The 166,439-nt window shown below is 39.6% G+C and carries 154 protein-coding genes and 7 tRNA genes; 93 read left to right on the plus strand and 68 right to left on the minus strand.

The genetic code is table 11. From position 1 onward, the window contains the following. The 11 genes from AC1M9J_RS08680 to AC1M9J_RS08730 all read left to right on the plus strand — a co-directional run. The coding region (locus tag AC1M9J_RS08680; RefSeq protein ID WP_019509660.1) for an EF-Tu C-terminal domain-related protein at positions 1-91 on the plus strand (91 nt) is incomplete at its 5' end. Positions 92-138: 47 nt separating this feature from the next. Beyond that, positions 139-214, plus strand: a tRNA-Trp gene (locus AC1M9J_RS08685). 77 nt (positions 215-291) lie between these two features. Continuing rightward, positions 292-732, plus strand: coding sequence for a preprotein translocase subunit SecE (gene secE, locus AC1M9J_RS08690; RefSeq protein WP_035265936.1), 441 nt, complete (start codon positions 292-294; stop codon positions 730-732). Between the two features lie 7 nt (positions 733-739). Further along, on the plus strand, positions 740-1,273 hold the full coding sequence (gene nusG / locus AC1M9J_RS08695; RefSeq protein ID WP_035265938.1) for a transcription termination/antitermination protein NusG: 534 nt from the start codon (positions 740-742) through the stop codon (positions 1,271-1,273). Positions 1,274-1,388: 115 nt separating this feature from the next. Further along, entirely contained in the window at positions 1,389-1,817 is a 429-nt protein-coding gene (rplK, locus tag AC1M9J_RS08700) for a 50S ribosomal protein L11 (RefSeq protein WP_004813566.1), read from the plus strand. 3 nt (positions 1,818-1,820) lie between these two features. Further along, entirely contained in the window at positions 1,821-2,516 is a 696-nt protein-coding gene (gene rplA, locus AC1M9J_RS08705) for a 50S ribosomal protein L1 (RefSeq protein WP_035265940.1), read from the plus strand. A gap of 301 nt (positions 2,517-2,817) precedes the next feature. Next, positions 2,818-3,324, plus strand: a complete 507-nt coding sequence (gene rplJ, locus AC1M9J_RS08710) for a 50S ribosomal protein L10 (RefSeq protein WP_035265941.1) — start codon at positions 2,818-2,820, stop codon at positions 3,322-3,324. Positions 3,325-3,375: 51 nt separating this feature from the next. Next, positions 3,376-3,747, plus strand: a complete 372-nt coding sequence (rplL, locus tag AC1M9J_RS08715) for a 50S ribosomal protein L7/L12 (protein ID WP_035265942.1) — start codon at positions 3,376-3,378, stop codon at positions 3,745-3,747. A gap of 305 nt (positions 3,748-4,052) precedes the next feature. Further along, positions 4,053-8,141, plus strand: coding sequence for a DNA-directed RNA polymerase subunit beta (rpoB, locus tag AC1M9J_RS08720; RefSeq protein WP_481590119.1), 4,089 nt, complete (start codon positions 4,053-4,055; stop codon positions 8,139-8,141). A gap of 144 nt (positions 8,142-8,285) precedes the next feature. Then, positions 8,286-12,479, plus strand: coding sequence for a DNA-directed RNA polymerase subunit beta' (rpoC, locus tag AC1M9J_RS08725; RefSeq protein ID WP_035265945.1), 4,194 nt, complete (start codon positions 8,286-8,288; stop codon positions 12,477-12,479). Between the two features lie 197 nt (positions 12,480-12,676). Continuing rightward, positions 12,677-13,033 carry a DNA transfer protein p32 gene (locus tag AC1M9J_RS08730; RefSeq protein WP_481592362.1) on the plus strand — a complete coding sequence of 119 codons (357 nt, stop codon included), beginning with the start codon at positions 12,677-12,679 and terminating at the stop codon, positions 13,031-13,033. A gap of 62 nt (positions 13,034-13,095) precedes the next feature. On the opposite strand, the gene AC1M9J_RS08735 is transcribed toward AC1M9J_RS08730, so the two are convergent. Further along, entirely contained in the window at positions 13,096-13,584 is a 489-nt protein-coding gene (locus AC1M9J_RS08735; protein ID WP_035265952.1) for a DUF4442 domain-containing protein, read from the minus strand. Between the two features lie 124 nt (positions 13,585-13,708). Here AC1M9J_RS08735 and AC1M9J_RS08740 point away from each other — a divergent pair, with 124 nt between their 5' ends. From AC1M9J_RS08740 to AC1M9J_RS08765, 6 genes are all read left to right on the plus strand, one after another. Continuing rightward, positions 13,709-14,587, plus strand: a complete 879-nt coding sequence (locus tag AC1M9J_RS08740; RefSeq protein WP_180028978.1) for an alpha/beta fold hydrolase — start codon at positions 13,709-13,711, stop codon at positions 14,585-14,587. Between the two features lie 92 nt (positions 14,588-14,679). Then, positions 14,680-16,050: a Na+/H+ antiporter family protein gene (locus tag AC1M9J_RS08745; protein ID WP_092766629.1), complete on the plus strand. Its 1,371-nt coding sequence runs from the start codon at positions 14,680-14,682 to the stop codon at positions 16,048-16,050. 309 nt (positions 16,051-16,359) lie between these two features. Continuing rightward, on the plus strand, positions 16,360-16,944 hold the full coding sequence (locus tag AC1M9J_RS08750) for an OmpW/AlkL family protein (protein WP_481952161.1): 585 nt from the start codon (positions 16,360-16,362) through the stop codon (positions 16,942-16,944). A 131-nt stretch (positions 16,945-17,075) separates the two neighbouring features. Beyond that, positions 17,076-17,423 carry a lysozyme inhibitor LprI family protein gene (locus tag AC1M9J_RS08755; protein ID WP_481596148.1) on the plus strand — a complete coding sequence of 116 codons (348 nt, stop codon included), beginning with the start codon at positions 17,076-17,078 and terminating at the stop codon, positions 17,421-17,423. Positions 17,424-17,515: 92 nt separating this feature from the next. Next, on the plus strand, positions 17,516-19,435 hold the full coding sequence (htpG, locus tag AC1M9J_RS08760; RefSeq protein WP_180028982.1) for a molecular chaperone HtpG: 1,920 nt from the start codon (positions 17,516-17,518) through the stop codon (positions 19,433-19,435). A 220-nt stretch (positions 19,436-19,655) separates the two neighbouring features. Then, the gene (locus AC1M9J_RS08765) at positions 19,656-19,937 is read left to right on the plus strand and encodes a hypothetical protein (protein WP_481952162.1); all 282 of its coding nucleotides are present in this window, start codon (positions 19,656-19,658) and stop codon (positions 19,935-19,937) included. A 61-nt stretch (positions 19,938-19,998) separates the two neighbouring features. Here AC1M9J_RS08765 and AC1M9J_RS08770 read toward each other — a convergent pair whose 3' ends face one another. Further along, a complete protein-coding gene (locus AC1M9J_RS08770) occupies positions 19,999-21,195 on the minus strand; it encodes a hypothetical protein (RefSeq protein ID WP_481952163.1) in 1,197 nt (398 codons plus the stop codon). A 428-nt stretch (positions 21,196-21,623) separates the two neighbouring features. Next, entirely contained in the window at positions 21,624-22,337 is a 714-nt protein-coding gene (locus AC1M9J_RS08775; protein WP_481952164.1) for a DsbA family oxidoreductase, read from the minus strand. 298 nt (positions 22,338-22,635) lie between these two features. On the opposite strand from AC1M9J_RS08775, the gene AC1M9J_RS08780 reads away from it, so the two are divergent. After that, on the plus strand, positions 22,636-23,430 hold the full coding sequence (locus AC1M9J_RS08780; RefSeq protein WP_481952165.1) for a hypothetical protein: 795 nt from the start codon (positions 22,636-22,638) through the stop codon (positions 23,428-23,430). Positions 23,431-23,484: 54 nt separating this feature from the next. On the opposite strand, the gene AC1M9J_RS08785 is transcribed toward AC1M9J_RS08780, so the two are convergent. Then, the gene (locus AC1M9J_RS08785; protein WP_481952166.1) at positions 23,485-24,480 is read right to left on the minus strand and encodes an Lnb N-terminal periplasmic domain-containing protein; all 996 of its coding nucleotides are present in this window, start codon (positions 24,478-24,480) and stop codon (positions 23,485-23,487) included. A 257-nt stretch (positions 24,481-24,737) separates the two neighbouring features. Between AC1M9J_RS08785 and AC1M9J_RS08790 the strand changes: the two genes are divergently transcribed. Continuing rightward, positions 24,738-25,247, plus strand: a complete 510-nt coding sequence (locus AC1M9J_RS08790) for a hypothetical protein (protein ID WP_481952167.1) — start codon at positions 24,738-24,740, stop codon at positions 25,245-25,247. A gap of 95 nt (positions 25,248-25,342) precedes the next feature. Here AC1M9J_RS08790 and AC1M9J_RS08795 read toward each other — a convergent pair whose 3' ends face one another. The 3 genes from AC1M9J_RS08795 to fadB form a co-directional block, all read right to left on the minus strand. Beyond that, the gene (locus tag AC1M9J_RS08795) at positions 25,343-26,086 is read right to left on the minus strand and encodes a hypothetical protein (RefSeq protein ID WP_481952168.1); all 744 of its coding nucleotides are present in this window, start codon (positions 26,084-26,086) and stop codon (positions 25,343-25,345) included. 83 nt (positions 26,087-26,169) lie between these two features. Next, positions 26,170-27,342, minus strand: coding sequence for an acetyl-CoA C-acyltransferase FadA (fadA, locus tag AC1M9J_RS08800; protein WP_035265978.1), 1,173 nt, complete (start codon positions 27,340-27,342; stop codon positions 26,170-26,172). 12 nt (positions 27,343-27,354) lie between these two features. Further along, complete coding sequence (fadB, locus tag AC1M9J_RS08805; RefSeq protein ID WP_092766638.1) at positions 27,355-29,508, minus strand: fatty acid oxidation complex subunit alpha FadB; 2,154 nt, start codon at positions 29,506-29,508, stop codon at positions 27,355-27,357. A gap of 505 nt (positions 29,509-30,013) precedes the next feature. Between fadB and lpxO the strand changes: the two genes are divergently transcribed. Then, positions 30,014-30,928, plus strand: coding sequence for a lipid A hydroxylase LpxO (gene lpxO / locus AC1M9J_RS08810; RefSeq protein ID WP_035265982.1), 915 nt, complete (start codon positions 30,014-30,016; stop codon positions 30,926-30,928). Positions 30,929-31,057: 129 nt separating this feature from the next. Next, on the plus strand, positions 31,058-32,011 hold the full coding sequence (locus AC1M9J_RS08815; protein ID WP_481596153.1) for a hypothetical protein: 954 nt from the start codon (positions 31,058-31,060) through the stop codon (positions 32,009-32,011). Between the two features lie 32 nt (positions 32,012-32,043). Here AC1M9J_RS08815 and AC1M9J_RS08820 read toward each other — a convergent pair whose 3' ends face one another. Next, positions 32,044-33,093, minus strand: a complete 1,050-nt coding sequence (locus AC1M9J_RS08820) for an AAA family ATPase (RefSeq protein WP_481596154.1) — start codon at positions 33,091-33,093, stop codon at positions 32,044-32,046. A 228-nt stretch (positions 33,094-33,321) separates the two neighbouring features. Between AC1M9J_RS08820 and uvrC the strand changes: the two genes are divergently transcribed. The 5 genes from uvrC to AC1M9J_RS08845 all read left to right on the plus strand — a co-directional run bounded on the left by uvrC (position 33,322) and on the right by AC1M9J_RS08845 (position 37,778). After that, a complete protein-coding gene (gene uvrC, locus AC1M9J_RS08825) occupies positions 33,322-35,121 on the plus strand; it encodes an excinuclease ABC subunit UvrC (RefSeq protein WP_180028652.1) in 1,800 nt (599 codons plus the stop codon). Between the two features lie 115 nt (positions 35,122-35,236). Then, a complete protein-coding gene (locus AC1M9J_RS08830; protein ID WP_481952169.1) occupies positions 35,237-36,031 on the plus strand; it encodes a thioesterase family protein in 795 nt (264 codons plus the stop codon). A 103-nt stretch (positions 36,032-36,134) separates the two neighbouring features. Then, positions 36,135-36,722, plus strand: a complete 588-nt coding sequence (gene pgsA / locus AC1M9J_RS08835; RefSeq protein WP_035265993.1) for a CDP-diacylglycerol--glycerol-3-phosphate 3-phosphatidyltransferase — start codon at positions 36,135-36,137, stop codon at positions 36,720-36,722. A gap of 55 nt (positions 36,723-36,777) precedes the next feature. Next, complete coding sequence (locus tag AC1M9J_RS08840; RefSeq protein ID WP_481952170.1) at positions 36,778-37,146, plus strand: hypothetical protein; 369 nt, start codon at positions 36,778-36,780, stop codon at positions 37,144-37,146. 98 nt (positions 37,147-37,244) lie between these two features. Continuing rightward, positions 37,245-37,778 (plus strand): DUF4269 domain-containing protein, encoded by a 534-nt coding sequence (locus tag AC1M9J_RS08845; RefSeq protein ID WP_481952171.1) that lies wholly within the window; start codon positions 37,245-37,247, stop codon positions 37,776-37,778. Between the two features lie 3 nt (positions 37,779-37,781). Here the strand turns inward: AC1M9J_RS08845 and AC1M9J_RS08850 are convergent, their stop codons facing one another. Then, positions 37,782-39,584 carry an ABC transporter ATP-binding protein gene (locus tag AC1M9J_RS08850; protein ID WP_481610035.1) on the minus strand — a complete coding sequence of 601 codons (1,803 nt, stop codon included), beginning with the start codon at positions 39,582-39,584 and terminating at the stop codon, positions 37,782-37,784. Positions 39,585-39,719: 135 nt separating this feature from the next. Between AC1M9J_RS08850 and AC1M9J_RS08855 the strand changes: the two genes are divergently transcribed. After that, complete coding sequence (locus tag AC1M9J_RS08855; protein WP_481592349.1) at positions 39,720-40,343, plus strand: alpha-ketoglutarate-dependent dioxygenase AlkB family protein; 624 nt, start codon at positions 39,720-39,722, stop codon at positions 40,341-40,343. 16 nt (positions 40,344-40,359) lie between these two features. On the opposite strand, the gene ruvX is transcribed toward AC1M9J_RS08855, so the two are convergent. From ruvX to recN, 3 genes are all read right to left on the minus strand, one after another. After that, the gene (gene ruvX / locus AC1M9J_RS08860; protein ID WP_035266001.1) at positions 40,360-40,803 is read right to left on the minus strand and encodes a Holliday junction resolvase RuvX; all 444 of its coding nucleotides are present in this window, start codon (positions 40,801-40,803) and stop codon (positions 40,360-40,362) included. Continuing rightward, complete coding sequence (locus AC1M9J_RS08865) at positions 40,796-41,350, minus strand: YqgE/AlgH family protein (RefSeq protein WP_035266003.1); 555 nt, start codon at positions 41,348-41,350, stop codon at positions 40,796-40,798. Before AC1M9J_RS08865 ends, ruvX begins: the two co-directional genes overlap by 8 nt. A gap of 81 nt (positions 41,351-41,431) precedes the next feature. Then, a complete protein-coding gene (recN, locus tag AC1M9J_RS08870; RefSeq protein ID WP_481596159.1) occupies positions 41,432-43,099 on the minus strand; it encodes a DNA repair protein RecN in 1,668 nt (555 codons plus the stop codon). Positions 43,100-43,415: 316 nt separating this feature from the next. Between recN and ppnP the strand changes: the two genes are divergently transcribed. The 3 genes from ppnP (at position 43,416) to AC1M9J_RS08885 (ending at position 45,555) form a co-directional block, all read left to right on the plus strand. Beyond that, on the plus strand, positions 43,416-43,739 hold the full coding sequence (ppnP, locus tag AC1M9J_RS08875) for a pyrimidine/purine nucleoside phosphorylase (protein WP_092766653.1): 324 nt from the start codon (positions 43,416-43,418) through the stop codon (positions 43,737-43,739). A 136-nt stretch (positions 43,740-43,875) separates the two neighbouring features. After that, positions 43,876-44,622: a 23S rRNA (guanosine(2251)-2'-O)-methyltransferase RlmB gene (rlmB, locus tag AC1M9J_RS08880; protein ID WP_035266007.1), complete on the plus strand. Its 747-nt coding sequence runs from the start codon at positions 43,876-43,878 to the stop codon at positions 44,620-44,622. 6 nt (positions 44,623-44,628) lie between these two features. Beyond that, a complete protein-coding gene (locus tag AC1M9J_RS08885) occupies positions 44,629-45,555 on the plus strand; it encodes a DMT family transporter (RefSeq protein WP_481596160.1) in 927 nt (308 codons plus the stop codon). Between the two features lie 16 nt (positions 45,556-45,571). On the opposite strand, the gene coaE is transcribed toward AC1M9J_RS08885, so the two are convergent. From coaE to pilB, 4 genes are read right to left on the minus strand one after another with little or no spacing between them, the layout of a single operon-like run. After that, on the minus strand, positions 45,572-46,174 hold the full coding sequence (gene coaE / locus AC1M9J_RS08890; protein WP_092766656.1) for a dephospho-CoA kinase: 603 nt from the start codon (positions 46,172-46,174) through the stop codon (positions 45,572-45,574). 41 nt (positions 46,175-46,215) lie between these two features. Beyond that, positions 46,216-47,076 (minus strand): prepilin peptidase, encoded by an 861-nt coding sequence (locus tag AC1M9J_RS08895; protein ID WP_035266012.1) that lies wholly within the window; start codon positions 47,074-47,076, stop codon positions 46,216-46,218. Beyond that, on the minus strand, positions 47,076-48,302 hold the full coding sequence (locus AC1M9J_RS08900) for a type II secretion system F family protein (protein ID WP_035266014.1): 1,227 nt from the start codon (positions 48,300-48,302) through the stop codon (positions 47,076-47,078). The genes AC1M9J_RS08895 and AC1M9J_RS08900 overlap by 1 nt, the downstream gene beginning before the upstream one ends. A 20-nt stretch (positions 48,303-48,322) precedes the next feature. Further along, the gene (gene pilB, locus AC1M9J_RS08905; protein WP_092766658.1) at positions 48,323-50,032 is read right to left on the minus strand and encodes a type IV-A pilus assembly ATPase PilB; all 1,710 of its coding nucleotides are present in this window, start codon (positions 50,030-50,032) and stop codon (positions 48,323-48,325) included. Positions 50,033-50,293: 261 nt separating this feature from the next. Here pilB and tpiA point away from each other — a divergent pair, with 261 nt between their 5' ends. The 15 genes from tpiA to AC1M9J_RS08980 all read left to right on the plus strand — a co-directional run bounded on the left by tpiA (position 50,294) and on the right by AC1M9J_RS08980 (position 62,190). After that, positions 50,294-51,085, plus strand: coding sequence for a triose-phosphate isomerase (tpiA, locus tag AC1M9J_RS08910; RefSeq protein ID WP_035266016.1), 792 nt, complete (start codon positions 50,294-50,296; stop codon positions 51,083-51,085). 13 nt (positions 51,086-51,098) lie between these two features. Then, complete coding sequence (gene secG / locus AC1M9J_RS08915) at positions 51,099-51,428, plus strand: preprotein translocase subunit SecG (protein WP_035266018.1); 330 nt, start codon at positions 51,099-51,101, stop codon at positions 51,426-51,428. 53 nt (positions 51,429-51,481) lie between these two features. Next, positions 51,482-51,566 (plus strand) — tRNA-Leu (locus AC1M9J_RS08920). A gap of 48 nt (positions 51,567-51,614) precedes the next feature. Beyond that, positions 51,615-51,691: transfer RNA gene (locus AC1M9J_RS08925), tRNA-Met, on the plus strand. Between the two features lie 81 nt (positions 51,692-51,772). Continuing rightward, a tRNA-Met gene (locus AC1M9J_RS08930) sits at positions 51,773-51,849 on the plus strand. A 91-nt stretch (positions 51,850-51,940) separates the two neighbouring features. Then, a tRNA-Met gene (locus AC1M9J_RS08935) sits at positions 51,941-52,017 on the plus strand. 202 nt (positions 52,018-52,219) lie between these two features. Then, positions 52,220-52,744, plus strand: coding sequence for a ribosome maturation factor RimP (rimP, locus tag AC1M9J_RS08940; RefSeq protein WP_035266019.1), 525 nt, complete (start codon positions 52,220-52,222; stop codon positions 52,742-52,744). A gap of 39 nt (positions 52,745-52,783) precedes the next feature. Next, the gene (gene nusA, locus AC1M9J_RS08945) at positions 52,784-54,268 is read left to right on the plus strand and encodes a transcription termination factor NusA (RefSeq protein WP_035266021.1); all 1,485 of its coding nucleotides are present in this window, start codon (positions 52,784-52,786) and stop codon (positions 54,266-54,268) included. Positions 54,269-54,282: 14 nt separating this feature from the next. Next, complete coding sequence (gene infB, locus AC1M9J_RS08950) at positions 54,283-56,997, plus strand: translation initiation factor IF-2 (protein WP_180028666.1); 2,715 nt, start codon at positions 54,283-54,285, stop codon at positions 56,995-56,997. After that, the gene (locus AC1M9J_RS08955; RefSeq protein WP_035266025.1) at positions 56,997-57,401 is read left to right on the plus strand and encodes a ribosome-binding factor A; all 405 of its coding nucleotides are present in this window, start codon (positions 56,997-56,999) and stop codon (positions 57,399-57,401) included. The genes infB and AC1M9J_RS08955 overlap by 1 nt, the downstream gene beginning before the upstream one ends. 151 nt (positions 57,402-57,552) lie before the next feature. After that, the gene (locus tag AC1M9J_RS08960; protein ID WP_092766659.1) at positions 57,553-58,143 is read left to right on the plus strand and encodes a LemA family protein; all 591 of its coding nucleotides are present in this window, start codon (positions 57,553-57,555) and stop codon (positions 58,141-58,143) included. Positions 58,144-58,173: 30 nt separating this feature from the next. After that, on the plus strand, positions 58,174-59,238 hold the full coding sequence (locus tag AC1M9J_RS08965; protein ID WP_481597512.1) for a TPM domain-containing protein: 1,065 nt from the start codon (positions 58,174-58,176) through the stop codon (positions 59,236-59,238). After that, on the plus strand, positions 59,232-59,792 hold the full coding sequence (locus AC1M9J_RS08970) for a TPM domain-containing protein (RefSeq protein WP_481952172.1): 561 nt from the start codon (positions 59,232-59,234) through the stop codon (positions 59,790-59,792). Before AC1M9J_RS08965 ends, AC1M9J_RS08970 begins: the two co-directional genes overlap by 7 nt. A 182-nt stretch (positions 59,793-59,974) precedes the next feature. Next, positions 59,975-60,466, plus strand: coding sequence for a pilin (locus AC1M9J_RS08975; protein WP_481597513.1), 492 nt, complete (start codon positions 59,975-59,977; stop codon positions 60,464-60,466). 92 nt (positions 60,467-60,558) lie between these two features. Beyond that, the gene (locus AC1M9J_RS08980; protein ID WP_481952173.1) at positions 60,559-62,190 is read left to right on the plus strand and encodes a PglL family O-oligosaccharyltransferase; all 1,632 of its coding nucleotides are present in this window, start codon (positions 60,559-60,561) and stop codon (positions 62,188-62,190) included. Positions 62,191-62,227: 37 nt separating this feature from the next. On the opposite strand, the gene bfr is transcribed toward AC1M9J_RS08980, so the two are convergent. The 6 genes from bfr to gmk all read right to left on the minus strand — a co-directional run bounded on the left by bfr (position 62,228) and on the right by gmk (position 67,015). After that, complete coding sequence (bfr, locus tag AC1M9J_RS08985; RefSeq protein ID WP_035264352.1) at positions 62,228-62,692, minus strand: heteropolymeric bacterioferritin subunit Bfr; 465 nt, start codon at positions 62,690-62,692, stop codon at positions 62,228-62,230. A gap of 230 nt (positions 62,693-62,922) precedes the next feature. Then, positions 62,923-63,117: a bacterioferritin-associated ferredoxin gene (locus tag AC1M9J_RS08990; protein ID WP_035264349.1), complete on the minus strand. Its 195-nt coding sequence runs from the start codon at positions 63,115-63,117 to the stop codon at positions 62,923-62,925. A gap of 153 nt (positions 63,118-63,270) precedes the next feature. Further along, positions 63,271-63,654 carry a RidA family protein gene (locus tag AC1M9J_RS08995; RefSeq protein ID WP_035264336.1) on the minus strand — a complete coding sequence of 128 codons (384 nt, stop codon included), beginning with the start codon at positions 63,652-63,654 and terminating at the stop codon, positions 63,271-63,273. Positions 63,655-63,730: 76 nt separating this feature from the next. Then, the gene (locus AC1M9J_RS09000) at positions 63,731-65,833 is read right to left on the minus strand and encodes a RelA/SpoT family protein (RefSeq protein ID WP_481590097.1); all 2,103 of its coding nucleotides are present in this window, start codon (positions 65,831-65,833) and stop codon (positions 63,731-63,733) included. Between the two features lie 204 nt (positions 65,834-66,037). Next, positions 66,038-66,319, minus strand: a complete 282-nt coding sequence (gene rpoZ / locus AC1M9J_RS09005) for a DNA-directed RNA polymerase subunit omega (RefSeq protein WP_035264331.1) — start codon at positions 66,317-66,319, stop codon at positions 66,038-66,040. Positions 66,320-66,394: 75 nt separating this feature from the next. After that, positions 66,395-67,015: a guanylate kinase gene (gene gmk / locus AC1M9J_RS09010; RefSeq protein WP_035264330.1), complete on the minus strand. Its 621-nt coding sequence runs from the start codon at positions 67,013-67,015 to the stop codon at positions 66,395-66,397. Positions 67,016-67,149: 134 nt separating this feature from the next. On the opposite strand from gmk, the gene ispH reads away from it, so the two are divergent. The 12 genes from ispH (at position 67,150) to rplS (ending at position 77,906) form a co-directional block, all read left to right on the plus strand. Further along, positions 67,150-68,100, plus strand: a complete 951-nt coding sequence (gene ispH / locus AC1M9J_RS09015; protein WP_092766665.1) for a 4-hydroxy-3-methylbut-2-enyl diphosphate reductase — start codon at positions 67,150-67,152, stop codon at positions 68,098-68,100. 153 nt (positions 68,101-68,253) lie between these two features. Continuing rightward, positions 68,254-68,685, plus strand: coding sequence for a pilus assembly FimT family protein (locus AC1M9J_RS09020; RefSeq protein WP_481587375.1), 432 nt, complete (start codon positions 68,254-68,256; stop codon positions 68,683-68,685). Then, a complete protein-coding gene (pilV, locus tag AC1M9J_RS09025) occupies positions 68,685-69,203 on the plus strand; it encodes a type IV pilus modification protein PilV (RefSeq protein ID WP_228143086.1) in 519 nt (172 codons plus the stop codon). Before AC1M9J_RS09020 ends, pilV begins: the two co-directional genes overlap by 1 nt. Continuing rightward, a complete protein-coding gene (locus AC1M9J_RS09030; RefSeq protein WP_481588610.1) occupies positions 69,203-70,240 on the plus strand; it encodes a PilW family protein in 1,038 nt (345 codons plus the stop codon). The genes pilV and AC1M9J_RS09030 overlap by 1 nt, the downstream gene beginning before the upstream one ends. Beyond that, positions 70,237-70,980 carry a pilus assembly protein PilX gene (locus AC1M9J_RS09035; protein WP_481952174.1) on the plus strand — a complete coding sequence of 248 codons (744 nt, stop codon included), beginning with the start codon at positions 70,237-70,239 and terminating at the stop codon, positions 70,978-70,980. The genes AC1M9J_RS09030 and AC1M9J_RS09035 overlap by 4 nt, the downstream gene beginning before the upstream one ends. Before the next feature lie 12 nt (positions 70,981-70,992). After that, positions 70,993-74,664 (plus strand): PilC/PilY family type IV pilus protein, encoded by a 3,672-nt coding sequence (locus tag AC1M9J_RS09040; RefSeq protein WP_481952175.1) that lies wholly within the window; start codon positions 70,993-70,995, stop codon positions 74,662-74,664. 9 nt (positions 74,665-74,673) lie between these two features. Further along, on the plus strand, positions 74,674-75,171 hold the full coding sequence (locus AC1M9J_RS09045; RefSeq protein WP_481594822.1) for a type IV pilin protein: 498 nt from the start codon (positions 74,674-74,676) through the stop codon (positions 75,169-75,171). Further along, the gene (locus AC1M9J_RS09050; RefSeq protein WP_481952176.1) at positions 75,155-75,619 is read left to right on the plus strand and encodes a type IV pilin protein; all 465 of its coding nucleotides are present in this window, start codon (positions 75,155-75,157) and stop codon (positions 75,617-75,619) included. The genes AC1M9J_RS09045 and AC1M9J_RS09050 overlap by 17 nt, the downstream gene beginning before the upstream one ends. Before the next feature lie 144 nt (positions 75,620-75,763). Then, positions 75,764-76,021, plus strand: a complete 258-nt coding sequence (gene rpsP / locus AC1M9J_RS09055; RefSeq protein ID WP_035264308.1) for a 30S ribosomal protein S16 — start codon at positions 75,764-75,766, stop codon at positions 76,019-76,021. Positions 76,022-76,039: 18 nt separating this feature from the next. Continuing rightward, positions 76,040-76,588, plus strand: coding sequence for a ribosome maturation factor RimM (rimM, locus tag AC1M9J_RS09060; RefSeq protein WP_035264305.1), 549 nt, complete (start codon positions 76,040-76,042; stop codon positions 76,586-76,588). Between the two features lie 26 nt (positions 76,589-76,614). Further along, positions 76,615-77,355, plus strand: a complete 741-nt coding sequence (trmD, locus tag AC1M9J_RS09065; RefSeq protein ID WP_481611637.1) for a tRNA (guanosine(37)-N1)-methyltransferase TrmD — start codon at positions 76,615-76,617, stop codon at positions 77,353-77,355. A gap of 179 nt (positions 77,356-77,534) precedes the next feature. Then, positions 77,535-77,906, plus strand: coding sequence for a 50S ribosomal protein L19 (gene rplS / locus AC1M9J_RS09070; protein WP_004787066.1), 372 nt, complete (start codon positions 77,535-77,537; stop codon positions 77,904-77,906). A 61-nt stretch (positions 77,907-77,967) separates the two neighbouring features. Here rplS and AC1M9J_RS09075 read toward each other — a convergent pair whose 3' ends face one another. The 7 genes from AC1M9J_RS09075 to AC1M9J_RS09105 all read right to left on the minus strand — a co-directional run bounded on the left by AC1M9J_RS09075 (position 77,968) and on the right by AC1M9J_RS09105 (position 85,971). Further along, on the minus strand, positions 77,968-78,948 hold the full coding sequence (locus AC1M9J_RS09075; RefSeq protein ID WP_481952177.1) for an esterase/lipase family protein: 981 nt from the start codon (positions 78,946-78,948) through the stop codon (positions 77,968-77,970). A 142-nt stretch (positions 78,949-79,090) separates the two neighbouring features. Then, the gene (locus AC1M9J_RS09080) at positions 79,091-80,068 is read right to left on the minus strand and encodes a lipase family alpha/beta hydrolase (RefSeq protein ID WP_481952178.1); all 978 of its coding nucleotides are present in this window, start codon (positions 80,066-80,068) and stop codon (positions 79,091-79,093) included. 228 nt (positions 80,069-80,296) lie between these two features. Continuing rightward, the gene (locus AC1M9J_RS09085; RefSeq protein WP_481592260.1) at positions 80,297-81,271 is read right to left on the minus strand and encodes an esterase/lipase family protein; all 975 of its coding nucleotides are present in this window, start codon (positions 81,269-81,271) and stop codon (positions 80,297-80,299) included. Between the two features lie 158 nt (positions 81,272-81,429). After that, positions 81,430-82,419: a lipase family alpha/beta hydrolase gene (locus AC1M9J_RS09090; RefSeq protein ID WP_481952179.1), complete on the minus strand. Its 990-nt coding sequence runs from the start codon at positions 82,417-82,419 to the stop codon at positions 81,430-81,432. Between the two features lie 221 nt (positions 82,420-82,640). Next, positions 82,641-83,624, minus strand: coding sequence for an esterase/lipase family protein (locus AC1M9J_RS09095; RefSeq protein ID WP_092766675.1), 984 nt, complete (start codon positions 83,622-83,624; stop codon positions 82,641-82,643). A 282-nt stretch (positions 83,625-83,906) separates the two neighbouring features. Continuing rightward, a complete protein-coding gene (locus AC1M9J_RS09100) occupies positions 83,907-84,893 on the minus strand; it encodes a lipase family alpha/beta hydrolase (protein WP_481952180.1) in 987 nt (328 codons plus the stop codon). Between the two features lie 37 nt (positions 84,894-84,930). Next, a complete protein-coding gene (locus AC1M9J_RS09105; RefSeq protein ID WP_481590088.1) occupies positions 84,931-85,971 on the minus strand; it encodes a lipase secretion chaperone in 1,041 nt (346 codons plus the stop codon). Between the two features lie 146 nt (positions 85,972-86,117). Between AC1M9J_RS09105 and truB the strand changes: the two genes are divergently transcribed. The 3 genes from truB to AC1M9J_RS09120 all read left to right on the plus strand — a co-directional run bounded on the left by truB (position 86,118) and on the right by AC1M9J_RS09120 (position 88,410). After that, positions 86,118-87,023, plus strand: a complete 906-nt coding sequence (gene truB / locus AC1M9J_RS09110) for a tRNA pseudouridine(55) synthase TruB (RefSeq protein ID WP_035264283.1) — start codon at positions 86,118-86,120, stop codon at positions 87,021-87,023. Between the two features lie 12 nt (positions 87,024-87,035). Continuing rightward, complete coding sequence (locus AC1M9J_RS09115) at positions 87,036-87,803, plus strand: sulfite exporter TauE/SafE family protein (protein ID WP_481952181.1); 768 nt, start codon at positions 87,036-87,038, stop codon at positions 87,801-87,803. 148 nt (positions 87,804-87,951) lie between these two features. Continuing rightward, the gene (locus AC1M9J_RS09120) at positions 87,952-88,410 is read left to right on the plus strand and encodes a hemerythrin domain-containing protein (RefSeq protein ID WP_035264279.1); all 459 of its coding nucleotides are present in this window, start codon (positions 87,952-87,954) and stop codon (positions 88,408-88,410) included. Between the two features lie 35 nt (positions 88,411-88,445). Here the strand turns inward: AC1M9J_RS09120 and AC1M9J_RS09125 are convergent, their stop codons facing one another. The 3 genes from AC1M9J_RS09125 to serA all read right to left on the minus strand — a co-directional run bounded on the left by AC1M9J_RS09125 (position 88,446) and on the right by serA (position 91,675). Then, positions 88,446-89,324 carry an EamA family transporter gene (locus AC1M9J_RS09125; RefSeq protein WP_035264278.1) on the minus strand — a complete coding sequence of 293 codons (879 nt, stop codon included), beginning with the start codon at positions 89,322-89,324 and terminating at the stop codon, positions 88,446-88,448. A 113-nt stretch (positions 89,325-89,437) separates the two neighbouring features. After that, the gene (locus AC1M9J_RS09130; protein WP_481952182.1) at positions 89,438-90,307 is read right to left on the minus strand and encodes an EamA family transporter; all 870 of its coding nucleotides are present in this window, start codon (positions 90,305-90,307) and stop codon (positions 89,438-89,440) included. Between the two features lie 135 nt (positions 90,308-90,442). Next, a complete protein-coding gene (gene serA, locus AC1M9J_RS09135) occupies positions 90,443-91,675 on the minus strand; it encodes a phosphoglycerate dehydrogenase (RefSeq protein WP_035264273.1) in 1,233 nt (410 codons plus the stop codon). A gap of 352 nt (positions 91,676-92,027) precedes the next feature. Between serA and AC1M9J_RS09140 the strand changes: the two genes are divergently transcribed. From AC1M9J_RS09140 to AC1M9J_RS09150, 3 genes are all read left to right on the plus strand, one after another. Then, on the plus strand, positions 92,028-93,437 hold the full coding sequence (locus AC1M9J_RS09140; protein WP_180028909.1) for an FAD-binding oxidoreductase: 1,410 nt from the start codon (positions 92,028-92,030) through the stop codon (positions 93,435-93,437). Between the two features lie 77 nt (positions 93,438-93,514). After that, a complete protein-coding gene (locus AC1M9J_RS09145; protein ID WP_481592256.1) occupies positions 93,515-93,943 on the plus strand; it encodes a hypothetical protein in 429 nt (142 codons plus the stop codon). Positions 93,944-94,179: 236 nt separating this feature from the next. Beyond that, entirely contained in the window at positions 94,180-94,539 is a 360-nt protein-coding gene (locus tag AC1M9J_RS09150; RefSeq protein WP_228133217.1) for a hypothetical protein, read from the plus strand. A gap of 61 nt (positions 94,540-94,600) precedes the next feature. On the opposite strand, the gene AC1M9J_RS09155 is transcribed toward AC1M9J_RS09150, so the two are convergent. Beyond that, positions 94,601-95,329, minus strand: a complete 729-nt coding sequence (locus AC1M9J_RS09155) for a YoaK family protein (protein ID WP_481952183.1) — start codon at positions 95,327-95,329, stop codon at positions 94,601-94,603. Positions 95,330-95,634: 305 nt separating this feature from the next. Between AC1M9J_RS09155 and AC1M9J_RS09160 the strand changes: the two genes are divergently transcribed. Continuing rightward, the gene (locus tag AC1M9J_RS09160; RefSeq protein ID WP_481952184.1) at positions 95,635-96,516 is read left to right on the plus strand and encodes a pirin family protein; all 882 of its coding nucleotides are present in this window, start codon (positions 95,635-95,637) and stop codon (positions 96,514-96,516) included. A 170-nt stretch (positions 96,517-96,686) separates the two neighbouring features. After that, positions 96,687-97,910 carry a chloramphenicol efflux MFS transporter CraA gene (gene craA / locus AC1M9J_RS09165; RefSeq protein ID WP_481952185.1) on the plus strand — a complete coding sequence of 408 codons (1,224 nt, stop codon included), beginning with the start codon at positions 96,687-96,689 and terminating at the stop codon, positions 97,908-97,910. Positions 97,911-97,939: 29 nt separating this feature from the next. On the opposite strand, the gene AC1M9J_RS09170 is transcribed toward craA, so the two are convergent. The 4 genes from AC1M9J_RS09170 to AC1M9J_RS09185 all read right to left on the minus strand — a co-directional run bounded on the left by AC1M9J_RS09170 (position 97,940) and on the right by AC1M9J_RS09185 (position 101,078). Beyond that, entirely contained in the window at positions 97,940-98,230 is a 291-nt protein-coding gene (locus AC1M9J_RS09170; protein WP_481952186.1) for a DUF3817 domain-containing protein, read from the minus strand. 268 nt (positions 98,231-98,498) lie between these two features. Then, entirely contained in the window at positions 98,499-99,071 is a 573-nt protein-coding gene (gene sodC, locus AC1M9J_RS09175; RefSeq protein ID WP_481952212.1) for a superoxide dismutase [Cu-Zn] SodC, read from the minus strand. A 126-nt stretch (positions 99,072-99,197) separates the two neighbouring features. After that, positions 99,198-100,307 carry an AI-2E family transporter gene (locus tag AC1M9J_RS09180; RefSeq protein WP_481952187.1) on the minus strand — a complete coding sequence of 370 codons (1,110 nt, stop codon included), beginning with the start codon at positions 100,305-100,307 and terminating at the stop codon, positions 99,198-99,200. A gap of 126 nt (positions 100,308-100,433) precedes the next feature. Continuing rightward, the gene (locus tag AC1M9J_RS09185) at positions 100,434-101,078 is read right to left on the minus strand and encodes a ParA family protein (protein ID WP_180028902.1); all 645 of its coding nucleotides are present in this window, start codon (positions 101,076-101,078) and stop codon (positions 100,434-100,436) included. Between the two features lie 132 nt (positions 101,079-101,210). Between AC1M9J_RS09185 and AC1M9J_RS09190 the strand changes: the two genes are divergently transcribed. After that, a complete protein-coding gene (locus AC1M9J_RS09190) occupies positions 101,211-101,672 on the plus strand; it encodes a Holliday junction resolvase-like protein (protein WP_481952188.1) in 462 nt (153 codons plus the stop codon). 37 nt (positions 101,673-101,709) lie between these two features. Here the strand turns inward: AC1M9J_RS09190 and AC1M9J_RS09195 are convergent, their stop codons facing one another. Next, positions 101,710-102,342: a class I SAM-dependent methyltransferase gene (locus AC1M9J_RS09195; RefSeq protein WP_481952189.1), complete on the minus strand. Its 633-nt coding sequence runs from the start codon at positions 102,340-102,342 to the stop codon at positions 101,710-101,712. Positions 102,343-102,586: 244 nt separating this feature from the next. Here AC1M9J_RS09195 and AC1M9J_RS09200 point away from each other — a divergent pair, with 244 nt between their 5' ends. After that, positions 102,587-103,153 (plus strand): hypothetical protein, encoded by a 567-nt coding sequence (locus tag AC1M9J_RS09200; RefSeq protein WP_481952190.1) that lies wholly within the window; start codon positions 102,587-102,589, stop codon positions 103,151-103,153. 79 nt (positions 103,154-103,232) lie between these two features. Continuing rightward, entirely contained in the window at positions 103,233-103,670 is a 438-nt protein-coding gene (locus tag AC1M9J_RS09205; protein ID WP_481952191.1) for a protease inhibitor I42 family protein, read from the plus strand. 49 nt (positions 103,671-103,719) lie between these two features. On the opposite strand, the gene AC1M9J_RS09210 is transcribed toward AC1M9J_RS09205, so the two are convergent. Next, positions 103,720-104,295: a hypothetical protein gene (locus AC1M9J_RS09210; RefSeq protein ID WP_481952192.1), complete on the minus strand. Its 576-nt coding sequence runs from the start codon at positions 104,293-104,295 to the stop codon at positions 103,720-103,722. Positions 104,296-104,348: 53 nt separating this feature from the next. Further along, the gene (locus tag AC1M9J_RS09215) at positions 104,349-105,122 is read right to left on the minus strand and encodes a class I SAM-dependent methyltransferase (RefSeq protein ID WP_481952193.1); all 774 of its coding nucleotides are present in this window, start codon (positions 105,120-105,122) and stop codon (positions 104,349-104,351) included. A gap of 121 nt (positions 105,123-105,243) precedes the next feature. Between AC1M9J_RS09215 and AC1M9J_RS09220 the strand changes: the two genes are divergently transcribed. The 3 genes from AC1M9J_RS09220 to AC1M9J_RS09230 all read left to right on the plus strand — a co-directional run bounded on the left by AC1M9J_RS09220 (position 105,244) and on the right by AC1M9J_RS09230 (position 108,580). Then, positions 105,244-106,506, plus strand: a complete 1,263-nt coding sequence (locus AC1M9J_RS09220) for a hypothetical protein (RefSeq protein ID WP_481952194.1) — start codon at positions 105,244-105,246, stop codon at positions 106,504-106,506. 309 nt (positions 106,507-106,815) lie between these two features. Then, the gene (locus AC1M9J_RS09225) at positions 106,816-107,556 is read left to right on the plus strand and encodes a TetR/AcrR family transcriptional regulator (protein WP_481952195.1); all 741 of its coding nucleotides are present in this window, start codon (positions 106,816-106,818) and stop codon (positions 107,554-107,556) included. A 70-nt stretch (positions 107,557-107,626) separates the two neighbouring features. Beyond that, positions 107,627-108,580, plus strand: a complete 954-nt coding sequence (locus AC1M9J_RS09230) for a 2-hydroxyacid dehydrogenase (RefSeq protein WP_481952196.1) — start codon at positions 107,627-107,629, stop codon at positions 108,578-108,580. 111 nt (positions 108,581-108,691) lie between these two features. On the opposite strand, the gene AC1M9J_RS09235 is transcribed toward AC1M9J_RS09230, so the two are convergent. The 3 genes from AC1M9J_RS09235 to AC1M9J_RS09245 form a co-directional block, all read right to left on the minus strand. Continuing rightward, positions 108,692-109,324: a hypothetical protein gene (locus AC1M9J_RS09235; RefSeq protein WP_481952197.1), complete on the minus strand. Its 633-nt coding sequence runs from the start codon at positions 109,322-109,324 to the stop codon at positions 108,692-108,694. Between the two features lie 374 nt (positions 109,325-109,698). Continuing rightward, entirely contained in the window at positions 109,699-111,717 is a 2,019-nt protein-coding gene (locus AC1M9J_RS09240; RefSeq protein ID WP_481952198.1) for a CocE/NonD family hydrolase, read from the minus strand. Positions 111,718-112,217: 500 nt separating this feature from the next. Further along, a complete protein-coding gene (locus AC1M9J_RS09245; protein WP_481952199.1) occupies positions 112,218-112,757 on the minus strand; it encodes a TetR/AcrR family transcriptional regulator in 540 nt (179 codons plus the stop codon). Positions 112,758-112,853: 96 nt separating this feature from the next. Here AC1M9J_RS09245 and AC1M9J_RS09250 point away from each other — a divergent pair, with 96 nt between their 5' ends. Continuing rightward, complete coding sequence (locus tag AC1M9J_RS09250) at positions 112,854-113,387, plus strand: HPP family protein (protein WP_481592243.1); 534 nt, start codon at positions 112,854-112,856, stop codon at positions 113,385-113,387. Between the two features lie 195 nt (positions 113,388-113,582). Here AC1M9J_RS09250 and AC1M9J_RS09255 read toward each other — a convergent pair whose 3' ends face one another. The 4 genes from AC1M9J_RS09255 to glyQ all read right to left on the minus strand — a co-directional run bounded on the left by AC1M9J_RS09255 (position 113,583) and on the right by glyQ (position 118,303). Then, the gene (locus AC1M9J_RS09255; protein ID WP_481952200.1) at positions 113,583-113,972 is read right to left on the minus strand and encodes a hypothetical protein; all 390 of its coding nucleotides are present in this window, start codon (positions 113,970-113,972) and stop codon (positions 113,583-113,585) included. Between the two features lie 92 nt (positions 113,973-114,064). Next, positions 114,065-115,192: an SEC-C metal-binding domain-containing protein gene (locus tag AC1M9J_RS09260; protein ID WP_481952201.1), complete on the minus strand. Its 1,128-nt coding sequence runs from the start codon at positions 115,190-115,192 to the stop codon at positions 114,065-114,067. A gap of 64 nt (positions 115,193-115,256) precedes the next feature. Continuing rightward, the gene (gene glyS, locus AC1M9J_RS09265; RefSeq protein ID WP_481952202.1) at positions 115,257-117,326 is read right to left on the minus strand and encodes a glycine--tRNA ligase subunit beta; all 2,070 of its coding nucleotides are present in this window, start codon (positions 117,324-117,326) and stop codon (positions 115,257-115,259) included. Beyond that, positions 117,326-118,303 carry a glycine--tRNA ligase subunit alpha gene (gene glyQ / locus AC1M9J_RS09270; protein ID WP_035264216.1) on the minus strand — a complete coding sequence of 326 codons (978 nt, stop codon included), beginning with the start codon at positions 118,301-118,303 and terminating at the stop codon, positions 117,326-117,328. The genes glyS and glyQ overlap by 1 nt, the downstream gene beginning before the upstream one ends. 348 nt (positions 118,304-118,651) lie before the next feature. Between glyQ and AC1M9J_RS09275 the strand changes: the two genes are divergently transcribed. Then, the gene (locus tag AC1M9J_RS09275; RefSeq protein WP_481952203.1) at positions 118,652-119,878 is read left to right on the plus strand and encodes a hypothetical protein; all 1,227 of its coding nucleotides are present in this window, start codon (positions 118,652-118,654) and stop codon (positions 119,876-119,878) included. Between the two features lie 73 nt (positions 119,879-119,951). On the opposite strand, the gene AC1M9J_RS09280 is transcribed toward AC1M9J_RS09275, so the two are convergent. The 3 genes from AC1M9J_RS09280 to AC1M9J_RS09290 all read right to left on the minus strand — a co-directional run bounded on the left by AC1M9J_RS09280 (position 119,952) and on the right by AC1M9J_RS09290 (position 122,652). Next, positions 119,952-121,361: an SLC13 family permease gene (locus tag AC1M9J_RS09280; RefSeq protein ID WP_481952204.1), complete on the minus strand. Its 1,410-nt coding sequence runs from the start codon at positions 121,359-121,361 to the stop codon at positions 119,952-119,954. Between the two features lie 97 nt (positions 121,362-121,458). Then, the gene (locus AC1M9J_RS09285) at positions 121,459-122,241 is read right to left on the minus strand and encodes a sulfite exporter TauE/SafE family protein (protein ID WP_481952205.1); all 783 of its coding nucleotides are present in this window, start codon (positions 122,239-122,241) and stop codon (positions 121,459-121,461) included. A gap of 147 nt (positions 122,242-122,388) precedes the next feature. Then, positions 122,389-122,652 (minus strand): PspC domain-containing protein, encoded by a 264-nt coding sequence (locus tag AC1M9J_RS09290; protein ID WP_179998741.1) that lies wholly within the window; start codon positions 122,650-122,652, stop codon positions 122,389-122,391. Between the two features lie 270 nt (positions 122,653-122,922). Between AC1M9J_RS09290 and AC1M9J_RS09295 the strand changes: the two genes are divergently transcribed. Then, entirely contained in the window at positions 122,923-123,534 is a 612-nt protein-coding gene (locus tag AC1M9J_RS09295; RefSeq protein WP_481588637.1) for a hypothetical protein, read from the plus strand. 91 nt (positions 123,535-123,625) lie between these two features. Here the strand turns inward: AC1M9J_RS09295 and AC1M9J_RS09300 are convergent. The 4 genes from AC1M9J_RS09300 to AC1M9J_RS09315 form a co-directional block, all read right to left on the minus strand. After that, positions 123,626-123,701, minus strand: a tRNA-Lys gene (locus tag AC1M9J_RS09300). 19 nt (positions 123,702-123,720) lie between these two features. Continuing rightward, positions 123,721-123,796: transfer RNA gene (locus AC1M9J_RS09305), tRNA-Lys, on the minus strand. Positions 123,797-123,926: 130 nt separating this feature from the next. After that, positions 123,927-125,768, minus strand: a complete 1,842-nt coding sequence (locus tag AC1M9J_RS09310) for a long-chain-acyl-CoA synthetase (RefSeq protein ID WP_481952206.1) — start codon at positions 125,766-125,768, stop codon at positions 123,927-123,929. A 205-nt stretch (positions 125,769-125,973) separates the two neighbouring features. Further along, positions 125,974-129,351: an Rne/Rng family ribonuclease gene (locus AC1M9J_RS09315; protein WP_481952213.1), complete on the minus strand. Its 3,378-nt coding sequence runs from the start codon at positions 129,349-129,351 to the stop codon at positions 125,974-125,976. Between the two features lie 67 nt (positions 129,352-129,418). Between AC1M9J_RS09315 and AC1M9J_RS09320 the strand changes: the two genes are divergently transcribed. The 3 genes from AC1M9J_RS09320 (at position 129,419) to AC1M9J_RS09330 (ending at position 131,870) form a co-directional block, all read left to right on the plus strand. Next, on the plus strand, positions 129,419-129,556 hold the full coding sequence (locus AC1M9J_RS09320) for a hypothetical protein (protein ID WP_179998737.1): 138 nt from the start codon (positions 129,419-129,421) through the stop codon (positions 129,554-129,556). A 553-nt stretch (positions 129,557-130,109) separates the two neighbouring features. Then, positions 130,110-131,075 carry an RluA family pseudouridine synthase gene (locus tag AC1M9J_RS09325; protein ID WP_481952214.1) on the plus strand — a complete coding sequence of 322 codons (966 nt, stop codon included), beginning with the start codon at positions 130,110-130,112 and terminating at the stop codon, positions 131,073-131,075. 126 nt (positions 131,076-131,201) lie between these two features. Beyond that, a complete protein-coding gene (locus AC1M9J_RS09330; RefSeq protein WP_092766702.1) occupies positions 131,202-131,870 on the plus strand; it encodes an HAD family hydrolase in 669 nt (222 codons plus the stop codon). 43 nt (positions 131,871-131,913) lie between these two features. Here AC1M9J_RS09330 and hcaR read toward each other — a convergent pair whose 3' ends face one another. Beyond that, positions 131,914-132,819 (minus strand): DNA-binding transcriptional regulator HcaR, encoded by a 906-nt coding sequence (hcaR, locus tag AC1M9J_RS09335; protein ID WP_092766703.1) that lies wholly within the window; start codon positions 132,817-132,819, stop codon positions 131,914-131,916. A gap of 681 nt (positions 132,820-133,500) precedes the next feature. On the opposite strand from hcaR, the gene AC1M9J_RS09340 reads away from it, so the two are divergent. Further along, positions 133,501-134,622 (plus strand): MBL fold metallo-hydrolase, encoded by a 1,122-nt coding sequence (locus AC1M9J_RS09340; protein ID WP_481596202.1) that lies wholly within the window; start codon positions 133,501-133,503, stop codon positions 134,620-134,622. A 45-nt stretch (positions 134,623-134,667) separates the two neighbouring features. On the opposite strand, the gene AC1M9J_RS09345 is transcribed toward AC1M9J_RS09340, so the two are convergent. Both AC1M9J_RS09345 and AC1M9J_RS09350 read right to left on the minus strand, forming a co-directional pair. Continuing rightward, entirely contained in the window at positions 134,668-136,188 is a 1,521-nt protein-coding gene (locus AC1M9J_RS09345) for a catalase (protein ID WP_035264193.1), read from the minus strand. 426 nt (positions 136,189-136,614) lie between these two features. Next, positions 136,615-138,852, minus strand: a complete 2,238-nt coding sequence (locus AC1M9J_RS09350) for a fatty acid desaturase (RefSeq protein WP_481952207.1) — start codon at positions 138,850-138,852, stop codon at positions 136,615-136,617. A 110-nt stretch (positions 138,853-138,962) separates the two neighbouring features. Here AC1M9J_RS09350 and AC1M9J_RS09355 point away from each other — a divergent pair, with 110 nt between their 5' ends. The 6 genes from AC1M9J_RS09355 to AC1M9J_RS09380 all read left to right on the plus strand — a co-directional run bounded on the left by AC1M9J_RS09355 (position 138,963) and on the right by AC1M9J_RS09380 (position 147,354). Beyond that, positions 138,963-139,979, plus strand: a complete 1,017-nt coding sequence (locus AC1M9J_RS09355; RefSeq protein ID WP_481952208.1) for an AraC family transcriptional regulator — start codon at positions 138,963-138,965, stop codon at positions 139,977-139,979. Between the two features lie 151 nt (positions 139,980-140,130). Next, the gene (locus tag AC1M9J_RS09360) at positions 140,131-141,780 is read left to right on the plus strand and encodes an acyl-CoA dehydrogenase family protein (RefSeq protein WP_481607303.1); all 1,650 of its coding nucleotides are present in this window, start codon (positions 140,131-140,133) and stop codon (positions 141,778-141,780) included. Positions 141,781-141,987: 207 nt separating this feature from the next. Then, entirely contained in the window at positions 141,988-143,157 is a 1,170-nt protein-coding gene (locus tag AC1M9J_RS09365; protein ID WP_481952209.1) for an efflux RND transporter periplasmic adaptor subunit, read from the plus strand. Further along, entirely contained in the window at positions 143,157-145,070 is a 1,914-nt protein-coding gene (locus AC1M9J_RS09370; RefSeq protein ID WP_481596207.1) for an ABC transporter permease, read from the plus strand. Before AC1M9J_RS09365 ends, AC1M9J_RS09370 begins: the two co-directional genes overlap by 1 nt. A gap of 321 nt (positions 145,071-145,391) precedes the next feature. Next, complete coding sequence (locus AC1M9J_RS09375) at positions 145,392-146,951, plus strand: MoaF-related domain-containing protein (RefSeq protein WP_481596208.1); 1,560 nt, start codon at positions 145,392-145,394, stop codon at positions 146,949-146,951. Between the two features lie 217 nt (positions 146,952-147,168). Next, positions 147,169-147,354, plus strand: a complete 186-nt coding sequence (locus tag AC1M9J_RS09380) for a DUF7230 family protein (protein WP_481596209.1) — start codon at positions 147,169-147,171, stop codon at positions 147,352-147,354. A 3-nt stretch (positions 147,355-147,357) separates the two neighbouring features. Here the strand turns inward: AC1M9J_RS09380 and AC1M9J_RS09385 are convergent, their stop codons facing one another. The 3 genes from AC1M9J_RS09385 to AC1M9J_RS09395 all read right to left on the minus strand — a co-directional run bounded on the left by AC1M9J_RS09385 (position 147,358) and on the right by AC1M9J_RS09395 (position 150,480). Beyond that, positions 147,358-147,549: a hypothetical protein gene (locus AC1M9J_RS09385; RefSeq protein WP_481596210.1), complete on the minus strand. Its 192-nt coding sequence runs from the start codon at positions 147,547-147,549 to the stop codon at positions 147,358-147,360. A gap of 67 nt (positions 147,550-147,616) precedes the next feature. Next, positions 147,617-149,911, minus strand: a complete 2,295-nt coding sequence (gene ptsP / locus AC1M9J_RS09390; protein ID WP_035264179.1) for a phosphoenolpyruvate--protein phosphotransferase — start codon at positions 149,909-149,911, stop codon at positions 147,617-147,619. Between the two features lie 98 nt (positions 149,912-150,009). Beyond that, positions 150,010-150,480 (minus strand): RNA pyrophosphohydrolase, encoded by a 471-nt coding sequence (locus AC1M9J_RS09395; RefSeq protein WP_035264177.1) that lies wholly within the window; start codon positions 150,478-150,480, stop codon positions 150,010-150,012. A gap of 183 nt (positions 150,481-150,663) precedes the next feature. Here AC1M9J_RS09395 and AC1M9J_RS09400 point away from each other — a divergent pair, with 183 nt between their 5' ends. Together AC1M9J_RS09400 and AC1M9J_RS09405 are read left to right on the plus strand one after the other, a co-directional pair. After that, positions 150,664-151,314: an HAD family hydrolase gene (locus AC1M9J_RS09400; RefSeq protein WP_481593406.1), complete on the plus strand. Its 651-nt coding sequence runs from the start codon at positions 150,664-150,666 to the stop codon at positions 151,312-151,314. Between the two features lie 184 nt (positions 151,315-151,498). Further along, positions 151,499-151,750, plus strand: a complete 252-nt coding sequence (locus AC1M9J_RS09405) for a DUF2789 family protein (protein WP_035264173.1) — start codon at positions 151,499-151,501, stop codon at positions 151,748-151,750. A 68-nt stretch (positions 151,751-151,818) separates the two neighbouring features. On the opposite strand, the gene AC1M9J_RS09410 is transcribed toward AC1M9J_RS09405, so the two are convergent. Both AC1M9J_RS09410 and AC1M9J_RS09415 read right to left on the minus strand, forming a co-directional pair. After that, the gene (locus AC1M9J_RS09410) at positions 151,819-152,676 is read right to left on the minus strand and encodes a LysR family transcriptional regulator (RefSeq protein WP_035264171.1); all 858 of its coding nucleotides are present in this window, start codon (positions 152,674-152,676) and stop codon (positions 151,819-151,821) included. 131 nt (positions 152,677-152,807) lie between these two features. Then, positions 152,808-153,044, minus strand: coding sequence for a DUF2061 domain-containing protein (locus AC1M9J_RS09415; RefSeq protein WP_035264169.1), 237 nt, complete (start codon positions 153,042-153,044; stop codon positions 152,808-152,810). Positions 153,045-153,278: 234 nt separating this feature from the next. Between AC1M9J_RS09415 and leuC the strand changes: the two genes are divergently transcribed. The 4 genes from leuC to leuB all read left to right on the plus strand — a co-directional run bounded on the left by leuC (position 153,279) and on the right by leuB (position 157,178). Next, a complete protein-coding gene (gene leuC / locus AC1M9J_RS09420; RefSeq protein ID WP_481613195.1) occupies positions 153,279-154,727 on the plus strand; it encodes a 3-isopropylmalate dehydratase large subunit in 1,449 nt (482 codons plus the stop codon). Between the two features lie 14 nt (positions 154,728-154,741). Further along, positions 154,742-155,392, plus strand: a complete 651-nt coding sequence (gene leuD / locus AC1M9J_RS09425; RefSeq protein WP_481588649.1) for a 3-isopropylmalate dehydratase small subunit — start codon at positions 154,742-154,744, stop codon at positions 155,390-155,392. A gap of 97 nt (positions 155,393-155,489) precedes the next feature. Then, on the plus strand, positions 155,490-156,068 hold the full coding sequence (locus AC1M9J_RS09430) for a hypothetical protein (protein WP_035264152.1): 579 nt from the start codon (positions 155,490-155,492) through the stop codon (positions 156,066-156,068). A 30-nt stretch (positions 156,069-156,098) separates the two neighbouring features. Further along, entirely contained in the window at positions 156,099-157,178 is a 1,080-nt protein-coding gene (gene leuB, locus AC1M9J_RS09435) for a 3-isopropylmalate dehydrogenase (protein WP_481596213.1), read from the plus strand. Here leuB and AC1M9J_RS09440 read toward each other — a convergent pair. Continuing rightward, complete coding sequence (locus tag AC1M9J_RS09440) at positions 157,171-157,524, minus strand: hypothetical protein (protein WP_481596214.1); 354 nt, start codon at positions 157,522-157,524, stop codon at positions 157,171-157,173. The two genes, leuB and AC1M9J_RS09440, sit on opposite strands and share 8 nt — an antisense overlap. Before the next feature lie 330 nt (positions 157,525-157,854). Next, complete coding sequence (infA, locus tag AC1M9J_RS09445) at positions 157,855-158,076, minus strand: translation initiation factor IF-1 (RefSeq protein WP_004692529.1); 222 nt, start codon at positions 158,074-158,076, stop codon at positions 157,855-157,857. 228 nt (positions 158,077-158,304) lie between these two features. Between infA and AC1M9J_RS09450 the strand changes: the two genes are divergently transcribed. Next, positions 158,305-159,312 carry an AraC family transcriptional regulator gene (locus AC1M9J_RS09450; RefSeq protein WP_035264130.1) on the plus strand — a complete coding sequence of 336 codons (1,008 nt, stop codon included), beginning with the start codon at positions 158,305-158,307 and terminating at the stop codon, positions 159,310-159,312. Positions 159,313-159,360: 48 nt separating this feature from the next. Here the strand turns inward: AC1M9J_RS09450 and truA are convergent, their stop codons facing one another. From truA to asd, 4 genes are all read right to left on the minus strand, one after another. Beyond that, positions 159,361-160,158, minus strand: coding sequence for a tRNA pseudouridine(38-40) synthase TruA (gene truA / locus AC1M9J_RS09455; RefSeq protein ID WP_481952210.1), 798 nt, complete (start codon positions 160,156-160,158; stop codon positions 159,361-159,363). A gap of 8 nt (positions 160,159-160,166) precedes the next feature. Then, positions 160,167-161,144 carry an asparaginase domain-containing protein gene (locus tag AC1M9J_RS09460; RefSeq protein WP_481596215.1) on the minus strand — a complete coding sequence of 326 codons (978 nt, stop codon included), beginning with the start codon at positions 161,142-161,144 and terminating at the stop codon, positions 160,167-160,169. A 37-nt stretch (positions 161,145-161,181) separates the two neighbouring features. Then, positions 161,182-163,104 (minus strand): hypothetical protein, encoded by a 1,923-nt coding sequence (locus AC1M9J_RS09465; RefSeq protein WP_481952211.1) that lies wholly within the window; start codon positions 163,102-163,104, stop codon positions 161,182-161,184. Between the two features lie 284 nt (positions 163,105-163,388). Further along, positions 163,389-164,507, minus strand: a complete 1,119-nt coding sequence (asd, locus tag AC1M9J_RS09470; protein WP_481596217.1) for an aspartate-semialdehyde dehydrogenase — start codon at positions 164,505-164,507, stop codon at positions 163,389-163,391. Between the two features lie 186 nt (positions 164,508-164,693). On the opposite strand from asd, the gene AC1M9J_RS09475 reads away from it, so the two are divergent. After that, on the plus strand, positions 164,694-165,818 hold the full coding sequence (locus tag AC1M9J_RS09475) for an endonuclease/exonuclease/phosphatase family protein (RefSeq protein ID WP_035264120.1): 1,125 nt from the start codon (positions 164,694-164,696) through the stop codon (positions 165,816-165,818). A gap of 371 nt (positions 165,819-166,189) precedes the next feature. Then, positions 166,190-166,439, plus strand: a 250-nt coding sequence (locus tag AC1M9J_RS09480; protein WP_481592407.1) for a hypothetical protein, incomplete at its 3' end; no start/stop codon positions are given.

Below are 166,439 nucleotides of genomic sequence, written 5' to 3' on the forward strand. Positions count from 1 at the left end.
CCCAATCGCAATGGACCCAGGTCTACGTTTTGCGATCCGTGAAGGTGGTCGTACAGTTGGTGCTGGTGTTGTTGCTAAAGTAACTGCATAATAGAAGTACAAACGAAAACCGAGAGTTTCGATTCTCGGTTTTGTTATAGGTCAGTAGTTCAATTGGTAGAGCGTCGGTCTCCAAAACCGAATGTTGGGGGTTCGAGTCCCTCCTGGCCTGCCAAATTATTTTTGATAAAAAGCTTGATGCTGGCTAAACTGGTCATATAATAAGTCGCGAATTCAACGACGAGTACAAAAATGTCGAATGATAAATCGCGTGACGCATTAAGCGACGCGCCAATTCCTCAAAGAAACAATTCCGCTGAAGTCGTTAAATCTGGTTCACCAGTTGACGTGATTTTATGGATTATTGCATTGGCATTACTTGCTGGTGCACTTATGGTAAATCAACATCTTCCAGCATATTGGGTTCCCGCAAACAATATTTGGGTGCGTGTTGGGGTAATTTTGGCTTGTATCGTTGTGGCTTTAGGTTTATTATACGCCACCCATCAAGGCAAAGGCTTTGTTCGTTTGTTGAAAGACTCACGCATTGAACTGCGTCGAGTGATTTGGCCAACAAAGCAAGAAACAGTAACTGCATCATGGCAAGTGTTACTTGTTGTTGTAATCACCGCTATTGGTTTATGGTGTTTTGATTACATTATTAGTTGGTTGATGAAGTTTATTATCGGGTAAAAGAGCTATGAAACGTTGGTACATTATTCATGCCTATTCAGGTTATGAAAAACAAGTGATGCGTTCGCTTAATGATCGAATCCAGCGTAGCGCTGTTGCCGATAGCTTTGGTGAAGTCCTTGTTCCTACTGAAGAAGTGGTAGAGATGAAGGATGGTAAGAAACGTAAGTCAGAGCGTAAATTCTTTCCAGGCTATGTGTTAGTTGAAATGGAAATGAATGACGATACTTGGCACATTGTTAAAGAATGTCCAAAAGTGCTCGGATTTATTGGTGGTACGGCAGAAAAGCCTGCTCCAATTACGCAAAAAGAAGCTGACGCGATTCTTGCACGTGTACGCAATACTGGCGAAGCACCTCGTCCTAAGACAATGTTCGAGCCAGGTGAAGAATTATTGGTTACTGATGGTCCATTCACAGACTTTAAAGGTGTGGTGGAAGAAGTTCAGTACGAAAAGTCACGCTTAACGTTGACGATTAATGTATTCAATCGACCAACTCAAGTTGAATTGGAATTTCGCCAAGTCGAAAAAACAATTTAATCTGAATTGGTTGAAAACGCCCGATTTTATTAATCGGGCATTGTTGTTGTAACGGTATCGTTACTTGTAAATATTGGGGAGCCTTAATCGGCGTTTGTACCCAGAGGTAATTGAAATGGCTAAGAAGATTGACGGCTATATCAAGCTGCAAGTTCCAGCTGGTAAAGCGAATCCATCTCCACCAATCGGTCCTGCACTAGGTCAACGTGGTGTAAACATCATGGCATTCTGTAAAGAATTCAATGCTGCTACACAAAAACTTGAAGCTGGTCTTCCGATTCCTGTAGTGATCACTGTGTACAACGACAAGTCGTTCACATTTATCATGAAAACTCCGCCTGCTGCTATTCTTCTTAAGAAAGCTGCTGGTATCCAAAAGGGTTCAGCTGTACCTAACAAAACTAAAGTTGGTAAGTTGACTCGTGCTCAATTAGAAGAGATCGCGACTACTAAAGAACCAGATTTAACTGGTGCTGACTTAGACGCGCGTGTACGTACCATTGCTGGTTCTGCACGTTCTATGGGCTTGGAAGTGGAGCTTTAAGACATGGCTAAATTAACTAAACGTCAAAAAGCGATTGCAGCTGCTGTAGAAGCGAACAAAGTTTATACTTTGGAAGAAGCTGTAGCAGTACTTTCTAGCCTTCCAGCTGCTAAATTCAAAGAATCTTTGGATGTAGCTGTAAATCTAGGTGTTGATCCTCGTAAATCTGACCAAGTTGTTCGTGGTGCGACTACACTTCCTGCAGGTACTGGTAAAACTGTACGTGTAGCTGTGTTTGCTCAAGGCGCTGCTGCTGAAGCTGCTAAAGCTGAAGGCGCGGACGTAGTTGGTTTTGATGACCTTGCTGAAAGCATTCAAGCGGGTAACCTTGACTTTGACGTAGTGATTGCTGCTCCAGATGCAATGCGCGTTGTAGGTAAGTTAGGTACAATCCTTGGTCCACGTGGCTTAATGCCAAACCCTAAAGTGGGTACTGTAACTCCTGACGTAGCAACTGCAGTTAAAAATGCAAAAGCTGGTCAAGCACGTTACCGTGTAGACAAAGCGGGTATCATCCATGCTGCGATCGGTCAAGTAGGTTTCACTGCTGAAGCTGTTCGTCAAAACGTTGAAGCTCTTGTAGCTGACCTTAAGAAAGCAAAACCTGCAACTTCTAAAGGTGTTTATATCAAAAAGATCACTTTAAGCTCAACTATGGGTCCTGGTCTTACTATTGATGTAACTAACGTTTCTAACTAAGTTTAACTTAGACAGAATTTTAAAGCCCTGAGTAAGATTTGAAGCGCTGCTTCAAATCTTACGCAAGATACCGGTTTTGGATTTCTTGCGAACTTAGGCAAACTTTGAATTGGTAAATGAGAATTTATCAGCGTCAAAGACCTCAGGCGAGGGGAGTTTTATGCTTCGCTCTTAATATTCCAGCCTGCGTAGACGCGGTGGTGTGATTTAGTTCATCCTCCGCGTGTTGACTCAGTGATGAGTTAACGAACTGGGAGTGTACTTCGCGTGAGTACATAAATCACCGTTAGGAGGTTTTACAATGGCTCTTCTTATCGAAGACAAAAAACAGATCGTAGCTGAAGTTAACGCTGTTGCTTCTACTGCTTTCACTGCTGTTGTTGCTGACTACCAAGGTTTAACTGTTGAGCAATTAACTGCTCTTCGTGTTGAAGCTCGTAAACTAGGTGTTACTACACGTATCGTGCGTAATACTTTAGCTAAACGTGCTCTTCAAGATACTCAGTTCGATATCTTGAACGACAACCTTGTTGGCCCAACAATTTTAGCTTTCTCGACTTCTGAAGACGACATGGGCGCAGCTGCTCGTTTGTTTGAAGAATTTGCTAAAACTAATAAAGCATTTGAACTTAAAGCTGCTGCATTCGATGGCAAGGTTTATCAAGGTGCTGAAGTTAGCGTAATCGCGAACCTTCCGAACCAAGAAAAAGCGCTTACTATGCTTGCAAATGTTCTTCAAGCTCCTATTTCGAAATTGGGTCGCCTTATTACTGCGCTCAAAGAGAAAAACGAGTCAGAAGCTGCTTAAGCTTAATAAATCAATTTCCACACCATTCAATATCCATTTGGAGTTATTCTCATGGCTTTAACTAACGAAGAAATCTTAAACGCAGTTGCTGAAAAAACTGTTCTTGAACTTGTTGAACTTATCTCTGCTTTTGAAGAGAAATTCAATGTATCTGCTGCTGCTGTAGCTGTAGCTGCTGCTCCAGGTGCTGGCGCTGCTGCTGCTGAAGAACAAACTGAATTCAACGTAGAGTTGACTTCTTTCGGTGCTAACAAAGTTGCTGTAATTAAAGCAGTTCGTGAAGCAACTGGTCTTGGTCTTAAAGAAGCTAAAGATTTAGTTGAAGGCGCTCCAGCTCTTCTTAAAGAAGGTGTTTCTAAAGAAGAAGCTGAAGAACTTAAGAAGAAACTTGAAGAAGCTGGTGCTCAAGTTACTGTTAAGTAATTTCGCCATGGGGTCAATATTAATTTGACCCCAAAAATTGGCTGATGGCTCTTGGGTCATCAGCCTTTTTGCGTTACAATTATCGGCTCGATTTTTGTTAACTTGGTGTAAAAATCATCAATACTAACTATAATTGAATAAAATCAAACGCTTACCAATATTTTTCCATGTTTAAAAATATTGTTAAGCGTTTTAATACCACTGAACATTGCAGCATTTGAACAAAGTGGTGGTCATATCGACCTGCGTAATTCCTTCTAGACCCGTTCTGCAGGCGGGTTTAGTTTACTTTCCGAGGACTCCAGATGGCATACTCATATACCGAAAAGAAACGGATCCGTAAGAATTTTGGTAAATTGCCCCAAGTGATGGATGCTCCGTACCTGCTCGCGATTCAAGTCGACTCGTACAGAACGTTCCTTCAAGATGGCAAAACACCAAAAAACCGCGAAGATATCGGTCTCCAAGCCGCATTTCGTTCAGTTTTTCCAATTGAAAGTTATTCTGGGAATGCTGCTTTAGAATTCGTTGAGTATAGCCTTGGTAAACCAGAGTTTGACGTTCGCGAATGTATTCTTCGTGGCTCAACTTATGCGGCACCAATGCGCGTAAAAATTCGTTTGATCATTAAAGATCGCGAAACGAAATCAATTAAAGACGTACGTGAACAAGAAGTGTACATGGGTGAAATGCCACTTATGACACAGAATGGTACGTTCGTGATCAATGGTACTGAGCGTGTAATCGTATCTCAATTACATCGTTCACCTGGTGTGTTCTTTGATCATGACAAGGGTAAGACGCATTCAAGTGGTAAGGTGCTTTATTCAGCACGTATCATTCCTTACCGTGGTTCATGGTTAGACTTTGAGTTTGATGCTAAAGATTTAGTATACGTTCGTATTGACCGTCGTCGTAAGTTACTTGCGACTGTGATTCTTCGTGCCTTGAACTATACAAACGAACAAATTCTAGACATGTTCTATGAAAAGGTTCCTGTATATCTAGACATGGGCAGCTATCAAATTGACTTGGTTCCAGAGCGTCTGCGTGGCGAGATGGCACAATTTGATATCACAGACAATGACGGTAAGACAATCGTTGAGCAAGGTAAACGTATTAATGCGCGTCATGTTCGTCAAATGGAAGCTGCAGGCTTAACTAAACTTCCAGTACCTGATGAATATTTATATGAGCGTATTACTGCTGAAGATATTACATTACACAATGGTGATGTGATTGCTGCAAACACGGTTCTTAGCCATGAAGTGATGGTTAAAATCGCTGAAGGCGGCGTTAAGCAATTTAACGTACTTTATACCAATGACATCGATCGCGGTTCATTCGTAGCTGATTCATTACGTGCTGATACGACTTCTGGTCGTGAAGAAGCGCTTGTAGAAATTTACAAGGTAATGCGTCCAGGTGAGCCACCAACGAAAGAAGCTGCAGAAAACTTATTCAATAACTTGTTCTTCTCTTCTGAACGTTATGACTTATCACCAGTTGGTCGTATGAAGTTCAACCGTCGTTTGGGTCGTCCTTACGAAGTGGGTACAGATCAGAAGTCACGTGAAGTTGAAGGTATTCTTTCAAACGATGACATCATTGACGTATTAAAAACGCTGGTTGAAATCCGTAACGGTAAAGGTGAAGTCGATGATATCGACCACCTAGGTAACCGTCGCGTACGTTCTGTTGGCGAAATGACTGAAAACCAATTCCGTGTTGGTCTAGTTCGTGTTGAACGTGCTGTGAAAGAGCGTTTATCACAAGCAGAGACAGATAATTTGTCTCCACAAGACTTGATCAATGCAAAACCAGTAGCGGCTGCAATCAAAGAATTCTTTGGTTCAAGCCAGTTATCTCAGTTCATGGATCAAAACAACCCATTGTCTGAAATTACACACAAACGTCGTGTATCAGCATTAGGTCCAGGTGGTTTAACACGTGAACGTGCGGGCTTTGAAGTACGTGACGTACATCAGACTCACTACGGTCGTGTTTGTCCAATTGAAACGCCTGAAGGTCCAAACATTGGTTTGATCAACTCATTATCTGTATATGCGAAAGCGAATAGCTTTGGTTTCTTAGAAACTCCATATCGTAAAGTTGTTGATGGTCGTGTAACGGATGAAGTTGAATATTTATCTGCAATTGAAGAAGTAGGTACTGTGATTGCACAGGCCGATTCTCAATTGGATAAAGATGGCAACTTAACAGAAGAATTCGTATCTGTTCGTCACCAAGGTGACTTCGTACGTATGCCGCCAGAAAAAGTAACGCACATGGACGTATCTGCTCAGCAGGTTGTTTCTGTGGCTGCGTCACTGATTCCATTCCTTGAACACGATGATGCGAACCGTGCATTGATGGGTTCAAACATGCAACGTCAGGCTGTTCCTACGCTGATTGCTGACAAGCCTCTTGTTGGTACAGGTATGGAAGCGAACGTGGCGCATGATTCAGGCGTGTGTGTGATCGCGAAACGTGGCGGGCGTATTGAATACGTAGATGCATCTCGTGTCGTTATTCGTGTGAATGAAGATGAAATGGTTGCGGGTGAAGCAGGTGTAGATATCTACAACTTGATTAAATACACACGTTCAAACCAAAACACATGTATTAACCAAAAAGTGCTTGTGAACCTAGGCGACAAAGTTGGTCGTGGTGATGTACTTGCTGATGGTCCATCAACTGATGGCGGTGAATTGGCTCTTGGTCAAAACATGCGTGTCGCGTTCATGACTTGGAACGGTTATAACTACGAAGACTCGATCTTATTATCTGAGCGTGTTCTTCAAGAAGATCGTTTGACGTCTATTCACATTCAAGAACTCTCTTGTGTTGCGCGTGATACTAAACTTGGTTCTGAAGAAATTACTGCTGATATTCCGAACGTAGGCGAGGCTGCACTTTCTAAGCTTGATGAATCAGGTATTGTCTATATCGGTGCTGAAGTAACTGCTGGTGACATTTTAGTTGGTAAAGTAACACCTAAGGGCGAAACGCAGTTGACTCCTGAAGAAAAATTGCTTCGTGCAATCTTTGGTGAAAAAGCAGCTGATGTGAAAGACTCTTCACTTCGTGTTCCATCTGGTACGAAGGGTACAGTCATCGACGTTCAAGTGTTTACTCGTGATGGTATCGAGAAAGACGAACGTGCTCAAGCGATTGAAAAAGCTCAACTTGATGCATACCGTAAAGATTTGAAAGAAGAATACAAAATCTTCGAAGAAGCTGCACGTGAGCGCGTTGTACGTTTGTTGAATGGTCAAGAGTCTAATGGCGGCGGTACAACAAAACGTGGCGATAAGTTAACTGATGAAGTTCTTTCAAATCTAGAACTTGTTGATCTACTTGATATCCAACCAGTAGATGAAGGCATCGCGGAGCGTTTAACTCAAATTCAAGTATTCTTGAAAGAGAAGAGTCTTGAAATCGATGAGAAATTCGCTGAGAAAAAACGCAAGCTTTCTACAGGTGATGAGTTAACAACTGGCGTATTGAAAGTTGTTAAAGTTTACCTAGCAGTAAAACGTCGTATTCAGCCTGGTGATAAGATGGCGGGTCGTCATGGTAACAAAGGTGTTGTATCAAACATCTTGCCAGTTGAAGACATGCCACATGATGCGAATGGTGTTCCAGTAGATATCGTATTGAACCCACTAGGTGTACCTTCACGTATGAACGTGGGTCAGATTCTTGAAACTCACTTGGGTATGGCTGCGAAAGGTCTTGGTGACAAGATCGATCAAATGTTGAAAGAACAACGTACTGTACTTGAACTTCGTGAATTCTTAGACAAGATTTACAACAAAGTTGGTGGCGAGCAAGAAGATCTTGATAGCTTAACTGATGATGAAATCTTGGCACTTTCAGGCAACCTCCGTAAAGGTGTTCCACTTGCAACACCAGTATTTGACGGTGCCGAAGAAGGTCAAATCAAAGAGTTATTAGAACTATCTGGTCTTTCACGTACTGGTCAGACAGTACTGTATGATGGCCGTACTGGTGAACGTTTTGACCGTCCTGTAACTGTAGGTTACATGTACATGTTGAAATTGAACCACTTGGTTGATGACAAGATGCATGCGCGTTCTACAGGTTCTTACTCGCTTGTAACGCAACAGCCGCTTGGTGGTAAAGCACAATTCGGTGGTCAGCGTTTCGGTGAGATGGAGGTCTGGGCACTCGAAGCATATGGCGCAGCTTATACGCTTCAAGAAATGCTGACTGTGAAGTCGGATGACGTTGAGGGTCGTACCCGTATCTATAAGAACATTGTAGATGGTAACCATTATATGGACCCAGGTATGCCTGAATCGTTCAACGTATTGACCAAAGAGATCCGTTCTTTAGGTATCAACATTGAACTGAAAAATGGTGACTAAATCCCCCTCAATCCCCCTTTGATAAGGGGGAGACTAACCCCTCTTTAAAAAAGAGGGGTTAGGGGAGATTACCAATTCAGTTAAAAAACAATATTTGTGACCCAGTTGTGAAGTGAAAATCTCCACAACACACGGAGAAAAAAATTGAAAGACTTGCTCGATATCATGCGCAAAAAGACGGATTCAGACGGTCATGCTCCTGTAGAGTTTGATCGCATCCGTATTGGTCTTGCGTCACCAGAAATGATTAAGTCATGGTCTCATGGTGAAGTTAAAAAGCCAGAGACAATTAACTATCGTACGTTCAAACCTGAACGTGATGGTTTATTCTGTGCCAAAATTTTTGGTCCAGTAAAAGATTACGAATGCTTGTGTGGTAAATACAAGCGTATGAAATACAAAGGCGTCATTTGTGAAAAATGTGGCGTTGAAGTAACAACTGCGAAAGTTCGTCGTGAGCGTATGGGTCACATTGAGCTTGCTTCACCAGTTGCACACATTTGGTTCTTAAAATCACTGCCTAGCCGTATCGGTCTTCTTTTAGACATGACGCTACGTGATATCGAACGTGTATTGTATTTCGAATCTTACGTTGTAACAGATCCTGGTATGACGCCATTTGAGAAATACCAACTTCTGAATGACGAAGAATACTTCACAGCATTAGAAGAGCACGGTGATGAATTCACTGCGAAAATGGGTGCTGAAGCAGTTCAAGATTTGTTGAAAGACATCGATCTTGAAGCTGAGATTTCTCGTTTACGTGAAGAAATTCCAAATACAACTTCTGAAACGAAGCTTAAGAAAGCATCTAAGCGTTTGAAGTTAATGGAAGCGTTCAAAGAGTCGAATAACAAACCAGAATGGATGGTTTTGACTGTACTTCCAGTACTTCCACCAGATCTTCGTCCGCTTGTACCACTTGAAGGTGGTCGTTTCGCGACATCTGATTTGAACGATCTTTATCGTCGTGTGATTAACCGTAACAACCGTTTAAAGCGTCTTCTTGATCTAGCTGCTCCAGATATCATCGTACGTAACGAAAAACGTATGTTACAAGAGTCTGTAGATGCATTGTTAGATAACGGTCGTCGTGGTCGTGCAATTACTGGTTCGAACAAACGTCCTCTTAAATCTTTGGCAGACATGATCAAAGGTAAACAAGGTCGTTTCCGTCAGAACTTACTTGGTAAGCGTGTTGACTATTCTGGTCGTTCGGTAATTACTGTAGGTCCTACTTTACGTCTTCACCAATGTGGTCTTCCTAAGAAAATGGCACTTGAGTTATTCAAGCCGTTTATTTTCGCGAAATTACAAGCGTCTGGCCAAGCAACTACCATTAAAGCTGCGAAGAAAATGGTTGAGCGTGAGACTCCAGAAGTTTGGGACGTTCTTGCATCTGTGATTCGTCAACATCCAGTGATGTTGAACCGTGCGCCAACACTTCACCGTTTAGGTCTTCAAGCATTTGAACCTGTATTGATCGAAGGTAAAGCGATCCGTCTACACCCACTCGTATGTGCTGCGTTCAACGCCGACTTCGATGGTGACCAAATGGCGGTACACGTTCCATTAACACTTGAAGCTCAATTAGAAGCTCGTGCGTTAATGATGTCAACGAACAACATCTTGTCTCCAGCAAACGGTGAACCAATCATCGTTCCATCGCAAGACGTTGTCTTAGGCTTGTATTACATCACGCGTGATGCAATCAATGCCAAAGGTGAAGGCATGGTGTTCGCGGATACTCACGAAGTAAACCGTGCGCTTGCAACAGGTCAAGTTGATTTACATGCTCGCGTTAAAGCTCGTGTACATCAAACTGTGATCAATGAAAATGGTGAGCGTGAGCAACAAACGATTATCGTTGATACAACGCCAGGCCGTTGTTTACTTTGGGAAGTTGTGCCAGAAGGTTTAAGCTTCGAGCAAATCAACGTTGAGATGACCAAAAAGAACATCTCTAAATTGATCAACTCTTGCTACCGTAAGCTTGGTTTGAAAGATACTGTTATTTTTGCTGACCAATTGATGTACCTCGGTTTCCGTCAAGCAACACGTTCAGGCGTGTCTGTTGGTATGGAAGACATGGTGATTCCACCTGCGAAGTATTCAATCATCGAGAAAGCTGAAGTTGAAGTTCGTGAAATTGAGCAACAGTTCGAACAAGGTTTCGTAACTGCCGGTGAACGTTATAACAAAGTTGTCGATATTTGGGCACGTACAAACGACCAAGTCGCGAAAGCGATGATGGATAACTTGTCTTACACGACTGTTAAGAACAAACAGGGCGAAGATGAGAAACAAAAATCATTCAACTCCATCTACATGATGTCTGACTCTGGTGCCCGTGGTAGTGCAGCACAGATTCGTCAGCTTGCAGGTATGCGTGGTTTGATGGCAAAACCGGATGGCTCGATTATTGAGACACCAATTAAAGCGAACTTCCGTGAAGGTTTGACCGTACTTCAGTACTTCATTTCAACACACGGTGCGCGTAAAGGTTTGGCCGATACAGCATTGAAGACAGCGAACTCGGGTTACTTGACACGTCGTCTTGTAGACGTAGCGCAAGACTTAGTGATTACTGAGCCAGATTGCGGTACTTTTGACGGTCTCGTAATGACGCCATTCATTCAAGGTGGTGATGTTATCGAGAACTTAGGTACTCGTGTGCTTGGTCGTGTATTAGCTGAAGATGCGAAGCGACCAGGTTCTGATGAAGTAGTACTGCCACGTAATACACTCATCGATGAGAAACTTGCAAACTACCTAGAAGAGCAAGGTGTCGATGAAGTTAAAGTGCGTTCAGTAGTAAACTGTGCATCTACTTTTGGTGTATGTGCGAAATGTTATGGTCGTGACCTTGCACGTGGTCACTTGGTGAATCCAGGTGAATCAGTGGGTGTAATGGCTGCTCAATCAATTGGTGAGCCAGGTACACAGTTAACCATGCGTACATTCCACGTGGGTGGTGCTGCGAGCCGAACTTCTGCTGCGAACAGTGTTCAAGTACGTAATGCAGGCTTTGTCCGTTTCCATAATGTGAAGACAGTGCAACACGCTAAAGGTCACTTAGTGTCTGTATCTCGTTCTGGTGAGATTGGTATCACTGATGACATCGGTCGTGAGCGTGAGCGTTATAAACTTCCTTACGGTGCCTCAATCTTGATTAAAGATGGTGGTGCGGTAGAAGCTGGCGGTATTGTAGCGACTTGGGATCCGCATACGCATCCATTGGTAACAGAAGTTGCTGGTAAAGCACGTTTCAGCCAAATCGCTGATGGCGTGACTGCAACATCGAAAACAGATGATGCAACTGGTATGACGACAGTTGAAATTTTACCTGTAACGTCTCGTCCAGCTTCTGGTAAAGACTTACGTCCAGCGATTGTATTAGATACAGTTGATGGTGGTGAACAGTTCTACTTCTTACCACAAAATACAATTGTGACTGTCCGTGATGGCGAAACAATTGGTGTGGGTGATGTAATTGGTCGTGTACCTCAAGAAACTTCACGTACTCGTGATATTACCGGTGGTCTTCCACGCGTAGCTGACTTGTTTGAAGCGCGTAAGCCGAAAGAACATGCGATCCTTGCAGAAGTTTCAGGTGTTGTAAGCTTTGGTAAAGAAACTAAAGGTAAGAATCGTCTTGTGATCACACCGGATGATGGCTCAGAGATTTACGAAGAGTTAATTCCTAAGTGGCGTACGATTAACGTGTTTGAAGGTGAGCATGTTAACCGTGGTGAAACGATTTCTGATGGTCCGCAAAATCCACATGACATCTTACGTTTGAAAGGTGAAGTGGCGTTGACAAACTACATCGTGAATGAAGTTCAAGACGTATATCGTCTCCAAGGTGTAAAAATCAACGATAAGCACATTGAAGTCATCGTACGTCAAATGTTGCGTAAAGTTGAGATCATCGATGGTGGTGATACAAGCTTCATCAAAGGCGAGCAAGTGGATTACATCCGTGTTGTCCAAGAAAACCAAGCAGTACTTGCTCAGAACAAGTTCCCTGCGAAGTTTGAACGTCAATTGATGGGTATCACGAAAGCTTCACTTTCTACTGACTCGTTCATTTCTGCTGCATCGTTCCAGGAAACAACACGTGTGTTAACTGAAGCTGCTGTAACAGGTAAAGAAGATGATTTACGCGGTCTAAAAGAAAACGTGGTTGTTGGTCGCTTGATCCCAGCGGGTACAGGTTTGGCTTACCACTTAGAGCGTCGTCGTCAAGAAGCAGAAGCTGCTGAACACGAATTGGTTAATGACTTCTCTGAAGTTGACCAAGCGTTCTCACAAGCATTAAATGAAGATCAGTTTTAATCTAAACTGAATTAAGAAGGCACCTACGGGTGCCTTTTTTTATTGAGTTTGATAATGTGAATTTGAGGCTAAATATCTATTTTGAAAAAAACTCTTTACAAATAGCATCATTTTCGCGTTGTCTTGTAACAGAAATTGAAAATTTTATTCTCTAGATCGCGATATGCTTATATAAATAGACAAAGAGGGACATCAAGATGAAAAAGTTAACAGCTGTCATGGCGATGGCAACCGTATCTACAATGCTACTTGCAGGTTGTGAAAGCATGACGCCGAATCAACAGCGTATTGGTGCAGCTGCTGCAGGTGGCGCACTTGGTGGTGGTGTTGGTAATAATGTTGGTGGTGGTGTTGGTGCAACGCTTGGTGGTGGTGCAGGGGCCGCTATAGGTAGTAAAGCTCAAGGGGGCTCAGATCGTAATGCCACTTATAGTGGTGTAGGCGGTGCAATCGGGTCTGCAGTCGGTAAAAGTATTTTTGGTGGTAACTCTGGCGCTGCAATTGGTGGTGCAATTGGCGGCGGTGCAGGAGCAGCGATAGAGCAAAAGCGATAGAACAAAATAATCGTTAATTTGCTAAAGTGATAAAAAAAAGCGCTCATAGAGCGCTTTTTTTATTAACGGAAACGTGTGGCTTTTGCCTTCTTGCGACGGATATACACAGTTTTGTGAACTTCTGCGATCCGTAAGCCTGATTCATCCATAATATTCACAGTATAGTTACGGTAAACAGGAGCATGATTGCTAGCGAGCTCTTTGATGAGTTGTATTTCACTGGAATCAATGCGGATATCTGCATAAACAGTGCTACGACCAGGAGTTAAAAAATCGATGCTTGCAGCCTTATCCCAAACAATATATTTATCACCTAAGTGATACATGAGTAATGTCATATAGAATGGGTCAACCATAGAATAAAGGCTACCGCCAAAGTGGACACCCACAATATTTTTATTTTTTCGTGTAAGTGGCATTTTTACACGAATATGATGATTTTTTAAGTCGATTTTATCGATAGTAATGCCTGCGCCTTGAAAGGGTGCAAAGCTATTAAACATATACTTGGAGATTAACGGAATTGTCGTTAGCTTTTTCAAAATACTCATTTAGGTCAATTATTTTTATTTCATTAGTTAGCATACTAAAGTACAAAAAATATTCTGGCATTGATCGAAAATCATCGTAGACCAAGAAAACGGTCAATCAATAACAAAAAAGGTTGAGCATATTATGCAATTTGAATCGCATTGGATTAACACGACAGATCAACAAAAACTCTATGCTAAAACATGGGGAGATCGGAATAAGCCGGCATTGGTGCTTGTGCATGGTTATCCAGACAATCAAGAAGTATGGGAACCAATCATTTCGAATTTAATCGAAGATTATTTTGTTGTAACTTATGATGTGCGTGGCGCTGGTCAATCGAGCGTACCGAAAAAGATTCGCGCTTATGCATTAGCTCAACTGTCTTTGGATTTGGAGAGTGTGGTAAATCATCTGTTGCCAAATCGAAACTTTCATGTGGCAGCACACGATTGGGGCTCAATTCAAACATGGGAATCCGTAACAGAATCTAAATTTAAAGGTCGTATTCTTTCATATACCACTATATCTGGACCATGCTTGGACCATGCTGCTTATTGGATGCGTGAACAATTCAAACATCAAAAACCAAAGTTCTTTAAGCAATTGATTAAGTCTTGGTACATCGTACTATTTCAGCTACCCGTAGTTGCACCGACGATGTGGAATTTTCTCAATCCAGATCGCTGGGGCAAAATATTTGAAATTCTTGAAGATACAAAAGGCTTACCTGTAAACCAAAATATCTCTAAGGATGGTGAGTATGGTGTGGCACTGTATCGGGCAAACTTTATTCCACGTCTAATGATGCCTCGTCAACGTCATGCGATTTGCCCCGTTCAAGCGGTAGTCTTAAAACGCGATAAATATGTAAGTCCAGAGTTGATTGACGAAATTCCAAAATGGGCGACAGGTTTTGAACGTGTTGAGCTAGATGCGAATCATTGGGCTGTTTTAAGTCGTGCCCAAGAGATCGCATCGTATATTAAACAATTTGCAAAAAAAAATGCGCAAGGCGAATAGAATCTGACGAGTGAAGGTATCAACCCCTGATGAGCAGATTTATTACAAACAAATTCTGATAAAATAGTTTTTTTGTCTGATTCCTATTTCTTATGTTTGCAATTCTTGCTGCCATTGGGGTCATGTTTGGCCTCTCTTTGGCTCGTGTGCCTGTGGTATTTGCACTGATCATTGGTGCTGTAACAGGAGGCCTATTGGCTGGTCTTGGTTTACAAGGCACTATGGAAGCGTTTAATGGTGGTTTGGGCAAGGGTGCCCAGATTGCTTTAGCTTATGGTGTACTTGGTGCATTTGCCTTAACTTTGGCTCGTTCAGGTTTGCCAGATCTTCTAGCATATAAAATGATTAATTCACTTAAAGGTGAGGCTAATCTTAAAATACAAAATCGTGTCAAATATGCCATCTTTGCAACAGTTGCTATAGCGGCTGTTTGTTCTCAAAACGTAATTCCCGTGCATATTGCTTTTATTCCTGTATTGATTCCACCATTATTGATGGTATTCAACCATTTAAAGCTTGATCGACGATTGGTTGCATGTCTACTCACATTTGGTTTATGTGCAACTTATATGTTGATCCCAGTCGGTTTTGGTGCAATTTTCCTAAATGATATTTTAGGTCAAAACATCAATACTTTTGGTGAACCACTTGGCTTCCAAATTGATTATGATCAAATCCCTTCTGCGATGGCGATTCCTGTGTTTGGGATGTTCGTAGGTTTATTAATCGCAGTGTTTTATAGCTATCGTAAACCACGAGAATATCGTGACATTCATGTCGAAGAACAACCACAAAGCATTTCGGGTGAAATGGGTGTTCAAGAAGGTTCTGCGAGACCGGAGGTTTCTAAATTTACGATTTATATGGCGGGGGGTGCTGTTTTAGCAACGCTTGCAGTGCAATTGTATTCTGATTCGATGATTTTAGCTGGTTTAGTCGGCGTGGCGATCCTAAGCTGTGCAGGTATTTTCAAGTGGAAAGAAGCTGACGATGTCATCATTACTGGTATGCGTATGATGGCACTGGTGGGTTTTATTATGATCGCAGCACAAGGTTTTGCAGCCGTGATCGGCGCTACTGGTCAGGTTCCAACGCTAGTTGAGGCTTCAGTCGCATGGATTGGTGATAGTCAAGGTTGGGCAGCATTCTGGATGTTACTCATCGGATTGTTAATTACACTAGGTATAGGATCATCATTCTCCACAGTGCCAATTCTTGCAATCATTTATGTCCCATTATGTATTCAGTTTGGTTTTAGTCCAGCAGCAACAATTGCGCTCATAGGTACTGCTGCAGCTCTAGGTGATGCAGGCTCTCCAGCTTCAGACTCGACTTTAGGACCAACATCAGGCTTGAATATGGATGGTCAACATGATCATATGAAAGACAGTGTGATTCCGACATTTATTCATTTCAATATTCCATTGATGATTTTTGGTTGGATCGCGGCAATGGTCCTATAACTACATTTAAAAAATGATTGAATAAAAGGCGATTAATATAATCGCCTTTTTTATTTTAAGTCAGATTAAAATAGTAGGATTAAATAAAAAAATTCCGAGTAAAATAATATGATTAATAGGTTATTTAAAATAATTGATGGTTTTATAATTGACTAAATTAGTATGATTTAAAATAAATTATCATTATAAACAGGTATTTATAAATAAAACGTATTTTATTTAATTTTTGGGAGTTGCATATTAATTTTTGGCATGTTTATTATACTTAAATAGTAGTTTATTTATATCGATCTTCCAGAGGTTATAATAATGTTAAATAAAATTGCACTGATTGTTTTAGTTGGGATGTCAGCAAATGCACTGGCAGGAGAATGGCAACTTAAGGTAGGTGCATCTGCAATTTCTCCAACGCAAGATACCACTGTGGCTGCTCTAGGAGGAGCTAAAGTGGAAGCCGATGATGAATTTGCTTTTACCCCTTCGGTGGAGTATTTCTTTAATGATCAAATTTCTGCTGAACTATTATTAGCCACACCAGTTCGCCATGATGTTTTGATTAATGGTGCTGATGCAGTGACGATTAAACATTTACCACCAACTCTGACTGCGAAATATCATTTTAAAAATAGTTCGGGATTTACACCTTATATTGGTCTTGGTGCAACAGCATTTATTGCTTGGGATGAGCAAGGCGTTCAAAGTGTAAAAGAAGATTTTGGTTATGCAGCGCAGTTAGGTTTCAATTTCCAACCAGCTGATGCAAAAAACTGGGGTGTATTCGCTGACGTGCGTTATGCAGATTTGAATCCTGAAGTGAATGTAGATGGAACAACAAAGTTCAAGCTAGACATAGATCCAGTCATCTATAGCATTGGTTACAGCTACAAATTCTAAAAATAAAGTTGCGCCTAGCCCTATTAATCAATAGGGCTTTTTTTATGTGTTGTACTATAACAGGTAGAAAATACCATATAAAAAAACAATTTTTTTCAATAATCTAGAAGGCTCATAACCGAGTAGTATGCATGAAGAACCAATTCATAAAACTCATCATTGTGCTGGCTGCATGTGCAAGTGTTCCAGCATTTGCAGCGAGTTTTGATTGCAAAAAGGCACAGTCCGAAACTGAGAAAGCTGTTTGTGAACATCTTATCTTGAATGATGCAGATGTTAAAATGGCTGCCACTTATCAAATTCTACGTCGTTTAGTACCGATGGGAATGCGATCAATCATTCAGAATGAACAAGTCAAATGGCTGGAATTACGTGATCAATGCCAAGCAAATTTGCAATGCTTAAATCATGTCTATCAAATGCGTCAGCAAAAACTAGAAATACATCTTGATCGAATTTACAAACAAGGTCCTTTTTAAAAAAATTTAATTTTGACCATTGAAAAAATTAGAAGCTACACCATTCATTAAGCATTCAAAAAAATTGTTTTGATGTGTTTAAGGAGTAGTTTATGAGCGAGCAGAATACACAAAAACATAGTTTCCAAGCGGAAGTTGCTCAGCTTTTACATTTAGTGACGCATTCACTTTATTCAAATCCAGAAATTTTCCTTCGTGAGCTAATTTCAAACGCTTCAGACGCATGTGATAAATTACGTTTTGAAGGGATTAATCATCCTGAATACTATGAAAATGATCCAGATTTACGTGTACGCGTACAATTGGATAAAGATAATAAAACCATCACCATTTCAGACAACGGTATTGGTTTAAGCCAACAAGAAGCTATTGATAATTTGGGTACGATTGCTAAATCTGGTACTAAAGACTTTATGTCTAAATTAACCGGTGATCAAAAGTCAGATGCACAGTTAATTGGTCAGTTTGGTGTCGGTTTTTATTCTGGCTTTATTGTCGCTGATAAAATCACAGTTGAATCACGTCGTGCAGGGGCTGAAGCTTCAGAAGGTGTACGTTGGATCAGTGGTGGTACAGGCGAATTTGAAGTTGAGCAAATTACAAAAGAAGGTCGCGGTACAGATATTATTCTACACTTGCGTGAAGACGCATTAGATTATTTGCAAAGTTATAAAGTAAAGCAAATTATCAATAAATATTCAGACCATATCAGTTTACCAATTCAAATGGAAAAAGAGGTATGGCAACAAGAAGAAGCGGCTGAGGGAGAAGAAGCCAAACCAGGCCAGTATGTCAAAACGGGTGAATGGGAGGCGATCAATTCTGCCAGCGCATTGTGGACACGTAGTAAGAATGACATTACTGAAGAACAGTATATTGAGTTTTATAAAAACTTAAGTCACGACTTTGAAGCACCGATTACTTGGGCGCATAACCGTGTAGAAGGGAGTACCGAATATACGCAATTACTGTATATCCCAAGTAAAGCACCGCACAACATTTTCTCACGTGAAGCGAAAGCAGGTATCAAGCTCTATGTGAAACGTGTCTTCATCATGGATGATGCAGATAATCTCATCCCGAACTATTTACGTTTCGTACAAGGTGTTGTGGATAGCGCAGACTTACCGTTAAATGTGAGTCGTGAGTTACTTCAAGAAAGTCGAGATGTTAAAACCATCCGTGAAGGCAACACACGTCGAATCTTAACAACTTTAGACACTTTAGCTAAATCTGAAGATGAAGCAGATCAAGAGAAATTTAAGAAGTTTTATGCTGAGTTTGGATCTGTCTTAAAAGAAGGTTTGGGTGAAGATTTCACCAATCGTGATCGAATTTTGAAGCTTCTACGCTTTGCAACTTCAAACAATGATGAGGTGACCACTTCATTGGCTGACTACAAAGCAGCAATGAAAGAAGGTCAAAAGGCGATTTATTATGTAACGGCGGAAAGCTTAGCGGCTGCTAAAAACTCGCCACAACTTGAGTTATTCAAGAAAAAAGGCATCGATGTTCTGCTAATGACTGAACGTGTAGATGAATGGGCAATGGAATTTGTTCATGAGTTTGACGGGACACCAATGCAGAATGTCGCAAAAGGTGCTGTAGACTTAGGTGATTTACAGGATGCTGAAGAGAAAAAAGCATTAGAAGCGGCGGCTGAGCAGTTTAAACCTGTGGTTGAAAAGCTGTCTGAGTCATTAAAAGACAAAACCAAAGAAGTGCGCGTAACCACTCGTTTGGTTGATTCTCCAGCGTGTCTGGTGACGGGTGAAGGCGAGTTGTCTCCACAGTTGATTCGCATGTTAAAACAGGCAGGTCAAGCAGTCCCAGAAAGCAAGCCAATTTTAGAGATTAACCCTGAGCATCCATTGGTGAAAAAGTTGGATGGTTCAGCACAATTTGACGATCTTGCAAATGTGATTTTTGATCAAGCGATGATTGCGGAAGGTGGTTTACCAGAAGATCCAGCTGCATATTTAAAACGCATTAACAGCTTATTATTGAAATAAGCGCATATTTTAAATTGTGATCGAAAGCCTATCTTCGGATAGGCTTTTTTAATGCAGCGCCGTCGTAGGATGCAAAATGAGCTATTTAAGCTTTGGGTTAAACTAGATAAATTTTTTTGATGTTGATGATAAAAAAATACGTCCAAGTTTCGATTTGTAAAACATATCAAAAAATAATAATTAATCTATAATAACGATCATTAAATATTGGGAATATTCTATGAAAACTTCAATGATGCTCGCATTTAGCATGTTTTGTCTGAGCTTAACTAATGTCACTTATGCAGAACATGATGTGAAAAAAATTGTTCGAAATGATCGTGTAACCGTGGTGAAGCATCAAATTCCACAGTTTGATATTAATCCTTTTGTGGATAGTAAACGTATCGCACGCACAGATCGCGTCAGCTATGTTTTACCTAAAACTGAAGCTGAAGCGTCTACTAAAAAAACACGTATTACACGTAATGATCGTATCGTGATTCAAAAGCCTGTCATTTGAGAATCTAAGATCCAAAAAAATCCCATCAGTGATGGGATTTTTTTATGACTATTATCGAGCGCTAAAATCTAGCTTCAAGACGAACTAAAGCACGAGGATAGTGTGATCGATCTTCACGCTTATCATTAAAATAGTTAAGGTCACCTTGAACAAAGAACCATTCGCGGAATAAGGGTTGGCGCCACGAAACAAAAGGTCCCCAACTGTTCATACGTAAATCATCGTTATTGTAATAACCACCCACATACATACCGTAGTTAAAGCGGTTATCATGGAAAAACTGATGTTGGCGATAGGTACGATTATCCCAAGTCCAATCATCATCCTGCTCATCTGCATAAGTTAGATAAAGCTGATTTGAAATAAACGCTTCATTTGGACGTGCGTGGGTGAGTTCCAAATTGGTTCTTAGATAATTTTCACTATCTATACCATAACGATAGATTTGTTCAGCATGAAAGGAAAAATCATTCCCGAGAGTCCAATCTTTTTTTGCCTTCAAGCGGGCATAAATGTCATCTCCAGATCGAATACCTAAGTCAGCATCTAAATCGAAAGGTAACTTATCAGATAGTTGTGACCAACGTAATGCGATCGAACTGTTATCTTCACGGATTCGCTTAGTGTCGACATTTTTGTCGGGATCAGCAGCGGGATTTTCATTGGTAATGGCAATATTGTTGTCAATTTCATTATCCAGTGAATCATCACCAAAGACTAAACTTAATTTACGCTCTAAGGTTGGTAAGTCGATTTTACCGCGTATACGTGGCTTGAATTCGTAATCATCATACTTATTCCATTTATTATCAAAGATTACACGTAGCGTTGCTTTGGCGGTTTCATCTTCATAACCTTCACCAAACCAACCATCGATTCGCTGAGCGGTTCGGTCTGCCCAGTGGCGAATCGATTTTTGACGTCGGTCAATCCATGATAAATCTTCAGTCGCTTGGGTCGGAGCGTATATTTTTTTATTGGATTGTTCTGGGAATAGTGTCGGCGTTGCATCAACCATGCGAGGAACGTAGTTAATCCAACCTAAGCTATTTTCATCCGATGTTGGCCAATCTTTTTGTTGAAATTCTAAAGGATAGTCTAAAGTAGGGAATTCGTTACTGACACTGATTTCATCTGTTTGATAAGGATCAGTCAAGTCATCTTGCTGATCTTGGCTATACACGAAAGTACTTAAAAAGCTACAACTTAAGACAAGACTTAAGGTTGACGGTTTGAACTGCTGCATGATTCTTTTCATATTCGCTCTAAGTCATTTTCATTGTTAAGCCGCTGAATTTATTTATAAAATTAAAAATGGGCTTAAGCATCGTGATATTATTAAAAATCAATGTTTGATCTATTCTAATGAATTGTTCAACAAAATTCACAATAAACAACAATGAATTTAAAGTGATTTAAAATTGGAACAGATAATGAGAAGACTTAAAACTCAAATAATTTTATTAAATAATTGTTTTATAGATAAAAAAAGACCTCCTTGGGGAAAGAGGTCTATAAAAATTTACCATGTATAGAGTCATGCAGTGAATCTATACATGAAGTATATTCAGTTCCGATTCACTTGAATAGGCTTGTTTATGCAACGCTGAATTCTATTTTTATAACAGTCTAAATATGGCTTAAGTCATGCAACCTTAAGCCAGTATTTAGGTTCTCGAAGATGTTTTATGATTTGCTTGGTGGCACGTCACAATGTTCATCAGTACAAGTTTCTGCATCTTCAACAGTGGGTTGATCTGTTTGTTCATTGGCAGTCGTTAATACTTTGTTGATCACATCTTGGAAGACTTGAGTCGGTTGAGCACCAGCCAAAGCCACACGCTGATCGAATACAAAAAATGGTACGCCAGTCACTTTTAATTGATCACGTGCAAGTTCTTCATCAAATTGGACAAAATCGGCATATTGATCAGAATCCAAAATATCATCCACTTCAACTGGATTCAAACCAATGCGCGAAGCAACATCTTCGAGGGTTTCACGCTCACCAATGGCTAAACCTTGGGTCATATAGCTATAAAAAAAGGCTTCTTTTGCTTCCGAACCCAATCCTAAGCTTTGTGCATGATGAATTATTCGATGGGCGTTGAATGTATTTCCTGAGTTGGCATTTTCCCAATTGAACTCGATGCCTTCTGTTTTTGCCATTTCCGCAATATTGCGTTGCATTTCTTCAACTTCAGCGACAGTACGCCCATATTTTAATGCTAAACGTTCGCTATTTGAGACTTCTTGACGTGGCGGTGCATCAGGATCTAGCTGAAAACTGTGCCAATGGACTTCAAGTTCTACACCAGTTGCAGCAGCAGCTGCTTCTAAACGTTTTTTTCCGATATAGCAGAAAGGGCATACTACATCTGACCACACATCTACACGCATAAAAAATCTCTAATCATCATTTATGAATCTATAGTGTGGGCAATGACAACAAAATTAAAGGTCTAAATCTGAAACGCAGAGTTTCAATCCGATATATTTCTGTCGAAAATATGAATTTTGCGTAATAAATTATTGAAACTTGATCACAGAATCACGAATAAATCGACAAAATCACAGCAATATCCACTAAATTCATTCCTATTTCTGCTTAAAAAATATGCTATACAATACACATCATGTGCTTGTCATTGTTCGCAAGTGATTCATTACTCAAACAAAAAAAGGATAGGAGTTTGAGATGCGCGGAATTTTAGCGGTGGTTATCGTCATGGTGACCTTATTATTTGGTTATTGTGCCTACGCGCAAAATGAGAAAAATGATGAAGTGCAACGTCAACAATTTGATTTGGTGATGACGGAAAAAATTGAGCAGCTTTATGTTCAAGCGAAGGATTGGAAAACCCCTCTGAATTTTAAAGTTGAAGATGAGCGTTTGGATGGTGACTATAAAGTACTTTCTGAATTTATTTTGAAGTATTGGGTAGACAATATTGAATCACGAAATATGTATTTACGTGAGTTAGATCAAGCCAAGTGGGATGAGTTTCTGAACGTTCGTCGCCTAGAATTAGATAAAAAGAATAAATATCAAGACACCGAAAAGATGTTTGTCCAAGTGAAAAAAATTCAATCTGAATATCAAACGCGTGACCAACAAATTTATGCGACAGCTTTACAAGCGCTTGATGCTTTGGAGATGAAAGCAGACTTGCGTGAGCCAATGAAAGAAAAGTTAAAATTCAGCCGACAGCATAATAATGATCAAGCTTTGTTTGCTTTAGAACTTAAGATCACAAAAAAAGCTGAAGAAATGTTTGAGTTTTTGAAGAATCATGACTGGCAACGCCGTAACGAAATGATCCTATTTAAAAGTGATCTCAGTGTGAATCGCTTTAACGAGTTATATCGCGAATTAAATCAATTACAACGCGAAATTGATCAGTTAAAAAATCAAAATGCCGAAGTGATTGAAGCACAAACAGTGAATCAAAGTCCAAGTTCAGAGCCTGCTGTTCAGGAAGAAACGCAATAAACAAACTTTCTTGGTTGTTTCTTTCAGCGTGGTTATAAAAAATGGACGCATGCTTTACTCACGGAGTAAGGCAGAAAAGGCTTTACTTGAAAGTAAATGTACATCATGAACATGCTCAATTTTAGGATTAATATGTGCTTTTTCTTTCCATTGATTTAAAGTAATACCATTATCGAGGACTTTTTTGTCATATAAATAGTTTGGAATTAAGCCTGGTAAGGTCACGCGATAATCTCGTGGAATTTGTCCTACTGCATGTTCTAATAAATCAAACAAGATGGTCGTACAATTGCTGATATAGGTGTTATACCAAACTGGGGTATGATTCAGCCGGTTGGCTTTGTTCAGGAATTCTAAAAACAACATCTGAATTTCGGTTTGATTCATTTGAATTGGATAAATATAGACATCTTCTTCGCGAATATTTGAGCGTGTATAAATCAAATCATTTTCATCACCTACGACCAGTGCTAATTCATACTGCCGAAAAAAACCGCCAATGGTGGAGAAACCTTCATCCTTTTCCTGACGAACTTCTAAAGAAAATGCGAGATGTTCGCCATCATCAAAACCAAATGTAATAAAAACATGCGCAATAGGACCTTGCATAAAATGAGATACCACTAAATCTATACGATCTAACTTTTCTAAATCGTATTGTCGTGTTTCCCATCGCGTCACGTAGTCTTTATCACTGTGCCAAATAAAATTTCTGACATTCTGTAATTCCACTTTGCCATCTTTGAATTGGAATTGAATAATTTTGTCGGTTTCATCCTGCCAAACGCGATCATTGCGTGGTTCTAAGGAAAAAAAGCTAATAATAGTAATCAAAAAAATAATCAAATACGCCCATGTGAAATAGGGCTTATAGCTGTGTTGCTTGAAATGGAATATCCCTGTAATGATGGCAAGCCCAACCCAAAACAAGATCAGTGCATAAGTGAAAATGGCATTAACAGGCTGATGTGTCCAAATGAATAAAATTGCCCAGAGTGATGTGAGACATAAAAATATAACGAGTAGGCTGTTTTTTATTTTAGTTTTCATGGCTGATGGATATGTATGAGTTTTCTATTTTTATAATGAATTGAAGTTAAGCTTTGAAGTCCATATTTGTAAAATCAGACCGAGTCTTGAAATTCAGTTGCTTAGCAAAACTTTTAAAAAACACTTGAAACCATTTATCTGAGTGCTGATGAATACGTAAATAAATTGGTGTAGTTTAATTAAAGAATGGCTCTATTTGTTTAGTTATTCTTGTTTCTTGATGCTCAATTTGAACGATGCATGTCAGAGTCTTACTTATGACTAATTCTAAATTATGTTTGATGTTCGGTGTGATCTCAGCCTTGCTGATGAGTTTGACTCATGCTGAAGATGTTGCAAGCCTGCCTTCAATTCAATTGATGGCGGACGATGATTTACGTGATGAAGTTGTGACGACTGTTACACCTTTTCAAGAAGATCAAAAGGTGCGTCAATCTTTGCAACATCAAGTGATCAAAAAAGAGCAGGATATTCAAAATGCTGCTTTAGAGCAAAGTTCACCTGTACTGAATTTTCAACCAAAAACCCCAGTGCCTGATATGAGTCATTTATCACCTTTACAGCAGCAGTATGTTTTGTCTGTTGCAGCAGGCTTACAGTCGAATGATCCGAGTTCAGGCATTTTTAGAATGTTGGAGCCTTTAGGGATTGATCGGGACAAAGCATTGAATCATATCCAACAGGGTGGAGGCGCGATTCCAATGACCTTTGATGAGCAACCTTTAAATCAGTTGTTGGGTGATGGATGGCGGAGTAATCTAAAATAAAATTTGATTTCTAAAGTATAAAAATCCCGCAAACAGCGGGATTTCTTCTAGTCACGTATCTAAACTTAAACACGTTTGATAATTTGCAAATTATTTTAAAGCCTAGGTAAATTATAGTAGATTAATTCACATGAATTTAAAGTGTTAAGATCTAAATTGATATTTTGTTGAGCAGATACATGGTTGCTCAAGTGTTGATTTTGTTGAGCACTAAAGCCCAAAAAAGAATTATAACCTTCAATTTGAATTTTATATTTCTGAATATTAAGGTTCAAATTTTGAGTTAAGCAATACTGCTGTAATGAGTATTCTCTCTTATTATCAGATAGCGTAAAATTTATCCTGTGAGTAACAGTATCAATAACATAAATAGAATGTTTGTGTGAGCCAATATTAATTTTTTGTTGATGAGTTGGATTAGCTTGTACCGTACCGTTAAATAGAAATTCTTTTATAACTGGCTTGCCAATGACTTCATTTATTTTGATCAGAGCGAAGTTTGTAAGCGTGATAAATTGCGGGGAAAATAACCTCCAAACAAAAAATAACACAAACCCTGTAAGAAGTATAAATATAAAATAATTCATGAATTTATTAATTTTTTTATAACGGAATTTTTTGCGATTCTCCTCAATTTCTCGGACATAAAACTGATTGATAATAACAAGAAAAATGGGAGTTAAAAAAGTAATAGCCAGTCCATAAGCAATACTAGAAACTAATAGAGGATTAAAGAAAGGCAATTCATATTGATTTTCTAACTTCCATCCAAAATAGAAAATTATAAGACTGAGAACGATATAAAATACTGGATAGAAATATGTCTTTTTTTTCTTCATATTTATAAATTTTTTAACAAGATTTTTTTTAAGAGAAAAAACCCCGCATTAAGCGGGGTTTCTTTTGGTCAAGTATTTAAAACTTAAACACGTTCGATCACAGTTGCGATACCTTGACCAAGACCGATACACATCGTCGCAAGACCGATTTGTGTATCTTGTTGTTCCATCACGTTTAACAACGTCGTTGTGATACGCGCACCAGAACAACCCAATGGGTGACCAAGCGCAATCGCACCACCGTTTAAGTTCACGATGTCTTGTTTGTCATGTAAACCTAGACCTTTCAATACTGAAAGACCTTGAGCAGCAAATGCTTCGTTTAACTCAACAGTTTGAATGTCACCAATGCTCAAGCCAGCACGTTTCAGCGCTTTTTGAGTTGCTGGAACTGGGCCATAACCCATGATCGCAGCATCACAACCTGCAACTGCCATAGATCGAATTACAGCACGTGGCTTAAGACCGAGTGCTTGCGCACGCTCAGCAGACATCAATAACATTGCAGATGCACCGTCAGACAACGCTGATGATGTAGCAGCAGTCACTGTACCGCCTTTAGGGTCAAACACAGGACGCAACGCTTTAAATGCTTCAAGGTTCGCATCTGGACGAATCACTTCGTCTACATCACAAAGGATTTTGAAGCCATTTGCATCATGACCTTCAACACCAATGATTTCGTTTTTGAAACGACCTTCTTGAGTAGCAGCCCAAGCACGACGGTGAGATTCAACACCAAAAGCGTCTTGCTCTTCACGGCTAATGCCATTCATACGACCTAACATTTCTGCCGTTAAGCCCATCATGTTAGATGCTTTTGCATAATGTTTAGATGCTTGTGGGTTCAAGTCGATACCATGCATCATGCCAACGTGGCCCATGTGCTCAACACCACCGATGATGAAGATATCACCTTGGTTTGTCGCAATTTGAGCAGCTGCGGTATGAATTGCTTGCATTGAAGAACCGCAAAGACGGTTAACAGTTTGACCTGCAACAGTTTTTGGTAAGTCTGCCAATAACACGATGTTACGACCGATGTTCATGCCTTGCTCTAGAGTTTGGTTCACACAACCCCAGATCACATCTTCAACTTCGTTCACATCAAACTGGTTACGAGCAACCAATGCACGAACTAATTCAGCAGATAAGTTATCGGCACGTACATTGCGGAACATACCATTTTTGGTTTTACCCATTGCTGAACGTACGCCATCAACGATGACAACGTCACGTGGATTTAAAGTAGCCATTCACGTTGCTCCTTAACCGTAGAATTTTTTGTTGTTAGCAGCCATGTCACGCAACATTTGTGGCGCTTCATAAGCCTTACCTAAATGCGCATACTTGTCGCAAAGCGCAACATACTCAGCTACACCAGTTTGATCGATGTAACGGCATGGACCACCACGGAATGGAGGGAAGCCTACACCCATGATCATTGCCATATCTGCTTCGTTTGGTGTTGCAACGATGTTGTCTTCTAAGCAACGAACAGTTTCGTTACAGAAAGCAATCATCATACGGTCAATGATCTCTTGAGAATCAAATTCACGTTTTTCACCAGTCACGACAGAAGCAATTACGTCATACGCTGTTGGATCAACAGTTTTTGCTTTCTTGCCTTTCTTGTCCAATTCATATTTGTAGAAACCAACATCGTTCTTTTGACCGAGACGTTGTGCTTCATACATTGTTTGGATTGAACCTTTGAAATCAGGCTTCATACGGTCAGGGAAACCTTCAGCCATCACTTCTGCACCGTGAACGCCAGTATCAATACCGACAACGTCCATTAAGTATGCAGGACCCATTGGCCAGCCAAATTTTTCCATCACTTTGTCGACTTGTTGGAAGTCAGCGCCGTCTTTAAGAAGAAGGTCAAAGGCACCAAAGTAAGGGAACAATACGCGGTTTACAAGGAAGCCCGGACAGTCGTTTACAACGATCGGAGTTTTACCCATTTTTTGAGCGAGGACGACAGTCGTTGCAATCGCTTCAGGTGAAGTTTTTTCACCACGAATCACTTCAACCAAAGGCATCATATGCACTGGGTTAAAGAAGTGCATCCCTACAAAGTTCTCAGGACGCTCTAGGTTTTCAGCCAAACGCGTGATTGAGATCGTAGAAGTGTTTGATGCAATGATCGTGTTTTCACGTACTTTAGACTCAGTTTCTTTGAGTACGATGCCTTTCACTTTCGGATTTTCTGTTACCGCTTCGATCACGATATCGACTTCTTTAAACTCATCATAGCTTAATGTCGGACGGATACGTGCAAGCGTTTCACCCATTTGAGCAGGCTTGATTTTCTTACGTTCAACTTGTTTAGTCAGAAGACCGTTTGCTTCTTTCATTCCTAAAGCAAGTTGTGGGTTACCAATATCTTTCATGATAATTGGTGTGCCTTTGCTTGCCGCTTGATAAGCAATACCACCACCCATGATACCTGCACCAAGTACTGCAGCTTGATTTACAGGGTGAGCGCCTTGTTCATATTTTTTCGAAGTTTTCTTCACAACTTGGTCGTTGATGAATAGACCAATCAACGCGCCTGCTTGTGGCGTTACCGCTGCTTTTGCAAAGTGTTCAGCTTCTTGGCGAAGTGCACCAGCACGATCTAAGCTTGAACCTGCTTGCATAGAATCAAGCAATAATTTTGGCGCAGGGTATTGTGCAGGATTAGCTTTCGCAAGCACCACACCTTTAGACGAGTTGAAAGCCATCATTTGTTCTAATGGATTCAACTTAATTGGATCTAATTTTTCTTGACGCTTCGCTTTCCAGTCTAAACGACCTTCGATTGCTTGTTTAACGATAGAGATCGCAGCATCTTGTAATTTATCAGCAGCAACCACCGCATCGACCGCACCATCTTTAAGTGCAGCAGGTGCTTTTTTCGGGTTCGCCATTGCCATCCATTCAACAGCGTTATCGATACCGATAACACGGCTTAGACGAACAGTACCACCGAAACCAGGAATGATCCCAAGTTTAATTTCTGGAAGACCAACTTGTGCTGATTCTGACATCACGCGATAGTCACACACCAAGCACATTTCGAAACCGCCGCCCAATGCCATACCATTGATTGCAGCAACTTTAGGAATATTTAAATCTTCGAATGAATTGAAAATTTCATGAACAGGCATCGCCCAATCTACAATGACTTGTTCGCCTTGCGCAAAGTTTTCACCAAACTCAGTGATGTCTGCACCAACGATAAATGTAGATTTACCAGATGTAACGATAAGACCTTTAATCTCAGCGTTTGATTGAACAGCAGCAATTGCAGCTTTAAAGTCGTCAATTGTTGCGCGGTTGAATTTATTAACCGACTCACCTTGTAAGTCAAAGCGGAATTCTGCAATTCCGTCCGAAAGCATTTGGACGGTAATGGCATTGCCAGCGTGGATCATGCCCTGATCTCCTTTTTTTTGGAGGACTTCTAAGTTGATGTTGTGAAGCTAGTGCGTATTTCCTGCGCACATTAAAGCTTCGCTAATCTTACGATAACTATATCGAAAAAGAACATAACAAGTTGTATCAAGCCGTGACGCAATGGTCATCTATTTATTGCACCAGCATGCGTTATAAAACAGCAGATGCGAATGTAGAATTTGTTCTTCTTACAATAAAGCGATTGTTTCAATTGGCATTTTATTTAAAAACACTTCAACTTATATCTGGGGTAGGTAGGTAATTTCAAGTTATTTTGCACTTTAAATTTCGTCATAAAAGTCAATAAACTGAAATATAAAGCCATCAAAAGTCTATTTGTAGAACACAATGTTTCGTTGTTTGGGGTAGTCGTTATACAATTTACGTGATTATCTATACATCTAAATTGGAACAATTCATTTCCAATTTAGGTGCAGCATCTCCTCATTTAACCCGCTAACCAAAGATAAACCGAGTCAATCAATGATCAAGTGGATTATTCTCGCGATATTCATCATATCGGCACTGTATATTCAACGTCGTGGAAAAGTACGACATTCGTTCTATCGTCAATTCTTTGATCATTCGACCATTTTGGCACCTATTAATTTTTTGATGTATATGTTCTCTAAGGTGCCAAACCAGCCTTATATCGACACACAGCATTTTAAAGATTTAAAAGTGTTAGATGAAAATTGGGAAATGATTCGTGATGAAGCCAAAGCTTTATATGAGCAGGGTGGGATCAAAGCCTCTGAAAAATATGATGACCTAGGCTTTAATTCATTTTTTAAAACTGGTTGGAAGCGTTTTTATTTAAAATGGTATGACTCTGCACATCCTTCAGCAGCAGAACTGTGCCCTAAAACGACAGCATTGCTTAAAACATTGCCAACCATTAAAGCGGCGATGTTTACTGAGCTTGCTCCTGATAGTCGCTTGGTTCGTCATCGTGATCCTTATGCGGGATCTTTACGCTATCATTTAGGGTTGTTGACGCCAAATGATGATCGTTGCTTTATTGATGTAGATGGTCAGCGGTATTCATGGAGAGATGGTGAAAGCGTTGTGTTTGATGAAACCTACATTCATTATGCAGAAAACACGACGGATCAAAATCGTATTATTTTCTTTGCTGATGTAGAGCGCCCTTTAAAGACACGTTGGATGGAACGGTTTAATCATTGGTTTGGTAAAAATGTAATGACTGCGGCAAGTTCACCGAATGAAGCAGGGGATCAAACGGGTGGTCTGAACAAAGCATTTGGTTATATTTATCGCTTGCGTGTCAAAGCAAAAGCACTGAAAGCGAAGAACCGTCAGTTATATTACTTTTTAAAATGGTTCTTGATGTTAGGGATATTCTTCCTGATTTTCATTCGACCTTATGTGTTTTAAGAGCATTCAGATCAAAATGCGCCTCAGGGCGCATTTTTTAATTTTACTTAAAATGATGTAAATTAAAATTGAGAAGTAGTTCAATAAAAGCTATGCTTTTGTCTGTAAAATATACAAAAGAAAATTCAAATGAATCTCAAAAAAACAATATTAGTACTAAGTGTTTTACCGTTTTTTTTAAGTGCCTGTGGCGGCGGTGGGTCGGGAGATTCGTATGAATCATCACCGAGTACACAATTTCGAAACGGTGATCAACTCTATTCAATTTACTATAATTCCAATGATCGATTCGGCTTAAATTATATTGAATTTCAAAATGGACAATTTACTTATACGGATAGTTTTAAACCGTTGAATAGTGTGATTGTGACGCGAAATCGTATCTATCAAACCTATGATCAAGCCCAAAATACGCTCAGTGTGAATAGTCCTAGTCATTGGACGATGAATATCATTGGTGACATCCAAACGGATATCGAAATGGAGCGTGTAAACCTATCGGGTAAAAATGTTTTTGATACAGTTTTACCAGGTTATCGCAACATTGATCGAAATGATTTGAGCCCTAATGTGAGATTGTTTATCGCCAAAGATGGTCTTAAAAATTTTTCTTCAGGTAGCTATTGTTATAGAAAGAAAGCAGAACAAAACCGAGTAGATTATTTACAACTCTATCCAAACACGAGTGAACCATTGGAAGAGAGTTTTAACCAATTTTATGAAGATAACTTGCTGTATCTTGATCTTTTAAATGACAAAAATCCAATTGTTAAATTTCAACTCGCAAAAGATCGTTGGATGGGTATGAATTTTAGCAGTATTTTTGACACCAGTATGAAGATTAGTTTAGATGATTCAACAGCCATTGAATTTGAAAGCAAACTATATCCTGCTGAATATCATCAAACTTTGAAGCGTACGACTGATGATGAATATAAACTCTATGAAAAATTGATAATGAACGATGATGTTGCAGAAAATAGACAGCGTTATCAGTTATTAATGGCAAATATTGAAAAAGGGTGTACGTATTATAATAAAACGGCAGCAGAATCCTTTGTCACGATTCCTGGTTTAAGATGATTTGTTTAAAAAAAGCCCATAATGGGCTTTTTTTATTGATTGATGATCGAGAGCTGACCGTCTTTGCAATCCAGCTTGAGATGAAGTTGATCTGGATGCTTTAGAAAGTAGATCGCAATAATGGGTTCTAGTTCAGTTCTCATTTTCCGTGCTAAATGACGTGCCCCAAAGCGGATATCATGACCCTGATAGAAATATGCTTTGGCAAGGTCTGATAAATGAACCTGACGTTTTTGATGTTGCAAACGAATGTTGAGTTTTTCCAGTTCAATATCTACCAATTTAGGGAGTGCATCATCTTGAACAGGCTGATAATGAAGGACACGATCAATTCGATTCAGAAACTCCGGATCAAAACTGCGATGCAGTATTTTTTCAATAATGGCTTTCGTGGGTAGGCGTTTTAAACATAGATTTTGAAGTTTTTGCGGTAAAACATTTAATTTATCTAAATATTGTTGTGCTGCGCGCGCTCCTGCATTACTGGTCATAAAGATCATACAATTACGAAAATCAATCGTTTTTGTTCCAGCAGTAAGGGTTAGACGACCTGTATCCAACACATTCATTAAGCCACGAATCACTTCGGGAGAGGCTTTTTCAAGTTCATCAAACAGCATAATGCCAGGACGGGTATGAGAGCCATTAATCGCAGTTTCATCGAATAAACTGTGACCTTCTTTCGAACCGACATATCCGGGCGGAGCGCCTGTTAAAGCGGCTGCATAATGTTCTTGAGCCAGTGTATTCATATCGATACGACAAAACGCATCAGGACGACCATAAATCGCTTCAGCAATCAAACGAACAGTCTCTGTTTTACCAACACCTGTTGGTCCAAGCATTAAGGTGACGGACAAGGGGCGTTCAGGACTTGAAAAGTCAGCTTTGACCACGTGAAGCATTTTTTCGATTTCATCTAAGGCTGGATTTTGCCCAATGATACGATCACGCAATAACTGCATCACTTTGGCTGGTTCAAAATGAAAGCGAGACTTTCCAATGAGTCGATCTTTTTCTGAAGGACTATGGGATGAGAGTGCAGGTTGTATGGCGTGAAAAGCACGATCGGTCGCAGTCATGTTGGCGCATCCATGAATGAATCAGTTGAAAAGCATATCAAACTTGAATTTAACAACTCAGACTTTTTAACAATCAGCTGATTATAAAATCTGCGATCATTGCCCTGAACTGTTGGATCAACAAGGTTTTAAAATCGTCTACCGAAATGCACTTGAAATAGAGCGCGTTACCATCACAATAAGCTCATGCTGTTGCATGAATGACTGACTCTACATTAAAGGCTGCTTGTGAACGAAAACGCACGTGAACACATTGAAAAAATCTTAGCCAATCTTACGACTTTGCCTGGTGTCTATCGCATGTTAGGTAAAGATGGAGAGTTGTTGTATGTGGGAAAAGCGAAGAATTTAAAAAATCGTGTTTCTAGCTATTTTGTTAAAACCATTGAGCATCCCAAAACACAGGCTTTAGTTGCCCGCATTCATGATATTGAAACCATGGTGGTCCGCTCAGAAACGGAAGCATTACTTCTTGAACAAAACTTAATTAAGCTTCATCGACCGCCGTATAACATCATGCTGCGAGATGATAAATCTTACGTCTATATTTTTGTGTCCAGTGATAAGCCTTATCCACGTATTGCAGCAGGTCGTGGTAAGGGGAAACATCAAGCAGGTAAATTTTTTGGACCTTATCCAAGTGCTTATAATGCACGTGATACATTGGTGGTCTTACAAAAATTATTCAATGTCCGCCAATGTGAAAATAGTTATTTTGCGCAACGTAAAAGACCGTGTTTGCAGTATCAAATTAAACGTTGCTCAGCTCCATGTGTGGGTATGATATCACCTGAAGATTATAAAGATGATGTTGATAACTCTATTCGTTTTTTACAAGGGGACACACGTGAGCTTAATCAAGAATTAATTGCCAAAATGGAAGCGGCAGCAGAAGCTCTCGAATTTGAAAAAGCCGTTTTTTATCGTGATCGGATGGCATTATTGCGTGATGTCCAAACTCAACAAGCGATTTATAAAGTCAAAGGTGAAGCAGATATATTAGCGATCGCATACCAAGCGGGGGTAACGTGCGTTCAGATTATGCATGTGCGTAATGGCAAGATGTTGGGAGGAAAAAGTTATTTCCCAGATATGTTGGGCGATGATTTGGGACAAATGCTGGCAGATTTTATCGCGAACTTTTATTTCCAAGTTGCCGATGAGATTCCAACAGAATTAATCGTCAACGTGGAGCTGCCAGACAAGAAAGACATAGAAGAGGCACTACAACAAAATTTTGGCAAAAAAATTCTGATTAAATCAAAAGTTCGAGAAACCCGTGCAGAATGGCTCGAGCTTGCGACCATGAATGTACAGCATGCCATTAAAGGACAACTTGCTAACCATTATGAATTGAATGAACGTTTTCATCAGTTAGAAGAGGTGGTCGGACGTCCAATTGATCGTATCGAATGTTTTGATATATCCCATACGATGGGCGAAGCAACGATCGCTTCTTGTGTTGTCTTTGATAGTGGAGGGGCTCGCAAGCGCGATTACCGTCAGTTTGCTATCGAAGATATCACTGGCGGTGATGATTATGCTGCCATGCGTCAGGCTTTGACACGACGGTATAAGAAGGCGATGCTGCCAGATTTGCTTCTCATCGATGGTGGTAAAGGGCAATTACATATGGCAATGCAGGTCATGCAAGATCTTGGATTGGATGCATTCATGGTGGGGGTTTCAAAAGGGGAAGGACGTAAGCCTGGTTTGGAAACCTTACATTTCACTGATGGCACAAAGATTCAACTGCCTGAAGACCATAAAGCGCTACATTTAATTCAACAGGTTCGTGATGAGGCGCATCGATTTGCCATTACTAAACATCGTGCCAAGCGCGATAAACGTCGTGGGCAGTCAGTTTTAGAAGCCATTCCAGGGCTAGGACCAAAACGCCGCCGTGATTTATTAACACATTTTGGTGGGATTCAAGGGGTATTAAAAGCCTCTGAAAAGGATCTGAATTTAGTCCCAGGTTTTGGTGCAAATCTCGCTCGGACTGTGTACAAAATCTTGCATGAGTAATCATGCATATCAATTTGCCAAAAGGATCATTGACCTGCGAGTCATTGATCATTTACCTCAATCTGAAAATTCAGCATGCTAGCGCGATAAGAAATTTAAAATAAAAGGGTTGCACATGTCATTTGGACAGGTATTTCAAGAAATTGATCAACAAGAATGGGTGGAGATCCCTGAGGGTTGGTTGCAGGGTCGTACCATTTTTGGTGGTTTAACCACGGCGATGATGCTACACAAAGCAACACAAATGATTCATGACCCTAAAAAAAGATTATTGAGCACCAGTGTGGTATTTGTGGGTCCTGTTCAGGAAAAGCCAGTCAAAGTGACAGTGGAAATTTTAAGGCAAGGTAAATCTGTGACTAATATTGAGGCTCGGATTTGGCAGGATGATGCTGTACAGGGAATTCTGCTGGCAAGTTTTGGTTCAGACCGTGAATCAGTTGTGAATATGGATCAAACTCGCTCAGCACCACAGTATGATTCACCTGAAAGTTTAGTTAAGTTGCCTTATCATCCTCTTATGCCGCAATGCTATCAGAACTATGATCTGATTTGGGCTGAAGGGAAATACCCTTGTACGGCTGCTGAAAAGCCAGATTTTGGTGGGTGGTTTCGATATGCAGAATCTAAATTTGAAGCAGGTCCGCTGAGCATGCCTGAATTTATAGCAATGTTAGATATTTGGCCTGCAGGAATTTTTCCTATATTAAAAAAACCAGCACCGGGCAGTTCAATTTCTTGGTATGTGACGCTGTTAGAACCTATTCAAGCTGACCGACGAGATTGGTTTAAATATAAAGTATTTACAGATCATTCTGCGCATGGTTATTCTACTGAATATGCCCATATTTGGGACCATAATGACCGTCTCGTTGCAATTTGTAGACAGACTGTCGCGATTTTTGCCTAGTCGACAGCGGGTAGTGAATCGTTTAAAGTAAGCGGATTAAAGAATCAAAGCTCAAGTTTTTATTGCAAATTTTAGCTGTAATTGGGGCAAACTGGCGGTGTCTATGTCTACAGGTCGCATCCTGAATATACCAAATATCTTGACGCTAGCACGTATTGCGTTAATACCTGTTTTTTTAATTATTGCCTATTGGCCTCCTGCGATTGGTGTGGGTGGGCATGAAGGGGGTATGACGCGTCATATCATTCTGACTGCAATTTTTGTGATTGCTGCTGTCACAGATTGGTTTGATGGTTATTTGGCAAGAACATTGAATCAGACTTCTGCATTCGGACGTTTTTTAGATCCTGTTGCGGATAAATTAATGGTCGCAGCAGCATTGATTGTTTTGGTGCAATGGCAACCTACAATTTCGATGGCTTTTGCTGCGATTGTGATTATTTCACGCGAGATTACCGTTTCTGCTTTACGTGAGTGGATGGCTGAGCTCGGTGCACGTACCAATGTGGCTGTATCAACGGTTGGTAAATATAAAACAGCTTTTCAGATGATTGCTATTTCCGTGTTCTTACTCAATTGGAAACCACTTGAATTAGTTGCATATGGTTTATTGTATACCGCTGTAATTTTAACACTGTGGTCCATGTTTATTTATTTAAGAGCGGCATGGCCATATCTAAAACAACCCTAATGTATTTAAAGCGCCAAAAGGCGCTTTTTTATTGTCTTGAGAAAGTGATTTAAAAATGAGAATTAAATTTGCTATTGGTTTAAGTATCTTGTTGAGTTCAAGCATTTATGCGGATGATTTATCACGGGCACAAGAGTATTTGCATAATGATGGGATCGCGTATTGTCTATCTCTTTCTGAGATTTATGCAGCTGAAGCAAATATTGCGAGAGGTGGATATTTTCAACTCGGTGAGCATAGCCATGAGGCGGCAAAACAAGTGCAAAATTATATTGATCAAGCGCTCAAAGAAGCGTTAGGCAGCTATCAATATTCAAAAGAGAAAGCATACCTTATGCGTTGTTTGGAAATCTCTTATTCAACGCAGTATCGAAATTATATTAAAACTGTTTATGCGTTAGATGTTATCGAAAATCAAAAATAACCTTAATTGCTTAAGCTTTTCTGCTGAGGGTTAAAGTAATTCATATTGGGAGATTCAACCGCTTTAAATTTGAATCATCTTAGAGATTAAAAATAACAATGAAAAAAATACACTTTCAAAAAGTCATTGATGACTTAAACCTTTTGGAAATACTCAAGCGGTATCAAGTTACAGTGGTCGGTACGCCACCTTTAGGAATTGCAATAGCACAAAGTGATATCGACCTCATTTGTAGTTATCCGATTGAGCAAGAGAATCATTTGATTGAAACACTAAAATTATTTCAAACCTATAAGGCATGGTGCATTGAGCGAAGTTATTTTGAACGTGATACTTGGATTTGCCGATTCGAATATTGTGCTTGGTCAATTGAGATATTTTGTTCTACAACACCAATTCATCAGCAGGCGGGATTCCAGCACTTCTACGTTGAACATAGAATATTAGATTTGGCAAATGACCAATTTAAACAGGAAATCATTCGCCTTAAGCAAAAAGATATAAAAACTGAACCTGCATTTGCACAAATATTAGCGCTCGATGGTGATCCTTACACGAAGTTAAGTCAGCTCTATGAAGCAGATGACTGTGTGTTGATTCAACTGCTTCAATGCCAAGGTTACCTAGATTAAACTTTAACTATGGGTTTCCTCATCCCCATCGTCTTCAAAAGTTTTTGCAATTTTTTCGATATTCAAACTTTTAGCCATCGCATCAAAAATTTGTTTATATACACCGTCTTGATGGTAAAGAGCATCATGTTCTCCATGCTCGGCAATTTCGCCTTCTTTCATGACATAGGTGTAATCCGCATCGATAATTTGCGACAGGCTGTGCGAGATAATAATGACAGTACGTCCTTGTTTAATCTCATCAAGGCTTTGTTTAATTTGTTCCGAAGCGATGGCATCCAAACTCGCAGTCGGTTCATCTAAAAAGATAATCGGCGGATTTTTCAAGAACATACGAGCAATCGCAATACGCTGTTGTTGTCCTCCAGAGAGTTGCAATGCATCGGAATGATAGCCATCTGGAAGTTGTAAAATTTGCTCATGAATGGAGGCTTTTTTAGCAGCAATGATCACGTCTTCTTCAGTGGCTTCTGTTTTACCATAGCGAATATTTTCAAGAATAGTCCCTTGGAAAATATGATTTTTTTGTAGGACTAATCCAATATGATCTCTCAAATATTGAGTATCAATTTGATTGAGATCGATGCCATCGAGTTCGATACATCCCTGATTAGGTTCATAAAATTTATCTAAAAGACTGATTAAGGTTGATTTTCCCGCACCTGATAAGCCAACTAATGCAGTAATTTTATTGGGTCGAATCTCCATATTGATATTCTTTAGTGCGTGGTGACCGTTTGGATAAAAGAATTCAACATTTTTCAGCGTAAATTTTCCTTGAATTTGCGGTTTGAGTTGACCTGTAGGTTCAATTTGATCATCTGCTTCTAAAATTTTAAAGAAGCTTTCTGAATAGATCATGGCATCATTCACTTCATCATATATACGATGTAAGGAGCGAATTGGTGCGGATACATTATTGAACAGCAGTACATGAAACATGATCATACCGATGCTCATCTGACCATCAAGCACAAAATACGCAGTTAGGATGATGATTAAAACAATACCTATTTGTTCAATAAAGGTTTTTAACCCATCAAATAAAAAGCTGACCTGACGGGTTTGCATTTGATTATCTGTGAGTTCTTTTTGTAGTTTGAGTTGTTTGGTCGATTCTATTGACTCGCGGTTGAAAGATTTGATAACCGTAATTGAATTAATAATTCCGAGGATACCTTGGCTTTTCTTTTCTCGACCATCACGTAAATTTCTACGCCAGCCTCCGAGTTTTTGTGCTTGTTTATAAGTTAACCAGAAGTAGATTGGAACGATAGTGGTCGCCACTAAGCCAACATAAAAGTTGGCGTAGTACATTAATCCTAAAGCCACGATCGCACTGGTAAATAACGGCAAAATGTCAATAAAGAATATTTGAACTAGACGAGTCAGAGAGCCAATACCACGATCGATTCGTGTTTGTAATTTGCCCGCCTGATTATTCTCTTCGTTGAAAAAAGCTAATCTATAGGTCAGAAATTTTTCAATGATGCCTTGTGCTAGATCTTGTGAAATAAAAATTCTAAGTTTTTCACCATAAAACTTTTGTCCGAATTGCACAAAAGCATTAATTACTTCTTTACCCAATAATATCGCTGTAATGGTAATCAGGATATTCCAGCCTTCAGCTAAGCCAAAACCATTCTCAACCAGCGCATTAATTTCATCAACTGCATACTGCAAAGTGAGTGCATTCACTTGAGCTGTGAAAGAGCCGATGAGCGTAAGAAAGAGAGTGGCAATCACTAAAAAGCGATAAGGTCGAACGAAAGGTTTAAGTTTTAGAAAAAGTTGCCATAAATTCATAAGCGATTGTTTTTATTGTCTAGATTTATGCCAGTCTAAGCTTGATTGTCCAGTGTCACAAGCGTTCACAATGTTTCAATTTGTCAGTTGAAATATTCAGCTAATATAAGGTTATATTTTCATGGCAAATTGGTTATGAACTTCGAGCTGTTTGCACCCGAACCCAATTCAAATCTCCTACCTTGTGATGGGATTGTAGAAGATTACGGCCTTATACTTACTCATGCTGAATCACAGGATTATTTCGATTATTTTTCAGAAGCTTTGGCTTGGAAACAGGATGAAGTGATTTTATACGGCCAATATTTTAAGACGGGTCGTAAAGTCGTATGGTATGGTGACCAAAACTACCAATATCACTATTCAGGGATGGATAAACAAGCACAGATTTGGGATTTGAAATTATTAGCACTCAAGCAAAAAATTGAACTTATAACAGGAGTTCAATTTAATTCTTGTTTGGCTAATTTGTATGAAGATGGAACTCAAGGTGTAGGATGGCATAGTGATGATGAGGCTGCATTAAGAGATCCTGAACATGGCGAGACCGTCATTGCTTCACTGAGTCTCGGCGCAACCCGAAAATTTAGATTTAAACATCGTGATAAAACTCATACTGCTGAAATGTATCTACAATCAGGACAGTTGATTGTGATGAAAGGTCAAACACAGCGTTTTTGGAAACACACTTTAGCGAAATCAACCAAAGTATTAGAGCCTAGAATCAATTTAACCTTTCGCTATTTTTATCCTAGATGAAGTGGCAAATATTCTATTAAGGTTGAATACCTTGAGGATTACGATACCAACTTTCAATAAATAAAGCGGCTGCCAAGCTGTCTGCGGACAACTTTTTTCCACGCCCTTGCGCCTGATAATGATCGAGTTCATCACGCGCTTCGCGAGTTGTTAATCGCTCATCCACCATCCATGTTTCTATATTGGTTTGGTGTCTTAAACGACGGGCAAATTTACGTGCTCGTGTTGATAGTTCCGATTCGCTATCATCCATATTCAGTGGTAGCCCGACTAAAAACAGATTTGGAGAATGCTGTTTTACAATTTTGAGTAGATCATCCCAATTGGGAATGCCATCTTTCATCGGTAAAAGTGAAAGTGGCGTAGCACTTTCAATAATGGACGATCCTACAGCCATTCCTGTTTTTTGTGTGCCAAAGTCAAAGGCCATAATGAGTTGAGCGGTAGTTGAATCAGGCATGTCCAATCTCAGATGAAAGCCATGTACGATCGACCCCCATTTTTCTATAGGCAGCGTCCCAGCGATCGTCATAGGGTAAGTTAAAAATCAAATCCATATCAGAGTCACAAATGAGCCAGTCACCTCGAGCGATTTCTTGCTCCAACTGGTTTTTACTCCAACTGGCATAGCCTAAAGCAATTTGATAGCGACCAACACCTTCATTGTGTGCGATTGCATCAAGAATATCCTTTGAGGTTGTTAAACAGAGGTTTTCACCTACAGCGATGGACGCATGCCAAGTAGGTTGACCTGTATGAAGTACAAAACCTGCTTCTGGTCGTAAAGGACCACCTTGTAAGACATCATGTGGGTGAACATGATCTGCCACGATATCAAGATCTGTTAAGAGTTCTTTAACCTGAATCCCAGCTGGACGATTGATCATAATTCCCTGCGCACCTTCATGATCATGACGCGCGATATAGACCACACTATTTGCGAAGAAATCATCTGCTAAATCAGGTGGGGCAATCAGGCAACGGTGCGTTAGAAATTGTTTACTCACCTAATGGCTTCTCCTATGTTTGAGTATCACTTTACTTCAACATACTAGACTTATGGGTTTTCAACAATCCTTTTAAAATAATCAAGATGTGCTGGCCTGAAACTTTAATTGTCTTAATTGTTTAGCATGTTGAAGGGTGGTCTCGCTAATTTCGACACCACCAGTCATACGAGCAAGCTCTAATATCCGTTGATCTTCATCAAGCTCAACGATAGTGCTGCTAGCAGGGTCTGTTTGCAGTTTTTTCACTAACAAATGTTGGTCCGATTGCGCTGCAACTTGGGCTTGATGTGTAATACATAGAATTTGAACATGTTGACCTAATCCAGCCAATAAGCGACCGACAATCTCAGCTGTTCCACCACTGATACCTACATCAATTTCGTCAAAAACGAGTACTTCAGCTTCGGTTTTCTCTGCATTCATGACTTGCATGACCAATGCAATACGTGACAATTCACCACCAGACGCAACCTTCGCAAGTGGTTGAGGTGGGATCCCTTTGTTTGCTGTGAACAATAATTGAATAAAACTAAACCCTTCAGATGAAGGTTGCTCCAGAGGATCAAAACGGAATTCAAAATGAGCTTCTGGTAAAGCCAGTTGCTTGACTTGTTCTGTTAAGAGTTTGGCTAAGGGTTCTGCTGCTTTACGACGGATATCATCTAGATATTGAGCTTTCTCTATAAACTGTTGATGCGAAATTTCAACTTGTTCAGCCAAAGTCTCTGGATCTTCAAGCTGATGTAATTGTTCTAGCTCTGCCTGCCAATGTTCGTATTCTGATTTTAAATCTTCGGGTTGTACTCGATATTTGCGCGCTAAACGATGGAATATTTCCAGTTGTGTGTTTAACTCTTCCATTCGTTCAGGATCAAAACTCTGACGGTCAATGAATTGTTTTAAATTAGCACTGGCATCATCGAGTTCACTTTGCGCATTTAATAATGAGTTATAAATTTCAGAGAGTAAATCACTACGACCTGCATGAGATTCAAGCTTGCGAATAATACTTGAAATTTCCTGAGTGATATTTTGATCAGACTCATCTAAAACGTTGATTGCATAACTACAATCTTGCATGATGTGTTCATGATGACTTAAGCGATCGAACTCTTGTTCAATTTCTTTATAGTCAAGTCGAACCACTTCTTCTAATTCTTCTAATTGAAGATTAAGTGTCTCAATGCGTTGAAGGCGGGTGGTCTGTGCATCAAGCGCAGCTTGATGCTGTCGGATATTTTTTTGCCATGCGTTATAACTGTCTTTGACAGCAAGCGTATGTTGACCAAAGTTGCTGTAACGATCTAACCAATGTTTTGGATAGGGCGGTTCTAACAATTGTTGCTGACTATGTTGGCTGTAAAGTTGGACTAAGAGTCTGCCAATTTCCTTTAATTCTGACAGACTACTTGGACGTCCATTGATCCAAGCTTTACTACGACCTGTAGCAAAGATTACCCGTCTTAGGTGAATTTCACCCGATTCATCTGCCAGCTCATGAGTGCTTAACCATTCAGCTTCAGGACTTTGATCTTGATAACTAAATACGGCTGTAACATCAGCCTTATCTGAACCATAACGAACGTAATTCGTATCAGTACGCTCGCCTAAACACGCTGATAATGCATCGAGTAATAAAGATTTACCTGCACCAGTTTCACCCGTAAGAACATTGAAACCTTGATCAATATCAATGGCTAAGTTATCGGCTAAAGCAAAGTTGATCAGATTAAGGTGTGTCAGCATAAACGCATCCGAGCTGCGAAAGTGTGGATTCTAAGATAGAGAAATTTTGTTTTAGTCTCAAGTCACGACATTTGAATATGAGAACTTTTAGTTTGCATTTTAACTGAAATTAGGTTGATTACTAGTGACTGAATATATTCTTTTACCTGTGTACAAAAGATATATAGAAGAAATCAAAAAAATCTTTAAATTTCATCAATAGGGAACAAAAGTTGCTTATAAAAACCATTGCAAAACACTGATTGATTAGTTGCTCGAGCGCAATTAAACTACGGCAATTAAAATTTATAAAATGCGCATTATTTGGAGAATACGCATGTCATCACAATTTGATCATGTATCTGTTGTAAAAAAATCAAATGTTTATTTTGGCGGGACGTGTATTAGCCACACTGTTCAATTTGAAGACGGTACGAAAAAAACACTTGGGGTTATTCTACCGACGGAACAACCGCTTACTTTTGAAACACATGTACCAGAGCGTATGGAAATTATTTCTGGTGAATGTCGTGTCACAATTGCAGACAATGAAGAACATGAGCTTTTCCGTGCAGGGCAGTCGTTTTACGTGCCTGGTGAGAGCCGTTTCAAAATCGAAACAGATGACGTATTAGACTACGTTTGTCATTTCGAAGGTTAATTACCAAAAAAAAATTTGACCAACATTCAATGGTCAAATCGGTTAAACTATTCGCTATATAAAATCCTGTAAAGTTGGCTTTGCGGGATTTTTCTTTTCTATATTATTGTATTGTCTTAGTGAGTTGAGGTCGTTCATGGCTAAACCCGAATATTATTATGGCGTTCATTCTGTGGAGTCATTGTTGGAGTTAGAACCTGAACGCGTTTTGACTCTATTTGCACTAAAAGGTCGTGAAGATCAACGTTTAAAACGTATTTTTGAGTTGGCTGAACCTTTCGGAATTAGTATTCAAAAAGCGAGCCGAGACAGCCTTGAAAAACTGGCTGGACAACCTTTTCATCAAGGTGTCGTTGCTGCAGTTCGTCCTCATCCAACGCTGAATGAAAATGATCTTGAGCAATTAATCAAAAGTACAGACAATGTTTTTTTACTGGCGCTTGACCAAGTGACGGACCCGCATAATTTGGGTGCGTGTATTCGAACTGCGGCAGCCATGGGCGTACACGCGGTTGTTGTTCCTCGTGATCGTTCTGCGAGCTTAACACCAACGGCTCGTAAGGTTGCTGCTGGTGGTGCAGAGAAAGTTAAATTTATCCAAGTGACGAATTTGGCTCGTACTTTAGCTAAAATCAAAGATGATTTTAATGTTCGAGTGATTGGCACGATGTTAGATGAGCATGCTCTACCTATTCACGAATGTGATTTGACTGGTCCTGTCGCAGTGATTATGGGTGCTGAAGATACTGGTTTAAGACCGATTACTCAGGCGCAATGCGATCACAAAGTTTATATTCCAATGAGTGGCAATTTACAAAGTTTGAATGTGAGTGTGGCGACAGGCATGGCACTTTACGAAGCGTGTAGACAACGTCAAGCCTAATTTGAGATGGCACTTTCAGATCGAGCCCAAGGCTATTTTTTTCTTATTACTACCATGTGCATCTGGGGGGGATTTACCCTCACTGCACGATTAAATGCGCTATGGCACATCAATACGTGGGACATTGTGGCACTGCGTTTTTCACTGGCTTTTTTGATCTTAATGCCGATTTTACTTTATCGTAGAGAAGCCTCTTTTTTACTTAAAAAAGAATCATTTATTTTGGCAATGATTGGTGGTGTGATCTATTGTTTGTTGGCTTATAGCGCATTTCACTATGCACCGACTGCGCATGCTGCAATTTTTCTCAATGGTTGTATTCCTATTTGTACTGCCATCGTGGCTTTTATATTGATGAAGCAGGCTTTTGATCGTCATACATGGGCAAGTTTGCTCATTATGATCACCGTGCTCGGTATTATGAGTCTCCTGATGTATCGTGAATCAGGCATTCCTTTTGGTGCTGGTGATGGATTATTCTTCTTGAGCGCCATTTTTTGGGCAATATTTACCGTATTACTGCGTAAATTCCAACTGAGTGCATGGCAGGCGATGTGTGGAGTTGCCATCTGGTCAGCCGTGATTTATGTACCCATTTACGTGTTATTTTTGCCCAAAGATCTTAGTACTCCTGAACCTCAGCATTTACTGTTTCAGACAATATTTCATGGCATATTCGTGGTCATTATTGCAACTTTAACTTATGTGGAAGCGATTAAAAGACTCGGGGCTTTTAAAGCAGGGAGCATTACCAATTTAGCGCCTTTTTTAGCTGCAATTTTGGCAGTGCCTTTGTTAAATGAACCTTTAAGTATTGCGATGTTATTTGGGTTGTTGGGTATGGCGATAGGCGCATTACAACCATGGCGATGGCTGGGTCGCCAAGATGCACTAAGCCAAAAACTTGAGCAACAAAAAAAGCAGTCTTCTTAGACTGCTTTTTTAAAATCTAAGCTTGTTGTGTAATATCGAGATAATATTGGTGTTTTACTGCGAGTTGTTGATAGAGATGATCAAGTTCACCATCATTAATAACAACATCGTCTGCACGTTTTAATTTTTCTTCACGAGACATTTGCGCACTCATTATTTTTTTAATTTGCTCAATGTCTTGATGATCACGTTGCGAAGCACGCAAGATTTGTAATTCTGTGGATGCATCGATCAGTAAAGTACGTTGAGTAAGTTGGTGTTGATTGGTTTCAAATAAGAGTGGGGAAACTAAAATGGCATAAGGACTGGTCGCCCGTTGTAGTTGTTCAATAATCGATAGGCGAATTGCAGGATGCGTAATATTTTCTAATATCTTTCTAGCTTCAGGATGTTTGAAAATATGGTCTCTTAACGCTCTGCGGTCGAGTGCGCCATCTTCCAATAGCACCCAATCCCCAAAATGATCTTTAATTTTTTGTAGTGCAGGTTTTCCAATTTCAACCACTTCACGTGCTACGATATCTGCATCAACAACAGTAATACCTTGTGTTTCAAACCACTGACTTGCAGCAGTTTTTCCACTTCCAATACCACCTGTTAAGCCCAAAATAAAGCGCATGTAAAAAACCTTGTAATTATCATAATGGGGCTTATTTTAGCTTAACCGCCTAAATAAACCTTCATAATTTCGTTACCCCATAAGAATGCAATCCATCCAGCAATCGCAATATAAGGTCCAAAAGCAAAGGGCTGATTTTCTTTTTTGACTTTCATCAAAATGATGCCGATGATTGCACCGACTAAGGATGAAAGTAGGACAATGAGCGGTAATAAAAATGGACCCATCCATGCACCAAGCGCGGCCAGTAATTTGAAGTCGCCATATCCCATTCCTTCTTTGCCTGTCACGATTTTAAATAGATAGTACACCACCCATAAACAGAGGAAACCAATCAAATATCCCCAAATTGCGGAGGTAGGTGAGGTGTAGAGTGCATAGCTATTTACCGCTAAACCAAGTGCAGCCAAGGGGAGAGTATATCGATCGGGTAAAAGTTGTGTATCGAAGTCGATGAATGTGAGTGCGATCAGTGTCCACGTTAAAATTAAGCCAAAAAGCATTTGTAGGCTTGGACCAAATACCGCGACGACCACTAATGAGCAAACAGCAGTCAAAACTTCTACCAGTGGATAACGAATACCAATCGGATTTTCACATTCACCACATTTTCCACGTAAAAATAACCAACTTATCACGGGGATATTTTGATACCAACGAATAGGTGTTTTACATTTTGGGCAGGTCGATGCAGGTTTACTTAGCGTGAGCTTATCTTCATCAATTATGGCTTGGTCGGGATGTAAAAACATCTGACAGTCTTGACGCCATTCTTGCTCCATCATTTTAGGTGTGCGGTAAATGACAACATTTAAAAAACTGCCGACACATAAGCTGATGATTCCCACAGTTAAATAGAGTGCTGTAGGCGATTGAATTAAATACGCAATTATTTCGTTCATTACACCACAGAACCCATTTGGAAGATTGGAAGATACATTGCGATGACTAAGCCGCCGACCAAGACACCTAGAATGGCCATAATCAAAGGCTCCATCATGGAGGTTAAGCCATCGACAGCATTGTCGACTTCACTTTCATAATGGGTTGCAACCTTATCTAGCATAGCATCGAGTGAACCCGATTCTTCACCAATTGCTACCATTTGCACAGCCATAGATGGGAATAAATTGGTCGAGCGCATAGCGAAATGAAGCTGTTGACCAGTTGCAACGTCGTCACGAATACGCATAACTGCTTGCTCATATACCACGTTATTCGTTGCACCAGCTGTTGATTGGAGTGCATCGATTAAAGGGACGCCGGCAGCAAATGTGGTTGAAAGTGTACGGCTATAACGTGCGATAATTGCTTTATAAACCAAATCACCAAAAATAGGCAGCCTTAAAGCCGTGCGATCTAATGCATCCGCAAATTTTTGACTACGTTTTTTGGCTTCAATAAAGCCGATAATGGTCAGCGCGATACCAATAATTAAAATAAACCAATATTTTTGCACCCACTCAGACATTGCCACTACGAGTTGCGTGAACGCAGGTAAGTCTGCGCCAAATGAGCTAAACATCTCAGAGAAGACAGGAACCACTTTGACCATCAAAATAATGGTCACAATAATTGCAACCACAATGACAGCAATTGGATACTTCATCGCTTTTTTAATTTTTTGTTTGAGAACTTCACTTTTTTCTTTATAAATCGCAACTCGATCGAGCATGGTTTCAAGCGCACCTGATTGCTCACCTGATTCTACCAATGAGCAGAATAACTGATCAAAATGCTGAGGATATTTGCGTAGTGCACCTGCAAAAGTATTACCACCTTCGACCTCAGTTTTAATACCCAAAACCACTTCACGCATTGCAGGATTATCTAAGCCTTCTGCAACAATTTCAAAGCTTTGAACAAGTGGTACACCTGCTTTCATCATGGTGGCAAGCTGACGCGTAAAGATGGTGATGTCCAAAGTAGACACTTTCTTCTTCATTAAGCCTTCAAGAATATTCTTGCGCTTCTCGCGGATACTACGCACCGTAATGCCTTGTTTGCGGAGCATGACTTTTGCAAGTTGAATATTACGCGCAGGCATTTCACCTTTAACTTTGGTTCCCTTGCGATCCACGCCGTCATATACAAACGTTGGCATCATCTGTGCTTTTTTCACCGCCATAATGATTTCCTTATTTTTAATTATTCACTGGTCACACGATTCACTTCTTGTAAAGAAGTGAGTCCGTTCATGACCTTAATTAAGCCCGAACGTCGAAGATTCTTAAACCCCAGTCTTTCAGATGCAGCTGCAATCTCTAATGCATTGCCATCATCCATAATAATCTTCGAAATTTCAGGTGTCACTTTCATGACTTCATAAATACCGACACGTCCTTTATAACCATCACGGCACTCAGGACAACCGACAGGTTGATAAATTTTAAAATCTGGATCTGCTAAATCCTGTTCTGTGAATCCCATTTCTAACAAACTTGGTTTAGGAATATCAGCAGGTACTTTACAGTGTACACACAGTCGTCTAGCAAGTCGTTGAGCAATGACGAGATTCACCGAAGTTGCAATATTAAAAGAGGGAACCCCCATATTGCGCAACCGGGTTAAGGTTTCAGGAGCACTATTGGTATGAAGTGTAGACATCACCATGTGGCCTGTTTGTGCTGCCTTAATTGCAATTTCAGCTGTTTCGAGATCTCGAATCTCCCCGACCATAATAATATCAGGATCTTGACGCAGGAATGATTTCAATGCGACTGAGAAGCTTAAGCCCACTTTATAGTTGACGTTGACCTGATTAATGCCTTCTAAGTTAATTTCTACGGGATCTTCTGCTGTAGAGATGTTGGCATTTTCAGTATTTAAAATATTCAATCCTGTATAAAGCGATACTGTTTTACCAGAACCTGTTGGACCCGTAATCAGTAACATGCCTTGAGGCTTCTCAAGTGCCTCAAGGAATAAAGCTTTCTGATCTTCTTCATAACCTAATGCATCAATACCGAGCATTGCACTAGACGGATCCAAAATACGTAATACGATTTTTTCGCCAAATAGGGTTGGTAATGAGTTAACACGAAAATCAATCGCTTTAGTACGAGATAATTTAAGCTTAATACGGCCATCTTGCGGAATACGCTTTTCTGAAATATCCATTTGAGACATAACTTTCAAGCGTGAAGCTAATCGATTCGCGAGTTGCAATGGTGGATTTGCAATAGTTCTTAAAACACCATCAACGCGGTATCGAACTCGGTACGTTTTTTCATAAGGTTCGAAGTGTAAATCTGATGCACCCATGCGAATGGCGTCAACCAAAAGCTTGTTGATGTACTTAACAATCGGGGAATCATCACCTGAAGGACCATCATCGTTATTATTTTGCGGTGTATCGTTCTCGACCACGTTAACGTCAAGATCTTCATCGCCGAAATTGAAATTCTCATTTTCAGAAAAATGCTTTTCGATCAGTTTTTCAAGTTTATTATGTTCTACAGTAATAGGAACGACGTTTAATTTACTATTAAATCGAATTGCTTCCAATGCTTCGATATCTGTAGGATCACTCGTCGCTACAAATAAAGATATACCTCGTTGATATAAAGGTAAGATTACATGTTTTGTAACAAGATTTTCTGCAACGATATCTTTGGGTAGTAACTCAACATTATATGCATCTAAATCGAACAATGGCTCCCCAAACTCTTGAGCAACCATTTCAGCAATCGTATTTGCTCGTATTTTGAGATGTTCAACGAGGTAAGGTACTAATTTTTGATGAGATTTTTTTGAATTAATAATAGCATTTTGCATTTGCTGGGAGGTCAAAATGCCTTCATCAACCAAACGACGACTTAACCCAGAAAATTTTGGCCCACTTTGATCTAAAGTCATCCCCAATACGCCTTAAATTCATTTTATAATTCGAATATTAAAATTATACGGTTATAAGTAGAAAATTCTATACTTAAAATCATTAATATTATCCGAAAACTATGAAAAAATTGAATTTTTTCACTTATTCTATTGGGTATTGTGTCTTATGTTGCCTTTTTTTAAAGAATTCTAGGTGCTGAATCTGTATCCATTGAATTTTTACGTTAATTTTTTAAAATCCGTGTAGAATGTGCGCATTTTTGATAGAAGGTTAGATCTATGTCGGGTTCGACAATTACTCCGTGGGTTGTAGGCAATTGGAAAATGAACCCAATGCAGGCTAACACGCAACAGCTTTTAGCTGATTTGAAACAACAGCTTGAGCAAGCTTCAATCGCTCATGATGTTTGTAAAATTGGTGTTGCGCCAACTTTATTGGCTTTACTCCAAGTAAAAAATGAACTTGCAACAGATGCTCATGAAGTGTTTGTGGTCGCTCAAGATGTATCACGTATTGCGGGTACTGGTGCATTTACAGGTGAAGTTAGCGCAGATCTTTTAAAGGATAGCCAAGTCGATTATGTATTAATTGGACATTCTGAACGTCGTGAAATATTTAATGACACGCCTGCGATTCTTAATGAAAAAATAAAAAATGCTTTAGCTGCTAACTTACATATCATCTATTGTGTGGGTGAAAGCCTTGAACAGCGTGAAAGTGGGCAAGCTGAGCAAGTGGTGTTACAACAAATTTGTGACATTGCAGGTGTTGTGAATCCAGAGCAATGGGTGCATATTACCGTCGCCTACGAGCCAATTTGGGCAATTGGAACTGGTAAAACAGCTTCCCCGGATGATGCACAAGCAATGCATGCTAAAATTCGTGAAGGATTGAGTCAAATTACACCTGAAGGTCAAAACATAGCAATTCTTTATGGTGGTAGTGTAAAACCTGAGAATGCTGTTGAATTGGCAGCATGCCCTGATATCAATGGTGCCCTCGTAGGCGGTGCATCACTCAATGCAGAATCATTTGTTCAAATTGCGCAAGCATTTGCCCAATCAAAATAATTAGGAGTTCATCATGCAATCTTTTGTACTGGTGCTACACATCATTTTAGCGTTATTGATGATTATTTTAATTCTAGTACAGCATGGTAAAGGTGCAGATGCAGGTGCGTCTTTTGGCGGTGGCGGTGCAGCGACTGTATTCGGCGCTTCTGGTTCTGGTAACTTCTTAACTCGTTTAACCGGGATACTTACTGCTTTATTCTTTATCACAAGTATTAGCTTGGCTTACTTTGCGAAGCAGCAAACGACAGATGCTTATGGTTTGAAAACGATTAACACAACTGAGCAAGTTGATCAAAAATCGCCTGAAACTTCATCAACTGCACCAAAACCAGCTGAATAATTGAATATTTCGCTTTCAATTTTTCATTGAAACCACTAGAATGCGTCACAGCTGCGGTGGTGGTGGAATTGGTAGACACGCTACCTTGAGGTGGTAGTGCTTTCGGGCGTGGGGGTTCAAGTCCCCCCTTCCGCACCAACTTATAATCCAGAAGTTTAAGTTGGTGTTTGCAGCAAAATCTGTTGATGCGGGATGGAGCAGTCTGGTAGCTCGTCGGGCTCATAACCCGAAGGTCGTTGGTTCAAATCCAGCTCCCGCTACCAATCAATCCTATAATTAAGATGCAAACTTAAGATAGGCAACTTAAACAAAGTTTGAGTTGAGATATACTTTTTGCACGTTGATGCGGGATGGAGCAGTCTGGTAGCTCGTCGGGCTCATAACCCGAAGGTCGTTGGTTCAAATCCAGCTCCCGCTACCACTTTTGATTAAGGTGCAACTTAATCAAGTCTAATTAGAAAGTTTTTCTGATTGAAAAATGATTCAAATTTAGATATAATTTTGCACGTTGATGCGGGATGGAGCAGTCTGGTAGCTCGTCGGGCTCATAACCCGAAGGTCGTTGGTTCAAATCCAGCTCCCGCTACCAAGTTTCTAAAGAGGCTCACAACTAGGTGGGCCTTTTTGCACAGTGGGCATTGCTTTTCTGTGCAATAATGGGGGCGAATGCGCCCTTTTTTGTTATCTATCGTGTAGTGTGGACATCAATTGGTCAAATAATCATGCTATCACTATAGTTAGTCTGTGTCGGTCTGTTGGCCGATTGAATCGCACATAAATGACGAGAGTAAATGAAGTTATCAAATAAAACCCAAGCATTGTATGAACTGATCGCACCCGCTGTTGAGGCGTGCGATGTTGAACTATGGGGTTTAGAATTTACACCTCAGGGTAAGCGTTCGCTAGTACGTATCTACATTGACAAGCCTGAAGATCCAAACAAAGAACCTGTTATTTCCGAAGACGGTGAAATTGATCTTGGTCGTGGTGTGGGTGTGCAAGATTGTGTACGTGTTACCCAACAAGTTGGTGCAATCCTCGATGTTCATGATCCAATTTCTGGTGAATACGCATTAGAAGTTTCATCACCAGGTTGGGATCGCACTTTCTTTAAACTTGAACAGATGCAAGCATATATTGGTCAACAAGTTGCTTTACGTTTGATTTCTGCAGTGGATAACCGCCGTAAATTCCAAGCGAAACTGGTTGCTGTAGATGTAGAAAATGAAATGATCCAAGTTGAAGTTGAAAAGCAACAAGTGCTCGAGATCGATAGTCACAATATCGATAAGGCCAACTTGATCTACCAAGACTAAATTAATCTTAACTAAAAGAATTTGAATAGTAGGTGACTTATGGGCCGTGAAATTCTTACCGTTGCTGAGACGGTTAGTAATGAAAAAGGTGTTAGTCGTGAAGCGATTTTCGAAGCGCTCGAGCAAGCTCTAGTTGCTGCAACGAAGAAAAAATTCTACGAAGGCACAAATTCTGAAGAAGCACAGTTGCGCGTTGAAATCGATCGTAAGACTGGTGAATACCGTACTTTCCGTCAATGGACTGTAGTAGCAGATGAAGATCATGAAATGCCTGCATGCCAAGACGCGATTTCTGATGTGGACCCAGCGAAATGGTCAATCGGTGATGTGCGTGAGCTTGAAGTAGAATCAATTGAATTTGGTCGTATTGCAGCTCAAATCGCGAAGCAAGTTATTGTTCAGAAAATTCGTGAAGCTGAACGTGCGCTTATTGCAGATGCATATGAATCTAAAGTTGGTGAGTTAATTTACGGTGAAGTAAAGAAACAAACTAAAGATGGTTTCATTATTGACCTCGGTGAGAATGCGGAAGCATATCTTGCACGTGAAGAAATGATCGCAAAAGAAATTTTACGTCCTAAACAGCGTGTAAATGCGATTTTATTTAACGTAAACCGTGAAGGTCGTGGTGCGCAGCTACAACTTTCTCGTGCTAAGCCAGAAATGTTAATGGCATTGATGAAAAAAGAAATTCCAGAAATTTCTGAAGAAATCATCGAAATTAAAGCTGCTGCACGTCAACCGGGTGTTCGTGCTAAAATTGCAGTGAAAACGAACGATCATCGTATTGATCCAGTTGGTGCATGTATTGGTATGCGTGGAACACGTATCCAAGCTGTACAGCAAGAATTGAACGGTGAACGTATTGATGTTGTAGTTTGGTCAGATGATCCAGCTCAATATATCGCAAGTGCTTTAGAGCCAGCAGATGTATCGGGTATTGTGATTGATGAAGAAGAACGCACAGCAGATATTATTTTTGCTACAAGCGATCAATTGGCGCGTGCAATTGGTTCTCAAGGTCAAAACGTACGTTTAGCTTCTGAGTTAACTGGTTACAAGCTCAATATGATGCTTGAAGAAGAGTACCGTGCTCGTCAACAAAATGAAGCACAGCAATATCTCGATATGTTTGTAGGTCGTCTTGATATTGAAGAAGACCTTGCGATGGCATTGGTAGAAATGGGCTTTACTTCACTTGAAGAGATTGCTTACGTTCCAGCTGAAACATTTGATGAAATCGAATTAGATGCAGAAACGGTTGAGCTTTTACAAAGCCGTGCGAAAGAAGTTGCATTAGCAGATGCACTGAAAGAGCAAGAAAATATTCAAGAACCGAGCGAAGAGCTTCTAGCAATGGAAGGAATGAGTTCAGAGCTTGCTTATGCATTAGCGGCTCGCGGTGTAATCACAGTAGATGATTTAGCAGATCAGGCAACTGATGATATCTCTGATATCGAAGGTTTAGGTGCTGAGAAAGCAGGTCAATTGATCATGAAAGCACGTGAATCATGGTTTAATTAACGAGGAGGTCATACATGACGGATAAGTCAATTAAAGAGTTAGCAGTCAGCGTAGGTCTTCCAGTTGAAAAACTATTAGATCAGGTGCGAGATGCTGGGTTGCCTCAATCTAAGGCAGAAGACACAATCTCAGTAGAACAGCAAGACCGTTTAGTCGCTCATTTGAAAAAAGCGCATGGGCAAGACAGCGGCAGCGCAGGAAAAATCACGTTGAAACGTAAAACTACGAGTACTGCAAAAGTAGCAAGTACATCAGGTAAAGCTAAAACTATTAACGTAGAAGTTCGTAAGAAGCATACGTTCACTAAGCCAGATCCTGAACAAATTAAAGCTGAAGCATTGGCAAAAGCAAAAGCTGAAACTGAAGCAAAAGCACAGCAAAAAGTTGAAGTTAAACCAGTTCAAGCTGAAGAGAAGGCGCAACCTGCAGTAAGTAAAGCGAAAGCGAACTTAGATGCAATGCGTGCTGCAGCGAAACAATCGAGTGAGAAGCAAGAAGTTGCTAAAGCTGCGGTTGTGGTTAAGCGCAAGTCAACAAATAAACCGATTGTTAAACAAGCAACTAAGCCAACTGAAACTGCAGAACAGAAAAAAGCACGTGAAGCTGAAGCTGCTAAATTAAAAGCAGTTGAAGAAGCAGCACGTCGTAAAGCAGCTGAAGAAGCACAACAACGTACGCTTGAACAAATGCGTCAGATGGCTTCTAAGTACTCTAATGAAGATGCAACTGCAACGATTCGTGTGGTCGATGATTCTCCATTGGCTGCTGGTCTTGTTGGTCAAGCATACGAAGATTCATTTGCGAAAGAAGACCGTGACATTAAGCGTGGTAATAACACACCAGGTGCACGTTCTCCTAAGAAAGGTGGTCGTCGAGGTCAAGAAGAGCAATCTTTCCGTGACAACTCTCATAAACGTGGTTTGAAATCAAGCCAAGCTAATAAACATGGTTTCGAGAAGCCAGTTAAAAAGCAAGTTTATGATGTTGAAATCGGTGCAACTATTGTTGTTGCTGACCTTGCTGCAAAAATGGCGATTAAGGTTCGTGAAGTAATTAAAACACTCATGAAAATGGGTGAGCTTGTCACTCAAAACCAATCAATTGACCAAGATACAGCAGTTCTAGTGGTTGAAGAAATGGGTCATAACCCAGTTCTAGTATCAGATACTCAAGCAGAAGATAACTTACTTGAAGCGGCTGAAGAAGCACGTGGTGCACAAACAACGCGTCCACCAGTGGTTACTATCATGGGTCACGTTGACCATGGTAAGACATCGCTTCTTGATCGTATTCGTCGTGCGAAAGTAGCGCAAGGTGAAGCGGGCGGTATTACACAGCATATCGGTGCTTATCACGTTACAACGGATAAAGGTATTATCACTTTCTTAGATACTCCGGGACACGCAGCATTTACTGCGATGCGTTCACGTGGTGCGAAAGCAACTGATATCGTTGTATTGGTGGTCGCAGCTGATGATGGTGTTATGCCACAAACAGCGGAAGCGATTGACCATGCTCGTGCAGCAGGTACGCCAATCATTGTTGCAATCAACAAGATGGATAAAGAATCTGCTGATCCAGATCGCGTATTGAATGAATTGACAACTAAAGAAATCGTGCCTGAGCAATGGGGTGGTGATGTCCCTGTCGCGATGGTTTCTGCGCACACGGGTGCAGGTATTGATGAACTTCTTGACTTGATCTTGATTCAATCTGAACTTCTAGAGCTAAAAGCTTCTGAAGAAGGTGCGGCACAAGGTGTTGTAATCGAAGCACGTGTTGATAAAGGTCGTGGTGCGGTTACTTCGATTCTTGTTCAAAATGGTACATTAAAAGTAGGTGACCTCGTTCTTGCAGGCGCATCTTACGGTCGTGTACGTGCGATGACTGATGAAAATGGTCAACGTATTAAGTCTGCAGGTCCATCGATTCCAGTTGAAATCTTAGGTCTTCCAGAAGCGCCAATGGCAGGTGACGAAGTTCTTGTTGTAAATGATGAGAAGAAAGCACGTGAAGTGGCTGATGCGCGTATGGATCGTGAACGTCAAAAACGTTTAGAGCGTCAATCTGCAATGCGTCTTGAAAACTTAATGGCTTCAATGGGCAAAAAAGATGTGCCGATTGTGAATGTAGTTCTGAAGACAGATGTTCGCGGTACATTGGAAGCGCTTCATGTTGCATTGGCTGAACTTTCAACTGATGAAGTGAAAGTGCGTGTCATTGGTTCAGGTGTTGGTGCGATTACTGAGTCTGATGTCACACTTGCAGAATCTTCAGAAGCATTCTTATTAGGCTTTAACGTTCGTGCAGATAATACAGCACGCCAAAAAGCTGACGCAGATGGTATCGACATCCGTTACTACTCAATCATTTATCAATTGATTGATGATGTGAAAGATGCAATGAGTGGTAAGCTTGCACCAGAACATCGTGAAACAATTCTTGGTGTGGCTGAAGTACGTGAAGTATTCCACTCAAGTAAATTTGGTGCGGCAGCAGGTTGTATGGTTCTTGAGGGCTTATTACACCGTAATAAACCAATTCGTGTCTTACGTGATGACGTGGTTGTGTTCCAAGGTGAACTTGAATCACTTCGCCGTTATAAAGAAGTGGTTGAAGAAGTTCGTGCTGGTATGGAATGTGGTCTTGCAGTCAAAGGCTATAAAGACATCAAAGTGCTCGATAAAATCGAAGTCTATGATGTTCAATTAATTAAACGGAGTCTTTAATGGCGGGTAGTCAACGTCTTAAGCGTATGGCGGACACGGTTCAGCGTGAATTGTCTGAACTTATCCGTCAGGAGCTGAAAGATCCACGCTTAGGTGGTCTTGTGACCATCTCAGCGGTGAAAGTGAGCCCAGATTTAGGCTATGCTGAAGTTTATGTCACTGTCATGGGTCGTGAACTTGGTGATGAGCAAAGTGAAGCAGCAAATAAAGATACTCTAGATGTTTTAAATAAAGCATCAGGTTTTCTGCGCCATGAGCTGAGTCGTCGTATTAAGACACGTATCACACCTCGTTTACGTTTCCATTATGATAAAACTAATGCATACGGAAACTACATGTTTGGTCTAATTGCTGAAGCTGTGAAGGACTTACCTCCAGCTGACGATAAAAAAGACGAAGAGTAATTTCAAACAAAAAGCCACCTTAGGGTGGCTTTTTTTATTTTAATGTTTTTATATAAATTAAAGCCATAAAATAAATGCTACATTCAATTTTGAATTTGCATATACAATATTTTTAATTAAACAAATACAAATAAATAATGAGGTTGATGTCATGCAAATTTTAAAAAAATCAGCTGTTGTGCTCGCATTATCAAGTTCCTTGCTTTTCACAGGTTGTGGGTACAATACACTTCAAGCGAAAGATGAAGCGGTGACTGCATCATGGTCTGAGGTACAAAACCAATACCAGCGTCGAGCAGACCTTGTTCCGAATTTGGTGAATGTAGTTAAAGGATATGCAAAACATGAAGAACAAGTTTTAACTGAAGTCACAGAGGCACGTGCAAATGTTGCAGGGCTTAAAGTTGATAAAGAAGTGCTTGAAAATCCTGAACTATTCAAGCGTTATCAAGAAGCGCAATCGCAAATGACAAGTGCATTATCACGTTTGCTGGCAGTGACTGAAAACTATCCAGATCTTAAAGCGAATGAGCAATTCCGTGATTTGCAGGTACAATTAGAGGGTACAGAAAACCGTATAGCAGTTGCGCGTAATCGCTATATTTCTACCGTCCAAGATTACAACACCTATGTTCGTCAATTCCCACAAGTCGTAACTGCGAAAGTCATTGGCATGGATGCAAAAGAAAACTTTAGTGCTGAAGCGAGTGCACAAAAGGCACCTAATGTTTCTTTTGATTAAATCAATGATTATAAGTTGATGAATATGAGCATGAGAACTCAGCATCTTAGACACAATAGTATGAAATTGCTTTCATGGCTATTTGTCTTTGCGATGACCTGTACATTGCAAATGGTTCATGCAGAAACTGCAACAGCAGTAGATCATGAGTCTGATGCGATTGTGCTGGGAAAAGTGATTCAACCCAATTCAACAAATCCATCATCAAGTGTTCAGCAAAATAAACCAACTCCAGTACCTCCTGTTACTGTTTCAAATGATATGCAGGAAGGAGACACACAACGTCAACTCCCTACATTAAATGAACCTGTGATAGATCAGGCGAATATACTTTCTCCTCAGGAAAAGTCAGAACTCGATACAATAATTCGCGGTCTATATAATGAGGGTAAGGCTCAAATTGGGATCGTCATTGTTCCGACAACTGGTCAGGAAGGTATCTTTGATTTTGCAATGCGGACTGCACAGACTTGGGGGTTAGGTTCTGCTCAACAAGATAATGGTTTATTAATCGCAGTGGCGATTAATGATCGAAGATTACATATCGCAACAGGTTATGGATTGGAAGGTGTGATTCCAGATATCGTTGCGAGTCGAATCATTCGCGAACAAATCACCCCTTATTTTAAAGTCAATCAATTTGGACAGGGTTTAATTGCAGGGGTCAGAGAAATTGAACGAATCGTTAACCTTGATCCGGAAATTGCCCAGCAAGCTGCTGAAGAACTGAAACTTAGACAAGAACAAGCCTTAAAAGCGCAATATGCAAAGGAAAAGACATTTAACACGGTATTATTTATTTTAATCGCTGGTGTGATTGGTTCTTTTATTATTGGTAATCGTTTAAGTGCTTCGGTCGCGGGTGTTACTGCTTTTGCTGCGAGTATGATTTATGGTTCAGGGATTTTAATCAGCTTAATTGTGGGTATTGGAATTTTCTTTTTATTATTTACATCAATCGCACAGTTGATTTTCCAAGCATTTTTATCTGGCGGAGGACGCGGCGGCAGTGGCGGTCGAGGCGGATTTGGCGGTGGTGGATTTAATGGCGGTGGTGGTGGCTTTGGTGGGGGAGGTGCGTCAGGCTCATGGTAACAAAAACTGAAACGACAGAAATTATCACTGAACCAAAGTTGCAACAAGCATCTCAACCGAGCTTCAAGCGTTGGATTAAGCATTTTTGTTATTTGCCTGCGTCTAAACGTTATTTTTCCAAAATGGATCAAAATGCGATTGCAGAGGCAGTGAAACAAGCGGAGCAAGGTCATGTTGGAGAGATCCAAGTGGTCATAGAGGGATATATTCCATGTGCCTTGGCTTATTCAATGAATACTCGTCAGCGAGCAGAACAACTTTTTGCTGAATTAGGTGTATGGGATACAGAGTTTAATAGTGGTGTACTGTTATATTTAAATCTATGTGAACAGAAAGTTGAAATTGTGATTGATCGTGGAATTCAAAAGGCCACAACGCAACAGGATTGGCAAGCAATCTGTGATCACATGATTAATGAGCTAAAAAATAAAAATTATAAACAGGGTGTTATTGTTGGTGTGATGGAAGTCGGTGAAATTTTGAATCGTTTTTATGATGATAAAGTGCAAGATTTGGAAAATGAGCTCAGTAATCAGCCAATTATTTTAAATTGATTTAAGAAAAGTGACAAAAAATGTCACTTTTTTACATAAATTAACATTAAAAATAAATTTGAAAATTATTTATTGGCAACTTTGAAGCGTTATCAGAAAATAGCATCAGTTAGTTAGCAACAACAAAATCTATTTTGGGGATAGGTTGTTAACTTTGAACTTAAAAAATTAGGAGAGATGTTATGAACGCTCAAAAAGGTTTTACTTTAATCGAGTTAATGATCGTTGTTGCAATTATCGGTATTCTTGCTGCGATTGCGATTCCTGCGTATCAAAATTACGTTGCTAAATCACAGGTTTCAGTTGGTTTAGCTGATATCACTGGTGGTAAGACGAACACTGAGTTAAAACTTTCAGAGGGTATTACTGCTGCAATTACTACAGCTTCAGGTGTAGGCCTTCCTGAAGAAACAGCAGCGTGCTCTAAGATAGATGTATCTGTAGCTACAAATGGTGAATCAACAATTGTTTGTAACTTACAAGGTTCTTCGCGTATTAATGGAAAATTCATCGCTTGGACTCGTACATCTGATGCAGATGCTGTAACAGGTGCAACTAATCCTGATGATAATGCAGATGAGTCTGTCGGCGCTTGGAAATGTGAAACAGATGTTGCTGAAAATTTAGCGCCTAAGTCATGTGTAGCAGGTACTAATCCATCTGCAGGTGCATAATAATAGTTTTTAAAAGAGCAAGCTTTAAGCTTGCTCTTTCTTTTCATTAAATAAGTATAATAGAATTTATTTTTATTTTTATAGATCTTGTAATGTGCAAGAATTTTTATATATTTTTTATTCTTCTTTTTCTAATTCTATCTTGGTTATTACCATACCATCGTTCTCCTTGGCCAACCTTCGGTTCAGAAGTACTGACGTTTATTGCAGCCTCTTTTTTATTACTATGTTTAGCAAAATCTAAAGTAAAAATCGCAAAACCACAGCTTTATTTATTGCCATTTTTAAGTATTCCACTCATTCAATTTATTTTTGGACAGAACATCTATTTCAGCAATGCTTTATTTAGTTTTGCGTATATTCTGTTCTTTATGTTGATGGTGATTGCTGGATATCAACTTTGCCTCGAGCAGAAAAAGAGAGAACAAGTATTTAAAATTACCTGTTTAACATTTGTTTCAGTCGGAGTTATCTCAGCTATATTTGCTGTGCTACAGTGGTTGGATATGCATACCTTCTTTTCAGGTATTATTTATTCATTTAAAGGCAATCGCCCGTATGCGAATTTAGCTCAGCCGAATAATTTAGCGACATTACTCATTCTAAGTTTATTAAGTAGTATTTATCTATTTGAAAAGAAAATAATTTCTAGTTTTTTTCTTGTGCCAATGTCTTTAATCACACTGTTTGGTGTGGTGTTAGCACAATCTCGAACAAGTATTATCGTTTGCGCTTTTATTGTGATCTATTGGTTAATCAAGCAAGTCAAAAAACAGAATCGATTTTCTCATATCCATCTCGCATTATGGGTTGGCTTATTTATATTACTTTCATCCAATTTAGCATCTCTTAATCAATGGCTTTTTGCTGTTACAGATACTCAAACTGCTGTTCAAGGCTCAGCAATAGTGGCAAAAGGTGCAGGTGATATTCGTCTAGATATGTGGCAACAAATGATAGCTGCAATTCTGCATCAACCATGGTGGGGGTATGGATGGAATCAAACAGGCTTAGCGCAATACTATATTACCGATACCTTCCAAGTTTCACTTTGGTATAAAAGTGCACACAACATGATTCTAGATCTGTTGGTCTGGAATGGTTTGATTTTAGGTGGGCTTATTCTTCTGTACTTTACAGCTTGGCTACTGTGGCTCAATAAAGGGGTGAAGGATAATATATCGATCATTGCAACATTAATGGTATGTGCAATCCTCACTCATGGCATGTTAGAGTTTCCTTTGCATTATGCTTATTTTCTACTTCCAGCAGGTTTTTTACTGGGCATCATTCAGGCGGAATATACAAATTTGCCTTCATTAAAAGTGAATGGTCGAGTGTTCGCAGTGATTGGTCTTATCACGATTGTTGGGGCTTTAGTTACGACACGAGATTATTTTTTATATAAAGAGCAAAGTGTACTCGCATCAAAGACTGAAGCTTTAACAGTAGATCAACAACACACCATGCAAAAGAAAATTTGGTTGATTACTCAATTTAAAGAGCGTGTGTGGTGGATCGGATTAGATCCTAAAACTGAAATGACAGAACAACAACTTGCTGATCTAGAGCGAATGGTTGCAAACTTGGCATCAAAATATGATTTACATAAGTATGCACAAGTGTTGGCTTTTAATGGTAAGGAGCAAGAAGCTAAGCATCAATTATGGATTTTAGAAACATTGCATAAGCAGCATATTGAGTATGATGATTTATTGAAATAAAAAAATCCCCGAAAGGGGATTTTTTTTATTTCAATCATTAAATTTGGCTTTGAATATAATTCTCTACACCAACTTGATCGACAAGATCGAGTTGAGTGGTCGCCCAATCTAAATACTCTTCTTCTTTTTCTAAAATCTCTTGTACTAAATCACGTGTAACATAATCGAGTTGTTCTTCTGCTAATTTCACAGCAGTTTGAATCGTTTCAATATTTTCTTTGACTTTCCGAACATCGCATTGCAGCACTTCAATGGTGTGTTGACCAATATAGAGCTTACCCAGATGTTGCAGATTTGGAAGACCTTCTAAAAATAAAATGCGCTCAATGATTTTATCTGCATGCTTCATTTGACGGATAGATTCTTTATATTCCGCTGAACCGAGTTGTTCGATGCCCCAATCATTAAACATACGTGAATGTAAGAAATATTGGTTGATGGCTGTAAGATGGTGGTAAAGCACCTGATTTAACTGATGAATAACGTCACGGTTGCCTTTCATGATCTTAGCTCCAAACTCAAAATTCAGCCTATCATAGAAGGCTATCGATAGAGATTATCTTAACCCAACTTGCTAAAGCCTGACGAGTAATTTATTGAACAGCAAATGAAAATCGCAATCAAATACACTTTTGCAAAAAATAACCCCGCTGAGTCAAAGCGGGGGGAGAAATTGGAAATCTGAATTATAGTTATAGAATGAGTTGTTATTATTTTTTAGCACATTCTGAACTAAGCGGCGATTGAAATTCTGGCAGCTATTTCAGCAAGTTCTTCATTAATAATACTGCGTGCTTCAGGAACACAACGTCCACAACAAGTGCCTAGGTCAAGCAAGTCACGAATTTCACGATAAGATTCAGCGCCATTTGCCATAGCATCTTTAATATCTTGATCTGTAATTCCACGACATAAACAAACGTACATTTCTGCTCAACCACAAGGATAAATGCGATAGTTGATATTATTGATAATTATTATCGTTTGTCAATGAAATTCATTTAAAAATGCTGTTTAATTCATCGTTTTTCCAGATAAAAAAATACCACCTTATAGGTGGTATTTTTTAAGATATTGAAATTATTTAGAAATAATTACAACACCATCCATTTCAACCAGTGCGCCTTTAGGTAAACTTGCAACGCCTAATGCCGCTCGTGCAGGGTAAGGCTGAGCGAAATATTCCCCCATAATTTGGTTTACCAGTTGAAAGTGAGATAAATCAGTGAGGAAGATATTCAGTTTAGCAATATCAGCTAAAGAACCACCAGCAGCTTCACAAACTGCTTTTAGATTATCAAATACACGACGAATTTGAGCTTCAATGCCCTCAACCAATTCCATGCTATATGGATCTAATCCAATTTGTCCTGAAAGATAAAGTGTATCGCCGACAAGAATGGCTTGAGAGTAAGTACCAATTGCAGCAGGTGCATTTTCAGTATGAATGACTTGGCGGGACATCTATTTCTCCATTATTCAAATCTAGCTTCATCATAAAGGATGAACACTATAGGTGAAAGCTCTAATCTGTATTTGTTTAGCAGGCTTGTGAGACTTCTTCAACCGCAAGAGGAGCTGACATGCGTGAAATACGCGGAAAACCAAATTGCATGCGGAGTTCACGAATGATTTGCGCAATTTGCTGACGACTATGAACAACAATACTCAGATAGGTTTTTGAATCGTATTTTCGAACGGACTCGATTCCTATTTTTGATTTACGGCAGATATAAATCAGTTCTGAAATTTGCTCATCACTTAATAATAGATCGATACACAAGTAAGCATTGAAGTTGATTTCTGATTCACCTTCATCTTTCCAGTGCAACGGCATAATATTTTCAGGATGTAACTGTTGTTCGTGTAGAAGGTTCTTACAGCGAGCACGGTGAACAATAAGACCACGGCGAGATAAATGCCCCTGTATAGGATCGCCTAACACTGCATTACAACAATGGGCATATTTAACATCTACACCATCAGTACCTAAGATCAGGCGACTGGATGCTTGATCTTGATGATGATCTTGAGCAAAGAGATGGTTCGCCACAAGTTGTGGGAGCAAATCACCTACAGCAATTTGTTCAAAAAGTTGATTCTTGGTTGGAATATGGCGCCATTGTAATAGTTCAGTCCAATTTTGATCGGTTAGATCATGAATAGACGTATTAAATAACTTTAATGCACGATTTAAAGCTTGTTGACCGACAAGGCGCTGTTCATCAATATCTTGGTCTCGCAAAATATTTTGAATAGAGCGTCTGGCTTTTTGAGTGTTGATAAAGCTCAGCCAATCCGGGTTGGGTGAAGCGAGAACATCTGTAATCACCTCAATGACTTGACCACTTGAGAGTGGTGTAGAAAGCGGTTTGATTTCACCATCAATTTTACAGCCGACTGCATGGTTACCTAAGAACAAGCTTGCAGAATAAGCGAAATCTACTGCTGTCGCTCCTTGTGGTAACTCATGTAAGTGACCTTGAGGAGTATAGACCCATATTTTTTCTTGATGTAGATAATCTAATAGATCATTAAACGTGGTCTTTGCACAGTCGCCACCGACTAAGGTATGCAAATTCTGCATAGATGCTTGAATGGCAGATCGGCATGTTTGAGGAGCATTTTCACCTAATACCACCCCAAATCGCGCAGCCTTACGCATAAGTTCAGTTTGTATGGTGAGCGAAAGCGTTGTTTTCTCGCCTTTCAAACGCAGCATTAAGGATTGATTGCCACCTGGAAGAGGGCGGCGGATATGATCTTGGTAATTTAAAACTTGGAAGTTATCTTTTAACAACTCAACTAAACGATCGCAATCGGCAATGGTCTGGAGAACGATTTCAAACGCATGACTATGTGTGAGTTCTTGAAGGTTAATTTCGTTTTTAACAAAGTGGCGTAGCAATTCAATGTTATTGTTTTTCTTTTTAATCCGCCCAGGAATATTGGAGTTTTCCAAGAGGTCACTCAAATGCTTTTCCCAAATGGCTTGGTATTTACAGCGTTGAGGTTTGGTTTGCGCCAAAGCATCTTGAACATCATTGAACATATCTAAATCAAGATTTTGATAGCAGAGGTGTTCAAGGTTGTCAGCCATTTCATTCATGCCGACCAAACGCGCCATTGGCACGAATATATCAAAAGTTTCTTGCGCAATACGGGCACGTTTATCCGGTCTTAAAGCTTCCAAAGTCGTCATATTGTGGTAACGGTCTGAAAGTTTAATGATGATCACACGAGGATCTTGCAATGTGGCTTGTAGGATTTTTCGGAATGAGGCTGCTTTATTATATTCTTTGTCACTAGAGTGGCTTAATTTCGTAACACCATCGACCAGCTCAGCCACTGTTTTGCCAAATTTTTCAGTAATGTCTTCTTTGCTAAAGTCGGTATCTTCAATGACATCGTGCAGTAGTGCTGCCATCAACGTTTCTGGGTCTAGGCGCATATGCGCCAGAATACAACTTACGGCTATCGGATGCAGAATATAGGGTTCACCGCTTTTGCGTGTAATACCATCATGTGCCATGTCAGCATAATCGCAGGCCACAAGCACTCTGTCGACGTCCTTTTCAGATAAATACGCGTCGATGATGACTTTTAGCTGTTGCTTAGCTTGGCTGACCAATGGGCCTGGCATACTACACCTTTGAATCCGTGGAAGAGAGTAAAAAGTAAAAGACTTTACTAAAAATTCATATTGCTACAATGCTCTATTTTTAAATAGAGAATAGCTCTAATTTTTTTAACAAATTTTTTCAATTTTGTCGAATCATTCTCTAAAAAAATTCAATAAAAAAGCCTAGTCACTGGACTAGGCTCTTTTAAATGCAGGTCTTAAAGCTTATTGGAAAGAAAAACCATCTAAGTTTAAGTTATTTGCAGAAAGTGCTAAATCTAAGCTAGACGTTTGATAATCTTGCTCACGTTGTTTCAAGATATCTTTAGTGACATGACCTTCAGCGATTTCACGTAAAGCAACCACTGTTGGTTTGTCATTGTCCCATTCTACAGTTGGCTCGATACCTTGACGAGCAAGTTGACGCGCGCGTTTGCTTGCCACTAGTACAAGCTCAAAGCGGTTGTCTACATGGTCTAAACAATCTTCAACGGTTACGCGTGCCATAAGAGTTCTCGTATGTATGAAATTTTTTAACAGACTGCGCAGTATAAAATGCTTTGTCTATAGACTCAAGTTTAATCACGAATTCGGTGTGATTAATTTTTGAATTAAATCTTTATGTCGGTGAGCCTGTTGTGATAATGAAAGACGGTTCGCATTAATAACAGACTCAAGATCATGTAAAGCTTTATTAAAATCATCATTCAAGATGATGTAATCGAAGTTTACGTACTGTTGCATATCTTCTACCGCACAACTTAAGCGATGTTCAATCACTTCAACAGAATCTGTACCGCGGTTTGATAGGCGTTGGCGAAGATCAAATTGAGTAGGTGGAAGAATGAAAATTTGTTTTGATTCAGGAAAAAGTTTGCGAACCTGTTCTGCACCTTGCCAATCAATTTCAAGTAAAACATCATGACCTTTTGCAAGTTGTTCTTTTACAGTCGCTTGTGAAGTGCCGTAGTAGTTACCGAAAACTTCTGCGTATTCGATGAAACCACCTTGATTCACTTGCTCAATGAAAGATTCTTTGCTGGTAAAGTGATAATGCACACCATCTAATTCACCAGGACGTTGACCTCGAGTAGTGTGTGAAACAGAAACGTGTAAATTGCTTACGCGCTCAAGTAGGGCTTTAACTAATGATGTTTTGCCAGTTCCAGAAGCAGCTGAAACGACAAACAAGAGACCCGACATGATATTTTTCCTGATATGATAAAATATCTTCTCTATTTTAGAGCAGAGTGCTTTTAAACTAAATAGCAATTCGCATTTGTTTTAAAAAATATTCTGATTCATTGACCAAATTTTAGCGATCGTTTGAGGGTCTTATGGAAATTGTTTTAGCTAATCCACGTGGTTTCTGTGCTGGTGTAGACCGCGCTATTGCGATCGTTAATCGTGCACTTGAAAGCTTTAATCCTCCCATTTACGTTCGTCATGAAGTGGTACATAACAAATTTGTTGTGGACGATTTACGCCAACGTGGTGCAATTTTTGTAGATGAATTAGATGAAGTTCCTGATGACAATATTGTGATTTTTAGTGCACATGGTGTATCAAAAGCTGTACAACAAGAAGCTGAGCGCCGTGGATTAAAAGTATTTGATGCCACATGTCCTCTCGTGACAAAAGTGCATATCGAAGTTACAAAATATGCGCGTGAAGGGATTGAAGCTATTCTGATTGGTCATGAAGGGCATCCAGAAGTTGAAGGCACCATGGGTCAATATGATCTAAAAAATGGTGGTGCAATTTATCTGGTTGAAGATGAAGATGATGTTGCTGCTTTACAGGTGAATAATCCTAATAAGTTAGCATTTGTCACTCAAACGACACTTTCAATTGATGATACTGCAAAGGTCATTGATGCATTGCGTGCTAAATTCCCAGCGATCCAAGGGCCGCGTAAAGATGATATCTGCTATGCAACTCAAAACCGTCAAGATGCGGTCCGTGATTTAGCGACTCAATGTGATGTCGTTTTAGTGGTTGGTTCTCCAAACTCTTCGAACTCTAATCGTCTTCGTGAATTGGCAGAGCGAATGGGTAAGCATGCTTATCTCGTAGATAATGCGGATGAGCTGAAAAAGGAATGGTTTGCTGAAACCACTAAAATTGGTGTTACCGCAGGTGCTTCAGCACCTGAAATTTTGATTAAACAAGTGATTCAGCGTCTACAAGATTGGGGCGCTACGTCACCACAGGAATTAAATGGGCGAGAAGAGAACATAACCTTTAGCTTGCCTAAAGAATTGAGAATTCAAGTTACTCAAGCTTAATAATGAATTATCAATGACATAGCAGGATAAGTGAACAGATTGCAAAAGCGTGATCTTATCCTCATTTTAATACCATTTGTCATAACTGTGTTGGTTTTATAATTATAAAATATTACTTTTGTAACATTAATAAATAAATACAAAAGTTTGAATATGAAAGACTTACAACGGGGCTTTACCATTATTGAGCTGTTGATTACCACAATTGTGCTATCAATCACAGCAACCATGGCTATTCCATCTTTTAAAAATCTTGTTGCGCAATATCGCCTAAATTCAGATGTGCGTGAATTATCAAGCGTGCTGATGATGGCGCGTAATCAAGCAACATTGTTAAGAAAAGATGTGACTGTAGATCTTAAGTCGAATCAATCAGATAGCAGTACAATCTTTCATTGGACACCCAAAGCGCAAAATAAATTGACTTCATCACAAGAAAAAGTCACATTCTGGATGGATGGGGGAATTTCTGACTTTACATCTGACATAAATTTTTCTATTTGTAATAAGGTGTTAGGTGTTTCTAAAACGATAGCAATAACAAGAATGGGAACACAATATTTAAAAGCAGAGGGGACATGCTAATGCGTGCTGCGCAACAGGGGGTAGGAATGATCGAAATTCTAGTTGCCTTATTGGTTTTGGCCATTGGGGTATTGGGGTTTTCATTTTTACAAATGCGCGCAATTGATGCTTCACATGAAGCAATGTCTAAATTACAAGCCATGAATTTAGCGCGTGACTTATCTGAGAAGATACGTGCGAACTCAAATGCTTATACTCAGTATCAAGCTAGAATAAATGCAGAAACACAAACAACTACAGCCAAATCATGTGTGCAAAAAGGAACGACGAATCCATGTGTTCAAGCAGCCGATTTTGCCCATTATGATGCTGCCCAGATAATAAAAAATGCCAATGGTCTTGGTATGAGTATCAAAATGCCGAATTGCCAAGTCAGTAATAATTTGCAATCTCGCCGATGCATTTACGTAGCCTGGGGAAAAACAAAACCTATCGATGATGCTTCTGCAAAAGATGCATGTACCCATGGTGGAAGTTATTTACCAAAAGCGCAATGCATCGTTATGGAGCTTTATTGATGCAGCATCTTAGGTATACACAAAAAGGTTTGACACTAGTCGAGCTTATGATCGCTTTGGTGCTTGGATTATTGATTACCGCTGCTGCGGTACATCTGTTTTTTACAGGGCAGATGGGATTCACGATGCAGAAAGGGATGTCGGAGGTTCAAGATAACGGCAACTTTGGTCTGCGCTTTCTTACTTATGAAATTCGTAAAGCAAATTATGGTCAAGTAAATATCATTAATGATCGTTTGACGCATGGTGGCATTGTTATCACTTCAGCTCAGTCTCCAGTGGTGCCTACATCTGGTGATTTGGCATTTAATGCGACCAATATTCCCGTCAATATTTCACGAAATATTCCAAATACGGAGGTTGTGCCTGTATCGCAATCTGGTATGCCGAGTAATATAGAGTTGGTTTCAGCTGAATCTTCACAACCTGCTCAAGCGGGAATGAGCGACCAATTGGTCATGCAGTTTTATGCTGATACACAAGGTGTGGATTGTGAAGGTAATAATTACGATGCTGGACGATATATTGTTCAACGTTTTTTTCTACGTAAAGATGCAAATGCAAATATTCAAAAAGAACCACACGATGCATTGGTCTTGGCCTGTGAAGCAGGGTGGTACACGCGTAACAGCACTCAAATTTTAAAAAATTTTAATAATAAACAGACTGTCTTTGGAACAACGAATGGTGAAATTTTGATGCATCGTGTTGATCACTTTCACTATCTGTTGGGGATTTCTAATGAGGATAATACGGCACAGCAAAGATATATAAGTATTGAAGATTATAAAAAGCTCAATGTTTATCCACGTCCACGCATCAATTCAATACAGGTCGGTTTATTAGTAAGGTCATCTGAGAATGTAGGTCAAAATCAAGCAATTTCTCCTCATCAAGAATTTGAAGTTCTTGATCAAAAAGTAAAATTAAAAAAAGCACAAAAAACCGTCGCGACTAAATTTATTCGACAAGTCATTACACAAACGATCGCGATTCGAAATGGTATGAGTGTGATGGATTCAGCGGAGGGCTTATGATTCAACATCAACGTGGTGCAACGCTGATTGTGGTACTGGTTATGTTAGTTCTGCTCACCATTATTGGTACTTGGGCGATTCGACAAAGTATGGTGAGTTTGAATATCACCACCAACAGCCAAGCGCAACAATTGTTAATGCAATCTTCCGATACTGTTTTTTATCGATTGGGGCATGGCGGCTATGCTGCCTCCAGTGGTAACCCTCTGAGCTTAATTGGTTACTCGATTCAGAATGAAGGTGACGAAGTCGTATTCTGTTTTAGAAACCAATCCAATAGTGCGATGTTTAATGTTTCCAACAGTAGTGTATTGCGTTGGAATGAAGCAATGAGTGATGTCTCAGTCGATGGTGTTTCTGGGTTTTGTTCCTTATCAAACGATGGGGATTATGCCAGTGCTCGTAAGGCGCAATTAACTCAGGTGTCTGTAATCGTAAGCCCTCCATCAGACAGTGATCATGATATCCCACTTTCAAACGCAAACGTTGGAACTGACACTGAAAGTATAGGACAACCTTCTGATACTAAAAAAATAACAGTCTATTCAACATCGCTCTTACCCGCATTGTCTTCGACAGATTTAACGGATGAAATCCATCTTTGTTTGCGCCGACCACATACAGCACCATTGGTGGGTAATGCACAAACCATTTCATCTTGTTTAAAGGATATTGGTGTGCCGTATAACACCCAAATTCAAAGTTACATTTTTGATGCTTATCAGCGCGCTGAATCTTAATGGGGATGTGTTGTGAATAAAAAGATAAAGAATCATTTTACAAAAAAGATGATTGCGCAAAGTATTGCAGTCGTGATGGCATTGGGTGCGATCCCAATGCAAATGAACGCCAGTGATCTACAAATTTATCAAAATCCTGTAGCAAAAAATAATCCGATTATCATGTTGGCGATTGATAACTCGATGAGTATGAGTGCAGTAGATGCAACTTATAAAGGTCAAAGTGTTAGCCGTTTAAATGCCTTAAAAAACTCATTGGTAGATGCCTTAAATGCAAAGGACTTATCAGGAAATTATCGTATTCCAGATAATGTTTATATTGGGGTGTCGGTGTTTACGTCAACGGGTGAAATAGGGACAACAGAAGATTGGTTAAGCTATGGTGAAAATGCTCGTTCATCTAAAATCTTACTAGAAGCAAAACAACTTACACCTGCTCACCGTACGGATTTAATCAATAAAATTAATAGTATTGGAGCCGTAGGTAGTACGCCCACACCACTATTACTCTCAGAAACTTATGCGTATTTACTAGGAAATCGTACCTTTGGGGCTAACCTAAAAGGCATCGATTTACTTCCTTCATCTAAATATTCTAATTATAGCCGTGGTTTATCTGGAGCATCATTTGCGCCAGCGGACATTCGCAAAGCGGATGGTAGTTATAGAGCGCCACTCAACAAGTTGAATAACAGTGATGCCCAATGTAGTACGCAAGGTGTTTTTTTCTTAACAGATGGGGCGCCAGTTGGTTTGAGACCAAAGACGGTACTCCCTGTCATGCAAAATGCGTTGGCAGATGACAGCTTTACTTGTGAAGGCTCGCCCTTAAAAGATGTCTATTACAATTACGGTAATGCCAAAGGTGCCAGTGGTGCCGCGACCTTCAATGGCGAGTTTAAGGAAATGGCGACGCAGCCATATCGTTTTTATGAAGATGATATTGGTAATGCTGTGTCAGCCAATCAAACCACCTGGCAAAACCGTAGTTCATGGGCTTGCGTAGGTAAGATGGTTCAGCGTTTGGCAAATCAAACACAGATGACCAGCGATGCGAATCAGAAGCGTGTTTATACATCTACTGTAGGTTTTGGTCCCTTATTCCAAAAGCATCCACGAGAAACCTGTCGTGATTATGACAATGACGGGCTATACGATCATTGTACTTTTGATAGTAGCTATACAGGTTCTGGAAATGACATTTCCAATAGTATGAATGCTCAAGCATTAAAACAGTTGGGGAATGTGATTGGTAAAGGGGATACCTACGGGACTCGCCAAGAAATTGGGGGGTATACCCAAGCGACTTCTGGTGAAGATATTCAGAATGCATTAAATACCTTCTTGGTTGCGGTCTCTCACGGTAACTTTGAGGCTGCTAGTTTTGGTACTTATGTGGTGCCATTTGACCGTTTATCAACAAGTTCAGCATATCCTTATGTGTTCGCACCGCAGTTTCAACCACAGGTGAGCACAGCAAATTCGGTATTGGCTTCCACACATCAATTATGGTTAGGGAACTTAAAGAAATACAGTATTAACGCTCAAGCTGTGATGATTGATCGTGCGGGGAAAGAGGTACTTGATCGATCAGGTGCAATACGAACCAATACGCAGGATTTTTGGAACAATACTGGAATAGATGATGGTTTGAGTGCAATTCAAGGGGGCGTGTTCTCTCGGATTGTCACACCTTCACCGCTAGCAGGTGTTACTGCTGCAGACAAAATAAAAACGCGTCCGTTATTCACCAATGCGACGATTGCCACAACGGGTGATCAAGCAAAACGATTGGTAGGTTCTGAGAATGGACAACTGACGAAATTAACGACACAGAATGTGCTGGCCGCGACCTATATTGATTCAACAAAGTCGGGGTGGCGACAAAATGTATATCAACCCTATTTACTGTCGGCTTTGGGTTATCGACTTGATAAAAACTACTTAAGTAGCTTACCTGCTGGATACATTTGGAATGATCTAAATAAGGTTAAAGATCTTAAGGTGATGCAGCAAATGGGAGGCGTTGTTCACTCGGAACCATTGTTGGTGACGCTCGAAGCAAAATATAACGCGGGGTCTGGTACTATATTAGCGAATACCCGTAATGCGACTCATCGAAAAGATTACGTGGTATTTGGGACGATGCAAGGATTATTGCATGTTGTGGATCAAGAAACTGGTGAAGAGGCATTTAGTTTCTTACCTCATGAAATGGTTCAAGATCCAAGTCGACGAGACGCGTTACTTGAACAGTCCAATACACTATTGTCATCTGCGCATCCTATTTATGGCATGGATGGATCATGGACTTCAGATGTTCAATATAAGATTGATCAGAACAACAATAAGTTTATTGCTGCGAAAGCCAACATTTATGGTGGTATGCGCATGGGTGGGCGTAGTTATTATGCCTTGGATATGAAAAATCCGAACCAACCTGAATTACTTTTCCATGTTGATCCAAGTTCTGGAACGATAAAGAGTAAATCAACATCAGTGAGCGGCACAAATCAATCAGATGCCTTAAAAGCTATGGGATATAGTTGGTCTAAACCTACCATTGCTAAAATTCGTTTTGACGGCAAAGTTAAAACGGTCATGATTGTGGGTGGTGGCTATGATATGGCCTATGAAACGGATGGTTATCAGCCTCAATCTGCATTAACTGGTCAACGAGCTAATCAAGGGGCGGGCGTCTATATTTTTGATGCTGAAACGGGCGAATTATTGTGGAATGCACGCTATGGCAACCAATCGAATCAAACCAGTGTTGATGTTAAGCATGCTGAGATGAAATATAGTGTGGTCAGTCAAATAAAAGCATTTGACCGCAATACGGATGGTTTAATCGATCACCTATATTTTGGTGATTTAGGTGGGCAAGTGTGGCGCGTCGATCTCAATAATCGTCTTGGAACGAATACAACCGCGTTTGGAAGAGTGACACGTCTTGCTGATTTTAGTGCGTATCACCAACGTTTTTATGAAATGCCTGCTTTGACCATCCATGATCTGAATGGTGAGCGATTTGGTGCGGTGAGTGTTGCATCGGGAAATCGCAGCTTTCCTTTAAATACCAGCAATATTTATGACAATCGAGTCTATGTGTTACATGATTATGACTTGGCACAACCGAATTTATTTCAAGCAAATTTTGCTAAAACACAAAACCTTACCGAAGCTCATTTAACTGCATGGTCTAATTTATCAGGTACAACAGTGCCACATCTGATGAACCGTAATAAGCGTGGTTGGTTCTATGTGCTGCAACGAACAACGTCTAAAAACGAAACAGCGAATACTGGTACAGTTAAAGCATTAAATGGTTATATTGCGATCGCAAATAGTCCAAGTCATTCAGATTTATATGTGTCTTTATACAATCCAAATGATGCGTCGTCACAACAACCGAACCAATGTACTGGGGGCATTAAAGGAGCAAGTCGTACCTTAAAGCTTTGCTTGCCGTATGGTGTTTGTGGAGATGCTGGATCAACGTCTAATCTTCAAAATAAAATTGTGGCAGAAATCTCAGAGACTAAGTCTGATGGGATTAGTAAGCTAAACAGCGTACCTATTGTCCAAAATGGTAAAAAGAAAACGACTTTGCTGGGCGGTGGTTATACCAACTACATCACAACCAAAGTGCTGAAAGCTTATAACTGGTTTGAGCGTCAGTAGGTGGTTACCATGAATCAAAAAGGTTTTACGCTGATTGAGTTGATGGTTGTTGTGGTGATGATTGCCATATTGATGACAATCGCAGTGCCATCTTACCAAAGTTATTTAAAACGTAATGCTGCTGCACATGCTCAGCAAGAAGTATCCAAAATTATTGAACAACTTGAACGCTATAAAAGTCGCAGTTTTTCCTATCGAGGTTTTGATGCGAAGTATATCTACGATCAAGATACTTCAATGACGAGTATTTCCCTGCCTGATGCGAAGAAACCAAAATATGTGATTAGTATTGCCGATATCAGTGAAAAAACACCTAAAACCTTATTAAGTTCAGATCAGGGCTTGGGACGGGCATGGGGGATTCGAGCTGTACCAACGCAGACAGGCTATGATGCGTTTTTGGCGACGAGTCAGGGTATTCGTTGTAAAACAGAATATTTGGTGGAAAATGACTTAAAAGAAGTCAATGCATATACAGGATGTGGTGCAAATGCAAAACAATGGTAATTCAGGATTTACTTTAGTAGAGATTATGATTGCAGTGGTCATCATTGGAATTTTAGCCATGATTGCCTATCCATCCTACCAAGAATATGTTCGTAAAACTAAACGTGTCGAAGTAAAAACCACATTGGCAGATATTGCAGCTCGACTTCAGCACTATCAGGTTGCGAATTACAGTTATATTAAACCGGATGGCAAAGCAGTCACGTTGGCTGAATTGGGATTTCAGACCAATGCGCAAAATCGAGTTGAAGTTCCGCATTATGATCCTGTCTATACGGTTGGTATATCAGATGTAACCAACAACAGTTGGGTGTTGAGTGCAGTGCCTGTGAGTGGAAAATTGATGCAAACAGATGGTCACTTTGTCATAAATGAAGCCAATGAAAAATGTTGGGTTAAAGCAGCTTCTTGTACGCCTTCTTCAAGTACAAACTGGGATGGAAAATAAATTTAAATTCAAAAATGTGGATAAATAATTTTTGAGCTTTCAATCGGATCAAAGTTCACGTAAAATACTGCCCTCTATGAAAGGGGTTTGAAATGTATCGATGGTCGGTGCAGGGATAATCCGTAAAAACTATAAGGTTCTATCATGGTTGTTATTCGTCTTGCACGCGGTGGTGCTAAAAAACGTCCGTTCTATCAAATCATCGTGACTGATAGCCGTAATGCACGTGACGGTCGTTTCATCGAACGTATCGGTTTCTTCAACCCTACAGCTCAAGGTAAAGCAGAAAAACTTCGTTTAGATGCTGATCGTTTCGCTCACTGGGTTGCTCAAGGTGCTCAACCTTCTGAACGTGTTGCTTCATTAGCTGCTCAAGCTAAAAAAGCTGCAGCTGCTGTTTAATACGGTAGAAGCTAGCCCATGACACCAACACAGAATGTTCCCGAAGATCGTATTCAGATTGGACAGCTACGTTCAGCTTATGGATTAAATGGGTGGCTCTGGGTCTATTCAAATACAGAACCTATGAGCAACATATTTGACTATCTGCCTTGGTACATCGAGACCAAAGCAGGTTGGCAAATTGTAGATGTGAAACGTTGGAAGCCACATGGTAAAGGCTTAGTTGTTTCGCTGAAAGGTGTGAGTGATCGTACTGCAGCAGACAATTTAGTTGGCGCAAATATCTGGATTTCTAAATCGCAACTACCTCAACCAGGCGTGGACGAGTATTATTGGTCTGATCTAAAGGGGCTAACAGTGTTAGGTCTGGATGATGAAGAGCAAGAAGTCAATCTTGGTCAAATCCACGAATTGTTTGAAACAGGTGCTAACGATGTGATGGTAGTTCGCGCAACTGCTGACAGTGTCGATGGCGAAGAGCGAATGATTCCATGGCATAAAGATGTGGTGCAACGCGTTGATCTCGAAACTGGTCGTATCTATGTCAATTGGGGCGTAGATTACTAATATTTTCGGAAATACGGGAGTCTGCGATGTTTTTTGCAGTCATTACGCTTTTTCCTGAAATGTTTGAAGCGATTACAAGTTTTGGTATTAGCGGTCGCGCAGCGAAACGCGATTTAATGCAAATTCATTGTATTAATCCTCGTGATTTTGCAACAGGGAACTACAAACGAGTGGATGAGCGTCCATTTGGTGGTGGTCCTGGTATGGTGATGATGGCTGAGCCATTGGCAAAAGCAATTCATCGTGCCAAAGAGCTTGCAACGCGAGCAGGTGCTGTTCATGTACCTGTGGTGTATATGTCGCCACAAGGTAAAACCTTAAACGAACCTTCAGTACAAGATTTCGTGCAATATGACGGATTAATTGTATTGTGTGGTCGTTATGAAGGTGTTGATGAGCGTTTGATCCAAAAATATGTTGATCAGGAATGGTCCATAGGGGATTACGTTTTATCTGGGGGAGAACTGCCTGCGATGGTTTTATTGGACAGTATTATTCGGAGACTTCCGGGTGCAATGTCTGATGAACAATCACACGTTCAAGACTCATTTGTGGATGGTTTACTCGACTGTCCGCAATATACAAAGCCAGATCATTTTGAAGGTTTGGATGTGCCTGAGGTACTAAAATCAGGTCATCATGCAAATATTGAAAAATGGCGTTTTTTGCAGCGCTATCAACGCACGCTTGAACGTCGACCTGAATTGGTTGAAAAAGTTGAGTTGACTAAGCAGCAAAAGAAATGGCTCAAAGATTCGCAAAAATAAATCTTTTAGATTTATTTAAGCAAATATGACCTCAAGCATATTGCTTGAAGTATTAAATAGGCTCTTTATGCATTGAAGCGGTCAAGCATGAAGGGAAAGTCAATCGGGTCTATGCGCCTTAGCCTCTAGCCCCAGTGGATATCAGACCTCTTCTGACCCACACATATTGGAGATACCCCATGAGCGGTAAGCATCCTTTAGTACAAGCTGTAGAAAATGCTCAGCTTAAACAAGACATCCCAGCTTTTGCACCAGGTGACACAGTAGTTGTCCAAGTAAAAGTAAAAGAAGGCGACCGTGAACGTCTACAAGCGTTCGAAGGCGTTGTAATCGCTAAGAAAAACCGTGGTTTGAACTCTGCATTCACAGTACGTAAAATTTCTAGCGGTGTTGGTGTTGAGCGTGTTTTCCAAACTCATTCACCAATCGTAGCTAAAATCGAAGTTAAACGTCGTGGTGACGTTCGTCGTGCTAAACTTTATTACCTACGTGAACTTTCTGGTAAAGCTGCACGTATTCGTGAAAAGTTACCAGCTCGTAAACAAGGTTAATTTTAGCCTTGCTTCGAAGCAAAAAAATGCGCCTTTTGGCGCATTTTTTTATGATCAAAACTTACAAACCTTGAATCTTCAAACGATTGGCATGTTGTCTAAAGATTGATACTGGATCAGGAGCAAAGAAGCCTTTAAGCCCAAGTATTTGATTGACTTCATCAAAATGATTTAAGTTGTAATTATCACGAATTACTTTGCCGTATTTAGCACTACAAATAGGCACGAGACCATCGTGATTGCGTTCATTAGGCATAATCGCTGTCCCTAAGACAACAATTGCGGTATCTGAAATATCGAGAACATTGGTCACCTTTGAAGAACCAATCCAAGAATAATGATATACGCCGTTAGCCGTTTGTGATGAACCGTTAGAATTACAGTCTTTCGGGATCGCAGCAGAAGGGAACTTTTGATTAAATTCTAAAGAACCTTTTACAGAAAGATCATACATGGATTGTTCGTAATTAACGCTAAGACTTGGATTACCTTCCATAATTGAAATTGCAGGTGCCAAAATATCACCAATAACTAATTTTGCTACACTATTAAGCACTTTACTATTTACGAAACTATCTCCTAGGGGAGAGCCCTTAATACTGCCTGCAACAGCAGTTAGAGAAGCAACTTTCTTAGGAGCAATGGCTTCAACGTAACGTACAGTAGGTCCTCCATGACTATGGCCGATCAAATTGACCTTGTCTTTACCCGTAATAGCTAAAGCTGTTTCTACTTGTTGTAACAGCTGCTCACCACGAACCACAGTTGATTCGACAGGAGACATTTGAGCGACAAAAACACGTGCACCATTTCGTGCGAGGTCAGGGGTAATTTGATAGAACTGATCTAAACCGAAATGTTCTGTACCAATGCGGCTAAAACCTAATGCAAAGCCATGGGCCATAACAATAGGGTACTTAGTTTGCGCATAATTGGTATTTACGTATTTAGCTTCGACATCGATCAGGCCGGAAGCATATGTAAGTTGAGATAATCCTACCAGACTTAGCAGAAGTGCTGGGATCATTTTTTTTGTTTTCATTTTTTCTTCCTTAAAAAGACAATATTTATTGTCAAAAAATATTGTAAAGAAAAACTAAACAAAAATAAGATAAATCCGACTAAATGTTAATCATTATTAAACTGAAAGAAAGGGTGAAAAGCTCACCCTTTGTGTTTAGGTTTTATAGCCCTTGGAGTTTAAGTCGATTTGCATGCTGACGATAAACATCTACAGCGCTTGGTGCAAAAATGCTTTTTAAACCGAGTAGATGGTTAATTTCATCTAAATGATTCCATTTATAATTATCACGAATGACCTTGCCAAATCGAGCGGAGCAACGCCCTACAATTCCATCTCCATCTTTTTCAGCCAAAAGAGAAGAATCTAACATGCCATAATCAGATGGATCTAAAGCGGTATTAAATGGAGAGTTACCCATAAATGAATAATAATGAGTATTGTTGACACGATAAGCCCCTTCACCACATTGGGTTGTAGGTACACCATTTGGAAAATTCTGACTAAATTTGAGAGATTCTTTCGTTCCTAAACTTTGTAGGGCTGCTTTAGCATCATAAGGAAAGACTTTTGGATCAAGACCAGATGCGAATGTAATCACTGGCGATACCAGATTGTCAAAAATCGCGCGAGCAGGTGCTTCTAAAATATTACCTACCAGAACACCTTCTAGTATATCAGCCATTCTTGCTCCTTGATTTCCAGAAGCAATTGTCGTAACAGATGCGACATGATCAGGTATAACACCTGCAATATATCGAACAGTCTGACCACCATGACTATGTCCGATTAAATTCACTTTTTGCTTACCGGTAATGGCAAGTATCTCTTCAACTTGACTCAGTGCTTGTTCGCCTCGCACTTCACTTGAGTTCATCGTTGAAACACGTGTTTGCCAGATGTTTGCACCATTTCGAGCAAGATCAGGAGTGATCTGATAAAAGTAGTCAACACCGACCATACTACCAAAGCCAAATAAGCCATGGGCAAGCACAATAGGGTATTGGGTTTGTGCATAATTTGATTTAGGTGTTTTGACGGTATGGTTAACGGCTAAATCTTTAATTTGCGTTGAGGCTTGTGCAACAGGAAGAAAACATGAACCTATGCATAGGCTCATGACTATTTTTTTTAGTTTCATTTTCGATACTCATTCAGTGATTCGTTTATTTTTATGATTCAGGCGATATCCATCGCCATAATTTAAGATACTAAAATTGTGACTTAAGTCTACAAAAAAGAGATAAAGTGCAAATTTATTGATATAAATTGGATGGGTGACTCATTTATAGGATAGATATGTCATGCTAATGAGGGCTATTTAAACAGTCTGGACCCATCTAGAGATGAGTGCAGACAAAAAAATATATTAGAGACCTTGTTGTTTAAGGCGATTTGCATGTTGACGATACATCGAGACTGGATCTGGCGCAAAGACACTTTTTAAACCAAGCACTTGATTGACTTCATCTAGATGATTCCAATTGAGATCATCACGGATGGTTTTACCGAATTTCGCACTACAGCGTGAAACTAGTCCATCATTCTCTTGACCACCGTCAATTAATAGACTGGTAATTTTTAAAGCTGAGTCTAGATCAAGTGGGTTTGTGGCCGTTCCGATACCCGTAAAGGAATAGTTATATATTCCTTGTTCACGATATAAACCTTCAGAGCATGAGTTTTGAGGAACGCCTATAGGATATTTTTGATTAAATATTGCTGATCCTGCTAAGCTCAAACTATTGGCTCCCGCAAGTGAGTCATGAGGGAAGGATGCTGGATCAAGTCCCTGTGCCCAAATAATAGCTTTAGACAGTAGATTGACTACAGCCACAATAGGTGTTTCAAGGATTGGTGCTGTATCACGAATTTTTAATATAAAATCAGACACTGGTGAGCCTTGATGTGGCGCCCCAATCGCTGTCATTGATGCGACTAATTCAGGTCTTACACCTGCGACATATCGAATTGTGGGCCCGCCGTGAGAGTGACCGATTAGATTGACCTTAGGCGATCCAGTGAGTGCAATGACTTCTTCAACTTGATGTAAAAGTTGCTCACCCCGAATTTCTGATGAGTTAAATGGCGATACACGGGAAGCCCATACATTTGCACCGTTACGGGCGAGATCAGGTAAAATTTGATACCAATAATCTACACCGAGTGGATCAGTGCCAATACGGATAAAACCAGACATTCCGTGACTAAATACGATTGGATACTGGGTTTTTGCATAAGTAGTTTGAAATTTTGAAGTCACTTGTTCAGGTGCTGTAGCAGCGTAACTCGTGCCAATTAAACATGCGAAAGAGAGGCATGTCCCCAAAATAAATTTTCTCATCTCTATTCCTTAGATGGATTGAAATACTCGACAATTTCCGTTGTCACAATAAGAGTATAGCGAAGCAAAAGGAAAGAAAAGTGGATTTAAACTTTAGGGAACAATTTTTAAGATAAGCCTCCATAATTTCGTGATGAGTGTATGGAGGCTTGAGAAGATTATAGTCCTTGAAGTTTCAAACGATTTGCGTGTTGTCGATAAACCGATACTGGATCTGCTGCAAAAATGCTAGTCATCCCCATCATTTGATTGACCTCATCTAAATGATTCCAACGGTAATCATCCCGAATCGTTTGTCCGAAGCGAGCACTGCAAACTGGGACTAAACCATCATTTGAACCTTCCTTAGATACAATGAAAGATGCCGCTTGCATTGCATAATCTGATGGATCAAGGGCATTGGTAAACGGTGTATTACCAGTAAATGAATACATACGCATGCCATTGACTTGATATGCACCCTCACCACATTTTGTGGTTGGTACACCCGCAGGGAAACGTTCTGTAAATGCTAATGAGCCTGCTGTAGATAAACTTTTAGCCGAGGCAAGCGAATCATGTGGCAGGCTTTTCGCATTTAATCCTTGTGCCCAAACAATCGCTCCCGAGACAAAATTTATCGCTGTCGCAAGCACAGTATCAAGTCCTGTTCCTTCTGAACGCAAGATAAAGTCTGCCATAGGTGATCCTTTATTCACACCAGCGACAGTGGTCATGGATGCCACATGTTCAGGAATTGTTCCACCAATATAACGTATTGATGGTCCACCTTGACTATGCCCAATTAAGTTCACTTTTTGTGCACCAGTAATGGCTAAAATATCTTCAACTTGTTGAAGCAATTGCTCTCCACGAATTTCGTTGGAGTTGAATGGAGATACTCGTGTAGGCCAGACATTAGCACCATTACGCGCTAGATCTGGCAGGATTTGGTGCCAATAATCTAAACCAAAGCTCTCTGTACCAAGACGGACAAATCCTGTTAGTCCGTGTGCAAATACGATTGGGTATTTAGTTTTTGCGTAGGTATTGTATTTGCCAAGTGTCGAGGTTACAGGTTTCACTTCTAATGCAGAAGCATTAGATAATTGAGTCGTTAAGCAAGCTGCAGACGTAAGTAGGCACGCCATAATTTTGTTGTATTTCATCATCATCCTCAACTTTTTATTATCAAACCCTAATCCTAGAGTTAAATTGATTATAGTGATGTAAATCACATTTTAAATATCGAATAGATGAATGGTAAATTTTTAAGGTTAAAAAAGAGAGGTAGATTTGATCAATGAACTATCTTGATGAAGATTTGAATCTGCTTTCAAATCCAGCCTAATGAATTTGAAAGCAATTACTCAATTAAAGAGCTAGAGATTTAAAGTCCTTGTAATTTAAGGCGGTTGGCGTGCTGTCTATAAACTGCAACTGGGTCAGGAGCAAAAAATCCTTTAATTCCGAACAGCAAGTTCACCTCATCTAAATGATTCCACGGAAAGTCATCACGAATAGTTTTACCAAAATGGGCACTACAAACTGGAACGATGCCATCATTTTTTCCTGCTTTATGAACCGACAAACGGTCAAGTAGAACCATGACAGGGTCACCTAGATCCAAGGCATTCGTAAAAGGCTTGTTTCCTGTCATTGAATATAAATGAATTCCTTTTTCTTGATAAGCACCTTCGCCACAGTGGGTTAATGGTAAACCGAGAGGGAATTTTTGATTAAACAAGGCAGTTCCTTCAACAGATGTACTCACACCAGCGGCCATCGCATCATGTGGGAACGTATCAGCAGGAAGACCTTGCGCCCACATAATGACTTTACCAAAAGTGCTGATGAGAACATTCAGTAGCTCTGATGTTCCTGTTTTATCTGCGATTTTTAATACATCTGACGCGATGATTGTACCTTTGTTGGCACCGGCTACAGTCATCACCGATGCAACATGTTCAGGCATTACACCTGCGGCATAACGAACAGAGTTTGCACCATGACTATGACCAATCAGATTGAGTTTGTCAGCACCAGTAATCGCCATGACTTCTTCAAGTTGTTGAACATATTGTTCACCTCGGACTTCAGAAGAATTGAAAGGAGACATTCTAGCCGCCCATGTGTTTGCACCGTTTCTCGCTAGATCAGGTAAAATTTGATACCAGTAATCCATGCCTAGACTTTCAGTGCCCAAACGTATAAATCCAACCATTCCATGAGCGAATACAATAGGATATTTCGTTTTGGCATAGTCAGATTTGACACTTGAGACTTTGATCTGTTGAGCTTGAGTAGCATAAGTTGTCGTAGATGTTAGACATAGCGCTGTCACCAGCGAGCCTAGAATGTGTTTTATTTTCATTATTATTCCTAGTTTTTAGTGAATCTATGATGTTCTTCCAGATGAACATACAGAAGACCTTAAAAGATGTTATTGAATGCAACAAGATACAAAAAATGCCAATTTAGCTTGCCGAATTAACATATAAAAAGCAAAAAAGAATCAAAAGTTGAAATAATTAAAGGATTTAATCATTAGCAAATGTGTTCAAGAAGCATTATTTAAATTTTGTCGAGAGTCGCTGATGGTCGGAAAAGCTATTCTGATGAATAGCTTTCCATTTGACTGCGCTATTTTGTGTGTCTAGAGTCCTGTCAGTTTCAAACGATTGGCATGTTGGCGATAAAGTGAAATAGGATCTGGGGCAAATAAACCTCTGAGACCGAACATCATATTAGCTAAATCGGTATGATTTAGTTTGTAATCATCACGAATCACACGTCCAATATGCGTACTACAGCGCCCAACCATGCCATCATTATCTTTATTGCCATACGCTAAAGGCCCGAGCTGCATTAAAATGGTATCGATATCTAAGAGGTTGGTGGTTTGTGCAACACCAGTCCAAGAATAATAAAAGATTCCGTTGTCTATTGGGCTGCCTAAACGAGTACAACTTGACGCGAGAGCTTTTGTTGGAAAACGTTCATTAAATGCAGCAGAGCCTGTTTCAGTTAATGATTTCATCGAAGCATCAAAGCTGATCGGCATATCAGGACGACCTTGTGCATAAGCAATTAATGGGGGAATGATGTAATCCCCTAAAATATTAAATATTGTTCGAGTTGCTTCATTATTTTGAATTTTATCTGCGACCATAGAACCTCTGAAAGTCCCTCCTACACCAGTAACAGAAGCAACATAGTCGGGTTTTACTGCTGCAACATAACGCACAGTCGGTCCGCCGTGCGAATGACCAATCAGATTGACCTTTTTCTGCCCAGTGATCGCAATTACTTCTTCAACCTGAGAAATTAATTGTTCTCCTCGAAATTCAGTCGTATGAGCAGGTGAGAGTTGTGCTGCAAAAACGCGTGCACCATTGCGCGATAGATCAGGTAAGATTTGATACCAATAGTCAATATTGAATGTTTCATTGCCTATGCGAGACCAGCCTAACCAACCGTGTGTCATCACAATAGGATATTTGGTTTTTGCATAACTACCGATCTTTGTCTCATTTACTTCGAGTAATCCCGGACCTGCGTGGGCAGTGAATGAGCTTGATAAGCATAGCGTTGTGACGAATGCTAACGTTGTAGGTATCAATTTAAGTTTTAAGTTTTTCATCGTTCTTCCCTGTGAATGAATGTGTTCCTTGAAAAGATTAATCGGCAAAAGGAAGTTGACCGCCTTGATCATGAACTTGCTCGAATGTTTCTACCCGAAGTTGCTCTTGTGAATTATTAAAATGTTGAGAACGGAGGCGTTGTACAGCTTCCTGCTTTGCACTAGGGCTCATATTACTTTTGACAATGCTGTCACGCTCAGACAAATATTGATTGACTTTGCTTTTCCAATTTGAGCGCTGTCCATCAAGATTTTCTAGACGTTGTGTTGCTTCAGGACCGACTAAACTGAGACGCATTTGACGAATTTCTTCTGCACTACCACCACGAGCTTTAATTTCTGCAGTTAATTGACGAAGATCTTCGAGTTGAGAAAGTTGTTTTAAATTTTCTTTCCAATCTTCAGGTAGATCATTGAACAGTTCTTTTAATTTATCGGCTTTTTGTTTTTCCGATAAATTTTTATCTTCCATGACACTCATGCGAGCCAAGGTATAATCATGATATTCATCTTCGATACCAAATAAACCTTCAATTTCATAGTCTGAAAAAAATTGTTTACGCAATGATTTCATCTGATTAAAAATAGCTTTGTAATACTGCGCACTTTCTTTGTCATGGTTTGGTGGTGTTAGGTCACCCATTTTTTCACGATATTGAACATAGCGTGACCATAAATCTGTCAGTTGACCTAGTAATGGTTCTTGATAGGTGCTTTGAGCAAATTTAATAAAATCAGCCTTGATTTGCGGAATCTCTTTTTCGCCGTATTGGGTAATAAAAAACTCAAAACAGTTCTTAGTATTTTCATTCACAATCAAACGGTTGGCGTTATCGGTTTGGATTTGACAATTGATTTGAATATCTTGCTGACTTTTACTTGCAAAGCTAGAACCATTCACGGTTGTACTTTGTTGTAGCGCCATATTTTCTGATTGAATTTCGGCATCTTGTGCTGCTCGTTGTGAGTTTTCAGCAGATTCAGCTGAGTCAGGTTTCAACCATTGAAAGAGAAGGAATAAAACGATCAGACACGCCACAATCAGCAGTGTAATTTTCAATTTAGCTTTTGAATTCATTTCACATCCTATGAAATCATTTAGTTATTATTAATGGTGTAGAATAATTTGCCACAAATGTCACATTTTATGCATAAAAATTTAATCAATATTCGATAAATGGATTTGATAAAATAGCAGTATTTTACTGATCTGAATATTATCTAATGTCTGCTAAATCTCCAAAAATTACTCGACGTCATATAAGTGGTGTATTTCTACTCAACAAACCTTTGGGGATTAGCTCAAATGCAGCATTGCAAAAAGTGCGTTGGCTCTATCGTGCTGAAAAAGGTGGTCATACTGGCGCTTTAGATCCATTAGCATCAGGCTTACTCCCGATTTGCTTAGGTGAAGCGACCAAGTTTTCACACTTTTTACTGGAATCTACTAAACGTTATCAAACGACGATTCAATTGGGAAATAGTACAACTACAGGTGATGTCGAGGGTGAAGTTTTGCTCGAAGCACAACCGATTGAACTTAACGAAGATAAAATTCAAAGCGTGATTCAGCAATTCGTTGGAGACATTCAACAAGTTCCTCCAATGTATTCTGCTTTAAAGAAAGAAGGTCGTCCTTTGTATGAGCTGGCGCGTAAAGGAATTGAAATCGAACGTGAGGCTCGTCCAATTCATATTTTCGCGATTGAACTGATGTCTTTCACTCAAGATTCAATTACTTTGGATGTGACATGCTCAAAAGGAACGTATATCCGAGTATTGGGAGAGGATATTGCTCAAGCTTTAGGAAGTTATGGGCACTTAACATATTTACATCGTATTCAAACTGGACATTTTGGTATTGTGCCAGAGTACACCATTGAATACTTAGAAAGTCTAACTGAACAACAACGTGAAGCATTGTTGTTACCTGCTTATGCGCCTGTGGATCATTTTCCAAAAGTTCAAGTACCAGAAGGTCGTGCAGAATATTTTTGTCGTGGGATGGAAAGCAATATTGATCATCCTGCCGAATCTCAAGTCCTCGTTTTTGACGAAAAAAAGTGTTTAGGTTTAGCTGAAATTACTGATAAAAAACGTCTAGTTCCTAAACGTGTATTAAATTTATAAGCGAACTCAATTATGGAATTAGACATCATCCTCAGCCTGATTTTTTTTGCATTTTGCGCAGGCGCAATTGATGCAGCAGTCGGTGGTGGTGGTCTCATTCAGATTCCAGCATTGATGAGTGTTTTTCCTCATATGGCGCCAGCAACATTATTTGGCACCAATAAGCTAGCTGCGGTTGTTGGAACAGCAACATCCGCGTGGACTTTCGCTAAAAAAGTTAAGTTTGAATGGAAGTTATTACTGGTGGTGGCGATATGTGCTGCCATCAGTTCTTTTGCGGGAGCTGCCAGTGTTTCCATGATTCCGAAATCAATCTTGCAGCCCTTTGTCTTGGTGATGCTGATTGTGATGGCAATTTACACATTGTCAAAGAAGGAGTTTGGACAGGTTCATATTGCACAAACGGTAAAAACTAAAATTCTGATCCTGGCTGGAATAGGAAGTTTGGCGATTGGGTTTTATGACGGATTATTCGGTCCGGGAACAGGAAGTTTTTTTATTTTTTATTTTATTCGATATTTACGAGTCGATTTTTTGCATGCAGCAGCTTTGGCCAAGATTGGTAATGTGATGACCAATTTAGCCGCTCTTACATTCTTTATTCCTGCAGGCCACATTTTATTTGCAGTGGGTGCCATGATGGCTGTTGCTAATATGATTGGTTCGATTGTGGGGGTGAAATTGGCGCTTAAATACGGTAGTGGTTTTATTCGTATTCTGTTTTTAATTCTGGTATCTATTTTAATTGTTCGATTAAGTTATCAGATGTTCTTAATGTAAACCATTCTCAACATTAAACTTTTTTATACAAATCGCTTCTTAAACCTATCTCGAAGTTATCGACTAAGCTCTTATAGTAAGTTGAGTGTTTTGAAGATCATTCAAGTTTTTCTTTTTTCAAATCATATTTATAAGACAGGATAACAAGATGAATATTTTTGAAGCTTTACGTGAAAGTCATGATGTTCAACGTGAACTTGCTGAGAAGCTGGTTCAAACTTCAGGGGACACGCCAGAACGCCGAACATTATTTGAGCAGCTAAAAAATGAATTGTTTGCTCATGCAGTGGCAGAAGACCGATACTTCTATATTCCACTGATGATGACCGATTCAGGTTTGAATATTACGCGTCATGCATTAGCTGAACATCATGAAATGGACGAATTACTTGAGCAACTCACCGAAACTGAATTCAGTAATCCAGGATGGTTAGCCATCGCGAAAAAATTGTCAGAAACCGTGCATCATCATCTTGAAGAAGAAGAGCATGGCTTTTTTCAGCAAGCAGGAAAAATTCTAGAGGATAAACAAAAGGAGAGTTTGGCTAAAAAATATCAAACTGAATATAAGAAATATAAGAAATTAGATAAAGACAGCTTGGTTTAACCCCATGATAAAAAAGATGGCATGTGCCATCTTTTTTATGTTTCTATGCCATGTGATTTCATTCTAGCAGCGCGATAAGTAACACCAATTGATGCAATCATAATACAACCCAAAGCAACGGCTTGTAATAAGGTAATGTGTTCATTCAACAGTAACCAACCTGTCAATGCACCTAATGCTGGTGACAAACTTGATAGCGTTCCATAAGACATTTTACTTAAATTCTTTAATGCCAATAAATCCAATGCATAGGGAATAGCAGTAGCCAAAAGCGCAATGACGATGGCTTGTGGCCAATATTCAAATTGAACTAATGCGGATGGATTATAAACCATACTGATCGGCAATAAGGTCAATGCTGAGAGGACGATTGCAATACTGAGAGCATGCATGCCGATATTCTGCCGAACGACTTTCTGTCCAAAATAAATATAGAATGCCCAACAAATGCCTGCACCAATGGCCATAGCAGCCCCAAGATATGAAAAGTTAGTCGCATTGGCATCTTGCCAAGGCACCATCAGTGCTACACCGAAAATTGCCAGGATGACCCAAATGTAATCACTTCGATGTTGGATTGACAGTAAAGCCAACGTGAGTGGGCCTAAGAACTCAAGTCCTACTGCAATCCCTTGTGGTAGTTTTCCTAATGATGCATAAAACAAGACATTCATCAAAGCGACTGAACCACTATAAAAGAGAAGATCTTTCCATTTTAAGTAAGGAAGGCGACGAAGAATTTTCCATGAACGGAACATCAATACAACCATAATTGATGCAAAGCATAGACGTAAAGTGACCACAGTAAATGGATCTAAAACTTCAAAAAGCTGCTTTGCGAAGGATGCACTAATTTGATAGGCGATCATGGATAAGACCATGAACAGCACGGCAGTGAGTTGAGCATTTGGCATTGGGAAAACGAAGCCGAATTAAAAAGAGTGAGACTGCTCAAATTTTAACATTATTATGATGACCACAGTGCTTAAATCCATCATGGAAAATGTAGTTTAAATTAAGTATGAGATCATTCTTGTTTGGCGTTTTGAGTGGTATAGGTGCAGCCAATTGAGGCACAAATGATGGTAAACAATGCTAGCCATTGATTCCATAACAATTGCTCACCCAAAAATACAAACCCAGATAATGCGGCAACAGCTGGTTCAATACTCATCAGGGTACCGAAACTTAATGCTGTTAGATTTCGTAGTGCAATCATTTCTAAAGTAAAGGGTAAAGCACTGGCGAGTATCGCTAAAGTGATGAATAACATTAGATGATTAATTTCAAATACGCTTGCTGGCAAGCCGATACTGAGGGCGATCGGCATGAGAATGATACTTCCAACAAACATGCCTAAACATACGGTGTGATTACCTGAAACTCCCGAAGGCCGCTGACCAGCAATAATATAAAGTGCCCAACATGCGCCAGCTGCCAACGCAAAAAATACACCAAGTAAATCCAAAGGTTGTTTGGCTTGGTCAAAGGGAAATAAAAGGATCAGTCCAATAATGGCCAAACTAACCCAAATAAAATCAAACTTTTGACGCGCATAATATAAGGCCACACTGAGTGGACCAATAAATTCAAATGAAACTGCTAAACCGAGTGGAAGACGATCAATGGCAAGATAGAACAACATATTCATGCCAGCTAATGCGACACCATAACTGACAATGGCTGTCCATTTAATTTGTTTAAATTGAATTTTCCAAACTTGAAAAATAAGCGCCAAAATCACAGCACTAAATGTCAGACGTAGGGCTGACACCGTAACGATAGGGAATTGTTCAAATAAAACTTTTGCTAATGAACCACTACTTTGTAGACTGATCATGGCGATCAATAACAAACCGAGTGCTTGTAACTGCGGGTTTATTTTTAACAAAGACATGGTTTTAAACGTATGGTGGTTAGATTAGAAAGGGATATCTTTCATCTAAGTTGGCGGAGCCTACGTCAACTCAGATGAAACACCATAAAAAAACCACAGCTCGAAAAAGCTGTGGTTTTCCAAACGTATTAGAGATTAGAACAATACGCGAGCGCGGATTGTACCTTCTACGTTATGAAGTGTATCAAGTGCTTCAGCAGAAGCTGTAGCATCAACGTCCATGACTAAATAACCCACATCACCTTTGGTCATAAGAGACTGACCTGAGATGTTAATGCCGTGTTCAGCAAACAGGTTGTTAATTTTAGACAACACGCCTGGAATGTTTTTGTGAATGTGAAGTAAACGGTGTTTACCTTCAGTCAATGGAAGCGCAATTTCAGGGAAGTTAACTGCTGACAATGTCATACCTTTGTCAGAGTAAGCAACGAATTTCTCTGCAACTTCTAGACCGATGTTTGCTTGAGCTTCCATCGTAGAACCACCCACGTGCGGTGTTAAAATCACGTTCGGGATATTACGTAGTGGAGAGATAAACTCTTCACCGTTCGCTTTAGGCTCTTTCGGGAATACGTCAACAGCAGCACCAGCCAAATGACCTGATTTCAGAGCATCAGCTAAATCTTCAATTACTACACATGTACCACGTGCAGCATTGATGAAGATTGAACCTTGTTTCATCTGAGCAAATTGCTCTTTGGTCATGAAATTACGTGTAGAAGGAACATCTGGCACGTGTAGTGATACAACATCAGCATTTGCAAGAAGTTCGCCCATTGAGCCAACTTGGCGAGCATTACCTAAAGGTAATTTTGTTACTGTATCAAAGTAAATCACTTTCATACCCATGCTTTCAGCAAGTACAGAAAGTTGTGAACCAATTGAACCGTAACCCACAATACCTAAAGTTTTACCACGTGTTTCAAATGAACCTACTGCAGATTTGTTCCAACCACCTGCATGTGTATCTGTAGATTTTTCAGGTACACGACGAAGGAGAAGAATAGCTTCAGCTAATACAAGTTCAGCAACAGAACGAGTATTTGAGTATGGTGCGTTGAACACTGGAATACCACGGCTCATCGCAGCATTCAAGTTCACTTGGTTTGTACCAATACAGAAACAACCGACCGCGATCAATTTATTCGCAGCTTCAAAAACTTCTTCAGTTAATTGTGTGCGCGAACGAATACCGATGAAGTGAGCATCTTTAATCGCTTCTTTCAGCGCTTCACCTTCAAGCGCAGTTTTACGATAGTCGATGTTGGTGTATCCAGCAGCATTCAAAGTGTCGATTGCGTTTTGGTGAACGCCTTCTAACAATAGGAAACGAATTTTATCTTTAGGCAAAGAGAGATGTTGGCTCATTACGGCTCCGCTACAAAGGCCAAATTTAGTGGCAGTATGATAGCATACGTGAGCGTGCTATATACATTTCCTTTATGACTTGAGCTATGGATATTTTTGCAAGATATAGTCCTTATCAGACAAACTGCGGTTGAATTAACTGCATCATATCTAAGTAACATTCGCAAAATGTCTGATTTTATCGGGGTTTCATGGGAAAATGCTTTATAATGCACAATCGTGAAATTGACTCATCTAGTCGTGGTGATATTTTCTTCACATTCGCTTAACAAATACGCTTTTAAAATCTTGATTAAAGGTTTGTTTTTTAAGCAATCTACAACTTGTATCTTTCTTGCTAGGTCTGCAAACGATGAATGCTCCAGTTGCTTTAACCCCAGAGTTATTGACTCAATTAACGTCAATTGTTGGTGAAAACCGTATCAAAACTGATGCGGACAGCCTACAAAATTGGGGACGCGATCACACTAAACATTTTGATCCAAACCCATCAGTCATCGTTTTTCCTTCGACGACTGAACAAGTTCAGGCAATTGTGAAACTAGCAAACCAATTTAATGTTGCTGTGACACCATCAGGTGGTCGTACTGGTCTTTCTGCAGGTGCTGTCGCTGCCAACGGTGAAATCGTGGTCAGCATGGATAAGATGAACCAAATTTTGGAATTCTTCCCAGCAGACCGTATGGTACGTGTACAAGCAGGTGTGGTCACTGAGCAACTTCAGAACTATGCTGAAGAACAAGGTATGTATTATCCAGTTGATTTCGCTTCAGCTGGTTCATCACAAATCGGCGGTAACATCGGTACTAATGCAGGCGGTATTAAAGTCATTAAATACGGTATGACACGTAACTGGGTACTTGGTCTTACTGTGGTCACTGGTAAAGGTGATGTGCTGCGTTTAAACAAAGGCATGATCAAGAATGCGACAGGTTATGCGTTGCAACACTTATTTATTGGTGGTGAAGGTACGTTAGGCTTAGTGACCGAAGCGGAAATTAAACTTGAGCGTCAACCACAAGATTTGCAAGTGATGGTGCTCGGTGTACCTGACTTTGATGCCGTGATGCCAGTTCTTCACGCGTTCCAAGCGAAAATTGATTTAACTGCGTTCGAGTTCTTCGGTGAACTTGCGATGCAAAAAGTATTGGCAAATGGTCACGTGCAACGTCCATTTGAAACCGAATGCCCATTTTATGTATTGCTTGAGTTTGAAGCGCCATTTGAGCCAATTATGGACAAGGCAATGGAAATCTTTGAGCATTGTATGGAACAAGGTTGGGTACTTGATGGCGTGCTTAGTCAAAGCTTAGACCAAGTAGAAAGCTTATGGCGTCTGCGTGAAGATATTTCTGAGTCAATCGCACCATTTATCCCATACAAAAATGATATTTCAGTGCTCATCACACACGTACCTGCATTCATTAAAGAAATTGATGCAATTGTTGCTGACAATTATCCTGACTTTGAAATCTGCTGGTTTGGTCATATTGGCGATGGTAACTTGCACTTAAATATCTTAAAGCCTGAAAATTTAACCAAAGATGAATTCTTTGCGAAATGTCAGGTGGTGAACAAGTATGTATTTGATACTGTGAAAAAGTATGATGGTTCAATTTCTGCGGAACATGGTGTAGGTATGACGAAGAAGCCATATCTTGAGTACACACGTTCAGCTGAAGAAATTGAATATATGAAAGCGCTCAAACAAGTATTTGATCCAAATGGGATTATGAATCCAGGTAAATTATTTGATTTGTGAAACAAAATCTATCTATAAATAAGGTCTAAAAAACAGCATGCTTGTCATGCTGTTTTTTTATTTCATGAGAAATTTTAATGTTAAAAAGAATAATTTTTCTAAGTGCAATTGCACTTTCACTTAATGGATGTATAGGTCAAAAACAGTCGAATGAGATCAATACTAAAAATCATAATTCTGAAGCTGGTCAAGTAGAAACGTCGAAACAAAATGCCAATTCTGTTCAAAACTCTCCTTTAGATCAAGTGTATCGGAAAATTCAAAGCTTTGAAGATATGAGAACAGTAGATTTACAACAGGAATTCGATACACCTGAATCTGGAAAATCTCATGCAAAAGTAACTGTCACCTATGGTGGACTAGCGGATGACTCTGTTTCTGCACAACGTGAAACTTACCAATTTGAATACATCAATAGTGAGTGGAAAGAAATATCAAAAGATGAAACTTGGAAATGTGGTCGTGGACCAGATACTACAAACTTTCATAATAAATTATGCCCTTAAAAATTTACTTTCGAAATTTTCCATAAAATTGTTACGAGCGTCATTTGAACTGTTTAAATTCAAAAATGTAGCATCAATATGCTGCATTTTTTATTCGTATTTCTCGTTCTATTAATCATTTTTAATGAGCTTTAGAAAAAATAACATACATATCTGTTCTTTTTTGTCACAACAGTTCAGAACATCATATGTAAAAGATCAATGGCGAACTGAGTAAAACAATGATGATGAAAATAATGACCACAGTTGGTCTAGTTAGTATGATGCTCACGGGGTGTGCTACTACGAAAAATGTTATTTCTAAAGTACATGGGAATGACACTCCTTTAGAGCAAGTCTTGAAGCTACATCCTGAATTACGCAATGAGCTTGCGACTGTTGAATTACGTCAGTATTTTAATCGTGCCGAAGCACCGACCGTAGCCGAAGTCAAAGTGACACAAACAGGCTTGATGGATGACTCAATTGCTGCCGAGCGCTTTATCTATAGTTTTAAATTGAACGATGGTAAATGGCAGCAAGTTAATAAGAAAACGGAATACAAATGTGTGCGAGGAAAAAATACAAAATCTTTCCAAACTGCGCTTTGTCCATGACATCAGACCAGAAATTCGGTTTAAAAAGGCATAGTGAGTTATGCCTTTTTTATTGCATGCACTATTGAGTCGAATAATGATGAGTAGACGAGAAGCGCCACTCACGATAGCAAATATAGCCCATCGCTAAAATGGGAAAAATCATACATAAGAAGCCAAACAACATATAAGTAATCGCACCTAATATTGCACCTGAACTGAAGGATAAAATAGTCGGTAAGATTTTTAGAATATTTTGTTTGGCAACTTGTTTGCGTTCTTCTGATACATGAGGCGCCCCATAAGCAATAGTAAAATCAATGGTTAGTTGAGCAAGATTGCCCGTCATTAAGGTTGAGGTAGCCATTGTAGATAGTAATGTTCGGATAATGGCATTTCGAATTCCCATTGCAGCAATGCCCAATGTTGCGGTAAGTATTGCGCCAAATTCAGCCAAAGTATAAAAGGGGCTGAAATTAAGTCCCGCCAGCATGAAGAGCGTTAACAGTATTGTCTCTGCAATAAAGAACCCCAGTAAGATGTTCGGATACTTGTCTTTCCAACGTTGTTCACACCACGCAGTAATACCAATCGTAACTACGAAAATGCCAATAAAAAGAGCCCACAGTCCTAATCCTCCCAAGATCGTTTCTTTGCCTGCAGTCACGATATAGCCAGTAACATGATTGGTATAAATGCCAAATAATGAAATAAATCCAACGGTATTTAGCCAACCACCGACGAGCGATAGAATCGAAGCTTCATGATGATGTCGCCAGCGATTTTTAATTGGTATGTAGCATTTTGACATAGTTCTAAAAGCTCAAGGTGTACTGAGAGATTACATCGACAAAACAAGTGTTTTATCGAGTCTGCAGATCCTTTGCTTTGTGGAATTAATCCACATGAACATTAAGTAATTAAAAGTTTCATATTGATCAGTGGTGAATGTTCAGATTAGATGATTTCTAACATTTTATATGTTTCAAATTGCATCAAATTTTGATGACAAAAATATTTCAATTGATAAAACACAACTGAAAGCATCATAAAATTAACGTAGAGGGAAATCTAAAACCGCATTAAACTAAAGTCATTCAATAAATAAGATAAAAAATGAAAACACTCGCTTTTATCCATCGTAACGACAGTCATTTTTCAGTTGGAGACTTTAATCCGGTCGTGTCTGTTTTTTCACACTATGAACTCGGAAATACAGTATCCCCATTTTTACTTCTCGATCATATTGGTCCCGGTATATTGAAACCCTCTCAACTGCGTAAAGGTGTTGAAGAGCATCCGCACCGTGGTTTTGAGACAGTCACGTTCGTGTATGAAGGTGAGTTAGAGCATTGGGATTCGCAAGGTGGTGGAGGTGTTATTCAGAAAGGTGATGTACAGTGGATGACTGCTGCATCAGGCATTATTCATAAAGAAAAATTTAGTGAGTCATTTTCCCGAGAAGGTGGACGATTTGAAATGATTCAGCTGTGGGTGAATTTGCCAGCAACTGCAAAAAAATCGAATCCGCGTTATCAAAGCTTACTCAAATCTAATATCCCGGTTGTAGAGTTAGCTCATGATGCGGGTACTGCGCGTGTCATTGCTGGAGCCTTTATGCAAGTGAAAGGACCAGCATTAGTCCATAGTCCTTTGCTGGTTTTGGATTTGGATTTAAAAGCAGGTCACACACTCACATTACCAGCAGGACATTTGGATACCACACTGATGTATATGCGCCGTGGTAAAGTTGAATTTGGTACAGATGATGAATTACTGACTGATCAGGGAATGGCGGTGTTTTCAAGTCATGGTGAAAACGTTGAATTCACTACATTGTCTGATAGCAAAATTTTATATCTCATGGGACAGCCACTAAATGAACCTTTAGTCGGGCGTGGTTTTTATGTCATGAATACGCAAGATGAGATTGTTGAAGCGATTGAGGAAATGAAGCATGGTACTTTTTTGAAAAGTCATGCAATTGATGCCAAATGATGTCAATATTTGGGTGAGAAATTGATTTACGATAAAGGCTAAATTTTCGTTTAATTTTCAGACTTTGTTTCGTAGTTCAGGGTTACAAAAACGCAAAACTTTGTCATGGCATTGTGATGCATTTCACGTAAACTACGCTTCCAAAAAATATTCAAACATGTGAAAAAAACATGCAAAAGGTGAGTAAAGCAACCTTAAGTCGGGCAACAATTATGTTTCCTTTGGCATTGGTGCTCTTCGAATTTTCAGTCTATATCTGTAATGATCTTGTACAACCTGCGATGCTTACGATTACACGTGAGTTTGGTGTAGGCAGTGAGTGGGCGCCATCATCCATGTCTTTCTTTTTATTGGGTGGAGCATGTTTGGCGTGGTTTTTAGGACCGTTATCAGATCGCTTAGGTCGTAAAAAAGTACTCCTTGGAGGTGTTTTCTTTTTTGTGGTCTGCTGTTTGCTCATTTTATTCACCCAGTCTATAGAGCAATTTCTTACATTTCGTTTTTTACAAGGGATTGGGCTGACCATTATTTCAGCTGTGGGTTATGCTGCCATCCAAGAAATTTTTGAAGAAAGAGATGCGATTAAAGTCATGGCTTTAATGGCGAATATTTCATTGATCGCACCATTACTTGGTCCTGTGCTCGGCGCATTTATGATAGACCATGTGTCTTGGCATTGGGGTTTCATTGGGATTGCCTTTTTAGCAGCCTTAAGTTGGTTTGGTCTTAAAGCAAAAATGCCTGAGCAGCATTTGAGTATTCCAAAGCAACCATTAAGTTATGTATGGGATGACTTCAAAGCCATTTTTAAAAATAAAAAATTCATGGGCTTGGCTTTATCTGTACCCATGGTCTCAATTCCACTGATTTTGTGGATCGCCATGTCACCTGTAATTTTAGTCGAACAGCTCGGTCTGACCAATATGCAATATGGCTATGCACAGGTGCCTGTATTGGGTGGTTTAATTATTGGAAATATTGTCCTGATTCGCGTTATTGATCGCTATGCAGTAGGAAAGACCGTGGTAGTTGTATTGCCGTTGATGTTGGTTGGAACGCTTATTGTTTTGGCTGGTGCGATTTGGCAGGATTATTTGTTATGGTGCTTAATTATCGGTATGACCTTAATCAGTTTTGGTGAGGGCTGTAGTTTTTCTGTGCTTTATCGTTTCAGTTTAGATGCTTCTGAGGTATCTAAAGGAACTGTTGCTGCCGCAGTAGGCATGATTATGATGATTGCATTCTTTGTTGTGATCGAAATTGTACGCGTTATGTATGAATCCTATGGCACGATGGCATATGCATTGGCTTGTTTTATCCTTATTGCACTGTGGTTTAGTGCTCCAAGAAAAATTGTTCATCAGATCATGCAAGAAAGAGCCACTTCAGCATAAAAAAATCCTCCTTGTGGAGGATTTTTTAATCATTGTATTTGTTCGAGATGTTTGAGTTTACGATCAAAAATAAAAGGGGCAAAGGGTAGAACGGAAGCTATCAGCCCAAGAATAAATACATTGATAGACCACTTTTGCTTCTCGCATACCACAAATAATACGACTAAAAACAGCCCAAATAGAACGCCATGTCCCATGCCAATATATTTCACATAAATAGGCTGATCTAACATATATTTCATTGGCATGGCAAAAAAGAGCAGTAGTAGGAATGAAATCCCTTCAAGTAAACCAATAATACGTAAGGACTTAATATTCATTCTCAAACCCCACAAAAGAAGACATCCTATTTTACCTAATCGTTGTTGTAGCAAAGTTAGAATCTATGTGGACTAGATCGCATTGTTTAAGGGAAATATAATTTATAATAATCGTTTTTTATGATAGTAGATTTAAAAATAAGCTAATATGTCAATCATGTCTATAAAGATGAATATGAAGTGATACTCACAACATTTTATAGATCATCAGCGAAATAAAAAAAGGACTAAGCTAGAGCTTAATCCTTTGATGAGTCTTGGGTGTAGCTTAGCGTATAACACCACATGCTACACGATCACCTCCACCACCTAGTGGTTTAGGTTGGTCTGAATAATTGTCACCACCTGCATGTACCATGATGGATAGACCTTGAATGTCTGCAAGTGTGAGACGTGGTGCAATCACTTGTGTTTTTGCATTACCTGACGCGTCAACATTTAACACTGGTAAGTCACCTAGATGACCATCGTTTGGCGTACCATGCCCAGGCGCTTGATTTGGATTGTAATGTCCACCAGCGGCAAGCGCAGCACCCATTTTTCCATCTTTTTCAGCAGGCTCACATGAGCCTTTTTCATGGATATGGAACCCATGATATCCAGGTGATAATTTAGTTAAGCCCGTTGTGATCACAAGACCTTTGTCACTATCTTGGAAGCTAATCGTTCCAATTTGATCATGAACTCCTTGAGCACTCACCGCATTTACAGGAATGGTTTGGATTTTAGTGTTGGATTCTTTGGATGCAGATATATTTTGCGTTGCCGCACATCCTACAAAGCTTAAACTCAGCAATGCACTGAGCATAGAAATTTTGAATGCTGAAACTTTCGATTGCATTTGCATGCTGTTCTATCCTTGTTCCATGTAAGTGATAACGCATTGAAACAAATTTGGCATTTAGCAACAAGAACGATTTAAGTATTTGATTGTATAGATTTCTTATCAGTAAAAATAAAACACCACTTATGAGAGTGGTGTTTCATTGTCTTGGTCGTAGGCCATCGTGGCTTTAGGTACGGGCTCAGGTTCCAGTGTTTCATGTAACCATTCACGCCAAATGGCTAAAAGAATGGCGAGAATTACAGGACCAATAAAGAGTCCAACTAAACCAAAGCTCGCTAACCCCCCCAGTACACCAAACATGATCAATAAGAACGGAATTTGAGTAGCCCCGGAAATGACCAAAGGACGAATGACATTGTCGGCTGTACTCACCACACAAACGCCCCAAGCCATTACGCCAATCGCCTCAACGGTCTGACCTTGTGAAAATAACCACAGTGAAACAGCGCCATATGCCACTGGAGGACCAAAAGGAATTAGCGCCATGATAAAGGTCATAATGGTTAAAAGCATTGGATTTGGAACCCCAGCAACGTAATAGCTGATTCCTGCCAATATTGACTGTGCAACGGCAGTCAAACCAACACCATATACCACCGCACGCGTCGTTTCAGAGATCGTGTCGATATAATGTTGGATACGAGGACCAATGACTTTCTCCATCGCTTTACTGACCTGTTGAACAATCGTTTGTCCATCACGGTAAAAGAAAAATAGAGAGAGCATGGCAAAACCAAGTTTGACAAAATTTTTGGTAATTTCGCTAATCACGAATTTACCGTAATTTAGATGTCCTTGAATCCATACACTAATATTACTGAAAAGTGCATTTGGGTCGGCATTGATGTCACGTACAATTCGAGACACTTCTTTACCTACAATGGGTAACTCACGTATCACGTCAGGAACGGTGATATGACCAGAAGCCAGTTGGCGCTGTAAATCAAAGAATAAGTTTCGGCCTTCATGTTGAAGTAAGAAGATAGCAAAGGTGAACGGTAAACCGACAACGAGTGCCAATAAGAACGTCATAACAGACGCACCCAATGTAGGTCGATTACCACACCAAGCGAGAATACGTTTGTATAAAGGCCAAGTCATATAGGCGATAATACAAGCCCATAACACAGGTACGATAAAGTATTTGACAATGTCATATCCCAAATAAAGCAGAATAAAAAACAAGCCAAATAAAAGTACACGCTGTAAAGTTGGATTAAAATCTTGCACTAAAGTCTCTGATCTATATTCTTGATTTTCAAACGTATCTGCCGCACATCTGATTCATTTCGAGTATGCATTTAACATCATATATGAAAATGAAAAAAAAGTGCGACGACAATCTGGATTCTTTATTTAGAACCAATCACTTGGATCATCAATTAAAACATCTAACAAGGGTTGCCATTGTTGTTGTATTGATAAATAAGTTTTTTGATTTTTATCAAAAATGTTGAGACCCTGCATCGCCAATTGACCATAAGCTGTTCGTTCAGAAATCCAAGCAACAGGTTGTTGATCAATCTTGGCAAAGAACTGTTGAATCTCTTGAGCACTCTGACTATTTGGTTTGACACGATTTGCCACCAAATGAACTTGAACTTTACCTTTTCGAATACGTTTAATGTCATGGATGTGTTTTAAGAAGCGACGCGTGCTGTCGATATCGAAAAAAGAAGGTTGCAGAGGTGTGACCACTGCATGACATTCTGCAATTAATTGTTCTGCGTGTTCGCCTGTTAATGCGCCTGGAGCATCAATAATCAGATAATCAAGATTCTTCGGAGCATCACCAATCGATTTTTCATGACGCCAATCTAAACTTTGAATGTGTGTTGCTGATTCTGGGCGCTGCTTTAACCATTGCAATGCAGATTTTTGATTGTCCGCATCAGCCAATGCAACTTTATAACCTTTCTGTGCGAGTGCTGTCGCCAGCGTAATCGCAGAAATTGTTTTTCCACAGCCACCTTTTTGGTTGGCAATCAGTATCGTTTTCATGAGTTTAAAATTATACATGCTTCAAATAAGGTCTGATCTTAGCTTAGCATTAAAATCAGCCAAAACGCGCATACATGACAAAAGTTTAGTTCTTGTTTAAATTGTCCGCATAACAAGTCATAGAGAACGTCAATGTCCATTTGGATGGCAATGTTAATAGGCGCCTGTATTGGCGTGGTAATCACCACAATGATGTTGAGCTCAACCCGCAATGGCCGTATCAAAGCAGAATATGAACAATATATTGCAGAGCTTGAACTTGAGCATCAACACGCATTAGCTGCTGCTCAAAAACGCAGTGTAAATACCAGTCGTGCGGTACTGAAAGGTAAAATGGCTGAACAATTAGCACCGATTATGCCTGAATTTCAATATTTACCCAGTGATGCTAAATTCTTAGGTGATCCTGTCGACTATGTGGTATTTGATGGATATACAGATTTTCGTGATGGCGATGGCGTAGCAGAAGATATTGAAGTTGTATTGATTGACATTAAAAGTGGTGGAGCACGGCTCACCAAAGGTCAGACGGCAATTGCGAATGCAATTGCCGAAGGGCGTGTGCGTTTTGAGACGATCCGTATCGACTTTTAAGACTAGCTTGGATCACTCATCCACTACGTAGAAGTGATCAGTTGGTTTTAGTCGCGCGAGCAAGCATCATGCGACGACCTACTTTGGGCACTTCTTCTGCTTCGAAATAATCGAGTTCAGAAATCTCAAAGCCAGCATCAAGCAGTGCTTGCTCGATATTTCTGTTCAAATGACAACCATCAGCAATCACTTTCTGTACTGGCGTGAAAAGATCTTGAAGACGCTTTAAACTCTTTTGCTGTTGTGCATCGTAAGCAACATGTTCAACCAAATGCAAAGTGCCGCCGATGCGTAATACACGTTTAATTTCATGTAGAACTTGTTGAACATGACTCACACTACACAATGTCCATGTACTGACGACATGTTGAATAGATTGATCTTCAAATGGTAAATTTTCCGCTTTAGCATGAACATGTTCCACATGGAACGGTGCATCTTGAATACGTTGTTCAGCTAATTTGTATACATCTAGGCTCGGTTCAAGCGCATAGAGACTGTCCACAGCTTGATAAAATGGCAGGTTAATTCCTGTACCAAAACCGATTTCTAATACCTCACCTTGAATCGGCAGCAGAAGACGGCGTCTGCTATCCATCATACTTGGTAACTGCATGACTTGATTCAGAATATGAGGGAATACTCGTTGCTGATAAAATTTATAGATCATTTTTGTTCTTAACATCTTCCATTATTCGATTATTTTACACGTTGAATACACTTTTAACAGTAGACAAAATTGTGACTAAATCACGATAGATTGTTACTGTTCATCAATTTCCTTTTCAGAATGAAGTTCTAAGATAGATCATATAGATTTAGGTTAAATACAATTCAGTCGGATGTTGTCCATAGTAGATGTATGTGCTGCTGTTGAGTTGTTTTTGACACTTAGAAAGAAGGATGGATGTCTGTTGAAAAAGTTAGTTCTCGCATTATGTATCGCCCTTGGTGGTGTTTCGGCTTATAGCTCTGCCAGTGTGAAGTCGAGCGACTTTAATATTGCCAATGGTTTACCACCAGCTTCGGCGGATCAAAAAATTTCGGTACTGGAACCTTTTGAAGGGGAATTTCGTATTCTTGGTTCAAAAGAATATACCGATGATCCGCAAGCCCAATTTTCACCCATCGACTATGCCGTGACCCGCGGTATTTTCACAGAACCTGAAATAGCACGACAAATTTCGATTAATCAGTATGACCGCTATTTAAATTGGAAAATGGCAAAACCACCGATTCACCCACGCTTAGCAACACAGTTGGTGAGTAACATGCACATTATCCCAGCCAATCCAGAAGTTGCGAAAGAGATTAAGAAAGTTCAACGCGGTGATCTGGTGCGCTTAGAAGGGGAATTGGTGCAAATCAATGCCAAAGATTTGGTGTGGAAGTCAGCTTTGGATTGGAATGGTATCGGCGATGGTGCATGCAAATTAATTCGCGTCGAATCGATTGAATGGTTAGAAAAGCGCAATATTTAAACAGGATTTGATATTGATGAGTTTGAAATGATTTTCAGCTCAAAGTTTTGATCATTAGATAAATGAGAGAGTGTGGATCATGAGCGTTGGCAAGACATCCTTATGGATAAGTTTATGTATTGGCGTACTCGGGAGCAGTCTTGCCGCATGTCAAAATCCAGTCTCTGAAGTGCAAGCGGAGTCCCATCACTATACTGATCAGCAAAATTGTCCTGCACTATTGGTGATGAAAGTGGGTGAAACCTTAGAATTTAATGCAGCAGAAAATCCAAGTACGGGTTATCAATGGCAAATTATGCAACCGCTTCATCTCTTTAAAGTTGAAGAACAATATTTGGCGACTGAAAAATCAAAAGTGATGGTAGGCGTTGGAGGTGAAAAGACAGTGAAGCTGACTGCGCTAAAGCCTGGTCAGGAACTCATTGAATTGGCGTATGTGCGACCTTGGGAAGTTGCTCAAGACCGTACTCAAACAGATGCCCCAACATCGTGGCAATGTCGAGTACGTATTTCTTAAGCAGGCAGAAGACCGTTTCTAAAATTGTGCTGTACTTTTACTATGTACGCTATTGTTCTTTCGTGACACTAGTATTTTGACTCCAATGTTGGAGTTGGGCTTTCGCAGTATAATAATCACTCATATTTCGAATTGCATCTTTAGGATTTCGAAGCTCATCTTCGGGAGACTGTTCGAGCTCTTGATAGACCTCAATCTGATTTTCCCAGTATTGATAAAATAAGCCTTGAATATATCTACCTTGTTCCGTCTTAAGATCTAAGTCTTTCAACATATTGAGGGAGGACTGAATGAGATCTCGTTTACGTTGGAACTCCATATCCGCATTTAAATTGCCATCTGCTTTTAATTGCTGAAGTTCTGCGTCTAGCTCATCACTTAATTGCTCAAAACTTTGATCATATTGATTCAGCAAAGCAACGTCATGTGCGTCATTTGGAGTAGATTCAAACGATTTGATCGGCTGAGCTTCGATCTGTGTTTTCAATTCAACGGATGGATCAACGGATTCTTTTTGTTCGGTCTGAGGGTTTTGTTCTGTTTTTTGGCATCCAATGAGCATGAAAGGTATACTCAGGCAGAGTGCAAATATCGAAAGTCGAATAGGGTGAAGATTTGCCGTCATGAGAGTCAATCCTCTGTTGGTTTTTTTAATGAATGATCGAGATTAAGTTTAGTTTATCGCGCACGATAGTGATAGGCATAAGTGATATAAGGAAAGGAAACCTCATCATGGGGCATGAGTCCCGTATGTTCAAATACGATCGATTCAAATACTGTTTTCATTTTTGCTTGGTCTGCTGCTGACATTGCCGCAATAAAACTGGTAGATAACAGTCGTTTGCTGACGACCTGTTCAACACTGCCGACTTGATGCTGAGTGAAGGTGCTTAAACTTTGGTATTCAAATAATTCTTGCTGCTGAAATACATTTTGCCATTGGTCACTGTGAAAGCGTGGCGTATCGGACTCAAAAGGTTCGATGTAATCCGCCAATGCTTTGACCCAATCCACTGAGATATCTCGTTGGTTCCAGACTAGACCTAAATGTCCTTGAGGTTTAAGAAGGCGATGTATTTCTTGCAATGTTTGGCGTTCAGCAAACCAATGAAATGACTGTGCGCATAAAATAGCATCAACACTATGCGTTGATTGCGCAATTTGATGGCTTGATGCTTGTAGTGTCTTCACCTCAGGATGTACTATTTTCAATTGTTCGAGCATTGCTGGAATCGGTTCAACGGCGATTATGTTCGAGGTGACTTGTTTTAGATAGTGCAGGAATTTTCCTGTCCCCGAACCTAAGTCAATCGCAACTGCATCAGGATGAATATTCAACTCATCTTTCAACCACATGACGATAGCCTGTGGATAATTTGGTCGGACTTGTTGATAAAGTTCAGCCGCAGAACTAAAACCATTTTCAGCAGCAGGATGAAGTGAATGTGTCATATTTTGCGCTTTTTAATCTGAACAGTATCTATAAAATATGACACCGACAATGTGATGTAAGCAAGTGAACGATTGATTCATTTTGCAAACCAGATGATGAGAACCCTTTTTCGGAATTGCAATGGATAAGCAAATAGTATTTGAAGACGAACACATTAGAGCAATTTATTTAAAAGGAACAACAGAAACATTGGTTCTCTCTTTTGGTGACTTGATCAGTCGTGCCAAAGGCAATGCCATTAATGCTGAAAAATCCTTAGCCAAATATGACTACAATGTCATTGGTATCATGCCAAAACAAAAGTCATGGTTCCCATCACAGAGCATGCAAGCTTTAATTGAGCAAATATCGCCTTTGTTGAATCAATTTCAGCGTGTCGTGGCTTATGGTGGTTCTATGGGCGGCTACGCAGCGATTAAGTACAGTAAGTTATTGGGCGCAGCACGTGTGGTCTCTATGGTGCCACAATATTCAATTAATCCTGCTGAAATTGAAGACCGCCGTTATACTGATTTTTACGATCCTAACGTCAATGCTGACATGCAAATTGACGCGACAGATATTGCGTCCGATGCAGAATATATCGTGGTTTATGATCCTTACTTTGATCTAGATCGCGAGCACTATGAAAAGATCAAGCCGCTTATTCCTCAACTCAATACATTACATTTACCTTATACAGGCCATGATGCGGTTGCTGTATTAGCAAATTCTGCGTTATTGCATGATTTTATTGAACATGAATTTGATGCAACCTACTTTTATCGCCAGATTCGAGCAGTTAAAAAGAACAGTAAATTTTACTATCGAAGCGTGATCGCACATCTGCTTGGCACTCACAATGAAGCATTGGGTAATATTTTAAAAACCATCGATCTACAACTAGACAGTAGCTTTTTTGATGCCAGTCTTAAACAGACGATTACCCGTATTTTGCTGACCAATAAACGAGTTGATGAGCAAGATCTACAAAAGCTCGGTATTTCGATTCATTTGCCGTTTGAAAATAAAACACAACTTCATGACAGCTTTGGCAAAGTGTTGGTCTTTAACGTGATCACTCAAAAACTAGAAAGCTATGAACAACATGTGATTGATATTAATGGTAAGTATATTATTCCATTACATGTGGAAAGTACTGGATTGGCCCAGATTGAAATTAAAAAACAGCACTATCTCATTTGTATGAATGATCGCCGTGTTACCAAATTGATCAAAATGGATGATGCGCTGAGTGCGGATATGAGCCCTTTGATTGTGAAAAAGGGCGAAGGTTTCTTTAGTATCAGTTATAAGCATCTCTATATGCACTGCGATGAGTTAGGTAGCTGTATTTTTGAATCAGATACTGTTGGTGAGGCAGAAAAATTTTCAGTGGAGTAAGGCTGAATTTTTCACAGTAATTGATCAAAAGCGCTTCGGCGCTTTTTTTATCTTTAAGTAAAAAACGATAGAGTGTGTAATAGGTCTCAATCTGTCATAAAAAGTAATATTGTTTAAAATTTACCCGTGTTTATTTTGTAACGAAAGCGATGGAATGACTCTGTTTCGTTGCTAGGATCAGGCAATATATAACGAATTTGAATGATTCAAATGATGATGTATTCATGAATATCGGAATATTCATGCATCTTTGACGTGTCTAATTGTTGAGCACAAAAAACCCATATAAATGGAATTTAGGTGGGACAAATGAATAAAAAGAAAATTGCAAAAACTGAAACAGGAATGAATCCTCCAAAACAATCGCGTACACATCGCCGTGTTATGCAGGTGATTCAAACTGCTGAAAAACTTTTAGTTAAAATGGGCTTAGAGTCAATTTCAATTCCTGAAATTGCCAATGCTTCAAAAATTCCAAGAGCCAGTATTTATCAGTTCTTTCCGACAAAATATGATCTGTTGCATCATATGGCACAGTTGCATTTGCAGAAACTAGTAAGCTTGCTCAAGGAAGCTGGTTTAAACGTCATACGCGAACATCCGCACGAAAGTATGGCGGCTTATGGTCGAATGGTGGCTGCAGCTGTGATTGAAACCACTGCCAAGTTTTATAATGAATCTGCTGTGGCACGATTATTAATATTGTCAGGTCCACTGAACCGACAAGTGTATTTACGTCATCAAATGGAACTCAAACAGTTCAGTCAAGATTTAAGAGATGCACTTAAAGCAATTCGGGTAGATGATTATTTACCGCAACAACCTGACAGTATGTTGATCATTATTGAAATGATCTTTACTTGTATGAAACATGGTTATTACACAGAAGATCGGATTTCTGAACGTATTTGTGAAGAGGCGTATCGTTTGGCGACTGCATATTTAAATGCACTAAAAGAAGATCAATTTTCCCTAAAAGCACAGCGTGCAGCAACGACGCAATCTGAGACAAAAAACCAGTCAAATCAACTATTGTTGACTTACAATTAAGCTTACAATCAGTTGAATTATCATGAAAATCTTGCAGTCGAAATGCAGATAAATATTGCTGAGGTTCAACGTGAAAGCTGTTTTTTTGGATCAATTCTCTCTCGATCAGAATGATTTAGATTTTTCGGGGTGGTATCAAATCTTTGATGAGGTAACATTCTTTGAGCGCACTGATCCAGATCAAGTGCTTGAACGCATTGCGGATGTAGATGTGGTGGTGACCAATAAAGTGGTGATTACGGCAGACATGATGCAAAAACGACCGCAGCTTAAATTAATTTTAATTTCGGCCACAGGCACCAATAATGTCGATTTAATCCAAGCAAAAGCTCAAAACATTGTGGTATGTAACTGTCAGGCATATGGTACTGCCGCTGTAGCTCAACATACCATGATGTTGATGCTCAACTTGGCAACGTCTTTTATTCAATATGATCGTGCAGTTCGTGCGGGTGAATGGAATAAAGCATCACAATTCTGTTTATTAGATTTCCCCATTGCTGAATTGAATGGTAAGACCTTAGGGATTTTGGGCTATGGTGAACTTGGTCAAGCAGTAGCGAAATTGGCTGAAGCCTTTGGTATGAAGGTGATTGTGGCTCATTTACCAGGACGACCTGCAGCCGCTGATCGTGTCAGTTTAGAAAGCTTGCTGCGTCAATCAGACTTTATTAGCTTACATTGTCCATTAACTGAAACAACACGCGACTTAATTGATGCAGAAGCATTTAGTCTAATGAAAGAAAGTGCATATTTAATTAATTGTGCCCGTGGTGGCATTGTGAATGAACAAGCATTGGCGGAAGCATTAATAAATCGGAGAATCGCAGGGGCAGCGACTGATGTATTGAGTATAGAACCGCCTCAGCAAGGCAATGTGTTATTGAATTCGGATATCCCTAATCTCATTATTACACCACACAGTGCATGGGGAAGCGTTGAAGCACGTCAACGCATTGTGCAACAAGTACAGGAAAACGCAGCTGCATTTAAAGCGGGTCAGCCGATCCGTCAAGTCAACTGAAGTTAAGCAATAAAAAAAGGTGCTGTGAGAAGCACCTTTTTTCTTGAAGAGATATAAATAAACTCAACCTAATAAATAAACTCCACTTAGGTTTGAATAAAACGACAGGGTTTAACGTGGGACACCTGCATCACTGTCATCTACAGCTGGACTAGAGGTGGTAGCTCCACTATTAGGTAAAGCAACACTTTGACGCTGAATGGTCGGTTCTGCTTCAGGTGCTTGAGTTTGACTTGCTAGCGTGGTGTTGGCTGATTGCGCAATTTCAAGGTTGACTGAATTTTCTTGAACGGGTAAAGCGACCGATGCAGTAGTTGGAGCCGGGGAGGCTATGACAGCAGGTGCTGTCGTTGGGTTGGGTTGACTCAAACTGCCTCTTTCGATGGGAACACCACCTGCACCGACGAGGTTCTGTTTAGCATGCTGCACAGATTTAACAGTTGTATCCACGCCTTGACGAGCACCGTCACGTAATGCAATCGCTTTTTCATTGGTGAATTCTTTGGTGTTTTGCCAAGCTGAATCGACGGATGGTTTGATTTTAGCAATACCACGCTTGGTCGCATCATCAACGGTGTTGGCTGTATTTTGCAAAGTCTCTTGTGCTTTGACTGCAAGTACTTTGGCTAAATTTGGATTGTCACCGTAAGCAGGATTGTTGCCTGTTAAAGTAGAGTCTTGAGCAAATGTAGTTGCTGAGCTTAGCGTAATACAACTTACCAGCATCGTTTTCATTATGTTCATGAAGGATCCTCTTCTCGGTTCTGTATGGGTGGCGCTGTGACTCAATCGCCTCATCTGTACAAAACTTTTGAATTTTTTATCAGTTTCCAAGCAAACTACATGAGCGATGGGGCTGTTTCAATGTTGAAATGTATCCGTAACGTTGTGCTTCGGCAGTTTTAATGACTAAAGCTACAATTTTTATTCATCTTGTATCGCTTAAAGGCTTTTAGGATACAACACTACATTGTGTGCATTCGATCGTGGACAACAAAATTAAAAGTAAAGTTTATCCTCCGATTCTAAGACAGGTGTTGATCAAACCAATATATTCAACATAAAAAAAGTCTGAGCAAGGATTCATGCTCAGACGCTGTCTATAAGAAATCTAAAAATCAATGCTTCAGATATTGAGTCGGGACTTTTGGTAAAACCACGCTGGATGGGTATTGTGAATTCGAATAGATCGAAATCGATCCCAAAAGCGATGAAGTTAAACTTGGTAATGGGGCAACGCCTTTCCATACATCACTGGAAACCACCGAAATTTGAATACGATGTCCTTTAGGAATAAGCGCAGCAGTTGCTGGAATCTCAACATTGACCAAGACTGGCTTGTTTTTTTCTAAAGGCTCAATATCCGATGCTTTAAATGTATGCCAAGGTTGAATCATTTGTCCTTTGATATAACGAGAACGTGATTCGTCAACTTTACGCATGGACGCTGTGATAATACCCGTGCTTAATGTTTTAGCATTGCCCGTTCTTGGGTCCACATCGGATACACGTACGACTAAACCACTGTCTTTAGAGCTGGATGAAATCCACAAGTCAGCTTGCATCGGCCCATTTAAATAATAGTCTTCAGTTAAAGGTACTGAGTTAAAGACCGAAGCAGGAATATTCGCTAAGTTGCTATTTTCCAGACATGGGAACGGTAGGATAGACGTTGCACCAATGAGAACTTGTTCAACGGTACTTGAGCATAAACCGAAAGTTGGTGCTTGTAATAAGTAGTTTTCACCAGAGCTTGACGTTGGTCGATCTTTTGCAAGGTTTCCACGTGTATTTAAGAATAAACGATCAGGTTCTAATGCTACATGCGGCCAATCCGTACTGACGACATAATCTTCATAACCGTGCACCCATTGTGTGACATTAGGTAGAGTTTCAGCGCCAGTGTTGATGCCTTTTAAATATTGATCAAACCATTGAAGTTGCATTTTGTCTAAACGCGGTACATTACCTTTAGGCAAACTTGGGAAAAGTTGCGCTGCTTGAATATGTGCCCAAGGGCCAATGAAGGTTTTAACAGTTGTATGACCTTTTAATGCTTCATGCCAAAGCGGTTCACTGCGTTGGAACAAATCACGTGTTCCCCCGACAATAAAAGTCGGAACTTCAATATTATTGGCTTGTTCTAACAGCGATCTTTCTTGCCAAAAGTCATTATCAAATGCATCAGCTTTGCCTTTTAGAGCATTGGCAAAAAGCGGTATTTGGAATTCTGTACTGTTAATAATTTTGTCGAGTGCGGTCAGTTTTCCAGTAATCGGGTCTTGCACCAAGGTATCAATCGGTAAAGTACCCAACAGTGTAATTAAACTCATCCAAAGTGGAATGAAGTTCGTATTTAGCTGCCCGCCATTGAAAAGAATATCGCGGTACGCATCACCCATAGGTACGATTGGGAACGCTGCCTTGATTGCTGGATGTTGTGTCGCTGCACCCAGCATCGCAGTGATTCCTAAATAAGAAACGCCATATAAGCCGACATTTCCATCAGAGAAGCTTTGTTTACTTGACCACTCAATAATTTCATATGCATCTTGTTGTTCGACTTTGCCAAAAGCTTCCCACTTGCCTGTAGAGTTACCTGTTCCGCGAACATCTGCAACGACTGTTGCATAGCCACGTTTCACCATTTCAGGGTCTGCACCACCTGCTATTGCTGAAACCTTACCTGCAACCCCTGCGCTATAGGCCGTTTGAATAACAATCACAGGGAATTTTGCATTGATAGGACGACCTGACTCATCCGCAGGGAGCGTGACATAAGTGGCGATTCGCGTTCCATCACGCATGGTAATCCACTGTGCTGGCAAGGTCACCGACTTAGGATATTCAGCAGGTCGATCATACAATTGCCATTGAGCATTGGCATTGGAAAGTAATGGGACTTGAGGTTGACTCGGAGATTGTCTAGTTCCGAGTCGGGTGTTTTTTAATGCAACGGGAGTACCTGGGAGTGTGACATCTGGGGAGGTCACCGGGTCGGGTTGAGGACTTAAATAGCTTAAGTCTGGTGTCACATTTGGAGTTGGATTAATTGTTTTATTCGCTATGCCAATGGTGGTCGCAAGTATCGTGACACCGATGCCAACAGCAGCATAGAAAGAATTTAGCAACTTCATTACATAATTCCTTTTTGTTTTTCATTTTTTTAGTAGTGCTTGAGTGAAGAATGAAATATGCATAAAGCAAAATCGTTCCATTCCTTTTATTTTTATGTCTCCTAATCTGATCAAAAAAGATAATTCAGATTAGGCTTTGATGTTGTATCACTGTTTAGTTTAACTAACAAGTTGGGGTCTTGCTGTTTGTCGGATTGGCAATGATGTTTTGATTAAGTATTTTATTTTTAATATAAAAAAATATTGATTGGGTCAGTTTAAAAAATACAACTGTATATATATTAATCATAATTTAGAAGATATTTCTTCTATCTGATTTCTAAAGAAAAATATAAATTGTGAGCATTTATGCCAATCAGGAGCTTTTATTGAAACTGTAGAAACTCAGCGCTATGTGAGACTTTCACCTTTATGAAAAAATCGTGATTAATCAAATTTTTTTACTTTGATATCTGAAGCAAAACTGATTTAGGCAAAATATGCGTAGCTTTAAATCAAAGTCATTCCTCTAATAGATGATTTATATTTTTCTTAATCAGAGCACCAAGTTGAGGATCAAATCCATCTACCAAGAATCGGCTAATTAATCCTTCTATTAGTGTGTAAATTAATTCGGATAAGTCTTGTCGGCCCATATTCAAGCAATGTGTTGATATTAATTCTTTTATCCATTGCTTATGATTTTGAGCAACTGAGATTATAGATTTATCATCTTGGTTCGATTCAGCAACAGCTCTAACGAATAAGCATCCTTTAAAGGAGTCTTGTTGAAACCACTGCATATGCCAATCAAAAATTTTGTTTATTGCAGCAAGACCTTCTGATTTGCCGATATATTGAAACAAACTCTCTTTAAATTTTTCATCACGAGCTTTGAGAACGGATTCAACCAACTGCATCTTATTTTTGTAGTACGTGTACATCGTGGTTTTCGAACACCCTGATTGATCTCGAATTAAGTCTACACCTACGCCAACAAAGCTATTTTGGTTAAATAGTTTTTCTGCTGTATCAAGAATTTTTAATGCTGATTTTGACATCCTTGCAATCCTGAAAATAAAAATAGTACAGATCTGTACTATTTTTATTTTATCTGTATTATGCTTTCAAAACAATATTAAAAAGGCGATATCAGTATGCTTTCAATTTTTGAAGGAAAAGAAAAACTTACTGCTTTTCCTAAACCGCACGAAATGATTCGAAGCTTTATTGGAGGAACAATTAGTATTTTTTTGCTACTTTTGTTGAGTAAATTATCGGGAAATATTTATATCATGGCGCCTTTTGGCGCAACTTGTGTAATTCTTTATGCAGTATCACAGTCGCCATTAGCTCAACCTAGAAATGTGATTTTCGGTCATTTTATTTCTGCTTTTATCGGTCTATTTTTTCTTAAGTTTTTTCCTGATTCGATTTTGACTATAGCTTTATCAGTCGGGTGTGCGATTGCCTTAATGCAATTTTTTAGATGTGTGCATCCTCCAGCTGGAGCAAATCCATTGGCCATTTTATTAACAGCAGATTCAATCAGCTATGGATGGAATTTCCTCATATTTCCTGTGCTTTTAGGATCTGTGGCTTTAGTATTGATTGCGATGGTTGTGAATAATATTAAACCTAATCATAAATGGCCACTTTACGGTTTAGGTATAATCAAATCCAAGCCATGATTGAAATTTGCATCATTCGATTTTTTAATCTTATGTGAAACTACCTGAGATAGCCTTTCACTCAAACCTATCTTTTGTGAGACTTGGCACTGGTCGAGTCACTTTATACTCCCCACTTATAAAAAAAGCACAGTTGGTTTTAGCCAATTGTGCTGTCCTAGTTTATGAATGATCAGATGAATGGTTTTTAGCGTCTTAGAAATGTTCACACTGTTGAAGATTTTGCGCTTTAAAGTGGTTTTTTAGCGCGTTGAAATTGGCTTGTTTTACTGAATCTTGAATATCAAATATGGTCTGTTTGTTTTCGACATCTGCATCTAAATTTGAATGTGCTGAAATCAGTTTTTCCCCTTGGAAGAACCAGTATTCAGTAGCTTTGCCTGTCTCAAAGTTGCCTGTAAATTCAATGAGGCAGTTGTCTTTTTGTTTAATGAGGCGAGCAATATTGTGTTGAGTTTCAGGTGCAACAGCAATGTTTTTGTGTTGTTCTAATACGATAGGAGCATTGGGGTTGGTTGGAGAAGTTGAACAGGCTGTTAGGGTTAAACAAGTTAAAGTTGAAATAACTAAAGTTTGGATTTTCATCATCGCTCTTATATTTTGATCTGTATGGATTTAAGTATATGAATTTGAAACAAGATTGCCTATAGCCAGATGACAGAGTTTTATAGTAGGACTTAATTTATAAAGTAAGTTATTGAATTATATGAAAACATATTCGATTTTAGATTGTTTTGAGGCGGCGTTTTATCGAAATCATTATGATAATTAATGATTTTATTAAATTCTAATTTATCATTTTCATCGAAAGAAAAGTAATGACTTGGATCAAGAAAAATATTTTCGCTATAGGCTAGAAATAATGTCGTTAATGATTTTTCAATAGAGTCGCTAAGCAAAATAGAATCTAATATTTTTTTTGCATAAGTCCTATCCTCTTTTGTCCAACTAAATAATATAAAGCCTCTACTATCTATTATTAAACTGTTTATAAATAGGTTTTTAATTTCATTGGTACTTGCTAAATCTTGAAGTTTATTTGAATTAAAATCAAACTCTGGGCTAATAAGTGTGCTAGCTAATATTGGTTGAATTTTATTCAAACTTATTATGCAATGATCTAAATGTGTAAATTTTTTATCAACTATATGATTATTTAATAAGGATTTAATTTTTTCAAGAGTGTTTATTGAGTTTTTGTTTTTTGAAATAATTTTATTCAATTCTAACTGTTTAAAAAACTGTATTTCGATATTTTCACCATTATCTATAAAATCTTTCATAGCAAAATATTTTTTTTCAACGGATTTTTTTTTGAATATTTCTAAACACAATGAACGATAGGCCAACATAAATAATTGTTCTGGTGAGCCAGTAAACTCTTTTTTTTCAAAACATTCAAAGAGAATGTTATCGTGAAAGTTACAAAATCCAAAGAAAGTAGAAGCTTGATTAATTCCAATATTTTTTACAGTTGCCTTATTAATTTTAAAGTCAAATTCTATGCTGCAAACATGGTTGTTGTGTGAAATTTTATCTAGAAATAATTTTTTAGAAATTGAGTGAGCATTTTTGATGATTCCCTGACAGGGACTAGCTTCTGAATTAAATAAACATAATTTGAAATTTTGATCTATTTTCTGGAAATTTTTCGCTATTTGAAATTGATTAAGACTACGTTGCTCTTTTCTTTTTAAATGACAATCCCTAAATTTTTTTTCAGAACCACACCAACATAATTCATTAAGACTTTTTTCATCTTTAATGAATGCTTTGATAATATTTAAATTTTGTATCATTTTCATTCTTATAACTCATAAAAAACCCCACTATGTTCTAGCAGGGTTTTGAGCTTATTTCAAATTCAACTTAGTGTTGAAGTACAGAAATATCAGCTACTTTCGTAAACAAATCACGCAGTTGTGCAAGCATCAATAAACGGTTTGATTTAAGCGCAGCGTCATCCGCCATCACCATCACACCGTCAAAGAATGCATCTACAGGCGCACGAAGAGCAGCAAGTGCAGACAACGCAGCAGTGTAGTCTTTCGCAGCAAATAATGGCTCAACCACAGGCGTGATTTTCGCAAGTTCAGCAAACAATGCTTTTTCAGCATCTTCAACCAAGTTAGCTTCAACGACGCTTCCTTCAGGCGTAGCTTCTTTTGCAAGAATGTTGGCAACACGCTTGTTGGCAGCAGCAAGGGCAGCAGCTTCAGGTAATGCACGGAAGTGATTCACTGCATTTACACGTTTGTCAAAATCAAGAGGTGATTTTGGTGATAACGCTTGAACCGCTTGAATCACATCAACCGCAACGCCTTGGTCTTCGTATTTCGCACGGTAACGACCTTCAAGGAATGCAACAGCATCGTTTAAAGTCTTATTGTGATCTTTCAATACATCGCCATACGCAGCAAGTGCAAGTTTGATCAGGTCTTCAATTGATACATCAAGCTCATTTTCAGTCACTAGACGTAAAATACCAATCGCAGAACGACGCAGCGCAAACGGATCTTTAGAACCTGTCGGTGCTTGACCAATACCGAAAATACCCGTCAAGGTATCTAAACGGTCTGCAAGAGCAATCGTTGTACCTGTTTTGGTTTTTGGTAAAACGTCACCAGCGAATTTAGGTAAATACTGCTCACCTAAAGACTCTGCAACTTCGTCATTTTCACCTTCAAGACGTGCGTAGTAAGTACCCGCAATCCCTTGAAGTTCTGGGAATTCACCTACAAGCTCAGAGGTTAAGTCGCATTTTGCAAGCAGGGCAGCTTTTTCAGCATCAGCTGGGTTTGCACCTGTAATTGGCGCTAAAGCAACAGCGAGTTTTGCAATACGTGTCGATTTGTCCCAAAGCGTACCCAATTCTGCTTGGAAGACCATGTTTGCTAATTTCTCTTTACGAGACGCAAGCGGTTGTTTTTGGTCTTGTAAGAAGAAGAATTCAGCATCAGACAAACGTGGACGAACAACCTTCTCGTTACCTTCAATAATTTGTGTCGGGTCTTTCGACTCAATATTTGAGACAGTAATGAAGTATGGTTGAAGTTTATTGTCAGCATTCACTAAGCAGAAGTACTTTTGGTTGTCCTGCATCGTCGTTATCAATGCTTCTTGAGGAACCGCAAGGAAGCGTTCTTCAAAGCTTGCACGAAGCGCAACAGGCCATTCTACAAGTGCTGTGACTTCGTCACGTAGATCCGCAGGCACAATCGCAATCGCATTTACTTCATCAGCCAATGCTTTGACTTGACCGTCGATGATTGCTTGACGTTCTTCAAAAGATGCCACAACGTGAGCAGCTTTTAACTTCGCAAGATATTCATCCGCATGAGTCAACGTGATTGCTTCAGGTGCATGGAAACGATGACCGAATGTCACGTTACCTGCTTTGTGATCTTGAATGGTTGCATCAACAACGTCGTTGTCTTTTAACAACACAACCCATTTTACAGGACGTACAAATTCAGTACGGCTTGCCGCAGAACGCATGCGTTTTGCAATTGGAAGGTTGTCTAAAGCGGTTTGTAAAATTTGCGGTAAAAGAGCATCAAGACTTTGACCTTTCACATCTTTCAAATAACAAACTTTTTCAACTTTACCTGCTTGGAAAGTCGAGATTTGATCAACCGTGATGCCTTGACCACGCATAAAGCCTTCAAGCGCTTTAGTTGGGTTACCTTCAGCATCAAATGCAGCTTGTTTCGCAGGGCCATCAAAACGTTTTTGAGTATCCGCTTGCGCGCCATCAACGTTGACAATTTTAAGTGCAAGACGACGTGGTGCTGCATATGCTTCGATAGAATCAAAAGCCAAGCCTGCATCTTTTAAGCCTTTTACGGTTTCAGCTTGTAGTGCATCACGTAATTTTTTAAGGCTTTTTGGTGGAAGTTCTTCACAACCTAATTCGAACAAAACGGTATGTTTAGACATTATTTGCTCTCCTCAGATTTTGCTTCTGCTTCAACTTGTGCCTTTAACTGTGCCAATACCTCATCACGTAATGCTGGTTCTGCCATTGGGAAACCAAGTTCCGCACGTGCAGCCACATAAGCATTTGCAATTGAACGCGCCAATGTACGTACACGTAAAATATAACGCTGACGTTCAGTCACAGAAATCGCACCACGCGCATCGAGTAAGTTAAAGCTATGCGACGCTTTAACCACTTGCTCATACGCAGGAAGTGGAAGTTTTGCTTCGATTAAACGTGTTGCTTCAGTTTCATAGAAGTCGAAGAGTTCAAACAGTTTATCAACAGGTGCGTATTCAAAATTATAAGTGGATTGTTCAACTTCATTTTGATGGAATACATCACCATAAGTCACTGTACCAAACTGACCTTTAGTCCAAACCAAATCGTAAACTGAGTCTACACCTTGCAAGTACATTGCAAGACGCTCTAAGCCGTAAGTGATTTCTCCAGTAACAGGGTAGCACTCAACACCACCGACTTGTTGGAAGTAAGTGAACTGAGTCACTTCCATGCCGTTTAACCATACTTCCCAGCCTAAGCCCCACGCGCCAAGCGTTGGAGATTCCCAGTTGTCTTCTACGAAACGAATATCGTGTACCAAGGGATCAATTCCGATCGCTTTAAGCGAGTCAAGATACAACTGTTGGATGTTGTCTGGGTTTGGCTTAAGTACCACTTGGAATTGGTAGTAATGTTGCAAACGGTTTGGGTTTTCACCATAACGACCATCTTTCGGACGACGTGAAGGTTGAACGTATGCAGCGTTCCAAGTTTCAGGCCCTAATGCGCGTAGGAAAGTTGCAGTGTGGAATGTACCTGCACCCATTTCCATGTCGTAAGGCTGTAACACGACGCAGCCTTGCTCCGCCCAGTAGTTTTGTAAGGCAAGAATTAAGCCTTGGAAAGTATCAATATGCGATATGGCGCGACTCATGGTCATCCACTTAAAATTAGAGAAAAATTGCGCTCAATTATAAGGACTTTAGCAGGGAGTGGCAAAGGTTAGTCCATAAATTTGTGCGGCCAACTCAATTGCTAAAAAGTTTGCATACTTGGAGCAGAACGACATTTGTAGTGTTCTTTCCTAGATGTCGAAGTTTTTAATCAGATGGCAGGAAATAAACCTCAGTTGATTTCATTTTTACTTTAACTTTTGGCGTCTCATTGGGAATATTCCATCGGAGATAATGAATAAATCTTTGAATCTCTGTATCACTATGTTATAAATGTTATGTTATAACATTTCAAATGTAATGTATTGTCATAATAAGAGATGATCTCCATGAAAAACCAATTACCAAAGATCAGCATTTTGCTTTCAGCTATTTTACTGACAGCATGTGGTGGTAGTGATAACAACAAATCAAATCAGAATAATCCGCCTGAAAAACCAACAACTGTGGTAAATCAAGAGGGGAGACTTTTGATCATCAATGATCAAGTCGATCGACCAGAATTGAGTTTATTCGATTTAGAACAGCAAAAAGTCATCGATATTAAACAACTGAAGACGATGCCATTTGCGTTACATAGCAGTCCAAGTACACGTTATGGCATCTTGATGGATCGAGTTGGTGGCACTGTTAATTTTTATGACAGCGGTTTAAGTGATAAGGGAACTGCTGCGCCTCAGTTATTGAACTTCCAACTCAATGGTGCTGCACCTACGCATTATCGGAATTTTAATGGGCAGGCTGCTATTTTTTATGATGGTAGCGAGACTGAAACATCAAAATTTGATGTATTTACAGATGCAGGAATCGCTTCAAAAAATGTGGCATCGCAAAAGCTGCCATTTAAACATCATGGCGTAGCTGAACCGTTGGGTGAGTATGTATTGAGTTCATATTCAGGATCAGGCGAAACATTAGCAAGTGTGGTGAGAAATTACGAACTGCATGGTGATCATTTCCATGGTCAAAATAATTTACAAAATACGTGTCCAGGTTTGCACGGTGCTTCATCGGTTAAAGGTTATAGTGCATTTGGCTGTGAAGATGGCGTATTGCTTGTCGAGCATGGTGTTGCAGGTCTTTTTAAAGACTCGAAGATTAAGTTGGACGTTCGTATTGGTACAGTCGTTGGCCAAGCTAATGCAAAAGAGCTAGTTGGATTGGCGTCCGCTACACCTGATTTATTCATTATCAATGGTGCAAATAAGCTGATTCAACAAATTCCATGGACTGAGAAAGATACCAATGTGAAACGTCTTCAGCAGACGTATAGCCAATCTGGCGATTATTTCGTGATACTCGATTCATTGGGGCAATTGGTGATTTTAGATACTGAGTCTTGGACAGTGAAACATCGTATTCAAGTGATTGAGCAAGGTTCAGAAGCAATCGCGAAGGCAGTGCTGATTGCGCATGGTCAGCAAGATCGTGTTTTCATCAATAATGTGGTGACGAAACAGATTCATGAGATTGATCTTAAATCCGCCAAGATTGAACGCAGTTTCAAGCTAGATGCCGTACCACAAAAATTCACTTGGTTGGGTGTTGCAAAATAAATAAAAGACTGGCTTTGAATCGACAAGAAAAAAGCACGATATCGTGCTTTTTTCTTTTTGAACATTTTTTAAATTAGCTAAAGAACCAATAGATAAATAGTGACACAATGAAAATACACATTATATTCAGGACGAATCCGACTTTCATCATTTCAGACTGTTGAATATGTCCGGTACCAAATACGATGGCATTTGGTGGTGTCGCAACAGGAAGCATAAATGCACAAGAAGCACCAATGCCGATCACAATAACTAAAATTTCCTTAGGCATGCCCATTTGATCTGCAATCGCTGCAAAGACTGGTACTAACAGTGCAGCAGATGCAGTGTTACTGGTGAATTCAGTCAAGAAGATAATGAACGTAGCAACGACGAAAATAATGAGGAGTGGGGAGGCATCACCAAAGGCATTGGCTAGGGTTTGACCAAGCACCAATGAACTGCCTGAATCTTTTAAAATTGCACTGAGGGTTAAACCACCGCCAAATAAAAATAAAACGCCCCAATCCGTATTTTCAGCGACTTGTTTCCATGTTGCAGTACCGATAATCACGACCAAGCATGCTGCTAACACAGCAATCCAGGTATCAGGTTGAGTGATACCAAAAGTATCGGTGAGCTTTTTACTGAAGATCCAAGCGATAGCTGTGCAGACAAACAATATCATTGTTGCAATTCGAGTGCCTGTCCAAGGGATATCTTCAGTCACAAATTGGACTTTATGGTTGAGCTTAGGTCTAAGTACCAGATAGAGACTCAAGAGCATGGCAGGTAAAATGAGCAGCATCATCGGTAAACCGATTTTCATCCAATCTGCAAAATCATAGTCTAAAGCCTTAGCCGCGATTGCATTTGGTGGAGAGCCAACCATGGTCCCTAAGCCACCAATACTTGCAGAATAGGCAATACCTAACAGGATAAAAACAAATGTTTTTCGATCTCGACTGACATCTAAATGTGAAAGTAAACCAAGGGCAAGTGGAAGCATCATTGCTGCAGTCGCCGTATTTGAAATCCACATAGATAAAAGTGCTGTTACAGCAAAAATCGCTATTACAGAGATGCCGAGATGACCACCAGACATAGAGATGATCCACATCGCAATTTTTTTATCGAGCTTTTGAATATGCAGCGCGGTCGCTAATGCGAAGCCACCAAAAAATAAAAAAATCACAGGATCTGCAAATGTAGCTAATGCCGCTTGTGTTGTGATTGGTATAAGCTCATCGCCTTTAGCCATAGGCATCGCGAGAAGAACCGCGAGTACGGGTACCAATAGGGCGGTAATCGTGATATGGATGGCCTCAGTCAGCCATAGAATGCCGATAAAGCAAAGTAATGCCAACCCTTTATTGGCGTTTTCATCATAGGGTAAGACTTGATAGAGCCCATAAGAAATAAAAGCGGCGATCAGTATCAACCCCCAACCTTTGATCAGCCCTTTTGGCATCATGTTGGTTGGGGTCGCGAGTTGTTCCGTCATATTCGCTCCTTTTGAATGTCGCTATAGGTTTTATAGTTGCATGTATTAAACTTCTTAATTCTGAAGAATGAATATCCTTATCACTTTTCAAAATATACTATTTAAACAATGAAATCGATTGTTCTAATAAATTATAGCTTTGCCACAGGGCTTGAATGCCGAGCAAAAGTAATAGGATCAATACTGTATTTTTAAAAAACTGTTGAGAGATATGTTGCCTGATCCATCCTCCGATCCATACCCCAAATATTGCAAAAACACAGATCAACATGACTAAAAGTTGTTGATGCTCATCAATATTGACCAAAATTGGGTAAAGTAGAAGGAGTTGTATCAATTTGCTGGCGATAAAGCTTAAATTACTCACGATCACAATATCGGTTTTACTCAGCTGACAGCTGAGTAAATACATTATTAGAAATGGTGCCATTGCATTGGTAGCACCACCGATAATGCCTGCTAACAGACCGAATATCAGCATATTGAGCATTGACGGGCTGACGGTGAATGAATGTTGTCGTAATTGATCAATCACATACAGTACCATCACCATGCCAAGTAAAAGCTTTAAATAACCTTCATTGAGCCACAATAAAAGTTTCACCCCAAGCAGACTGCCAACTAAGCTACTTAGAATAAGGGGGGAAAATCTTATGCTGTAGTGTTGAATGCTCTGACATATTGAATACTGAGGGTGGGCAGTTAACAGAATTAAATTTAAAATGAGGCAGGGAAGAATGACCAAAGTGACAGCGAGGCTGAGCGGGAGTTGAGTAGAGAGTACAGCGGTACTCATCATGGGAAAGCCGAAACCGCTCAGGCCATGTAATAATGCGGCCAGTGCGCATAGCCACAATACCATCCACTCCGACTGTGCCATTGATTGTCCATATTTATTGTTTTGTTCAAGTTAGCGCTATTTTGAGAAAGATGCAAAATGAGAATAAAAAAAACACGATAATTGGGGGAAATTATCGTGTTGAAAAACTCACCCGAGGTTGTGTGGGTGATTGAGGGTAAACTCAAGTTAAAGCGGAGATCTGTCCTGATGTACAGTGCGCATTGGACGATCATAAGTATTTGAATGTTCGTGCTGAACTTTATTTTTTGGCATCACTAACCAAAGCACTAAGTACACTAAAATTCCTGGAAATGCAGCGCTCATCACTGACACTAGAACAAAAATAATTCGTAATAAATTCGCATTCCAACCAAAACGTTCAGCAATACCGCCCATCACACCAGCAATCATGTTAGAGCGGTTTGAGCGATATAAACCAACATTGGCCATTGAGTTCTCCTTTAGAACCTAAAATAGTCATGAAATAGACTTCGCAATTTTTCTTTAACGTTTGTCTATACATTTTATATGGAGAATAATTTTTAGTTTTAAAGGAGATTATTCAAAAAATATCGTAATTTTATGTAATGAAAAAGATAAAACCTTGATGTGGTATAGGTTCTGCATAAATAGTCAGATCAGTCTAATACTTGTATACCCCTATTTTATAAGGATAATATTTTTATACATCGCAATTTATGAAATGGCTCAAGATATAAAATGATGAATTTAAATTTTAAAGTTCATTCAATCTCAATGTTCAGCATTATCGCCATCATGAATATTGCACTTGCGGCATGTAGCCAGAATGAATCGCCACATATTGAACACATCAACCAAATTCAGGAGTCGCATACACCTGAGTCTTCTAACTCATTAACGAATGTCGCAGGTAAGGCACGGCCTCCAGTTCAAGAGAATGCGGATACAACACCGCAGTCTGTTGCTAAAGAATGGCAGAAATTTGTAGGTCGCTACCAAACCACCATGCAATGTGATGATGGCTTTGCTCGTTGTGATAAGGGTGAAGCTGAGTTTATTATCAATTTATTGGCTGATGGCACAGCTCATCGTATTTTTATGCATCGTGGTAAGGTTGAATTTACAACGCAACGTCAATATCGCCAAGATCGTTGGTTGTATGATCCGCATCACCATCAAATCATTATTTTGAGAGAGAGTGGGGTTCAGTTTTTTTACGATTTGGATGAGCAGGGTAATATGGTCATGGATCTTGATAAAATTGCCAATGCAACGGAAGTGAACCAAACTTTCTTTAAAGACAATCCGCTTCCGTCACGTGCATATACTTTGCAACGTCAAAAGCTTTGAAGATATAAGAATTGATCCTCTATGAGGGTAGCTTGTATTATATTGCAGGCAATAAAAAAGCCTTTCAAGATGAAAGGCTTTTTTAAGAATCTGGTGGGTCGTCCGCGACTCGAACGCGGGACCAACGGATTAAAAGTCCGCTGCTCTACCAACTGAGCTAACGACCCATAGGGGTTTCAAAATAAGTGGTGGGTCGTCCGCGACTCGAACGCGGGACCAACGGATTAAAAGTCCGCTGCTCTACCAACTGAGCTAACGACCCATCTCGTTTTGATGTTGCGTATTTTAGCAAGTTATTTGAGTAGCGCAAGTAAAAAATATAAAACTTTGTTACGTTTGGCTAGAAATGACACAATTTCGTGTTTTCTAGCCAAAAAACAATCGATTTTAGCTTAAAAACGATATTTATACTGTTCAATATTTTTCAGAATCTCTTCATTTAAATCGCAATATGCATCTTCATTTGGTAATAAAACCAAAATACGATCTGAAGTTTTGTCTGGAAAATAAGCTTCTTCCTTTAACTTACTCTTTTGATATTTAAATGTTCCTGTAGTTTCGAGTGTTTTCTGTACACGTAAGAACACTGGAACTGCATAGCTAGGCAAAGACTTCTTAAAGAACTGAGCCATATCGGATAAATCTTGCTCATTTAGTTCAGCACCTTCTGCTAAAGTGATGGCTGCCATACCTGCACGACCGTTAGTATTTGGAATCTCAACGCCGTATACCACTGCTTCTGTGATCTTTTCATAATCACTACAAATATTTTCAACCTCAGTTGTAGAGACATTCTCACCTTTCCAGCGGAAGGTATCACCGAGACGGTCAACAAATTGAGCATGGCGGCACCCGATATCTCGCACAAGGTCACCCGTGATGAAATAAGAATCTCCTTTGGTAAAAACATCATGCATGATCGAGGATTTATTCTTTTCTGGATCGGTATAACCATCAAATGGCGAGCGATTGGTAATTTTACCAATCAATAAGCCTGTTTCACCTTTTTTGACTTTAATACAATGACCTTTTGCATCGCGAATAGGAGCTTCTTTTTCCTTGTCATATTGGATAATGGCATAAGGAATAGGAGAGAAACCTACGGTGTTGTCGAAGTTTAAAATATTGGAAAAGCCGACATTGCCTTCACTTGAAGCATAAAGTTCGAGTACTTCTTCAATGCCAAAGCGATTTTTAAATTTATCCCAAATATTTGGACGCATGCCGTTACCAATCATCTTGGTGACGCGATGATTGCGATCTTGGTGTGATTCAGGTGCATCTAGAAGATAGCGACATAGCTCACCAACATAACCAATTGCTGATGCATTAAATTTTTGAACATCTTTCCAAAAAGAAGAGGTTGAGAACTTACGACGAATCGCTAGTGTCGAACTACCAGCAATTACACCACACCAGCACACTACCATGCCTGTAGCATGATAAAGCGGTAAAGTGACATACATAACGTCATCTTTATTTAGATTGAGGACATGACCATATGTGCCATACGCTAACATCCAACGACTATTGGTAAAGACTACGGCTTTTGGTAAACCTGTTGTGCCAGACGTATAGATGTAGAATAATCCGTCAGCACCAGTCACCTTATGTGTTTCAGCTAGATTATCTTTAGATTCAGATAAAATTTCTTGTGCAAGATTATGATAGCCTTCAGGTGCTTGACCAGCATTTTGGCGTGTATTTTGATCAGCCAGCCAATAGAGCTTATCTTTTGCGACAGTCAGTTGTTCGCGTACTTCATCTACAGCTTCACGGCATTCTTCACCGACAATTACGCCGATTGGTTTAACCAAATTAATACTATGGGTAAGTACCTTACCTGTTTGAGACGTATTGACGAGCGCTGAAACAACCCCAATTTTTGCAAGACCAATGACGGTGGCAATAAGTTCACTACGGTTTTCAACAATAACCGCAATCACATCACCTTTTTTTGCACCCTTAGTGATGTAGTAGTGTGCAATTTGGTTTGCCCAATCATTTAGTTGTTGGTAGGTATATTTCTGATCTTCACATAACAGCGCAATACCTTGAGGATTTTTTTGCGCTGCACGCTCAAAAGCGAGGGCAAGACCTGCTGGCGTTTTAGGAGTACGTAAATAAGCCTGTTTGAGCCCGACAAGAATATTTGGCAACTTCGTGACCAAATGTGGGAGTCGTGCTGCTACGTCTTTGATTCCAATGAGATCGTTTTGATAAGTCTGGCTCATACTGGTCCTATTTTTTGTGATATTCCGTTTAGTCTTTAATTTTTCGCAAGTTTTTTACTTGGTTTTGTCACTGAATATCTTATCCATTTTGAAAAATTGATCAATTCTGAACAGGATTTTTCAGTCAAAACTTTAAAGACCATAACAAAAAAACCTAGCCACCGTAATGACTAGGTTTGTCAAAAGCTAATGTAGTTTAAGCAAATTACTCAGCTGATGGGGTTGCTTTTTTTGGTGGGCGACCACGAGGGCGACGCGGACGAACAGGTTTGTCTTCTTCCTGCTGTTCTGCATCATCCTTATCTGCTTCAGCTTGTGCAGATTTATCCTCAGCACTTACGGCAACTTCCGCCACTTCAACTTTCGCAGTTTCTGCTTCTGTAGACGCAACTTCAGTTGATTCTGAAGATTTTTCTTCAGGTTGCTGTTGTGAAGAAGTTTGAACTTTTTCTTCAGTCTTCACTTCAGATTGAGTCACTTCAGCTGTCTGTGTTGCTGTTTCTTGATGTGCAACTTCAGATGTTGCATCAGCTGCTTGTGGAGCATCCGTAACAGGTGCTTCAACTTTCACGGCTTCTTGTGCTGCAACTTCTTCAAGGCGCGCTTGTTTTGCTTGCTCTGCTGCAAGTTTTGCAAGACGACGACGCTCACGTGGATCGTTTGCAACACGCTTATCAGACACTGGTTTTGGAGGTGTTAAGTCCAACACAGGTGCAGGCTCTTTTTCAGCTGGAGCTTGTTGAACAGCGACATCACGTGTTACTGGTTTTTTCTCAGTAGCAGGTTCAGCAGATTGAGTATTTAAACTCGCTGCATACTGTTCAGTGAACTTTTGCAATGCGCGATTGAAGGTTGGAATTAATCCAAACTGCTCAATCAATACAGAGCAATCCGCACCATAAACATGTTGAATTAAGCTTAAAACCGTATGTTGTGCTAAAGCTGGCACTTGTGAAGGGCGAAGCTTCGGCGCATCTGATTTTGCTTTCTGGTCATGTTGATGCTTGTTACGACGACGTTGACGTGGGTCGTTACTTGCACGTTGTGGTGCTTGTTGAGGTTTAACCTCAGCTTCAATGACAGGTTCATCAACCGTAATTTCCACTTGAGGTGCTGACACTTCAGCGTCTGTCACAACAGGTGCTGGAGCAGTTGCTACAGGTGCTGCTACTTCAGGCGTTAATGCAACAATCTCACTTTGTGCTTGATCAACATTAACCACTAACGCTGTTTTAAGCTCATCATTACGAGGTACATCAATTAAATCAACTTTAACTTGAGCTTCTGGAGCAACAGGTGCTGAAGATTGCTCTTGATTTAATACACTTTGATCGCGGTGACGATTTGGACGTTGTGGACGTTGTGCATTACGGTCTCGACGTGGCACAGCTTGTTCAGTTTGTGCTTCGAAAGCTGTCTCGTTTTGTTGAGGGCGCTTTTGATGACGTTTCTGATCACGCTGTTCTTGGCGTTGCTCATGACGGTTTTCATTGCGTGACTCATGACGATTGTCTTGACGTTGTTCATGGCGAGGTGCCTGTACAACTTCTTCAATCACATGTTGATCTGCGTTAACTTCGCGTGTGTCACGTTGCTTATTGCGATTTTTCTTGTTATGACGTTGTGGACGCTCGTCTTTTTCAGCTTGACGTTCTTGGTCGCGTGTATCATTTTTCGCAACAGGCGTATGTGAAATATACGCATTTGTTTCAAGTGGTGCAGATGCTTCAATTGCCACAGGTGTTACAGGTGCAATTTGACCGAATTGCCCACGACTTACGGCACCACCGTTCACCATTTGTTCAATTGCAGCCGCTGCAGAGTTAGCCGTACGCGATTGATCAATCGTACTTGCTTGTTTTTGAACAAACAGATTTTCTAACCATGCGCATGGGCTAGTTGCTGGAGCAGCTACTGCTGGGGCAGTTTTTTGCGCTACCGCAGGTTGTGTAGCATTTTGGTTATTTTTATGACGCTTATTGCCTTTTTCCTGCGTTACAGGGGCATGCGTATGTGGAGCTGCATGCTCTTCTTCTAAGTGCCATTCTGAAGACTCATAACCCAACTCTTTTTCACTTGAACGAGTCGCTTCAGTACGTTCATAGCTGGTTGGTGCAAAGCCTTCAGGATTATACGAGATTTCGTAATGTGGCGTTTCTAAATGCGGGTGTGGGAGTACAGTCACACGTACATTTGAAGTTTGCTCCAAATATACGAGGCTATGACGTTTTTCATTGAGAAGGAATGCTGCAATTTCAACAGGAACTTCTACTTGAACTTCACCTTGACGCTCACGAAGTGCAATTTCTTCAACTTTACGCATGATTGAAAGTGAAAGAGAACGCAAGTCACGAACCATACCTGTGCCATGACAACGTGGACATACATAGCCAGTCGCTTCTTCTAAAGAAGGGCGTAAACGTTGGCGACTCATTTCCATTAAGCCGAAACGAGACAATTGACCGAACTGGATACGTGCACGATCACTTTGAGTTGATTCACGCAGTTTCGCTTCAACCATACGTTGATTGCGTTCTTTGGTCATATCAATGAAGTCAATCACGACCAGACCACCGATATCACGTAAGCGAAGTTGGCGAGCGATCTCTTCTGCTGCTTCTAAGTTAGTACTAAGCGCAGTTTCCTCTACATCGTGACCACGAGTAGATTTTGCAGAGTTAATATCGATCGAAACCAATGCTTCTGTTTGGTCAATGACAATTGAACCACCAGAAGGAAGCTTAACTTCACGCTCGTAAGCTGTTTGAATTTGACTTTCGATACCAAAATGAGCAAATAAAGGCTCATTCAAAGTATATGTTTTTAACTTGTCTAATTGGTTCGGCATCACGGCTTTAACAAAGTTATAGGCTTCGTTATAAGCTTGTTCAGAATCAATTAAAATTTCTGCAACATCATCACGTAAATAGTCGCGAATTGCACGAGTAACTACACCAGCTTCCTGATGAACCAACATTGGAGACGGGCCAGAATTTGCTGTACTTTGGATGCGTGCCCAAAGATCGAGAAGGTGCTGAAGATCAAGTTGAAGCTCTTCTTGTGAGCGACCAATCCCTGCAGTACGTACAATCACGCTCATACCACGAGGTACATTTAAAGAGGCCAACATTTCTTTCAATTCTTCACGAACTGAACCAGAAATTTGACGACTAATACCACCACCTTTCGGGTTGTTTGGCATTAAGACCAAGTAACGACCCGCAAGGGAAATGAAAGTTGAGAGAGCAGCGCCTTTGTTGCCACGTTCCTCTTTTTCAACTTGAACTAAAAGCTCAGTACCTTCAGTGATTAACTCACGAATGTTTGAAGTTTGACGAGGGTCAGCTTTGTAATATGAGTTTGCGATTTCACGCATTGAAAGAAAGCCTTGACGGCCTGCACCATATTCTACAAAAACAGCTTCAAGAGATGGCTCAACGCGAGTCACATGACCTTTGTAGATATTGGCTTTCTTTTGTTCACGAGTACGATTTTCTAAATCGAAATCGTAAAGACGGTGACCAGTGATGAGTGCAACGCGAACTTCTTCGGCATGTGTTGCATTGATCAACATACGTTTCATGGGTGTAACACCTAATAGTGATACACAAGCAAAAACATCGCGATTTACGTAGCGAACATCAACCCGCATGGATCAATTCCTAGATCACCATAATCAGTTTGATCTAAGTGTATTACCGGCCTTTATTGATGGGCTTCGGTATTTTGATTCACGTATTGATGATGGCAATACGGCTTTAATCCTGTCACTGATTAAAGAAGCCTGAACATTCACTGGCGGACTAACGGTGCATTGGATGTTCGTTACTTTCACTGTCACATTGCTCGAAGATCATCTCTTCAATTTTTTGATAGAGTGTCTTGATACGGAATTATCGTCGTATCTTTACAAATTGTGCAGATCCAATGCATCTAACGTTATAGCCTGAATGAGAAATCAGGTTGCGACTATTCTGATGTGTATCAGTTAACGTTTAAAAACCAACATAATTGTTGGCGACATATTTTTTTAAACAAACTGATTTATGTGCAAAAGCACAATTAAACGCAACAGTTTGTCTTTTTGCCGATATAATAAGCCTTCGGCGTTGGCATATTCTTTTGGGACCATTCCGAGTTTATGCTAAACAAAAATTTAGTTTGAATTTCAAAATTTTGAAATCTCTAAACAAATGTTCACTTACGGCGGTATCCGTGCGCTGACTATAGCAAACCTTAGATCATCTGCCTATGGGCTACACAGACATTTCTAGTCAATTGGGTAGTCTAAATGATCAGTTTTTAATCGAATTTAGTATTTTTTTAGGTCAACGTAACTGTATGAATTCTACGCAAGAATGGCAAAGCGTCACTTGGTTTGAAGTGGATGAGCACCAATTGGGGCAACGCATCGACAATTTTCTATTCGCTCGTCTTAAAGGAGTACCGAAAAGTCGAATCTATCGTTTAATTCGTGAAGGTCAGGTGCGGGTCAACAAAAAGCGTGTGAAAGCGGAAACCAAATTAAATATTGGTGATCAAATCCGTGTTGCACCGATTCGTTATGAACAAAAAGATGAATCTCAAGCTCCAGTATCAGACAAAGTCGCGCAGGGCTTGTTAAGCCGTGTGGTTTATGAAGATGAAGGTCTTTTAGTGGTGAACAAACCTTCTGGGATTGCGGTGCACGGTGGAAGTGGTGTGGCGTATGGCTTAATTGAAGGCTTACGCGCAGCGACAGAGAAAAAATATTTAGAACTGATCCATCGTATTGACCGAGATACTTCAGGCTTGGTGATGATTTCTAAAAAGCGTAGCGTATTAAAAACACTTCAAGATATGCTTCGTGAACACAAGATTCAAAAAACTTATGCTGCTGTGGTGAAAGGCCAAGTAACACTAGATTCCCAATTAATCGATGCACCATTACATCGCTATGAGTTAGCCAATGGTGAACGTCGAGTGCGTGTATCTAAAGAAGGAAAGCCTTCAAAAACCCAATGGAAGGTAGCAGAACGCTTTATGCATGCATCACTCGTGTATGCATCACCGCTTTCTGGTCGTACACATCAAATTCGCGTACATGGACTCAGTATTGGTCATCCCTTGGTGGGTGATGAAAAGTACGGGCATGAGACGGAATATCGTGGACCTAAACCACGTCGTTTATGTTTACACGCAATGCGCTTAGAGATTCCTGGATATCCAGTAATTGAAGCACCATTGCCTGAGGATATGCAAAGCCTGGTTGCACAACTTCGCGCACAAAAAGCGGATAAACCTGTAGTGCAGTCTCAACAAGACTGATTGCGTCTCAGTGGTTGTGTAAGGATTGAATCATTGTGTCATGACGAGGTCATGCAACGATGAGATCTTAATATGTCAATATGATATTTAAATGGCATCTACCCGATCAAAATTAGGATACAAAATATGACATCAGCGGTAAAACTCATTATTTTTGATTGGGATGGCACCTTATTTGATTCAGTGGGTCAAATTGTTGAAAGTTTAAAATTTGCCGCCAAACAATTTAATCAACCTTTGACTGATGAGGATGCTAAAAGCATTATTGGCTTAGGATTACCTGAAGTAGCGCAGGTTTTATTTCCTCAGGTTCCTGATTTACACGAGGCAATTTTACAGTCTTATTCAGCGCATTATGTTGAGCACTCGAAACATGATCGTTGGTTTGATGGTGTGGCTGAAATGTTGCATGATCTCAAAGAGTCAGGTATTCATTTGGCTGTTGCGACAGGAAAAAGTCGTAAGGGGCTAGATCGAGTACTGGGGCAAACTCAGAGTGTGAGTTTGTTTTCAGCGACACGTGCAGCCAGTGAAACAAAATCAAAACCAGATCCGTTGATGTTGGCTGAAATTTTAGCCGAAACTGGTTTTAATGCAGATCAAGCGATAATGGTAGGAGATACTTCATACGATCTTGAAATGGCATTGAATATTCGTATGCCAAGTGTAGGGGTGACGTATGGCGTTCATGTACCTGAGGTACTACAGCAATATCATCCACTTGCGGTCGTGGATTCCATTGATGAATTACATCAACTTTTAAAAAATTTGATTAATCAGTCAGTTGCTTGCTAAATCACATCGATAAAAAACCCGCTCAATTCAGCGGGTTTTTTATTCACGTTGAACTTTGATTAAAGTCTAAATAAAAGACTTTTGAAAGTAACTCCATAAATTTTTGCACAGCAATACCAGTGGCATTCTTGCGATAACTTACAAAGAGATCAAGCGAAGGTAGCTCTACATCGAGTGGACGAGTCACACTATTTTCCAAGAGAAGTGGCATAATATAGCCAGGAAGAATCGTACACCCTAAGCCAATACCAATAGAGTTAATGTTAAACAAGATATTGTCAGCTTTTTGAACAATTTTAAAAGAAACGCCATTTTGTTCAGCAAAGCCTAAAATGGTGTCATGCAGGGTCTTAGATTGCTCATCTGAAGGGATCACAAAATCAATGCCATCAAGCGCTTTTACAGGAATACGATCGTACTTTGCCAAAGGGTGATCTTTAGGCAGAATAAAAACTAAAGGCTCACGGAGTACAAAGCGACTCTCGATCTCTTCAGAATCTAAACGTTGACGAGTAAAAGTAATGTCCAATTCACCTTTCTTTATGCCTTTGAATTGCTCAATATTATTTAAGCTTTGTAATTCAATTTTTAATTCGGGATTTTGAACACGTAAGTTAGGTAATACATAAGGAAAGATTTTCATTTCTGCAACTGGCACAAAACCAATGCGTAGCATTTTTTGTTTTGCTTTAGACACTTGGCGCGCCATATTAATTGCTTTTTCTGCTTGAGCAATGGTGAGTCTCGCCTGTTCCAGAAACACAGCGCCTTCTTCGGTCAATTCAACTTTTCGTTTGGTTCGATTTAGTAAACGCACACCAACATCTTCTTCTAAATCTTTGATTTGTTGGCTGAGTGAAGGCTGTGCTGTGTAGAGCTTAAGTGCAGCTTTGCTAAAATTAAGCTCTTCTGCAACTGTAATAAAATAGCGCAAATGCCGTAATTCCATATAGCCTTCCAGAGAATAATCTAAAAAATGTCTTAATGTTGCTAAAGATGAGTATAAGTGAAATTGATCAATAAGTAGATGTATTTTGGTATTTAGTTAGTGAATGAAGCATTTTTTTGTATTTTAAAATTTACATGCATTTAATTTCTTACTTAGATAGAAATTTTAGATTTCAAGATCGAACTCTCATCGTGAATGAGTGACTGATTTGTATAGGTTTAGAAAAGATTGTATCTATTAAAGTTGAAACCAATTGTTTCGGCTTTAAGTCTATGAAAAATAATAATGTAGAGAAAAGTACGTTGAAGCTTTGGGAGATCAGTTGTTCAGCGTTAAGTCACATCCTAAACAAAATTTAACTTCCTCTATTTAAGATTTCTGTGGGTGATTAAAAAAACATCAAAAATCAGAAAAAAACAACAAAATCATAAACAAAAAGAAAGTCTGAGTTGTATATGATGAATAATAGAGGGATGATTGGTGTTCTATTTCACAATTTATTGATGAAATTATAACCACTTCATGGGAATTGAGATTGATGTTGTCTTAAATGAAACACGAACAGTGTATCTTTTAAAAACATAATTTAAAAATGCGAATAGATGATGAACATAATCTATTTATATAACTGAATAATCAACTATTTCAAAATCGCTTCGGTTTAAGGTGCTTACATTTATTATGTCTAATTTGACTGATATTCCAACGACGACTTCGAGTAATCCAGAGTCTACACTTGTTGTTGGACGGAAGCCGCAAGATTCTAATCTGCACTATCAACTAAAGACTGAAGATTGTATTCGGCATGTGTGGTTTAAACCAAAACTTAAATTGGTTTCACTGGATCACCATAATGGGCAAAGATTCGTTAATCAGGAACCACGTCCTGCACAGCTCAACCAATGGAATTTATATAAATGGTTGATGGCTCGTAAAAGCTTTACCTGGCAAGGTGATTTCGCGAAAGAGCAACAGGACTTTATTCAAACCAAACGTGCTAAGCCTGAGGCTCGTCCGCATGCAGATTTAGAAGATTGGCAAGTATGGTTTGTTGGTCATGCTACGGTTTTAATTCAAATTGGTCCATATAACTTCTTAACCGACCCTGTATGGGCGGATTATGTAAGCCCAAAGCACGGGAGTGGACCGAAACGTGTTATCCCTGCAGGGATTGCACTTGAAGATTTACCACAGATTCACGCAGTATTACTCAGTCATAATCACTATGATCATATGGATTTAGCGAGTTTGAATTGGCTACATCAAAAATTTGCTATGCCGATCTATACAGGTCTAGGAAATGCAGCCTATTTGCCGAAAGCATTTCATGTGATTGAGATGGATTGGTGGCAGTCTGCCTTATTCAAAGATTTTAAAATTGTCTACACGCCTGCCCAACATGGTTCTGGTCGAGGGCTTCGTGATCAAAACCTTGCATTATGGGGTGGTTTTTCAATTTTATCTGAGCATAGTCATTGTTACTTTGCTGGTGATACAGGCTATGCACAACATTTTAAAGAGATTCACCAGCGCTTAGGTGCACCAAGGATTGCTTTACTGCCAATCGGTGCATATGAACCAAGAGTATTGATGCAATATCTACATATGAATCCTGCTGATGCATTCCAAGCACATAAAGATTTACACGCAAAACGTTCATTAGCTATTCACTATCGTACTTTTCAGTTAACAGATGAAGATCGGAATCAACCTGAGTTGGATCTGCACCAAGCGATGAAAAATGCATCTAAATTTATCAGTCCATTTTATTGTATTCGGGAAGGTAAAAAACTAATTGTTTGAATAAAAAAACCGCTGATAACAGCGGTTTTTTTATGGAGATATTAATTAAAGTAGGCCAGGATTTCCTTGTGCTGGGTCAGTTGCACGTGCAGCCTGTGCATCAGCTACAGTCATGCCTAATGCTTTTGCAACACCCTCGCCATATGCTGGGTCACAAGCATAGCAGTTACGAATATGACGATACTTAATGAAATCTAATGCATCGCCCATTGCTGCGGCTGTATTGTCAAATAAAGCCTGTTTTTGCTGATCATTCATGAGATTGAATAATGCGCGTGGTTGACTGAAATAGTCATTGTCATCTTCGCGGTAATCCCAGAAATCTGCCGCACCAGAAATTTTTAATGGTGGCTCTTTATATTGTGGCTGTTCCTGCCATTGGCTGAAACTATTTGGTTCATAGTGTGGCAAAGCACCATAGTTACCATCAGTACGACCTTGACCATCGCGACGGTTTGAGTGAACAGGGCAACGCGGTGCATTCACTGGAATTTGATAATGGTTAACACCAACACGGTAGCGTGCAGCATCTGCATAGTTGAACAGACGTGCTTGAAGCATACGGTCAGGTGAGAAGCTGATGCCTGGCACTAAGTTACTTGGAGCAAAGGCAGCTTGTTCTACGTCTTGGAAGTAGTTTTCAGGGTTACGATTAAGTTCGAATTCACCGACTTCGATCAAAGGATAGTCCCCTTTAGGCCATACTTTGGTTAAGTCAAATGGGTGATATGGAACTTTCTCTGCATCTAACTCAGGCATGATTTGGACGTACATTTTCCATTTCGGGAAATCACCACGTTCAATCGCATCAAATAAGTCAGTTTGAGAACTTTCGCGATCTTTCGCAATAATCGCTTCAGCTTCTGCATCAGTTAAATTCTTAATGCCTTGTTGCGTGCGCATATGGAATTTAACCCAGAAGCGTTCGTTGTTGGCATTAATGAAACTGAAGGTATGGCTACCAAAACCATGCATGTGACGGTAACCATCTGGGATACCTCGGTCTGACATGACAATCGTCACTTGATGTAATGCTTCTGGAAGTAAAGTCCAAAAATCCCAGTTGTTGGTTGCACTACGTTTGTTGGTTTTAGGATCGCGTTTAACTGCTTTGTTTAAGTCAGGGAACTTACGCGCATCACGTAAGAAGAAAACTGGAGTGTTATTACCTACTAAATCCCAGTTACCTTCTTCAGTGTAGAATTTCATTGCGAAACCGCGGATATCACGTTCAGCATCTGCTGCACCACGTTCGCCAGCAACTGTAGAGAAGCGCACAAAAATATCGGTTTTTTTACCGATTTCAGAGAATAATTTAGCGCGAGTATATTGCGTAATATCATGGGTAACAGTGAAGGTACCAAATGCCCCAGAACCTTTCGCGTGCATACGACGCTCAGGAATCACTTCACGAACGAAGTTGCCTAATTTTTCATTCAGCCATAAATCTTGTGCAAGTAAAGGACCACGTGCACCTGCTGTCATACTGTTTTGGTTGTCTACTACAGGAGCACCAGCATCAGTTGTTAAGTGGGTGACAGGACATTTTTTTGAGTCATCGCTCATATTCATTCTCCATTTATAATATATGCCTTTCTTGATGGTTGGCTGAGCATTCACTTTTATAAGTTCTAGCGCCTCCAATATCAGAGACATGAACCGTTTTGTTCGATCATTCTAAAGCAACATTGTGACAAGAATGTGTGTTTTATTGAGTTTACAAATTCATCATAAATCATGATGCGTTCAATTGGAGTGTTTAATTTGTAAATAAAATTCCAATTACCCTCATATAAATTAAGGGTTTATTTGAATATTCACCAATAGAATATTTGGTTCAAGTTAAAAGGATTTAACGATGATTTACAGTAAGGTTTTGGTTGTGTAATTTTTGGATATGAATCATAAGTTTGGTTGTTTAAGTGTTTGAATCATACTGTCATGAAGCATTGCATGATTACTTCATGACGGCGATTAACTTAAGAATCTTTGTTAAACATCAAGCACAATGATTGGTGAGCGAGCCACAGTGTTGCATAGGGTAATGCGATGTTGAATAGTGGATGAATTAACTTCTAATTGAGTTTGACCTTCCAATTTAGTGCATACACAGGCTTTGCATAAACCTTGTCGACAACCGCTTGGCAGTTTTAGTCCAGCCCAACGCGCGGCTTCAAGTAAAGTGACATTCCCTTCAATATCGATACTTTTATTACTTTTTTTGAAAATCACTCGACGTGTAACACCATCAGACTCAAAACTGAGAGGAGCAGGTTTAAAATTTTCTGTGTGAAATGCTGCTGCTTTAACGCCTGCTTGAATAAGTTGTTGGCGAGCAGAATCGATTAATGCTTGAGGGGCGCAGGCATATACGTGTTGGCATTTAAAATCTCGAATATAAGGTTGGAAAATTTCAAGACTAAAACGTCCTTGTCGTAAATCAGATGTCGACTCGTTCTGAACTTTGGAGCAGATGAAGTGAACATTCAAATTCGAATGCCCCGCGATTTGACGAATCTCATTTTCAAACAAAATAGAGTTTTCATCGTGGTTAAAGTAAAACAAATGAGCTTCAGCTTTACTTTCGATACGCTGATATTTTCTTAACATACTTAAAATTGGTGTAATACCGACTCCTGCTGCGATAAAGATTAACTTCGGCGGGAGGGTGTCTAAAACAAAATCAGGTGTAGATTGTGGTGGACTTACAATCGTCACCTCTGTATTTACAGGAACATGATCATGAATATAGTGAGAAACGATGCCCGCAGGTGTACGTTTCACTGCTATTTCAAAATAGCCATCTGCGCTTTGGCTTTCATGCAATAAGCTGTATTGACGAATATAAGTTTGCCCATTTATTTCAAAGCTTAATGAAATAAATGCACCTGCCTGCCATTTTAAATGTTCCCAGCCTTGAGGCTTGCTCATTTTGAGTGTTTTGACTTGACCATTAAGCTGTATTTCGACTTGTATAACTTTTGCCGACGCATTATAGAACTGTGGCTTGTGTAAATATGTCATGGTTGAGGGTGGCTGATATTGAATTCCTCGTTTGATACGTTTTAATAATTCTTTTGGTCGAATGAGTAATTTGAAAGGGTTATTTTTTTCTTGATTACCAAAAGGTAGAGTCCTTTTAATGAGGCTGAGCGGTATCGCTGGAATCAGCTTTTCCATGGGTGAATTGTGATAAGGCAAATGATATTTTTCACAAATACTACGTACTACAGCTTTGATTTGTCTTTGACGATTACATGCTAAATCTGGAAATAAATGATGCTCAAGATGTGTATCTAATCCGCCATAAAAGATTTCAAATGGAGGTGGATTTGGATACGGGACCTCATCATCAAGGATTTTTTTGAGAAACTGATCCAGCGGTGCATATGGGATAAAATTGGTGGTACTTTTAATCTGTCGTATGAAATATTCTTCTTGCGTCTCATCAGGTCCAGGATCTGAATAAAGCTCCAAATTTTCAGCGTGATGTTCTAAGAAGAGGATATGAAGTAAAAAACCATAGCCTATCGTTGTTGTAAGATAATTTCCGATAAAAACAGGTAATTTTTTTGACCATTTTGCAGCAACTGGTGCTTCAATAAACTGTTTTTGAACATGATCTTTTATGAGACGAAATGATTGAGTAAAGGTTTCTTTGGAAAGGATTTTTCGACCTTCTGTACGTGCTGCTGATGTGGCTGTATAGAGTGTGAAATAGTAGGATGGAGTGATCATCAGCGCACTGTAAATCAGCAATTGAACACTGTGATGCCCATACCAGCTTTGACCTGCCAAGCTTCTTAAAAAGGAATACCCTAAATCATGATCTTTGCCAACGATGTTGGTAAATGGATGATGATTTTGATGATGCATGACGCGCCATTCACGAGGATCAGTCACAAAGTCCCATACCCAGCGTTCTGAGTGAAACTCGGTTGCTTGGGGGAGGTGATCATAACTTCCGTGCATGATGTTATGACCGAGCTCTGAAAATTCGAGTAGGGTGTGTAAACAACCCAGAATAATGCCCCGTCCCCAAGATTCTAAACTTACACATTCACGAATAAGTTGATCACTGCGTAATTTTATAGCCTTTGAATATGCAGCAACATTTCGAATATGATCAATATCTTGGTCGTTCATCTCGGCTTTGGTTTTTTGATATAACGCCGTGAGTTCATTGACCAGGCTTTGCTGTTCCTCAGCAAGATTGGTATACATGTTCATAAAAAATTCCATTTTCTTTTTTTATGAATATAAGAGATTGAATTCACTTGTAGAATGATAATTAAACAGTTAAATTTGACATTAGATGACAAATAAAAACGCGAATAATGATGCTTAATTCATGGAAGTTTTTAAGGGAAGCGAATACAGCTCGGGTACTATGTCATGTTGCTGAAAACTACGGTATTACTTTTGAGCAATCCCTAGAAAATACACAACTGACGAAACAGGATCTTTATCGAGAAAATTTTGAAATCCAAGAGCGAAATGAATTACAGATCATTAGAAATATTCTGAATCTAATCTCTGATGAACATCCCATTGCGCTGGAAGCTGGGCTTCGACATCACACCACCACATTAGGGGCTTGGGGATTTGCAATTTTAAGTAGTGCCAATGTCAGAGAAGCGTTGTTGATTGCGATACGTTATCTGAAATTAGGCGCAATTTTTTCTGATGTGGCCTTGCAAGAAGATGGTGAATTTACTCATTTGAATTTATTCCATCATGATCTAAGTGTTGATATGCAATTATTTATTTTAGAAAGAGATATTGCCACGATCATCACACTTCAAAATGATATTCTTGGTGCTCAATTACCCTTTCAGATAGATTTAGCGATGACCAAGCCTTGCTATGCAAACCAGATAGAAGGCTTAACAGGCTATCCTATTTTTTATGATAAACCACAAAGTCGAATCACGATTCAATCTGAATTGTTGCTTACCCCATTGCGTCAAGCTGATGACTTCACTTTTATGCGTTATCAAAAAGAGTGTGAGCATGTATTTCGACGCCGAAAAAGCTTAGGGGACTATAGTAAAAAAATACGTGAGTTTTTATTAAAAAATGCATCCCAAATGCCGACGATTGAAGATATATCGAAAGCTTTAGCTGTCAATATTCGTACCATTCAGCGCAATTTAGCCAATGAAGGGATTACATTTCACCAATTGGTTAAAAATTTACGTGAGGATTTGGCAGATGATTTATTGCTGGGTACTGATCTCACAATAGATCAAATTTCTGAACGGTTGGGTTATGCGGAAGTATCTGTTTTTTCTAGAGCATTCAAGCGCTGTAAGGGTATGCCACCAGCAAAATATCGAAAGATGATGCAACAATAGCAGAACACAATACTGAGATCATATTAAGACGTTAATAAAAATTTAATGACAATTCAGGTCATCATTTGCACTAGATAATCTACTTTCAAAAGCTATACTCGATAATATAAATAATGAAGTTATAGATAAAAATTCCAAAGAGGGTGCGTTTATGTCGGCATGGATGACACATCAAATACATAATCAATTTGATGAGCTTCAAGATTATAATCTATATACAACAGATCCAATCTTACAAGAAATCTTACAGCGTTATGGCAGTAGAAACTCAGTCCATTTAAGTGAATTTGGAGCAGTCGTAGGTTGTGAAAGCTTTTATCACCATGCTGATCTTGCCAATAAACATCCTCCTATTTTACATAGTTTTGATGCTCGAGGTAGACGGGCAGATTTTGTTGAATTTCATCCTTCATGGCACAAATGGATGGCGTTAAATCGTAAATATGCGGTTCATGCACATCCTTTTCTAAATTTCACTCAAGAATCTGGTTGGGTGGATTGGGCAGCAAAATTCTTCCTCAGTGGTCAAGTGGAGTGTGGAAACTTATGTCCAAATTCAATGACCTTGGGCAGCATTCCATTGATTCAAAAAGAACCTGAGCTGTGGAAAAAGCTAGGAGATAAACTTTTATCCACTGAATATGATGAACGCGATTTACCGATTGCTCAGAAAAAATCGATTTGGATTGGAATGGGCATGACTGAAAAGCAGGGTGGTTCTGATGTGCGTGCTAATGAAACGACAGCTGTTCCAGTTGGACGGTCTGGAAGAGGACAAGCCTATTTACTAACTGGGCATAAATGGTTTTTTTCAGCACCTATGTGCGATGCACATTTGGTTGTTGCTAAAACTGAGCATGATGGATTGGCGTGTTTCTTTGTTCCGCGTTGGTTGGAAGATGGCACAAAAAATGCGATTCATATTCAACGACTCAAAGAGAAGGTTGGAAATCGCAGCAACTCCAGCTCTGAGGTCGAATTTAAAGAAGCTTGGGGCATTATGATGGGGGAGGCTGGACGCGGCATTCCAACGATTATTGAAATGGCGAATTATACCCGATTAACGTGTGCGGTAGGTTCAAGTGGCATTATGCGTCAGGCCCTAGTACAAAGCATTGCCTATACTCGTCAACGTCAAGCATTTGGTAAGAGACTCATTGAGCAGCCATTAATGCGGTCTGTGCTCACAGATCTTGCTTTAGAAACTGAAGCGGCAGTGCAGTTGAGTTTCCATTTGGCTCATTGTTATGAACATGACAGCGAACTTTGTTTGGCATGGAAACGTATCATGACACCAGCAGCAAAATTTTGGATCTGTAAAAGAGCAGTAGAGATGACTGGTGAAATGATGGAAGTTTTCGGTGGCAATGGCTACGTTGAACATGGCATCATGGCTCGTCTCTTTAAAGAAGCACCTGTGAACACTATTTGGGAAGGGTCAGGTAATGTCATGTGTCTCGATGTGCTTCGTGCTATTTCACGTGATCCTGAATCAATCGAGCACTTATTTAAAGATTTAGCATCTACTGCAAGTCACGACAAAATACTTAATGAAGAGTTGCAGGGACTGTTTAGATTATTTCATCAGGAACCTGATGATTTACAATTTATGGGGAGAAGCTTAGTCAGTCGTTTGGTTGTGCTCTCTCAAGCAGTATTGCTGAAACGTTATGCACCAGATTTTATTGCCAATGCTTTTATTGCGACGCGGTATCAAAAATTTCATGGTCAAGTGGTGGGAATGCTTGATCCTAAACAAGTAGATGTGACGTCAATTTTAAATCGAGCATTTGCCGCTTAATTATTGTCCAAAACCCTTTTCTGATAGACAGCCAACACATAGATGCGGTTGGCTGTTATCGATACATAAAAATAAATAAGTACGACAGTGTGAAAAAATAGAATTCACTAGAATCGTGTCATTAAAAATTTTTAAATTTTGATCATATTAAAGTGAATAAAACATGTTGATCAAAAGTTATCTCCTCAATAAAGATTATTCGTCATTATGCACATGCAAAAAAAATCAAAAAAATTAAAGTATTTTTTGGTCTTAGTGGTATTGGTTGCTTTAGCTCTTTTTGTTTATTTCTATATTCAGTCACAAAAAAAGCAGCCAGAACCGCAGACCGTTGAAGTCACTCAAGGTGATCTAACGCAGATTGTTAAAGCCACAGGTGAAATTTATGCATCTGATATTGTCTCCGTGGGTGCACAAGTCTCAGGTCAAATTCAAAAGCTGTATATCAAGTTAGGACAGGATGTAAAAAAAGGCGAATTAATCGCTGAAATTGACTCGACAACACAGTTGGACAAGCTCAATACCAGTAAAGCCGAACTTGAAGCTGCGAAGGCAGACTTGGCAGCGAAACGTGTCACTTTACAAACTTTAAAACAAAACTATCAGCGTAAATTAACCTTATACAAAGCTGAAGCAGGCTCTCGTGAAGAGCTCGAACAGGCGAATAATCAGCTTAAACAAGCGATTGCAGATGTTGAGTCAAATGAATATCGGCTCAAACAATTACAGATTAATGTGAATACAGCACAAACTGAATTGGGCTACACACAGATTCGCTCTCCATTGACGGGTACCGTGGTTTCCATGCCTGTTGAAGCTGGTCAAACCATTAACTTTGCACAAACGACACCTTTGATCGCGACGATCGCCAACTTGAATAAGATGGAAATCCGAATGCAGGTCGCAGAAGGTGACTACACTAAATTAAAAGAAAACATGCCAGTTAAATTTAGCACCTTGGCAGACCCCAATGTGAATTTAGATGGTGTGATTCAAAGTATTGATCCTGCTTTAACGACCCTGACCAAAGGAACTTACGACGATAAAAATGAAAATGCGAATGCAGCAGTGTTCTACTATGCAAGAATGTTGGTGGACAACCCTGAGCGTAAACTCAGTATCGGTATGACAACCCAAAATGACATTATTGTAAATCAAAAAAAGAATGTGCTGAAAATTCCGAAAACAACGGTGATTGGATATGGATCAGATGCCATTGTTTACCTCTATCAACCTGATACAAAACCTCAACCAAGAAAAGTCGTGACTGGAATTTCTGACTCAAATGATATTGAAATCAAGTCTGGTTTAAAGTTGGGTGAAAAAATTTTGGCAGAGGCACCTGACGATAGTGCGAATACATCAGGCGATACTTAATGAGTTTGATTGAACTAAAAAAAATAAATAAATTTGTAGGTCCAGAAAATAATCAACAACACATCCTAAAAGATGTCAGTCTCAGTATTGAACAGGGTGAGTTTATTTCGATTATTGGGCAATCAGGTTCAGGTAAGTCTACTTTAATGAATTTACTTGGATGTTTGGATCAAGCCTCTTCAGGACAGTTTCTGTTTCGTGGACAAGATATTTCCTTATTGAATAATGATGAGCTTTCATCGTTACGTTTAAAAAGTTTTGGGTTTGTGTTCCAACGCTATAATTTATTGAATGCTTTATCTGCTTTAGAGAATGTCGCCTTGCCCGCGATTTATTCAAATTTGAATGCAGAAAACCGTGCGGATCGAGCACTGCAACTTTTAGCTCAGCTCGGTTTAGCTGATAAGAGTGACAATAAACCCAATGAAATGTCGGGTGGACAGCAGCAACGAGTCAGTATTGCCCGCGCGCTTATGAATGGTGGTGAGGTTATTTTAGCCGATGAACCCACAGGCGCTTTGGATTCTGAAAGTGGTGAAATGGTCTTGCAAATTTTGGAAGATCTACACCGTCAAGGGCATACGATTATTTTAGTTACTCATGATAAAAGTATTGCAGAACGTGCAGATCGTGTCATTGAAATTAAAGATGGACGCATTCTTTCGGATACGCAGCGTAAATCTTTAGGGCAAGTTTCTCCATCAAAAGTTTTTCATGCGGACATGAAATTCAGCTTTGTTTCCCAAGTGTATGAAGCGATGAAAATGTCTTTGCACTCAATTTTCGCCAATCGTTTAAGGTCATTTTTGACCATGCTAGGGATTATTATTGGCATTTGCTCAGTCACCATTGTCATTGCGATTGGTAATGGAGCAAAAGAAAAATTTTTGAATGATTGGGGGGGATTGAAAACAGCAACACTTGAGATTTATCCAGGTGGAACAGCTTTAGCTGCATCTGCCAGCCGTTTAAATATGGATGATTTAAATGCACTCAATGAGATGAAAGAAATTATCCATGTTTCTCCACATGTCAGTTTAAGTGGGAACATGATTTATCAAAATCGTAATATTGATGTGAGTGCAACAGGTGCAGATGGTTTTTATTTAAAAATTAGAAACATGAAAGTTCAATATGGTCGCTTTTTTACACAGAGCGATGTTGAACAGCGTTCCCAAATCGTAGTGATTGATAAGCAAGCTGCTGAAAAATTATTTGGACAGCAAAAATTAGCTTTAGGTAAAACAGTCTTATTTAATAAGCGTTCTTATGAAGTTGTTGGAATCGCTGAACCTCAATATAGCTCAGGTTCTTCACAAATTTGGATGCCTTATAATGTATTGATGTCACAAATTTCAAGTAGTGATAATGTCAATCTGCTGACTGCAGTACTTCATCAAAATACTGACTCAGTAAAAGCTGAAAAGAAAGTAAGGCAGCTATTGATTGCTCGTCATGGTGTGGAGGATTTTGATATATATAACAGCGATGAGTCTATGAAGTCCTTTGAAAAATATTTAGGAACGATGACCTTCTTTATTTCTGCAGTAGCCTTCATTTCATTGGTCGTAGGTGGCGTTGGTGTGATGAATATCATGCTCGTTTCTGTGACCGAGCGAATTAAGGAGATTGGCTTACGAATAGCAGTTGGTGCTCGCCAAAGCGATGTGCAGGCTCAGTTTTTGATTGAATCTGCAGTTTTATGTTTAATTGGTGGCGTAATTGGTGTTGCGATCGCCTTGATCGCCAGTTTTATTTTTAATGCGATTAGCTCAGATTATAAGATGGTATTTTCATGGTCAGTTGCTATTATCGCACTGCTATTTTCAACGCTGGTTGGTTTGATCTTTGGTTATATGCCCGCTAAACGTGCTGCAAACTTAAAACCAATTGAAGCCTTAGCCCATGAATAAGAAAAAATTAGAGATGGCTGTTCAGTGAGTATTGTCTGTATTAACAGGTATTCAAAGTTCAAGATACTAAAGTTAACATTTTTTATCGTGGAATTTATTGTTGCAAATCAGTCTAATATTTTAACTGTAAATTCGATTTTTTTACTTACTAAACCGTAAGTACTTCTCATCCTTCTTCTACCTCAATAAGCTTTTAATTCGTCTTGTTGCACTGCCACATCCGCAGTATGACGAGGGGAAATATGGCACTTTTGCTTTAAAGCTTATTTAAAAAATAAAGATCAATAAGAACCATAGATAAATTTATCTTATGAGGCTGATATGAAAAATCTCCTAACCACTAGTTTATTTGTGACCACCATTGCTTTAAGTGGCTGTAATGATTCTGATGATAAAAGTCCAAAAGATTCATCAAATCCATCTCCACTCACTTTGCAGACTTATACTCCTGGCGAGGATGCTGTTTTTGCCGTTGCATCAACTTTAATTTCAGGAAAAAAAGATGCTATTTTGGTCGATGCTCAATTTCAGAATCAATACGCTAAAGACGTAGTCAATCTGATTAAGAAATCAGGTAAAAATTTAAAATATATTTATATTTCCCATAGTGACCCTGACTATTATTTTGGAACCAATGAAATTTTAAAAGCATTTCCAAATGCTAAGGTTGTTTCAACCGCGCAGACAGCTTATTTGATACAAGCCTCTAAAGAAGATAAGTTATCAATTTGGCAGCCACAATTAGCAAAAGGCGATGCCCCTGAAAAGATTATTATTCCTGAAGCCTTAAATTCAGGATATATGGAATTAGATGGGCAAAAGATTCAAGTCCAACTTGATCCAGAAGATTCCGCACATAGTTTCTTATGGATTCCAAGTTTAAAAACGGCATTGGGTGGTATTTCGGTCGCTTATGGTGAGCATTTGTGGATGGCCGATACCAATGGTGTGCAAGGGATCGATCTTTGGAAGAAGCAAATTGATAAAATACTGAGTTTAAATCCTGAAAAAGTGATCCCAGGTCATTATGTAAAAAGTGACTTTTCACCTAAGCCATTGGATTGGATTAAAGGGTATTTAACGAACTTTAAAACAGCAGTTACTGAAAATCAAAGCTCGGAAGGGATTTTTGGATATATGAAAGCAAAGTATCCAGATCTTGAGTCGAGTGAAGAAGTGCTAAAAATGTCTGCACAAGTATTTGCCAAAGAAACCGATTGGAAAGTTGCATCTCCTTATCCGCCAATAGGACAAAAAATTCAAGTCAATTTTACGAGTTTGAAATTTGATCTTGATGTCAAAGACCATCAAAACCTAACTTTTACAGGTGCCGGTGGCGCAGTTGGGCCAGATCTTTCTGAAGCGGTAAAATACACACCTGTTGAGATTGCTAAAAATATTTTTATGGTTTATTGGCATGAGGATAAATCAGGAGATAATGTCGTTCATATTCAAGATTATAATCGAGATATCGTTTACACCAACATTGCTGGGAATGATGGAACAATTCATCTTAAAGGCAAAATACAGGGCGTCAAAGGTGTAATCAAGGACATCGGTTTACAACAAGTATTGAACAAACCATTCTTCGCTATTGGACAGACTTTGGCGTTAAACATCAATGGTCAAACGCAGCGTCTTGAATTCAAAGACCAAAGTCTTTTAAATATCACATCAGGACAAAATACATCTGCCAATATTGAATATTTAGCCACACAGGTTGGACCTGAGCAGTTTATGGTGTATTGGACAGATGATGCGACTAAAGAAAATGTTGTATTAGTCATCGATCAAAAGCAAAAGATCATTTACCAAAATATCGCAATGCCAGATGGAAAATTTAATCATCATCGAGGTACATTTAGTCTTCTACCGAAATAATGAAGATTTAGTCCTTTCTATGCTGAGTAAGAGTACCTTCGGGTGCTCGAGTTTTTGATTAATTTAACATAGAAAAATGGCAGAGCTAATCTTAAACATTGTATGCATTCGATGAATGTCATTGAAAAAACCATTATGAATTTGCTTGTATAATGTACAAAAAAGCGTAATATCGCTTTCCCATCATCTAGGGTGATTAAACTGAAGGTAATATAAAATGGCAAAGAAAAAAGCATTGCCAGAGGTTGTGATTCACAACTTTGTGGCGAAACATATGCATGAGGTCAACAAAAGCCAAGTGTTTATAGATCGTAAGAAAGATGCAAAACGTGGCTACAGCAAGCACAAAAAAGGGAGATGTTCGAATGATTATCTCCCTTTTTTTATATGCCTAAACACGTGAAGGTTAGTCTGCTCCACCACTACTTCCACCATAATCTATATCTACATATGATGATTCGCCCATTTGGTGTTCAGAATTCATCGTTGAGCCATGACCTAGCGTATGATTTGAAATAGGTTTATTGGGTGTTGAACTACTTTTTAATTTACTAACATATAAATGAAATAGAATTACCGAGATCGCTACGATCAACATGAAGATAAAAAAAGCCAATTGATCATGTTGTTACTCAGCTCTTTCTCTGCTTAAACCGAGATTCATATTAGGCATTTACAATACGATTCGATTTCACCATATCCGCTAAACCATGATGACGGAAATAATATTCCATCCAACTTTTCACAATGAGTGGATTACTCATTTTCACCACTTCATCTAAAAGCGTTTGCGCATCTACCATTGGAACATGACAAATTGCTTTACGGACTCTGAGAATATTGCTCGAACTCATTGAAAGTGTATTAAAGCCCATTGCCATCAGTAAAATTGCTGAGAGTGGATCGCCAGCCATTTCACCACAAATACTGACAGGTTTGTCATATTTATGACACTCTTGAACTAAGCGTTGCAATGCTCGAAGCACTGAGGGATGGAAGTGAGAATAAACACTCGATACACGTGGGTTATTACGGTCGACTGCCAACAAATATTGGATTAAATCATTCGAACCCACTGAGAAGAAATCAACTAATTCTGCAAACTCACCAATTTGAAGTAAAACACTAGGTACTTCCACCATGATGCCAATTTTAGGACGATTAATTTTAACTTGTTCTTCTTCCTGAACCGCAGCTAAGTCACGCTCAATAATATAAAGCGCTTCTTCTACTTCACTGACGCTGGTGATCATTGGCAGCAAAATATGCAAATTATTCAAGCCGACACTGGCTTTTAACATCGCACGAATTTGTGAAGAGAAAATCTCAGGATGATCCAAGGTAAAACGAATCCCTCTCCATCCTAATGCTGAGTTTTCTTCTTCTATTTCGAAATAAGGTAAATCTTTATCTGCACCAATATCCAAAGTACGCATCACGACTGGTTTATTGGCAAAGTGACTAAGTTGTTGACGGTAAATCGCCCGTTGCTCTTCTTCACCCGGGAAACGATCACGCAACATAAATGGAATTTCTGAACGATAGAGTCCGACACCTTTGGCACCGCGTTGTACACCACGCACGACATCAATCATTAAACCTGTATTCACAAATAAGCGTACTGCAACACCATCAGGAGTGATGGCATCTTTGGTTTCATACTGTTTAAGATCTTTGGCGATTTGTTCTTCTTCTTTTTGGATGTCACGATAACGTTGACGTAAACGGCGTGGTGGATTGATAAATACACGTCCTTGATAGGCATCAACAATCATTTCCACATCATCAAGGGTAGTCACCGGAAGTTCGGTGACCCCAACGACTGTCGGTATACCCAAAGCACGTGCCACAATCACCATATGTGAATTGGCAGCCCCTTCAGACGTCACAATCGCTGCAATCTTATCGACAGGAAGTTCAACCAATGCTGCCGTACTGATTTCTTCACCCACAATGATACTGTCATTACTCAGTTCTCGGTGACTTAAATCATCTTCTTGAAGTGCTGCTAAAATGCGACGTCCAAGGTCTTTTAAGTCTGCAACACGTTCTCGTAAATAATCGTCTTCCATTTGTGCAAAGATTGCCACATGACGATCAATAACGTGTTTAACTGCACCTTGAGCCCAGTGACCATCACGGATTAACTCTTTGATTTCAGCAGGCAGGGCATTCTCATCCAACATTCTCAAGAATACGCTAAATAATGCACGTTCCTCAGACATCAAAGAATCTTGCATTTTATCATCAAGTGATTGAATTTCTTGGCGAACTGAATCAACCGCATGATCAAGTAATTCAAGCTCTTCACTAATATCTTCAGCTTCGCGGTCAGGTACTGAACCTAAATCTGCGGGTGGATAAAGAATAAGTGCACGACCTAATGCAATACCACCTGCACCTGATGATCCTTGAAATGTTTTATAGGTTGGAGAATTATTTGGCTTACGGAAAACATCAATATTTCCAACTGCATGCGCATGGGCGATAACGCCAGAAAGTTGCGCACAAAGTGTGACTAAAAACGATTCAGCAGCTTCGCTAAAGTCTTGTGGTTCAGTATTTTGAACCACGAGAACACCCATGACTTTTCGACGATACATGACAGGAACGCCAAGGAAAGAGTTATAAATCTCTTCACCCGTTTCTGGGAAATACGCGAAACGCTCATGCTTAAACGCATTCTCGATATTGACGATTTCCTCGCGTTGCCCAACGAGTCCGACCAAACCCTCACCCAGCTGCAGTGAGACATTGCCAATAGATTCAGCATTTAAGCCTTTGGAAGCCATCAAAACGTAACGTTGGTTACGTTCATCAAGTAAATAAATAGAGCACACATCTACATGCATTGCTTCAGAAATTTGGTTGACCATAATTTCTAACGAATCATGCAAACTGACAGACGCATTGATTTCTTGGACAATGCGCCGTAAAGAGTCTAATTGCATGTTCGACATGTAGCGGTGCTCCTCTTAAAGGGATGTAATTATGGTGATTATTCAAATAGTCGAAATAAAAATCAAACATTTAAATTCAATGTTTAATATAAATCATGCTATGGCAGATGCATACACAATTCCAACATGGCACGACGGTAAACATCTTTTTTGAAGTTCACCACTTGGCCTAGTGGATACCAATAGCTGACCCATTGCCATTGATCAAACTCTGGCGGATCATTTAAGTTCAACTGAATATGATTCGTTGACGCGACTAATTTCAATAAAAACCATTTTTGCTTTTGTCCGATACACACAGGATCAGAATCTGATCTGATGTAGCGAAGTGGCAAACGATAATGTAACCAACCTTCGGTCTGAGCAATTATTTGGACGTGCTCCGGCAATAACCCGACTTCTTCACGGAGTTCCCTGAAAAGTGCCTGTTCTGGAGTTTCACCAAATTGGATGCCTCCTTGAGGAAATTGCCAAGCATTGTGACCAATGCGTTTTGCCCATAAAACTTGTCCAATATCATTTGCCAAAATGATCCCGACATTCGGTCGGAAACCTTCTGAGTCGATCATTTGGCACCTAAAATTTATTAAATTCGTTGACTTTGGGTTCGGGGGCATCCACTCTCTATGCCCAACTCGAAAAGTTCAAAGTAATAATGTTTTAAAATTGCTATGATCTTAACGAATTTCTATCGACTAGCGGAGATAGATTTACATTTTTTTTCTTAAATTTCAGTTTGAACGAGTAATTTCATGAAATTGGCGTTGTTTGATTTAGATCACACCTTGTTAAATACCGACTCTGACCATTCTTGGGGCGAGTTTTTAGTCAATGAAGGCTTGGTTGATCCAGTTCGACATCGCGCCATGAATGACAAATTTTATGAAGACTACAAAGCAGGACAACTTGATCCAATTGCCTACAACGAATTTGTATTTGAATTTTTAACGCAACATGACAATGAGTATTTGACCGACTTACATCAGCTTTTTATGCAAAAAGTGATTCGACCTCAAATGCGTCCTGAAGGTTATAAAGCGATTCAACGTCATCAAGATGCTGGGCATCAATTAGTAGGGATTACAGCAACATCAGATTTTATTACTGCACCTATTTTTCGTGAATTTGGTATTACAGAAATTATTGCAACCAATGCAGAAGTGGTTGATGGTAAATATACGGGTAAAGTCATTAATATTCCTTGTTATCAAAAAGGTAAATTGGCACGATTAGATCAATGGCTCCAGGGACGAGAAGTTACTGAATCATGGGCATATTCAGACTCCATTAATGATCGATTCTTATTGGAATATGCGGATCATGCGATTGCAGTCAATCCAGATGAGCGTCTTGAAGTATTGGCTAAAGAGCAGGGTTGGGATATCCAAGACTGGTCCATTTAAGACAATTTTATTCTCAAAATTAAAAATTGCTAAAGCCATTGTATCAATGGCTTTTTTTCATTGATCAGCATTGAAATAACTTGAGATGAAATTCAGCATAAATTTACAGACGCTTTCATCGCTTGGTGATACCTTATGCGCAAACAACTAACTTAAAATTAATCAAAATCATAAGGAATACACGATGCTAAATGCAGAGCCAAGAATGACTAACTTATTTGAGCAATTAGGATTGGATTCTAGCGAGCAAGCTATTGCAGAATTTATTGAAACACATCAGTTAGAAGCTGAAACCTTTTTGACTGAAGCAAGTTTTTGGTCTGAAGGTCAACGTCAATTTTTGAAAGAAAAATTATGTTCAGATGGTTCATGGGCATTAATTATCGATCAGCTCAATGAGTCTTTACATGAAGATTCATTGAAGAAAAAAGCTTAAGTAGCTCACTTGTCTTTAAAAGTAAAAAGTCATCTTATTAGATGACTTTTAAATATCGAGTGCTGAAATTATTTCATTAAATCAACCAATGCTTTGGCTGCCTTAGATTGGGTGCGTCCCGGATGCCAAACCATACCCAATTGACGCTGCATTTCTAAATTAATATCCAGTCTGACCAGGTCTTGATTGACTAAAGTACTTGGCAAGACAGACCAACCTAACCCAATAGAAGCCAACATGCGAATGGATTCAAGCGGATTATTGCTCATGGACACTTTAGGTTTTAATCCATTTTTTTCAAATTCTGCAAGGGTGATCTGCGCTGTATATGTTTGAGCTGCAGGTAATAAACTTGGGTACTGCATGAGATCTTCAAGGCTTAAATTTTTCATATTTGCCAATGGATGAAAAACTGCAGCAACGAAGACTAATGGATCACTCCATAAAGGAACATATTTTAAACGTTCATCTAGGACAGGGGGTAAGGTTAAGAATGCCAGTTCAAGATCACCAGCTAACACTTTTTCATGCGCTTGTTCTGAATCTACAAAATGCACATCTAATGTCACATCAGGATATTGCTGAACATAGCTTTTTAAATGTTGCGGTAAATGATGTAATCCAATGTGATGGCTGGTACCAACTTTAAGCTTTCCTTTAATCTGATTTTGGTCGTGGCTTAAGGTGTGATGAATATCACCTAGTTCATTTAACCAATTTTTAACTTTAGGAAGCAGGGAATGAGCCGCATGGGTGGCTTGTACACCTCGGCCAGCAGATTCAAATAATTTGACACCAAAATAATCTTCTAAACTATGAATACGTTTGGTAACAGCGGGCTGAGTGATAAATAGTTGATCAGCTGCCATAGAAATCGAACCCGTTTCCATGACTTTTATAAAAGCTTCAAAGGCAGCAAGATTCATAATTTAAACTCGGTTATGAAAATATTATTTAATTATAAAATAAATTTATATCTATTGCGAAGTAATTCTTCATAAACTGTTGCAAAAAAAGCCGCATAGTGCGGCTTAGATGAGGAGGATCACAGGTGAAACTATGCGACGATATTTTCTTCCTGTTGTATCGTTTTTTTCTCCCACACGCGTTCGTGAATGAAATAAGCCACGGCTTGTACAGTAGGCTCAAGTAAACTCAAAGTAATTGCCATCCAAATGCTGCCTGTGACAAGGTAGCCTACAATCATGGCTACCGTAATGTGCATAATGTAGTAGCTTAATGTTTTTTTGAACATGCGTTGATTATCTTCAACAAATTTTTGAATATGTGCCATGTGAACATCCTCAGTTGGTGGTGATCTTGGAGATGTTTAAATGATAAGCATTCTTATTTAATCTGTAAAAGCGAATATTATTTTTAAATTAATCGTTTTTATAGATGGTTTTTGTGTTTAAATTGATTCTAAAAAGTTTTTAAACTAATAAAAATGATAAATTAGATTTATGTGAATAGGCCGTTATAATCGTAATTAATGACAGAATTACCCAGTCCAGTGGAGCAAATCGACATGGCAGGCGAAACCCAAAAAGCAGAAACTCAAACAAAAAAAACGTTGTACGATAAATTGTGGGACGATCATTTAGTTAAACAACGCGATGATGGCTCTTCTTTACTTTATATCGATCGTCACTTGTTGCATGAAGTGACTTCTCCACAAGCTTTTGAAGGCTTGCAACTTGCAGGTCGTAAGCCTTGGCGTTTAAGTGCTAACGTAGCGACACCTGACCATAACGTTCCGACTTCAACGAAAGAGCGTTCTGAAGGTATTGCAGGTATTGAAGATGATACATCACGTATCCAAGTACAAACTTTAGATGACAACTGTAAAACGTTTAATGTTGCACAGTTTGATATCAACGATATCCGCCAAGGGATCGCACATGTAGTTGGTCCTGAGCAGGGTTTAACTTTACCAGGTATGACAGTAGTGTGTGGTGACTCACATACTGCAACACACGGCGCATTTGGCTGTTTAGCACACGGTATTGGTACATCAGAAGTTGAACACGTATTGGCAACCCAATGCTTAGTTCAAAAGAAAATGAAGAACATGTTGGTGCGTGTTGACGGTAAATTAGGTCAAGGCGTAACACCAAAAGACGTGGTTTTAGCGATTATCGGTAAAATTGGTACTGCTGGTGGTACTGGTCATGCGATTGAGTTTGGCGGCCAAGTATTCCGTGATATGTCGATCGAAGGCCGTATGACAGTATGTAACATGGCAATCGAAGGCGGTGCACGTGTTGGTATGGTTGCTGTTGATGAAAAAACCATTGAATACGTAAAAGGTCGTCCATACGCACCTAAAGGCGAGCAGTGGGATCAAGCAGTTGCATATTGGAATACATTGCATTCTGATGAAGGTGCGCACTTTGATACTGTTGTTGTATTACAAGGTGAAGAGATTGAGCCACAAGTATCTTGGGGTACATCTCCTGAGATGGTGATTCCAGTATCTGCAGCTGTTCCTACATTAGAACAAGCGAAAGATGACGTACAACGCAACGACTGGACACGTGCTTATCAATATATGGGCTTAACCGCGGGTCAAGCATTGTCTGATATTAAATTGGATCGCGTATTTATCGGTTCTTGCACCAACTCTCGTATTGAAGATATCCGTGCGGCAGCTGAAGTTGCAAAAGGCAAAAAAGTTGCAAGCACGATTAAGCAAGCGATGGTTGTTCCGGGTTCTGGCTTAGTCAAAGCACAAGCAGAAGCTGAAGGTTTGGATAAAATCTTAATAGAAGCTGGTTTTGAATGGCGTGAGCCGGGTTGCTCAATGTGTTTAGCAATGAACGCAGATAAATTACAACCGGGTGAGCACTGTGCGTCTACTTCAAACCGTAACTTCGAAGGTCGTCAAGGTAATGGTGGTCGTACACATTTAGTGAGTCCAGCGATGGCAGCAGCAGCGGCAATTGCGGGTCATTTTGTTGATGTACGTTCATTCTAAGAGGAGCAAACAACATGAAAAAATATACCGTTGAACAAGGTATCGTTGCACCTTTAGACCGTGCCAATGTCGATACAGATTTAATTATTCCAAAACAGTTCTTGAAATCAATTAAGCGTACAGGTTTCGGCGCGAATTTGTTTGATGAGTTACGTTATTTAGATGAAGGCTACTTGGGGCAAGACAACTCAAAACGTCCTTTGAATCCAGATTTTGAGTTGAACAAACCACGTTATCAAGGTGCTTCAATCTTGATTTCACGTGCCAACTTTGGTTGTGGTTCAAGCCGAGAACATGCGCCATGGGCTTTAGAAGAATATGGTTTCCGTACCGTAATCGCACCAAGCTATGCAGACATTTTCTACAACAACAGCTTTAAAAATGGCATGTTACCAGTGATCTTGTCTGAAGAGATTGTGGATCAATTATTCAAAGAGTGTGCAGCACAAGAAGGTTATCAGTTAACGATTGATCTTGAAGCACAAGAAGTGCGTACGCCTACAGGCGAAGCATTTAAATTTGAAGTTGATCCATTCAGAAAGCACTGTTTGTTGAATGGTTTAGATGATATTGGTTTAACGTTACAAGCGGCAGAAGACATTCGTGCTTATGAGGAAAGAACTAAAGCTGTTCGCCCATGGGTATTCCAAGAAATCAAAGCGTAACTGATACTTAAAGCTATAGTGCTCTGATTCAAGTCTTGCTAATATCGGTGCAAAATTATTCTTTTAGTTTTGCGCCGTTTGGTGAGGTTGGGCACAAATGAAGGCAAAAGTTTTATTACGCTACGCGTTTTTCGGATTGTCTGTCGCCGTTTTATCCGCTTGTCAGACCGTAGACCGATTACAACTGAAAAAGATTAAAGAAACGCCTGAAACCAGAAATCATGCTTTGATTTATTGCTCAGGAACGTTGAATTGTGAGTTTGAAAGATTCGATGAGCATCCCATTGTTGATGCTCAATCTCGAAGATTAGATCAGCGTGCGATCAAGCAAGGTATGGTGCGATTAAATGCTGACTCTTTGAAAGATCCGCAAGCCTTATATCTTTCAGTTCCTGCTGGACTGCATGAAGTGGTGGTTCGCTTTTATCCGATTTCAGAGGAAAAAGCAGAAACTATTAATGTTATCCATCGCTTCGAAGCAAAAAAAGATTACCGATTTGTAATGTTTAGAGATCGAAGCAGTGGGAAAAAAAGTTTACTTGATGCTTCTGCACCAGAGCCATTATGTGTTGACTTGTTGCAAGAGCAACAAACCATTCGTCGTTTCTGCAAACCCTATAATGTTCTCAATGGACTAGGTGAGTTTGTGGAACAAAAAAATTTAAAAACACGTTAGTTCATACTAACTTTATAAATGGAAAATCTCATGTCTAAACAAATCTTGATTTTAGCTGGTGACGGCATTGGTCCTGAAATTGTAAAAGCAGCTGAACAGGTCCTCACCCGTGTCAATGAAAAATTCAATCTAGATTTAACATGGGAACAAGGTTTATTGGGTGGCGCTGCAATTGATGCGCATGGTTCACCTTATCCAGAAGTTACCTCTGAACAAGCAAAAAAAGCAGATGCGATTTTGTTAGGTGCTGTTGGTGGTCCGAAGTGGGATACAATTGAGCGCTCAATTCGTCCTGAGCGTGGTTTATTGAAATTACGTAGCGAACTTAACCTTTTCGCTAACTTGCGCCCAGCGATCTTGTATCCTCAATTGGCAGATGCTTCAAGTTTGAAACCTGAAATTGTTTCAGGCTTAGATATTTTAATTGTCCGTGAATTAACTGGTGGTATTTACTTCGGTCAACCACGTGGTATTCGCGAATTAGAGAATGGTGAGAAGCAAGGCTTTAATACCGACGTATATGCAGAGTCAGAAATCAAACGTATTGCTAAAGTGGCGTTTGAAATGGCGAAACTACGCGGTGGTAAAGTGTGTTCAGTGGATAAGGCAAATGTTCTTGAAGTCACTGAGCTTTGGAAACAAACAGTAACTCAGTTACATGCTGAACAGTATGCTGACATTAACTTGTCACATATGTACGTTGACAATGCAGCAATGCAATTGGTTCGTGCACCTAAACAATTTGATGTGATCGTAACAGGTAACTTGTTCGGTGATATCTTGTCTGATGAGGCTGCGATGTTGACTGGTTCAATCGGTATGTTGCCATCAGCTTCATTAGATGAAAATGGTAAAGGGATGTATGAGCCTTGTCATGGTTCAGCACCAGATATCGCAGGTCAAAATATCGCAAACCCATTGGCAACAATTTTATCTGTTGCAATGATGCTTCGATATACGTTCCGTCAAGAAGCTGCAGCAAAAGCGATTGAAGATGCAGTAGGGAATGTTTTAGACCAAGGTTTACGTACAGCTGACATTATGTCTGAAGGCATGAAGAAGGTCGGGACAGTTGAAATGGGTGAAGCAGTTGTTGCAGCGCTTAACTAATTTCAGTTGATTCATTCAAAACGCAGCCTATGAGCTGCGTTTTTTTATTGCCGAGCTTTTGAAAGCGATATTGTTTTTTTAAGCTAAAAACACTTGAGCAAGTCATTAGGTTATCGTAGTACTGACTTACTGAAGTTGTCTGTACAGGAATCATAAAACCATTTTCATCTTTCATCGAATTTCCTATTGGAATCGCGGTGTTGACTATACGTTCAAAACTGAAAATTTCCCGCTCATCTCGAATCACAGGATTAGGCTTCAGTTTAATGTTAAAAGAATTCAAATTGATATTTTCACGCATATGTTGGATATCTTGCCCTACAAATTGTGAAACATAAGTGTTCATATTTTTTTGTTCTGAAAATTTGCTGTTTGGCATGTCGTTAATAGGAAAAGTGTAAATATGCAAATGAGCGAAAACCACAATTGATTTAATGCATGAAATAGTGGAGCGATACGAAGATTTTTTATGTTGAATGTGTAAATGGGCTTTGTTGGTATATTTGATTGGATAGTGAATGAATAAATAGTGAGTTTAATTATTCTATAACATATGAGTATTGGTCTTCTCACAAAGACAGACGATTGCTTTAGTAGAGTGAATCTCCTGTAGTTCATAAAATAAAAGTACAAAAACAAAAAAAGCCACTCAATGTGGCTTTTCGCTTACTAACACTTAGCGTGCACGGTAAGTAATGCGACCCTTAGATAAGTCATAAGGTGTCATTTCAACTTTAACACTGTCGCCAGTCAAAATACGAATATAGTGTTTACGCATTTTACCAGAAATGTGTGCAATTACTTCGTGACCGTTTTCTAAACGTACACGGAACATAGTATTAGGAAGCGTTTCGGTGACAACGCCTTCGAACTCGATAAGTTCCTCTTTATTGGCCATAGCCTACCTGATGATCAAATTGGAAAGGCGCAAATTATAGGCAAAATTTTAGAAAAAAACAAGGTTAAACCAAGTTCAGTCGGCGTTTCTATGGTCAAACTTGTCGAACAAACAAATAAAATTTTTAAACAAAAAAATGCTTAACTATGTTGTCAGTTTGGTCAATCGACTGTAATCTAATTCATAAGTTTTAAGTAAATATTAATAACATACAAGGAAGGGCACTGCGTGAGTCAGCTAACTGATGCTTCGGTTGTTCTACGATTAGGTTATCAAGCAATTCGTCGTGCTGGATTGCCCACAGAAGAAATTTTAACAAAAGCGGGTGTGGCCTTAAATCAAGTAGATCAAAATGCGCGTACGCCTTTAAGCGCGCAGTACGCTTTCTGGGTTGCTGCCGAAGAAGTCAGTAAAGATCCAGACATTGGTCTACATTTAGGTGAGCATTTACCACTGTATCGTGGTCAAGTGATTGAACATCTTTTTATTTCATCTGAAAATTTTGGCGAAGGCCTGAAAAGGGCTTTAGCGTATCAACGTCTAATCAGTGATGCATTTCATGCCAAGTTGGTCATTGAAGATGATCGTTGCTACCTAACCAATGGTGAACAACCTTTCTCTGAAAACCTAGTCAATCGTCATTTTTCTGAGTGCGCGATTTCAGGCATTTTAAGATTCTTCAAATTTATTACTGAAGGTCGTTTTCAACCTATATATATCGATTTTAACTTTAGCGAGGGTGCTTCAGACGATGAGTATTTCCGTGTATATGAGTGCCCGGTAAGTTTAGGCCAAAAAGAAACGCGACTTTATTTTGATCCTGCAATTTTAGATTATGTACTTTGGCAAGCCGAGCCAGAATTACTTCAACTGCATGAGCAGTTGGCGATTGAAAAATTACAGGAGTTGGCTCGATACGATTTAGTGGGTGAGGTGCGCCGTGCTATTGGATCAACACTTGAGAGTGGAGAAACAACGCTAGAAACTGTGGCAGCTCAGTTGAATATTACCCCACGTCGTTTGAGAACACAGCTCAGTGAAGCTAATACAAGCTTCCAGCAAATTTTATCTGACTATCGTTGTCGTTTAGCTAAAAAACTTTTGGCAAATACCAATGAAAGCGTAGAGAGAATTGTCTATCTTACGGGTTTCTCAGAACCAAGTACGTTCTATCGTGCCTTTAAACGATGGACCAATGAGACACCTGTTGAATATCGTAAGCGTAAACAGCGCTAAAAAAATCCCTTCTTATGAAGGGATTTTTTTCAATTCAAAATAAAAAATCTATTCAGGCATGTTTAACCAATGAGGGCCTAGCGGAACTTTAGGCAAGTTAAACTCTTCAGGATAGTGTGCTTGGATAAAGTAAAGGCCGTCAGGTGGTGCTGTGATCCCTGCTGCTTTACGGTCTTCTGCTGCGAATATTTCATCAATATGGTCAATGTCGTACATCCCCTGACCAATTTCCAGTAAACAGCCCATAATATTGCGAACCATGTGATGTAAAAAACCATCTGCTTGGATGTCAAGAACAAGGTAAGCACCGTGTTTGATGAGTTTGCAATGGCTCACCTGGCGTACAGGTTGGTTGGATTGACACGCAGCAGCTCGAAAACTTTCAAAGTTATGAGTACCCTCAAATTTTGAGGCTGCAGCAATCATTTTATCTACATCAAGTGGGTAATAAGCATGCGTTACTTGTTTATGGAGTAAGGCAGGGCGCATGGGGCTGTTATAAACGACATAACGATAACGGCGAGCCTGCGCTTTAAAGCGTGCATGAAAATCACTATCCATTTCTTGAATCCATTGGATGGCAATATCTTTAGGGAGTGTACTGTTAGCCCCCATAAGCCAGCCACGAATTGGACGTATTGCATTTGTGTCAAAGTGAGCCACCATATTTGTGGCATGAACACCTGCATCTGTTCGACCCGCACCATGCAAAATGATGGGTTCATCAGCAATTTTGCTCAACACTTTTTCCATGGTTTCTTGTACGCTCGGCACACCAGGTTGCTGTGTTTGCCAACCTCGATACCGAACGCCACTAAACTCAATTCCGATTGCAAAACGCGGCATTTGAACCTCTAATTTGATGAATCATACCAATGTTTTAACCATTGATCTGTGGAAGGGTATTGTAAATACATTTTTAGAATTTTGGCATAAAGATCGGCATCACTGAGTGTATCGTCTATTAAAATATCAGATGCTTGAATCCAACTGCTAATTGCATAGCGTTGATCTAATTCTCCAAACATGACCTGACTACTTAATATAATATGGCAGCCTAAGGCACGAAGCTGCTTCAAAATATCTGTGGTATCCGCATTAATTGCTAAATTACCGGTTCCATATGCTTGAAGTATGAGTACATGAGGCGAGTTGTCGATAAAACGCGTTAAATGCTGATTGAATAATTTGATTTCAATGGGGCGAAGACTCAGATTCGCAATATTGAGTTGTGTCGAGCGTTCAATATGTTGCTCAGTAATGTCGACAAAAGAACTTGATATGGGCTTGATGACATTTGTAAATGCTTCACCACAAAATGCATTTAGTGCCGTGCGATGAGTCTTGACTGCAGTTCTGGCATGAAAAATTTGATGGTTAAAGCATAAGTAAACACCATCAGACACATTTTCCATATATTGGATGGCATGATTCAGATTATCTAAAGCATCGCTCGATGGATGCAAAGATGTCGCTGCATGATTGAGCAGAGGAAATTGGCTACCTGTGATAATGACTCGACACGTATCATGGAGAAATCGAGAAAGAATAGCCGCAGCATAACTCATGGTATCGGTACCATGAATGACAATAAAATTTTGAAATTGTTTAGCTTGCAATTGTTGAATTTTTTGGATTAACAGCAACCAATCACGCGCCGTACATGCACTACTGTCTTTAATCTCATGAGCCTGAACAAGCTCTATTGGATTTTGAACGGGCAAAATTTCTTTTAATTGCGGGAAAAAATCGGCAGCAGGCATAGGCGCTAAAGGTTCACCAACGCAACCAAATGTCCCACCCATATAGATTAAAGCTATTTTTGAACTCATAAAAAAAGCAGCCTGATTAGACTGCTTCATATTAAGATTAATTGGAATCAGATTCCATGCTCTCTCGGAGTTTTGCTGCACGCATTTTTTGTTCGTCATTGTAATGCGATTCATATTCCGTAATTAATTTTTCTGCTTCATCAAACGCGCCAAATTTAATGTATTGATCCGCTAAATCTAAGTTAAGTTGAATTTCATCAACGTTGAGTAATTCAGGAAAACGTTGTACAAGAGGATCATCAGGACGATTCGGATTCATTTTTATCGCAGATGTTTCATGCGAATGATTCTGTTGCACTTCTACATTTTCATCTGATGAATTGAGGTCAAAATTAAACTCGTTTGTCGGTTCAATTGAGCTTTCTATTGTAGATTTTGAATCAAGATTTTCCTCAAAGTCGAAAGTTACAAAATCTAAAATCTGATCATTCACGCTTTGCTTTGAAACTTTTGCTGAGCTAGATGTTTCAGCATCAAAGTTAAAATCATCTGAAAGATCAAAAGTGAGTTCATCCTTAGATGTTGTTTGAGAATGAGGCTGTTCCGACTGATCTGAAAAGCTAAATTCCAATGGATCTATTTCAATATTCAGTTCTTGTGGATTTTTTTCTAATGGAGAAGAGCTCAGTGCTGAATGAGAGAGATCTGTTTTTTCAACCCATTCTTGACTTAAATCAAGTGTGAAGTCGAGATTTTGGATGGACTCATTTTCTGAAGCAAGGTTCTCAGCATCAGTTGAGTGCACTGATGCTGTTTGTGATTTATTTTCAGACTGAAAACTGGAGAAATCTAAATCAAACTCTAAGGGGGCACGATCTTCAGTCGATTGATTGGTTGTTTCAGATTCAGTCTGTGTTTGAGCATTTGGCTCGAAAGTTAAATCTGTCGTTATAAATTCTAAAGGTGTTTGCTCTTTTGATGCAGGAGTCTTCTCATCATCTTGCTCGAATGGGTGTTGTGAGGTTGGTTGCGGTGTATCTTCCATAAAAAAATCGAGTTCAAAATGCTCGTTTTGCGATGGAGTCTGTTGTTCAGTTGCCTGCTGATTTTCAGCCTGATCAGAAGGGAGCTGGTCAATGATTTCTTCATTGGTTTTATTGAGCGTAAACTCTTCTGCTAAATCCAGCTGTTCTGAGCTAAATACAAAATGAGCAGTAGGTTCAGCAGAGACATGCTCAGTTTCTTCCTCAGGAGTGCTTTTCTTCTCTTTGGCTTGTAAGGGATGTGGGTATTGTTCTGTTTCAAACACAAATGTTGAGCTTTGAGAAGGAAGAGAAGATTGCTCTGTGGTCTCATTTGTTTCAGTGGGTGTGCTTTCCTGAGAGCTATGTTGTTCATCCTGAGACTTGATGAGATGATCAAAAGCTTGTTCTGATTGCACTGCAGGGATTTCAGTTATAAAACTGGTGCTATGAAACTGTGCAGCATGACGAGGCTGATTCTCGGTGTTCGATATATCCCGTGATTCTTTCGCAATTTCTTTATTCCGTTCCGCTTCTTTTGCAGCTTTAAGTTTGTCTTCAGCTTCATCCGCAATGTAATGTAATCCAGTGGAGCGTAAATAATTACTCAATTGTTTTAAAGCAAATTCATCATTCTGTAAGATGTGAATATCAATCAAATACGAGTAAAGCTCATGTTGTCTAGGATCGCGATTCAATGCTTGATTGATTTTTGCTTCGGCTGACATATAGCTTTCTGATTGAATTAAGTATTCAATACTGGCTTTAAGTTCATCAGCCACTGGTTCGGCACTTAAGTCTTGTGGTGCGCCATGACCATGCTGTGAATAGGCTTGTTGTGGGGTGGAACGAGTTTTGGGGCTTTTCTTAGCGCGTTTTACACTCACATTTTTTTTAGATTTTGTTGATCCTGTGTCACCATTTTTTTGTTTATCCTCACGTTTTTTGAGCACCAGTGCGATTAACAGCAAGACGACAAATGGAATGACATACAACATAATTTTTCCCCTTCATTGAATTCAATGAATTTATTGCAAATCTAATACCTGAGTGCTCGAAATATTGGACTGTTTTTAATCTCGATTTTTTATATTCTCAGTTCATCATTATGTATCGATCAAGATGTTCGAAATAAGAAGTGATGAGATTGTAATTTAACTGTTTTTTGTATCGATGTCATAATATTTCCTTTCAAATAGCACTCCAAGCTCTAATCAATTCAAATTGCATAAAAAAAGCCGATCTAATCAGACCGGCTTTTTATTGAAGTGACTATTAAATATTAAGCATTTTTATAGTCAATCAAGATGCGTAGCATACGGCGTAAAGGTTCAGCAGCACCCCAAAGTAATTGGTCACCAACAGTGAACGCGCCTAAATACTCTTTACCCATATTGAGTTTACGTAAACGGCCTACTGGAACTGTAAGCGTGCCAGTTACTGCAACAGGTGTAAGATCAGTCATTGATGCTTCACGTGTGTTCGGCACAACTTTAGACCAGTCATTTGCACTTGCAATGATGTCTTCAATTTCATTTAAAGGAACATCTTTACGAAGTTTTAAAGTCAATGCTTGTGAGTGACAACGCATTGCACCAATACGTACACAGTGACCATCAATAGGTACAATTTGTGAATTACCAAGAATCTTATTGGTTTCAACTTGACCTTTCCATTCCTCTTTCGATTGACCGCTTTCAAGCTGTTTGTCGATATAAGGAATTAAAGAACCTGCTAAAGGTACACCGAAGTTTGCTGAAGGGAATCCTTCACCACGCTGTAATTCAGCAATTTTAGAGTCGATATCTAAAATTGGAGAACGTGGATCGTCTAATAGATCTTTTGTATTGTTATACAAATAGCCCATACCTGTGATGAGTTCACGCATGTTTTGCGCACCCGCACCAGAAGCAGCTTGGTAAGTCATTGAAGTCGCCCATTCAACAAGATTGTTTTGGAACAGACCACCAAGACCCATTAACATCAATGAAACAGTACAGTTACCGCCTACAAATGTTTTCGTACCTTTTACCAAACCGTCTTTGATCACATTCATGTTGACTGGATCTAATACGATGATTGCTTCATCGTCCATACGCAATGTAGATGCAGCGTCAATCCAGTAACCATTCCAACCATCAGCTTTCAACTTAGGGAAAACTTCAGTGGTATAATCACCACCTTGGCAGGTAATAATGACATCCATTTGCTTCAGACTATTAATGTCTGTCGCATCCATAAGTGCTGGGGCAGTTTTACCACCAAACGCAGGGGCTTCACCACCTGCATTACTGGTAGAGAAGTAGAATGGCTCAAATTGAGCGAAATCATTCTCTTCAACCATACGTTGCATAAGGACGGAACCAACCATCCCGCGCCAACCGACCAGACCTACTTTCATGTCACTTTGCCTCGGTGCGTTAAAATAAAAAAGGGGGTTCGAGTGTATCAAAAGAGTGTATAACTGCAAGTGGTACACAATCAAAACAGCAAATATATTGTGCAATATATCTTGTTTATGTTACATGCAAAACTAATATAAATTTATGAATCATCGAAAAATTAAGAATATATAAAGAGAAGCGCTATGCTATGGATTGAGATACTGGCTGTTGTTGTGATTTGGTTAAGTTTTTGGTCTTTGATTCCGCGTGATGAGTGGTGGTTTCGAGGTGCCGATTTTCCAAGACTACAAATTTTAGCCCTAGGCTTTATCGCATTTATCCTCCTGTTGATTTGGGATGGGGAATGGGATTTAAGACGCCAAGTCATATTTGTTGGATTAATTGCTGCATTAGCATATCAATTGAAGATGGTTTTGCCTTATACCTTAATTTGGAAAAAACAGGTGAAACAGGTCCAACCAGATCAACTTGATCCATCAAAGCAAATCTCTTTAATTGTGTCGAATGTTTTAACACCAAATACAGAATATCATCGTTTGATTGAACAGATTCATCAGCATCAACCCGATATCGTATTGACGCTTGAAACAGACCAAACCTGGCAGAATGAACTTTCGGTCATTGAGGCGGATTATCCTTATCGTGTTCCAGTACCTTTAGATAATCTCTATGGAATGCATCTCTACAGTAAGTTGGAATTGAGTGATACCGAAGTCAAATTCATACTGAGTAATGAGATTCCTTCTATTCATACCACAGTGAAATTGCGTTCTGGACAGCCAGTTCAATTATATTGTTTACATCCCAAACCGCCGAGTCCAACTGAAGCCAAAGACTCTACATTACGTGATGCTGAATTGTTGATTGTCGGTGATCAAATTAAAGACTTGGATGAAAGTTGCATTGTCATGGGAGATCTAAACGATGTGGCATGGTCTCGTACCACACGACTATTTCAACGTATCAGTGGTTTGTTAGACCCGCGTGTTGGACGTCATTATGTCAATACCTTCCATGCGGACTATCCGCTATTACGATGGTCACTCGATCATGTATTCCACAGCACTGATTTTGCTTTGGTGAAAATGGAGCGATTACCGCATATTGGTTCGGATCACTTTCCTGTGTACGTTGTTTTACAAACTGGACGACAATTTGAGCAAGTACAGCAAGAATTAGAACAGACGGATGCTGATGAGCAAGAGGCTCAGGAGGCGATTCAAGAAGGTATTGCGAAAGCTGAGAAAGAAGAGAAACAAGTGACAGATGAAATTGCGCAAGATTATAAAGATGGCAAACAAGTGTGAATGGATGCGTGTAAGAAATTGCTTACAATGAATGTGTCTGTTGACCCATAGTCACGAAGCGAGCTTAAGCGTAATCTAAGCTTATCGGCACAGGGAGTGGGAATGGAATGATCCCAATATGGAAGACGACGCCGACGGAAAATCATCATGGAGATGATGTAGGAAAGGAAAGCCAATAAAACAATAATATGATTTTTGAAAAGCACAACCTCATCGACCCGAGTTTTACAGGATGTAGAACTCGGGTTTAGTTTATGGTGGATTTAAACGTTTAAATGCATACAGGTCGAATGAATTAAATCTCGTTATTCAGCTCTAATCTTTTATTAATGCTATGATTTGCCAAAATGAAAATATTGAGCAGATGGGGTATGAGTTTGTTTCTTAAAAATATGAAAGACATAACTACAAGCAAATCCTTCGCTTCGATCGTTGTGTTAAATGTACTAATGAGTACCAATGTTTTTGCACAAGAAGCTGATGAAAAAATGATGGATGCGGTTGCATCTCAAGAACAGGTCGCGAACACTGAAGCTAAAGAAGCTAAAGAAGCTAAAGAAGCTAAAGAAGCTAAAGAAGCTAAAGAAGCTAAAGAAGCTAAAGAAGCTAAAGAAGCTAAAG

It is taken from the genome of Acinetobacter sp. ANC_7588 (assembly GCF_056783995.1).

Bases quoted from the DNA above. Each gene is read 5' to 3' on its own strand.
- secE (WP_035265936.1), top strand. From the start codon at position 292: ATGTCGAATGATAAATCGCGTGACGCATTAAGCGACGCGCCAATTCCT.
- nusG (WP_035265938.1), top strand. From the start codon at position 740: ATGAAACGTTGGTACATTATTCATGCCTATTCAGGTTATGAAAAACAA.
- rplK (WP_004813566.1), top strand. From the start codon at position 1,389: ATGGCTAAGAAGATTGACGGCTATATCAAGCTGCAAGTTCCAGCTGGT.
- rplA (WP_035265940.1), top strand. From the start codon at position 1,821: ATGGCTAAATTAACTAAACGTCAAAAAGCGATTGCAGCTGCTGTAGAA.
- rplJ (WP_035265941.1), top strand. From the start codon at position 2,818: ATGGCTCTTCTTATCGAAGACAAAAAACAGATCGTAGCTGAAGTTAAC.
- rplL (WP_035265942.1), top strand. From the start codon at position 3,376: ATGGCTTTAACTAACGAAGAAATCTTAAACGCAGTTGCTGAAAAAACT.
- rpoB (WP_481590119.1), top strand. From the start codon at position 4,053: ATGGCATACTCATATACCGAAAAGAAACGGATCCGTAAGAATTTTGGT.
- AC1M9J_RS08730 (WP_481592362.1), top strand. From the start codon at position 12,677: ATGAAAAAGTTAACAGCTGTCATGGCGATGGCAACCGTATCTACAATG.
- AC1M9J_RS08735 (WP_035265952.1), bottom strand. From the start codon at position 13,584: ATGAGTATTTTGAAAAAGCTAACGACAATTCCGTTAATCTCCAAGTAT.
- AC1M9J_RS08740 (WP_180028978.1), top strand. From the start codon at position 13,709: ATGCAATTTGAATCGCATTGGATTAACACGACAGATCAACAAAAACTC.
- AC1M9J_RS08745 (WP_092766629.1), top strand. From the start codon at position 14,680: ATGTTTGCAATTCTTGCTGCCATTGGGGTCATGTTTGGCCTCTCTTTG.
- AC1M9J_RS08750 (WP_481952161.1), top strand. From the start codon at position 16,360: ATGTTAAATAAAATTGCACTGATTGTTTTAGTTGGGATGTCAGCAAAT.
- AC1M9J_RS08755 (WP_481596148.1), top strand. From the start codon at position 17,076: ATGAAGAACCAATTCATAAAACTCATCATTGTGCTGGCTGCATGTGCA.
- htpG (WP_180028982.1), top strand. From the start codon at position 17,516: ATGAGCGAGCAGAATACACAAAAACATAGTTTCCAAGCGGAAGTTGCT.
- AC1M9J_RS08765 (WP_481952162.1), top strand. From the start codon at position 19,656: ATGAAAACTTCAATGATGCTCGCATTTAGCATGTTTTGTCTGAGCTTA.
- AC1M9J_RS08770 (WP_481952163.1), bottom strand. From the start codon at position 21,195: ATGAAAAGAATCATGCAGCAGTTCAAACCGTCAACCTTAAGTCTTGTC.
- AC1M9J_RS08775 (WP_481952164.1), bottom strand. From the start codon at position 22,337: ATGCGTGTAGATGTGTGGTCAGATGTAGTATGCCCTTTCTGCTATATC.
- AC1M9J_RS08780 (WP_481952165.1), top strand. From the start codon at position 22,636: ATGCGCGGAATTTTAGCGGTGGTTATCGTCATGGTGACCTTATTATTT.
- AC1M9J_RS08785 (WP_481952166.1), bottom strand. From the start codon at position 24,480: ATGAAAACTAAAATAAAAAACAGCCTACTCGTTATATTTTTATGTCTC.
- AC1M9J_RS08790 (WP_481952167.1), top strand. From the start codon at position 24,738: ATGACTAATTCTAAATTATGTTTGATGTTCGGTGTGATCTCAGCCTTG.
- AC1M9J_RS08795 (WP_481952168.1), bottom strand. From the start codon at position 26,086: ATGAAGAAAAAAAAGACATATTTCTATCCAGTATTTTATATCGTTCTC.
- fadA (WP_035265978.1), bottom strand. From the start codon at position 27,342: ATGGCTACTTTAAATCCACGTGACGTTGTCATCGTTGATGGCGTACGT.
- fadB (WP_092766638.1), bottom strand. From the start codon at position 29,508: ATGATCCACGCTGGCAATGCCATTACCGTCCAAATGCTTTCGGACGGA.
- lpxO (WP_035265982.1), top strand. From the start codon at position 30,014: ATGATCAAGTGGATTATTCTCGCGATATTCATCATATCGGCACTGTAT.
- AC1M9J_RS08815 (WP_481596153.1), top strand. From the start codon at position 31,058: ATGAATCTCAAAAAAACAATATTAGTACTAAGTGTTTTACCGTTTTTT.
- AC1M9J_RS08820 (WP_481596154.1), bottom strand. From the start codon at position 33,093: ATGACTGCGACCGATCGTGCTTTTCACGCCATACAACCTGCACTCTCA.
- AC1M9J_RS08830 (WP_481952169.1), top strand. From the start codon at position 35,237: ATGTCATTTGGACAGGTATTTCAAGAAATTGATCAACAAGAATGGGTG.
- pgsA (WP_035265993.1), top strand. From the start codon at position 36,135: ATGTCTACAGGTCGCATCCTGAATATACCAAATATCTTGACGCTAGCA.
- AC1M9J_RS08840 (WP_481952170.1), top strand. From the start codon at position 36,778: ATGAGAATTAAATTTGCTATTGGTTTAAGTATCTTGTTGAGTTCAAGC.
- AC1M9J_RS08845 (WP_481952171.1), top strand. From the start codon at position 37,245: ATGAAAAAAATACACTTTCAAAAAGTCATTGATGACTTAAACCTTTTG.
- AC1M9J_RS08850 (WP_481610035.1), bottom strand. From the start codon at position 39,584: ATGAATTTATGGCAACTTTTTCTAAAACTTAAACCTTTCGTTCGACCT.
- AC1M9J_RS08855 (WP_481592349.1), top strand. From the start codon at position 39,720: ATGAACTTCGAGCTGTTTGCACCCGAACCCAATTCAAATCTCCTACCT.
- ruvX (WP_035266001.1), bottom strand. From the start codon at position 40,803: ATGCCTGATTCAACTACCGCTCAACTCATTATGGCCTTTGACTTTGGC.
- recN (WP_481596159.1), bottom strand. From the start codon at position 43,099: ATGCTGACACACCTTAATCTGATCAACTTTGCTTTAGCCGATAACTTA.
- ppnP (WP_092766653.1), top strand. From the start codon at position 43,416: ATGTCATCACAATTTGATCATGTATCTGTTGTAAAAAAATCAAATGTT.
- rlmB (WP_035266007.1), top strand. From the start codon at position 43,876: ATGGCTAAACCCGAATATTATTATGGCGTTCATTCTGTGGAGTCATTG.
- AC1M9J_RS08885 (WP_481596160.1), top strand. From the start codon at position 44,629: ATGGCACTTTCAGATCGAGCCCAAGGCTATTTTTTTCTTATTACTACC.
- coaE (WP_092766656.1), bottom strand. From the start codon at position 46,174: ATGCGCTTTATTTTGGGCTTAACAGGTGGTATTGGAAGTGGAAAAACT.
- AC1M9J_RS08895 (WP_035266012.1), bottom strand. From the start codon at position 47,076: ATGAACGAAATAATTGCGTATTTAATTCAATCGCCTACAGCACTCTAT.
- AC1M9J_RS08900 (WP_035266014.1), bottom strand. From the start codon at position 48,302: ATGGCGGTGAAAAAAGCACAGATGATGCCAACGTTTGTATATGACGGC.
- pilB (WP_092766658.1), bottom strand. From the start codon at position 50,032: ATGACTTTAGATCAAAGTGGGCCAAAATTTTCTGGGTTAAGTCGTCGT.
- tpiA (WP_035266016.1), top strand. From the start codon at position 50,294: ATGTCGGGTTCGACAATTACTCCGTGGGTTGTAGGCAATTGGAAAATG.
- secG (WP_035266018.1), top strand. From the start codon at position 51,099: ATGCAATCTTTTGTACTGGTGCTACACATCATTTTAGCGTTATTGATG.
- rimP (WP_035266019.1), top strand. From the start codon at position 52,220: ATGAAGTTATCAAATAAAACCCAAGCATTGTATGAACTGATCGCACCC.
- nusA (WP_035266021.1), top strand. From the start codon at position 52,784: ATGGGCCGTGAAATTCTTACCGTTGCTGAGACGGTTAGTAATGAAAAA.
- infB (WP_180028666.1), top strand. From the start codon at position 54,283: ATGACGGATAAGTCAATTAAAGAGTTAGCAGTCAGCGTAGGTCTTCCA.
- AC1M9J_RS08955 (WP_035266025.1), top strand. From the start codon at position 56,997: ATGGCGGGTAGTCAACGTCTTAAGCGTATGGCGGACACGGTTCAGCGT.
- AC1M9J_RS08960 (WP_092766659.1), top strand. From the start codon at position 57,553: ATGCAAATTTTAAAAAAATCAGCTGTTGTGCTCGCATTATCAAGTTCC.
- AC1M9J_RS08965 (WP_481597512.1), top strand. From the start codon at position 58,174: ATGAGAACTCAGCATCTTAGACACAATAGTATGAAATTGCTTTCATGG.
- AC1M9J_RS08970 (WP_481952172.1), top strand. From the start codon at position 59,232: ATGGTAACAAAAACTGAAACGACAGAAATTATCACTGAACCAAAGTTG.
- AC1M9J_RS08975 (WP_481597513.1), top strand. From the start codon at position 59,975: ATGAACGCTCAAAAAGGTTTTACTTTAATCGAGTTAATGATCGTTGTT.
- AC1M9J_RS08980 (WP_481952173.1), top strand. From the start codon at position 60,559: ATGTGCAAGAATTTTTATATATTTTTTATTCTTCTTTTTCTAATTCTA.
- bfr (WP_035264352.1), bottom strand. From the start codon at position 62,692: ATGAAAGGCAACCGTGACGTTATTCATCAGTTAAATCAGGTGCTTTAC.
- AC1M9J_RS08990 (WP_035264349.1), bottom strand. From the start codon at position 63,117: ATGTACGTTTGTTTATGTCGTGGAATTACAGATCAAGATATTAAAGAT.
- AC1M9J_RS08995 (WP_035264336.1), bottom strand. From the start codon at position 63,654: ATGTCCCGCCAAGTCATTCATACTGAAAATGCACCTGCTGCAATTGGT.
- AC1M9J_RS09000 (WP_481590097.1), bottom strand. From the start codon at position 65,833: ATGCCAGGCCCATTGGTCAGCCAAGCTAAGCAACAGCTAAAAGTCATC.
- rpoZ (WP_035264331.1), bottom strand. From the start codon at position 66,319: ATGGCACGCGTAACCGTTGAAGATTGTTTAGACCATGTAGACAACCGC.
- gmk (WP_035264330.1), bottom strand. From the start codon at position 67,015: ATGTCGGGTCTCTTGTTTGTCGTTTCAGCTGCTTCTGGAACTGGCAAA.
- ispH (WP_092766665.1), top strand. From the start codon at position 67,150: ATGGAAATTGTTTTAGCTAATCCACGTGGTTTCTGTGCTGGTGTAGAC.
- AC1M9J_RS09020 (WP_481587375.1), top strand. From the start codon at position 68,254: ATGAAAGACTTACAACGGGGCTTTACCATTATTGAGCTGTTGATTACC.
- pilV (WP_228143086.1), top strand. From the start codon at position 68,685: ATGCGTGCTGCGCAACAGGGGGTAGGAATGATCGAAATTCTAGTTGCC.
- AC1M9J_RS09030 (WP_481588610.1), top strand. From the start codon at position 69,203: ATGCAGCATCTTAGGTATACACAAAAAGGTTTGACACTAGTCGAGCTT.
- AC1M9J_RS09035 (WP_481952174.1), top strand. From the start codon at position 70,237: ATGATTCAACATCAACGTGGTGCAACGCTGATTGTGGTACTGGTTATG.
- AC1M9J_RS09045 (WP_481594822.1), top strand. From the start codon at position 74,674: ATGAATCAAAAAGGTTTTACGCTGATTGAGTTGATGGTTGTTGTGGTG.
- AC1M9J_RS09050 (WP_481952176.1), top strand. From the start codon at position 75,155: ATGCAAAACAATGGTAATTCAGGATTTACTTTAGTAGAGATTATGATT.
- rpsP (WP_035264308.1), top strand. From the start codon at position 75,764: ATGGTTGTTATTCGTCTTGCACGCGGTGGTGCTAAAAAACGTCCGTTC.
- rimM (WP_035264305.1), top strand. From the start codon at position 76,040: ATGACACCAACACAGAATGTTCCCGAAGATCGTATTCAGATTGGACAG.
- trmD (WP_481611637.1), top strand. From the start codon at position 76,615: ATGTTTTTTGCAGTCATTACGCTTTTTCCTGAAATGTTTGAAGCGATT.
- rplS (WP_004787066.1), top strand. From the start codon at position 77,535: ATGAGCGGTAAGCATCCTTTAGTACAAGCTGTAGAAAATGCTCAGCTT.
- AC1M9J_RS09075 (WP_481952177.1), bottom strand. From the start codon at position 78,948: ATGAAAACAAAAAAAATGATCCCAGCACTTCTGCTAAGTCTGGTAGGA.
- AC1M9J_RS09080 (WP_481952178.1), bottom strand. From the start codon at position 80,068: ATGAAACTAAAAAAAATAGTCATGAGCCTATGCATAGGTTCATGTTTT.
- AC1M9J_RS09085 (WP_481592260.1), bottom strand. From the start codon at position 81,271: ATGAGAAAATTTATTTTGGGGACATGCCTCTCTTTCGCATGTTTAATT.
- AC1M9J_RS09090 (WP_481952179.1), bottom strand. From the start codon at position 82,419: ATGAAATACAACAAAATTATGGCGTGCCTACTTACGTCTGCAGCTTGC.
- AC1M9J_RS09095 (WP_092766675.1), bottom strand. From the start codon at position 83,624: ATGAAAATAAAACACATTCTAGGCTCGCTGGTGACAGCGCTATGTCTA.
- AC1M9J_RS09100 (WP_481952180.1), bottom strand. From the start codon at position 84,893: ATGAAAAACTTAAAACTTAAATTGATACCTACAACGTTAGCATTCGTC.
- AC1M9J_RS09105 (WP_481590088.1), bottom strand. From the start codon at position 85,971: ATGAATTCAAAAGCTAAATTGAAAATTACACTGCTGATTGTGGCGTGT.
- truB (WP_035264283.1), top strand. From the start codon at position 86,118: ATGTCTGCTAAATCTCCAAAAATTACTCGACGTCATATAAGTGGTGTA.
- AC1M9J_RS09115 (WP_481952181.1), top strand. From the start codon at position 87,036: ATGGAATTAGACATCATCCTCAGCCTGATTTTTTTTGCATTTTGCGCA.
- AC1M9J_RS09120 (WP_035264279.1), top strand. From the start codon at position 87,952: ATGAATATTTTTGAAGCTTTACGTGAAAGTCATGATGTTCAACGTGAA.
- AC1M9J_RS09125 (WP_035264278.1), bottom strand. From the start codon at position 89,324: ATGCCAAATGCTCAACTCACTGCCGTGCTGTTCATGGTCTTATCCATG.
- AC1M9J_RS09130 (WP_481952182.1), bottom strand. From the start codon at position 90,307: ATGTCTTTGTTAAAAATAAACCCGCAGTTACAAGCACTCGGTTTGTTA.
- serA (WP_035264273.1), bottom strand. From the start codon at position 91,675: ATGAGCCAACATCTCTCTTTGCCTAAAGATAAAATTCGTTTCCTATTG.
- AC1M9J_RS09140 (WP_180028909.1), top strand. From the start codon at position 92,028: ATGAATGCTCCAGTTGCTTTAACCCCAGAGTTATTGACTCAATTAACG.
- AC1M9J_RS09145 (WP_481592256.1), top strand. From the start codon at position 93,515: ATGTTAAAAAGAATAATTTTTCTAAGTGCAATTGCACTTTCACTTAAT.
- AC1M9J_RS09150 (WP_228133217.1), top strand. From the start codon at position 94,180: ATGACCACAGTTGGTCTAGTTAGTATGATGCTCACGGGGTGTGCTACT.
- AC1M9J_RS09155 (WP_481952183.1), bottom strand. From the start codon at position 95,329: ATGTCAAAATGCTACATACCAATTAAAAATCGCTGGCGACATCATCAT.
- AC1M9J_RS09160 (WP_481952184.1), top strand. From the start codon at position 95,635: ATGAAAACACTCGCTTTTATCCATCGTAACGACAGTCATTTTTCAGTT.
- craA (WP_481952185.1), top strand. From the start codon at position 96,687: ATGCAAAAGGTGAGTAAAGCAACCTTAAGTCGGGCAACAATTATGTTT.
- AC1M9J_RS09170 (WP_481952186.1), bottom strand. From the start codon at position 98,230: ATGAATATTAAGTCCTTACGTATTATTGGTTTACTTGAAGGGATTTCA.
- sodC (WP_481952212.1), bottom strand. From the start codon at position 99,071: ATGCAATCGAAAGTTTCAGCATTCAAAATTTCTATGCTCAGTGCATTG.
- AC1M9J_RS09185 (WP_180028902.1), bottom strand. From the start codon at position 101,078: ATGAAAACGATACTGATTGCCAACCAAAAAGGTGGCTGTGGAAAAACA.
- AC1M9J_RS09190 (WP_481952188.1), top strand. From the start codon at position 101,211: ATGTCCATTTGGATGGCAATGTTAATAGGCGCCTGTATTGGCGTGGTA.
- AC1M9J_RS09195 (WP_481952189.1), bottom strand. From the start codon at position 102,342: ATGATCTATAAATTTTATCAGCAACGAGTATTCCCTCATATTCTGAAT.
- AC1M9J_RS09205 (WP_481952191.1), top strand. From the start codon at position 103,233: ATGAGCGTTGGCAAGACATCCTTATGGATAAGTTTATGTATTGGCGTA.
- AC1M9J_RS09210 (WP_481952192.1), bottom strand. From the start codon at position 104,295: ATGACGGCAAATCTTCACCCTATTCGACTTTCGATATTTGCACTCTGC.
- AC1M9J_RS09215 (WP_481952193.1), bottom strand. From the start codon at position 105,122: ATGACACATTCACTTCATCCTGCTGCTGAAAATGGTTTTAGTTCTGCG.
- AC1M9J_RS09220 (WP_481952194.1), top strand. From the start codon at position 105,244: ATGGATAAGCAAATAGTATTTGAAGACGAACACATTAGAGCAATTTAT.
- AC1M9J_RS09225 (WP_481952195.1), top strand. From the start codon at position 106,816: ATGAATAAAAAGAAAATTGCAAAAACTGAAACAGGAATGAATCCTCCA.
- AC1M9J_RS09235 (WP_481952197.1), bottom strand. From the start codon at position 109,324: ATGAACATAATGAAAACGATGCTGGTAAGTTGTATTACGCTAAGCTCA.
- AC1M9J_RS09240 (WP_481952198.1), bottom strand. From the start codon at position 111,717: ATGAAGTTGCTAAATTCTTTCTATGCTGCTGTTGGCATCGGTGTCACG.
- AC1M9J_RS09245 (WP_481952199.1), bottom strand. From the start codon at position 112,757: ATGTCAAAATCAGCATTAAAAATTCTTGATACAGCAGAAAAACTATTT.
- AC1M9J_RS09250 (WP_481592243.1), top strand. From the start codon at position 112,854: ATGCTTTCAATTTTTGAAGGAAAAGAAAAACTTACTGCTTTTCCTAAA.
- AC1M9J_RS09255 (WP_481952200.1), bottom strand. From the start codon at position 113,972: ATGAAAATCCAAACTTTAGTTATTTCAACTTTAACTTGTTTAACCCTA.
- AC1M9J_RS09260 (WP_481952201.1), bottom strand. From the start codon at position 115,192: ATGAAAATGATACAAAATTTAAATATTATCAAAGCATTCATTAAAGAT.
- glyS (WP_481952202.1), bottom strand. From the start codon at position 117,326: ATGTCTAAACATACCGTTTTGTTCGAATTAGGTTGTGAAGAACTTCCA.
- glyQ (WP_035264216.1), bottom strand. From the start codon at position 118,303: ATGAGTCGCGCCATATCGCATATTGATACTTTCCAAGGCTTAATTCTT.
- AC1M9J_RS09275 (WP_481952203.1), top strand. From the start codon at position 118,652: ATGAAAAACCAATTACCAAAGATCAGCATTTTGCTTTCAGCTATTTTA.
- AC1M9J_RS09280 (WP_481952204.1), bottom strand. From the start codon at position 121,361: ATGACGGAACAACTCGCGACCCCAACCAACATGATGCCAAAAGGGCTG.
- AC1M9J_RS09285 (WP_481952205.1), bottom strand. From the start codon at position 122,241: ATGGCACAGTCGGAGTGGATGGTATTGTGGCTATGCGCACTGGCCGCA.
- AC1M9J_RS09290 (WP_179998741.1), bottom strand. From the start codon at position 122,652: ATGGCCAATGTTGGTTTATATCGCTCAAACCGCTCTAACATGATTGCT.
- AC1M9J_RS09295 (WP_481588637.1), top strand. From the start codon at position 122,923: ATGATGAATTTAAATTTTAAAGTTCATTCAATCTCAATGTTCAGCATT.
- AC1M9J_RS09310 (WP_481952206.1), bottom strand. From the start codon at position 125,768: ATGAGCCAGACTTATCAAAACGATCTCATTGGAATCAAAGACGTAGCA.
- AC1M9J_RS09315 (WP_481952213.1), bottom strand. From the start codon at position 129,351: ATGAAACGTATGTTGATCAATGCAACACATGCCGAAGAAGTTCGCGTT.
- AC1M9J_RS09320 (WP_179998737.1), top strand. From the start codon at position 129,419: ATGGATCAATTCCTAGATCACCATAATCAGTTTGATCTAAGTGTATTA.
- AC1M9J_RS09325 (WP_481952214.1), top strand. From the start codon at position 130,110: ATGAATTCTACGCAAGAATGGCAAAGCGTCACTTGGTTTGAAGTGGAT.
- AC1M9J_RS09330 (WP_092766702.1), top strand. From the start codon at position 131,202: ATGACATCAGCGGTAAAACTCATTATTTTTGATTGGGATGGCACCTTA.
- hcaR (WP_092766703.1), bottom strand. From the start codon at position 132,819: ATGGAATTACGGCATTTGCGCTATTTTATTACAGTTGCAGAAGAGCTT.
- AC1M9J_RS09340 (WP_481596202.1), top strand. From the start codon at position 133,501: ATGTCTAATTTGACTGATATTCCAACGACGACTTCGAGTAATCCAGAG.
- AC1M9J_RS09345 (WP_035264193.1), bottom strand. From the start codon at position 136,188: ATGAGCGATGACTCAAAAAAATGTCCTGTCACCCACTTAACAACTGAT.
- AC1M9J_RS09350 (WP_481952207.1), bottom strand. From the start codon at position 138,852: ATGAACATGTATACCAATCTTGCTGAGGAACAGCAAAGCCTGGTCAAT.
- AC1M9J_RS09355 (WP_481952208.1), top strand. From the start codon at position 138,963: ATGCTTAATTCATGGAAGTTTTTAAGGGAAGCGAATACAGCTCGGGTA.
- AC1M9J_RS09360 (WP_481607303.1), top strand. From the start codon at position 140,131: ATGTCGGCATGGATGACACATCAAATACATAATCAATTTGATGAGCTT.
- AC1M9J_RS09365 (WP_481952209.1), top strand. From the start codon at position 141,988: ATGCACATGCAAAAAAAATCAAAAAAATTAAAGTATTTTTTGGTCTTA.
- AC1M9J_RS09370 (WP_481596207.1), top strand. From the start codon at position 143,157: ATGAGTTTGATTGAACTAAAAAAAATAAATAAATTTGTAGGTCCAGAA.
- AC1M9J_RS09375 (WP_481596208.1), top strand. From the start codon at position 145,392: ATGAAAAATCTCCTAACCACTAGTTTATTTGTGACCACCATTGCTTTA.
- AC1M9J_RS09380 (WP_481596209.1), top strand. From the start codon at position 147,169: ATGGCAAAGAAAAAAGCATTGCCAGAGGTTGTGATTCACAACTTTGTG.
- AC1M9J_RS09385 (WP_481596210.1), bottom strand. From the start codon at position 147,549: ATGTTGATCGTAGCGATCTCGGTAATTCTATTTCATTTATATGTTAGT.
- ptsP (WP_035264179.1), bottom strand. From the start codon at position 149,911: ATGTCGAACATGCAATTAGACTCTTTACGGCGCATTGTCCAAGAAATC.
- AC1M9J_RS09395 (WP_035264177.1), bottom strand. From the start codon at position 150,480: ATGATCGACTCAGAAGGTTTCCGACCGAATGTCGGGATCATTTTGGCA.
- AC1M9J_RS09400 (WP_481593406.1), top strand. From the start codon at position 150,664: ATGAAATTGGCGTTGTTTGATTTAGATCACACCTTGTTAAATACCGAC.
- AC1M9J_RS09405 (WP_035264173.1), top strand. From the start codon at position 151,499: ATGCTAAATGCAGAGCCAAGAATGACTAACTTATTTGAGCAATTAGGA.
- AC1M9J_RS09410 (WP_035264171.1), bottom strand. From the start codon at position 152,676: ATGAATCTTGCTGCCTTTGAAGCTTTTATAAAAGTCATGGAAACGGGT.
- AC1M9J_RS09415 (WP_035264169.1), bottom strand. From the start codon at position 153,044: ATGGCACATATTCAAAAATTTGTTGAAGATAATCAACGCATGTTCAAA.
- leuC (WP_481613195.1), top strand. From the start codon at position 153,279: ATGGCAGGCGAAACCCAAAAAGCAGAAACTCAAACAAAAAAAACGTTG.
- leuD (WP_481588649.1), top strand. From the start codon at position 154,742: ATGAAAAAATATACCGTTGAACAAGGTATCGTTGCACCTTTAGACCGT.
- AC1M9J_RS09430 (WP_035264152.1), top strand. From the start codon at position 155,490: ATGAAGGCAAAAGTTTTATTACGCTACGCGTTTTTCGGATTGTCTGTC.
- leuB (WP_481596213.1), top strand. From the start codon at position 156,099: ATGTCTAAACAAATCTTGATTTTAGCTGGTGACGGCATTGGTCCTGAA.
- AC1M9J_RS09440 (WP_481596214.1), bottom strand. From the start codon at position 157,524: ATGAACACTTATGTTTCACAATTTGTAGGGCAAGATATCCAACATATG.
- infA (WP_004692529.1), bottom strand. From the start codon at position 158,076: ATGGCCAATAAAGAGGAACTTATCGAGTTCGAAGGCGTTGTCACCGAA.
- truA (WP_481952210.1), bottom strand. From the start codon at position 160,158: ATGCCGCGTTTTGCAATCGGAATTGAGTTTAGTGGCGTTCGGTATCGA.
- AC1M9J_RS09460 (WP_481596215.1), bottom strand. From the start codon at position 161,144: ATGAGTTCAAAAATAGCTTTAATCTATATGGGTGGGACATTTGGTTGC.
- AC1M9J_RS09465 (WP_481952211.1), bottom strand. From the start codon at position 163,104: ATGTTGTATGTCATTCCATTTGTCGTCTTGCTGTTAATCGCACTGGTG.
- asd (WP_481596217.1), bottom strand. From the start codon at position 164,507: ATGAAAGTAGGTCTGGTCGGTTGGCGCGGGATGGTTGGTTCCGTCCTT.
- AC1M9J_RS09475 (WP_035264120.1), top strand. From the start codon at position 164,694: ATGCTATGGATTGAGATACTGGCTGTTGTTGTGATTTGGTTAAGTTTT.